General features: G+C 69.3%; 207 protein-coding genes, 1 tRNA gene, 1 other RNA gene and 1 pseudogene (1 of these 210 running past the window's edge). 103 read left to right on the top strand and 107 right to left on the bottom strand.

All coding sequences use genetic code 11. The features are described from left to right. Window positions 1-136 precede the first annotated feature (136 nt). Window positions 137-2,668: an ABC transporter permease gene (locus ABZ552_RS11245; RefSeq protein ID WP_281917622.1), complete on the top strand. Its 2,532-nt coding sequence runs from the start codon at window positions 137-139 to the stop codon at window positions 2,666-2,668. A gap of 4 nt (window positions 2,669-2,672) precedes the next feature. Here ABZ552_RS11245 and ABZ552_RS11240 read toward each other — a convergent pair whose 3' ends face one another. After that, window positions 2,673-4,463 carry a serine/threonine-protein kinase gene (locus ABZ552_RS11240; protein WP_281878353.1) on the bottom strand — a complete coding sequence of 597 codons (1,791 nt, stop codon included), beginning with the start codon at window positions 4,461-4,463 and terminating at the stop codon, window positions 2,673-2,675. A 261-nt stretch (window positions 4,464-4,724) separates the two neighbouring features. Between ABZ552_RS11240 and ABZ552_RS11235 the strand changes: the two genes are divergently transcribed. Then, entirely contained in the window at window positions 4,725-5,627 is a 903-nt protein-coding gene (locus tag ABZ552_RS11235) for a hypothetical protein (RefSeq protein ID WP_281878352.1), read from the top strand. Window positions 5,628-5,634: 7 nt separating this feature from the next. Here the strand turns inward: ABZ552_RS11235 and ABZ552_RS11230 are convergent, their stop codons facing one another. Together ABZ552_RS11230 and ABZ552_RS11225 are read right to left on the bottom strand one after the other, a co-directional pair. Further along, a complete protein-coding gene (locus tag ABZ552_RS11230) occupies window positions 5,635-6,300 on the bottom strand; it encodes a response regulator transcription factor (protein ID WP_281878350.1) in 666 nt (221 codons plus the stop codon). Window positions 6,301-6,345: 45 nt separating this feature from the next. Further along, entirely contained in the window at window positions 6,346-7,569 is a 1,224-nt protein-coding gene (locus ABZ552_RS11225) for a histidine kinase (RefSeq protein WP_281878348.1), read from the bottom strand. 167 nt (window positions 7,570-7,736) lie between these two features. On the opposite strand from ABZ552_RS11225, the gene ABZ552_RS11220 reads away from it, so the two are divergent. The 3 genes from ABZ552_RS11220 to ABZ552_RS11210 are packed head-to-tail and all read left to right on the top strand — an operon-like array spanning window position 7,737 to window position 10,415. After that, window positions 7,737-8,525: a hypothetical protein gene (locus ABZ552_RS11220; RefSeq protein ID WP_357436682.1), complete on the top strand. Its 789-nt coding sequence runs from the start codon at window positions 7,737-7,739 to the stop codon at window positions 8,523-8,525. Beyond that, window positions 8,522-9,913 (top strand): alpha/beta-hydrolase family protein, encoded by a 1,392-nt coding sequence (locus tag ABZ552_RS11215; RefSeq protein WP_357436679.1) that lies wholly within the window; start codon window positions 8,522-8,524, stop codon window positions 9,911-9,913. Before ABZ552_RS11220 ends, ABZ552_RS11215 begins: the two co-directional genes overlap by 4 nt. A gap of 55 nt (window positions 9,914-9,968) precedes the next feature. Next, entirely contained in the window at window positions 9,969-10,415 is a 447-nt protein-coding gene (locus tag ABZ552_RS11210) for an SRPBCC domain-containing protein (protein ID WP_357436676.1), read from the top strand. A 42-nt stretch (window positions 10,416-10,457) separates the two neighbouring features. Here the strand turns inward: ABZ552_RS11210 and ABZ552_RS11205 are convergent, their stop codons facing one another. Next, window positions 10,458-11,045, bottom strand: a complete 588-nt coding sequence (locus ABZ552_RS11205) for a TetR/AcrR family transcriptional regulator (RefSeq protein WP_357436673.1) — start codon at window positions 11,043-11,045, stop codon at window positions 10,458-10,460. 108 nt (window positions 11,046-11,153) lie between these two features. Here ABZ552_RS11205 and ABZ552_RS11200 point away from each other — a divergent pair, with 108 nt between their 5' ends. Then, window positions 11,154-12,077 carry an SDR family NAD(P)-dependent oxidoreductase gene (locus ABZ552_RS11200; protein WP_357436670.1) on the top strand — a complete coding sequence of 308 codons (924 nt, stop codon included), beginning with the start codon at window positions 11,154-11,156 and terminating at the stop codon, window positions 12,075-12,077. A 49-nt stretch (window positions 12,078-12,126) separates the two neighbouring features. On the opposite strand, the gene gatA is transcribed toward ABZ552_RS11200, so the two are convergent. Both gatA and gatC read right to left on the bottom strand, forming a co-directional pair. Beyond that, the gene (gene gatA / locus ABZ552_RS11195; protein WP_281878341.1) at window positions 12,127-13,653 is read right to left on the bottom strand and encodes an Asp-tRNA(Asn)/Glu-tRNA(Gln) amidotransferase subunit GatA; all 1,527 of its coding nucleotides are present in this window, start codon (window positions 13,651-13,653) and stop codon (window positions 12,127-12,129) included. Next, window positions 13,650-13,949 carry an Asp-tRNA(Asn)/Glu-tRNA(Gln) amidotransferase subunit GatC gene (gene gatC / locus ABZ552_RS11190; protein WP_063019684.1) on the bottom strand — a complete coding sequence of 100 codons (300 nt, stop codon included), beginning with the start codon at window positions 13,947-13,949 and terminating at the stop codon, window positions 13,650-13,652. The genes gatA and gatC overlap by 4 nt, the downstream gene beginning before the upstream one ends. 316 nt (window positions 13,950-14,265) lie before the next feature. Between gatC and ABZ552_RS11185 the strand changes: the two genes are divergently transcribed. Next, entirely contained in the window at window positions 14,266-14,916 is a 651-nt protein-coding gene (locus ABZ552_RS11185; protein ID WP_281878340.1) for an amino acid-binding protein, read from the top strand. 190 nt (window positions 14,917-15,106) lie between these two features. Here the strand turns inward: ABZ552_RS11185 and ABZ552_RS11180 are convergent, their stop codons facing one another. The 3 genes from ABZ552_RS11180 to ABZ552_RS11170 all read right to left on the bottom strand — a co-directional run bounded on the left by ABZ552_RS11180 (window position 15,107) and on the right by ABZ552_RS11170 (window position 17,364). Beyond that, window positions 15,107-15,640: a GNAT family N-acetyltransferase gene (locus tag ABZ552_RS11180; RefSeq protein WP_357436667.1), complete on the bottom strand. Its 534-nt coding sequence runs from the start codon at window positions 15,638-15,640 to the stop codon at window positions 15,107-15,109. Between the two features lie 135 nt (window positions 15,641-15,775). Continuing rightward, on the bottom strand, window positions 15,776-16,099 hold the full coding sequence (locus tag ABZ552_RS11175; RefSeq protein WP_357436664.1) for a hypothetical protein: 324 nt from the start codon (window positions 16,097-16,099) through the stop codon (window positions 15,776-15,778). Window positions 16,100-16,119: 20 nt separating this feature from the next. After that, complete coding sequence (locus ABZ552_RS11170; protein WP_357436661.1) at window positions 16,120-17,364, bottom strand: ATP-binding protein; 1,245 nt, start codon at window positions 17,362-17,364, stop codon at window positions 16,120-16,122. A gap of 225 nt (window positions 17,365-17,589) precedes the next feature. Between ABZ552_RS11170 and ABZ552_RS11165 the strand changes: the two genes are divergently transcribed. Beyond that, on the top strand, window positions 17,590-18,138 hold the full coding sequence (locus ABZ552_RS11165) for a Uma2 family endonuclease (protein ID WP_281917616.1): 549 nt from the start codon (window positions 17,590-17,592) through the stop codon (window positions 18,136-18,138). A 107-nt stretch (window positions 18,139-18,245) separates the two neighbouring features. Then, window positions 18,246-18,602: a hypothetical protein gene (locus tag ABZ552_RS11160; RefSeq protein WP_357436658.1), complete on the top strand. Its 357-nt coding sequence runs from the start codon at window positions 18,246-18,248 to the stop codon at window positions 18,600-18,602. Here ABZ552_RS11160 and ABZ552_RS11155 read toward each other — a convergent pair. From ABZ552_RS11155 to ABZ552_RS11130, 6 genes are all read right to left on the bottom strand, one after another. Next, window positions 18,589-19,632, bottom strand: coding sequence for an S-adenosylmethionine:tRNA ribosyltransferase-isomerase (locus ABZ552_RS11155; RefSeq protein WP_357436655.1), 1,044 nt, complete (start codon window positions 19,630-19,632; stop codon window positions 18,589-18,591). The genes ABZ552_RS11160 and ABZ552_RS11155 overlap by 14 nt on opposite strands. Next, the gene (locus ABZ552_RS11150) at window positions 19,629-20,324 is read right to left on the bottom strand and encodes an SDR family oxidoreductase (protein WP_281878333.1); all 696 of its coding nucleotides are present in this window, start codon (window positions 20,322-20,324) and stop codon (window positions 19,629-19,631) included. Before ABZ552_RS11150 ends, ABZ552_RS11155 begins: the two co-directional genes overlap by 4 nt. Before the next feature lie 68 nt (window positions 20,325-20,392). Then, window positions 20,393-22,459: an NAD-dependent DNA ligase LigA gene (gene ligA, locus ABZ552_RS11145; protein WP_281919520.1), complete on the bottom strand. Its 2,067-nt coding sequence runs from the start codon at window positions 22,457-22,459 to the stop codon at window positions 20,393-20,395. A gap of 200 nt (window positions 22,460-22,659) precedes the next feature. Continuing rightward, a complete protein-coding gene (locus tag ABZ552_RS11140; protein WP_357436823.1) occupies window positions 22,660-23,694 on the bottom strand; it encodes a methionine synthase in 1,035 nt (344 codons plus the stop codon). A 185-nt stretch (window positions 23,695-23,879) separates the two neighbouring features. Next, the gene (mnmA, locus tag ABZ552_RS11135) at window positions 23,880-24,995 is read right to left on the bottom strand and encodes a tRNA 2-thiouridine(34) synthase MnmA (RefSeq protein ID WP_281878331.1); all 1,116 of its coding nucleotides are present in this window, start codon (window positions 24,993-24,995) and stop codon (window positions 23,880-23,882) included. Further along, on the bottom strand, window positions 24,995-26,224 hold the full coding sequence (locus tag ABZ552_RS11130) for a cysteine desulfurase family protein (RefSeq protein WP_357436650.1): 1,230 nt from the start codon (window positions 26,222-26,224) through the stop codon (window positions 24,995-24,997). Before ABZ552_RS11130 ends, mnmA begins: the two co-directional genes overlap by 1 nt. Window positions 26,225-26,474: 250 nt before the next feature. Between ABZ552_RS11130 and ABZ552_RS11125 the strand changes: the two genes are divergently transcribed. Both ABZ552_RS11125 and ABZ552_RS11120 read left to right on the top strand, forming a co-directional pair. After that, window positions 26,475-26,810: a hypothetical protein gene (locus tag ABZ552_RS11125; RefSeq protein WP_281917611.1), complete on the top strand. Its 336-nt coding sequence runs from the start codon at window positions 26,475-26,477 to the stop codon at window positions 26,808-26,810. A 464-nt stretch (window positions 26,811-27,274) separates the two neighbouring features. Further along, the gene (locus ABZ552_RS11120) at window positions 27,275-27,631 is read left to right on the top strand and encodes a hypothetical protein (protein ID WP_357436646.1); all 357 of its coding nucleotides are present in this window, start codon (window positions 27,275-27,277) and stop codon (window positions 27,629-27,631) included. 115 nt (window positions 27,632-27,746) lie between these two features. Here the strand turns inward: ABZ552_RS11120 and ABZ552_RS11115 are convergent, their stop codons facing one another. The 3 genes from ABZ552_RS11115 to ABZ552_RS11105 all read right to left on the bottom strand — a co-directional run bounded on the left by ABZ552_RS11115 (window position 27,747) and on the right by ABZ552_RS11105 (window position 31,121). Continuing rightward, a complete protein-coding gene (locus tag ABZ552_RS11115) occupies window positions 27,747-28,778 on the bottom strand; it encodes a lysophospholipid acyltransferase family protein (protein ID WP_281917609.1) in 1,032 nt (343 codons plus the stop codon). Continuing rightward, a complete protein-coding gene (locus ABZ552_RS11110; protein ID WP_357436643.1) occupies window positions 28,775-29,602 on the bottom strand; it encodes a GNAT family N-acyltransferase in 828 nt (275 codons plus the stop codon). Before ABZ552_RS11110 ends, ABZ552_RS11115 begins: the two co-directional genes overlap by 4 nt. Before the next feature lie 226 nt (window positions 29,603-29,828). After that, window positions 29,829-31,121 carry an NAD(P)/FAD-dependent oxidoreductase gene (locus tag ABZ552_RS11105; protein ID WP_281878324.1) on the bottom strand — a complete coding sequence of 431 codons (1,293 nt, stop codon included), beginning with the start codon at window positions 31,119-31,121 and terminating at the stop codon, window positions 29,829-29,831. 113 nt (window positions 31,122-31,234) lie between these two features. On the opposite strand from ABZ552_RS11105, the gene ABZ552_RS11100 reads away from it, so the two are divergent. After that, the gene (locus ABZ552_RS11100; protein ID WP_159838498.1) at window positions 31,235-32,092 is read left to right on the top strand and encodes a LysR family transcriptional regulator; all 858 of its coding nucleotides are present in this window, start codon (window positions 31,235-31,237) and stop codon (window positions 32,090-32,092) included. A gap of 144 nt (window positions 32,093-32,236) precedes the next feature. Here the strand turns inward: ABZ552_RS11100 and ABZ552_RS11095 are convergent, their stop codons facing one another. From ABZ552_RS11095 to ABZ552_RS11080, 4 genes are all read right to left on the bottom strand, one after another. Further along, window positions 32,237-33,166, bottom strand: a complete 930-nt coding sequence (locus tag ABZ552_RS11095) for an IPT/TIG domain-containing protein (RefSeq protein WP_281917608.1) — start codon at window positions 33,164-33,166, stop codon at window positions 32,237-32,239. A gap of 389 nt (window positions 33,167-33,555) precedes the next feature. After that, entirely contained in the window at window positions 33,556-34,611 is a 1,056-nt protein-coding gene (locus ABZ552_RS11090; protein WP_357436638.1) for a cobalamin-independent methionine synthase II family protein, read from the bottom strand. Between the two features lie 223 nt (window positions 34,612-34,834). Beyond that, window positions 34,835-35,791, bottom strand: coding sequence for an electron transfer flavoprotein subunit alpha/FixB family protein (locus ABZ552_RS11085; protein WP_281917607.1), 957 nt, complete (start codon window positions 35,789-35,791; stop codon window positions 34,835-34,837). Between the two features lie 38 nt (window positions 35,792-35,829). Then, on the bottom strand, window positions 35,830-36,615 hold the full coding sequence (locus ABZ552_RS11080; RefSeq protein WP_159838488.1) for an electron transfer flavoprotein subunit beta/FixA family protein: 786 nt from the start codon (window positions 36,613-36,615) through the stop codon (window positions 35,830-35,832). Window positions 36,616-36,878: 263 nt separating this feature from the next. Between ABZ552_RS11080 and ABZ552_RS11075 the strand changes: the two genes are divergently transcribed. The 3 genes from ABZ552_RS11075 to ABZ552_RS11065 are packed head-to-tail and all read left to right on the top strand — an operon-like array spanning window position 36,879 to window position 40,611. Further along, window positions 36,879-37,697 carry a class I SAM-dependent methyltransferase gene (locus ABZ552_RS11075; RefSeq protein WP_357436634.1) on the top strand — a complete coding sequence of 273 codons (819 nt, stop codon included), beginning with the start codon at window positions 36,879-36,881 and terminating at the stop codon, window positions 37,695-37,697. After that, window positions 37,694-39,361: a glycoside hydrolase family 57 protein gene (locus ABZ552_RS11070; protein WP_357436631.1), complete on the top strand. Its 1,668-nt coding sequence runs from the start codon at window positions 37,694-37,696 to the stop codon at window positions 39,359-39,361. The genes ABZ552_RS11075 and ABZ552_RS11070 overlap by 4 nt, the downstream gene beginning before the upstream one ends. Next, complete coding sequence (locus ABZ552_RS11065; protein ID WP_159838484.1) at window positions 39,358-40,611, top strand: glycosyltransferase family 4 protein; 1,254 nt, start codon at window positions 39,358-39,360, stop codon at window positions 40,609-40,611. The genes ABZ552_RS11070 and ABZ552_RS11065 overlap by 4 nt, the downstream gene beginning before the upstream one ends. A 13-nt stretch (window positions 40,612-40,624) precedes the next feature. Here ABZ552_RS11065 and ABZ552_RS11060 read toward each other — a convergent pair whose 3' ends face one another. Next, the gene (locus tag ABZ552_RS11060; protein WP_357436628.1) at window positions 40,625-41,170 is read right to left on the bottom strand and encodes a DUF1697 domain-containing protein; all 546 of its coding nucleotides are present in this window, start codon (window positions 41,168-41,170) and stop codon (window positions 40,625-40,627) included. Between the two features lie 71 nt (window positions 41,171-41,241). Beyond that, on the bottom strand, window positions 41,242-41,991 hold the full coding sequence (locus ABZ552_RS11055; RefSeq protein WP_357436625.1) for an acyltransferase: 750 nt from the start codon (window positions 41,989-41,991) through the stop codon (window positions 41,242-41,244). A gap of 231 nt (window positions 41,992-42,222) precedes the next feature. Between ABZ552_RS11055 and ABZ552_RS11050 the strand changes: the two genes are divergently transcribed. Beyond that, the gene (locus ABZ552_RS11050; protein ID WP_357436623.1) at window positions 42,223-43,521 is read left to right on the top strand and encodes a PQQ-binding-like beta-propeller repeat protein; all 1,299 of its coding nucleotides are present in this window, start codon (window positions 42,223-42,225) and stop codon (window positions 43,519-43,521) included. A 160-nt stretch (window positions 43,522-43,681) separates the two neighbouring features. Here ABZ552_RS11050 and ABZ552_RS11045 read toward each other — a convergent pair whose 3' ends face one another. The 8 genes from ABZ552_RS11045 to ctaD form a co-directional block, all read right to left on the bottom strand. After that, the gene (locus tag ABZ552_RS11045; protein ID WP_357436620.1) at window positions 43,682-44,899 is read right to left on the bottom strand and encodes a class I SAM-dependent methyltransferase; all 1,218 of its coding nucleotides are present in this window, start codon (window positions 44,897-44,899) and stop codon (window positions 43,682-43,684) included. 286 nt (window positions 44,900-45,185) lie between these two features. After that, window positions 45,186-46,163 carry a class I SAM-dependent methyltransferase gene (locus tag ABZ552_RS11040; RefSeq protein WP_281878304.1) on the bottom strand — a complete coding sequence of 326 codons (978 nt, stop codon included), beginning with the start codon at window positions 46,161-46,163 and terminating at the stop codon, window positions 45,186-45,188. Window positions 46,164-46,200: 37 nt separating this feature from the next. Then, window positions 46,201-46,974 (bottom strand): enoyl-CoA hydratase-related protein, encoded by a 774-nt coding sequence (locus ABZ552_RS11035; RefSeq protein WP_357436617.1) that lies wholly within the window; start codon window positions 46,972-46,974, stop codon window positions 46,201-46,203. Between the two features lie 101 nt (window positions 46,975-47,075). Further along, window positions 47,076-47,846 carry an NUDIX hydrolase gene (locus ABZ552_RS11030; RefSeq protein ID WP_281919518.1) on the bottom strand — a complete coding sequence of 257 codons (771 nt, stop codon included), beginning with the start codon at window positions 47,844-47,846 and terminating at the stop codon, window positions 47,076-47,078. A gap of 252 nt (window positions 47,847-48,098) precedes the next feature. Further along, the gene (locus tag ABZ552_RS11025) at window positions 48,099-48,932 is read right to left on the bottom strand and encodes an ABC transporter ATP-binding protein (RefSeq protein WP_281878301.1); all 834 of its coding nucleotides are present in this window, start codon (window positions 48,930-48,932) and stop codon (window positions 48,099-48,101) included. A 126-nt stretch (window positions 48,933-49,058) separates the two neighbouring features. Next, complete coding sequence (locus tag ABZ552_RS11020) at window positions 49,059-49,862, bottom strand: aminoacyl-tRNA hydrolase (RefSeq protein WP_357436613.1); 804 nt, start codon at window positions 49,860-49,862, stop codon at window positions 49,059-49,061. 238 nt (window positions 49,863-50,100) lie between these two features. Then, window positions 50,101-51,318 carry a phosphoserine phosphatase SerB gene (gene serB / locus ABZ552_RS11015; RefSeq protein WP_159838464.1) on the bottom strand — a complete coding sequence of 406 codons (1,218 nt, stop codon included), beginning with the start codon at window positions 51,316-51,318 and terminating at the stop codon, window positions 50,101-50,103. A gap of 196 nt (window positions 51,319-51,514) precedes the next feature. Next, window positions 51,515-53,257, bottom strand: a complete 1,743-nt coding sequence (gene ctaD / locus ABZ552_RS11010; RefSeq protein WP_084488664.1) for a cytochrome c oxidase subunit I — start codon at window positions 53,255-53,257, stop codon at window positions 51,515-51,517. Window positions 53,258-53,875: 618 nt separating this feature from the next. Between ctaD and ABZ552_RS11005 the strand changes: the two genes are divergently transcribed. After that, window positions 53,876-54,682, top strand: coding sequence for a VOC family protein (locus ABZ552_RS11005; protein WP_357436608.1), 807 nt, complete (start codon window positions 53,876-53,878; stop codon window positions 54,680-54,682). A 76-nt stretch (window positions 54,683-54,758) separates the two neighbouring features. Here ABZ552_RS11005 and ABZ552_RS11000 read toward each other — a convergent pair whose 3' ends face one another. Next, window positions 54,759-55,343, bottom strand: coding sequence for a hypothetical protein (locus ABZ552_RS11000; protein ID WP_357436605.1), 585 nt, complete (start codon window positions 55,341-55,343; stop codon window positions 54,759-54,761). 151 nt (window positions 55,344-55,494) lie between these two features. On the opposite strand from ABZ552_RS11000, the gene ABZ552_RS10995 reads away from it, so the two are divergent. The 9 genes from ABZ552_RS10995 (at window position 55,495) to ABZ552_RS10955 (ending at window position 76,925) form a co-directional block, all read left to right on the top strand. Next, entirely contained in the window at window positions 55,495-56,586 is a 1,092-nt protein-coding gene (locus tag ABZ552_RS10995; RefSeq protein ID WP_357436602.1) for an ABC transporter substrate-binding protein, read from the top strand. Between the two features lie 138 nt (window positions 56,587-56,724). Beyond that, window positions 56,725-57,186 (top strand): AMP-binding protein, encoded by a 462-nt coding sequence (locus ABZ552_RS10990; protein WP_281878292.1) that lies wholly within the window; start codon window positions 56,725-56,727, stop codon window positions 57,184-57,186. A 197-nt stretch (window positions 57,187-57,383) separates the two neighbouring features. Beyond that, window positions 57,384-70,685, top strand: coding sequence for an amino acid adenylation domain-containing protein (locus tag ABZ552_RS10985; RefSeq protein ID WP_357436599.1), 13,302 nt, complete (start codon window positions 57,384-57,386; stop codon window positions 70,683-70,685). After that, window positions 70,682-71,668: an ATP-binding cassette domain-containing protein gene (locus tag ABZ552_RS10980; RefSeq protein ID WP_281878290.1), complete on the top strand. Its 987-nt coding sequence runs from the start codon at window positions 70,682-70,684 to the stop codon at window positions 71,666-71,668. Before ABZ552_RS10985 ends, ABZ552_RS10980 begins: the two co-directional genes overlap by 4 nt. Further along, entirely contained in the window at window positions 71,665-72,486 is an 822-nt protein-coding gene (locus tag ABZ552_RS10975) for an antibiotic transporter (RefSeq protein ID WP_281878288.1), read from the top strand. Before ABZ552_RS10980 ends, ABZ552_RS10975 begins: the two co-directional genes overlap by 4 nt. Continuing rightward, window positions 72,486-73,304, top strand: a complete 819-nt coding sequence (locus ABZ552_RS10970) for an ABC transporter permease (protein ID WP_357436594.1) — start codon at window positions 72,486-72,488, stop codon at window positions 73,302-73,304. Before ABZ552_RS10975 ends, ABZ552_RS10970 begins: the two co-directional genes overlap by 1 nt. A 153-nt stretch (window positions 73,305-73,457) precedes the next feature. Continuing rightward, window positions 73,458-74,327: a dioxygenase gene (locus ABZ552_RS10965; protein WP_357436820.1), complete on the top strand. Its 870-nt coding sequence runs from the start codon at window positions 73,458-73,460 to the stop codon at window positions 74,325-74,327. Between the two features lie 548 nt (window positions 74,328-74,875). Next, window positions 74,876-75,838, top strand: coding sequence for a class 1b ribonucleoside-diphosphate reductase subunit beta (gene nrdF / locus ABZ552_RS10960; protein ID WP_067797805.1), 963 nt, complete (start codon window positions 74,876-74,878; stop codon window positions 75,836-75,838). A 127-nt stretch (window positions 75,839-75,965) separates the two neighbouring features. Continuing rightward, window positions 75,966-76,925 (top strand): hypothetical protein, encoded by a 960-nt coding sequence (locus ABZ552_RS10955; RefSeq protein WP_281878284.1) that lies wholly within the window; start codon window positions 75,966-75,968, stop codon window positions 76,923-76,925. 55 nt (window positions 76,926-76,980) lie between these two features. On the opposite strand, the gene mgtE is transcribed toward ABZ552_RS10955, so the two are convergent. Further along, on the bottom strand, window positions 76,981-78,345 hold the full coding sequence (gene mgtE / locus ABZ552_RS10950; RefSeq protein WP_357436590.1) for a magnesium transporter: 1,365 nt from the start codon (window positions 78,343-78,345) through the stop codon (window positions 76,981-76,983). A gap of 881 nt (window positions 78,346-79,226) precedes the next feature. On the opposite strand from mgtE, the gene ABZ552_RS10945 reads away from it, so the two are divergent. The 4 genes from ABZ552_RS10945 (at window position 79,227) to ABZ552_RS10930 (ending at window position 83,147) form a co-directional block, all read left to right on the top strand. Further along, entirely contained in the window at window positions 79,227-80,309 is a 1,083-nt protein-coding gene (locus ABZ552_RS10945) for an ABC transporter substrate-binding protein (protein WP_281878283.1), read from the top strand. Next, on the top strand, window positions 80,306-81,163 hold the full coding sequence (locus ABZ552_RS10940) for an ABC transporter ATP-binding protein (RefSeq protein WP_357436588.1): 858 nt from the start codon (window positions 80,306-80,308) through the stop codon (window positions 81,161-81,163). Before ABZ552_RS10945 ends, ABZ552_RS10940 begins: the two co-directional genes overlap by 4 nt. Beyond that, window positions 81,156-82,046 (top strand): ABC transporter permease, encoded by an 891-nt coding sequence (locus ABZ552_RS10935; RefSeq protein ID WP_281878280.1) that lies wholly within the window; start codon window positions 81,156-81,158, stop codon window positions 82,044-82,046. Before ABZ552_RS10940 ends, ABZ552_RS10935 begins: the two co-directional genes overlap by 8 nt. 153 nt (window positions 82,047-82,199) lie before the next feature. Beyond that, window positions 82,200-83,147 carry a TauD/TfdA family dioxygenase gene (locus ABZ552_RS10930; RefSeq protein WP_281917596.1) on the top strand — a complete coding sequence of 316 codons (948 nt, stop codon included), beginning with the start codon at window positions 82,200-82,202 and terminating at the stop codon, window positions 83,145-83,147. 112 nt (window positions 83,148-83,259) lie between these two features. Here the strand turns inward: ABZ552_RS10930 and ABZ552_RS10925 are convergent, their stop codons facing one another. Both ABZ552_RS10925 and ABZ552_RS10920 read right to left on the bottom strand, forming a co-directional pair. Continuing rightward, window positions 83,260-85,062, bottom strand: coding sequence for a serine/threonine-protein kinase PknD (locus tag ABZ552_RS10925; protein WP_281878277.1), 1,803 nt, complete (start codon window positions 85,060-85,062; stop codon window positions 83,260-83,262). Window positions 85,063-85,498: 436 nt separating this feature from the next. After that, a complete protein-coding gene (locus ABZ552_RS10920; protein ID WP_281878276.1) occupies window positions 85,499-85,972 on the bottom strand; it encodes a hypothetical protein in 474 nt (157 codons plus the stop codon). Between the two features lie 266 nt (window positions 85,973-86,238). Here ABZ552_RS10920 and ABZ552_RS10915 point away from each other — a divergent pair, with 266 nt between their 5' ends. Both ABZ552_RS10915 and ABZ552_RS10910 read left to right on the top strand, forming a co-directional pair. Further along, the gene (locus tag ABZ552_RS10915; protein ID WP_357436584.1) at window positions 86,239-86,469 is read left to right on the top strand and encodes a hypothetical protein; all 231 of its coding nucleotides are present in this window, start codon (window positions 86,239-86,241) and stop codon (window positions 86,467-86,469) included. Between the two features lie 142 nt (window positions 86,470-86,611). Further along, window positions 86,612-87,604 (top strand): LLM class F420-dependent oxidoreductase, encoded by a 993-nt coding sequence (locus ABZ552_RS10910; RefSeq protein WP_281878274.1) that lies wholly within the window; start codon window positions 86,612-86,614, stop codon window positions 87,602-87,604. An 8-nt stretch (window positions 87,605-87,612) separates the two neighbouring features. On the opposite strand, the gene ABZ552_RS10905 is transcribed toward ABZ552_RS10910, so the two are convergent. From ABZ552_RS10905 to ABZ552_RS10885, 5 genes are all read right to left on the bottom strand, one after another. Next, window positions 87,613-88,437, bottom strand: a complete 825-nt coding sequence (locus tag ABZ552_RS10905; RefSeq protein WP_281878273.1) for an SAM-dependent methyltransferase — start codon at window positions 88,435-88,437, stop codon at window positions 87,613-87,615. 168 nt (window positions 88,438-88,605) lie between these two features. Then, window positions 88,606-90,687, bottom strand: coding sequence for a class 1b ribonucleoside-diphosphate reductase subunit alpha (nrdE, locus tag ABZ552_RS10900; RefSeq protein WP_281919516.1), 2,082 nt, complete (start codon window positions 90,685-90,687; stop codon window positions 88,606-88,608). A 62-nt stretch (window positions 90,688-90,749) separates the two neighbouring features. Next, on the bottom strand, window positions 90,750-91,211 hold the full coding sequence (gene nrdI, locus ABZ552_RS10895; RefSeq protein WP_281878271.1) for a class Ib ribonucleoside-diphosphate reductase assembly flavoprotein NrdI: 462 nt from the start codon (window positions 91,209-91,211) through the stop codon (window positions 90,750-90,752). Window positions 91,212-91,264: 53 nt separating this feature from the next. Further along, the gene (nrdH, locus tag ABZ552_RS10890; protein ID WP_043729459.1) at window positions 91,265-91,498 is read right to left on the bottom strand and encodes a glutaredoxin-like protein NrdH; all 234 of its coding nucleotides are present in this window, start codon (window positions 91,496-91,498) and stop codon (window positions 91,265-91,267) included. A gap of 390 nt (window positions 91,499-91,888) precedes the next feature. Further along, on the bottom strand, window positions 91,889-92,458 hold the full coding sequence (locus ABZ552_RS10885) for an NAD(P)H-dependent oxidoreductase (protein WP_357436581.1): 570 nt from the start codon (window positions 92,456-92,458) through the stop codon (window positions 91,889-91,891). A gap of 143 nt (window positions 92,459-92,601) precedes the next feature. On the opposite strand from ABZ552_RS10885, the gene ABZ552_RS10880 reads away from it, so the two are divergent. Both ABZ552_RS10880 and nadE read left to right on the top strand, forming a co-directional pair. After that, a complete protein-coding gene (locus tag ABZ552_RS10880; protein ID WP_281919515.1) occupies window positions 92,602-93,207 on the top strand; it encodes a TetR/AcrR family transcriptional regulator in 606 nt (201 codons plus the stop codon). A 22-nt stretch (window positions 93,208-93,229) separates the two neighbouring features. Beyond that, complete coding sequence (nadE, locus tag ABZ552_RS10875) at window positions 93,230-94,054, top strand: ammonia-dependent NAD(+) synthetase (protein WP_281917593.1); 825 nt, start codon at window positions 93,230-93,232, stop codon at window positions 94,052-94,054. Between the two features lie 91 nt (window positions 94,055-94,145). On the opposite strand, the gene ABZ552_RS10870 is transcribed toward nadE, so the two are convergent. The 3 genes from ABZ552_RS10870 to moaA form a co-directional block, all read right to left on the bottom strand. Beyond that, window positions 94,146-94,583, bottom strand: a complete 438-nt coding sequence (locus ABZ552_RS10870; RefSeq protein ID WP_281917592.1) for a nitroreductase family deazaflavin-dependent oxidoreductase — start codon at window positions 94,581-94,583, stop codon at window positions 94,146-94,148. A gap of 144 nt (window positions 94,584-94,727) precedes the next feature. Next, entirely contained in the window at window positions 94,728-94,970 is a 243-nt protein-coding gene (locus tag ABZ552_RS10865; protein ID WP_281917591.1) for a MoaD/ThiS family protein, read from the bottom strand. Then, complete coding sequence (moaA, locus tag ABZ552_RS10860; protein ID WP_281917590.1) at window positions 94,963-96,021, bottom strand: GTP 3',8-cyclase MoaA; 1,059 nt, start codon at window positions 96,019-96,021, stop codon at window positions 94,963-94,965. Before moaA ends, ABZ552_RS10865 begins: the two co-directional genes overlap by 8 nt. 174 nt (window positions 96,022-96,195) lie before the next feature. Between moaA and glp the strand changes: the two genes are divergently transcribed. The 4 genes from glp (at window position 96,196) to ABZ552_RS10840 (ending at window position 100,162) form a co-directional block, all read left to right on the top strand. Further along, on the top strand, window positions 96,196-97,440 hold the full coding sequence (glp, locus tag ABZ552_RS10855) for a gephyrin-like molybdotransferase Glp (protein ID WP_281878266.1): 1,245 nt from the start codon (window positions 96,196-96,198) through the stop codon (window positions 97,438-97,440). Then, window positions 97,437-98,498 carry a bifunctional molybdenum cofactor biosynthesis protein MoaC/MoaB gene (gene moaCB, locus ABZ552_RS10850; RefSeq protein ID WP_281878265.1) on the top strand — a complete coding sequence of 354 codons (1,062 nt, stop codon included), beginning with the start codon at window positions 97,437-97,439 and terminating at the stop codon, window positions 98,496-98,498. The genes glp and moaCB overlap by 4 nt, the downstream gene beginning before the upstream one ends. Continuing rightward, the gene (locus ABZ552_RS10845; protein ID WP_281878263.1) at window positions 98,485-98,919 is read left to right on the top strand and encodes a molybdenum cofactor biosynthesis protein MoaE; all 435 of its coding nucleotides are present in this window, start codon (window positions 98,485-98,487) and stop codon (window positions 98,917-98,919) included. Before moaCB ends, ABZ552_RS10845 begins: the two co-directional genes overlap by 14 nt. A gap of 163 nt (window positions 98,920-99,082) precedes the next feature. Continuing rightward, entirely contained in the window at window positions 99,083-100,162 is a 1,080-nt protein-coding gene (locus tag ABZ552_RS10840; protein WP_281917589.1) for an AraC family transcriptional regulator, read from the top strand. On the opposite strand, the gene ABZ552_RS10835 is transcribed toward ABZ552_RS10840, so the two are convergent. The 3 genes from ABZ552_RS10835 to ABZ552_RS10825 all read right to left on the bottom strand — a co-directional run bounded on the left by ABZ552_RS10835 (window position 100,086) and on the right by ABZ552_RS10825 (window position 102,970). After that, on the bottom strand, window positions 100,086-100,277 hold the full coding sequence (locus ABZ552_RS10835) for a hypothetical protein (protein ID WP_281917588.1): 192 nt from the start codon (window positions 100,275-100,277) through the stop codon (window positions 100,086-100,088). The genes ABZ552_RS10840 and ABZ552_RS10835 overlap by 77 nt on opposite strands. A gap of 187 nt (window positions 100,278-100,464) precedes the next feature. Then, window positions 100,465-101,499 carry a CobW family GTP-binding protein gene (locus ABZ552_RS10830; protein WP_357436577.1) on the bottom strand — a complete coding sequence of 345 codons (1,035 nt, stop codon included), beginning with the start codon at window positions 101,497-101,499 and terminating at the stop codon, window positions 100,465-100,467. A 94-nt stretch (window positions 101,500-101,593) separates the two neighbouring features. Beyond that, window positions 101,594-102,970, bottom strand: coding sequence for an N-acetylmuramoyl-L-alanine amidase (locus ABZ552_RS10825; RefSeq protein ID WP_357436575.1), 1,377 nt, complete (start codon window positions 102,968-102,970; stop codon window positions 101,594-101,596). Window positions 102,971-103,503: 533 nt separating this feature from the next. Between ABZ552_RS10825 and ABZ552_RS10820 the strand changes: the two genes are divergently transcribed. Continuing rightward, window positions 103,504-103,875, top strand: a complete 372-nt coding sequence (locus ABZ552_RS10820) for a hypothetical protein (RefSeq protein WP_281878254.1) — start codon at window positions 103,504-103,506, stop codon at window positions 103,873-103,875. A 64-nt stretch (window positions 103,876-103,939) separates the two neighbouring features. Beyond that, complete coding sequence (locus ABZ552_RS10815; protein ID WP_281917586.1) at window positions 103,940-104,689, top strand: SDR family oxidoreductase; 750 nt, start codon at window positions 103,940-103,942, stop codon at window positions 104,687-104,689. A 12-nt stretch (window positions 104,690-104,701) separates the two neighbouring features. On the opposite strand, the gene ABZ552_RS10810 is transcribed toward ABZ552_RS10815, so the two are convergent. Beyond that, a complete protein-coding gene (locus tag ABZ552_RS10810; RefSeq protein WP_281878250.1) occupies window positions 104,702-105,559 on the bottom strand; it encodes a cyclopropane mycolic acid synthase family methyltransferase in 858 nt (285 codons plus the stop codon). Window positions 105,560-105,725: 166 nt separating this feature from the next. Between ABZ552_RS10810 and ABZ552_RS10805 the strand changes: the two genes are divergently transcribed. Continuing rightward, window positions 105,726-106,127: a PaaI family thioesterase gene (locus ABZ552_RS10805; RefSeq protein ID WP_281878249.1), complete on the top strand. Its 402-nt coding sequence runs from the start codon at window positions 105,726-105,728 to the stop codon at window positions 106,125-106,127. Between the two features lie 49 nt (window positions 106,128-106,176). Here ABZ552_RS10805 and ABZ552_RS10800 read toward each other — a convergent pair whose 3' ends face one another. Continuing rightward, window positions 106,177-106,635, bottom strand: a complete 459-nt coding sequence (locus ABZ552_RS10800) for a DUF6545 domain-containing protein (protein WP_357436572.1) — start codon at window positions 106,633-106,635, stop codon at window positions 106,177-106,179. A gap of 874 nt (window positions 106,636-107,509) precedes the next feature. Here ABZ552_RS10800 and ABZ552_RS10795 point away from each other — a divergent pair. After that, window positions 107,510-108,238 carry a TetR/AcrR family transcriptional regulator gene (locus ABZ552_RS10795; RefSeq protein ID WP_281878244.1) on the top strand — a complete coding sequence of 243 codons (729 nt, stop codon included), beginning with the start codon at window positions 107,510-107,512 and terminating at the stop codon, window positions 108,236-108,238. Between the two features lie 15 nt (window positions 108,239-108,253). Here the strand turns inward: ABZ552_RS10795 and ABZ552_RS10790 are convergent, their stop codons facing one another. Further along, window positions 108,254-108,808: a nuclear transport factor 2 family protein gene (locus ABZ552_RS10790; RefSeq protein WP_281878243.1), complete on the bottom strand. Its 555-nt coding sequence runs from the start codon at window positions 108,806-108,808 to the stop codon at window positions 108,254-108,256. A 449-nt stretch (window positions 108,809-109,257) separates the two neighbouring features. On the opposite strand from ABZ552_RS10790, the gene ABZ552_RS10785 reads away from it, so the two are divergent. Genes ABZ552_RS10785 through ABZ552_RS10755 form a run of 7 tightly spaced genes read left to right on the top strand, consistent with a single transcriptional unit; the run spans window position 109,258 to window position 122,553 of the window. Then, window positions 109,258-115,587, top strand: a complete 6,330-nt coding sequence (locus ABZ552_RS10785) for a type I polyketide synthase (RefSeq protein ID WP_281878242.1) — start codon at window positions 109,258-109,260, stop codon at window positions 115,585-115,587. After that, window positions 115,584-117,008, top strand: coding sequence for an aminotransferase class I/II-fold pyridoxal phosphate-dependent enzyme (locus ABZ552_RS10780; RefSeq protein WP_281878241.1), 1,425 nt, complete (start codon window positions 115,584-115,586; stop codon window positions 117,006-117,008). The genes ABZ552_RS10785 and ABZ552_RS10780 overlap by 4 nt, the downstream gene beginning before the upstream one ends. Next, window positions 117,005-119,017, top strand: coding sequence for a CRTAC1 family protein (locus tag ABZ552_RS10775; RefSeq protein ID WP_281878240.1), 2,013 nt, complete (start codon window positions 117,005-117,007; stop codon window positions 119,015-119,017). The genes ABZ552_RS10780 and ABZ552_RS10775 overlap by 4 nt, the downstream gene beginning before the upstream one ends. Further along, window positions 119,014-120,246 (top strand): enediyne biosynthesis protein, encoded by a 1,233-nt coding sequence (locus tag ABZ552_RS10770; protein WP_281917582.1) that lies wholly within the window; start codon window positions 119,014-119,016, stop codon window positions 120,244-120,246. Before ABZ552_RS10775 ends, ABZ552_RS10770 begins: the two co-directional genes overlap by 4 nt. Then, window positions 120,243-120,737 (top strand): flavin reductase family protein, encoded by a 495-nt coding sequence (locus tag ABZ552_RS10765; RefSeq protein WP_357436568.1) that lies wholly within the window; start codon window positions 120,243-120,245, stop codon window positions 120,735-120,737. The genes ABZ552_RS10770 and ABZ552_RS10765 overlap by 4 nt, the downstream gene beginning before the upstream one ends. A 43-nt stretch (window positions 120,738-120,780) precedes the next feature. After that, a complete protein-coding gene (locus ABZ552_RS10760) occupies window positions 120,781-121,743 on the top strand; it encodes a DUF1702 family protein (protein WP_281878235.1) in 963 nt (320 codons plus the stop codon). Between the two features lie 6 nt (window positions 121,744-121,749). Next, window positions 121,750-122,553 carry an SDR family oxidoreductase gene (locus tag ABZ552_RS10755; protein WP_281878234.1) on the top strand — a complete coding sequence of 268 codons (804 nt, stop codon included), beginning with the start codon at window positions 121,750-121,752 and terminating at the stop codon, window positions 122,551-122,553. Window positions 122,554-122,619: 66 nt separating this feature from the next. Here ABZ552_RS10755 and ABZ552_RS10750 read toward each other — a convergent pair whose 3' ends face one another. Next, window positions 122,620-123,057, bottom strand: a complete 438-nt coding sequence (locus ABZ552_RS10750) for a hypothetical protein (RefSeq protein WP_281878233.1) — start codon at window positions 123,055-123,057, stop codon at window positions 122,620-122,622. A gap of 98 nt (window positions 123,058-123,155) precedes the next feature. Here ABZ552_RS10750 and ABZ552_RS10745 point away from each other — a divergent pair, with 98 nt between their 5' ends. The 3 genes from ABZ552_RS10745 to ABZ552_RS10735 all read left to right on the top strand — a co-directional run bounded on the left by ABZ552_RS10745 (window position 123,156) and on the right by ABZ552_RS10735 (window position 125,021). After that, entirely contained in the window at window positions 123,156-123,725 is a 570-nt protein-coding gene (locus tag ABZ552_RS10745) for a WHG domain-containing protein (protein ID WP_357436565.1), read from the top strand. 86 nt (window positions 123,726-123,811) lie between these two features. After that, a complete protein-coding gene (locus tag ABZ552_RS10740) occupies window positions 123,812-124,183 on the top strand; it encodes a hypothetical protein (RefSeq protein ID WP_357436563.1) in 372 nt (123 codons plus the stop codon). A gap of 142 nt (window positions 124,184-124,325) precedes the next feature. Beyond that, window positions 124,326-125,021, top strand: coding sequence for a hypothetical protein (locus ABZ552_RS10735; RefSeq protein WP_281878229.1), 696 nt, complete (start codon window positions 124,326-124,328; stop codon window positions 125,019-125,021). A gap of 58 nt (window positions 125,022-125,079) precedes the next feature. Here the strand turns inward: ABZ552_RS10735 and ABZ552_RS10730 are convergent, their stop codons facing one another. Next, entirely contained in the window at window positions 125,080-126,429 is a 1,350-nt protein-coding gene (locus ABZ552_RS10730; RefSeq protein WP_281917580.1) for an MFS transporter, read from the bottom strand. A gap of 196 nt (window positions 126,430-126,625) precedes the next feature. Between ABZ552_RS10730 and ABZ552_RS10725 the strand changes: the two genes are divergently transcribed. Next, window positions 126,626-126,862 (top strand): hypothetical protein, encoded by a 237-nt coding sequence (locus ABZ552_RS10725; RefSeq protein WP_281917579.1) that lies wholly within the window; start codon window positions 126,626-126,628, stop codon window positions 126,860-126,862. A 23-nt stretch (window positions 126,863-126,885) separates the two neighbouring features. Here ABZ552_RS10725 and ABZ552_RS10720 read toward each other — a convergent pair whose 3' ends face one another. The 6 genes from ABZ552_RS10720 to ABZ552_RS10695 all read right to left on the bottom strand — a co-directional run bounded on the left by ABZ552_RS10720 (window position 126,886) and on the right by ABZ552_RS10695 (window position 133,960). Next, window positions 126,886-127,650, bottom strand: a complete 765-nt coding sequence (locus ABZ552_RS10720) for a 3-oxoacyl-ACP reductase (protein WP_281878225.1) — start codon at window positions 127,648-127,650, stop codon at window positions 126,886-126,888. Between the two features lie 26 nt (window positions 127,651-127,676). Then, window positions 127,677-129,038 carry an aldehyde dehydrogenase family protein gene (locus tag ABZ552_RS10715; protein ID WP_281917578.1) on the bottom strand — a complete coding sequence of 454 codons (1,362 nt, stop codon included), beginning with the start codon at window positions 129,036-129,038 and terminating at the stop codon, window positions 127,677-127,679. After that, complete coding sequence (locus ABZ552_RS10710) at window positions 129,035-129,781, bottom strand: gamma-glutamyl-gamma-aminobutyrate hydrolase family protein (protein WP_281878223.1); 747 nt, start codon at window positions 129,779-129,781, stop codon at window positions 129,035-129,037. Before ABZ552_RS10710 ends, ABZ552_RS10715 begins: the two co-directional genes overlap by 4 nt. Next, on the bottom strand, window positions 129,762-131,126 hold the full coding sequence (locus ABZ552_RS10705) for a glutamine synthetase family protein (protein WP_281917577.1): 1,365 nt from the start codon (window positions 131,124-131,126) through the stop codon (window positions 129,762-129,764). The genes ABZ552_RS10710 and ABZ552_RS10705 overlap by 20 nt, the downstream gene beginning before the upstream one ends. Before the next feature lie 144 nt (window positions 131,127-131,270). Next, window positions 131,271-132,659 (bottom strand): lipase family protein, encoded by a 1,389-nt coding sequence (locus ABZ552_RS10700; protein ID WP_357436559.1) that lies wholly within the window; start codon window positions 132,657-132,659, stop codon window positions 131,271-131,273. Between the two features lie 167 nt (window positions 132,660-132,826). Continuing rightward, on the bottom strand, window positions 132,827-133,960 hold the full coding sequence (locus tag ABZ552_RS10695) for an alpha/beta fold hydrolase (RefSeq protein ID WP_281917575.1): 1,134 nt from the start codon (window positions 133,958-133,960) through the stop codon (window positions 132,827-132,829). Between the two features lie 274 nt (window positions 133,961-134,234). Between ABZ552_RS10695 and ABZ552_RS10690 the strand changes: the two genes are divergently transcribed. From ABZ552_RS10690 to ABZ552_RS10675, 4 genes are all read left to right on the top strand, one after another. After that, on the top strand, window positions 134,235-135,482 hold the full coding sequence (locus ABZ552_RS10690; protein WP_281878217.1) for a helix-turn-helix domain-containing protein: 1,248 nt from the start codon (window positions 134,235-134,237) through the stop codon (window positions 135,480-135,482). A 49-nt stretch (window positions 135,483-135,531) separates the two neighbouring features. Beyond that, entirely contained in the window at window positions 135,532-136,230 is a 699-nt protein-coding gene (locus ABZ552_RS10685; protein WP_357436556.1) for a hypothetical protein, read from the top strand. A 261-nt stretch (window positions 136,231-136,491) separates the two neighbouring features. Continuing rightward, the gene (locus tag ABZ552_RS10680) at window positions 136,492-137,661 is read left to right on the top strand and encodes a thiolase family protein (protein WP_357436554.1); all 1,170 of its coding nucleotides are present in this window, start codon (window positions 136,492-136,494) and stop codon (window positions 137,659-137,661) included. After that, on the top strand, window positions 137,658-138,398 hold the full coding sequence (locus tag ABZ552_RS10675) for an SDR family oxidoreductase (RefSeq protein ID WP_357436552.1): 741 nt from the start codon (window positions 137,658-137,660) through the stop codon (window positions 138,396-138,398). Before ABZ552_RS10680 ends, ABZ552_RS10675 begins: the two co-directional genes overlap by 4 nt. Window positions 138,399-138,622: 224 nt before the next feature. Here ABZ552_RS10675 and ABZ552_RS10670 read toward each other — a convergent pair whose 3' ends face one another. From ABZ552_RS10670 to ABZ552_RS10660, 3 genes are all read right to left on the bottom strand, one after another. After that, entirely contained in the window at window positions 138,623-138,952 is a 330-nt protein-coding gene (locus ABZ552_RS10670; protein WP_281878213.1) for a transglycosylase family protein, read from the bottom strand. A 587-nt stretch (window positions 138,953-139,539) separates the two neighbouring features. Then, window positions 139,540-140,004 (bottom strand): YiiD C-terminal domain-containing protein, encoded by a 465-nt coding sequence (locus ABZ552_RS10665; protein ID WP_281878212.1) that lies wholly within the window; start codon window positions 140,002-140,004, stop codon window positions 139,540-139,542. Window positions 140,005-140,147: 143 nt separating this feature from the next. Next, entirely contained in the window at window positions 140,148-141,293 is a 1,146-nt protein-coding gene (locus ABZ552_RS10660; RefSeq protein WP_357436549.1) for an acyl-CoA dehydrogenase family protein, read from the bottom strand. A 109-nt stretch (window positions 141,294-141,402) separates the two neighbouring features. Between ABZ552_RS10660 and ABZ552_RS10655 the strand changes: the two genes are divergently transcribed. Next, window positions 141,403-142,074 carry a TetR/AcrR family transcriptional regulator gene (locus tag ABZ552_RS10655; RefSeq protein ID WP_281878210.1) on the top strand — a complete coding sequence of 224 codons (672 nt, stop codon included), beginning with the start codon at window positions 141,403-141,405 and terminating at the stop codon, window positions 142,072-142,074. Window positions 142,075-142,101: 27 nt separating this feature from the next. On the opposite strand, the gene ABZ552_RS10650 is transcribed toward ABZ552_RS10655, so the two are convergent. Together ABZ552_RS10650 and ABZ552_RS10645 are read right to left on the bottom strand one after the other, a co-directional pair. Beyond that, a complete protein-coding gene (locus ABZ552_RS10650) occupies window positions 142,102-142,668 on the bottom strand; it encodes a type 1 glutamine amidotransferase domain-containing protein (RefSeq protein ID WP_357436547.1) in 567 nt (188 codons plus the stop codon). 59 nt (window positions 142,669-142,727) lie between these two features. Further along, entirely contained in the window at window positions 142,728-143,387 is a 660-nt protein-coding gene (locus tag ABZ552_RS10645; RefSeq protein WP_281878208.1) for a MerR family transcriptional regulator, read from the bottom strand. Between the two features lie 107 nt (window positions 143,388-143,494). On the opposite strand from ABZ552_RS10645, the gene ABZ552_RS10640 reads away from it, so the two are divergent. The 4 genes from ABZ552_RS10640 to ABZ552_RS10625 all read left to right on the top strand — a co-directional run bounded on the left by ABZ552_RS10640 (window position 143,495) and on the right by ABZ552_RS10625 (window position 146,536). Continuing rightward, window positions 143,495-144,457 (top strand): hypothetical protein, encoded by a 963-nt coding sequence (locus ABZ552_RS10640; protein ID WP_357436545.1) that lies wholly within the window; start codon window positions 143,495-143,497, stop codon window positions 144,455-144,457. After that, complete coding sequence (locus ABZ552_RS10635; RefSeq protein WP_281878206.1) at window positions 144,454-144,900, top strand: ABA4-like family protein; 447 nt, start codon at window positions 144,454-144,456, stop codon at window positions 144,898-144,900. Before ABZ552_RS10640 ends, ABZ552_RS10635 begins: the two co-directional genes overlap by 4 nt. Further along, window positions 144,900-145,484 (top strand): hypothetical protein, encoded by a 585-nt coding sequence (locus ABZ552_RS10630; RefSeq protein ID WP_281878204.1) that lies wholly within the window; start codon window positions 144,900-144,902, stop codon window positions 145,482-145,484. The genes ABZ552_RS10635 and ABZ552_RS10630 overlap by 1 nt, the downstream gene beginning before the upstream one ends. 101 nt (window positions 145,485-145,585) lie before the next feature. Next, window positions 145,586-146,536 (top strand): alpha/beta hydrolase family protein, encoded by a 951-nt coding sequence (locus ABZ552_RS10625; protein ID WP_281878203.1) that lies wholly within the window; start codon window positions 145,586-145,588, stop codon window positions 146,534-146,536. A 142-nt stretch (window positions 146,537-146,678) separates the two neighbouring features. Here ABZ552_RS10625 and ABZ552_RS10620 read toward each other — a convergent pair whose 3' ends face one another. Continuing rightward, window positions 146,679-148,124 carry an MFS transporter gene (locus ABZ552_RS10620; RefSeq protein WP_281917568.1) on the bottom strand — a complete coding sequence of 482 codons (1,446 nt, stop codon included), beginning with the start codon at window positions 148,122-148,124 and terminating at the stop codon, window positions 146,679-146,681. A gap of 153 nt (window positions 148,125-148,277) precedes the next feature. On the opposite strand from ABZ552_RS10620, the gene ABZ552_RS10615 reads away from it, so the two are divergent. After that, the gene (locus tag ABZ552_RS10615) at window positions 148,278-149,180 is read left to right on the top strand and encodes a LysR family transcriptional regulator (protein WP_281917567.1); all 903 of its coding nucleotides are present in this window, start codon (window positions 148,278-148,280) and stop codon (window positions 149,178-149,180) included. Window positions 149,181-149,184: 4 nt separating this feature from the next. Here ABZ552_RS10615 and ABZ552_RS10610 read toward each other — a convergent pair whose 3' ends face one another. Genes ABZ552_RS10610 through ABZ552_RS10600 form a run of 3 tightly spaced genes read right to left on the bottom strand, consistent with a single transcriptional unit; the run spans window position 149,185 to window position 152,779 of the window. After that, complete coding sequence (locus ABZ552_RS10610) at window positions 149,185-150,264, bottom strand: ADP-ribosylglycohydrolase family protein (RefSeq protein WP_281878200.1); 1,080 nt, start codon at window positions 150,262-150,264, stop codon at window positions 149,185-149,187. 44 nt (window positions 150,265-150,308) lie between these two features. Next, entirely contained in the window at window positions 150,309-150,998 is a 690-nt protein-coding gene (locus tag ABZ552_RS10605; RefSeq protein WP_281878199.1) for a response regulator transcription factor, read from the bottom strand. Further along, on the bottom strand, window positions 150,995-152,779 hold the full coding sequence (locus tag ABZ552_RS10600) for an ATP-binding protein (RefSeq protein WP_281917566.1): 1,785 nt from the start codon (window positions 152,777-152,779) through the stop codon (window positions 150,995-150,997). The genes ABZ552_RS10605 and ABZ552_RS10600 overlap by 4 nt, the downstream gene beginning before the upstream one ends. A 187-nt stretch (window positions 152,780-152,966) precedes the next feature. On the opposite strand from ABZ552_RS10600, the gene ABZ552_RS10595 reads away from it, so the two are divergent. The 5 genes from ABZ552_RS10595 (at window position 152,967) to ABZ552_RS10575 (ending at window position 157,952) form a co-directional block, all read left to right on the top strand. Further along, a complete protein-coding gene (locus ABZ552_RS10595) occupies window positions 152,967-153,593 on the top strand; it encodes a twin-arginine translocation signal domain-containing protein (RefSeq protein ID WP_281917565.1) in 627 nt (208 codons plus the stop codon). Continuing rightward, window positions 153,590-155,581 (top strand): hypothetical protein, encoded by a 1,992-nt coding sequence (locus ABZ552_RS10590; protein WP_357436541.1) that lies wholly within the window; start codon window positions 153,590-153,592, stop codon window positions 155,579-155,581. Before ABZ552_RS10595 ends, ABZ552_RS10590 begins: the two co-directional genes overlap by 4 nt. Window positions 155,582-155,583: 2 nt before the next feature. Beyond that, window positions 155,584-156,708, top strand: a complete 1,125-nt coding sequence (locus ABZ552_RS10585; RefSeq protein WP_281878195.1) for a caspase family protein — start codon at window positions 155,584-155,586, stop codon at window positions 156,706-156,708. Continuing rightward, on the top strand, window positions 156,705-157,091 hold the full coding sequence (locus ABZ552_RS10580; protein ID WP_357436539.1) for a hypothetical protein: 387 nt from the start codon (window positions 156,705-156,707) through the stop codon (window positions 157,089-157,091). The genes ABZ552_RS10585 and ABZ552_RS10580 overlap by 4 nt, the downstream gene beginning before the upstream one ends. 210 nt (window positions 157,092-157,301) lie before the next feature. After that, window positions 157,302-157,952 (top strand): TetR/AcrR family transcriptional regulator C-terminal domain-containing protein, encoded by a 651-nt coding sequence (locus tag ABZ552_RS10575; RefSeq protein ID WP_357436537.1) that lies wholly within the window; start codon window positions 157,302-157,304, stop codon window positions 157,950-157,952. Window positions 157,953-157,961: 9 nt separating this feature from the next. On the opposite strand, the gene ABZ552_RS10570 is transcribed toward ABZ552_RS10575, so the two are convergent. The 4 genes from ABZ552_RS10570 to ABZ552_RS10555 all read right to left on the bottom strand — a co-directional run bounded on the left by ABZ552_RS10570 (window position 157,962) and on the right by ABZ552_RS10555 (window position 161,866). Further along, window positions 157,962-158,837, bottom strand: coding sequence for a metal ABC transporter permease (locus ABZ552_RS10570; protein ID WP_281878192.1), 876 nt, complete (start codon window positions 158,835-158,837; stop codon window positions 157,962-157,964). Between the two features lie 25 nt (window positions 158,838-158,862). After that, on the bottom strand, window positions 158,863-159,597 hold the full coding sequence (locus tag ABZ552_RS10565) for a metal ABC transporter ATP-binding protein (RefSeq protein ID WP_281917563.1): 735 nt from the start codon (window positions 159,595-159,597) through the stop codon (window positions 158,863-158,865). After that, window positions 159,594-160,538: a metal ABC transporter substrate-binding protein gene (locus ABZ552_RS10560; protein ID WP_357436535.1), complete on the bottom strand. Its 945-nt coding sequence runs from the start codon at window positions 160,536-160,538 to the stop codon at window positions 159,594-159,596. Before ABZ552_RS10560 ends, ABZ552_RS10565 begins: the two co-directional genes overlap by 4 nt. Window positions 160,539-160,618: 80 nt before the next feature. Beyond that, entirely contained in the window at window positions 160,619-161,866 is a 1,248-nt protein-coding gene (locus ABZ552_RS10555; protein ID WP_281878189.1) for a cytochrome P450, read from the bottom strand. A gap of 233 nt (window positions 161,867-162,099) precedes the next feature. On the opposite strand from ABZ552_RS10555, the gene ABZ552_RS10550 reads away from it, so the two are divergent. Beyond that, on the top strand, window positions 162,100-163,464 hold the full coding sequence (locus ABZ552_RS10550) for an FAD-dependent oxidoreductase (protein WP_281878188.1): 1,365 nt from the start codon (window positions 162,100-162,102) through the stop codon (window positions 163,462-163,464). A 14-nt stretch (window positions 163,465-163,478) separates the two neighbouring features. Continuing rightward, the gene (locus ABZ552_RS10545; protein WP_281917561.1) at window positions 163,479-164,369 is read left to right on the top strand and encodes a class I SAM-dependent methyltransferase; all 891 of its coding nucleotides are present in this window, start codon (window positions 163,479-163,481) and stop codon (window positions 164,367-164,369) included. Between the two features lie 6 nt (window positions 164,370-164,375). Here the strand turns inward: ABZ552_RS10545 and ABZ552_RS10540 are convergent, their stop codons facing one another. The 3 genes from ABZ552_RS10540 to ABZ552_RS10530 all read right to left on the bottom strand — a co-directional run bounded on the left by ABZ552_RS10540 (window position 164,376) and on the right by ABZ552_RS10530 (window position 167,020). Then, window positions 164,376-165,197 (bottom strand): DUF1206 domain-containing protein, encoded by an 822-nt coding sequence (locus tag ABZ552_RS10540; RefSeq protein ID WP_281878184.1) that lies wholly within the window; start codon window positions 165,195-165,197, stop codon window positions 164,376-164,378. Window positions 165,198-165,279: 82 nt separating this feature from the next. Then, window positions 165,280-165,483: a hypothetical protein gene (locus ABZ552_RS10535; RefSeq protein WP_357436531.1), complete on the bottom strand. Its 204-nt coding sequence runs from the start codon at window positions 165,481-165,483 to the stop codon at window positions 165,280-165,282. A gap of 112 nt (window positions 165,484-165,595) precedes the next feature. Next, a complete protein-coding gene (locus ABZ552_RS10530) occupies window positions 165,596-167,020 on the bottom strand; it encodes an MFS transporter (protein ID WP_281917559.1) in 1,425 nt (474 codons plus the stop codon). Window positions 167,021-167,198: 178 nt separating this feature from the next. Here ABZ552_RS10530 and ABZ552_RS10525 point away from each other — a divergent pair, with 178 nt between their 5' ends. Further along, window positions 167,199-168,095 (top strand): hypothetical protein, encoded by an 897-nt coding sequence (locus tag ABZ552_RS10525; RefSeq protein WP_357436529.1) that lies wholly within the window; start codon window positions 167,199-167,201, stop codon window positions 168,093-168,095. 86 nt (window positions 168,096-168,181) lie between these two features. On the opposite strand, the gene ABZ552_RS10520 is transcribed toward ABZ552_RS10525, so the two are convergent. The 3 genes from ABZ552_RS10520 to ABZ552_RS10510 are packed head-to-tail and all read right to left on the bottom strand — an operon-like array spanning window position 168,182 to window position 169,739. Beyond that, window positions 168,182-168,532, bottom strand: coding sequence for a hypothetical protein (locus ABZ552_RS10520; RefSeq protein ID WP_357436527.1), 351 nt, complete (start codon window positions 168,530-168,532; stop codon window positions 168,182-168,184). After that, window positions 168,529-168,972, bottom strand: coding sequence for an alcohol dehydrogenase catalytic domain-containing protein (locus ABZ552_RS10515; RefSeq protein WP_357436525.1), 444 nt, complete (start codon window positions 168,970-168,972; stop codon window positions 168,529-168,531). The genes ABZ552_RS10520 and ABZ552_RS10515 overlap by 4 nt, the downstream gene beginning before the upstream one ends. A 41-nt stretch (window positions 168,973-169,013) precedes the next feature. Then, window positions 169,014-169,739 (bottom strand): SDR family oxidoreductase, encoded by a 726-nt coding sequence (locus ABZ552_RS10510; RefSeq protein ID WP_281917556.1) that lies wholly within the window; start codon window positions 169,737-169,739, stop codon window positions 169,014-169,016. 105 nt (window positions 169,740-169,844) lie between these two features. Here ABZ552_RS10510 and ABZ552_RS10505 point away from each other — a divergent pair, with 105 nt between their 5' ends. After that, window positions 169,845-170,684, top strand: a complete 840-nt coding sequence (locus ABZ552_RS10505; RefSeq protein ID WP_357436523.1) for a LysR family transcriptional regulator — start codon at window positions 169,845-169,847, stop codon at window positions 170,682-170,684. A gap of 210 nt (window positions 170,685-170,894) precedes the next feature. Here ABZ552_RS10505 and asnB read toward each other — a convergent pair whose 3' ends face one another. Further along, on the bottom strand, window positions 170,895-172,718 hold the full coding sequence (gene asnB, locus ABZ552_RS10500; protein ID WP_357436521.1) for an asparagine synthase (glutamine-hydrolyzing): 1,824 nt from the start codon (window positions 172,716-172,718) through the stop codon (window positions 170,895-170,897). Between the two features lie 115 nt (window positions 172,719-172,833). Here asnB and ABZ552_RS10495 point away from each other — a divergent pair, with 115 nt between their 5' ends. Then, on the top strand, window positions 172,834-173,241 hold the full coding sequence (locus tag ABZ552_RS10495; RefSeq protein WP_281878175.1) for a MerR family transcriptional regulator: 408 nt from the start codon (window positions 172,834-172,836) through the stop codon (window positions 173,239-173,241). Between the two features lie 1,154 nt (window positions 173,242-174,395). Here ABZ552_RS10495 and ABZ552_RS10490 read toward each other — a convergent pair. After that, on the bottom strand, window positions 174,396-175,163 hold the full coding sequence (locus ABZ552_RS10490) for an alpha/beta hydrolase (RefSeq protein WP_357436519.1): 768 nt from the start codon (window positions 175,161-175,163) through the stop codon (window positions 174,396-174,398). Window positions 175,164-175,370: 207 nt separating this feature from the next. Between ABZ552_RS10490 and ABZ552_RS10485 the strand changes: the two genes are divergently transcribed. Further along, window positions 175,371-176,117 (top strand): helix-turn-helix domain-containing protein, encoded by a 747-nt coding sequence (locus tag ABZ552_RS10485; RefSeq protein WP_357436517.1) that lies wholly within the window; start codon window positions 175,371-175,373, stop codon window positions 176,115-176,117. A gap of 136 nt (window positions 176,118-176,253) precedes the next feature. Here ABZ552_RS10485 and ABZ552_RS10480 read toward each other — a convergent pair whose 3' ends face one another. Then, a complete protein-coding gene (locus ABZ552_RS10480) occupies window positions 176,254-176,457 on the bottom strand; it encodes a hypothetical protein (protein ID WP_068057770.1) in 204 nt (67 codons plus the stop codon). Window positions 176,458-176,829: 372 nt separating this feature from the next. Between ABZ552_RS10480 and ABZ552_RS10475 the strand changes: the two genes are divergently transcribed. After that, the gene (locus ABZ552_RS10475; protein ID WP_357436515.1) at window positions 176,830-177,075 is read left to right on the top strand and encodes a hypothetical protein; all 246 of its coding nucleotides are present in this window, start codon (window positions 176,830-176,832) and stop codon (window positions 177,073-177,075) included. A 38-nt stretch (window positions 177,076-177,113) separates the two neighbouring features. Then, the gene (locus ABZ552_RS10470; RefSeq protein WP_357436513.1) at window positions 177,114-177,617 is read left to right on the top strand and encodes a hypothetical protein; all 504 of its coding nucleotides are present in this window, start codon (window positions 177,114-177,116) and stop codon (window positions 177,615-177,617) included. On the opposite strand, the gene ABZ552_RS10465 is transcribed toward ABZ552_RS10470, so the two are convergent. The 8 genes and pseudogenes from ABZ552_RS10465 to ABZ552_RS10430 form a co-directional block, all read right to left on the bottom strand. Beyond that, window positions 177,614-178,087, bottom strand: coding sequence for a DUF488 domain-containing protein (locus ABZ552_RS10465; RefSeq protein ID WP_281917550.1), 474 nt, complete (start codon window positions 178,085-178,087; stop codon window positions 177,614-177,616). The genes ABZ552_RS10470 and ABZ552_RS10465 overlap by 4 nt on opposite strands. A gap of 258 nt (window positions 178,088-178,345) precedes the next feature. Beyond that, window positions 178,346-178,418, bottom strand: a tRNA-Ala gene (locus tag ABZ552_RS10460). 551 nt (window positions 178,419-178,969) lie between these two features. Further along, a complete protein-coding gene (locus ABZ552_RS10455) occupies window positions 178,970-179,707 on the bottom strand; it encodes a thioredoxin domain-containing protein (protein ID WP_357436512.1) in 738 nt (245 codons plus the stop codon). A gap of 972 nt (window positions 179,708-180,679) precedes the next feature. Beyond that, a pseudogene (locus ABZ552_RS10450) lies at window positions 180,680-181,864 on the bottom strand (MFS transporter); the annotation flags it as partial. Further along, window positions 181,854-183,497, bottom strand: coding sequence for a phosphoglucomutase (alpha-D-glucose-1,6-bisphosphate-dependent) (gene pgm, locus ABZ552_RS10445; RefSeq protein ID WP_357436511.1), 1,644 nt, complete (start codon window positions 183,495-183,497; stop codon window positions 181,854-181,856). The pseudogene ABZ552_RS10450 and the gene pgm, both read right to left, overlap by 11 nt. A gap of 47 nt (window positions 183,498-183,544) precedes the next feature. Further along, the gene (locus ABZ552_RS10440) at window positions 183,545-183,763 is read right to left on the bottom strand and encodes a hypothetical protein (protein WP_281878158.1); all 219 of its coding nucleotides are present in this window, start codon (window positions 183,761-183,763) and stop codon (window positions 183,545-183,547) included. 74 nt (window positions 183,764-183,837) lie between these two features. Further along, entirely contained in the window at window positions 183,838-184,200 is a 363-nt protein-coding gene (locus tag ABZ552_RS10435) for a DUF190 domain-containing protein (RefSeq protein ID WP_281878156.1), read from the bottom strand. A 688-nt stretch (window positions 184,201-184,888) separates the two neighbouring features. Then, window positions 184,889-186,388, bottom strand: a complete 1,500-nt coding sequence (locus ABZ552_RS10430) for an MFS transporter (protein ID WP_357436510.1) — start codon at window positions 186,386-186,388, stop codon at window positions 184,889-184,891. Window positions 186,389-186,505: 117 nt separating this feature from the next. On the opposite strand from ABZ552_RS10430, the gene ABZ552_RS10425 reads away from it, so the two are divergent. Both ABZ552_RS10425 and ABZ552_RS10420 read left to right on the top strand, forming a co-directional pair. Next, complete coding sequence (locus ABZ552_RS10425) at window positions 186,506-187,186, top strand: TetR/AcrR family transcriptional regulator (RefSeq protein WP_281878153.1); 681 nt, start codon at window positions 186,506-186,508, stop codon at window positions 187,184-187,186. A 54-nt stretch (window positions 187,187-187,240) separates the two neighbouring features. Further along, complete coding sequence (locus tag ABZ552_RS10420; RefSeq protein ID WP_357436509.1) at window positions 187,241-188,539, top strand: D-arabinono-1,4-lactone oxidase; 1,299 nt, start codon at window positions 187,241-187,243, stop codon at window positions 188,537-188,539. A gap of 9 nt (window positions 188,540-188,548) precedes the next feature. Here ABZ552_RS10420 and ABZ552_RS10415 read toward each other — a convergent pair whose 3' ends face one another. Further along, window positions 188,549-189,295: a Sir2 family NAD-dependent protein deacetylase gene (locus ABZ552_RS10415; protein WP_357436508.1), complete on the bottom strand. Its 747-nt coding sequence runs from the start codon at window positions 189,293-189,295 to the stop codon at window positions 188,549-188,551. Window positions 189,296-189,406: 111 nt separating this feature from the next. Here ABZ552_RS10415 and ABZ552_RS10410 point away from each other — a divergent pair, with 111 nt between their 5' ends. The 3 genes from ABZ552_RS10410 to ABZ552_RS10400 all read left to right on the top strand — a co-directional run bounded on the left by ABZ552_RS10410 (window position 189,407) and on the right by ABZ552_RS10400 (window position 191,559). After that, window positions 189,407-190,318, top strand: coding sequence for an oxygenase MpaB family protein (locus ABZ552_RS10410; protein WP_357436507.1), 912 nt, complete (start codon window positions 189,407-189,409; stop codon window positions 190,316-190,318). Window positions 190,319-190,685: 367 nt separating this feature from the next. After that, window positions 190,686-191,099 (top strand): arsenate reductase ArsC, encoded by a 414-nt coding sequence (locus ABZ552_RS10405; RefSeq protein WP_281878148.1) that lies wholly within the window; start codon window positions 190,686-190,688, stop codon window positions 191,097-191,099. 55 nt (window positions 191,100-191,154) lie between these two features. Beyond that, complete coding sequence (locus ABZ552_RS10400; RefSeq protein ID WP_357436505.1) at window positions 191,155-191,559, top strand: VOC family protein; 405 nt, start codon at window positions 191,155-191,157, stop codon at window positions 191,557-191,559. Window positions 191,560-191,587: 28 nt separating this feature from the next. On the opposite strand, the gene ABZ552_RS10395 is transcribed toward ABZ552_RS10400, so the two are convergent. Then, window positions 191,588-192,295, bottom strand: a complete 708-nt coding sequence (locus ABZ552_RS10395) for a helix-turn-helix transcriptional regulator (RefSeq protein ID WP_281878146.1) — start codon at window positions 192,293-192,295, stop codon at window positions 191,588-191,590. Between the two features lie 50 nt (window positions 192,296-192,345). On the opposite strand from ABZ552_RS10395, the gene ABZ552_RS10390 reads away from it, so the two are divergent. Next, window positions 192,346-192,480, top strand: a complete 135-nt coding sequence (locus ABZ552_RS10390; RefSeq protein WP_281878145.1) for a hypothetical protein — start codon at window positions 192,346-192,348, stop codon at window positions 192,478-192,480. Window positions 192,481-192,501: 21 nt separating this feature from the next. On the opposite strand, the gene ABZ552_RS10385 is transcribed toward ABZ552_RS10390, so the two are convergent. Next, complete coding sequence (locus tag ABZ552_RS10385; protein WP_281917544.1) at window positions 192,502-192,996, bottom strand: hypothetical protein; 495 nt, start codon at window positions 192,994-192,996, stop codon at window positions 192,502-192,504. A gap of 682 nt (window positions 192,997-193,678) precedes the next feature. Between ABZ552_RS10385 and ABZ552_RS10380 the strand changes: the two genes are divergently transcribed. The 3 genes from ABZ552_RS10380 to ABZ552_RS10370 all read left to right on the top strand — a co-directional run bounded on the left by ABZ552_RS10380 (window position 193,679) and on the right by ABZ552_RS10370 (window position 196,695). After that, window positions 193,679-195,073, top strand: coding sequence for a phosphatidylglycerol lysyltransferase domain-containing protein (locus tag ABZ552_RS10380; protein ID WP_281878143.1), 1,395 nt, complete (start codon window positions 193,679-193,681; stop codon window positions 195,071-195,073). A gap of 29 nt (window positions 195,074-195,102) precedes the next feature. After that, window positions 195,103-196,062: a threonine/serine dehydratase gene (locus ABZ552_RS10375; protein ID WP_281878142.1), complete on the top strand. Its 960-nt coding sequence runs from the start codon at window positions 195,103-195,105 to the stop codon at window positions 196,060-196,062. Window positions 196,063-196,146: 84 nt separating this feature from the next. Next, complete coding sequence (locus tag ABZ552_RS10370; RefSeq protein ID WP_281878141.1) at window positions 196,147-196,695, top strand: thioredoxin family protein; 549 nt, start codon at window positions 196,147-196,149, stop codon at window positions 196,693-196,695. On the opposite strand, the gene ABZ552_RS10365 is transcribed toward ABZ552_RS10370, so the two are convergent. After that, a complete protein-coding gene (locus ABZ552_RS10365) occupies window positions 196,676-197,467 on the bottom strand; it encodes a DJ-1/PfpI family protein (RefSeq protein ID WP_357436814.1) in 792 nt (263 codons plus the stop codon). The genes ABZ552_RS10370 and ABZ552_RS10365 overlap by 20 nt on opposite strands. 140 nt (window positions 197,468-197,607) lie before the next feature. Between ABZ552_RS10365 and ABZ552_RS10360 the strand changes: the two genes are divergently transcribed. Both ABZ552_RS10360 and ABZ552_RS10355 read left to right on the top strand, forming a co-directional pair. Beyond that, the gene (locus ABZ552_RS10360; RefSeq protein ID WP_281878140.1) at window positions 197,608-198,123 is read left to right on the top strand and encodes an ester cyclase; all 516 of its coding nucleotides are present in this window, start codon (window positions 197,608-197,610) and stop codon (window positions 198,121-198,123) included. Window positions 198,124-198,192: 69 nt separating this feature from the next. Then, entirely contained in the window at window positions 198,193-199,113 is a 921-nt protein-coding gene (locus ABZ552_RS10355) for a hypothetical protein (protein WP_357436501.1), read from the top strand. Here the strand turns inward: ABZ552_RS10355 and ABZ552_RS10350 are convergent. Then, on the bottom strand, window positions 199,110-200,303 hold the full coding sequence (locus ABZ552_RS10350) for an MFS transporter (protein ID WP_357436499.1): 1,194 nt from the start codon (window positions 200,301-200,303) through the stop codon (window positions 199,110-199,112). The two genes, ABZ552_RS10355 and ABZ552_RS10350, sit on opposite strands and share 4 nt — an antisense overlap. Window positions 200,304-200,386: 83 nt before the next feature. On the opposite strand from ABZ552_RS10350, the gene ABZ552_RS10345 reads away from it, so the two are divergent. Next, window positions 200,387-200,827, top strand: a complete 441-nt coding sequence (locus ABZ552_RS10345; RefSeq protein WP_281878137.1) for a MarR family transcriptional regulator — start codon at window positions 200,387-200,389, stop codon at window positions 200,825-200,827. Window positions 200,828-200,832: 5 nt separating this feature from the next. Here ABZ552_RS10345 and ABZ552_RS10340 read toward each other — a convergent pair whose 3' ends face one another. Both ABZ552_RS10340 and ABZ552_RS10335 read right to left on the bottom strand, forming a co-directional pair. Continuing rightward, complete coding sequence (locus ABZ552_RS10340) at window positions 200,833-201,447, bottom strand: dihydrofolate reductase family protein (protein ID WP_357436496.1); 615 nt, start codon at window positions 201,445-201,447, stop codon at window positions 200,833-200,835. A gap of 93 nt (window positions 201,448-201,540) precedes the next feature. Then, window positions 201,541-202,503 (bottom strand): helix-turn-helix domain-containing protein, encoded by a 963-nt coding sequence (locus ABZ552_RS10335; RefSeq protein ID WP_357436494.1) that lies wholly within the window; start codon window positions 202,501-202,503, stop codon window positions 201,541-201,543. Between the two features lie 153 nt (window positions 202,504-202,656). Here ABZ552_RS10335 and ABZ552_RS10330 point away from each other — a divergent pair, with 153 nt between their 5' ends. Then, window positions 202,657-203,112, top strand: coding sequence for a hypothetical protein (locus tag ABZ552_RS10330; protein WP_281878134.1), 456 nt, complete (start codon window positions 202,657-202,659; stop codon window positions 203,110-203,112). Between the two features lie 3 nt (window positions 203,113-203,115). On the opposite strand, the gene ABZ552_RS10325 is transcribed toward ABZ552_RS10330, so the two are convergent. Continuing rightward, on the bottom strand, window positions 203,116-204,021 hold the full coding sequence (locus ABZ552_RS10325) for a universal stress protein (protein WP_281878133.1): 906 nt from the start codon (window positions 204,019-204,021) through the stop codon (window positions 203,116-203,118). A gap of 83 nt (window positions 204,022-204,104) precedes the next feature. Next, complete coding sequence (locus ABZ552_RS10320; protein ID WP_281878132.1) at window positions 204,105-204,497, bottom strand: hypothetical protein; 393 nt, start codon at window positions 204,495-204,497, stop codon at window positions 204,105-204,107. A gap of 250 nt (window positions 204,498-204,747) precedes the next feature. On the opposite strand from ABZ552_RS10320, the gene ABZ552_RS10315 reads away from it, so the two are divergent. Then, window positions 204,748-204,906 carry a hypothetical protein gene (locus ABZ552_RS10315; protein WP_357436491.1) on the top strand — a complete coding sequence of 53 codons (159 nt, stop codon included), beginning with the start codon at window positions 204,748-204,750 and terminating at the stop codon, window positions 204,904-204,906. A 45-nt stretch (window positions 204,907-204,951) separates the two neighbouring features. After that, window positions 204,952-205,857 carry an EamA family transporter gene (locus tag ABZ552_RS10310; RefSeq protein ID WP_281878131.1) on the top strand — a complete coding sequence of 302 codons (906 nt, stop codon included), beginning with the start codon at window positions 204,952-204,954 and terminating at the stop codon, window positions 205,855-205,857. A gap of 30 nt (window positions 205,858-205,887) precedes the next feature. Here the strand turns inward: ABZ552_RS10310 and ABZ552_RS10305 are convergent, their stop codons facing one another. Continuing rightward, window positions 205,888-206,775, bottom strand: coding sequence for a helix-turn-helix transcriptional regulator (locus ABZ552_RS10305; protein WP_357436489.1), 888 nt, complete (start codon window positions 206,773-206,775; stop codon window positions 205,888-205,890). A gap of 101 nt (window positions 206,776-206,876) precedes the next feature. On the opposite strand from ABZ552_RS10305, the gene ABZ552_RS10300 reads away from it, so the two are divergent. After that, window positions 206,877-207,626 (top strand): SDR family oxidoreductase, encoded by a 750-nt coding sequence (locus ABZ552_RS10300; protein WP_281917536.1) that lies wholly within the window; start codon window positions 206,877-206,879, stop codon window positions 207,624-207,626. A gap of 32 nt (window positions 207,627-207,658) precedes the next feature. Next, window positions 207,659-207,817 carry a hypothetical protein gene (locus ABZ552_RS10295; RefSeq protein ID WP_357436487.1) on the top strand — a complete coding sequence of 53 codons (159 nt, stop codon included), beginning with the start codon at window positions 207,659-207,661 and terminating at the stop codon, window positions 207,815-207,817. 481 nt (window positions 207,818-208,298) lie between these two features. On the opposite strand, the gene ABZ552_RS10290 is transcribed toward ABZ552_RS10295, so the two are convergent. Next, on the bottom strand, window positions 208,299-209,183 hold the full coding sequence (locus ABZ552_RS10290) for a phosphotransferase (RefSeq protein WP_357436485.1): 885 nt from the start codon (window positions 209,181-209,183) through the stop codon (window positions 208,299-208,301). 335 nt (window positions 209,184-209,518) lie between these two features. On the opposite strand from ABZ552_RS10290, the gene ABZ552_RS10285 reads away from it, so the two are divergent. Beyond that, entirely contained in the window at window positions 209,519-210,208 is a 690-nt protein-coding gene (locus ABZ552_RS10285) for a DUF899 family protein (RefSeq protein ID WP_281917533.1), read from the top strand. 192 nt (window positions 210,209-210,400) lie between these two features. On the opposite strand, the gene ssrA is transcribed toward ABZ552_RS10285, so the two are convergent. Beyond that, window positions 210,401-210,771, bottom strand: a transfer-messenger RNA (tmRNA) gene (ssrA, locus tag ABZ552_RS10280). 687 nt (window positions 210,772-211,458) lie between these two features. On the opposite strand from ssrA, the gene ABZ552_RS10275 reads away from it, so the two are divergent. Further along, the gene (locus tag ABZ552_RS10275) at window positions 211,459-212,772 is read left to right on the top strand and encodes an ABC transporter substrate-binding protein (protein ID WP_281878124.1); all 1,314 of its coding nucleotides are present in this window, start codon (window positions 211,459-211,461) and stop codon (window positions 212,770-212,772) included. A 38-nt stretch (window positions 212,773-212,810) separates the two neighbouring features. Beyond that, window positions 212,811-214,082, top strand: a complete 1,272-nt coding sequence (locus ABZ552_RS10270; protein ID WP_281878123.1) for an ABC transporter substrate-binding protein — start codon at window positions 212,811-212,813, stop codon at window positions 214,080-214,082. Window positions 214,083-214,243: 161 nt separating this feature from the next. Here the strand turns inward: ABZ552_RS10270 and ABZ552_RS10265 are convergent, their stop codons facing one another. The 5 genes from ABZ552_RS10265 to recQ all read right to left on the bottom strand — a co-directional run bounded on the left by ABZ552_RS10265 (window position 214,244) and on the right by recQ (window position 218,974). Beyond that, window positions 214,244-215,107, bottom strand: a complete 864-nt coding sequence (locus tag ABZ552_RS10265; RefSeq protein WP_281878122.1) for a DMT family transporter — start codon at window positions 215,105-215,107, stop codon at window positions 214,244-214,246. After that, the gene (smpB, locus tag ABZ552_RS10260; RefSeq protein WP_040868858.1) at window positions 215,104-215,577 is read right to left on the bottom strand and encodes an SsrA-binding protein SmpB; all 474 of its coding nucleotides are present in this window, start codon (window positions 215,575-215,577) and stop codon (window positions 215,104-215,106) included. The genes ABZ552_RS10265 and smpB overlap by 4 nt, the downstream gene beginning before the upstream one ends. A gap of 56 nt (window positions 215,578-215,633) precedes the next feature. After that, a complete protein-coding gene (locus tag ABZ552_RS10255; protein ID WP_281878119.1) occupies window positions 215,634-215,876 on the bottom strand; it encodes a hypothetical protein in 243 nt (80 codons plus the stop codon). A 67-nt stretch (window positions 215,877-215,943) separates the two neighbouring features. Continuing rightward, complete coding sequence (locus tag ABZ552_RS10250; protein WP_281917531.1) at window positions 215,944-217,023, bottom strand: metallophosphoesterase; 1,080 nt, start codon at window positions 217,021-217,023, stop codon at window positions 215,944-215,946. A 76-nt stretch (window positions 217,024-217,099) separates the two neighbouring features. Next, complete coding sequence (gene recQ / locus ABZ552_RS10245; protein WP_357436481.1) at window positions 217,100-218,974, bottom strand: DNA helicase RecQ; 1,875 nt, start codon at window positions 218,972-218,974, stop codon at window positions 217,100-217,102. Window positions 218,975-219,171: 197 nt separating this feature from the next. Here recQ and ABZ552_RS10240 point away from each other — a divergent pair, with 197 nt between their 5' ends. Next, complete coding sequence (locus ABZ552_RS10240) at window positions 219,172-220,143, top strand: hypothetical protein (protein ID WP_357436479.1); 972 nt, start codon at window positions 219,172-219,174, stop codon at window positions 220,141-220,143. 222 nt (window positions 220,144-220,365) lie between these two features. Here ABZ552_RS10240 and hisN read toward each other — a convergent pair whose 3' ends face one another. Then, complete coding sequence (gene hisN / locus ABZ552_RS10235; RefSeq protein WP_357436477.1) at window positions 220,366-221,151, bottom strand: histidinol-phosphatase; 786 nt, start codon at window positions 221,149-221,151, stop codon at window positions 220,366-220,368. A gap of 244 nt (window positions 221,152-221,395) precedes the next feature. Next, complete coding sequence (locus ABZ552_RS10230; protein ID WP_281878112.1) at window positions 221,396-221,992, bottom strand: NAD(P)H-dependent oxidoreductase; 597 nt, start codon at window positions 221,990-221,992, stop codon at window positions 221,396-221,398. 139 nt (window positions 221,993-222,131) lie between these two features. Here ABZ552_RS10230 and ABZ552_RS10225 point away from each other — a divergent pair, with 139 nt between their 5' ends. The 6 genes from ABZ552_RS10225 to ftsX all read left to right on the top strand — a co-directional run. After that, entirely contained in the window at window positions 222,132-222,992 is an 861-nt protein-coding gene (locus ABZ552_RS10225; RefSeq protein ID WP_281878111.1) for a helix-turn-helix transcriptional regulator, read from the top strand. Window positions 222,993-223,691: 699 nt separating this feature from the next. Next, window positions 223,692-224,807, top strand: coding sequence for a peptide chain release factor 2 (gene prfB, locus ABZ552_RS10220; protein ID WP_281878110.1), 1,116 nt, complete (start codon window positions 223,692-223,694; stop codon window positions 224,805-224,807). Continuing rightward, window positions 224,808-225,668: a mechanosensitive ion channel family protein gene (locus ABZ552_RS10215; RefSeq protein WP_281878109.1), complete on the top strand. Its 861-nt coding sequence runs from the start codon at window positions 224,808-224,810 to the stop codon at window positions 225,666-225,668. It begins immediately after the preceding gene. Window positions 225,669-225,684: 16 nt separating this feature from the next. After that, on the top strand, window positions 225,685-225,810 hold the full coding sequence (locus tag ABZ552_RS10210) for a hypothetical protein (protein ID WP_281878108.1): 126 nt from the start codon (window positions 225,685-225,687) through the stop codon (window positions 225,808-225,810). Window positions 225,811-225,893: 83 nt separating this feature from the next. Continuing rightward, a complete protein-coding gene (ftsE, locus tag ABZ552_RS10205) occupies window positions 225,894-226,583 on the top strand; it encodes a cell division ATP-binding protein FtsE (RefSeq protein WP_281878107.1) in 690 nt (229 codons plus the stop codon). Continuing rightward, window positions 226,583-226,931, top strand: partial view of a permease-like cell division protein FtsX gene (ftsX, locus tag ABZ552_RS10200; protein WP_281878106.1) — the beginning only. It continues 557 nt past the right edge of the window; 349 of the gene's 906 nt are visible here — the first part of the coding sequence; its start codon is at window positions 226,583-226,585; the stop codon falls past the right edge of the window. The genes ftsE and ftsX overlap by 1 nt, the downstream gene beginning before the upstream one ends.

The raw sequence follows: 226,931 nt of genomic DNA, 5'->3' as shown, positions 1-226,931 counted from the left end.
GCCTGGAGGCGGCAGCGGAGCGTGACCACGCAAGGCCCCGCTCACGCGAGAAAGGACACAGCGTGAGCGGTCAGGCCTGGAGGCGGCAGCGGAGCGTGACCACGCAAGGCCCCGCTCACGCGAGAAAGGACACAGCGTGAGCGGTCAGGCCTGGAGGCGGCAGCGGAGCGGGGGGCGGATCGGCGCCGCGTGGGATCGCCTGCGACTGTTCAATATCGGCGAGTTGCTCGCCCATCGCGGACGCACCGCGATGTCGCTGGTCGTGATGGGCGTCTCGGCGTCGCTGCTGGTGGCGGTGCTGAGCATCTCCGGCTCGGTCACCGGCTCGGTGGACAAGCTGACCCGCGGCCTGGGCGGCAAAGCGCAGCTGGAGGTCAGCGGCATAACCGACGCCGGTTTCGACCAGCAATTGCTGAGTCGGATCGCGGCCACACCGGGCGTCGGGGTGGCGGTCCCGATGCTGCGGGTGCAGGTCGGCACCGGTGCCGAGCGCGCGCTGCTGATCGGAGCCGATTCGAACATCGGCGCGCTGGGCAGCGAATTGACCACGCCGATGAGCGCTTTCACCGGGAAGTTGCTCTCGGTGCCCAACGGGGTGCTGGTCGGCACGGGGCTCGGCCGGGCCGAGGGCGAACAGTTCCAACTGGGCGGCACGACGGTGACGGTCGCGGGTGTTCTCGACGAGGAGACGTCCCGCAAGCTCAACGGCGGTCACCTCATCGCCGCTCCGCTCGGGCTCGCGCAGAAGGTCACCGATCGCGCGGGACGGCTGGATTCCGTGCAGATCATTCCCGCCGAGGGCGCCGATCTCGCGCAGGTGCGCGCCGCGCTCACCGAAGCGGTGGACGGGCGCGCGGTGGTGGCCGAGCCGAGTCTGCGCACCGCGCAGGCGGGCGGGGCGATCCAGATCGTCCGCTACTCCACCACCATGGCGTCGGCCGCGGCGCTGATCGTGTCGGCGTTCCTCATCTACAACGCGATGAGCATGGCGATCGCCCAGCGCAGGCCGATGCTGTCGCTGTTGCGCGCGATCGGCGGCAAACGCGGCCCGATGGTGCGCGACTTGTTGGCCGAGGCGGCGTTGCTCGGTGTGCTGGGCGGCGCGGTCGGCGCGGCGCTGGGCGTGTTCATGGGTAGTGTCGCCATCGGCACGCTGCCCACCGCGATCGTGCAGTCGGTGGAGGCCCGCACCGAATACGCGGTGCCCTGGTACGTGATTCCGTTCGCGGTCGTGGCGTGCGTGCTCACCAGCGTGCTCGCGGCGGCGCTCGCCGCGCGCCAGGTGTACAAGGTCCAGCCCATCGAGGCGCTGGCTCCGGTCGGGGCCGCCCGGACCGATACGGCGAGCCCCGTGCTGCGCTGGCTGGCCGTGGCGGCAGGCGCCGGGCTCGCCGTGACCGCGGTGTTCATCGCGAGCAGCGATCTCGGCCGCTACTCGCTCACCGCCATCTCGATGTCGTTCATCGCCGCGATCCTGCTCTGTTTCGCCGCCACCGGCCCGATCGTGCGGGTCGCGGCGGGGGTCGCGCGCTGGTTCCGCGCTCCCGGCGCACTGGGCGCGACCACTCTGGAACGCTCGCCGCGGCGAGTGTGGGCGACGGCGATGACGGTGATGATCGGCGTCGGGGCCACCGTGGGCATGAGCGGCGCCTCGAGCAACATGATCGACTCGGCCACGGTCACTTTCACCGACCTGGCCCGCAACGACGTCTACGTCAGCCCCGCGTCGATGGCGCAGTTCCCCACCGGGCCGCTGCTGCCCGCGGATCTGGCCGGCAAGCTCGCGGCGGTGCCCGGCGTCACGCATCTCAGTCCGGCGCAGATGGCCTTCGCCACGCTGGGCGGCAGTCGCGTAATGCTGCAAGGGTTTCCGCCGGATGCCAGACAGACGCGGATGCGCATGCTCACCGACGAGTCGGTCGCCCGCTTGTCGGCCGGGGAGGGCGTGGCCATCTCCCGTGACGTGGCGCGCTCACTGGGCGTCGACGCGGGCGCGGACCTGACCCTGCCGACGCCGACCGGCCCCCGTACCGTGCGGGTGCTGCAGGTGATTCCGTACTTCTCCGCCATCGCCGGCGTAGTGATGATGGACCTGGATTTGATGCGCAGCTGGTACCAGCGGCCCGGCGAGACGGTCATCGCCGTCGACATCGCACCGGGCGCCGATCGCGCGGCGGTGTTCGCGGCCATCCGGCAGGTGGTGCCGCCGGAGCTGAACGTGGACACCGGCGCGGACACGGTGACGGCCGCGTCGTCGAGCATCCGGCAGGGCATGGCGATGAGCAACGCCATTCTCTGGATCGTGGTGCTGGTGGCCACGGTCGCGTTGCTCAACACGTTGATGCTCTCGGTGCTGGAGCGCCGCAGGGAACTCGGCGTGCTGCGCGCCATGGGCACCGGGCGCAAATTCTTGATGCGGTCGGTGCTGGCCGAGGCCGCCGGGATCGGAGTCGTCGGCGCGTTGCTGGGTCTGGCGCTCGGCGCGGCGGTGCAGTTCCTGGGCACCGTCGCCCTCGGGCACGCCTTGACCATCGACGTCGACTACCAGCCGAGCCCGATGCTGCTGGTCTACGGAATCGTCGCGCTGGCGCTGGCGCTGCTCGGATCGATTCCGCCCGCGTTGCGCGCGGCCCGGCTGCCGATCGTGGAGGCGCTCGCGGTCGACTGAGCGTTCACAGCGGCAGCTCGGCGAACCACGTCTTGAATTTCGCCGAGGTGATGCCGAATCCGGAACTCGGATTGCTGTCGGTGAGCGTCACCGTGGCGAACAGCAGGTAGCTCGACCGGGCCGGGTCGTCGGCGAAGTCCACCACGAGGTAGCCGTCCGGCAGCCCGCCGCCCTTCTCCTGCCAGCGGTAGGTCGAATACGTCTTGCCACCGTTGCGTTCGGTGGCCGCCGTGTTCGAGGGGAGGTCCCGCACCGCGGCCTGGGCGTCCTGCGGCGACTTGAAGCCGATGAGGACGTAGTCGGGCTCGGCGATCGGCGTGCCCCAGCAATTCCAGGCCTTCGACCAGTTAGGGAAGTCGGGGACGCCGTTGGTGCTGGACACCTTGCCGCCCGGCTTGGCGGTGCCGAGGAAGCAGGTCTTACCGCGATAACCCGGGCCGGAGCCGATGTCGTATTTCGTGTCGACGCCTTGCGGTAGTAGCTCCGGGAACGCTTTGGCGAGCTTGTCCGCGTCCGACGGCCCCGCCGGCGTCTTGGGGCTGGTGTCCAAGGGCGACGCGGAATCCGAGAATCCGATCTTCGCGACGACGATGCCTGCCCCGACCAGCAGTGCCACGATCACCAGCACGATCGTCACGATGAGGCCGGTGTTGGAGCGAGCTTGCGCCGGATAGCCGGGCGGCTGGTGGGGCGGATAACCGATCGGCGGCGGAGTGGGGGCGGAAAGCGGCGGCGCCGCGGGGTAGCTCGGCTGGGGAGTTGCTGCGACGAAACCATTGGACGCCGGGAACGGCTGCCCGCCGGTCGGATTCGGGTTGTACTGCGGTGGCGCGGTGTAGCCCGCGGACGCCGTGGGAACGTATGTCGGCTGGCTTCCCTCCGGCCCGGGGTACGCCGGTTGCGCGAGGACGGTAGGCGCGGGCTGCGGCTGGTACTGCGCGGCCACCACTGTCGGAGCGGGCTCGGTGAGCGCTCGCCGTGCCGCGGTGGCGAATTCGACGCAGGAGGCGAAGCGGTCGTCGGGCCGCTTGGCCATGGCCTTCGCGATCACCGCGTCCAGTGCGGGCGACAGGCCCGCGCGCCGGGCCGCGACGGAAGGCGGCGGCAGCTGGAGATGCCCGCGGATGATGTCGGCGGGTGCGGGGGCGTCGAACGGGGCGATGCCGGTCAGCAGCCAGTACAGCGCGCAGGCCAGCGAGTACTGATCGGAGCGGTGGTCCAGGTGCGCGCCGGTCATCTGCTCGGGTGAGGCGTAGGCGAGCGTCGCGGTGAACATGCCGGTCTGGGTGAGGTGAGTGGAATCCTCGCGCAGCCGTGCGATCCCGAAATCGGTGAGGAACACTCGCTCGCCGTGGCCGCCCACCGCGCGCGCCAGCATGATGTTCGCGGGCTTGACGTCCCGGTGCAGCACGCCCATGCCGTGCGCGTAATCCAGTGCGGACGCGACGCCCTCGACGATCTGCACGGCCCGTTCCGGCGGCAGGGTCAGCGGGTTCACCGTCGCCGCGTCGACGCCGTCGACGTACTGCATGGAGATCCACAGCTGCTCGTCCTCGGTGCCGCGGTCGTACACCGCGACGATGTTGGGATGGTCCAGCTGCGCCGCCAGATCGGCCTCCCGCTCGAACCGGGCCCGGACCTCCGCGTCGGTGAACAACTCCCGGTTGAGCAGTTTGAGCGCGGTCTGCCGCGGCAATCTGGGGTGACGGGCGAGATACACCGATCCCATGCCGCCCTGGCCGAGCAGCTTCTCTATGGTGAACCCGGCGAACACCGCACCGCTGTTGAGCAACACGCCCCCTTCAGGTGACCGCGGCGGCCGGACGTGACATCCGGGCGCCATACCGATCCTGGAGCCTACCGGGTGACGCCGTGGCCACGGGGTTTCGAATTCTCCGGGAAGATCGGCAAAACTATGTTCGAGACATCGTGCCGTCGACGCCGCCGCGCGCGCGGCGATGTCTCTCGTCCGGTCACCGACCGGACGGGCCCGATGAGCTATTTTGCACCGCCGAGAAGTAGTGACCGCGTCACCGGTGGTGGGGAGGACTCGGTGGTGAGGTCGACGAGATCCGCTGCGACGTATCGGTCGGCGCTACGCGCCGGTGCGATGGTGGTGCTGCTCACGCTGACCTCGTGCACGCTGTTTCCCGGCGACAAGCGCGCCGCCGACTCCCCGGCCGTGGTCGTCGACACCGCCGGAGCCTGGCGGCCCAACCTCGCGGTGTCCATGCCGGACTCGCTGGCCGCCGACTTCACCCAGTTGCAGCCGCAGCTGGCCGGTCAGGTCGGCATGGCGATCATGCCCGTGGGCGGCGGCCGGATGACCGTCTTCGGCGACTGGGTCAGCGGCATCGCCTGGTCCACCATCAAGGTGCCGCTGGCGATCGCGGCGCTGCGGCACGACTCCCAGGAAGAGGTCCTGCACGAGGTGGAGGCGGCCATCACGTGGTCGGACAACGACGCCGCCGAGGCGCTGTGGCAGTCGCTCGGCGACGGGCTGGAAGCGGCCAAGGCGGTCCAGGACGTGATCGACGAGGCGGGCGATGCCACGACCGGTGTGGCGGGCCCGCGCACCACCCTGGACTACACCTCCTTCGGCGGGACCGAATGGACGCTCGCCAATCAGGCGCGCTTCGCCTCCCGGTTGCCCTGCCTGCCCGAGTCCTTCCACGTCACCGAGCTGATGACGGAGATCACCCCCGAACAGGCGTGGGGGCTGGGCGTGCTGGAGGGCACGGCGTTCAAGGGCGGTTGGGGACCCGACGACGTGACCGGCGTCTACACCGTCCGCCAGTTCGGCCTGGTCCCGGTGCGGTCCGGCACGATCGCCGTGGCCATGGCGGCGACGGCCGATTCCGGCAGCTTCGAGGACTCCACCACCATCCTCAGCCGGATGGCGCGGATGCTGGGCCGTCATCTCGGCGAACTGCGCGGCGGCTCCTGCCCGCCGCTGTGAATCCGGCTCAGCCCGGGGTGACCAGGCCGCTCTCGTAGGCCAGCACCACCGCCTGCGCCCGGTCGCGCAGGTTGAGCTTCGAGAAGACCTTGGAGACATGGGTCTTCACGGTCTGTTCGGCCACGAACAGGGTTTCGGCGATCTCGGCGTTCGACATGCCTTTCGCGATCAGTTCGAGCACTTCCCGCTCGCGGGGAGTCAGCGCGTTCAGCTGCGGCGCCGGCTTGGCGCGGGCCGCGCTGCGGCGACGGGTGACGTCGGCGATGAGCCTGCGGGTGACCGTCGGCGCGAGCAGCGCCTGGCCGTCGGCGACCACGCGCACCGCGCGCACCAGTTCCTCGGCGGGCGCGTCCTTGAGCAGGAACCCGCTGGCGCCCAGGCTGAGCGCCTCGTAGACGTAGTCGTCGATGTCGAAGGTGGTGAGCATCAGCACGCGCACCGGCGGGTCGAACCCGGCCGCCAGGATGGCGCGGGCCGCGTCCAGCCCGTTCATCTCCGGCATGCGCACATCCATCAGCACGACATCCGGGCGCAGCCGCTTCGCCTCGGCCACCGCGGCCTTCCCGTCCGCCGCGTCGCCCACCACGCTGATATCCGGCTGCGCCGCGAGCAGCGCCCCGAACCCCTGCCGGACCATCGCCTGGTCGTCGGCGATCAACACCGTAATTGCCACCCGCTCACCCTAATTGCCCCCCACGACTGCGCGGCGGGCCGATGCTCAGCGACCTGGTTCGGCGTGCGCGGCACCGACGACGGCGGCCGGGGCTTCGGGCGCGGTGAGCGGGAAGCGCGCGTGGACGCGGAAACCGCCGTCCGCGCGCGGTCCCGCCGTCACTTCGCCGCCGACGGCCAACGCTCGCGCCTGCATGCCCGCGATGCCGTGGCCGCCGTTGCCGACCGGCCGGGCGGGCGTCGCGCCCGGACCGTTCTCGACGTCGAGCAGCAGCTCCGCACCGCACGCGATGCGCACCTCGACCGGGGCGCCGGGTGCGTGCCGGGAAGCGTTGGACAGCGATTCCTGGGCGACGCGATAGAGCGCGAGGCCGGTCGTCTCCGGGATCGTGTCCAGGGTTCCGTCGACGGTCCACTCGATGCGGACACCCGCGCGTCGCGCAGCTTCGAACAGGGTGATCACGTCCGCGGCCTTCGGCTGGGGCGCGTGCTCGGGCAGCTGGCCGTCGCTGCGCAGCACGCCGAGCATGCCGCGGATCTCGTTGAGCGCTTCGCGCGCCGTGGCGCCGATGGACTCGAACTCGGCGCGAGCGGCCGGGGTGACGCCATCCACCCGGTACGGCGCGGTCTGCGCCTGCACCACCACCAGGGACATGTGGTGGGCCACGACGTCGTGCAGGTCGCGGGCGATGCGCGCCTTCTCCTCCAGGATGGCGCGGCGGGCCCGCTCGAGTTCGTTCTCCTCCTCCTGGCGCACCAGCTGCCGCCGCGACAGCACCAGCCAGCGGATCAGCAGGCCGAACAGCACCAGCGCCGCCAGCGCGATCGGCCAGCCCCACGCGGCGTTGGCCAACGCCTCCCCTTCGCCGGGCATGGTGGTCGCCAACAGCAGCGCCGTCGCCGCCCAGGCCACCGCGACGATCTGCCCCGGGGCGCGCACCGCCACCGCGAACAGCGACACCAGCAGGCACAGCAGGTGGACGACCTGGAACGGCAGCTCGTTGTTCGGTTGATGCGGGATCGCCAGCGCGATCACCAGCGCGGAGCCCGCCGAGATGGCCCAGCCCAACGCCGGGTTGACGCGCACCAGCAGCACCGGGAACGCGGCCAGCGCCGCGATGAACGGCTGCGCCGCGGCGGGCACCGCGTGGGTCAGGTGCAAGGTCGGCCAGGCGACCGCGTACCAGATCAGCGCGACCAGCACCGTGCCGAGGTCGAACCAGGTCCGCGCGTCCAGCCGTCGCGTCCAGGCGCGAGTTTCTCGGTTCATGCCTACGACCCTAGGAACTCCCGGTTCACCGCGACTCATACCCACGGGTGATTTCCGGCCCGATACCCCGGTGCGAGACGGGCACGGCGGCTCCCCCGGCGGCGCGGCACGGGAAACGTCCCCGGGCGTGAGGCGGCCGCCGGAAACGACTCCCTAACGTCGTCGCCATGAGCACACCGACCAGCGCCGGGCGCGAGACCCGGTCCGCCTCGGCCGCAGGAGCCCGAAACCATTCCACCGCAACCACTTCCATCACCGCGCCGACGCGGCGCTATGCGGCGCTCACCGCGGCGGCGCTGACTGCCATGGCGGCGACGGCGTTTCTCGCCCCCGCCCAGCAGGCCGCCGCGGCCGCCGCGCCGATCGAGAGCGCGCAGGCGAGCGCCGCGATCGCCGAACTGGCCGCGGGCACGCCCGACGCGCTCACCGCGATCCCGGCGGACTTCGTCGCGTCGTTCGGCTACCGGCCGAGCACGGTGGACGGGGTGCTGGTCAATCCGCGCGGCGACTGCTCGTCCCCGGTGACGCTGCCGGTCGAGTTCGATACCGCGTGCAAGGCCCACGACCTCGGCTACGACCTGCTGCGCTACGCCGACCAGCGCGGCGAGCCGCTGGGCCCGTGGGCGCGGCAGGCCCTCGACGCGACGCTGGACCGGCAGATGCACCAAGCCTGCGCCGCCCGTGTGGACTCCTTCTCCCGCGCCCGCTGTGATGCGATGGCCTCGATCGCGCACACCGCCGTCGACTTGAACTCGCGGCGGCAGGACTACGGCGCGCCCGTGGTGGAGCCCTTGCTCGACACGGCGGACACCGGACCCGCGACGAGCGGTGTGCTGCTCGGCGTGCTCGGCGCCGGAATCGCCGGGCTGATCGCGGACCTCGTCGTGCGCAACCGCCGCCGTGACCCCGCGCCGGTGGCGGGCATGCCGCATTCCGACGCGGCGGTACGACCATGACCTCGCTCGTCACGAAGTTCCTGGATCGGCGCAGGCGGGTCGCCGTGGCGATACGCCGGGTCGCACCGCCGCGGATCGGCACGACGCTCGGCATCGGCACCGGTGTGCTGGCTTCCCTGGCGCCCGGACTGCTCCCTCGCGCACCGAGCGCGCAGGCCGTGCTGACCGGGCTCCTCGCGGCGCTCACTCTCGGTGTGGCCGGGGTGCTGCGCGTCGTCCTGCGGCACTGGGGTTTCGACGTCAACCGGCGGCACGGGTGGTTGCGGCGGCCGTTGCTCATCGCGACGTCGGTCCTGGTGGTGGGTGCGGCGGCGAACGCGGGACACTGGCAGAACCGGCTGCGCGCCGCGATGGGCACGCCGCACATCGACACCGGCTACTGGCTGCGGTGCGCGCTCGGCGCGGCGTTGATCATCGGACTGCTCGTCGGCGCTGCCCGCTCGATCACCTGGACGTTGCGGAAGCTGGGCTGGGCGCGGGGCGTCTCGCTGGCCGCGGTCGTGGCGGTTCTGCTGTACCTCGTGGGCGTGCCCGCGGTGGTCGGATGGCGGGAGTCGGTGTACGCGAGCGCGAACGCGGAGGTGGACCCCGCGGTGATCCAGCCGGGCTCGCACCACGGGTCGGGCAGCGCCGAGTCGGCGGTGAGCTGGGCATCGCTCGGCTCGGAGGGACGCAAATTCGTCAGCGGCGCGCCGGGGCGGGCGGTGCGGGTCTACGTCGGGGTGGCCTCGGCGCCCGACCTGGACAGCCGCGTCGCGCTGGCGATCCGCGAGCTGGAACGGTCGGGCGGCTTCGCGCGCTCGCACCTGGTCGTCACGGTGCCCACCGGATCGGGCTGGATCGACGCCAACGCCGTGGCGGGTTTCGATCGCCGCTTCGACGGTGACGTGGCGCTGGTCGGGTTGCAGTACTCCTATCTCCCGAGCTGGGCGACGTTCGTGTTCGGCCGGGATGCGGCGGTGACGGCCGCGCGCAGTCTGTTCACCGCCGTCGAGCGCCACATCGCGGGGCTGGCGCACAAACCGAAGCTGTACCTCTACGGGCAGAGCCTCGGCGCGCTGGGCGGCAATGCCGTCTTCGGGGACGACGCCGAGCAGGACAGCCGGACCTGCGCGGTCCTCTGGGCGGGACCTCCGGCCAACCACGTGCATCGCGGCGGCGCGACGGTGCTGGCCAACAGTTCCGATCCGGTGACCCACTGGTCGCTGTCCCAGGTGTGGCGCGCGCCCGACCTGGACGGCGCCCGGGTCGACGCTCCCGTTCCGCAGTGGCTTCCGGTGATCAGCTTCGCGCAGACCACCGCAGACCTGCTCGCGGCGTTGCACGCCCCGCCGGGCCACGGCCACCGTTACGGCACCGATCAGGGCACGGCCATGGGGTCCTGCTGAGCCGTTCGGCGCGGCGCCCACACCCCGTCGGCGTAGAACATGTTCTAATTCGTGCATGGCCTTCGTCATCGACCTCGCCGCCGACATCGACGCCCCCGCCGAGCTGGTGTGGCAGGTGATCACCGACTTCCCGCGCTACGGCGAGTGGAATCCCTTCGTCCTGGAGTGCCGCAGTTCGCTGGTGCCCGGCGAGCCGATCGACATGCTCGTTCGAGTCTCCGGATCGAGCCCTCGCAAGCAGCGGGAGTGGATTCGCTCGCACACTCCGGGCCGTGAGCTCAGCTACTCGATGAAACCGGTACCCCCGGGCGCGCTGCACAGTCTGCGCTCGCACACCGTGACACCGCTCTCCGACGGCCGCACCCACTACGAGTCACACTTCGAACTCGGCGGATGGCTGCATCCCGTGGTCGTCGCACTGCTCGGCAAGAACTTGCGCCGCGGCTTCGAAGGCATGACCGATGGCATCAAGGAACAGGCCGAGAAGCTGCGAGCATCCTGAGCCGAGCCGGTAGGCGTCGAACGGACCCGCGTGCCGGGCGACTCACGCCCGCAGATAGGCCAGCGCGGCATCGAGCGCGGCGTCGGCATACGCCTCCGTGAGCCCGCCGAGCCCCAGCGACCACCGCATCTGCATCGGGCCGAGCAGCAGATCAGTGGCGAGTTCCAGGTCCAGCCCGGCGCGCAGTTCCCCCTCGGCGACGGCGGCGGCCAGCCGGTCGGCGACGGCGGCGCGCTGGGGCAGCAGCAGGCGCTCGCGGTACGCGACGGCCAGTTCCGCGTCTTGCTGGATCTCGATGTACATCGCCCGTAGAAAGGACTCGAAGCCGGGATCGGTGAGCGCGCCCACCGAACCGCGCAGCAGCAGGCGCAAGTCGGCCGCGACGTCGCCGGTGTCGGGCAGTGCGGGACCAGCCGGGCCGGAATCGGATTCGAGCATGGCGTCGAAGACGACCGCACCCTTCGACGGCCACCAGCGGTAGATCGTCTGCTTGCCCACACCCGCCCGGGCCGCGATGGCCTCGACGCTCAATTTCGCGTAGGACACCTCGCGGATCAGCTCGGCTGTCGCGGCAAGTATCGCCGCACGGGCACGCTCACTGCGGCGCGCGGCGGTCGGAGTATCGGCCATGCCCGCACCCTACCACTAAACGAGACGAAACGTCTCGTCTTGACACACGCAGATTCGCTTGGCATGGTTTCGAACGAGACGGAGCGTCTCGCGACGAAAGGATCTCTCTTGACCAAAACGTGGTTCATCACCGGTGCCGGCCGCGGGCTCGGCCGGGCATTCACGACGGCCGCGCTCGCGCAGGGCGACCGTGTCGTCGCGACCGCCCGCGACCCGGAGTCCCTGACGGACCTCGCCGACGACCGCCTGACCGTGCTGCCCCTGGACGTACGCGACCGCGAACATGTGATCGCCACCGTGGACAAGGCGTTCGCCGCGGCGGGCGCCATCGACGTGATCGTGAACAACGCGGGCTACGGCCTGGTCGGCGCCGTCGAAGAACTGACCGAAGCGCAGATCCGCGACCAGATGGACACCAATTTCTATGGGGCGCTCTGGGTTTCGCAGGCGGCCACGCCGCATCTACGCGCCCAGGGCTCCGGGCACATCGTGCAGATCTCCACGGTCGGGGCCGTGGGGAGCCTCCCGCTGTTCGGCCTCTACAACGCGAGCAAATGGGCACTGGAGGGATTCAGCGCCTCGCTCGCCGACGAGCTGCGCCCCTTCGGCATCCGGGTCACGCTCGCGCAACTGGGCGGCTTCGACACCGACTGGGCCAAGTCGAGCATGCGGTTCGCCACCGGCATCCCCGCGTACGCCGAGTTGCGCAGCGGCATCCTGGGCATGCCGGACTACCCAGCTGCCGACGGGGACATCGGGCACGCTTCCGCCGACTCGACCGACGCCCAGCCGCCGAGCGAAGCCGCCTCCGCCTCGGATGAACCCGCGCCGGACGCTACGTCGGGCACCGAGTCCGATTGGATCGAAGCGCCGCCCGAAGTGGGCGCCGCGGGCTTGATCGCACTGGTGAACATGCCGAACCCGCCGCTGCGCAAGATCATCGGGCCCGGCGCACACCAAATGGTCGCGCTCGCCTTGGACCAGCGCCGTCGCGACTACGCCGACGACCCCGAATTCACCTGGCCGGCGTGACTATCTCGCGGAGCCGCCCGTTTTCGCGAACGAGCGGCTCCGCCGAACGTCAGGCGATGGGGCCGCGAGCCGCTTCGTAGGCCGCGCCCACCTTGTAGAGGCGGTCGTCGGCGAGAGCGGGGGCCATGATCTGGAGGCCGACGGGCATGCCGTCGTCCTTGCTCAGGCCCGAGGGCACCGACATGGCCGGGTGACCCGCCAGGTTGGTCGGCAGGGTGCACAGGTCCGAGAGGTACATGGCCAGCGGATCGTCGACCTTCTCGCCCAGCTTCCACGGCGTGAACGGGCTGGTCGGCGAGACGAGCACGTCGACCTGCTCATAGGCCTTGTCGAAGTCGCGGGCGATGAGCGTGCGCACCTTCAGCGCCTGGCCGTAGTAGGCGTCGTAGTAGCCCGCCGACAGCGCGTAGGTCCCGATCATGATGCGCCGCTTGACCTCCGGGCCGAAACCGGCCGCACGCGTGGCCGCCATGACCTGCTCGGCGCTGTGCTGCCCGTCGTCGGCGACGCGCAGACCGTAACGCATGGCGTCGAACCGCGCGAGGTTCGACGACACCTCCGACGGCATCACCAAGTAGTAGGACGAGAGCGCGTATTCGAAGTGCGGACAAGACACTTCGACCACCTCGGCGCCGAGATCCTTCAACACCGCGACGGCGGCGTCGAATGAGGCGAGCACGCCGGGCTGGTAGCTGTCGGAGTGCAGCTCCTTCACCACGCCGATCTTGACGCCGCGCAGATCGCCCTGCGCCCCGGCGCGCGCGGCGGCCACCACCGGCGGCACCGGCACGTCGCGCGAAGTGGAGTCGCGCGGGTCGTACCCGGCGATCACCTCGTGCAGCAGCGCGGTGTCCAGCACCGTCCGTCCGCACGGACCGCCCTGGTCCAGCGACGACGCGCAGGCGACCAGGCCGTAGCGCGACACCGTGCCGTAGGTCGGCTTGGTGCCGACGGTCGCGGTGACGGCCGCGGGCTGGCGGATCGACCCGCCGGTGTCGGTGCCGATGGCCAGCGGCGCCTGGTTCGAGGCCAGCGCCGCCGCGGAGCCGCCGCCCGAACCGCCCGGGACGCGGGTGGTGTCCCACGGGTTGCGGGTGGGGCCGTAGGCGGAGTTCTCGGTGGAGGAGCCCATGGCGAACTCGTCCATGTTGGTCTTGCCGAGGATCGGGATGCCCGCCGCGCGCAACCGCGCGGTGACCGTCGCGTCGTACGGCGACACCCACCCCTCGAGGATCTTCGACGCGCAGGTGGTCGGCATGTCCGTGGTGGTGAAGACGTCCTTGAGCGCCAAGGGAACTCCCGCCAGCGGCGAGGCGGGCGCGGCGCCCGAGCCGAGCGCGGCGTCCACCGCGGCCGCGGCCTCCAGCGCCTGTTCCCCCGCGACGTGCAGGAAGGCGTGGTACTCGCCGTCGACCTCGGCGATCCGGTCCAGGTGCGCCTGCGTCACCTCCACCGACGACAGCTCGCGGCCGTGGATCTTGTGGGCCAGCTCGGCCGCGGACAGCCCGGTCAGATCATGCCCGCCCGTCGCCCGGCCACCACCCCCCGTCGAATCGCGATGCGATGCTGCGTTCATTCGCCCTCTCCCAGGATCTGCGGCACCATGAACCGCTGTTCTTCCACCGCGGGCGCGCCGGACAGCGCCTCGCGCGGGGTCAGGCCCGGCACCACTTCGTCGGGCCGGGTCACGTTGGTCGCCGGGTTCGGCGACGCCGTGGCCGGGACGTCGGCGGCGGCGACCTCGGAGATGGTCCGCACGTGGCTCAGGATCGAATCCAGCTGTCCGGCGAACTGATCCAGTTCGGCATCGGACAGCGCGAGCCGGGACAGCCGGGCGAGGTGTGCGACCTCGTCGCGGGAGATGGCGGGCACCGCGGGACCCCTTTCGGCTTCGTTATGAACAGTGCTCAACCCACACAGCCTAGCCACCGGCGACCAGGTCGCCGTGCGGCACCCGCGCTTCACCGGCGCGGCGGCGCGAGCGTCGGCCCGCAGGCCCCCGGCAACCCCCTCCAGCCCGCGACACGTCCACTCGCACCAGCCCGACACGCCGCCTTCGCGCGAATTCACCGAGTGGCGTGTATCACTGGACCGCCTTCGACTCGATAACCGGCCGTAAGGGGTGTAAGTATTGCGTCACCCGGGTATTCGTTCTCCAGCCTCGGCCGCCCTAAGAAAGGAAACGCACGTGTCGTATCTGCTCCGCGTGCAACTTCCGGATCGACCGGGAAGCCTCGGCGCTCTCGCCCTCGCACTCGGCTCCGTCGGCGCCGACATCCTGTCCCTGGATGTGGTCGAGCGCGGCGCCGGCTACGCCGTCGACGATCTGGTCGTCGAGGTGCCCTCCGGCGCGCTCCCCGACACCCTCATCACCGCCGCGGAATCGATCGGTGACGTGCACGTGGACTCGATCCGCCCCTACTCCGGCGTGCTCGACACCCACCGCGAGCTCGAACTCATCGACCAGGTGGCCAGCGCCCGCGACGACCGGATGCAGGTGCTGGTGGACGGCGTGCCGCGGGTACTGCGGGTCGGCTGGAGCACGATCATCGACATCGGGCCGCACGGGGCCTACCGCGTGGTCGGCAGCCCGAGCGCGCCGCAGACGCAGGCGGGTTCGGCGCCGTGGATGCCGCTGGAGAAGCCCAGCGTGCTCGATCCCGAAGGGGAGTGGGTGCCGGAGATCTGGCGGGACATGGACACCAAGCTGGCCGCCGCTCCGCTCGGCAACACCGGCAAGGTGCTGCTGCTCGGCAGGCCGGGCGGACCCGACTTCCGGCCCTCCGAGGTGGCCCGGCTGGGTTACCTCGCGGGGATAGTCGCCACCGTCCTCGGCTGATTCCCTCAGCGGCGCTGGAGCTTTCGCGCCGTCATCGCGTTCGTCCATCCGAATTCCGTGCATACCCCATCACGGCCCCGGCACGGTGACGCCACCCCGATCGAGCCGGAAGGGATTCCACCCCGCAGGTCGCATTCTCGACTCGTGTGCTCGTTGCCCGGGCGGGTACGCGGCGCGTCCGCGGAGGAACCTAGGTCGGCTCACCGGCAGGGTCGAGTGGTAGCCGGAGCACATGAAGCAACTCCCCGGCACTGGTCCGCCAGTCGCGGCTCGGCACTGGGCGGAAGCCGAAGCGGTCGTAGATCCGGCGGGCGTCGACCATCGCCGGCATGGTGGTGAGGGCGACCGCGGCGCACCCTTCCGCCCGGGCGAGCTCGATGACGGTGCGCACCAACGCCGTTCCCGCGCCGAGTCCGCGTGCGGTCTTCGCGACGGCGAGCATGCGGAATTCCAGTTCACCCGGCAGCGCGATCTCCGCGTACGGATTCCCTGCCTGCGCGACCGTCAGGGAGCCGACGATCCGGTCCGCGTGCGTGGCAATCAGGATCCGAGCCGAGGCGGCGCGGCGAGCGGTGTCGGCCAGCTCGCCCGCGTACCAGCTGCCCGCCTCCACATAACCCTCACCGACGTAGACCTCCACGGTCAGCTCACCCACCGCGGCGTACTCGTCCGGCCGTGCCGCCCGAACGACGACGCCCGCATCCCGCACATCCATACCCGGCATGATGCCATCGGCCGTAACGTGGGCTACGGCACATCCGTGCTCCTGCGGAGTAGCACACCGCGCCCCGTGCGGGCACACTGCTCACCTCTCGGCGAGCCCCTGTGCCCTCCCCCGCCCCCAGCAGCGGACGACCGCTCAGCCGGGACGGGAGATCTGCCAGCGGTCCGGCTTGCCCGCCGGATAGACGACGGTGAGCAGATCGCCGGTCTGCGGCCAGGAACTCGTGTCCCAGACGAAGCGGCCGTACACGACCTTGCCCGCGACCGAGGGGCCACTCAGATTTCCGGTGATGGTCACGTACTGCTCCCCGGGCGCGTCGGGGCGCGGGCTCACACCGGTGACGTACAGCGTCCCCTGCTCCGGACTCGCCGGCGCGTAGCCTCGCCTGCCGCGGAGGGCGAACACGATCAGCGACACCAGCACCGCGGTCAGGGTTACCAGCGCGACGAACTCCAGCATGTCCCCATGCTAGGTGCGCGTCACACCGGCGCGAGCTCGCTGGTGCCGTGCGCGGTGCGCCGGATGTGCCAGACCGACGTACGGGTGCGTTGCGAACGCCCGTTGCCCCGATCGATCAGCAGCCGGTTGTTCGTCGTGAAGATCAATTGGGCGCCCCGCACGTTGGTCTCCGGATTCTGGAAGAGCTGGATCAGCCGATCGGTCTCCTCGGCGGGCAGGCACGCGCCGATGTCGTCGACGGCGAGCACCCGGCCCGTGTCCAGCGCGTCGAGCATGGCAGGCAGCACCCGCAGCAACGACAGCGTGGCGGCGGATTCGTCAGCGATCTCGAACGGAGCGTCGATGCCGTCGTGCACCAGATTCAGGCCGACGCCGCGCCGGGCCACCATCCGCGCGTACAGGGCGTCGCGCGCCGCCTTCAGGTTGGTCAGCTCGCGCTCGAGCAGCACGGGGGTCAGGCCGGTCTCGCGCAGGATCTCGTCGGCATGGCCGGGCGAGGTGGCGCACAGGTCGATCCGCTTGCCGAGGCCGGCGATGTCGGCGTCCAGTTCACGCAGGTAGTCGGCGTACATCGGGTCGTGCTCGGCGACGAGCAGGTCGGTGATGCCCAGCTCGGCCGTGCGCAGCAGCATCAGCAGCCGCGCCGCGTTGTCCGCCGAGCGGGAGACGTGGCTGCCCAGCCGGTGGGCGATGGCGTCGGGTTCGGCGGGACCGCGCTGCACTTCGAGCATGGACTCGAACCAGCGGTAGGCGGGCACGAGCGCGTCGGAGTACATCTGTCCGGCCAGGCTGAGCAGCAGGGCGTTCGGGCGCACCAGCGGAGCCAGCGCGGTGATCCCGTAGCGCGCCGCCTCGAACATCGGGCCGATCTTGATCTGTTCCCCGCTGCGCTCGAACACGATTCGCTTGCGCGAGCGCGGGTGGGTGTGCAGCCACTCCGCCGTCACGTCGGCGTTGTCCAGGCGGAAGCCGTAGGTGTAGGGCACGCCCTCGGCGACGAACGCCGCCACGAATTCCGAAGGCCGCTCCGGGAACCCGAGGTGCGGCGCACGCACCGGGCCCGCGTACGGATCCCATCCGGTCACCGAATGCAGCACCGCGTCGCGCATCTGCCCGAGCGCATCGATCAGGTTCGTCTTGCCCGCCGCGGCGCCGCCGTGCACGGCGGTCACCGGCACGGCCACCGGTCCGCTTCCCTTGGTGAGTCGCAACTCCTGCTCGTCGGCCAGCGATCTGTGATTGGTCACCTGAAAACTGCGCAGCATGCCGCCATACTTCCGTCCGCGCCGTGGCGAGGCGACATCAGCCCGGTGGCGTCCGCGATCCGCGCCGGGTGCTCGCCTCGATCCGGGTCCACGCGCACCGGGCTCGCACGGCGGATCGCCGCGCCATCGGATATCTCCGCCTCCGGGCCCTGATCACGGCCGCTACCTGGTCGAACAGGTCTGTGACCGATAGATAGACAGCCAAAGGCACGGTACTTTGAGCGCATGACCGGGGATTCCATCGCCTACCGCTGGACGCGCAGCGAGTTCCTGCGCGCGTGGGAGGCGGGCGCGTTCGACCATCGCGTCGAACTCGTCGAGGGGGAGGTATGGCCGGTGGTAATCGGTGACTGGCACGGGTTCACAGTCGGCCGGATCGTCGGTCGGCTGCCACGCGTCGGCGTCGAGGTGACCAATGCGACACTACCGACCGGTGAGTCATTGCCCGATCCGGACTGCTGGGCACTTCGCTCGGGCGCCGAGCCTGTCGATGTGATCGGCACCAAGTTGTCTGTGTGGGCAGCTTCCGATGTCCTCCTCGTTGTGGAAGTTTCGGACGAGACAGTGGTGCAGGATCTCAACCGCAAAGCGGACCTGTACAGCCGCGCCGGTTACCCGACCTATTGGGTCGTCACCAAAGACGTGATCTACGAGCACACCGAGCCGACATCGCAGGGGTACCGCACCCGAACCAGGTACCGTCCTGGCGACCACATTCCCGTCCATTACGCGGACACCACCATCGCCGTGGATGATCTGCTGTTCTCCCGGTAGCCCGGCGACCGTCACCGGGACAGCAGGTGCGATAGCGGGTTAGCATGCCTGCACGCTGCGGTTTCGCCGTGGCGTACTGCCGAAGTTGTTCGATGGGATGAGGGTTGATGATGGGATCGACGGTTCGTCGTCTGGTGGTTCGAAGCTCCGTCGTCGCCGCGCTCGCGCTGGGCTCGCTGGTCGCGGCGCCGGAGGCGGTGGCGGACGCGCCGTGCCCGGAGGGCTCCGCGCGCGTGTTCCTGGCCAACAGCACGAACACCTGCCAAGGTGGGGGGACGGTCAGCTACGACCCGCCCGGCGTGGTGTCGAAGGTGTGCTCCACGGCGAGCGCCGACGTGACCGCCGAAGCGACGTTCAAGAATCGCCGCGGGAAGATCATCACCCAGAAGCTCGATTTGAGCGACGGCCGCTGCGGACGATTCGACATCGCCGGGCAGCTGGGCGCCACGGTCACGGTGAGCTGAGCCGGCTGCCGAACAGCAGGGCGCTGTCGCCGAACTCGTGCCACAGATAGCCGGTGTCCACGGCAGCGGCATAGGCGGCGGCGACGGTCTCCTCCCCAGCCACCGCCACCAAAAGATCCAGGTGGGACGCGCCGGGGGCGTGCCAACCTGTGATCAGACCGTCCACCACACGAGCCGGTCGTTCCGCTCCGAGCACCAAGTCGGTCCATCCGTGCGAGGCGTGGACCAGGCCCGACGGGTCGGCGGCAGTCTCCAGCGCCCGCGTCACCGTCGTGCCGACCGCGACGACGCGTCCGCCCGCGGCTTTCGTGGCGTTCACCAGCCGCGCCGTCGAAGCCGGGACGACGAAGCGCTCCGGGCTCGGCGGCTCCCCTGCCTCGGGCGAGGAGACGCCCGTGTGCAGCGTGATCGGCGCGAGAGCGACACCCCCGGCGATCAGATCCAGCACCAGACGCTCGGTGAAGGGCCTTGCGGCACTGGGCATTTCCGCACTGCCCGGGACCCGCCCGAAGACGGTCGTGTAGTACGAGGCCGACCATCGCTGCGGCATATAGGAATACGTGATCGGACGGCCGTGGGCGGCCAGCAGTCGAGGCACGTCGGTGGTGACGTCGGCGCTCCAGAGACGCCGACCGCCGGGGAGCCAGGGCGCGTGCAGAGTCGCCGCGGCATCCGGCAATCCCAGCACGGTCCCGGACGAGAGCCGCTCGGCCGGATAAGGAGTGCGCTGCGGCGTCCGGACCTCCACCATCCAGCGACCGTCGTCCAGCCACGTCGAGAAGTGCAGCACGACCGGCTCGCCGCGCAAAGTGGCGTCGACCGCGGACGACATGGTCGCCGAATTGTTCACCACCAGGAGGTCGCCGGGGCGCAGCCGGTCCGGTAGCTCGCGGAACAGCGAGTGGGTCAGTTCCGGATCGGCGACCAGCAGGCGGACGTCGTCGCGCGCGATACCCCGCGCCTCGGGTGGGGCGGCGGCATCTCGTTCCGGGGACAGGTCGAAGAACGGCAGGGTGGTGCGCACCGTCACGACGTCCGCCCGGCGACGAAATCCGCTGCGGCGTAACGCCCGCTCCTGGGTTTCTCGGCAAGCAGCCGCAGCAGCGTCGGCACCACCGTCTCCGGCGCGGGCCGATCCGAGATGTCGACGCCGGGAAACGCCGCCTGATGCATCTCGGTGCGCATGTCCCCGGGATCGAAAGCGTAGATCGACAGGTCCGGACGCTCCGCGGCGAGAATCGCCGTGAGCTGGTCGAGCGCCGCTTTCGACGATCCGTATCCGCCCCATTCGGGATACGGCTCCGACGCGGCGTCGGAACTGATGTTCACCACGACGCCGCCGGAGCGCAACAGCGGCAGCGCGAATTGCAGAACCGCCAGCGGCGCTACGACATTGGTGCGCAGTACGCGCTCCAATTCGTCCAGCGGATAGTCCGCGAGGCGAGGCAGCGGACTCGGCCCGAGGCGGCTGGCGTTGTTCACCACGAGATCGAGCTCGCCCGCCTCGCGCGCGGCCTCCGCCAGCCGCGCACGATCCGCCGGATCGGTGACGTCACCCGGGACCGGGACGAACGCGGAGCCCATCGCGGCGGCCACGCGCGTCAACCGGTCGGCGCGACGCGCGGTCCCCAGTACCCGCCACCCCTGTTCGATCAGCGCCCGCGCGAGCGCCGCGCCGAATCCGGCCGACGCGCCGGTGATCAGTGCGGTAGGACCAGACATGATGACCTCCTGGTAGTCGCCTCCCAGACGATCCTCATACCTCAACGTGTCTTCAGGTCAAGGGCCGCTCACTCCTCGGCGTCGGCGTCCTCCGCCGCCGTCTCCGGCGCGACCGCATCGGGCCCGCCCGCCAGCAGCCGCTGGAAACCCTCCTCGTCCAGGATCGGCACGCCGAGTTCCTCCGCCTTCGCGGCCTTGGAGCCGGGCGCGTCCCCGACCACCACGAACGCGGTCTTCTTCGAAACCGAACTCGCGGCCTTCCCGCCGCGCCTCAGGATCGCCTCTTTGGCGCCGTCGCGGGTAAAGCCCTGCAGCGAACCGGTCACCACGATGGACAAGCCTTCCAAGTTGCGCTCGATGGACTCGTCGCGTTCGTCCTCCATCCGCACGCCCGCGGCCCGCCACTTCGCCACCACGGCGCGGTGCCAGTCGACGGTGAACCACTCCGCCACGGCGGCCGCGATGGTCGGGCCGACGCCGTCGGCGGCGGCCAATTCCTCTCCCGATGCCGCCTCGATGCGGTCCAAGCTGCCGAATTCGGCGGCGAGCGCGCGCGCCGCGGTGGGGCCGACGTGCCGGATGGACAGGCCGACCAGCACCCGCCACAGCGGCCGGTCCTTGGCCACGGCCAGGTTCTCCAGCAGCCGCTTGCCGTTGGCGGAGAGGCTACCGTTCTTGTTGGCGTAGAGCGAGGTGGTGAGCAATGTCGCCTCGTCCAGGTCGAACAGGTCGCCCTCGTCGGTGATGGCGCCGGACTTCAGCAGATCGATCGCGCCTTCGTAACCGAGGGCCTCGATGTCGAAGGCGCCGCGCCCGGCCACGTGGTAGACGCGCTCGCGCAACTGAGCGGGGCAGAACTGCTGGTTCGGGCAGCGGATGTCGGCGTCGCCCTCCTTCTCCGGACGCAGTTCGGTGCCGCATTCGGGACAGTGCGTCGGCATGACGAATTCCCGCGCGTCTTCGGGGCGCGCGTCCACCACCGGCCCCAGCACCTCGGGAATCACGTCGCCCGCCTTGCGGATGGTGACCGTGTCACCGATCAGTACGCCCTTGCGCTTGACCTCGGCGGCGTTGTGCAGGGTGGCCATCGCGACCGTGGAGCCCGCGACGGACACCGGCTCCATCACCGCGAACGGCGTCACCCGGCCGGTGCGGCCGACGTTCACCTGGATGTTCAGCAGCTTGGTCGTCGCTTCCTCGGGCGGGTACTTGTAGGCGATCGCCCAGCGCGGCGCGCGCGAGGTGGAGCCGAGACGGCGTTGCAGCGCGGTCTCGTCGACCTTGATGACCTGGCCGTCGATCTCGTGCTCGATGTCGTGCCGGTGCTCCCCCCAGTAGGCGACCCGCTCGATCACCGCGTCGATGCCCTGCACCCGCCTGGTGTGCTCGGACACCGGCAGGCCCCACGCGGCGAGCGCGCGGTACGCCTCGTACTGCGAGGTCGGCGTGTAACCCTCGATGCGGCCGAAGCCGTGGCAGATCATGCGCAACCTGCGCCGCGCGGTGACCGACGGATCCTTCTGACGCAGCGAACCGGCCGCCGTGTTGCGCGGATTGGCATAGGGCGGCTTGCCCTCGGCCACGATGGCGGCGTTGAGCGTCTCGAAGTCCTCCAGCCGGAAGTACACCTCGCCGCGGACCTCCAGCAGCCGCGGGATGGGGAACTCGTCGCTGGGGGTCAGCTCGCCGGGGATGTCGTCGATGGTGCGCGCGTTGAGCGTCACGTCCTCGCCGGTGCGTCCGTCGCCTCGGGTGGCGCCGCGCACCAGCCGCCCGTTCTGGTAGACGAGGTTCAGCGCGACGCCGTCGATCTTCACCTCGCACAAGTAGTGCAGGTCCGGCCCGGTCTCCGCCTCCACCCGGGCGGCCCAGGAGCGTAGCTCGTCGATGTCGAACACGTTGTCCAGCGACAGCATCCGCTCGAGGTGATCGACAGCGGTGAAATCGGTCGCGAAGCCGCCGCCGACGAGCTGAGTCGGCGAATCCGGCGTGCGCAGGTCCGGATGTTCGTCCTCCATGGCCTGCAACCGCCGCAACAGCGCGTCGAACTCGCCGTCGGAGATGATCGGCGCGTCCCGGACGTAGTAGCGGAACTGATGCTCACGCACCTCGTCCGCGAGTCGCTGCCACTCCACCCGCTGCTCTGCCGTCGCCGGGGCCGCCGCGCTGTCGCTGTCACTCACCCATCGCACATTAGCGGAGGCCACCGACAGTGAGCCGCCGTGTTCGCGCACGTCGCTGCCCCGGAGCACACGAAATCCGGCCGGTCCGTTACCCGGCGCGAGCCGAGGGTTCCGACGTGCGGCGCGGCAATTCGCGTTCCCGCGCGGCGACGTCAGGCGAATGAAAGCTCTTCGAATTCTTCGGCGTACGCGCGCGCAACGTCGGCGGTCAAACGCAGCGCTCGTCTGCTCCACTCCAGCGGCGCGCCCGCCAGTCCGCATGCTGGGCTGACCGCGATCCGTTGCGCCAGCGTGCGACGGCCGAAGCCGAGCCGATCGATCAGCCGCACCCCCGGCTCGGCGAAGGTCCGCCAGGTGACCGCCGAGGCGGGCGCCTCGATGGGCACGACGCCGAGCACCAGGTGTTTGCCCGCTTCCAGGGCCTCTCCGACCTCGTCGAGTCGAGCCGTGCCGATGGTGCTCAGGTCGAAGCCGATCGCAGCGGCGACGCTGCGGCGCAGCAGGCCGAGCGCGGGCGGCTCGGCGCAGCTGTGCACCAGCACCGGCGCGGATTGAGCGGTGAGCACCGTGTCCAGGACGGCCAGCGCTTCCGGCTCGGGCAACGCCCGCACGGTGTTCAGCACGCTCACCCCGCGCAGTGAGCCGTCCAGCACCGCGGACAGCGACGGTTCGTCCAACTGCAGGACGACCTGCGCGCCGAGCCGCTTGCGCACCTCCGCCACGTGCTGCGCCAAACCTTCGGCCAGGGATTCCGAGAGGTCACGCACCGCACCGGGATCGGTGAGCACGCGATGTCCGCCGGGCAGCTCGACCTGCGCGGCCAAGGTCAGCGGGCCCGCCGACTGCACCTTCACCCGACGGTTGCGGCCGGAGAGACCGGCGGTCTCCCACGCTTCCTCGAGCGCGTCCAGATCGGTTCGCAGCAGGTCGTGCGCCCGGCGCGCGACCGCGCCCGGACGGGGCGCGAGCCGGTAGCCCCTGGGCGTGGTGTCGAAGCGCAGGTCGACCAGCAGCGCGGAAGCCCGGCCGATCAGGTCCGCGCCCGCACCGCGAGCCGGCAGTTCCACCAGGTGCGGCAACTCGCCGAGTTCACCGACGATGGTCGCGGCGGCCTCGCGCGGGTCGGTGCCCGGCCAGGAGCCGACCCCGGTGGCGATCCCGCCCGGCACGCGCACCGGCTCGGTCACCACGTCCGTCCCACTGTCTCGAGCCGCGTCCTCCGCGCCGGTCTCGTACACCGCTGCCGTACCTCCGTCCGTTCGATTCCGCCATTACGGGATCCGTCGTCTCGACGGCTACACAGGGTCTTCAGTCCGAACGCCGCGTCGGGCTGCGAGAAAGGACGGCACCGGATGCCGCGGCGCGCGCCGGATCACCGCGCCGACTCGGCCCCCGCTTCACTCGCGACGGGCTCGCGCACGGTCCCGGAGATGGTCCCACTGCCGATCACCTCGTCGCCTTCGGGATCCGGCCGGTAGAGCACCACGGCCTGGCCGCGCGCCACACCGGTCAGCGGCTCACGCAGCCGCACGGTCAGTCCGTCGCCCACCGCCTCGGCCACCGCGGGCGCGGTGCCGCCGTGTGCGCGCACCTGCGCCACGCACTCGATCGGTCCGCTCGGCGCGGAACCCGACGTCCAGATCGCGCGCTCCGCCTCGACCGTCCAGACCCGCAGGTCATCGGCCGAACCGACGTGGACCGTGCCGGAATCGGGGTCGATGCCGGTGACGTATCGCGGCTTGCCGTCGGCGGCGGGACCCGGCAACCCCAATCCCTTGCGCTGGCCGATGGTGAACCCGTGCACGCCCTCGTGCCGCGCGAGCACCTGACCGTCGGCGTCGACGACCGCGCCGGGCCGGATACCGATCTTCGCGCCCAGGAAGGCACGGGTGTCGCCGGAGGGGATGAAGCAGATGTCGTGGCTGTCCGGCTTGTTCGCGACGGCGAGGCCGCGCTCGGCCGCCTCGGCGCGGATCTGTGGCTTGGGGGTGTCGCCCACCGGGAACATCGCGCGCGAAAGCTGCTGCGCGGTCAGCACCGCCAGCACGTAGGACTGGTCCTTGTCGGCGTCGACGGCGCGGCGGAGCACACCGTCCGCGAGCCGCGCGTAGTGCCCGGTGACCACAGCGTCGAAGCCGAGCGCCACCGCACGGTCGGCCAGCGCGGAGAACTTGATCTTCTCGTTGCAGCGCAGGCACGGATTCGGCGTCTCGCCCGCCGCGTAGGCCGCGACGAAGTCATCGATGACGTCTTCCTTGAAGCGGTCGGCGAAATCCCAGACATAGAAGGGGATGCCCAGCACGTCGGCGGCGCGGCGGGCGTCACCGGCGTCCTCCTTCGAGCAGCAGCCGCGCGACCCCGTGCGCAGCGTGCCCGGTGTCGCCGACAGCGCCAGATGCACGCCGACCACCTCGTGACCGGCGTCGACGGCACGCGCCGCCGCCACGGCCGAATCCACACCACCGCTCATCGCGGCGAGTACCCGCATCAGACACCTCCTTTCGCACCGGCCAGGCCCGCGGCCTTGGCCCGCTCCACCACCTGGGGCAATACTTCCAGCAGCGCGTCCACGTCGGCCCGCGTCGAGGTGTGGCCCAACGAGAAGCGCAGCGATCCGCGCGCCTGCCGAGGCTCGACGCCCATGGCGATCAGCACGTGACTGGGCGTGGCGACGCCCGCGGTGCACGCCGAACCGGTCGAGCATTCGACCCCCGCCGCATCCAGCAGCATCAGCAGTGAATCCCCCTCGCACCCGGGGAAGGTGACGTGCACGTTGCCGGGCAGACGCCGCTCGCCGGACGGGCCGTTCAGCACCGCGTCGGGCGCCGCCGCGCGGATCCCGTCGATCAACGCGTCGCGCAACGCGACCAGCTCGACGGCCCGGTCGGGAAGTTCGCTCGCCGTCTGGCGCAGCGCCGCGGCCAGGCCGAGGGCGGCCGCCGTGTCGGAGGTGCCGGACCGCAGGTCGCGCTCGTGGCCGCCGCCGTGCAGCAGCGGCACGCACGGCACCTGCCTGCCGAGCAGCAGCACTCCGACACCGTGCGGGCCGCCGACCTTGTGCCCGGCGAAACTGGCCGCGGACAACCCGCTCGCGCCGAAGTCGATCGGCAGCTGCGCCGCCGCCTGTACCGCGTCGCTGTGCATCGGAACGCCGAATTCGGCTGCCACGGCGGCCAATTCGGCGATCGGCTGGATGGCGCCGACCTCGTTGTTCGCCCACATGACGGTGACCAGCGCGACATCGTCGGGCTGGTCGGCCAGCGCGGCGCGCAGCACGCCGGCGGAGACCACGCCCTCGGCGTCCACCGGCAGCCAGGTGACCTGCGCGCCCTCGTGCCGCTCCAGCCACTCCACCGCGTCGATCACCGCGTGATGCTCGATCGAACTGGCGATGATCCGGGTCCGGCGCGGATCGGCGTCGCGGCGCGCCCAGAAGATGCCCTTGACCGCCAGATTGTCGCTCTCGGTGCCGCCGGAGGTGAAGACCACCTCCGAGGGCCGGGCGCCCAGGTCGGCGGCGATCGACTCGCGCGCTTCTTCGAGCAGCCTCCGGGCCGCGCGCCCCGATCCGTGCAGGGACGACGCGTTGCCCGTGGTGCGCAGGGCAGCCGTCATCGCCTCGATGGCCGCGGGCAGCATCGGTGTGGTGGCCGCGTGATCGAGGTAGACCGTCTGGGGCGCAGCACCGTTGACCGGGCCCGAAAAAGCCGACTTCATGACCAGTTAAGGATAGCCGTCACCGTCTGCCGGTTATTCCCCCCTGCTCGCGCGCCCGCGGGGGGTGCGATTCCGGGCCGAATGCACCAGTACGCGACTGAATCTCAGGGTAATCACCTATTGAATGTGCCGCTAAACAGCGGTACGTTATCCAGTGTATTGATCGCTGTCCCGCTCGCTCCCGAACGGGTTCCCGGCCGGAGCGCCGAGCGATCGACTACCGGACGAATCGATGAGTGAGGAAGTTCCGATGGACCCACGCACCCATGGACGTACGCGACGTGTGCTGGCACGCGCCGCCGCGGCGTCCGTACTCGCCCTGATGCCGGTCGCCGCCGTCGCGGTGCCCGCGCTCGCCGACCCGATCGTGCTCGAGACCCCCGACCAGGTCGACGCGGCGCACGGCCGCCCAGGGCACGGCCACGGCGGTCACCGTCACGACGGCTGGAACAACGGGCGGCACAACGACTGGGATCGGGGTCGCCACGACGACTGGTTCCGCGGTCGGGACCGCCACGACGACTGGGACCACGGCAGGCCCGGTTGGCACCACGGATTCCGGCCGCCCACGGGCAGCGGTTTCTGAGTTTCCCCTTTTCCGGGGCGGGCCGACATCGGCTCGCCCCGGAATCGTATGCAGCGCGTCACCACTCGACGCGGGTGCTCACGACCATGGGGTGATACAGAGCGAGCCTCAGGGGTGCGTGGTGGTCGAGCCCGGCCGTGTGCGCGGGTTTCCACGGCTGCTACTCCGTCGGCGGCGATCGACCCGCGCGCCTCCTCCAGTCGCCGCCGGGCGGCGCGCACCGATCCGCGCAGCGTCGACGCGCTGCCCCCTGCTCACAGCCACGCGAGGGATGCGATTCCGGTTCAGTTTCCCGTCGAATACCCCTGTCGGCGGTAGATTTCAGGGTTTTCACCTATTAAGCGAACCGTCGAACAGCGATACGTTGTCGGACGAATTCATCGCTGCTCGTCCGTTTCCCGTGCGGCCCAGGCCGGTGTGCCGAGCGGCCGACTACCGGACGAATCCATGAGAGGAAGTTCCCGATGGACCGACGCCCGCAGGGACTTACGCGACATGTGCTGGCACGTGCCGCGGCCGCGTCCGTACTCGCTGTGATGCCGGTCGCCGCCGTCGCGGTGCCCGCGCTCGCCGACCCGATCGTGCTCGAGCCCGCCGATCTCCACGACCACGGCCGTTTCCACGACCACGGCCGTTTCCACGACCACGGCTGTATCCACGACCACGGCCGCTTCCACGACCACGGCCGCTTCCACGACCACAACCGGGATCCCGACTGCGACGACGACTGGCTCCTCGGCCGTGACCGCCAGGAAGACCGGGACCAGGACAGGCCCGGTGTGCGCCCCGGGTTCCGGCCGCCCACGGGCAGCGGATTCTGAGTTTCCCCTCCGGGGGCGCGGATTCTGAGGACAGCCACGGGCGAACGGTGACGAAGCCGGGATCGGGCTATCGCGCAACATGCCGCGCCACGAACCCCGGCTGCGCGTTCAGCGCCTACTGCGCGGCTGCGGTGCGGCGACCGCGCAGCATCGGGCGGCGGCGTGGCCTGCGCACCTCTGGGGCGTCGGCGGCGACCGACGGGTCCTGCACGCGGGTGTGCCCCGCCTCGATCCACTCCGTCGCTTCCGCCGCACCACGGTGCGACGACGCGGTACCCCGGATGGCCGCCTCGCAGCGGCGGGCCAGCTCGCGCCGGTCGTCGCCGGGCCGCTGGACCGGCTCCAGCACCACTTCGGCGACCATGCCACGCGACCGCAGCACCCGTCGCGCGGAGGAGGCGAAGGTGTCGACGCCGACGAAACCGGGCACCGTGCACTGCACGCCGTGCCGGTCCAGGTACCGCAACCGCACCGGCTGCACCGGAGTGCCGGTGTCCACGGCCGCTTGGAACAACGCGGGACGCATAGTGCCGTAAGCCCGGCCACACCAAGTTGTGCCTTCCGGGAAGACGCCGATCCGGTCGCCCGCGGCCAGCCGCGCTCCGACCGCCGTCACCACGCCGGGCAGCTGCCGCAGACTCTCGCGCTCGATCGGAATCACCCGCATCAGCTTGGCGAGTCTGCCGATCAGCGGCCAGTCCACCATGTCCGCACGCGCCACGAAGCCGAGCGGCTGCACCGAGGCCAGCGCGACGATATCGGTCCAGCCGATATGCCCGGTGACGACCAGCACACCGCCGGCGCCGGTCCCGAACCCGGCGGATACGAGCGCGGCGTCGCCCTCATCGACGACACCGCGCTCTTCCACGGCCCCCCGGTTGTCGACAATGCGCAACCGCATGCCCAGACAGCCGAGCAGTAAGTGCGCATAGCCGCGGTGCAACGAAACCCGCCGGCCACGCGGTGTCACCGCGTTCGCGACCGGGAAGCTGAGCAGCAGTCCGGCGACCCCGGCCAGGCGGGCGAGCACCCGCGCCGACCCGACCTCATCGATCGAATCCAGGCAGCCGGGGCCGCAGGGGCTCGACGGCATCCATGCGTGCGCGGTGGACGTGGCGGGTGGCGCGTCGAAGACCACGGTCCTCACCGTCCCCCGTCGAACGACGCGGCGGCGTCTTGTAGCCGGTTGAGGTAGCGGGTGTTGATCGTGTTCAGCCCGAGCAACACGACGAAGTCGGCGACCGCGAATGCGGGATCGTGGGCGGGCTCGCCGCAGATCTCCGCGCCCAGCCGCAGGTAACCGCGTACCAGCGGGGGGAGTTTCGGCCGCGACGGCGGCGCCAGCTCGTCCAGGGCCTTGCCGTCGACGATCACCGGGTTGTACGGGTGGACCCGGCGCTCCGGGTCGGAGGAGTGCCGGCCGAGCAGCATATCGCGCACGCCGCGCACGTTCACCCCGGGCGCGTCGGCCGGGGTGTCCTGCATCGGCACCGACACGCAGCCCATGACCCACTCGTAGCCGGTGAGCTGGATGTAGTGCAGGATGCCCGCCCACATGAGGGTGAGCACCGAGCCGTTGCGGTGATCGGGGACCACGCAGGCGCGGCCCATCTCAACGATCCGCATGCCCTCCGGGTCCAGCTGGGCCAGATCGAATTCCGTCGCCGTGTAGTACCCGCCCGCCGCGGCGACCTTGTCCGGCGGCAGCATTCGATAGCAGCCGACGAACTCGCCGGTGGCGTCGTCGCGCACGAGCATGTGATCGCAGTGCTCGTCGAAACGGTCGGCGTCCAAACCCGTACCGGCGTCCGGGATCCGGAACCCCGGCTCGTTGGCGAAGACGTTGTATCGCAGGCGCTGCGCGGCGACGCGGTGGTCGAGATCGGAGGAAACCACCAGCGAGTAGCGCGACCGTCCCTCCCCGGAGTCCGTCGGTCGAGCCGGGGCTGTCAGCACGGACGAAATAGTCATATCCATGATGAAGCCAGCTCGACAATGCGCCGCAGCAACCTCGAAGTGTCGCGACGATGCCGGTTGGGTGAACGAGACGGCTGTCACACCGAGCGTTCACCGAACGGTTCCACCGCGTTCGCCCCTCGGCATCGCGACCGCTTCCCCCATGCGGTTACGGCCGATCCCCGACGGATCGCGCCACTCCCGTCTCAGAGCGGCGCGATTCCTCAGGTACGGGAAGCAATCAAGCGGCGCGGCTCTCCTCGGCGCGTACCTTCTTCGGGGTCGTGTCCTCTTCGGCGAAACCGGGGCGTCCGGTGAAGATGAACGCGACCAGCCAGGACGCGACCGCGGCGAAGCGGTTGCGGAAGCCGACCAGGTAGAACAGGTGCACCGCGAGCCACATGACCCAGGCGACGAAGCCGCGGAAGGTGATGCGGTCGTTGAGCTTCGTCACGGCGCTGAACCGGCTGATCACCGCCATGCTGCCCTTGTCCCAGTAGGTGAAGGGGGTGCCGGGCTGCTTCTTGCGGCGGATGATGTCGGCGGCGTGCCTGCCCTCCTGCATGGCCACCGGCGACTGGCCGGGGTAGCCGTTGAGCGAAGTCATGTCGCCGATGGCGTAGATGTCGGCGTAGCCGCCGACGGTGAGGTCCGGGTTGATCAGCAGCCGGCCTGCCCGGTCGGTCGCCACGCCCGTGGCCTCGGCCAGAATCTTCGCGAACCCGCCCGCCTGCACGCCCGCCGACCAGACCACGGTTTCCGCCGCGATCGCGTGCTCGACGCCGTCGGCGCTCTTGACGGTGACCTTGCCGTGCTCGATGTCGGTGACGAAGGTGCCGAGCAGCACGTCCACGCCGCTGCGAGTCAGCGACTTCTTCGCGTATTCCGACAGCCCGCCGCCGAACGGCGGGAGCACCTCGCCGGCACCCTCGACGAGCGTGACCGAAACCTCCTGGTGGAAATGCCGTTTCGCCAGCTCCTTCAGCTGACCGGCCACCTCGACGCCGGTCGCGCCCGCGCCGACCACGACGAAGCTGAGCAGCCTGCGCCTGGTCTGCTCGTCGGCCTGCGCGGCTTCGGCGAAGACCCGAGCGATCTGCGCGCGCAGCCGCCGCGCGTCGTCGATGGTTTTGAGCGAATAGGTCTTCTCGGCGAAGTCGTCACGGCCGAAGTAGGACTGGCTCGCGCCGGTGGCCGCGATCAGCGAGCCGTAACGGATGCGGTGGGGCACGCCCTCGTGCTCGTAGGTGACGATGGCGCGGTCGGGATCGATGTCGACCACGGTGCCCAGGCGCACATCGGCTTCGCGATGACGGCGCAGGATCCCCGCGATCGGCGGCGCGATCTCCTCCGATGTGAGCACACCCGTCGCTACCTGGTACAACAGCGGTTGGAAGAGATGTTCGGGCGTGCTGGAGATCAGCACATAGTCCACCCCCGACTTGGCCAGCTGCTTGGCGGCGGCGAGCCCGCCGAACCCCGATCCGACAATGACGACACCTGCGGTTTCGATTCCCGCTTCCACGTACTGCATGACAGCCTCCTTCTCTCATTACGAACCGCGATCCGGAGGGCGGATATTTCAGGTGTGTGGGCGCATAATTCAGATGACTCTTATCTCGATTCGTAATTAATCAGGAGGCCGCTGTGGAACTTCGGCAGCTCACCTACTTCGTCGCGGTGTGCGAGGAGCTCAGCTTCAGCGGCGCCGCGGCGCGCTGCTTCATCTCGCAGTCGGCGATCAGCCACCAGATCTCCCGGCTCGAGCGCGACCTCGGTGTGCAACTGTTCGAGCGCTCGACCCGCTCGGTCGTGCCCACCGACGCCACCGCCCGGCTACTTCCCCTCGCGAAACAAATGCTGAGCCTGGAGTCGGCGATCCGCGCCGCCGTGCGCACGGTGGGTCCGCGCATACGGCTGGCCGCGAACATGTCCTTCGCCACCCGCTCGCTGTCGGCGATCGCGGGGGCGCGCGCCGCGCATCCGGAGGCGGAGATCGAGTTCGTCATCAAACCCTTCCGCCAGCGCATCACCGCGGTGACCGACGGCGACTGCGATCTCGCCCTCATCCGCGGCAGGGTCGACCAGCCCGGCCTCGTGGTGGAGCAACTGTGGGTGGAGGACCTGGTGATCGCCACCTCGAGCGCACATCCGCTGGCGACGAAGGACACAGTGACCCTGGCGGACCTGAGTTCGTACCCCCTTCTGCTGCCGCCGGAGCAGGAGCAGGTGTTGTTGCATACCGTGATCCGCAACGCGTTCGCCGAATTGCCCACCGGTCCCACGTTCGGGCCGCCGATCCCGCCCGATCACACGGCGACGATGGAGCTGATCAACCGGCCCGACGCGTGGACGGTGCTGTATGCCGAAAGCACCACCGAAGGACTGGTCGTCCTGCGCCTGGCCGAAAGCAAGCTACGGATCCCGGTGTCGGCGGTGCTGCGCGCCGACGCCCGGCGCTCACCGATCCTGGACACCCTGCTCACCGCACTGCACCGCTGCTGAGCACGGTCGTTCGTCAGCGGGCCGTTCATCGCTGCGAGACGTCGGCTCCGGGCCGTCCCTGGCACCGATCACGGGACGCGCAATCGTCCACGGCACCGATCGCTGCCGATTCGATCGAGTGGGCACCGTGCTCGACCCCTGCGATCATGGAAGCGGAACGAATCCGATTCCGATCGTGCCAGGTCCCTGCGCTGCGATGTCGTCGAGAATCCCATGAATACCGGTGAACTGGAACGGCGCCCACGGCTTCAGCGGATTGATCGCGGAGGTGATCCCGACCAGACCACTCCGTGTGGTCACCGGTCCACCGCTGTCGCCCGGAATGACCGCGGCCCATGAACTGATGACGTTGTTCTTGTACTCGATAACGAGACCACATGTCGTTCCGGACACTTGGCCGTACTTGCACATGATGTCCGAGAGGGGAACCGGAGCCACGCCGATCCGGTTGATCACGGTGCCGTTCGGCGTCGTGTTGACCGGATCGATCTTCGTTTCGTCCAGCTTGATGACCGCGTAATCTTTGGACGAGTCGGCAGGAAAGCGCATCGACGGAAAGCCGGGCCAATTCGTGGGCCACGTGGCGTAGTACCCGACCGGACCCAGTCCGCGATTCCCCGAGAGGAATACCTCCTGAGCTCTGGTGTTCCGAGTCATCATGTGCCCTGCCGTGAGAGCCACCAGATTGCCGAGCTCGTCATACCCGACAGCTCCTACGGTGCCCCAGCTTCCGCGCGGCGGTCCGCCATCGGACGTGATCGACATTCCCGGACCGAAATTCACCCCGCATGGCGCAGGCGTGCCGACATAAGTGAACGGAAGACCGTTACTCAGTCCACTGGGCGATGTGACGGTGATACGCACAACTCCTCTTGCGGGAGGAGAGACAGCCGTGATCCGCGTTGCGGAGTCGATTGTGAACGAAGTCGCTGAAATGGCGCCGAATCCGACCGCCGTAGCTGCGGTCAGGTTCGTCCCGGTCAAGATGACCGTGGTTCCACCGATGACCGGCCCCGAACCCGGGCTCGCCGAGGTCAGAGTCGGCGCCGCGGAAAGGGAAGTAGTGGTGGACATCGTGCGACCTCCTCGACCCGACGGAATCGGTTCCGCTGCGCCAGGATTGTGAACTCGCTCGATCCTGACCCTATTCAGTAAGGCGCCTATACAGGTCCGCGAGCAAGAGATCTCTCGATCCGTTTTCTTCCGTTTTCAGATCGGAGGTACGGGGCGAAGTGGTGCAACAGCGCCGCGGCGACAACCGTTCGCGGTGCGTCGAAATGGCTTGGCCGGGCGGCGGCATGATCGGCGTCCGGGACAGGACCGCTCTCCCTCGACCATCGAATACGACTACAGCTCAACCACTCCGCTGTGCACGCGCGGCATCCCCATTCCGAGCCTGCCCACCCGGTCGAGAACGGCCCCGAGAGTTCCCGGGGCCGTTCAATCGAGTCCAGTTGCGCGGATCAGGCGCCCAGTTCCGTCGCCGCCAGTGCCGTGCCCTCGATGCGGGCACGGATCTTGGCGAACGCGGTCTCCCGCGAGGTGGAGGTGTCGTCGGCGAACGGCGAGAAGCCGCAGTCGTCGCAGGTGCCCAACCGTTCGACGGGCAGGAAGCGGGCGGCGAGCAGCACCCGGTCGCGGACCTGTTCGGGTGTCTCGACCTGCGGGTCGATCGGGTCGGTGACGCCGATGAACACCCGCGCCTCGGCGGGCAGGTGCTCGGCGACCACGGCGAGCACCTTCTCCGGGTCCGGCTCGCTGGCGAACTGGAGGTAGAACGCGCCCACCCGCAGTTGCAGCAGCTTCGGCAGCAATTGGACATAGTCCACGTCCAGACTGTGCGTGGAGTCCTGATCGCCGCCGGGGCAGGTATGCACGCCGATCCTGGCCCGCTCCTCGTCCGAGAACCGCTCGAGCACCGTGTTGTTCAGCTCGATGAACTGGTCGAGCACCCCGCCGCTCGGATCCAGCTTGAGCGACAGCCGCCCCTCGGTGAAGTCGAGCTGCACCAGGTGCGCACCCGCCTCCAGGCAGCCGCGGATGTCGGCCTCGGCCGCGTCGGCCAGGTCGGCGAGGAACTGCTCGCGGGGGTAACCCTCGATTCCGTCGGCCGGATACAACAAGCTCAGCGCCGACGGCGCGATGACGGCCTGCTTCACCGGAACGGTGGCGTGCTGCTGCGCGCTGCGCAGATAGTCCGCCGCATGAGCGGCATAGCGGAACGGGCCCGAGGTCAACCGTGGCAACTGTCTCTGATGCCCGTCGGCGAACGGGATGATCGCCCCGTCCGGGGCCAGGTTGTCCAGCCCGGCGATCGGATAAGTGGCGAAACTCGGCTTGGACTGCTCGCCGTCGGTGACGACGGGAGAGCCGAGTTCTTCCAGCTTGCGGATGGTCTCGGCGACCGCGCTGCGCTGAAGTTCGGCGAGCGCGGCGGCGTCGCCGGAATCGTCGGCCATGGCGGCCAACAGGTCGTGAGGTCGAGGGATGCTACCGATCGGTTCCGTGGGGATGCTCACCGGCCGAGTGTACGTCCGCGACCTGCACCTTCGACGCGAAATCGCCTGCGCCGTAATTTATTTCGCACCGCTCACGACTTTTGTGCGAGGCGCCTCGAGAGTTTGCACCAATTTCGCGGCAACCTTTTCCGCGCGGTCACAACCCGCGTGCCGTCCGGCTCGACCGCGAAACGCCAACGGCCCCGGACACGAAGTCCGGGGCCGCTCGACAGCGAGAGCCCGATCAGCCCTTGTGCGCCTTGACCGCTTCGGTCAGCTGGGGCGCGACGTTGAACAGGTCGCCCACGATGCCGTAGTCGGCGATCTCGAAGATCGGCGCCTCTTCGTCCTTGTTGACCGCGACGATGGTCTTCGAGGTCTGCATGCCGGCGCGGTGCTGGATGGCGCCGGAGATGCCGAGGGCGATGTACAGCTGCGGGGAGACCGTCTTACCGGTCTGGCCCACCTGGAACTGGCCCGGGTAGTAGCCCGAGTCGACCGCGGCGCGCGACGCGCCGACGGCCGCGCCGAGCGAGTCGGCCAGCGCCTCGACCACCGCGAAGTTGTCGGCGGAACCGACACCGCGGCCACCGGAGACCACGATGCTCGCCTCGGTGAGTTCCGGACGGTCACCGGCCACGACCGGCTCCCGCGAGGTCACCTTGACCACGCCTTCTTCCTGCGCGGGCACCTCGACGGTCACCTTCTCGCCCGCACCCGCCTGCGCGGAGGCCTCGACGGCGCCCGGGCGGACCGAGATCACCGGGACATCGCCGGTGACCTTGGCGTCGACGGTGAACGCGCCACCGAAGATGGAGTGCACGGCGGTGCCGTCGGACTTCACGTCGATCACGTCGACCAGCAGGCCGGAGCCGATGCGGGCGGCCAGGCGACCCGACACCTCCTTGCCTTCGGCGCTGGCGGCGACGATGACGGCGGCGGGCGAGACCGACTCGGTCAGCGCGGCCAGCACGTCGACCTTCGGGGTCACCAGGTAGTTCTCCACATCGTCGGACTCGGCGATGTAGATCTTCTCGGCGCCCGCCGCGGCCAGCGCGTCGGCCAGCTTCTCGCCGGTGCCTGCCGTGCCGAGCACGACGGCGGCGGGCTCGCCCAGGGCGCGGGCGGCGGTGAGCAGTTCGGTGCTGACCTTCTTGATCGCACCCTCGGCGTGCTCGACGAGCACGAGTACTTCAGCCATGTGTGTTCTCTCCTAGGAAGTCTGCAGCGCTACCGAGATCAGATGATCTTCTGGCCGATCAGGTACTGGGCGATCTTGGTGCCGCCGTCGCCTTCGTCGGCGATCTTCTCGCCCGCGGTGCGCGGAGGCTTCGGCGTGGCCGCGGTGACAGCGGAGCCCGCGTTCGCGACGCCCACGGTCGAGGGGTCGACGCCCAGGTCGGCCAGCGTGAAGGTCTGCACTTCCTTCTTCTTCGCGGCCATGATGCCCTTGAAGGACGGGAAGCGCGGCTCGTTGATCTTCTCGGTGACACTGACGATGGCGGGCAGGCTGGCCTCCAGCTTGAACACGCCTTCGTCGGTCTCGCGCTCGCCGGTGACCTTGTCACCGTCGACGGTCAGCTTGCGCAGGTGCGTCAGCTGCGGCAGGCCCAGGTACTCGGCGATGATCGCGGGCACCGCGCCCGCGCGACCGTCGGTGGCCTCGTTGCCCGCGATGACCAGCTCGACACCCTCGACCTGGCCGAGCGCGCTCGCCAGCACCCACGCCGTCTGCACGGCGTCGGAGCCGTGGATGGCCGGGTCGTTGATGTGGATGGCCTTGTCGGCGCCCATGGACAGCGCCTTGCGGATGGCCTCGGTGGCGCGGTCCGGACCGGCGGCCAGCACGGTGACCTCGCCGCCCTGGGCCTCCTTGATCAACAGCGCCTCTTCGACGGCGCGCTCGTTGATCTCGTCGAGGACGGCGTCGGCGGCCTCCCGATCGAGGGTGAAGTCACCGTCGGTGAGCTTGCGCTCCGACCAGGTGTCGGGAACCTGCTTGATGAGTACGACGATGTTCGGCATCGGTCTTCGTCGACCTCCTGTTCTGGTTACACGTATGTGGTGGTCGCACGAACTGCGCCGTACGCCCGGGTGGGTGGCTCAGGCCGTGACATTACCTTACGTTAAGTTACCCGTGGGTAACTTAGTGGCTTCTCTCTCACAAGTGGGTACCACGCGTTACAGTGCGCCGGTTCACCGACCCCGCTTCCAGCCGGTCGAAGCCGCACTTCTGGGCCGACCGGGTGGGTGTCCCGCCTGGAAACGGTGGCAGTAACGTCGGAGTGATGAGCGAGGCTGTGATCCCTGCCGCAGTGGACGACCCGTCCGGCATCCCCGCGGACCCCGAGACGAGCGTCGGCGCCGTCGAACCGCTGCCGCTGACCGGCGAGCGCACCGTGCCCGGCATCGCCGAGGAGAACTACTGGTTCCGCAGGCACGAGATCGCCTACGCCCGCCTGCTGGACCGCTGCGCCGGAAAAACCGTGCTGGAGGCGGGTTCCGGCGAGGGTTACGGTGCGGACATGATCGCCGACGTGGCCACCAAGGTGATCGGCGTGGACTACGACACCGGCGCCGTCGAGCACGTGCGCGCACGCTACCCCCGCGTGGAGATGATCCAGGGCAACCTCGCGGAACTGCCACTGGAGGACGCGTCGGTCGATGTGGTGGTGAATTTCCAAGTGATCGAGCACTTGTGGGACCAGTCCCAGTTCCTGCGGGAGTGCCTGCGCGTGCTGCGTCCCGGCGGTGAGCTGCTGATCAGCACGCCCAACCGGATCACCTTCTCGCCCGGTCGCGACACCCCGCTCAACCCGTTCCACACCAGGGAGCTGAACGCGGCCGAGCTGACCGAGCTACTCGTCGACGCCGGTTTCGAGGTCGCGCGGATGATCGGCGTGCACCACGGGCCGGCCCTGAAAGCGCTGGACGCCAAGCACGGCGGGTCGTTCATCGACGCGCAGATCGAACGCGCGCTGGCCGGTGAACCCTGGCCCGCGGAACTGACCGCGGACGTCGCGAGCGTCACGGCGGACGATTTCGTGCTGGAAGCGGCGGACATCGACGCGAGTCTGGATCTGATCGCCATCGCGGTGAAGCCTTGACCGGTCGCAGTACCGTGCCCGGCGGGCACGCCGCAAGCCCCGTGCCGGGCCAGTTCACCTTGGTCCTGCACTCCCATCTGCCCTGGCTGGCCCATCACGGTCGCTGGCCGGTCGGCGAGGAATGGCTCTACCAGTCCTGGGCCGCGTCCTACCTGCCGGTCGTCGAGGTGTTGCGAACCCTTGCGGCGGAAGGCCGTTCGCATCTGCTGAGCCTCGGCATCACGCCGGTGCTCGCGGCTCAGCTGGACGACCCGCACTGCCTGGCGGGGATGCACCATTGGCTGGGCAACTGGCAGCTGCGCGCCGACGAAGCCGCCATGGCGGGCAACGTGGCGCTGGGCAGGCACGAACACCGCTTGGCCGCCGCCGCCCTGGCCGAGTTCGAGCGGCACTGGCGGCACGGCGCGGCGCCGGTCTGGCGCACGCTCATCGACGCGGAGACCATCGAACTGCTCGGCGGCCCGCTGGCCCACCCGTTCCAGCCGCTGCTGGATCCGCGATTGCGCCAGTTCCAGCTGGTCGAGGGCTTAGCCGACGCGCGGCACCGCTGGGGTCGCACGCCGACGGGCATCTGGGCGCCGGAGTGTGGATACACCCCTGGCATGGAGGTCGGCTACGCCGCCGCCGGTGTGACGCATTTCATGGTCGACGGACCCGCTCTGCGCGGCGACACGACACTCGGCCGTCCGGTGCGGGATTCCGATGTGGTCGCGTTCGGACGTGATCTGCAGGTGAGCTACCGGGTCTGGTCGCCGAAATCCGGCTACCCGGGGCACGGCGCCTATCGTGACTTTCATCACTACGACCACGCCACGGGTCTCAAACCCGCGCGGGTCACCGGCAAGACCGTCGCGGGTCCGGACAAGGCTCCCTACGACCCGGAACTGGCCGCCGCGGCCGTCGCCCGGGACGTGGACGACTTCGTGCGGACGGTGCGCGAGCGGTTGATCTCCGAGTCCGAACGCATCGGACGGCCCGCCTTGGTCGTGGCGGCGTTCGACACCGAACTGTTCGGCCACTGGTGGCACGAGGGCCCGCAGTGGCTGGCGCAGGTGCTGCGCGCGCTGCCGGAGGCAGGCGTCACCGTGGGCACGCTCGCCGACGCGCGAACCCGCGGCTACCTGGGCGAACCGGTACCGCTGGCCGATTCGTCCTGGGGTTCGGGCAAGGACTGGCGGGTGTGGGCGGGCGAGCAGGTGCGCGACCTGGTGGAGCTCAACGACGACATCGTGCGGCTGAGCCTGGACACCGTCGACAAGATGCGCGCCGCGCAGGGCGGCGCGCCCGGGCTGCGCGACCACGTCGCCGATCAACTGCTGCGCGAAGCGATCCTGACCGTCTCCAGCGACTGGGCGTTCATGGTCAGCAAGGACTCCGCCGCGGGCTACGCCCGCGACCGCGCGCACCGCCACGCCCACGCGGTCCGCGAAATCGCCACGGCCGTCGGGGCGGGCCAACTCGCGAAAGCACGGCAGTTGGCGGCAGGATGGGGGGCAGCTGACGGACTCTTCCCCGGCGTGGACGCGCGACGACTGACCTCCGCGGGGTCCGTACCCAGCGCCACCGGGGCAGTATCCGCCGCCGCGCCGGGACCGGGCTCCGCCATCGCGGGCCACGGACCGGGCCCGGCGGACCCGGGCTCGGCCGCAGAAGGACTTGCATGAAGATTTTGATGGTGTCGTGGGAGTACCCGCCGGTCGTGGTCGGCGGGCTCGGCAGGCACGTGCATCACCTCGCCGTCGAACTGGCCGCAGCCGGCCACGAGGTGGTCGTGCTGTCCCGCCGCCCGTCCGGCACCGACGCCTCGACCCATCCCACGCACTCCTACATCGCCGACGGCGTGCTCGTGGTGGCGGTCGCGGAGGACCCGCCGGTGTTCGACTTCGGCGAGGACATGCTCGCTTGGACGCTGGCCATGGGGCACGCCATGGTGCGCGCCGGCGTCGCGCTCGGCAAGCCGGGCATCGGCGACGGCTGGACGCCCGACGTGGTGCACGCGCACGACTGGCTGGTCGCCCACCCCGGCATCGCGCTGGCCGAGTACTACGACGTCCCGCTGGTCTCCACCATCCACGCCACCGAGGCCGGCCGGCACAGCGGCTGGGTCGCGGGCAAGGTCAACAAGCAGGTGCACTCGGTGGAGTGGTGGCTGGCCAACGAATCCGACGCCTTGATCACCTGCTCGGCGTCCATGCAGGACGAAGTCGAGCGGCTCTACGGGCCCGAGCGGATCCCGATGACGGTGATCCGCAACGGCATCGACGTGGGCGCGTGGACCTTCCGTCCCCGCTCGCCGCGCACCGGCCCGCCGCGGCTGCTGTACGTGGGCAGGCTCGAGTACGAGAAGGGCGTGCAGGACGCGATCGCCGCGCTGCCGCGCATCCGCCGTGCCCATCCCGGCACCACCCTCACCGTCGCGGGCGTCGGCACGCAGTTCGAGTGGTTGCGCGAACGCGCCCGGGTGCACCGGGTCGCCCGCGCGGTGAACTTCACCGGTCAGCTCGACCACGCGGAGCTGCTCGGCTGGCTGCACGGCGCCGACGCGATCGTGCTGCCCAGCCGGTACGAACCCTTCGGCATCGTCGCGCTGGAGGCGGCCGCGGCGGGTACCCCGCTGATCACCTCGACGGCGGGCGGCCTGGGCGAAGCCGTGATCGACGGCGTCACCGGCGCGTCGTTCGCGCCCGCGGACGTCGACGGCTTGGTCGAAGCGGTCCGCGCCACCCTCGACGACCCCGCCGCCACCCAGCAGCGCGCCTACGCCGCCCGGGAACGGCTCACCGCCGATTTCGCGTGGGACGTGGTGGCGGCGGAAACCGCCCAGGTGTATCAGTCGGCCAAGCGGCGGGTGCGCAACCCGCTTGGCCGCCCGTCCATCGTGGAACGTCCTCTGCCGGAACGGGATCCGAAGTAGCCACCCGTCTCGGCTAGCCGCCGAGCTTCTTGACGATGCGCTCGACGGTGAGCCAGGTGCGGGTGGTGATGTCCTTGCCGTATGTCTTCTCCAGCCAGGCCATGAAGTCGGGGGTCTTGCCCGGCGAGCTGTTGTCGATGACCGCGAGGAACGCTCGCGCGTCCGCGTCGTAGCCGACCACCCGGGTGAGCGGGTCGGGCCGCTCGGGCAGGTCGGACGGAGCTGCGGCCGTGTCCTTGAGGAACGTGGCGATCAGATATGTGCCGCGCCCGTGGGTGAGGCCGTGGAACGGATCGGTGTCGAGCAACGCGCGCAGTTCGTCATGACTGCGGATGATCGTGCCACCGCCGATGCCCAGTTCCCGGATCAGCGCCTGCTGGATGCGATCCTCCAGCTCGGGCACATCGGACTCCGCGCTGTGGAAGACGATATTGCCGCTGGCCAGTACCGAACCGACGCCCTCGAAGCCGAGCGATTCGAACACCGCGCGCAATTTCGCGTTGCTCATGTTCGGATTGCTCGGCATGATCCCGCGCAACAGCGCGGCGTAGGCAGTCATAGCGCCGAACCTACTCGTCCGCACCGACGAATCCGGGCCCTACCGGGCGGCCGCCGGGCTCCGCGTCCTTGTCAGGCGGTCTGCGTCGCGCCGTTCTTCTTGCGCGCGATGTCCTCCAGCGCGGCCAGATATTCGGCCCGTTTCTCGGCGCCCGCCTCCCACGCCGCCTTGCGGTTCTTGACCACCTTGGCCGGAGCGCCGACGGCGATGCTGTAGTCCGGGATCTCGCCCTTGACCACGGCGTGCGCGCCGAGCACGCAGCCGCGACCGACACGCGTCTCGCGCAGCACGGTCACCTTGGCCGCGATCCAGGTGTCGGGACCGATGCGCACCGGGCTCTTCACGATGCCCTGGTCCTTGATCGGGACGTTGATGTCGTCCATCTTGTGGTCGAAGTCGCAGATGTAGCACCAGTCGGCTACCAGGGTCGACTCCCCGATCTCGATGTCGAGGTAGGTGTTGACGACGTTGTCCTTGCCGAACACCACCTTGTCGCCGATGCGCAGCGAACCCTCGTGGCAGCGGATCGCGTTGCCGTCGCCGATGTGCACCCAGCGGCCGATCTCCATGCGGCTCAGTTCCGGCGTGGCGTGGATCTCCACCCGGCGGCCGAGGAAGACCATGCCGCGCAGCACGATGTGCGGGTTGGCCAGGCGGAACTTGAACAGCCGGTAATAACGCACCAGATACCACGGCGTGTACGCCCGGTTCGCGAGCACCCAGCGCAGCGACGCCAGCGTCAGAAAACGCGCCTGCTGCGGATCGCGGCGGCGCGATCCCCGCCAGCGCGAGCGCAACGGTGCGCCCCACATGCTCGTCACGAACGGTTCTCCTGTCGTGGTCCTACCGGCCGTCGCCCGCCTCGCGGCGACGGATAGAGCCTATCGCTCGCGGCGGGCACCCCGACGACCGCCCGCGACGACAACGCCGGGACTCGTTCACCCGCGCAAAGGGCTCCCGTACAGTGACTCCTGCGCCGGAGAGGGCGCGGGTGCGAGCCAACGACGACAGGAGTACGGCAGGTGCGAAGCGGCGGCGTACTGGCTACTTCCATGTGGCGACCGTCCCGGAAACGCGCCGCGGCCGTGCTGGCCGCGGTCGGCGCGCTGACCCTGGCCGGTTGCGGCACCGATTACGACGACATCACGGTCGGCACCGGCAAGGGCTGGACCGCCGCCTACCACGACGGCCGCAACAGCGGCACCGCTCCGATCACCGGATCGCGGAAGATCGGATTGAGCTGGCAACGGCCGGTCGGCGGGCCGATCGCCCAGCCGGTCACGCTGGGGCCCGACAGCCAGCTGTTCGTCACCACACGCCTGCAGAACTGCTCGATCTTCTCTTTCCAGATGGCCACCGGCCGCAAGCGGTTCTGCAACGCTCTGGGCCCGAGCGCGATCTCCGCGCCGTCGGCGGTCGACGGGATGACCAACGTCTACGTCGGCGACGACAGCAGGGTGATCTCGTTCAACTACCTCGGGCAACCGCGGTGGGCCACGCCGGTCGCCGGAACACCGGTCTCGGTGCAGTTCACCGGCGACGGAAAGCTGCTGACGATCAGTCAATCCGGCCAGGTCGACGTGTTGTCGCGGCAAACGGGCGAGCGGGCGGTCCCGACACTGCAACTGCTCGGTGAACCCAACTTCCTCGTCAACGCCGGGCTCGGCTGGCCCGACGCGGGCCAGGGACTCGACGACTGCGCCACCGGAGGGCCGCAGTGCCCCGTCGCGAACATCTCCGCCATCGATACGGGCAGCGGCAGCTTCTACGCGACGCTGTGGCAGCCGGGGCGGCCCGCGGCGGCCGTGGTCGCGTTGCGCTACACCGGGGACAAGGTCGTGCGGGAGTGGAGCGCCGAGCTACTGCTGGGCGGCAGTTCCACCAGCCCGGCGCTGTCCGCCGACGGCGGCACCCTCTACGTCGGCGACAACAACAACCGCCTGATCGCCCTGGACACCGCGGACGGGCGGACCAAGTGGGTGCATCGGCTGGACTGGACGCCGCGCGGCGGCATCTCGGTGTCCGACGACGGCCTGATCGTCCCGTCCGGCGAGGACGGCTACCTGCTCGCGCTCCGAGACAAGGGCGACACAGCCGAAACGGCTTGGGAGCGTAAGGATCTCGCGCTGCGCGGATCCGCGGCGCAGACGATGGGCGACACCGGGTACGTCACCGCGGCCATCGGTGACGGGCTCAACCTCGTCACTTTCGACACGCGAACCGGGAGCACGATCGATTCCGACGTCCTGCCGGGCGCGAAAGGAACCACCACCGGCACGTCGATCGGCGCGAAGGGCGAGGTCGTGGTCGCCACCCGCATCGGCGAGATCTTCGCCTTCGAGCCGGAGTAGCGCCGCCACCAGAGCACGCGGTTCCCGCTGGAGTGCCTGAACGAAGCGTTGGCCCCTCGCTGGGCGGCGGGCTGATCGCCGCGGAGGACGGGCGGCGCGGCCGCTGCCGCACGGCTCGTCGTAGCCGCACTATCGGCGTCCAGCGGCGACACCCGCGTCGTCACGGGGTGGCACAGACGAAGACCGTCGCGGCGCGGCCGATGCGAGTGATCACGAGCGTGTGCGGCCGGGTGCCACGAGGTTTCAGGCGCGCACGAAGGGCGTCCGGGTCGATGTCGACGCCCCGGGCGAGGATTTCGAGGGGGCCGCAATCGCGGCGATGCAGTTCGGCGCGGAGGGCCTTCTCGCGGAAGTCCATGCGGTCGAGGATCCGGAAGCCACGTACGCCCTCGGGGACGGTGTCGCCCGTGAGATAGGCGATGCGCGGATCAAGTTGCCACAGGTCGTTTTTCGCGGCGTAATGACGGACCAGACCGGCGCGCACGACGGCTCCGTCCGGGTCGATGATCCACTGCCCCGGCGCGCGCTCCTCGATGTCGTCTGGTTCGGCATCGCTGATGGTCCAGCCGCCGCCCTTGGACGAAAGTACCGTCGCGCGACGACCGACACCCCGCTCGGCCAGTCCGGAAGACCATAGGCACGCCTCACGCACCGAGCCGTCGAGTGAGACGACCTCCACCTCACCGGACCAATCGAGCCGGTCGAAATCGAGACCGGGAGCGCATTTCACGGCGAGATCGCGGCCCGTGTAGACCGCGAGCAGATCCGGCAGCGGCGGTTGGAGTTTGGCCGGGTCGTGCGTGCGGCGGCCATCGGCGCGCCGGGCCGGGTCGGCGATGATCACGGTGTCGCGACTGCTCGGGCGCAGGGCATCCGCCCTGGCCAGCAGCACATTTCGGGCTTCCTCCGAGGGACCGGTCGCGAGCGAGCTCCACTCCCCCGCCCCGAGCCGGCGCGGCCCCAGATTGTGCGCGGCGATCGCCAGCCGCACCTCGTCCAGATCGCTGCCGAGCACCGCCGGGCACACCCGGGCCAGCTCGACGAGCTCGGCTCCGATCGAACAGGTGATGTCGTGCACCGTCCGTCCGGCCAGCCGCTCGGCGCGCTGCCGTGCCACCAGCGTCGGAGTGGCTTGCTGCAGCGCGTCGTCGGTGAACAGCCACTGCCCGGCGTCGAGGAGCTTGGCGGCTGCTCTGCGCCGCAATCGCACGGTCTCGATCAGGGCCGCCGCCCGATCGCCGTGCGCGCGACGGACCCGCTCCAGATCCCGCAGGTGCATCGCCGGGGTCAGGTCCAGCTGTCCCACCTCGGCCAGCGCGTCCCAGCCGATCGCGCTACCGAGGTATCCGACATCGTCACGGGTGAAGCGATAGCCCACTACCGGGCTCCCGTAATCGTTCGCACCGTGCCGACCCACCGGAGTCCGGTTGCCGGGACCGTCACCCGCGCTGTGGCGACGGCCCGGCTCGGGTTGCCGGTGCGGGTGATCTCGGCGGCGGCCTGTTCACCGGCATTGTCGGTGGCGATCCCGCGAGCCTTGGTTCGGTCACCGTTTCGGTGACGTTCCGTCTCCGGGTTCCCGCGCGGTGACGCCAGCCGGTTCACCTGGGCAGCATGGTCGCTGCCCAGGTCGGCGATCCGGTCGCGACAGGTCGCGCGAGCCACTACTTTCCGGCGGAGGTTGGCTTCACACCGGTGATCATGGCGTTGTAGAAGAACTGGCGCGGAACGACGCGGCGCATGACGTTCTCGTCCACCCAGCTCAGCCCCAGCCAGGCGCGGTACATGGCCATCCGGTAGCGCCAGGTGAGCTTCTCCGCGGGCACCGCGGCCTCGAACGTGCGCACGGGCCAGCCCCACAGTGCCGCGGCGAACTCCTCGGTCTTGGCCGCCACCTCGACGGCGCCCGCCGAGCGGGCCATCGCCTCCAGGGCGCGCGGATCGAAGGTGTGCAGGTCGACGACCGCTTCCAACGCCGCCGCGCGGGAGGACTCGTCCAGTTCCTCCTGCGGACGCCGCCAGTCGCTGAGCATCGGCAGCTTGGTCACCGTGGTGGTGGCCTTCCAGGTGATCCGGCCCAGCCAGCGCGCGTAGAAGTTGCCGACCGTGGTGGGCTCACCGGCGAACACGAAGCGGCCGCCCGGCTTGAGCACGCGCAGGCACTCCTTGAGCGCGAGCTCGACGTCCGGGATGTGGTGCAGCACCGCGTGGCCGACCACCAGATCGAAGGTGTCGTCCTCGTAGGGAATGGTCTCCGCGTCGGCGACCCGGCCGTCCACGTCCAGGCCGAGGTTCTGCGCGTTGCGCAGCGCGACCTTCACCATGCCCGGCGACAGGTCGGTGACCGAGCCGGACTTCGCCACGCCCGCCTGCATCAGGTTCAGCAGGAAGAAGCCGGTACCGCAGCCGAGTTCGAGCGCCTTGCCGTAGGGCAGTGGCGCGGGGCCCACGGCCAAGTCGAACCGGCCGCGCGCGTACTCGATACAGCGCTCGTCATAGGAAATGGACCATTTGTCGTCGTAGGTCTCGGCCTCCCAGTCGTGGTAGAGCACCTGGGCCAGCTTCGTATCCTTGAGCGCTGCTTCGACCTCTGCCTCGGTGGCGTGCGGGTTCGGCGCGGGGTCGTCGGGACGTACCGTCATGGTCGGCAAGCCTACCCAAATCCGCAGTTGACGCCTGCTATCGGCCCACGAATTCGGCCGACCCTGGACCGTTGGCCAGATAGGAACCTGTTCCTATCAGGCGATCTTCCGTCGTGAACAGGGCGGACCACTCCCCGCGGGCCCGATCGAGGCCGTGCGGACCTGCTTCGAAGACCGCTTTGGCGGCGGCCAGCGCACGGGCGGGACCGCCGACGAACCGACGCGCCCAGCGCATCGCGGCGGTGTACACGTCGTCCGGCGCGACGACCTCGTCGACGAGACCCAGCGTCTTCGCCTCCTCCGCCTCGACGAATCGACCGGTGTAGACGAGGTCCTTGGCCGGGCCGGGCCCGATCAGCAGCGCGAGCCGCCGGATGCCCGCCAGCGGGATCAGGCCGGTCTCGATCTGCGGCAGACCCAGCTTCACGTTGTCGCCGATGACGCGGCGGTCCGCGCCCAGCGCCAGCTCCAGCCCGCCACCGAGGCAGTAACCGCTGATCGCCGCGACGGTGGGCTGCGGAATCCGGGCCAGGCAGCCGAGGGCGCGCTGCAGGTCGGCCGCCATGGCGTCGGCCTGCTCGCTGCCGAGACCGAACAGTTCGGCCACGTCGTCACCCGCCGAGAACACCCGTTCGTCGCCGTACACGACCACCGCGGCGACCCCCGGGTCCGCCGCGACGGCGTCGGCCGCCTCGGCCAGCTCGCGCACCAGCTGCACGTTCAGCAAGTTCAGCGGCGGGCGGGCGAACCGCAGGACGGCCACGCCCCGCGCATCACCCTCCGGCAGCTCCAGGGTCACGAATTCGGCCATGAGAGGCCACGCTACCGGGTCCGCGCCGTCACCAGCGGTGAGGCCCGAAGACCGACCGCGGGGTCACCGACAGCAGGCGTCCGACAGCTGGGCCGCCTCTCTCATGGGCGCACGGATCCTCGGAGTCGCCCGGCGTCGGGTAGGTCGGCGAAGTAGCGGTGGTTGCCGGGGAAGGACAACAGCTGTTCGCCGTCCAGATCGGACAGCACGGGCAGGATCGGGTCGATGGCGCGCTGGGCCGCCAGGATGTCGGCGGTGGAGCGGAATTCGCCGAGCGCCACCAGTTGCGACCACGTCGGGGGGAGCAGCACGTCGACGCCCGAGCGCCAGCGCGCCAGCGCCTCGGCCGGGGTGCTCCACCGCACCTCCGCGGCCTCGGACGTGGCGCCGTCGGCGCGCTGGCCCTCCGGCAGCACCGCGACGAAGAACCGGGTGTCATAGCGGCGCGGCTCGATGACCGGAGTGATCCAGTTCGCCCACGGGCGCAGCAGGTCGGCGCGGAGCACCAGCTTCTCGTCGGCGAGGAACGATGCCAAGGTCAGCTCCCTGCGCTCCAGCCTGCCGCGCGCGTCCCGGTATCCGGTGGTGTCGGAGACGACGCTGTCGGCGGTCGGGCCGGCCAGCAGCACACCGCACTCCTCGAACGTCTCGCGGACGGCCGCGCAGACCAGCGCCTTGGCCCTGGCCTCGGTGGTGGCGAACCGCTGCGCCCACCAGGCGGGCTCGGGACCGGCCCAGGCGATGTCCGCGGTGCCGTCGGACGGATCGACGCCGCCGCCGGGGAACACGGTCATGCCCGCGGCGAACGCCATGGCGCCCACCCGGCGTTGCAGGAAGATCTCCGGCCCATCGGCGCCGTCGCGCACCAGCATCACCGTCGACGCATCCTTGAGCGGCGATGCCGGTCGCTGAGAGTCTGCCTGCGCTTCTGTCTCACTCACCCTTGCACCATAACGGGTGCGATCGGACGCACTCCGTCCACAACCCGCGCACGGCGGAGTCGAGGCCGAGGTACGCCTGAACTCGCGCAGTTGGACGCTAACTCGTCCACAACCGCGTACGACCCAAGCGAAGGCGAAGGTACGCCCGTTGCGCGCTTGGTGGGCGACCGCACACCGACCGGGTCAGCGGCTGCGGTGGCTGCCCGCCCGGCGCGAGCGCCGCGCGAAGTAACGGCCGTCGACCCGATCGAGCGCGATCGATTGCCTGAAGGCGTCGCTGAGGTTCTCCGACGTGAGTACGTCGGAGAGCAATCCCTGCGCCACCACTTCGCCCTCGTTGAGCAGCAGGCCGTGCGTGAACCCCGGCGGGATCTCCTCCACGTGGTGGGTGACCAGCACGATCGCGGGCGCGTCCGGATCGGCGGCGAGATCGCCGAGCCGCTCGACCAATTCCTCGCGGCCGCCCAGGTCCAAGCCCGCGGCCGGCTCGTCGAGCAGCAGCAGCTCGGGGTCGGTCATCAGCGCGCGGGCGATGAGCACCCGCTTGCGCTCGCCCTCCGACAGCGTGCCGTAGGTGCGGTCCGAGAGGTGCTCGGCTCCCAGGCTTTCCAGCATGTCGATGGCGCGGTCGGTGTCCACGTCGTCGTAGCGCTCCCGCCAGCGGCCGAGCACCGCGTAACCCGCGGAGATCACCAGATCGCTGACCTTCTCGTCGACCGGCACCCGGCTGGCCACCGCGGCCGACGACAGGCCGATGCGCGGGCGCAACTCGGTGATGTCCACCTTCCCGATCCGCTCCCCCAGCAGATGGGCGATGCCCGCGGTCGGGTGCAGCTCCGCGGCGGCCATCCGTAGCAGCGAGGTCTTGCCCGCGCCGTTGGGTCCGAGGACCACCCAGCGTTCGTCGAGCTCGACCTGCCAGGTGACCGGGCCGACGAGAGTATGGCCGGAGCGGCGGACGGTCACGTCGGTGAAATCGATGAGCAGATCGGGATCCGGTTGCGGCACGCGCTCCATCTTGGCCCACCCGTGGGGGCACTTGCCAACGCGGGGAGGGAAAACCGAGCCGGTCGGTCGGATCTTTGCGGGAACGCCGCCCGCACGGCCGTATCGGGCGCCCCTCCGACACGCCCGCGCGACGGTTCACCAGGACCGGGCGGGCACCGCGATCACCGTCATCGAGCCCGGCGCCACTTCGGTGTATCCCGCGTCGCGCACGGCGACCGCTGCGCCTCCGGCCACCTGCTCGACCAGCGCGGACCAGTGCTGCGCGTCGGCCTCGCGCACCGCGCAACGGAAGCCGAGTTCCGCCCAGCGCAGCGCGTGCTCCACCGGCAGCGCACCGGCCAGCAGCATGCTCGCGTGACCCACCTGTGCGGCCGACTTGCCCAGCGTCATCCCGAGCGCGGCGTTCACCCAGAGCACCGGCAGGTCCGGATCGGGCGGCCCTGGCTCGTCGTGCTCGAGATCGGTGCCGCCGATCTGCAGCCGCTTGATCAGCGGATCGACCTGCCCCACCGGCCCCGGGACCAGCGCCCGCGCCTGCGCGCCCTCGATCTCGACGGTGACGCCCGGCACGCCGCACGTCGCGCGCCATTGGGCGCCGCGCGCCCGGCGAGCCACCTTGCGGATTCGCGACCGCTTCCAAGCCAGATAGCGTTCCTCCCACTCGCCACCCGGCCCGACGCGCTCGTCCAGGCACAGCGCCACCGCGGCGGACGCGGCGGCGGCCAGCAGCGCACTGCGCGGCGGCGGATCGGTCTTGGGCAGATGCAGAACCATCTGCATCGCCTGCACCATGGCCGGGTCGTCCGGATCGCCCGCACCGTAGCCCGCAGACAACTCCGTGTGCCGGGCCCGGAACCCTTCGACGTCCGAAATAGTTGCGCCCGTACGGGTTACGCCGTCATCCCGGACGTCGGCACCGCATTCCGGAATGCTCGTCATGGCTTCACCTCGATCGTCAACGAAAACGTCCTGGCCGCTTTCCAGTCCCTGCTCCCGCGGGCGCCGGTACTCCATCGTCAACGGCCGCGTCGACCGTCGCGATGCTCCGGAGCCGCCGCACCCCCGCTACCGCCAACCCGGCCGGCAGCACAAGCAGGGCCTTCCGCACCCGTCCTCCGATCGCCGAAAGATCAACAGCAGCGAGCCTACCGAGGCGAGCGCCGAGCGGGCCGGCTGATCAGCCCAGCGGTACGCGGCGCAGCAGCCCGTCCCTGGCGTCGGCGGCCTCCACCTCGTGCCGGGTGACCCCCAGGATGAACAGGACGGCGTCCAGGTAGGGATGCGAGAGCGCCGCGTCGGCGACCTCGCGCAGCGCGGGCTTGGCGTTGAAGGCGACACCGAGCCCGGCGGCGTTGAGCATGTCGATGTCGTTGGCGCCGTCACCCACCGCGACGGTCTGTTCCATCGGCACCCCGGCCTCGGCCGCGAACTTGCGCAGCGCGGTCGCCTTGGCCGCCCGATCGACGATCTCGCCGACGACCCGGCCGGTCAGCTTGCCGTCCACGACCTCGAGCGTGTTCGCCTGCACGAAGTCCAGTTCCAGCTCGTGCGCCAGCGGTTCGATCACCTGCCGGAAGCCGCCCGACACCACGCCGCAGCGGAAACCGATCCGGCGCAGCGTGCGGATGGTGGTGCGCGCGCCGGGGGTCAGCTCGATCCGGTCGGCCACTTCCTCGATCACCGACTCGTCCAGTCCGGCCAGCGTCGCGACCCGCTGCCGCAGCGATTCGGCGAAGTCGATCTCCCCGCGCATCGCGGCCTCGGTCACCTTGCGGACCTCGTCCTCCACGCCCGCGTGCGCCGCCAGCATCTCGATGACCTCGCCCTGGATCAGCGTCGAGTCGACGTCGAAGACGATCAGCCGCTTGCCGCGACGGGCCAGCCCCGCTCGCTCCACCGCCACGTCGACCTGCTCGGCCACCGCGACCTCGGCCAGCGCCGTGCGCAGCCGGGAATCGGTGTCCGGGCCGGAGTCGATCGCGGTGACCAGCAACTCCATGCCGGTCACCGGGTAGTCGGCGATACCGCGGATGGTGTCGATGTTCGCGCCCAAGGCGGCCAGTTGCCGCGACACCGCGCTGAACGCGCGCGCGGTGACCGGGCTGCCGAGGATGACCACCGCGTGCGTGGACATCGGCTGCCTGCCGATCGCCGCGTCCACCTCCACGTCGACGTGCATGCCGACGGTATTCATGGCCTCTTCGAGCTCGTCCTGCAACGCCTCGGCGTCGGTCGGGCAGGTGACCAGGACGCCCAGCGTCAGCCTGCCCCGGATCACCACCTGCTCCACGTCCAGCAGGCTCACCTGGTGCCGGGACATGGCCGCGAGCAGCACGGACGTCACACCGGGACGGTCGGGTCCGGTGACGGTGACGAGGACGGTGGTGTCGGCCAACTGATGCGCTCCATGTTCGATGTTCGCCGTCGCTGTGCTGGACGTCGTTGTCGCAACGCACGGTGCGTACTGATCTCTGCAAACGATCTCCACAAACGAGTGTGCACCCGCTGGTGACCAGCGGGTGCACACTCGTCGCGATGAATCCTACGGGCGCGGCCGGACGTCGTCTGCCCGGCCCCGGCGCGAAACCGCCCTACTTCGCCAGGGCGTTCGGCTCGTGCAGCTCGGTGGCGTGCTTGCCGGAGCCCCAGCCCACGTGCGCCTCGGCGCGCATGCGCTCGACCATGTGCGGGTAGTGCAGCTCGAACGCGGGACGCTCGGAGCGGATGCGCGGCAGCTCGTAGAAGTTGTGCCGCGGCGGCGGGCAGGTGGTGGCCCACTCCAGCGAGTTGCCGTAGCCCCACGGGTCGTCCACGGTGACCACCTCGCCGTAGCGGTAGCTCTTGAAGACGTTCCACAGGAACGGCAGCATCGACGCGCCGAGCACGAAGGCGCCGATCGTCGAGATCGTGTTCAGCGTGGTGAAGCCGTCGCTGGGCAGGTAGTCGGCGTAACGGCGCGGCATACCCTCGGCGCCCAGCCAGTGCTGGACCAGGAAGGTGGTGTGGAAGCCGATGAAGGTCGTCCAGAAGTGCCACTTCGCCAGGCGCTCGTCCAGCATCCGGCCGGTCATCTTCGGGAACCAGAAGTAGATGCCCGCGTAGGTGGCGAACACGATGGTGCCGAAGAGCACGTAGTGGAAGTGCGCCACGACGAAGTACGAGTCGGTGACGTGGAAGTCCAGCGGCGGGCTGGCCAGGATGACACCGGACAGACCACCGAAGAGGAAGGTGACGATGAAGCCGATGGAGAACAGCATCGGCGACTCGAAGGTCAGCTGACCGCGCCACATGGTGCCGATCCAGTTGAAGAACTTCACACCGGTCGGGACCGCGATGAGGAAGGTCATGAACGAGAAGTACGGCAGCAGCACCGCGCCGGTGGCGTACATGTGATGCGCCCACACCGCGATGGACAGCGCGGCGATGCCCAGGGTGGCGTAGACCAGCGTGGTGTAACCGAAGATCGGCTTACGCGAGAAGACCGGGAAGATCTCCGAGACGATGCCGAAGAACGGCAGCGCGATGATGTACACCTCGGGGTGGCCGAAGAACCAGAACAGGTGCTGGTAGAGCAGGATGCCGCCGGTGGCCGGGTCGTAGATGTGGCCGCCCAGGTGGCGGTCGTAGGCCAGGCCGAACAGCGCGGCGGTCAGCAGCGGGAAGGCCAGCAGCACCAGGACGCTGGTGACGGCGATGTTCCAGGTGAAGATCGGCATCCGGAACATGGTCATACCCGGAGCGCGCAGGCAGACCACGGTGGTCAGCATGTTGACGCCACCGAGGATGGTGCCCAGACCGGACACCGCCAGGCCCAGGATCCACAGGTCGGTGCCGACACCGGGCGAGTGCAGGATGTCGGTCAGCGGCACGTACGCCGTCCAGCCGAAGTCCGCGGCGCCGCCCGGGGTGATGAAGCCCGCGGTCGCCATGCTCGCGCCGAACGCGTACAGCCAGTAGCTGAAGGCGTTCAAGCGGGGGAACGCGACGTCGGGAGCGCCGATCTGCAGCGGAAGGATGATGTTGGCGAAGCCGAACACGATCGCGGTCGCGTAGAACAGCAGCATGATCGTGCCGTGCATGGTGAACAGCTGGTTGAACTGCTCGGTCGAGAGGAACTGCAGACCGGGTCGCGCCAGCTCACCGCGCATGAGCAGGGCCATCAGGCCACCGATGAGGAAGAAGCCCATCGACGTGGTCAGGTACATGACACCCAGGACCTTCGGGTCCGTGGTGGTGACCATCTTGTAGATGAACGAGCCCTTCGGCCCGGTCCGAGCCGGATAAGGCCGAGTCGCTTCCAACTGAGGGACTGGCTGGGGCTCTACGGCAGTCACTGATCCTCCTGAAAGGTGCCTTTAGGTCGCTCCGCAGGCTCCGCTGATCGCATCCACCCCGATGTCGGGACAGACGACAGTTCGCTTGCGCTCTTGGCATCGTAAACCGGGCGCGCCCGGGCCGACCGCACGGGTCCTACTCTCTGTCGTAGCTGTGTTGTTCTGCCGCGCCTTCGCGCGGCGTGTTCGCGGCCCCTTCATGGCTCGGGCCGCGAACGGGCAATGCTCGGTCTCGCTTCGCTCGAAAGACATGGTCGCGGTGAGTTGGCGCGTAGTCGGCAACCCATGGGTTGGTTGATTGCGGTGCTGGTGCAGAAACCGACTCGGGTGCCCGTGGCGGCGGTCGGCGACAGCGATACGGCGGAGTAGACCACCCTCCAACAATTTCGTCCGACCGCGCACCCAGCTCTCCAGGCGAGACGCTGGCCGGGATCGGCGCACCTGCCAACCCTCGGGCGAGTGGCGATCGGCGGCCCCGGCCGGGCGGCGATCGGCGGAGCTCCGCTGCGACCTGAGGTCATCGGTCGCTCGGACTAGTCGCGCCGGGGACCGATGAGTTCTGTGGACGGTGGGCGTCTGTATCGGTGACACGAGTTCACCTCAGCCAGGAGACCAGCGATGACGACACCGAATAGCAGCAAGCCCGGCGATCCCTGCTGGGTCGATTTGTACAGCTCCGATCTCGATCGGAGTATCGCGTTATACCGCGAGCTGTTCGACTGGACCGCGGAGAGCGCGGGCGAGGAGTTCGGCGGGTACGTCACCTTCCGTAAGGACGGGCGCGCGGTGGCGGGCGCCATGGCCCGGATGCCCGGCGACACCGACAGCCCGGAACAGTGGACGGTGTATCTGTCCAGTTCCGACGCGCAGGCCACCGCCGACGCGGCGACCGCGGCGGGGGCGTCGCTGGTCGTGCCGCCGATGGCGGTCGGCGAACTGGGCACGATGGCCGTGCTGGGCGACGTGGGCGGTGCGGGTGTCGGCATCTGGCAAGCCGGGACGTTCCCCGGATTCGAAACCATGGGCCTGGTCTCCGGCGGTCAGTGGCGCGAGCATGCGGGCGCGCCGTCCTGGTTCGAACTGCACACCCGTGCCTACGACGCCTCGCTGACGTTCTACCGGGAGGTGTTCGGCTGGTCGGACGTCTTCACCATTTCCGACGCCCCCGAATTCCGCTACTCCACGATCCACGCCGAAAGCCCGATGCTGGGCGGCGTCATGGACGCCTCGGCTTTCCTGCCCGAGGGCGCCCCCGCGGGCTGGATCGTGTATTTCGGCGCCGACGACGTGGACAAGACCGTCGAGCGGCTCGTCGAACTCGGCGGGAACGTGCTCTCCCCACCCCAGGACACCCCCTACGGCCGCATGTCCGCGGTCAGCGACGCCACCGGCGCCCGCTTCAGCATCGGCGGCAACCGCGCGTGACGCGAACGGCCCGCACGAAGACTCCCCACCATGGCGGACCCTCCTGCGGGCCAACGGTTACCAGCGCATAGGCGTCTCACACCGGATTCGCGCGGGTGAACTCCGCCATGGCTTCTCGGATTCTGTCGACGATCACCGGATAGCTACCGGATTCTTCGACTCGAACAGTCAGTTCGTCGCACAACGCGACGAACTGCTCGTCTTCGGGATCGGCGAACAATCTCATATCGGCGATATTCCGCGCTCCGAGATACGGGCCCCGATATCGTCCGGCGACCGCGTACGCCTCGTTCAGGCAGATCAGGCGAACCCCCGCCAACGGGCGTCCCGCCACCTTTCTCTGCTGAAAGAACCGCGTCAGCTCCTCGGCTATCCGGTCCGCGTGCGTCAAGTCGACGGTGTCCGCGTCCAGCCCCTCGATGTCCCGGGCCACGCTGTCCAGCGCCTCCAGCCGCAGCCGATCGAACGGGGTATCCATGGCCGCCGCATCGCTGCTTCCGATGGTGCGCTGTGCGCGGATGGCATGCACCGCAAGAGCATGACTGGAGGATTCGCCGCAATGCACACGGCCACAAAACCGCACCATCTCCGTGAGATCGAGGCGCGATCGCGCTGGCAGGTTCTCGATGGCGGCCTCGGCCTGCCTGGCGGCGGCGATCAACTCGCGTCGTCGTATGCGCATCCGCGTACAGCACCCCCGTTCGAGTCATCACACGGTCGCGCAAGCGAACCACAGAACCTCTGGGATACGGCCGCCCGCCGCTTCCACCTCACCCTCGGGAGGACCGGCGCCGACATGTACCCTCACTCGCATGCCGGTGAGCGACGTGATGCATGGACGCACCCGAATTCGCGCGGTCCGCCATCGGAACAGCGCGGCCGGTCACCGGTGGCGGGCGGTCGTGGCGGCGGCCGCGGCGATTCTCGTGGCGGGATGCGGCGGAACCACCGACGACTCCGCGTCCATCGTGCGCACCACCACCAATATCGCGGGCGCGGGAGTGGTCGGGCTGGAGCGTGACACCACCCGGGCGTGCGCGCTGCCGAGCGCGCCGGATCCGGGTGAGCCCACCCGCAGCGTGACCCACGCGGCCGGCGTCTCCGAGGTGCCCACCGACCCGCAGCGCATCGTCGTGCTCACCACCTCCGCGCTGGACGCGGTCTGCGCGCTCGGCCTGTGGGAGCGGGTCGTGGGCACGGTGACCATGGACGGGCCGAGTCCGCAGCCCGCCTACCTCGGCACCGGCGTGCTGAAGATCCCCGGCGTCGGCACCGCCGAGCAGCCCGATCCGGCCCGGATCGCGAACCTGCACCCCGATCTCATCCTGGGCGAGATATCCGCCGGCACAGCGACTTTCACCGCACTGCAGGCCATCGCCCCGACCGTGCTGGTCGGCTCGAACAACAGCTGGCAGGCCGAGTTCGCCGCGTTCGCGGCCGGTCTGGGACGGCGCGGGGCGGCCGAGACCGCACTGCAGAACTACCGAACCGAAGCGCGCGACACCGGCGCCGCCTTGGCAGCGGGCCAGACCCAGGCGTCGGTCGTCCGGTTCACCGCCGACACCGAGCGGGTGCAGGGCAGCGACAGCTTCTCCGGCCAGGTGCTCGGCGACGCGGGCGTGCAGCGTCCCGCCGCCCAGCGCGGCGCCTCGTTCGACGTGCGCGAGGACGAGTTCGCCACGAAGGTGGAGGGCGACGTCATCTATGTGATCCTCGCGGGCCCGGAGGGCAAGAAGCACGGCGAGGCGGTGCTGCGCGGCGACGACTGGAAGGACCTCGGCGCCGCCACCGATCGCCGGGTGTTCGCCGTAGAGGACAGCGTCTGGCACGGCGAGGGCCTCACCGCCGCCCGCGCCCTGCTCACCGATCTGCGCAACACGCTCAACGGCTACGTGACCGACTGACCGGCCCACCCCCTTGGGTGAGGTTTCCCCCACCCTGGGAGTGCGCGGACCAGCGCTGGGGTTGCTGTCGAAAAGCCGTCTCGAGGACGAGATTCAGAGGTACGCCGAGAACCTCTCAATCGACCCCGAGGACACGACATGCACACGCTGACCGATTCGCTCGCCGACAACCTGTACGTCCTGCCGCAAGCGCAGTCCGTCGCCGGGGTCGATCCGCAAGCGGTCGTGGCGTCCGCCGCCGATTGCGACCTCACCTACGCCGAACTCGATCGCTGGTCCAACCGCCTCGCCCGGCTGCTGCTGGCCATCGGCGCGGGACCGGGCACCCGCGTCGCGGTCGCGATCGACCAGCCGATCGAGTCCGTGGTGGCCGAGCGGGCCGCCACCAAGATCGGCGCCATCACCGTCCCGGTCACCGACGACCGCTCCTACGCGCTCGGCACCCCGGTGGGCGTCACCACCAAGGATCAGCAGCCGGAGCGCGCGGACGAGATCACCTGGCTGGTGCTGGACGAGCGCTCCACCTTGCAGCGCTACCTGGCCAGTTCCGCCGCGCCGCTGCGCGCGGCCGATCTGGATCTGCTTCCGAAGACCGCCTGACCGGGCATGTCCGTCCCCCGCGACCCGAACAGTGATGTTCGGGTCGCGCAGTGTGCGCAATACCCCCGCAGCGCCGGCCGCGCCGGTTCAGAATTGAGTTGCCGCGTGCTGTGCGGCGGCAGGTACTACCGCTACCGCGGTGGCTACGGGCGGTCATTGCCGGATAGCCCGACCGCGGTCAGAACGTAGGACACGTCATGCAACAGCCTTCCCTTTCGGCGAAAAATCCGGACACAGTTCTCCCCGACGGAGCCTTCGCCCTGTCGGCGGCGCAGCGCGGCATCTGGTTCGCCCAGCACGTCGCGGGCGCAACGCCGATCTCCATCGCCCAATACGTCGAACTGACCGGGCCGATCGACCTCGACCTGCTCGCGCGGTCGGCGCGGCAGGCCGGGCGCGAGTTCGGCACCGGCTACCTCCGCCTGATCGAGGTGGAGGGTCATCCGTTCCAGTTCGTCGACCCCACCCTCGACGACAGCCTGGAAACGCTCGACTTCCGCGCCGAACCCGAGCCGGAGGCGGCCGCGCACGCGTGGATGCGCGCGGAGTACGAGGCGCCGCTGGAGTTGACCCGCGACCGGCTGGTCCGCATCGCCATGCTGCGCGTCGGCGCGGACCGCTGGTTCTGGTACTCGCGCATCCATCACATCGTGCTCGACGGCATGGGGGCGCTGACCATGGTGCAGCGCACCGGCGAGCTGTACAACGCCGCCGTGGAGGGCCGCGAGGCGCCGCCGGCGAAGGCGGAGGACCTGCGCAAGATCGTCGAGGCCGATCTGGCCTACCGCAGTTCGGAGCGGTTCAGCGCGGACCGGGAGCACTGGATCGCGCACCTGGACGGCATGGCCGACCCGGTGAGCCTGGCCGGGCGCACCGCGCGCGTGGACGGACATCCGAGCCGGGTCACGGGCGCGCTGCCCGCCGAGACCGCGCGCCTGCTGGACGCGGTGGCCGAGCAGGTGTCCTCCGGTGTCGCGCCGACCGTGGTCGCCGCGTTCGGCGCGTACCTGTCCGCGATGACCGACGCACCGGAAGTCGTGCTGAGCCTCCCGGTGTCCGCGCGCACCACCGCGACGCTGCGCCGTTCCGGCGGCATGATCGCCAACGTGGTCCCGCTGCGGCTGCGGATGACGCCGGCCACGACGGTCGGCGACGTCATCCGGGCGGCCCAGGGTGAGCTGACCGGGGCGCTGCGGCGCCAGCGCTACCGGCAGGAGGACATCTTCCGCGATCTGGGCTGGCCGATGGACGAGGCCGGGTCGTTCGGCCCCTCGGTGAACCTGATGATGGTCGACACCAGGATCCAGCTCGGCCCGGTCACCGGGCGGTTGCACGTCCTGACCTCCGGGCTGATCGATGACCTGTTCGTCAACCTGTATCCCGGCGTCGGCGGCGAGAGCACCCATATCGACTTCCAGGCCAACGGCAATCTCTACAGCGACGCCGAGCTGACCGGCCAGCACCGGCGCTTCCTGTCGTTCCTGCACCGCTTCCTGGCCGCCGGGCCGGACGCGCCGCTGGCGAGCGTGCCGGTGCTGTCCGACGACGAGCGCGCCGACTTCGCACCCGCCCGCGGGCCCGCGGGCGTCGCGGCGCGCACGCTGCCCGCCATCCTCGCCGCGGGCGCGGCCCGCGATCCGCTGGCGACGGCGCTCGTGGAAGGCGAGACCGCGCTGACCTACCGCCAGGTGGACGACTACACCAACCGGCTGGCCCGGGTGCTGATCGGGGCGGGCGCCGGACCCGAGCGCACCGTGGCGATCTCCATCCCGCGGTCGGTCCGCTCCGTGCTGGCGACGCTCGCGGTCGCCAAGACCGGCGCGGCGTTCGTGCCGATCGACCCGACCTATCCGGCCGACCGGATCGAGCACATGGTCGGCGACAGCGGGGTGGTCGCGGGGATCACGATCGCCTCCGCGCGCAAGTCGTTGCCGGATCGGGTGTCCTGGCTGATCCTCGATGACGAGGGCACCGAGCGGGCGGTCGCCGAGCGCGACGCCGCACCGTTGACCGACGCCGATCGGACCGCCGCGGTGCGACCGGACCAGGTCGCGTACATCATCTACACCTCCGGCTCCACCGGCCTCCCCAAGGGCGTGCTCGTCTCGCACCGCGGACTGGCGAATCTGGTGGCGAGTTCCGGCGCCGGGTTCGGCGTCGACGCGGACGCCGTCGTCGCGCACGCGGTATCGCCGAGTTTCGACATCTCGGTCGAGGAGATCCTGGTGACGCTCGCGGCGGGCGCGACGCTGGCCGTGGTGCCGCCGTCGGCGTACGCGGGCGAGGAACTGGCCCAGGTGCTGCGCGCGCACCGCGTCACGCACCTCAACGTGACCCCGGCCGTCGTGGGATCGCTGGACCCGGCGACGCTGCCCGAGCTGCGCACCGTGATCGTCGGCGGCGACGCGTGCCCGCCCGAACTGGTCGCGAAGTGGTCGGGGCGGAGGCTGTTGAACGGCTACGGCCCCACCGAGACCACCATCACCGTGACCCTCAGCGCCCCGCTGATGCCCGGCGGTCCCGTCACCATCGGCGGTCTGGCCCGCGACGTGTCGGCCGTGGTCCTCGACCCTTGGCTGCGGCCGCTGCCGCCGGGCACCACGGGTGAGCTCTACCTCGCCGGGCCCGGTGTGGCGCGCGGCTACCACCGGCGCAACGGGCTGACCGCGGACCGTTTCGTCGCGAATCCGTACGCGATCGGCGAGCGCATGTACCGCACCGGCGACCTCGTGCGCTGGGTCGGCCACGACGGGCGCGTGGAACTGGAATATCAGGGACGCAGCGACTTCCAGGTGAAGGTGCGCGGCTTCCGCATCGAACTCGGCGAGATCGACGCCGCCCTGCAACGCCATCACGACGTCGACTTCGCGCTCACCCTGGGGGTCGAAACCGGCGCCGGCGCGACCGCTCTCGTGTCGTACGTGCTGCCCAAGCCGGGAACGCAGCCGCATCCGGAAGCGCTGAAAGCCGCTGCGGGCGAGTCGCTTCCGTCCTACATGGTGCCCACGGTGATCATGGTGCTGGACAGTCTTCCGCTCACGCCGCTGGGCAAGGTGGACCGCAAGGCGCTGCCCGCACCGGAGTTCGGCGGGCGCACCACCACGAGCAGGCCGCCGTCCACACCACGCGAGGAGACGCTCGCCGCGCTGTTCGCGGAGGTGCTCGGCCTGGAATCGGTGGGCGTGGACGAGAGCTTCTTCGCGCTCGGCGGCGACAGCATCGTCTCCATCCAACTGGTGTCGCGGGCGAAGGCGGCCGGACTCGGGTTCGGCGCACGGGATGTCTTCGAGCGCAAGACCGTCGCGGCGCTGGCCGCGGTGGCCACCGACGTGCCGACCGGCGTGGTGCACGAGCTGCCCGGCGGCGGAGTCGGCGAGGTGGAGCTCACCCCGATCGTGCACGCGATGCTCGAGACCGGTGACGCCTGGCGGCGGTTCGCCCAAGCGGTGCTGATCGAGCTGCCCGCCGAGAGCGAACGCGCGAGTCTGGTCGCCGCGCTCCAGGCCCTGTTCGACCGGCACGACCTGCTGCGATCGACGCTGCGCCACACCGGCGACGGCTGGAGCTGGGTGGTCGCCGAGCCAGGCGCGGTGAACACGGGCGCCCTGCTGGAAGCCGTGACCGCGGACACGGACCTCGAGACGACCTGCGAGCGTGCGCTGCAGCGCGCCGCCGACCAGCTCGCCCCGGAGACGGGCGTGATGGCGCGTTTCGTATGGATCGAGCGCCCCGGTGCGGCGCCGCTGCTGTGGCTGGTACTGCACCACCTGGTCACCGACGGCGTTTCCTGGCGCATCCTGCTGCCGGATCTGGCCACCGCCGCGCTGGGCGCCGAGCTCGCGCCGGTCGGCACGTCCTTCCGGCGCTGGGCGCACGGACAGCGCGAGCACGCGGCCACCCGCACCGGCGAGCTGCCGCTGTGGCAACGCGTTCTGGCCACGCCCGATCCCGCGCTCGGCTCCGCGCCGATGGACCCGGCTCTCGACGTGGTGGGTTCCATGGCGCATCTGACGACCGTCGTGCCCGTCGGCATCGCGCACACCGTACTCGCCACCGCGCCGGATCGTTTCCACTGCGGCGCCGACGACGTGCTGCTGGCCGGGCTCGCGCTGGCGGTGGCCCGGTGGCGCGGGCGAACCTCGGCACTGTTCACCCTGGAGGGCCACGGCCGCGCGGAGAGCGTCCTGCCGGGCGCGGATGTCGCGCGCACGGTGGGTTGGTTCACCAGCGTCTACCCCGTCGCGGTGGACCTGACCGGCATCGATGTGGCCGAAGCGTTCGCGGGCGGGGACGCGGCGGGCGCCGCGATCAAAGCCACCAAGGAACAGCTGCGCGCCCTCCCGGACAAGGGCATCGGGTTCGGCATGCTGCGCTACCTGGTCCCGGATACCGCGGCGGCGCTCGCGGGCGCGCCGACCCCGCAGATCAGCTTCAACTACCTCGGCCGCGCGTCCACCGGCGGGGAGGCCGAGCCGTGGCTGCCGCGCCGGTTCGCCGCCACCCAGGACGACCGCGCGCCGCTGGCCGCCGCGGTGGACATCAACGCCGTGCTCACCGACGCCGGTCTCGAGGTGACCTGGGCCTACGCCGGACGGCTGTTCGACGAGACCGATCTCGGCGAACTCGCCGCGCTGTGGGAGCAGGCGCTCGGCGCGCTGGCCGGGCACGCCGCTTCCGCGCGCGCGGGCGGACGCTCCCCGTCGGACTTCGACCTGGTCACCGTCACCCAGGCGCAGATCGACGCCTGGGAGCGCGACTACCCGAACATCGCCGACGTGTGGCCGCTCTCGCCGCTGCAGTACGGGCTGCTCTTCCACGCGCTGTACGACTCCGACACCGCCGACGGCTACACGGTGCAGTCGCTGCTCACCCTGGCCGGGACCGTCGACGCGGCCCGCTTGCGCCGCGCCGCGCAGGCTCTGGTCACCCGGCACGAGAACTTGCGCGTCGCCTTCGTCGAGACCGAGGACGGTCCGCGCCAGCTCGTCCTGGCCGACGCCGAGATCGAATGGCGGGAAGCCGATCTCACCGGGATCGCCGACGTTCGGGAGCGCGATCGGGAGGCCGATCGGTTGATCGCGCTGGATGCTCGCACCCGGTTCGAGCTCACCCGTCCCCCGCTGCTGCGCTGCACGCTCATCCGAATCGCCTCCGACACCTACCGTTTCGTGCTGACCAACCACCACCTGGTGCTGGACGGCTGGTCGACGCCGCTGCTGGTGCGCGAGCTGCTCACCCTCTACGTCACCGACGGTGACGCCGCCGCCCTGCCACCCGCGCACTCCTACCGCGAGTTCCTGACCTGGCTGGCGACCAGGGACGACGCCGAATCCCTCGCGGCGTGGACCGAGTCGCTGGCCGGCATCGACACGCCGACCCGCGCGGTCCCCACCCTCGCGGGCATCGAATCGACCGAGACCGGCATGATCTCCGCCGATCTTTCCCGCGACACCGTGGCCCGGCTGGAGACCGCGGGCCGGGAGGCGGGCGCGACGGTGAACACCTTGGTGCAGGCCGCGTGGGCGATGCTGCTGGCCATGCTCACCGGCCGCACCGACGTGGTGTTCGGCGGCACCGTCTCGGGACGGCCGCCGGAACTGGGCGGGGTCGAGGAGATGGTCGGCCTGTTCATCAACACGCTGCCGGTGCGGGTGCGCCTGGATCCGGCGGAGAAGGTGACCGACCTGCTCGCGCGCGTGCAGTCCGAGCAGGCTCGGCTGATGGACCATCAGCACGTCGGGCTGGCCGCCATCCACCAGGCGGTCGGGCTGGCCGAATTGTTCGACACGCTCACCGTGTTCGAGTCCTACCCGATCGATCGCGAAGCGCTGTCGCAGGCGCTGGACATCGCGGGCATGCGGGTGCTCGACGTGGAAGGCACCGACGCGACGCCGTATCCGCTGAACCTCATGGTGATCCCGTTGCGCGGCGACGACGGCCGGGACACGTTGCGGATCACGCTGAAGTACATGGCCGATCAGCTTCCGGAGCAGGAGGCGCGGCCGCTGCTGAATCGCTTCGTCCGGCTGCTGACCCAGCTCGCGGACAACCCGCGCGCGCTGGTGTCCCAGCTGCAGTACTGCGACGACGCCGAGCGCGCCGCGCTCGTGCCGGTGCGGGGCCCGGAGTCGGTGCCGCAGGCCACGCTGCCCGAACTGCTCACGGCGGGCGCGCGGATCGATCCGGACGCGATCGCGATCAGCGCCGGCGCGCTCACCATGTCCTACCGCGAACTCGACGCCTGGTCCAACCGCTATGCCCGGGTGCTGCTGCGCCGTGGCGTCGGGCGCGAGGTGTTCGTCGTGCTGGCGCTCACCCGCTCCCTGGAATCGGTGGTCGCGGTGTGGGCGCTGGCCAAGACCGGCGCGGCGTTCGCCCCGCTGGACCCGAACTACCCGGTGGAACGCATCGAGCACATGCTCAGCGATTCGAAGGCCCCGATCGGCGTGACGGTCACCGCGACCGGCGAGACGCTGCCCGGCACGATCGACTGGCTGCTGCTCGACGACCTCAACACCATCCGGCGGGTGATGACCGTGTCCGAGGCGCCGATCACCGACGAGGAGCGCGGCGGGCCGATCGACCTGGACCAGACCGCGTACCTGATCTACACCTCCGGCTCCACCGGCAAGCCGAAGGCCGTGCTGCTCAGCCACTGCGGCATCGCGAATCTTGTTACGGCGCAACGAGAGACGCTCGGACTCGACCACACCGCCAGCGCGCTCCAGGTGGCTTCGCCGAGCTTCGACGCCTCGGTGTTCGAGTTGCTCACCGCACACGGCGCGGGCGGCAGGCTGGTGGTGTCGCCGCCGGACGTCTACGGCGGGACGGAACTGGAAACGCTGCTGCGCACCCAGCGCGTCACCCACGCCGTGATCACGCCGTCGGCGCTGGCCACCATGGAACCCGCCGGACTGGACCAGCTGCGTGTGCTCGCGGTCGCGGGCGAGGCGGCGACGCCGGAGCTGATCGAGCGGTGGGCGCCGGGCAGGCGGATGGTGAATCTGTACGGCCCCACCGAGTTCAGCATCTGGGCCACCGGGCCGGGCGAACTCGTCGCCGGCGAGCCGATCACGATCGGCGGACCGATCCGCGGCGCGGCCACCGTGGTGCTGGACGCCTGGCTGCGTCCGGTGCCGGTGGGCGTGCCCGGCGAGCTGTACCTGGCGGGTCCCGCGCTCGCGCGTGGCTACTTCAACCGGTACGAGATGACCGCGAGCAGGTTCGTCGCCGACCCCTTCGGCGCACCCGGCGGGCGGATGTACCGCACCGGCGACATGGTGCGCTGGGTCGACCACGGCGACGGCTACGAGCTGGAGTATCTGGGCCGCAGCGACTTCCAGGTCAAGATCCGCGGCCTGCGCATCGAGCTGGGCGAGATCGACGCGGTGCTCTCCCGCGACGACGAGGTCGAGTACGCGGTGACCATCGGGCGCACCGGCCCGGCCGGCACCACCGTGCTGGTCTCCTACGTGCTGCCCGCCGAGGGCGCGCGGCTGGACGTCGAGCGGCTGCGCGCGCAGGTGGCCGCCGAGCTGCCCGGCTACATGGTGCCCGGCTACCTCGTCGTGCTGGACACCATTCCGCTCACGCCGGTCGGCAAGCTGGATCGCAAAGCCCTTCCGGTGCCGGACTTCGCGGAGGACCATCGGCCTTATCTCGCGCCGAGCACGCCGGTGGAGGAGGCGGTGGCCGCCGTGTTCGGCGAGGTGCTCGATCGCGAGCGCGTCGGCGTCGACCAGTCGTTCTTCGAACTCGGCGGCAATTCGCTGAGCGCGACGAAGGTGGTGGCGCGGGTGAACGCGGCGCTGGGGTCGCGGATCGCGCTGCGCGATCTGTTCGACGCGCCGACCGTGGCCCAGTTGTCCGCCCGGGTGGTGCCCGCCACCGGCGCGGAGCCCGGCCGGTTCGCCCTCGCGCCGCGGATCCGGCCGGATCGCGTGCCGCTGTCGCCCGCGCAGCAGCGCATGTGGGTGCTCAACCGGATGGATCCGGCTTCGCCCGCCTACAACATCGCGGTCGCGCTGCGGCTCACCGGAGATCTGGACGTCGAGGCGCTGCGCGCGGCGCTCGTCGACGTGGTCGACCGGCACGAGAGCCTGCGCACGCTCTATCCCACCGACGCGGAGGGTCCGCGTCAGGTGGTGGTGGACGCGGACGTGGCCGTGCCCGCGATGCCGGTGATCGACACCGAGGACGGCGCCCCGCTGCGCGAGCGGATCACCGAGCTGGCGGGAACCGGATTCGACCTCGCCGCCCAGCCGCCGCTGCGGGTGGGCCTGTTGCGCCTGCACGGCGGAGCCGAGCCCGCACCGACCGCCGCGCCGGTGGCGTCGGCTCCGTCCACCGGCGCCGCGCCGGTCTCGTCCGCGCCCGTCGCCGGGTCGGCGCCGGTGGCGTCGAGCTACGCCGCGGGACCGGAGGCGATCGCGGCCGCCACGCCGCCGGTGCACGTCGTCGTGCTGGTGGTGCACCACATCAGCGCGGACGGCGCGTCGATGGCGCCGCTGGCCGCCGACCTGGTCGCGGCCTACTCCGAGCGGGCCTCCGGCGGGCACGCCACCCGCGTCCCGCTGCCGGTGCAGTACGCCGACTTCGCGCTCTGGCATCGCGAGGTGCTGGGCGACGAGGCGGACCCGGAATCGCTGGCCGCGCGCCAGATCGGGTTCTGGCGCGAGACCCTGGCGGGCGCACCCGAGGTGCTGGAACTGCCCGCCGACCGGCCGCGCCCGGCGGTGCAGACCATGCACAGCGCCGACTTCGGTTTCACGGTCGACGCCGAGACGCACCGAGCGCTGGTGGAATTCGCCGCCGCGCACGGCGTCAGCCCGTTCATGGTCGTGCACGCCGCGCTCGCGGTGCTGCTCGCACGCCTGGCCACCACCGACGACGTGCTGATCGGCACGCCGGTCGCCGGACGCGGCGAGGAAGCGCTCGACCAACTCGTCGGCATGTTCGTCAACACCCTGGCGCTGCGCACGCCGGTCGATCCGGGCGCGGGCTTCGCGGCGTTCCTGGACACCGTTCGGTCGGCCGACCTGGACGCGTTCGCCCACGCCGACGTGCCGTTCGAGCGGCTGGTCCAGGTGCTGGATCCGGCTCGTTCGACCGCCCACCACCCGCTGTTCCAGGTCTCGCTGTCGCTGCAGAACTTCGTCGAACCGGTGCTGGAACTACCCGGCCTGCGGTTCGAGGTGGAGGACTTCGAGCGCGACGCCTCCCAGTTCGACCTGACCCTGGATCTGCGGGAGCGCTTCGCCGACAGCGGTCCGGCGGGCATCGACGCGGTGCTGACCTATGCCACGGATCTGTTCGACGAGGCGACGATGGCCGCGTTCGCCACCCGCTGGCAGCGCGTACTCACGACGGCGCTGACCCGGCCCGAGATCCGCATCGCCGACATCGACATCCTCGACGACGCCGAGCGCGCGACGCTGGTGCCGGTACGCGGTCCCGCGCCCGCCGCGACCATCACGCTGCCGGACCTGCTGGCCGAGACGGCGCGGCGGTACCCGGATCGCGTCGCCCTCGTGGTCGGCGGGCACATCACCACCTACGCCGAGATCGATGCGCACGCCAATCGCCTCGCCCGGGTCCTGCTCGAGTCCGGCGGCGGACCGGAAACCGTTGTCGCCCTGGGCCTGCCGCGCTCGGCGGAACTGCTCACCGGGATGTGGGCCGCGGCGAAGGCGGGCGCGGCGTTCCTGCCGGTGGATCCGAAGCACCCGGTCGAGCGCATCGACCACATGCTCACCGACTCCGGAGCGACCCTCGGCTTGACCCTCGCGGCGTTGCGGCCCATGCTCCCCGACAGCACGAACTGGCTGGTGCTCGACGACCTCGCCCTGGTCGAGCGGTGGAGCGCCGCGAGCAGCCGCCCCGTGGACGAGCGCGAACTGCCCGGACCCGTCCGGCCGGACAACGCGGCATGGATGATCTACACCTCCGGCTCCACCGGCACACCGAAGGGCGTCTCGGTCTCCCATCGCGGCCTCGCCGATCTCGTCGCGGCGCAACAGGATTCGCTCGGCTTGGACGAGCACTCCCGGGTGCTGCAGGTGGCGTCGCCGAGTTTCGACGCGTCGGTGTTCGAGGCGATCATGGCGTTCGGTTCCGGTGGCGCGTCGGTGGTGGCGCCGCCGGAGGTGTTCGGCGGCAGCGCGCTGGCCGAGCTGATCGACACCGAGCAGGTCACCCACATGGTTATCACGCCGTCCGCGCTGGCCACCCTCGATCCCGCCGAAGTGACCAGCGTCCGGGTGCTCGCGGTGGCAGGCGAGGCGGTCGGCGCCGAACTGGTCGAGCGCTGGGCCACCGGGCGCACTTTGGTCAACCTGTACGGTCCGACCGAATCGACCATCTGGGCGACGGGCTCGGCGCCGCTGGAGGTGGGCGTCCCGGTGTCCATCGGCACACCGGTGCAGGGCGCGCAAGTACTGGTCCTGGACGACCGGCTGCGCCCGGTCCCGTTCGGCGTGGCGGGCGAGCTGTATCTCGCCGGACCGGCGCTGGCGCGCGGTTACCACGCGCGAGCGACCCTCACCGCCGCCCGGTTCGTAGCGGGCCCGTTCGGCGCGCCGGGTGAGCGGATGTACCGCACCGGCGATCTGGTGCGCTGGATCCGCGGCGAGGCGGGGCCGGAACTGGAGTATCTGGGCCGCACCGACTTCCAGGTCAAAGTGCGCGGACAGCGGATCGAGCTGGGCGAGATCGACGCGGTGCTCGGCCGCGCCGACGGCGTGGACTTCGCGGTGACCCTCGGCGTGCCCGGCCCCACCGGGGCGACCGCGCTGGCCGCCTACCTGGTGCGCACGCCCGGGTCCGAGCTCGACGTGGCGAAGGTGCGCGCCTTCGCCGCCGACATCCTGCCCGGCTACATGGTGCCCGCGGCGTTCGTCGTGCTGGACGAGATCCCGCTCAACGCGGTCGGCAAGCTCGACCGCAAGGCGCTGCCCGCACCGGAGTTCGTCGCCGACCGCACCGAATACCGCGCGCCGGTCACGCCGACCGAACAGCAGCTCGCCACCATCTTCGGCGAGTTGCTGGGAGTGCCGCGGGTGGGCGCCGACGATTCCTTCTTCGCGCTCGGCGGCGACAGCATCCTGGCGATCCAGCTGGTCTCGCGCGCCAAGCAACAGGGCATCACCTGCACCCCGCTGCAAGTGTTCGAGCACCGCACGGTGGCGGCGCTGGCCGCGGCCGCCGACGCCGCGGGCACCGTGGCGACGTTGGACGAGTTGCCCGGCGGCGGTGTCGGTGCGCTGCCGCTGACGCCGATCGTGCACTACATGCTCCACCGCGGCGGGAACTACGATCGCTTCGCCCAGACCGCGGTGCTGGAGCTGCCGGTCGGCATCGAGCGCGCGCAGATCGTCGCGGTGCTCTCGGCCGCGGTGGACCGGCACGACATGCTGCGCGCCCGGCTGGTGACCGACGGCGACGGCCCCCATTTGCTGGTCGGCCCGGCCGGCTCCGTGGACGTGGACGCGCTGGTGCACCGCGTCGAATGCACCGCCGTCGACCCGATCGACCTGCACGAGTTCGCCATGACCGAACTGGACGCCGCGGCCGACCGGCTCGATCCGGCCGCGGGCACGGTGCTGCAATTCATCTGGCTGGAGCCGGTGGGCGACGCGGGCGCGCGCACCCGCCCGGGCCGGCTGATCGTGCTGGCGCACCATTTGGTGATCGACGGGGTGTCCTGGCGCATCCTGGTGCCGGACCTGGTGGCCGCGTGGGCGCAGGTGTCGGCGGGCAGCACACCCGTGCTCGCGGAGACCGGGACCTCGATGCGGCGGTGGGCCTACGCGCTGGCCGACGAGGCGCGCTCGGAACAACGTGTCGCCGAACTGGCGTACTGGCACGACGTGCTCGCCGCCCCCGATCCGGTGATCGGCGGCCGGGAACTCGATCCCGCCGTCGACCGGACCGGCACGCTGCGCATGGTCGAGCGGGACGTGTCCGCGGAGGTCACCACCGCGCTGCTGACCACCCTGCCCGGCTTGTTCCACGGCAGCGTCAACGACGCGCTGCTGGCCACCTTGGCGCTGGCGCTGGTGCGCTGGCGCGGCAGCGACCCGTCGGCGCTGGTGCGGCTGGAAGGTCACGGCCGCCAGGAGGAAGTGGTGCCCGGCGCCGATCTCTCCCGCACCATCGGCTGGTTCACCAGCCTCTACCCGGTGCGCTTGGACCTGGCCGGAATCGACGTCGACGACGCGCTGGCCGGTGGGCCCGCGCTGGGTAAGGCGATCCGCGCCGTCAAACACCAACTGCTCGCGGTGCCGGACAAGGGCATCGGTTTCGGGTTGTTGCGCTATCTCAACGCCGAGACCGCGCGGCAGTTGCCGGAACGTCTGCCGGGCCGAGTCGGCTTCAACTACCTGGGCCGCTACTCCACCGGCGACATCCCGGCCGGGCTGGAGGGCCTGGGCTGGCTGCCGACCGACGAACTGGGCGACGTGCACGTCGCCGAAGACCCGGGCGTGCCGCTCCAATCGGCGATCGACGTGAACGCCGTCGTGATCGGTGACCGGCTGCGGGCGAGCTTCGGCTTCCCGTCCACTCTGCTCGACGAGGACGAGGTCACCGAGCTGGCCGAGCTGTGGATCCAGACGCTGCACGCGGCGGCTCGTTTCGCCGAGACCCCGGCCGCCCGCACCGCCGCCGAGGAAGAAGCGGCGGCCACGGCGGCGCCGCCCGTTCCGGCGGCGGGCGGGCTCGGATTGGACGTGGTGCTGCCGATCCGCCTCGGCGGCGACGAACCGGCGCTGTTCTGCATCCACCCGTCGTCCGGAATGTCGTGGACCTACCTGGGACTCGCCGACGCGCTCGCGCCCGGCCGCCCGATCTACGGGCTGCAAGCGCCCGACCTCGGCGGCCATGAACCGCCCGCCCGCTCGATCGAGGAGTTCGCCGAGCGCTACGTGCGCGAGATCCGGACCCTGCAACCCGAGGGGCCCTACCACCTGCTCGGCTGGTCGTTCGGCGGCCTGATCGCCCACGCGGCGGCCGCGCGGCTGAAGGCCGAGGGCGCGGAGGTGGGCGTGGTCGCGCTGCTGGACGCCGACACCGCCGACATCGACGGCGACAGCATCGAACGGCTCACCGCGGGCTCGTTCGTGAACGCATTCGGCGCGGTGTTCGGCATCCACGACGTTCCCGCGGACGCGACCGCGGAGCAGGCGGCGGATCTGATCCGGGAACGGCTCGGCGGGGTCTCGCTGATCGACGCGGCCACGCTGGAGCGGATGGCCGGCTCGTACAACGCCGCCGCGCGAACCAGGACCGGTTACCGCCGTCCGGTGTTCGACGGCGACATCGTGTACTTCAGCGCGGTCATCGACACTTCCGACATCTTCGGTCCCGATGGCTGGGGGCCGTATGTGACCGGCGAGATCATCAATCACGACATCGAGGCAACCCACGACGAACTGACAGCGCCGCACGTGCTGCCGGTCATCGCGCGCGTGCTCGATGCACATCTGGGAGGCCGAGGATGAATTCCGACCTAGGGGTCGTCGTCGAAGGGATCGAGAAATCCTTCGGCACGGTGAAAGCGTTGCGCGGAGTGGATTTCGCGGCGGAGCCGGGCGAGGTGCTCGGCATCCTCGGACCGAACGGCGCGGGCAAGACCACGACGGTGAACGTCCTGTCGACGCTGATCCGGCCGGACCGCGGCCGCGCCACCGTCGCCGGGCACGACGTGGTGGCCGAGCCCGCGGCGGTGCGCCGCAGCATCATGCTGACCGGGCAGTACGCCGCGCTGGACGACATGCTCAGCGGCTACGAGAACCTGGTGATGTTCGGCAGGCTGATGGGCTTGCGCAAGCGCGCCGCCCGCGCCCGCGCGGACGAACTGCTGGCCGAGTTCGATCTGGAGCGCGCGGCGGCCCGCAAGGTCGGCACCTACTCCGGCGGCATGCGCAGGCGGATCGACATCGCCTGCGGCCTGGTCGTCCGGCCCGACGTGGTGTTCCTGGACGAGCCGACCACCGGGCTGGATCCGCGCAGCAGGCAAGGGGTGTGGGATCTGGTCTCCGGCTTCAAGAAGGCCGGCATCACCACCCTGCTCACCACCCAGTACCTGGAGGAGGCCGACGCGCTCAGCGACCGGATCATCGTCATCGATCACGGCAAGGTGATCGCCGAGGGCACCGCCGACGAACTGAAGGCGCGCACCGGCGGCAGCTACTGCGAGGTGGTGCCGCTGAACCTGAAGGACCTGCCCGCCATCGCCGCCGCCCTGGGTTCGCTGCTGCCCCGGGAGAATCGGGACGCGCTCGGCCCGGATTCCGACCGGATCGCCATACCCGCCCCGGACGGTTCGAAGACACTGCTGGAGGCGCTGCGCCGGCTGGACAGCGCGGGCGTCGACCTCGTGGACGTCGCGCTGCGCCGCCCCTCGCTCGACGACGTATTCCTCCAGCTCACCGGGCATCTGGCGACCACGGAGGACTTCTCGCGCCCGGAGGTCGTCTCGTGACGGCGGCGGCGACCTGGCTGAGCCAGACCCGGGCGGCGCCGCTGCGGCCACAACAGTGGTGGGTGCTGACCACCCGGTTGATCGTGCCGTCGGTGCAGAGCGGCGAGGTGCTCACCTCGGTGCTGGCGCCCGCCACGTTCACCGCCAGTTTCTACATTCCGCTGAAGACGATCATGACCGTCATCGGCACCGGATTCAGCAGTTACGCGCAGTACATGATGCCGCTGGTCGTGCTGCAGGCCGCCGCGTTCACCGCTGTCTCGGCGGCCTTCCGCGCCGCCACCGACTCCGTCGCCGGGCTCAACCGGCGCTTCGGCTCGATGCCGATCGGCCCGCTGGTACCGGTGACGGCGCGCCTGTCCGGCAGCGTCTTCCGCTTGGCCATCGGGTTGATCACCGCGTTGATCTGCGGCCACGTCATCGGATTCCGCTTCTATCTCGGGACTGCGGAGACGATCGGCTTCGTGTTGTTCTCGCTGCTCATCGGGCTCGCGCTGATCTGGGGCGGGGACGTCATCGGCACCGTGTCGCGCAATCCCGAGGCGACCGCGCAGGCGCTGGTGCTGCCGCCGTTGATCTTCGGCATGCTGTCCACCGGGATCGCGCCCGCCGGCCAGTTCCCGGCCTGGGTCCAGCCGTTCGTGCGCAATCAGCCGGTGTCCCAGTGGGCCATCGCGTTGCGCGCGTTCGCCGGTGACAGCGGACCGAACGCGGGCCAGTTGAGTCTGTCGCTGCTGGGGCCGCCGCTGGCGTGGGCGCTCGGCATCCTGGTCGTCTGCGTTCCGCTGTCGATCCGGCTGAGCTCGAGGAGGGCATGATGGCGCTGCTGGCGGATCGCGGGCACGAATCATGGACCGGCTCGGAAGTGTCGGTGTCGGCGCTGGTCGCGCACACGCTGATCCAGACCCAGCGCCTGCTGCTGCGCTGGGCGCGTAATCCGGTCACGCTGCTGGAGACGCTGATCATCCCCTGCCTGCTGCTGATCATGCTGAACACCGTGATCGGCGGGCAGATCCAGAAGTTCACGGGTGAGAGCGCGCTGTACGGCTCGGTACCCATGGTCGCCCTGGTGGGCGCGCTGTCCGGGGCGGTGGCGGGGGGCGTGCTGCTCGGCCGCGAACGCGACGCGGGTCTGCTCGCCCGCTTCTGGGTGCTGCCCGTGCACCGCGCTTCCGGTTTGGCTTCTCGGGTGCTCGCCGAGGGCTGCCGCATCTTCGTCTGCACCCTCGCGGTCGTCCTGGTGGGCTCGGTACTGGGTTTCCGGTTCCACCAAGGCGTCGCGGCGGCGATCGCCTTCCTGTTCCTGCCGGTCCTGTTCGGCCTCGCCTTCGCCACCATCGTCACCTCCGTCGCGGTGTTCACGGCGAAATCGACGCTGGTCGAGGGCATCACCATCCTCACATCGCTGATGATGTTCTTCAGCACCGGCTTCGTCCCGCTGGTGGCCTTCCCGAAGTGGATCCAGCCGGTGGTCCACAACCAGCCCATGTCGGTGGGGGTCGACGCGATGCGCGCGCTCGCTTCCGGCGGACCGCTCGCGCGACCGCTCACGCTCACCGTCGTCTGGTCGCTCGGCGCGATCGTGCTCTTCGCGGTGCCCGCGACCATCGGCTATCGCCGGGCCAGCAGGCGCTGAGCCCCGGTCACAGCGAACTCCCAGCGCGGACCCAGCCGGTCACGAGCGCCCATGCCTACCGTCGCGGAGGACGATCTCGACGAACGAAAGGCACAGCCAGTGGGCGCACGACACGAAGGGGCGCACGAGCACGATCTCGGCCTGGCACACGACATGGAGGTGCTGATGTCCCGGCGCCGCGCGCTGTTCTCCCTCGCGACCGCCGGCGCGGCGGCGGTCGCGGCAGGCTGCGCGTCGGGATCGAACGACACGACGGCCACGACGACGACCGCCTCCGCGACGTCCGCGCAATCCGGCGGCGCCACCGCCGCCCCGCAGGAGACCGCGGGACCGTACCCGGGCGACGGGTCCAACGGGCCCAATATCCTCGTCGAGTCCGGCGTGGTGCGCAGCGACATCACCCGTTCGTTCGGCTCCTACTCCGGCGTCGCACAGGGCGTCCCGATGACGCTCGAGCTCACCTTGCGCGACCTGGCCGCGAGCGGTGCGGCGGGGAAGGGCATGGCGCTGTACGTATGGCACTGCGACCGGGACGGCAATTACTCGCTCTACAGCGACGGCGTCACCGAGCAGAACTATCTGCGCGGCGTGCAAGTGGCCGACGCCGACGGCAAGGTGACCTTCACGTCCATCTTCCCCGCCTGCTACTCGGGCCGGTGGCCGCACATCCATTTCGAGGTCTACGACTCGCTGGAGACCGCGGTCGCGGGCCGGAACGCCCGGCTCACCTCGCAGATCGCGCTGCCGCAGGACACCTGCGAGTCGGTGTTCGCCTACGACTCCGGCTACGCGCGCAGTGTCGGCAATCTGGCGCAGGTCACGCTGGCCTCCGACAACGTCTTCGGCGACGGCTGGGACGCGGAACTGGCCACCGTGACGGGCGCGCCGTCTTCGGGCCTGCGCGTCGCGCTGACCGTGGGCGTCGCCGAGAAGTCACAGAACACGCAGTCCGGCAACGGTTCCGGACCGCAGCCCGGCGGTCGGCCGCCCGGAGGCGCGCCCGGTGGCAGGCCTCCACGGTGACCGGCTGTGCGCGTCGCGGCCTGGGCGAGGCGCGCGCAGCGGTGTCATCGACCGCCAGTTACCTGTACCGCCCCACGTAGCCGCTCCCCGGGTCGGATCGGTGCGGGTGAGCGCGCGGGGCAGGCGCACGACGACGCGACACGTCCGCCGGATCGTCCTCGGGCCGCCGGTGACATGCGGCACTGCGGGCGATCCGGCGCGCCGGGAAAGGACGGATCGGCGAGCCCGGCAACGCTTTCGCGGCCGCGCGGCAGGGGGCGTCCGCGCCTGTGTGCCGCACTGCCGACACGTCGGCCCCGGCCCATCGGCCACCACTTGGCAAACATTCCGGGAGCAACACCGCCGCCGGTGCCGATGTAGTCCCGCAAGGACGTGTGCCGCACAATAGGGGGCCGCGCGCGGCGCGTCCCGGCGTTCTTTCGCCCAGTGGACGCGCGTCGCGGCGACACAAGGTGTTGTGCTAACCGGACATGTCAGCCACTAGGAGTAGTGTCCCCAGGGTAGACATTCCGTGACGGCAGCGTGCTCGGGAAAGGCGTGGAGGCAGGATGAAACTGATCGATCGGGTGTCGGCCATCAACTGGAATCGGGTGCCCGACGAAAAGGACGCCGAGGTCTGGGACCGGCTGACCGGCAACTTCTGGCTGCCGGAGAAGGTACCGGTCTCCAACGACATCCCGTCGTGGAACACCCTGACCGCCGACGAGAAGCAGCTGACCATGCGGGTCTTCACCGGCCTGACCCTGCTGGACACCATCCAGGGCACGGTCGGCGCGGTGAGCCTCATCCCGGACGCGCTCACCCCGCACGAAGAGGCCGTGCTGACCAACATCGCGTTCATGGAGTCGGTGCACGCCAAGAGCTACAGCTCGATCTTCTCGACGCTGTGCTCCACCCGGGAGATCGATGAGGCGTTCCGCTGGTCGGAGGAGAACCGCAACCTCCAGCGCAAGGCCGAGATCGTGCTGGAGTACTACAGGGGCGACGACCCGCTCAAGCGCAAGGTCGCCTCCACACTGCTGGAGAGCTTCCTGTTCTACTCCGGCTTCTACCTGCCGATGCACTGGTCGTCGCGGGCCAAGCTCACCAACACCGCCGACATGATCCGGCTGATCATCCGCGACGAGGCGGTCCACGGCTACTACATCGGCTACAAGTACCAGAAGGGCTTGGAGCTGGTCACGCAGGCCGAGCGCGACGAACTCAAGAACTACACCTTCGAGCTGCTGTTCGAGCTCTACGACAACGAGGTCGACTACACCCAGGATCTCTACGACGAAGTCGGCCTCACCGAGGACGTGAAGAAATTCCTGCGCTACAACGCCAACAAGGCGTTGATGAACCTCGGCTACGAGGGCCTGTTCCCGAAGGACGAGACGGAGGTCAACCCCGCGATCCTCTCGGCGCTGTCCCCCAACGCCGACGAGAACCACGACTTCTTCTCCGGTTCGGGTTCGAGTTACGTCATCGGCAAGGCCGTGAACACCGAGGACGAAGACTGGGAGTTCTGAGCCGTCGGTTGGGGTGAAGCGCGCTGGGCCCGGCGGTCATGCCGGGCCCCAGCCTTGTCTTGGTTCGCCGACCCGGCGTGAAAGACTCTGTGCTGTAGAGCATTCAAATCCGACGAGGGGGATTTCGATGTACCGACGGCTGGCTCTGATCGCGGCGGTGCTGTTGACCGCTGCCGCATGTCAGGACGACAGTCCGGCGGCGGTTTCGCAGACCGGTGACGGATCGTTCTGGTCCACCGTGCCGCAGACCGACGACCAGCGTCTGGAAGTGCTGCGCCGGATGCGTGCGATGGACACTTGCGCGCTGCTGCCGCGAGCCGAATTGACCGAGGTCGGTCAGGTGCTCAGCGTCGGCACCGACGGGCTGAACTCGTGCAAGGCCGAACTCGACAGCTCGGAACGCTACAAGGGGAAGACCGTCCGCTGGACCATGGCCGGACCTGCGCCGGAAGTGCAGAACCAGCGGGGTACGACCGAACGGCTCGGCGACGTGAGCGTCCACGTGCTGGCGGACAAGGACACGCTGAGCGCCGAGCAAGCCGGGCAACTCGTCCAGCGCTCGTGCTCGGCCATGGCACGGTTTCCTTCGTCCGCCGCGATCGGCCTGTCGGTGAACACCCCGCTGGGGGTCGAGCCATGTCCGATCGCCGAGTCACTGATCAGCACGGCGGTCTCCGAATGGAAGAAGGAACCGCGGCAGGGCAGCGCGGCGGAAACGATCACCACGGTGCTGACCGGCGCCGACCCCTGCGCGGTCCTGCCGAAGCTCGGCGTCGGGGCCGAGCCTGCGCAGCAAGGAGTCTCCAGCTGCACGTTCGTCCATCGCGGCGACGAGATCCGTCTCGCGTACGAATACAGCGCGGAGTCGCTGGTCACCTCGGGCGCTCCGGCGTTCACCGTCGGTAACCGCACCGTCTACCGAGATGCCCAGGACGAACTGCGGTTCTACAACGTCGCGGTGGGTCAGCCGCTCGAGACCGGCAATCGCAATCCGCTCGGGCCGCGCCTACCGGCCATCTCCCTCACCGGAAAGGATGACGCGGCCCTCGAAGAGGTTGTGCGCCAAGCTTTGACGCTGTTCCCGTGAGCGGCCGGCGACCGCACTTCGCTCGATCGGCGGGCCGCGGGCATCGAGGACGCCCTCAGATACCGAGGACCAGCTTCGCCGTCGTGAAATAGATGATCAGCCCGGTGGCGTCGACCAGGGTGGTGACCATCGGGGCGGAGACGACGGCGGGGTCGATGCGCAGTTTCTTGGCCAGCAGGGGCATGGTGCCCCCGATGGTGGCGGCCCAGCCGCAGATCAGCACCAGGGTGATGCCCACGACCAGGGCGATGCGCGGGCCGACGAACAGGGCGCCGATCGCCAGGCCCACGGACGCCAGCAGCGAGCCCAGCACCAGCCCCACCCGGCATTCCCGCCAGATCACCCGCAACAGGTCCGAAGCCCGCACCTCGCCGACCGCCACCGCGCGCACGCAGGCGGTGGCGGCCTGCGCGCCCGCGTTGCCGCCCGCGCCGATCAGCAGCGGGATGAACAGCGCCAGGTGCGCGGCCTGCTGCAGGGTGCCTTCGAAGAAGTCGGTCACGCTCACCGTCAGCGTCGCCGCGAACAGCAACAGCAGCAGCCACAGCGCCCGATAGCGGGCCAGCTGGAACACCCCGGCGGCCATGTAGTGGCCCTCCCAGGGCGCCGATCCCGCCTGGAGCGCGACGTCCTCGCTGTCGGCCGCCTCGATCACCTCGACCGCGTCGTCGATGGTGAGCAGTCCGACCAGCCGGTCCTCGCTGTCCACCACCGGCAGGTTGATGTCGTTGGTCTCGCGCATCAAGCGGGCGGCCTTCTCGGCGGAATCGGTGGCACGCGCGAAGGCGGGCTCGGTGACGACCAGCTCCGACACCATCGTCTCGGGCTTGCTGAGCACCAGTTCGCGCAGTTCGACGATGCCGGTCAGCCGCCTGCCCGCGTCCACCACCGGCAGCGTGTACACCGTCTCGGCGTTGCCGCCCTTGGCCCGCACCATGCCGAGCGCTTCGGCCACAGTCAGGTCGCGGGGCAGCGCCACCACCTCCGGCGTCATGAACTGACCGGCGGAGCCCTCCGGATAACCGAGCAGGCTCGCGGTCATCCGCCGCTCACGCGGACTCAGGCCCGCCAGCGCCTTCTTGGCGACCTTCGCGGGGGCTTCGCGCAGCATGCGGGCGCGGTCGTCGGGCGCCATGCCCTCGACCAGGTCGCGGAAGCTCTGATCGCGCAGCCCTTGCAGGATCTGCTGCTGGTCCACCGGCTCGAGTTCCTCGAAGACGGCCAGCGCCAGATCTTTGTCGAGCAGGCGGAACGCCATCCCGGCCCGCACCGCGTCCATGCGGGCGAGCTGGTCGGCGATGACGTGCGGCGGGTGGTTGCCGAGCCAGTCCAGCGCGGCGTCCACGCGACGGGTTTCGACGATGTCCTGCAGGGATTCGGACAGCGTCGGACGTACTTCGATGATGTCGGTCTGCGACATGGGAGGACCTCAGCACATGCGTGAGTGAACGGAGAGCTCGAGAATTCACACCGCGGGCGCCGCCCCCTGCCGTCGCGACCTGACTCAGGAATGCGAAGGGGCGGCGCCGCGCGGCCTTCGACTGGGAGGTTCGCTGCGCATCGCTACCCCACCTCCCTCTCGTCGTCGCCGCGGATCTCGGGAATCCGCACCATTCGGCTCAACATCGCACGGACACGAAAACGTCCTCGTGCAGCTTACATCGCTCCGGAGAGAATGATCACCTCACGAGGGCTCGCTGTGACCGAAGCCGCTTCTCAGCACCGGAAAACTCGCGCCGGTGTTCCGGAATGTCGGCATCCTCCCCTGCGCGGCGAGGACCGGGACGGCAGGCGAATCGAATCCGGCCGCTAGCACCACAGTGCGATAACCAGGCCCGACCTGGATCGGCGAGGAGCGCCGCACGATGTCGTCGCGGGGACGCGCGACTGTGCGAACGATCATGCCGTGTGACCGTCATCGAGCCGATTTATCGCACTGCCAGGCCGGATGGTCATAAACCGCCGGAATACAGGTTTATACGCAGTCGGCGTCGAACTGTTGCTCCCAGGTCTGGGAACCGGGACAGTGTTTGCCAGGCAGGCGCTGAAGGTCACCGGCGCCGGCCGCACCAGCACAGCTCACGAAAGTTTCGAAGTGTCGACTGCAACAGCATTGATCCGCCGTCGCGCGGTCGACTTCATGCGCGTTCCCCACGGGATCTGTTGCCGCTGAAGCAGCGCGGCCGTGGTCTGGCGACCACACTCCGCGCGGTCGTCCACCGCCGCATCGCTCCCGCTGTGGTATCGCCGGATGCCGGGCATCGAAATGCACGGCGTCTTCTCGTCTTCGAAAGAACAACCATGCCTTTCCCTCCATCCTCCCGGCGCGTCGCCCGCGCTCTCTCCGCCGCCGTCGCGGTGCTCACCGGCCTGTCCGTGCTCACCGGCTGCGGCGAGTCCGCGCCCGCCAAGACCGCCGACGGCAAGACCGTGCTGCGCTATCAAGGCGCCACCGGGCAGGTGAATCCTGTCGAATTGGCCGACGACCTGGGCTATTTCACGAAGATCAGCCTGCACTGGGAAGGCGACACCACCAGCGGCCCCGCCAATATCCAGGCGGCGGCGACCAACCAGGTCGAGTTCGGCAGCGCGTTCAACGGCGCGGTGGTCAAACTGATCGCGGGCGGGGCGAAAGTCACCTCGGTGCTCAGTTCCTATGGCGCGGACGAGGAGTCGTTCACCGGCTACTACGTCCGTGACGACTCCGGCATCACCTCGGCGCGCGATCTCATCGGCAAGAAGGTCGCGGTCAACACCCTCGGCGCGCACCACGAATTCATCACCAGGGAGTGGCTGCATCAGCAAGGCCTGACCGACGACGAGATCAAGCAGGTGCAACTGGTCGTCGTGCCGCCGGCCAACACCGAGGACGCGCTGCGCAAGGGGCAGGTCGACGTCGGCGCGCTGGGCAGCGTCTTCCGGGACACCGCGCTCCGGCGCGGCGGCATCCACCCGCTCTACACCGACAAGGCCATCTTCGGCACGTTCGACTACGGCACCTACGTCTTCCGCAACGACTACATCGCCAAGAATCCCGAAGCCGTCGAGGACTTCGTGCAGGGCACCGCGCGCGCGATCCGCTGGCTTCAGGTGACGCCCCGCGAGCAGGTGCGCGAGCGATTCACGCAGATCATCGGCAAGCGTGGCCGCAATGAGAACACCGGTTTGGTGCCGTACTGGCTGAGCTCCGGGATCCCGGTGCCCGGCGGCGTGGTCGCGGAAAAGGAATTGCAGATCTGGATCGACTGGCTGGTGCGCAACGGCGAACTGCCGAACGGCAAATTGAAGGCCGCGGATCTGTTCACCAACAAGTTCAACCCCTATGCCAACGGCAGATACAAGCCGGAGGCGGGACCGACCGGAGAGGTGGTGGCCGCGAAATGACCACGGCGACCAAACTAGCGCTGACCGGAGTGCGCAAGCAGTTCTCGGTGCGCGGGTCACACGAGCGATTCACTGCGCTGGAGGACATCTCGCTGGAGCTGCGCGAGGGCGAGTTCCTGGTGCTGGTCGGCCCCAGCGGGTCGGGGAAATCCACGCTGCTGGACTTGCTCGGCGGGCTGAGCAAGCCCACCTCGGGTGAGATCCTGCTGGACGGCAAGCCGATCACCGGCCCCGGTCTGGATCGCGGCATCGTCTTCCAGCAGTACGCGCTGTTGCCTTGGCGGACGGCCCGGTCCAACATCGAATTCGGCTTGGAGGCCAAGGGTTTGCGCCGCAAGGCGCGCCGGGAACTCGCCGAGCACTACCTGGAACTGGTCGGGCTCTGCGGTTTCGGCGACCGCTATCCGCACGAGCTGTCCGGCGGCATGAAGCAACGCGTCGCCATCGCGCGCAGCCTCGCGTTCGATCCCGAGGTGCTGCTGATGGACGAGCCGTTCGCCGCGCTCGACGCGCAGACCAGGGAGTCCCTGCAGGACGAACTGTTGCGCATCTGGCGGGCCACCGGCAAGACGGTGTTGTTCATCACCCACGGCATCGACGAGGCGGTGTACCTCGGCCAGCGGGTGGCCGTGCTGACCTCCCGGCCCGGCCGGATCAAGGCCATCGTCGACGTCGAGATCGACCGGGACACCGACGACGACGTCCGCTCCTCCCAGCGGTTCCGGGACTACCGCCACGAGATCTGGACGCTGCTGCACAGCGAGGTCCAGCGGGCCGCGAGCCTGGAGCTGGAGTCGTTGTCCGACCACGCGGCCGATGCCGAATCCACCACCGAGAGGACCGCCCATGTCTAGCGCCATACAGCTCAGCGAGCGGCCGGTGCGGGAAACCGCGGCCGCGCCCACCCGACCGGCCCCGTTGCGGCGGGCCGAGGCGGCGCCCTCCGCCGTGCCGCGAATCCTGCGGGTGGTGAGCCGGTTCGCCTGGCGGGTGTTCAAGCCGACGGTCGTGATCGCCCTGTTCCTGCTGCTGTGGCAGCTCGCCCCCACGCTCGGGCTGGTGGACGAGGTGTTCCTGCCGCCGTTCTCGGTGGTCGCCCAGGCGTTCGCCGACTTGGTGGCGAGCGGGGAGATGTGGACGCACCTGTCCGCGAGCCTGAACCGTTCGCTGGCCGGGTATTCGCTGGCGTTGGTCGCCGGAATTCCGGTGGGCATCGCGATCGCCTGGTACCAGCCGGTGGCGGACTTCCTGAACCCGATCCTCGAGCTGTTCCGCAACACCGCGGCTCTGGCGTTGCTGCCGGTCTTCTTGCTCATCCTGGGCATCGGCGAGACCTCGAAGGTCGCCATCGTCGTCTACGCGAGCTTCTTCCCGATCCTGCTCAACACCATCACCGGCGTGCGCACCGTCGATCCCCTGCTGGTCAAATCGGCCGCGTCCCTCGGCTTCTCGCCGTTGCGCCTGTTCCAGAAGGTGATCCTGCCCGCGGCGCTGCCGTCCGTCTTCACCGGTCTGCGGATGGCCGCCGCAAGTTCGATCCTGGTCCTGCTGGCCGCCGAGATGTTCGGGGCCAGGGCCGGCCTCGGCTATCTGATCACCGCCGCGCAGCAGAACTTCGCGATCCCCAACATGTACGCGGGCATCCTCGCCATCTCGCTGCTCGGTCTCGCCTTCAACGGCCTGCTGGTCACCCTCGAACGCCGCCTGTCGCGGTGGCGCGCCCCGGCGAACTCCTGAACCATGGCTGCCCCGCGCACGGTTGATCAGGCGTTGACCAAACGGCGTGCCGTCGACTTCATGCGGGTGTGCGGCAGCGCTTGTCGCAGTACCGCATCCCCGCATTTCCGGTTGGCGCCGGCCCGATCCTCTAGTTCGAAATGAGTTCTTCCGATGACCGCTGTCCACGAAACCCCCGTCTCGACCGCTACCGCCGACGCGCTGCACGTCGCCCCCGTCGCCGGCCACATCGGCGCCGAGATCTCCGGCGTCGATCTCCGTGAGCCGCTGACCGACCAGCAGGTCGCGGCCATCACCGACGCGCTGCACACCTACAAGGTGCTGTTCTTCCGCGACCAGCACATCGATCACGCCCAGCAAATCGCCTTCTCCCGCCGCTTCGGCGCGGTCACGCCGTCGCACCCCTATGACGACGACGCGCCCACGGAATACCCGGAGATCCTCGCGGTCGACAGCCGGCTCTACGAGAAGCGCTTCGGGGTGCGCAAGCACAGCTACACCAACCAGTGGCACACCGATGTCTCCGCGCTGATCAACCCACCCGCGGCCTCGATCCTGCGCGCCGAGATCGCCCCGGAGCGCGGCGGCGACACCGGCTGGACGAACCTCGTCGCCGCCTACGAGAACCTGCCCGAGTCGCTCAAACGATTCGCCGAAGGGCTGCGCGCCGAACACCGCTTCGGCGGCAACCGTCCGATCTGGGACTCCGACAGCGACTACGCGAAGAAGGTCGCGACCGCGCCGCTGGTCACCGAGCATCCGGTGGTCCGGGTGCACCCGGTGACCGGCGAGCGGGCGCTGTTCGTGAACCCCGGGTTCACCACCCGGATCGTCGGGCTCACCCCGCCCCAGAGCGACGCGGTGCTGCGGTTGCTGTTCGACGAGGTGACCAACCCGGCCTACACGGTCCGGTTCCGCTGGACGAAGGGCAGTCTCGCGTTCTGGGACAACCGCGCCACCGCGCATCTCGCGCCGAGCGATCTGGACCATCTCGACGTCACCCGCGTGTTGTACCGCACCACCCTCGAGGGCGACATCCCGGTCGGCGTCGACGGTGAGCCGTCGAAGTCCATTGCCGGAGCGAAGTTCACCGGCGCGTAGGAACCGACAGGCGGAATCGGCCGGGCGCTTCGCCGGCGCCCGGCCGATTTCGCGTCGTCGCCACCGCGCCGATTCGCCGAGACGACAACCGCCTGGTACGGCAACGGAAGTATCAGCCGACGGAGAGTTTCACCACCGGATCGGGGCCCAGATCGGTGATGTAGACGTTGCCCGCCGGATCGACCGCCAGCCCCTGGGGATTCTTGAGGCCGGTGAACGGCAGCGGGGTCGGCGTCGACGCGCCCGCCGCCAACATCACGACCCATTTGTTACCCCAGTCGACGACGTACACATCTCCCGACGTGTCGACCGCCAAGCCCTGTGGATCCTTGAGGCCGGTGAACGGCAACATGGTCGGCGCCGACGCGCCCGCCGCCAACAACCGCACCTGCTCGGTACCCAATTCGGTGACGTAGACGTTGCCCGCCGGGTCGACCGCCACACCGTCGGGACCTTGGAGCCCCGTCAGCGGCAGCGTCGTCGGCGTCGCCGCGCCCGCCGCCAACTTCAGCACCCGATCATTGCCCCGATCGGCGACGTATACGTCTCCCGTATTGCCGACCGCCACGCCGTGGGGGTCCTTCAGGCCGGTGAACGGCAGCGGGGTCGCCGCCGCCGCGCCCACCGCCAACTTCAGCACCCGATCATTGCTCGTGTCGCTGACGTAGACGTTGCCCGCGGCGTCGACCGCCACGTCCTGGGGATTCTTCAAGCCGGTGAACGGCAGCGGGGTCGCCGCCGCCGCGCCCGCCGCAGATTTCAGCACCCGATCGCTGCCCATGTCGGTGACATAGACGTTGCCCGCGGCGTCGACCGCCACACCGGTGGGCAGGCTGACGCCGGTGAACGGCAGCGAAGTCTGTGACGAATAGCCCGGGGCGATAGCTGTGGGCGAAGTGCCACCGCCGCCTGATTCCCGTTGGACACCGAGGACGACAGCTACAACGGCCACCACCGCCGCCGCGACCGCGGCGGCGAGCAGCATGGCCGTCTTGCGCGACGATTTGATTCGCCGACCAGGGCGCGCAGCGACGCCCCCGGTGGTGCCGACCGGGGAATCGCCCACCGCGGCGCAGGCCGCCACGGCCAGCTCGCGCACGGTCTGATAACGATCGTCGGGGTTCTTGGCCATTCCCTTGGCGATCACCGCGTCCAACTCGGTCGGTACATCGGGTGTAGTGGTGCTGGGACGCGGCGGCGGGGTGTGCAGATGATGGGCGATCACACCCTGCATCCCGAATTCACTCGCGAACGGCGGCCGACCGGTCAGGCATTCGTACAGCACGCACGTCAACGCGTACACGTCCACTCGGGCATCGGCCTTGACCTCCGCGCCGATCTCCTCCGGCGCCATGTAGGCGACGGTGCCGATGGTCTCGCCGGTCGCGGTCAGCGTACGGTCGTCTGCGGCGTGGGCGATCCCGAAGTCGATCAGGGAGGCGAACTCGTCGGCCCCCAGCAGGATGTTCGAGGGTTTGACGTCGCGGTGGACCAGCCCGGCGTCGTGGGCCGCTTGCAGCGCACCGGCCACCTGGGCGACGATCGCCACCGCCCGCCGGGGCGACAAGGCCCCTTCTCGCGTGATCACCGTGCGCAGGTCGGTGCCCTCGATCAAGCGCATATTCAGATAGAGCCGACCATCGATGTCGCCGAAGTCGTGGATGGGGATCACATGGGGCTCGGTCAGCTGCGCCACCGCCCGGCACTCCCGGCGGAACCGCTCACGCAGTTGCTCGTCATCGGCGAAGCGCTCGGGCAACACTTTGAGCGCCACCACCCGGTTGGTCAGCGAATCATGCGCCCGCCACACTTGGCCCATGCCGCCCTGCCCCAGCAGCGACAGCAGCCGATAACGTCCGAACGCCTCCGCGGACCTCTGAGTGGCGTCTCCGTCTCCTGCTACCGTCTCATCCATTGCGCCGTCCCGTGACCACCCCGACTGGCAAACGGTGTACTCGCTTGCATTCCGATCCGCGCCCGAGCGGTAGCCGCACACTCGTGAGATATCCGGGACCGGACAATCGAGCGTCGGCGCTGCTGTGGCGTGCGGATTTCCCAACCATGCTCATGCCGGCAGATAAGCGGCCGGGCACTGCCGTGTCACCGGCGCGAGTACGCGAATCGCGCCCCAGAAAACCACCAGCAACCTGTGTGAATTCAGTGTACCTCTACGTCTACGGCCAACCCCGGAAAACCGGCCGTCCAGCAACCCTCGGAGGCCGGGCCATCTGCCCTGAGGGCCCGTCCGACATCGAATCGATTGCACCGATCTGCGTGGGCCGGTAGCACCTTCGATGCGCAGGGTGCCGCCGAGGACCGAGCCGGCGGCGGGTGCCCTGCCTCATGCCGGACTACGAGCGCACCGGCGGCATAGTCTCCAGCACGGCGCGCTCCACGTCATTCCAGCTCGGGACGTGGCGCACCCAGTCGGGAATCGGCTCGGATTGCGCGCCGAACAGGAGCCGGTGCGACACCAGATCACGCAGGACGCGGTGCACGTCGAGGCGGTCATCGATCATGTGCGTGATGCCGAGTTCGGCGCAGTGCACCGCCTTGTCCGCCCGCGCACGGCAGAAGCGCACATTGTCGCGTGCGATCCCGGTCCGGTCGTAGAAGTCGTGGTGGTCGAGCCACTGGCGAGTGCGCTCCTCGATCCGGGGACCGCACTTCGAGATGATCCACGCCCGGCCCTCGAAGCGCCGGACCAGGCGCGGCAATACGTCGAAAGCGCCCGCGCTGGGCGGCGTGCGCAGCGCCTCCTCGAGCCCGCCGGAGAGGAACACCGTGTCCTCGTCGCCGGGGGCCAGAGCGGCCCCTTGGATCACTCGGCCGAAATCGATGCCGAGTCGAGGCTGCCTTCGATTATGCGGATGTCTTCTTTCTTCGTTCATACGATTTCCAGCGTGCGACTTTCAGCCCCTGTGCCGCCAGCGGATTTCATCAACGCGCAGCATTTCCGGAAAAACACCGAAAACCATGCGCGTTCTCAGCATTGCCGCTTGTCGTGCGCCGTGCGATGGGCGGCGAGCGACCGCGTGCGGGATCAAGGTGGTGCGGTCGGCAGACCGGCTGCGGCCGATGGGCTGGATCGGTGCGGTGTCGCTGGGATTCGTGCGCCTCGTCGGTGTGCCGGACGATCGGACTCGTCCTGCCGCCACCCACCGGCATCGCGGTGGTCGCGGCCGCCGCCGGGCTCGCACTGATCCAGGTGGGCGGGCTCGCGCTGCATCGGAGCCGGGGCGAACGCGATGTGATCGGGTTGGATCTCCTGCTGCTCCTTCTCACCCTGGTGGCGACCTGGCTCGCAACTATCTGGTGGTAGCGCCGATGGGTTCCGCCGCACACGGCCGGAATTCGGTGCGCCGAGCGCCGAACGGTTGCCAGACCGCAGTGGACTGGTAACAGTGAGGTACGAAGCCGCGGCGTTCGCCGTGGCGGTTCGGGTACACACGAAGGAGATATTCGTGCGCTTCGGCATCTTCATCCCGCAGGGCTGGCGGCTCGATCTGGTGGGCATCGACCCGGCGGACCAATGGGGGGTGATGCGAGACCTCGCCCAGCGCGCCGACGCGAACCCGGCGTGGGAATCGCTGTGGGTGTACGACCACTTCCACACCGTCCCGGTCCCCACCGAGGAGGCGACGCACGAAGCGTGGACGCTGATGTCGGCGTTCGCCGCGACCACCTCGCGCATCCGCCTCGGTCAGATGTGTACCGCGATCAGCTACCGCAACCCGGCCTACCTCGCGAAGGTGGCCGCGACGGTCGACCTGATCTCCGGCGGACGCGTCGAGATGGGCATCGGCGGTGGCTGGTACGAACACGAGTGGCGCGCCTACGGCTACGGCTTCCCATCCGCGGGCGAACGGCTCGGCCGCCTCGACGAGGGTGTGCAGATCTTCCGGCAGGCGTGGACCAGTGGTTCGGCCACCCTCGACGGCAAGTACTACCAGCTCGACGGCGCGATCGTGCGTCCACTTCCGCTGCAGGAGAATGGTATCCCGCTGTGGATCGCAGGCGGCGGCGAGAAGAAGACGCTGCGCATCGCCGCGAAGTACGCGCAATACACCAACTTCAGCGGCAATCCCGAGGAGTTCACCCACAAGTCCGAGGTGCTGCGCGCGCACTGCGCCGACGTCGGCACCGACTTCGACGCGATCATCCGCAGTGCCAACTTCAACGTCGTCATCGGCTCGACCCAGGCCGAAGTCGACGATCGTCTCGCGGCGTTGAAGGCCCGCCTGACGCCCGTCATCGGCACCGACGCGACCGAATCCTACTTCGCCCAGCTGTACAACAGCGGCGCCGCCACCGGCACCCCGGAGCAGATCGTGGCGAACCTGCGCCGAGTCGCCGATCTCGGCCTCGGCTACGCCATCTTCAACTTCCCCGAGTCCGCCTACGACACCTCGGGCATCGAACTCTTCGAACGCGAAGTGCTCCCGGCCTTGAGTTGATCACATGATCAACCCAGCTTGCGCCCGACGGCGCTCCAGCAGTTCACTTGCGCGTCGAGCCAGGATGGTGACTCGCCCTGCGGACGCCATTGGTTGGTGATGACGATGCCTGGGTCCAGTAGATCCAACCCGCTGAAGAAGCGGGCGAATTCGTCTCGCGTGCGGGTCTGGGCGTAGACCCCGCTCTGCCGGTACACGTTCAGCGCCTCGGTGATCATCTCCGGTTCGAGGTCGGCGGTGATATGCGAGACGACGAGGAACGAACCCGGCGCGAGGGCATCCAGCAAGGTCTCGACGATGCCGTAGGGGTCCTGGTCGTCGGACAGGAAGTGCAGCACGGCGACCAGGCTCAGCGCTACCGGACGCTTCAGGTCCAGTGTGTCGTGGAGTTCGGGCGCCGACAGGATCGCCTCGGGGTCCTTCAGGTCGGCGTCGACGTACGCGGTGCGCCCCTCCGGCGTGCCGGTGAGCAAGGCGCGGGCGTGGGACAGCACGATCGGGTCGTTGTCCACGTAGACCACCCGCGCTTCGGGCGCCGGCGCCTGCGCTACCTGGTGCAGGTTCGGCTCGGTGGGGATGCCGGTGCCGATGTCGAGGAACTGTGTCACGCCCAGCGCGGTGAGCGCGTTCACCGCGCGGTGCATGAAAAGCCGGTTCTGCCGAGCCGCGACCCGGGTGGTCGGAAACGCCGCGATGACTTTCTCGGCCGCGTCGCGATCCACCTGATAGTGGTCTTTCCCGCCCAGGACGTAGTCGTATATCCGCGCACTGCTCGGCACGCTCGCGTCGTGAATCGGCCGGAGCGGCTGCCCGTCGCCGCCGAGATCGGTCATCGTCGTTCCCATCACTACCGGATCGCTTCTGCCCCAGCTTATTCCAGACGCGGTCGGCTCCCAGCACATTGTGGGGAACCGAGGCGGCGGAGCTGGGCCGAGCGCGATCCCGGTGACCGGAGAATGCGACAGGGGCCTCCGGATAGGAGGCCCCTGTCCGCTACGGACCTACAGCATGCAGGAGACGCAACCTTCGACTTCGGTTCCCTCCAGCGCCATCTGGCGCAGGCGGATGTAGTAGAGGGTCTTGATGCCCTTGCGCCAGGCGTAGATCTGGGCGCGGTTGAGGTCGCGCGTGGTGGCGGAGTCCTTGAAGAACAACGTCAGCGACAGTCCCTGGTCCACGTGCTGCGTGGCCGCGGCGTAGGTGTCGATGATCTTCTCGTAGCCGATCTCGTAGGCGTCCTCGTAGTACTCGAGGTTGTCGTTGGTCATGTAGGGCGCCGGGTAGTAGACCCGCCCGATCTTGCCTTCCTTGCGGATCTCGATCTTCGACGCCACCGGGTGGATGGAGCTGGTGGAGTGATTGATGTAGGAGATCGACCCGGTCGGCGGGACCGCCTGCAGGTTCTGGTTGTAGATGCCGTGCTCCATGACCGATGCCTTCAGCTCACGCCAGTCGTCCTGGGTCGGGATGTGCACGTCCGCGTCGGCGAACAGCTGCCGGACGCGATCGGTCTTCGGCTCCCACACCTGCTCGGTGTACTTGTCGAAGTACTCACCGCTGGCGTACTTCGATTCGGGGAAGCCGCCGAAGTAGGCGCCGCGCTCGATCGCGATCCGGTTCGACGCCCGGATGGCGTGGTAGACCACGGTGTAGAAGTAGATGTTCGTGAAGTCGATGCCCTCTTCGGACCCGTAGTGGATCCGTTCGCGCGCAAGGTAACCGTGCAAGTTCATCTGCCCGAGGCCGATGGCGTGCGAGGAGTTGTTGCCCTGCTCGATGGACGGCACCGAGTAGATGTGGGTCTGGTCCGACACCGCGGTCAGCGCCCGGATGGCCACCTCGATGGTCTGCGCGAAATCGGGCGAGTCCATCGTCTTGGCGATGTTCAGCGATCCGAGGTTGCAGGAGATGTCCTTGCCCACCTTGGCATAGGACAGGTCGTCGTTGAACTCCGACGGCGTGGAGACCTGCAGGATCTCCGAGCACAGGTTGGAGTGGGTGATCTTGCCCGCGATCGGGTTGGCCCGGTTCACCGTGTCCTCGAACATGATGTACGGATACCCGGACTCGAACTGCAGCTCGGCGATGGTCTGGAAGAACTCGCGCGCCTTGATCTTCGACTTGCGGATGCGCTTGTCGTCGACCATCTCGTAGTACTTCTCGGTGACGTCGATGTCGGCGAACGGCTTGCCGTAGATGCGCTCCACGTCGTAGGGCGAGAACAGGTACATGTCCTCGTTCTTCTTGGCCAGCTCGAAGGTGATGTCCGGGATGACCACGCCCAGCGAGAGCGTCTTGATGCGGATCTTCTCGTCCGCGTTCTCCCGCTTGGTGTCCAGGAACCGGTAGATGTCCGGATGATGCGCGTGCAGGTAGACCGCGCCCGCGCCCTGCCGCGCGCCGAGCTGGTTGGCGTAGGAGAACGAGTCCTCGAGCAGCTTCATGATCGGGATGACGCCCGAGCTCTGGTTCTCGATCTTCTTGATCGGCGCGCCGTGCTCACGGATGTTGCTCAGCAGCAACGCGACCCCGCCGCCGCGCTTGGACAGCTGCAACGCGGAGTTGATCGAGCGGCCGATGGACTCCATGTTGTCCTCGATGCGAAGGAGAAAACATGACACCGGCTCGCCGCGCTGCTTCTTGCCCGAGTTCAGGAAGGTCGGGGTGGCCGGCTGGAAACGGCCGTCGATGATCTCGTCGACCAGCTTGCCCGCCAGCGCTTCGTCACCGGCGGCGAGCGTGAGCGCGACCATGCACACCCGGTCCTCGAAGCGCTCCAGGTAGCGCTTGCCGTCGAAGGTCTTCAGCGTGTACGAGGTGTAGTACTTGAAGGCGCCGAGGAAGGTGGGGAACCGGAACTTCTTGGCGTAGGCCTGCTGGAACAGCTTCTTGATGAACTCGCGGCTGTACTGCTCCAGGACTTCCGCCTCGTAGTAGTTCTCGTCGATCAGGTAGTCCAGCTTCTCGTCCAGATTGTGGAAGAAGACGGTGTTCTGATTGACGTGCTGCAAGAAGTACTGGTGGGCGGCCTCACGGTCCTTGTCGAACTGGATCTCCCCGTTCGGACCGTACAGGTTCAGCATCGCGTTGAGGGCGTGGTAGTCGAGGACCTCGCCCGCTTCGGCGCCGCGGACCGGGGGCTGCTCTAAGCGAGCTGTCTTTCCGGCCGGTGCTGTCGTTGCTGTTGCCAAAACAATCCCAATCCCTCTCGGACGCGTTCGACGTCCTCAGCGGTTCCCATGAGTTCGAAGCGATACAGATACGGCACCCCGCACTTGCGCGCGATGAGGTCGCCCGCGTAGCAGAAGGTGTCGCCGAAGTTCGTGTTGCCCGCCGCGATGACCCCGCGCAGCAACGCGCGGTTGTGCGGATCGTTGAGGAACTTGGCGACCTGCCGCGGCACGAAATCCTTGTCGGAACGATCGCCCCCGAGCACGTGCCGACCGCCCCCATAGGTGGGGACGATCAGCACGTACGGTGCGTCGACGCGCAGTGAGTCGGCGGTGTGCAGTGGTATGCGAGTCGCCGGGAGGCCCAGCTTCTCGACGAAGCGATGCGTGTTCTCCGAAGCGCTGGAGAAGTAGACCAGCGCCGCCGTCTCCGACATGGTCGCCTTCCTCTTCTCGCGAGCAGCCCGGACGAACCGGAAGCGGTGGAGCGTCAGGCCGCCACGGTCGCGAGCGACTTGATGCGGTCGGGCCGGAAGCCCGACCAGTGATCGTCCCCGGCCACCACGACCGGCGCCTGCAAGTATCCGAGTGCCATGACGAAGTCACGCGCCTCGTCGTTCTCCGAGATGTCGATGACCTCGTAGTCCACCCCGGCCTTGTCGAGAGCCTTGTAGGTGGCGTTGCACTGGACGCAAGCGGGCTTGGTGTACACGGTGACGGTCATTGACATCCCTCTCTCCTTGTGCCTGATCCACAGCTTGACCCGTATGCAATGCACGATCGACGTATGCTGCGCAAACTCCTGGAGCCGGACTCGAATCCCCTGATCAGCCACGCGTGGCCGACTCCTACCGAGTGAGGTCTCTCGCCGTCTTCCAGTAGCGAAGACACTACACCTAGTGGCCGACAGATTCCTACAACACGACATGTAGCGAGTCACATTGGTGAAATTCCATCGAGAGAAGTACCAGTACGCTCGATTCACCTCAGGATAAAACAGTGGCGCAGATCACTCTTCGGCGTGTCAGCATACTTACAGCAAACCTCAGGGCAAACGAAGAGGGCCACCGCTGCATGCAGAGCGGTGACCCTCGTCCGAGACCGGAGATGGAGCTTACACCGACGCGAGTTCGCCGCGCGTGGCCTCGACCAGATCGCGCACGGTGGCGGCCAGCTGGGTCAGCGCCTCGGCGTCGTCGCGCGGGTGCGTGGCGCCGAACCGCTCGCCGATCACGCCGAAGTGCAGATGCGCGGACTCGACCACCTTCGCTCCCGCGACGCCGAGCGCCTTGACCGCGTCGCCGTGCGCCCACTGGGCCGCGTTCGGGCTGATCGACGCGCTCACCACGGCGGTGGGCTTGGCTTTGATGGCCCCGGCGCCGTACGGACGCGAGGCCCAGTCGATCGCGTTCTTCAGCACCGCCGACAGCGTGCCGTTGTACTCCGGCGTCACCACCAGCAGGCCGTCCGCCTCGGCGACCGCGTCGCGCAGCGCCTGGGCGGCCGCGGGCACGGAGCCGGGCACGTCGATGTCCTCGTTGTAGAACGGAATGTCGGCGAGTCCCTCGTAGAGGGTGACCTCGACACCCTCCGGCGCGGTGTGCACCGCGGCCTCGGCCAGTCGCCGGTTGACGGAGGCGGCGCGCAGGCTACCGACGAGTGCGAGAATGCGGGTCTGACTCATGACGACTCCTGGTGTACTGATGAGGTGGTGTCCGTACGTTCACCACACACTAACCGGACCATGGTCCGATTACTTCCCGCGGAGTCGGCGTGAGCGCTGTGAACTACCCCACACCCGACGCGTCCGCCGACGGCTCGCGCCGGCTGGTCGACGTCGGCGCGCCGCTGCCCGGCACGTCCGAGCCCGCCGAGCGCGCCGACGCGGCCCGCAACCGGCGGCTGCTGCTGGACGCGGCGCAGCAGCTGGTGCGCGAGCAAGGCGTGGACAGCCTCACCATGGACGCGCTGGCCAAACGCGCCGGGGTCGGCAAGGGCACGGTGTTCCGCCGATTCGGCAGCAGATCCGGCCTGATGCTCGCGCTGCTGGACCATTCCGAGCAGAAGTACCAGGAGTCATTCATCTTCGGGCCGCCGCCGCTCGGCCCCGGCGCACCGCCGGTGGAGCGGCTGGTCGCCTTCGGGCGGGCCCGGCTGCTGGACATCGAGGTGGAAGGCGAATTGCACCGCGCCGCCGAACTCGGCGAAGCGGGTGACCGTTACTCGGGCGGGCCGTACGGATTGCTGCGCGCACACGTCGTGATGCTGCTGCGGCAGGCAGGCGCGCCCGGGGATGCCGGGCTCATCGCCGACGCACTCCTGGCGATGCTGGGCGCCGCGCTGGTCATGCACCAGATGCAGGTGCTGGGCTACACCCGCGAGCAGATCGGCGACAACTGGGAGCACGTCGTTCGGCGCATTGTCGCCTCCTGAATCGCCAGTAGACTCGGGCGCCATGGGGAACCTGCGCGAACAGATCATCAGTGAATTGGGTGTCCAGCCCACGATCGAACCGAAGAAGGAGATCCGCCGGAGGATCGATTTCCTCAAGGATTATCTGAACGCCACCCCCGCACGAGGTTACGTCCTCGGCATCAGCGGCGGGCAGGACAGCGCGCTGGCCGGACGGCTGTGCCAGCTCGCGGTCGAGGAACTGCGGGACGAGGACGTGGACGCGACCTTCCTCGCCGTCCGGCTGCCCTACGGCGTGCAGGCCGACGAGGCCGACGCGCGCACCGCGCTGACGTTCGTCCGGCCCGACCGGCAGGTCGTGGTGAACGTCCGGCCCAGCGCGAACGCCGCGGCGGCGGAGGCGGCGTCGGCGTTGCAGGTGGACCGGCTGCGAGATTTCGTGCGCGGCAACATCAAAGCGCGCGAGCGCATGGTGCTTCAATACGCGCTGGCCGGACAGGAGAACCTGCTCGTGGTCGGCACCGACCACGCGGCCGAGGCGGTCACCGGATTCTTCACCAAGTACGGCGACGGCGGCGTCGACCTGACCCCGCTCACCGGTCTCACCAAGCGCCAAGGCGCCGCCCTGCTCCAGGAACTCGGCGCGCCGGCCAGCATCTGGTCGAAGGTGCCCACCGCCGATCTGGAAGACGACCGGCCCGCCCTGCCCGACGAGGAGGCGCTCGGACTGCGCTACAGCGAGATCGACGACTACTTGGAGGGCAAGGAGGTCACCCCCGAGGTGGCCGAGCGGCTGGAAAGCATCTTCCACAACACCCGCCACAAGCGCACCGTCCCGGTGACGCCGCTGGACACCTGGTGGCGCTGAGCGGCTCGACCGGAGCGAGGCGTCGCGCCGGAAAGCGCGGCACCTGGTCGCTCCGCGAGTTCGGGCGCCTGCTCCGCGGACGCTGAGCCGATCAGGGCTGCTGCGAGGCCTCTTCTCGCACTACGCGATCGGCGGACATGTCGATGCGCACCAGCACTGGGGCAGCGTCGTCGAGCCCGAAGAGTCGGGGGCCGAGCTTGCCGTAGACATTGAACCGGGACAGTTCGGCGGCGGTGAGCTCGATCACCGCCGCCGTGGCCGAGCGCCACCGCCACCACACCCGCAGCCGCACCCGCGGATCGGCCCGGATATTGCGCACCCAGTCCGCACGCTCACCGTGCACCGAGATCAGCGACATCACCTGACCGTCGACCGGTCCACGCGCCAGCGGAATCCGTCGCGGCAGACCGCTACGGCGTCCGGTGGTCTCCAGCACCACCCAGTAGGGATTCACCCGCGACAGCGCCCTGGTGCCCAGGTTCCCCCACCGCCAAAACCGCAGCACGCCAGCGGGTCTGCTCGTCGCCATGCACCGACGCTACCGCCGCTCGGTCCTGCTCGTACCGCAGACGTGACGGATGTGACCGACCAGACGCGATGTCGCTGTGGCGGTCTCTCGGGCAGCGGTCGCCCGCACCGCACGCGACCGCCCGCCCGTAGTCCGTGGCGCGGTCTACCCGCCCGCGAAAGGCGGCAGGACATCGACGCGCGGGCTGAGCGCGGCCGTGGGGTCGCGGGTGAGTTCGTCACCGATCAGGTAGGCGCACACCGACAGCATCTTCTCCAGGTCCGGGCCGTAGGTCGCCGATAGGGTGGCGCGCAGGTCTGCGACCGTGGCACCGGCCGGGAGCGCGAGGGTTTCGCTGTCCTTGCCCACGGCGTCGGCGATCGCGGCGAAATAGCGAATCTCAACCACCGATGGCTCCCATCGTCCGCTCCGGGGGGACGAAGCCCTCGGCGTCGATACCATGACCTGCCCACTTGTTCCACATCGCGCCGCGCCAGATGGCGGCGAGCTCGTCGTCGCCGGCGCCGGAGCGCAGTGCCCGGCGTAGGTCGAATTCCTGGTCGCTGAACAGGCAGGAACGCAGCATGCCATCGGCGGTGAGCCGCGTGCGGTCGCAGCTGTCGCAGAATTTACGGGTTACGGTGGCGATGATGCCGACGGTGCCGGGCCCGCCGTCGACCAGCCACTTCTCGGCCGGAGCCGACGGATCGGGCCTGCCCACCTCGGTGAGCTCGAAACGCGCGCCGAGCACGTCGAGGAGTTCGGCGGCGGTGACCATGTTGGCGCGGGCCCATTCGTGGTCGGCGTCGAGCGGCATCTCCTCGATGAAGCGCAGCTCGCAGCCCTCGGCCAGGCACCAGCGCAGCAGATCGGACGCCCCGGCGAGGGTGCCGCGCATCAAGACGGCGTTGACCTTGATGGGGGCCAGCCCCGCCGCCTGGGCGGCGCGGATACCAGCGAACACCGATTCGAGGCGGTCGCGGCGCGTCAGCCGCGCGAATCCGGCCCGGTCCACCGTGTCCAGCGACACGTTCACCCGGTGCAGGCCCGCCGCCACGAGGCCGCGGGCGCGGTGCTCGAGCCCGATGCCGTTGGTCGTCATCGCCAGCGGAACGCCGGGCACCTCGGCGTGGCAGCCGGAGATGATCTGTTCCAGGTCGCGGCGCATCAGCGGCTCGCCCCCGGTGAAGCGGACCTCGCGCACCCCCAGATCTCGCACCGCAAGGCGCACCAGCCGCACGATCTCGTCCACCGTGAGCAGTTCGTCGCGCGGGATCTCCGGCAGCCCTTCCTCGGGCATGCAATAGGTACAGCGCAGCGAGCACTTCTCGGTGATGGATACGCGGAGGTCGCGGGCGACACGTCCGAAACGATCCAGCAAAAAGGGGGTGTCGGGCCGCCCGGCGAGCGAGGGACGCCCGGAACGCACGGCGGGAATCCCGATCTCGACCAGAGTCACACGTCCATTATGACCGCCTGTCCCGATTCGCCGACGGGCGGAACGGCGCAGCGGCGGCTCACCGCGCCGACGCGGCAGCGGTGAGGCAGGCGCTGGGCACCGGGCGAGCCGCGCGCGAACGCCGCACGGCGGCAGCGGCGGAAAACGCCCGGATCGGGCGTTAGGCTGACTCGCATGAACCCTCGGCCCGCCGGCGTCTCGGCCGAGCCCGTCGACGACTACCGCGACAGCATCGAACAGCTGCTGCGGCCCCTGGCCGCGCGCACGGTGGAGACCGTCGCGGTGGCGTCGGCGCTGGGCAGGCAATTGGCCGAGGACGTCCGTTCGCCGATCGACCTGCCGGTCTTCCGCAACTCCGCGATGGACGGTTACGCGGTGCGCGCCGAATCGGTGCTGGTCGCGCCGGTCACCCTGCCCTTGGCCGGCGTGGTCGCGGCAGGCGCGGCGGGCCGGACGCCGCTGCCGCGGGGCGCGGCGATGAAGGTGATGACCGGCGCGCCGGTCCCGCCCGGCGCGGACTGCGTCGTGCCGGTGGAGGACGCCAGCGTGGGCGACGGCACGGTGACCATCGAACGCGGCCGCAGCGCAGGGGAATTCGTGCGGGAACCGGGCACCGATGTCCGGACCGGCGATCTGCTCGTGCGGGCGGGCGCCCGGCTCGCCCCCCGGCACGTCGCCGCCCTCGCCGCGGTCGGCTTATCCGCGGTGGCGGTCTTCCGCGCGGTGCGCGGTGCGGTGATCACCACCGGCGACGAGCTGGTGGCGGCCGGAAAACCGCTGCGTCCCGGGCAGATCTACAACTCCAACGGCATCGCCCTCGCCGCGGCGCTGGCGGCCAACGGCGTCGAGGTCGTCTCGGTGGCGCACAGCACCGACGATCCGGCGCGTTTCCGCGCGCTGCTGTCGGCGGCGACCGAGCACGCCGACGTGGTGTTCACCTCCGGCGGAGTGTCCAAGGGCGACTTCGAGGTGGTCAAGGACGTGCTCGAGCCGATGGGCGGGCGGTTCGGCTCGGTCGCGATGCAACCGGGCGGTCCGCAGGGGCTGACCGTCGTCGACGGGGTACCGGTGCTCAGCTTCCCCGGCAATCCGGTCAGCACGATGGTGTCCTTCGAGGTGTTCGCCCGCCCGATACTGCGTCACCTCGCCGGTCTGCCCACGGTGGACACCTATGAGCTTCCCCTGGTCGGCGCGGTGCCGCGCTCGCCGGAGGGCAAGCGTCAGTTCCTGCGCGGCAAGCTGATCCGCGGGCATCCGGGTGAACCGCCCGCGCAGGGGCAGCCGCGGGCGGTCGAGGTTGCGTCCGGTCCGGGCTCGCATCTGGTGGCGGCGATGGCGCAGGCCGATGTGCTGATCGACGTGCCCGCCGAGGTCACCGCGCTGCCCGCCGGGGCGCTTGTGCGAGTGTGGTTGTTATGAGCGAGTTGTCCCATGTCGACCACGAAGGCCGCGCCCGCATGGTGGACGTGAGCGAGAAGAGCGACACCACCCGGATCGCCGTCGCGGCAGGCGAGTTGCGCACCACGGCCGAGGTGGTCGCGCTGGTGCGAGCCGACGACATGCCGAAGGCTGACGTGCTGTCCACCGCCCGGATCGCGGGCATCGCGGGGGCGAAGAAGACCTCCGAACTGATCCCGCTGTGCCATCAGCTGGCGCTGTCGTCGGTGCGCGTCGAGTTCGGTTTCACCGACACCGCCATCACGATCGAGGCCACCGCCAAGACCAAGGGCCCCACGGGCGTCGAGATGGAAGCGCTGACCGCGGTGGCGGTCGCCGGATTGACCTTGCACGACATGGTGAAGGCCGTCGACCCCGCGGCGACGCTGGACGGCGTGCGGCTGCTCGCCAAAGAAGGCGGCAAGCGCGGGCACTGGGAGCGCCCGGCCGACGAAGCCCCCGCGGAAATCGAGGCGGTGACCAGCGAAGAACTTCCCCTCGACGAGGTGGATGCCGAGCCGGACACCCCCGAGTACGCCGAGGTGGAGTTCGCCGAGGAGGAACGCTCGGCGGTGGTGCTGGTCGCCTCGACCGGTGTCGCGGCGGGCACCCGCGAGGACACCACCGGGCCGGTGCTCGTGGACTGGCTGACCGGTCTCGGCTTCTCGGTGCGTGGCCCGCTGGTCTACGCCGACGCCGAGATCGAATTCGGCTTGGCCGACGCGCTGCGTTTCGAACCCGCGCTCGTCGTCAGCACCGGCGGGACCGGCGCCTCCCCCACCGACGCGACCCCGGAGGCCACCCTCGCGCTGCTCGACCGCGAACTGCCCGGTGTGGCCGAGGCGATCCGGCAGCGCGGCACCGCGAAGTTCCCGCTGGCGGCGCTGAGCCGGGGCGTGGCGGGGCTCGCCGGACGCTCGGTGATCGTGAATCTGCCCGGCTCGCCGGGCGGCGTCCGAGACGGCATCGCGGTGCTCGAACCGCTGCTGGATCATCTGCTCGCACAAGTCGCCGGAGGTGGAAGTCATGACAACGGCTGAGGCCACGGTCCGGCTCGCCCGGATCAGCGACCAGCCGCTCGACCCAGCGCAGGTCGAGGAGGCGGTCACCGGACCGCACTACGGCGCGGTCGTGGTGTTCACCGGGAAGGTCCGCGATCACGACGGGGGACAAGCGGTTTCGGCCCTGGAATACTCCGCGCACCCGCAAGCGGAGCGTTTCCTGCGCACCGTTTGCGCGGAAGTCGCCGCGGCGCACGGCTTGCCGGTCGCGGCCGTGCACCGCGTCGGCTCGCTCGGCATCGGGGACCGCGCGATCGTCGTCGCGGTGGCGGCGGCGCATCGCGGCGCGGCCTTCACGGCGTGCGCGGAACTGGTGGATCGGATCAAGCACGAAGTCCCGATCTGGAAGCGGCAACTGTTCGCCGACGGCCTGTCCGAATGGGTGAACGCCTGCGGGTGATCTGTCCGTGACATGAAACTCATGACGAATCAACACGGCCGGTATAGCGTGTGCGCGTCGCGGTGTCGTCGTCCTCGCAACGGCCGCGGCCCCGGGGACGGAACGCGCTCGGTCTCGCTGCGCGTGTGAGCCGATCGGTCGCGGTGGGAGAAGGGAGCACGCGATGGGAACCGACCAGGTCTTGCTCCACCGATTCGTCATCTCGCAACTCATCGCGGCCGGCCTCGACCGCGACCTGCTGCTGCGGGAATCCGGGTTGCCGGAGTGGACCATGGCCGGCGACGACCTGCACCTGCCCAGCCAGACGTTCTCCCGGCTGTGGGAGATCGGTGAACACGAACTCGGCGACCCGGACGTCGCCCTGAATGTGGCCAGCCGCTACCAGCTCACCTGTCTGGGTCTGTACGACTACCTGTTCTCCTCGGCGCCGACGCTGGGCGCCGGATTGGCGACTTGCGGGCCGTACGTCACCGCGGTGACCACCAACCACCGATTCGACCTGGTCGCGGAGAACGATGACGAGGTCACCCTGTATCTCGACATGATCGACGGGGAAGGCCGCGGCCGCGATCTCACCCAGCTGTGGGGCCTGAGCGCGGTGCTCAGCCGGGCGCGGCGGGTGGTGCGCGAACCGCTGGCCCCGGTGCGGGTCTCGTTGCGCCAGCACGCCCCCGCCAAGATCGGCACCTTCGTCGAGGTCTTCGGCACCACCGCGATCGAGTTCGGCGCGCCGGTGGACGCCATGACCTTCCGCGCCGCGGACATGGACCGGCCGTTGACGACCAGCGACCCGGTTCTGGCCGGCATTCTCCAGCCCTTGGCCGCCGCGCTGCCGCCACCGCCACCGCTGGCCACCGCCTGGCCGGAGCGCGTCGCGGCCGCCTTGGCGGACTGCTTGGACGAAGGCGACGCGTCTTTGGAGCGGGTGGCGCGCAGACTGGCCACCAGCCCGCGCACGCTGCAGCGGCGGTTGCGCGAGGCGGGTACCACGTGGCGCGCGGAGCTGGACCGGGCGCGCGGCACGCGGTGGGTCGCCGCGACCGCCGCCGGTCCGCTGAGCCCGGCGCGCCAGGCGGAGATCCTCGGCTACTCCGACCCGGGATCGTTGCGGCGAGCGGCTCGGCGGTGGTCGCCTGCCGCGTCCGTGCCGCGGGTCGAGCAGACGTTCACGGCCTCAGGAACCGCGCGGCGATCGACCAGAACGTCGCGTCCTCGATCGCCCGGAAATCCCAGCTGTTGGTGATGGCGTGGGTCTCGGCGACGATCGCGGGAACGTCGAAGTCGTCGCGGGTGGCGGTGCCCTTGGCCTCCAGCGCCTCGATGACGTAAGCGGTGGCGCTCTCCATGGAATCTGACACGGATACTCCCATCGGTAGCGGAACGATTCGGTCGGTTACGGATCGGCTGCCGAGCGGCGCCGCGCGCGGCAGTAAGCTCCCGGTGCCCACCGCCCGGCGGACACGCATTCAGTCTCATGAAAAGACCGCTCGGTTACCAGCACCGAACGCGACAGGTCGCGACCGAACGCGCCAAAATCCGATGCGCTCAGTGCGGCGTGTAGCGCCACACGCCGAGCATGCTCTGGGCGTCGAGCGGTTCGGCGGTGTCGTGCACGGTGTCGCGCAGCCGGGCCAGGGCCGTGTCGGTGTGCAGGCCCGCCCCGATCAGCACCAGCTGCGCGCCTCGTGACTCGCCGCGCGACCAGGTGCCCGGCTCGAAGACGATGTGACGGCCGACCATGTGCAGGACGAACTTCCTGCGTTCGTCGGCCACGCCGAAGGCGGCGAACCCTTTGGCCCGGAACAATCCCGCGGGCGGGTCCTCCAGGAAGCCGATCAACTTGCGCGGGTCCAACGCTCGTCCGCTGGCGAACGAGACGCTGGTGTAGTCGTCGTGCAGATGACGGTGCCCGGCGTGGTCCTCGTGGTCGTGCTCGATGAGCAGTTCGTCGAAACTCAGCTGCTCGGCCACTGCCGGGCGCGCGCGCAGCGGTTCGTCGAACAGCAGCCCCGGATCGATCCGGCCGTAGGTGGTGGCGTACACCGGCACCGAACCGACCAGCGCCGCGATGTCCGCGCGCAGCCGGGCGAGCCGCTCGGGCGCGACCCGATCGGCCTTGTTCACCACCACCAGATCGGCCAGCCGCAGATGGGTGCGCAGTTCCGGGTGGCGGGCGCTGCTCTGCGGGAACTGTTCGGCGTCGACCACTTCGACCAGCCCGCCGTAGCGCAGGCGCGGATTGTCGCTGCCGAGCACCATCCGGATGAGGTTGCGCGGCTCGGCCAGGCCGCTGGCTTCCACCACGATCACGTCTATCCCGGCGCGCGGCTGGGTGAGCCGGGTGAAGAGCTCGTCCAGTTCGGTGACGTCGACCGCGCAGCACACGCAGCCGTTGCCGAGCGAGACCATGGCGTCGACCTGTCCGGCGACCAGCATCGAGTCGATGTTGATCGCCCCGAAGTCGTTGACCACCACGCCGATCCGGGTTCCCCGGTTGTCCCGGAGCAAATGGTTGAGCAGCGTGGTCTTCCCGGAACCGAGAAACCCCGCGACGAGCACAACAGGAATCCGGTCAGCCATTCCGCTCACCCTAGTGCGCCGCGCGACCCGGGCGGAAAGCCGGACGCCACCCTCGCGGCGGTGAGAGTGGCGTCCGGCGGGTTCGATGTGCGAACTACTTCGAGGGGCCCAGCAGCATGCCCGCCAGGCTGTAGCCGAGGTTGATCAGCTCCGTGGCGATGGCGTTCTTGTCCAAGCCGAGCAGCTTCGCCAGCGGCATCAGCAGTTCCATGATCGAGGCGTTGCCCCCGGCGGTCCCGGGTGACTGCTGCGCGTTCGGCGTGCCCGGCGACTGGGTCCCAAACGTACCCGGCGATGTCGGCGACGCCGAGGTGCCCGGAGACTGGGGTGTCGCCGTACCGGGGGCGGGCTTCGGCGTCGACGTGCCCGGAACGGACTGTGCCTGCGGCACCGCGGGAGCCGCCGGGCTCTGCGGCGCGCCGGGCGTCGTACCCTGCGGCACTCCGGGGATCGTCCAACTCTGCGGCGCTGCCTGGCTCTGCGGCGCTCCGGGAGTCGTGGAGTTCTGCGGCACCGCGGGAATCGTCTGAGCCTGCGGTACCACCGGGTTCGTCTGCGCCGGTAAACCACCCGGAACCGTCTGCCCCTGCGAGGTCTCCGGGGACGCCGCCGGGTGGTCGAGCGTGGAGCCCTGCGGAGCGGTCTGCCCGGTCTGCTGATCCGGCGCGGCACCCGGCCGCGGTGCGCCGAGCAGGTGCCCGACCACGCCGGTGGTCAGCGCGATGGCGTGCTTGAGCTGGCCCTCCGGTGTTTCCAGCAGCGCCGCGTCTTCGGGATTGGCGCCGTTGCCCATCTCCAGGAAGACGACCGGGACGGTGGTCAGGGCGGGCCCGGCGACGTCCTTACGGGTCTGCAGACCGTCCACCACACCGCCGTAGTTCGCGGGCGGGAATCCCGCCTCGCGGTAGGCGTCGCGCACCGCTTTGGACGCGGCGAGACCCGCTCCCGACTGCGCCTGATCGATGATCAGATTCGGGATGGGCAGTTCCGGGACGATCAGGTGGAACCCGCGATACTGCGCGGGCGCGCTGTCGGCATGAATGCTCACGGCGAGATCCGCGCCGGACTGGCTCGCCGCGCGGGCTCGGTCGTCGATGCAGCCGCCCCAGTTCAGGTCGTCTTGGCGACTCAGCACCACGTGCGCGCCGAGCGTTTCCAGCGACGTCTTGACGACTTGGGCAACGTTCCAGGTGATGGTGTGCTCGGGAACGCCGTTCATGGTGGTCATGCCGGTGGTCTGGCAGTCCTTCGTGCCGCCGCGACCATCGCTGACCTGTCTTGCCAAGTCTTGGGAGTGGTTCGATCCCTGGTGACCGGGATCGAGGAAAACGGTCTTGCCTGCGAGCTTCTTGGACATGTCCAGCGGTGACGGCTCCGCCTGTGCGGTGACCGGGAGCAACCCGGACAGCGTCACCGTTACCGCCGCCGTGACGGCGCTACAGATACCGGCTTTGACGATGCTTGGCTTCATAGTGCGGTCGGCGCCCCTGGAACGGGGCGCCCCTCCCTTCCCACTTGTAACACCAAACCCAGTGGTTCACTCTGGCAACGCGTGTATCAGCAAAGCAAGCTGCGTGATCGAAGTGTTACAGCATGCGCGACACCCGGCGATCAACCTCGGCCAGGCGGTTTGCGCGGAGATAGCAGAGCGTAATGCATTTGCGGCTTCGGCACGCCGATCGGCGCGCCGAAATCGTCGACGACTTCCTGGTGGGCGGGACGCACCGGCGACCACAGCACAGCGGGCACAGGGTGTCGTGGCCAGTAGCTGTGCTACCGAGAGGTCATCGACGAAACCGTCGGTGAAGTCGAGCACGTAACGGGACGAGTTCGCCGATTGCGGCGTGCCGGAGACCGAACCCGCGCAGATTCCCGGATTCGGGGCACACCGCCTGGTCGGTTCTGGTATTCCTTGCCGCGGAGATCGGGGGTCTCGGGTCGGCCGCGCCGACGGGAGAACGACGACCGTGGACGCGGCGGTAGTACAAGTCAAGGAGAATCGGTATGCGTGCGCGCGCACTCCTGTTCGCGGGAGCCATGACCACCGCGGTGACGCTGCTCGCCACGGGAACGGCGGCGGCCGAACCCGCGAACACCATGTCACACGACGGCGTCTACCTGGTCGGCGTCGACATCGCGCCCGGGGTCTGGGAGGCGCCCGGCACCCCCGACCCCGCCTACGCCTGCGATTGGCGAAGGCTCTGGAAGGTCGAGGGCGACAGCACGAACATGCAGTACATCATCGCGAACAACTACACCCGGCTCGGCCCCGTCCGGGTGGAGATCAAGGCGACCGACGTCGGGTTCAAGACCGAGAACTGCGGGCCGTGGCGGTTGCTGCCCGCGTCGCCGCCGACCGGCTCGTTCGGCGGCTGAATCAACGGACACCGCACACAGGCGGCATATTGACTCGCGTTCAACAAAGACTAGGGTCAGCCGCATGACGCGGAAGAGGATTCTGATCACCGGGGCGAGCGCGGGCCTGGGGGCCGCCATGGCGCGTGACTTCGCGGCCAAGGGTCGCGATCTCGCGCTGTGCGCCCGCAGGCTGGACGCGCTCACGGCGCTGCGCGACGAGCTGGCGGCGACCCATCCCGGAATCACCGTCGCCGTGCGCGCCCTCGACGTGGACGACCACGCGGCGGTGCCGGTCGTCTTCGAGGAACTGCGCGACGAACTCGGTGGCCTGGACCGCGTGATCGTCAACGCCGGTATCGGCAAGGGCGCGCGGGTCGGCAGCGGACGCGCGGACGCGAACCTCGCGACGGCCACGACGAACTTCGTCAGCGCGCTGGCGCAGGCGGAAGCGGCGCTGGAGATCTTCCACGCCCAGCGAGCCGGACATCTCGTCCTGGTCGCCTCGATGAGCGCGGTCCGCGGCCTTCCCGGCAAGAAGGCGGCCTATTCGGCGAGCAAGGCCGGACTGGCGGCGCTCGGCGAGGCGCTGGCCACCGAACTGGCCCGTTCGCCGATCACGGTGACCACGCTGTTGCCGGGGTTCATCGCCACGGACATGGCCGCCAAGGCGGGGGACGCACGGATGGTGGCGCCCCTGGACAAAGGCGTCGCGGCCATGGTGGCCGCCATCGAGAAGGAGCGGCGGCGGGCCTGCGTGCCCGGCTGGCCGTGGCGGCTGGTCGACCTCGCGCTGCCCCACCTGCCCGATGCCCTGGTGGCGCGGCTGAGCTGACCCGGCCGCCGGTCACTTGACCAGCGTGAACTGGATGACGTCGATGCGGCCTGCGCGGAACTGCGCCGCACACCCGGTCAGGTATTTGAGGTATCTCTGGTAGACCTCTTCGGACGCGAGGGCCACCGCCTCCTCCCGGTGCGCCCGCAGGGCCTCCGCCCAGCAGTCGAGGGTCCGCGCGTAATGCGGCCGCAACTCCTGCATCCTCTCCGTGCCGAGCCCTGCGCGTCCGGCCAGCCGCGTGACTTCGGCGGGGTGCGGCAGTTGTCCGCCAGGGAAGATCTCCCGCTTGATGAAGATGTGGAACAGCGCGTCTTCCCGGGTGACGGGAATCTGCATCCGCCGCAGGTCTTTCAGCGTGTACCCGACGATGGTGTGCAGCAGCATCCGGCCGTCCGGCGGCAGCATCCGGTGGCATCGCTCGAAGAACGCCTCGTACCGGGACCGCCGGAAATGCTCGAACGCGCCGATACTGACGATCCGATCGGCCGCGCCGTCGTATTCCTCCCAGCCCTGCAACCGGACCTGCGCGCCCGGGATGCGCTCGCGCTCGATCTTGTCCGTGACGTAGTCGTACTGATTGCGGCTGAGCGTCAAGCCCACCACCTCGGCGCCGTAGGCGGTGGCGGCACGCAGCATCGTCGAGCCCCAGCCGCATCCGACGTCGAGCAGGGTCATTCCCGGCCGCAGGTCGAGCTTGCCGAGCGCCAGATCGATCTTGGCGCGCTGCGCCTGCTCGAGCGTCAGGTCCGGTTGCTGGAAGTAGGCACAGCTATAGGTCATCGTCGGGTCGAGGAAAAGCGCGTAGAACTCGTCGGAAAGGTCGTAGTGCGCCTGCACCTGCCGATAGAACGGCTGGAGGTCGGTCATCGCGTTCTCCTGTTCATCGGGTTCATGCACTGATACCCCCGCACCCGCCGCGGCGTTTCACCACACGCCGACCGATACCGAACCGATGTGCAGGTCTCCGTAGGACAACGGGCGATTACCCCCGAGGTAATCGACTCCGCGACCGGCGACGGGCAAGATCGCGCCCATGATCGATGAGACGGGCACCAAGTTGTTCCACCAGACCATGCCGTTCACCGAGCGCCTCGGCGTCGAGGTGCTCGCCCACGGACCCGAGCTGGTCCGCAGCCGCCTGGCCTGGGACGAATCACTGTGCACGCTCGGCGGGGTGCTGCACGGCGGGGTGCTGATGTCGCTGGCCGACGCCACCGGCGCGGTCTGCGCGTTCCTGAACCTGCCCGAAGGCAAGCAGGGCACCACCACGGTGGAGTCGAAGACCAATTTCCTGCGCGCCGTCCGCTCCGGGCACGCCATCGCGTCGGCGACCCCGCTGCATGCCGGGCGCTCGTTCATCGTGGTCGAGACCGTCGTCCGGGACGACGCGGACAAGCTGGTCGCGAAGGTCACCCAGACCCAAGCGGTGCTCTAGCCGCAGGCCGCCCGCACGCCGCTCATCCCGCCGCCGCGCGGGCGGCCGGTTACACGCGGGCCAGGTCGAGCAGTTGCCGCAGTCCCGCGTCGAAATCCGCGGCGGTGATCGGCAGCCGCACCGCGGTCCGGCCGTCCGGCGCCGACCCGGACCGGCGCGCGGCCGCCGCGCACGCCACTTGACGTGCGTAGTCGGTCAGCGGGCATCCCGATCCGACCGGCTCGGCGGTCGCCGGAGCATAGCGTCCGAGCTGCAGGAGCGCGTCTTGGATCTCCACCGTCATCCGCAGCAGCCGGACCTTCCCATCATCCCGCTCGTCTGCGGCGGGCCGCAGCACGATCTCGGGCACGGCGGCGGTGAGATCTCGCCACAGCGGGCGCAGCCTGCGGCAGGATCGCCCGGGCCGGTCGAGTTCCGCCGTGTCCGGCAGGGCCCGCACCAGCGGAATCGCGACCAGCGCCGCGTCGAGCGTCAGACAGATGGTGACCGTCGCCTCGATCCTGAGCACCTGCGTACCCAAGCCCGGTCGGCTGGTGCGTCAGGCTCGCGATACCGGGCGTCACGGTGCACCGGTACAGCAGCAGGCTCAGCACGCCCCACACGAACAGCCGATTCACCAGTCGGTCGACCACCGTGTCGCGCAGAAGCAGCAGGCGGCCCGCACCGACCAGCGCGACGAAGCCCGAGCGCAGGCCAGGCGATCATTCCCGGAACAGATGACACCGGCCGACCTCCCACCCGCGAAACTGTCGGCCGCGAACGATACCGTTGCCGGATGTTCGTGACCGCGCAGTTCCAGACCCGATTCACACTTCCGGGCACCGAGCATATGTCTTGTTTGTCCCTTTTTCGGCATCCCGTTCCGATTACCGGGGTGACGCGCGCACCGATTGTCACCGAGCCCAGAATCTCCGCGCGTAGCTCGTGCGAAGTCACAGCGCCGCACTCGGGGACGAATTGGAAAAGGGCGCAAAAGATTTGGTCGAATGACTGTGGATGTTACGGTGTATCACATAGAGTTTCAGTGACGACACTCACCTCCGACACGCACCTCCAGGCGGGTGCGTCTGCTCTGCGTAGTCCGCGAACGCGGCTCCACCTCATGCTCTGCCCGCCCGTTCGTGCGGCAAGAACGGAGATATCTGTGCGCGATGAACCACGATCAGCTTTCCGGACCGAGCGAGTCGAAGGTGCATCGATCGGAACAGATGTCGTTCCCCCACCACGGCCGGGCCGTGCGCGAACACTCCGGCCGCGGCCGTCGGCCCGCGCGGTGGTCACACCCGTGGCGCGCTCGGTCGAGCGGCGGTACCGCCTTCCCGAGGACAGCGCACTAGCGGATCTATGCGTCGCGGCGTGACCGCGCTGGGGAAACGGAAGCGATGAGCAAGCAGACTGCCGGAACAACTGAACTAGCCGTGCGCCCGGCCGCCGGGACGGACTCGATGAACACCGCGTTGCGTGATCGTCTCATCGACGCGACCGTCGAGGTGGTGTCGACCGAGGGCTTGCACGCGCTCACCGTCCGCCGCGTGTCGCGGATGTGCGGGGTCTCCACGATGGCGGTGTATTCCAACTTCGGGGGGATGCCCGGCCTGATCCGAGCCGCGGGATCCGCCGGCTTCGCCCAGCTGGCCGAGCGTATGACCGCAGCCGGGGTGACCGACGAACCGATCACGGATCTGCTCGTGCTCGGCCTCGTGTTCCGCGACGAGGCCCAGCGCAGGCCGGAACTCTTCCAGCTGATGTTCGGCACCGGGACCCGCATCGACCTCAAGATCAACCGCGGCAATGTGCTGGTGGCGGGGCACGATTCGGAGTTCGAGCATTACGCGGAGACCTTCGACCACGTGGTCGGCGCGGTGCAGCGCGCGCAGGACGCCGGGCTGATCAACACGCCGGACGTCCGTTCCGCCGCGGCACAGCTGTGGATGGGACTGTTCGGCTTCGTCCAATTGGAGATGGCCGGCCATCTGGGCGACGACGGTCTACTCGAAGTGCTGGTGCCCGCGATTGTGAATCTGCTCGTCGGCATGGGCGCGGAACTGGAAACCGTCGGCGCGGCGGTCCTGCTCGCCGTGGAACGGTTCGCCACGCTGTTCGGCGACTGACCGCTCGCGTCCGGGTCAGAACGGCAGCCGGGACCTGAACCGCTGGGCGCGTGCCATCGCGCGCTCGGCGGCGCTCCCGCGCGGTGGCATCAGCCCCAATTGAAGCAACATCTCGGTGAGGTCCCAGGTGGCCTGACTGCGCCAGATCAGCCCGTCGCGGAACTGCCACGCGTCGATGACCAGCAGATCGATGCGCTTGCCGGTCGGCCCGAACCCGGGCGGGTCGATCGGACCGAGGTGGGTGCCGGTCATCCGCCACGGCACGAGGGCGAGCCGGTTGTCCGCGGCGAGCACCGGCGCGAACGGATTGGTGTAGGCGACATCCGGGAACGAGCGCACCGTATCGGTGACGAACTTCTCCACGCCCGCCCGCCCGTGCGCGGGCGCGTCCAGCGACGGATCGTGCCAGATCGTGTCCTCGGTGACGCATTTCGCGACCGCCGCACCGTCTCCGCTGTTCCAGCCCGCGATGTATTGCTCGGTGAACTCGAGCAACCACGCGGCGCTTTCGATGGGTTCGGCCTCCGGCTCGATACGGAACTGCCCGGTGTTGTACGGATCCACGCCCATCGCCTTTCACCCCAGTGCGTATTCGACGAGCCATGGTAGCCACGAATGGAGCGCGGACTCAACAGCTCTCGGTGAACCGGCGCCGAATGACGCGGAATAACATCGGAATAACGGTGTAATTTACCGCAGGTTCGGCGGCCATAACCGTGTAATAACACCGGAATAATACCGTCATACCCGTTCTGAACTGCGGTGATAACGAGTTGTCATTACTTACGCCGCAATATATTTCGGCCCCGAGCGGTACGATTCCGTATTGACCTTCGCGAATCGGGCCTCCTACCATGGGTGGACACAGACCTCCTACCGCGGAACCACTTCACCTCCGGACGACGCTGCTGGCCGAACAGGTTTACCGGCGTCGCGCTTCCGGTTGTCTCCACGCTGTTTCGACGACGTCGGCGAGAAACGCCGATGTTTTCGAATACCTGAGCATCAGGGGATTTTTCATGCCCAATGTAGCAATTGTCGGTATCGGCTGCCGTTTTCCGGGCGGCATCGACGGACCGGACTCGTTCTGGGATCTCGTCGTGCACAAGGGCGACGGGATCGTGGAAGTGCCGGCGGACCGCTGGAACCTGGCGAAGTTCTACGACCCGGACCCGGACGCGCCGGGCCGGATGTACACCAGGCACGGCGGATTCCTGACCCAGCCGCTGTGGGAGTTCGACGCCGAGTTCTTCGGCATCTCCCAGCGCGAGGCGTCGATCATGGATCCGCAGCAGCGGCTGCTGTTGGAGGTCGCCTGGGAGGCGCTGGACGACGCGGGGATGGCGGGCCGGGTCAGCGGCCGGGAGGTCGGCGTGTTCGTCGGCGGCTTCATGAACGACAACGCGTTGGTGCGCAGCGGCTCGGTGTCGCGGGCCTCGATCAACAGCCACAGCCCGACCAGTTCGTCGCACACGCTGCTGTCGGCCCGCATCGCGTTCCTGCTGGATCTGCTCGGGCCCACCATGACCATCGACACCGCCTGCTCGTCCTCGCTGGTCGCGCTGCACCAAGCGGTGCTCGCGCTGGAATCGGGCGAGTGCGAGACAGCGATCGTCGGCGGCGCCAACGCGATGCTGCGGCCGGAAGCGTTCATCTCCATGTGCAAAGGCCGGTTCCTCGCGGTGGACGGCCGGTGCAAGTCCTTCGACGCGGCCGCCGACGGCTACGGCCGTGGCGAGGGCGCGGGCGCGGTGGTGCTCAAGCAGCTGGACGCGGCGGTGCGGGACCGCGACCGGATCTACGCGGTGGTGCGGGGCAGCGGCGTCAACCAGGACGGCCGCACACTGGCCATCCCGGTGCCCAACCCCGTCGCGCAGGAGGCACTGGCCCGGCGGGTGCGCCGGCTGGCGGGCATCGACGCGCACGACATCCGCTATGTGGAGGCGCACGGCACCGGCACACCGGTCGGCGATCCGCTCGAACTGGCCGCGCTGGGTGCGGTGTACGGCGCGGTCGAGGGCCGCGACGAGCCGCTGCCGGTCGGCTCGGTGAAGAACAACATCGGGCACACCGAGGCCGCGGCGGGCGTCGCGGGCGTCATCAAGGCCGCGCTGACCTTGCACCACGGCGTCATCGCACCGCAACTGCGGCTGGACAACCCGAACCCCGAGATCGACTTCGACCGACTGCGGGTACGCATTCCGCTGGAGACCGAACCGCTGCCGAACGACGACGGCCGGGCCGCGGTGGCGGTCAACAGCTTCGGCTACGGCGGCACCAACGCCCACGCGATCCTCACCCGCGCGCCGGAAGTGCCCGCCCCCGCCGCGGAGTCCGCGCGCGGACCGATCACCGTGCTGCCGCTGTCGGCCCGCAACGAGACCGCGTTGCGCACGATGGCCACCCAGCTGCACGACCTCGCCGAGGCCACCCCCGTCGAGGCGGTGACCGAGGCGGCGTGGGCGCAGCGCGCGCATCATCCGCTTCGCGCCGCCTTCGCCTATCGTGACGCCGACGATCTGCGCACCCAGCTCGCCGATTTCGCCGCGGGCTCGGGCAAGTCGCCCGCCCGGGCGCTCACCGACGGTTCCACCCAGCCGGTGTTCGTGTTCAGCGGCATGGGCCCGCAGTGGTGGGGCATGGCCCGCGGCCTGCTCGAGGCAGGCGGGCATTTCGCGACCGCCGCGCGGGCGATCGATGAGGTCTTCCGCGAGATCGCGGGCTGGTCGATCGTCGAGGAACTCCTGCGCCCGGAAGCGGAATCGCGGATCACCAGGACCGCCTACGCGCAACCGGCGAACTTCCTGGTCCAAGCCGCGCTGGTGGCCGAACTCGCCGAACTCGGCATCCACCCCGCCGCGGTGGTCGGCCACAGCGTCGGTGAAGTCGCCTCGGCCTATGTCTCGGGCTCGCTGTCGCTGCGCGACGCGCTGCTGGTGAGCTATCACCGCGCCCGGTTACAGGCCACCACCGCGGGCACCGGCGGCATGCTCGCCGTCGGGCTGCCGGAGGAACAGCTGCGCGAGCGCCTGGCCGATGTGCCGGGCGTCTGCGTCGCGGCGATCAACAGCCACTCCGCGGCGACACTGTCCGGCGACCTCGCCGCATTGGACCGCATCCGAGAAGAACTCACCGAGGAAGGCGTGTTCGCCAAGGCCCTGCGCGTCGAGGTGCCCTACCACAGCCACCTGATGGATCCCATTCTCGGCGATCTCACCGCGGCGCTGGCCGACCTCGCGCCGCGACCCGCGCGGGTACCGATCTGGTCCACCGTCACCGGTGGTGAGCTGTCCGGCCCCGAGTGGGACGCCGAGTACTGGTGCCGCAACGTGCGCGAGCCGGTGGCATTCGGCGCGGCCGTGGACAGCCTGCTCGACGCCGGGCACCGGGTGTTCCTGGAGGTCGGCCCGCATCCGGTGCTCAGCGGCAACATCAAGGAGGCGTTCGTGCGCCGCGGCCTCGACGGCGCGGCGATCAGCACCCTGGCCCGCAACGCCGACGACCGGGACAACCTGTTGCGCGCGGTGGGCGAGCTGTACCAGGTGGGCGGGTTGGACACCACGCACGCGCCCGGCGCGCCGGAAACCCCCACCGCGCATCTGGATCTGCCTCGCTACCCGTGGCAGCGCCGCAGGCTCTGGATCGAGGACCCCGCGATCGAGGCGGATCGCGTCGGCGCCGTGGACGGCTACGTCATGCTCGGGCAGCGCACCGCGGCTTCCGCCCCGGAGTGGGAGGTCGAGCTGTCCGTGGCCGCGCTGCCGTGGCTGCCCGATCACGTGGTCGACGGGTCGGTCGTGCTTCCGGGCGCGGCGTATCTGGACGCCGCGCTCAGCGCCGCCGCGGTACGGACCGGCCGCGCCACCTTCGGGCTGGAGTCGGTTCAGTTCGTCGCGCCGCTGGTGATCGCACGGCATGACGTGCCGGTCCTGCGCCTCACGGTCGAGGAGACCACCCACCGGTTCACCCTGCGCTCGCGCGCCGCCACCGCGACCACCTGGACGGTCAACGCGTACGGCAGGCTGATCGAGGCGGACGTCGACGCGCGCACCATCGACCTCACTCCGGCGGCGGACGCGGTGGACGTGACCGCGGCGACCCTCTACGACGGCCTCGCCGCGCACGGCCTGGCCTACGGTCCGAGCTTCCGGTTGATCACCGACGCCCGCGTGGGGGCCGACTCCGTACTGGCGCGGCTGGATCTCACGCCGCTGGCAGGCAGTTCGCCGAGCCTGCCGCATCTGGCCCACCCCGCCGCGGTCGACGCCGCGCTGCAGTGCTTCGCCGCCCTGTACGCCCAGACGGCGCGCGGCGCGAGCGTCGTCGTGCCGTCCTCGGTCGCCGGGGTGCGCTGGACCGGGCCGCTGCCCGAGCAGGCGGTCGTGCTCGTCCGCCGGGTGGACGGCGACCCGCTGTGCGCGGACATCACCGTCGCTTCACCGGAAGGCATTGTCGCACTGACACTTTCGGGTGTCCGGTTCGCCAGGCTGGCGGCCGAGCCGGACCTGCACGACCAGCTCGACGGCCTGTTCTACGAGCCGGTGTGGGCCATCGTCGACGACATCGCGACCGCCGACGAATCGACGGGTGGCGAAGAGTTCCTGCTCGTGGTCAGCCTGGGCAGCACCGTCTCCCAGCGCGCGAAGGAGATCGCCAGCGCTCGTGCCTTCTCGGAGATCCTCACCCTGGACCCGGAGGAGGCCGGCGCCTCGGATCGCGTCCTCGCCGCTCTGCGCGCCGCCCAGCAACGGCCCGGCGCGACGCGCGGCCGCCTCGTCGTGGTGTCGGGCGCCGAGCTGGACGCCGTGCCCAACGCCTACGGGCTCGCCCTGGTCGCGAAGGCGGTCGGCGAGCTGGTGGTCGGCGAGGAGGACGACGACGCCCCGGCGGCCGAGGTGCGTGCGGTGGTGGTCACCGAGCAGGCGTTCTGCCTGCCGGTCGACGCCTTCGCGCATCCCGCGCAGGCCGCGCTCACCGGCGCGCGGCGCACGCTGCGCAACGAGCAACCCGCCGTCCACTGGCGGCTGGTCGACACCGAACCGGCCACACGCGCCACCGACATCGTCGAGCAGGTGTTCGGCGACGGACGGGCCGACGAGGTCGCGTTGCGAGCGGGCGCGTGCTGGGCGCTGCACCTGCGCAAGTCCCTGCGGGAACATCTGGCGGTCTGGGACGAGGCCGCGCCGCTGACCGATCCGGAAAGTTCGTTCCGCCTGGAGATTCCGCGGTCCCGGCTGTTGTCGGATCTGGCGTGGCGCGCGGTCGATCGCGTACCGCCGGGCCCCGGCGAGGTCGAGATCCGGATGGACGCGGTGGGCCTCAACTACAAGGACGCGCTCAAGGTGCTCGGTGTGCTCACCGAAAAAGAGCTGGCCGGAACGTACTTCGGCACCGACCTGGGGATGGACGGGTTCGGCGTGGTCGAGCGGGTCGGCCCCGGCGTGACCGAGGTCGCCGTCGGTGACGAGATGTCGGTGTGCGCCAGGGACCTGGTCCGCAGGTATGTCACCCTCCGGCCGGACGAGGGCGCCACGATGCCCCTGAACTATCCGGACACCGAACTCGACCCGTGCCACTCCAGCTCGGTGCTGCCCTTCCTGACGGCCGAATTCGCCTTCGGCGAGCTCGCCCACCTGCGAGCGGGTGAGACGGTGCTGGTACACGGCGCGGCGGGCGGCATGGGTATGGCCGCGGTCCAGGTGGCGGTGCGCCTCGGCGCGCGGGTGATCGCGACGGCGGGCTCGGAGGAGCGCCGTGCTGTGGCCGCCGCGGCCGGCGCGCACGAGGTGGTCAACTCGCGGTCGATCAGCTTCGTCGACGAGGTGCTCGCGCTCACCGGCGGACGCGGCGTCGACGTGGTCTACAACTCCTCCCCCGGCGAGATCCTCCAGCAGAACCTGCGGGCGGCCGCCGAATTCGGCCGGATCATCGAGATCGGCAAGGCCGACATCTACGGCGGTGGCGCGATCGACCTGCGCCCGTTCGACCGGAACCTGTCATTCTTCGCGGTGGACATGGATCGCGCCTTGGCCGTGCGCCCCGAACTGGTCCGTCGCGCGGCACGCCGGGCGATGGACGCGCTGAACGACGGCACCTACGACTATCTGCCCTACACCGCATTCCCGCTGGCCTCGACCGCCGAGGCGTTCGAGACCGTGGTGCGGTCCAAGCAGATCGGCCGCGTGGTGCTCGACCTGCGCGAACCGGAACCGACCGTGCTGGGCAAACGGCCGGGTCTGCCGATCGATCCCGAGGCCAGCTACCTGGTCACCGGCGGCTTCGGCGCGTTCGGCCTGGCCACCGCGCGCTGGCTGGCGCGGATCGGCGCGCGACGTCTGGTGCTGGCCGGGCGCAGCGGCGCCACCGGGGACGCGGCTCGCGCGGCGGTCGCCGAGATCGCCTCCGGCGGTGTGGAAGTGGTGGAGGAACGCCTCGACATGGCCGACTACGACGCCGTCGCCGCGCTGGTCGAGCGCATCCAAGCGAGCGGGCACCCGCTGCGCGGCGTGTTCCACGCGGCTGGTGTGGTGAACAACCTCGAGGTACCGCAGATCACCGCCGAGTCGCTGGCGGACATCTTCGGGCCCAAGGTCGCCGGAGCGGTCAACCTGGACACCGCCGTCACCGCCGCCGACATCGAGCTGGACATGTTCGTGCTGTTCTCCTCGGCGAGCAGCATCGTCGGCATCTCACCCCAATTCGGCTACGCGGCGGCCAATTCCGTCCTGGACATGATCGCCGCCGCCCGCCGGGCCCGCGGCGCCGCCGCGCTGGCGGTGAACTGGGGCTTCATGAGCGGTGGCGGCGGCATGGCCGACTACGAGGCGGTCAGCCGGTACGCGGAGATGACCGGCTACCGCTCGGTGGACATGGACGTGGCAACCGATCTGCTGGGCGAATGCCTGCGGCTGAACCTGCCGCAGATCGTGCTGTTCGACGTGGACTGGAGCCAGTGGGCGCTGGCGCACCGCCCGTCCACCCGCACGCCGCGTTTCGCCGACCAGGTGGCGGCCGCGGGCGGCGGCGCGTCGGGCGCGGGCGCGCTGCGGGCGGAGATCCTCCAGCTGGGTATCGACCAGCGCGGCGAGGTGGTGGCCTACCTGCTCGCCGAGCAGCTGGCCGCGGTGCTCGGCGTCGACGCCGAGACGATCGACCTGAACACCCCGCTGCCCGAGCTCGGCATGGACTCGCTGATGGGCATGGAGTTCGGCGCCCGCGTGGTGCAGGTGCTCGGCACCCAGCTGTCGGTGCTCGCCGTGATCGGACTGACGTTGCGCGGGCTCGGCGCGCGAATTGCCGAGCAGATTGCCCAGGAAGAAGAGCGCGCGGCGAGGAGCGAGGACGAATGACCGGCAACAACAGGGAACTGGCCCGCGCACTGCTGGCCAGGCACGCGAGCGGCGAGAACAGCGCCCCGGCGAACGGCAACGGCGCGCGAGCCGCGAACGGCTCCGCCGCCCCGGCCGCGGCCACCGGCAACGGCGGCAGCGCGACACGCGGGGTCGCGCACACGTCGTTCCGTGACCACCCCGGCGTGCTCGAGGCCGCGCAGCGGTTCGGGCGGTTCGACGCCTGGGTCAACGAGGTCGGTCTGGTCAATCCGTACTACCTGCCGCACGAGGGCATCAGCGGCGCGGTGACCAGGATGGCCGACCGGGACGTGGTGAATTTCAGCAGCTTCGGCTACCTGGATCTGGCCGCCGACTCGCGGGTGCGGCAGGCCGCCAAGGACGCTATCGATCAGTACGGCACCTCCGCCGCCGCGGTCCGGATCGTGGCGGGCGAGCTGCCGATCTATCGCGAATTGGAAGCCGAGATCGCCGGCATCTACGACACCGAGGCCGCGCTGGTGACCGCGAGCGGCTACCTCACCAACGCCGCCGCGGTCGGATTCCTGCTCGGCAAGCGCGATCTCGCGGTCTGCGACGCGCTCATCCACCACAGCGTGGTCTCCGGCACGGAGTGGTCACGCTGCAAGCGGGTCTCCTTCCGGCACAACGATCCCGAGTCGCTCGAGACGATCCTCAAGATGTCGCGGCGCAGCTTCGACCGGGCCATGGTGATCATCGAGGGCCTCTACAGCATGGACGGCGACGTGGTCCGGCTGCCCGAGATCATCGAGGTGGCCCGGCGCTACGACTGCTCGATCATGATCGACGAAGCGCATTCCTTCGGCACGCTGGGCGCCACCGGGCACGGCGTGCGCGAGCTGTTCGACCTGCCCGGCGACGCCGTGGACGTCTGGATGGGCACGCTGTCCAAGGCGCTCGGCAGCGTCGGCGGCTATCTCGCGGGCAACCGGGAACTGGTCGACGGATTCAAGTACGTCGCAGGCGGGTTGAGCATGTACACCGCCGCGCCGGCCCCGTCGGCCATCGGCGCCGCGCTGGCCGGGCTCGAGGTCCTGCGCGACGAGCCGGAACGCGTGACCCGGCTGCGGCACAACAGCGAGTACTTCCACCGCCGCGCCAAGGAATACGGCTTCGACATCGGCACCTCGGAGGATTCGCCGATCATCCCGGTCATGACCGGCGCCGACGAACCGGCGGTGCTGGCGGCGCTGGCCATGCTGCAGCGCGGATTCAGCGTGAACGCCATCACCCATCCGGTCGTCCCGGCCGGGGAGGCCAGGCTGCGGTTCTTCATCAACTGCAGGCACACCGAGCAGCACATGGACCAGGCGCTGGCCACGCTGCGCGAGGTGCTCGACGGACTCGCGGACACCGCGGGACAGCAATTCACACTCGCCCATGAGGAGCAGCACTCGTGAAAATTCCCATCAACCGATCCCTCCTCCGAAAAGCGGTGGTGCCCGGGGTGGCCCTGCTGCTGATGGGCTCGCTGTTCATCCCCGCGCGGTCGGCGCTGCTGCCCACCTACGACGAAGCGGGCGGGCCGATCGCGAGCAAGTTCGACTTCACCGCGATGCCGATCGCGCTGCCCAAGGGCTTGCCGACCGATCGTAAGATCCGCGAGCTGCGCGAGCCGTACAAGCACCTGTCGGCCTGGATCTCGTCGGTCGGCGCGGCCATCGCGATGAACGACTTCGACGGCAACCGGCTGGCCGACGACCTGTGCGTGGTCGACCCCCGCTCCGACACGGCGTTCATCACGCCGACGCCGGACAGCAACACCGGCCGGTACGAGCCGTTCGTGCTCGACCCGAAACCGCTACCCGCCGACTCCTCCACCGTGCCGTCGGGCTGCATCCCCGGCGACTTCAACGGTGACGGCCGGCTGGACGCCCTGGTGTCGTACTACGGCCGGACGCCGATCCTGTACCTGCAGCGCGCCAACGCGACCCGGCTGGACGCCAAGGCGTTCCGCCCGATCGACCTGGTCCCCTCCCCGAACACCGCGGACGGGCACTACGAAGGCGAACGCTGGATCACCGCGGCGGTCTCGGTGTCCGACTTCGACGGCGACGGCAAGCCGGACATCTACCTGGGTCAGTACTTCAACGACATGGACGTGCTCTCCAAGGAGGGCCAGCTCGCGCTGTGGATGACCGACTCGCTGTCCAACGCGCGCAACGGCGGCAAGGACCGGATCTTCACCCTGGCCTCCGCCAAGGCGGGCGACGAGCCGACCGCCGACTACCGCGAGGTGGCCAACCCGTTCCCGATCGGCATGGACACCGGGTGGGCGCTGGCCGCCGCCGCGTCCGACCTGAACGGCGACCAGCTGCCGGAGCTGTACGTGGCCAACGACTTCGGGCGCGACCGCCTGTTCGTCAACAAGTCCACGCCGGGACAGATCCGCTTCGGCTTCGCCGAGGGCGAGCGCGGCATCACCGAGCCGAAGTCGTATGTGCTCGGCCATGATTCGGACAAGGGCATGGCGGCCGACTTCGGCGACCTGAACGGCGACGGCATGCCGGACCTGTTCGTCAGCAACATCGCGGTGCGCTTCGCGCTGATGGAAGGCCACTTCGCGTTCTACAACACCGCCAAGGACACCGCCGACGCGGCACGGCAACTGGCCGAGGGCGTCGCGCCGTTCAAGAACCGCGCGACCGACGTCGGACTGGCCTGGGAGACCTGGGGCTGGGACGCCAAGATCGACGACTTCGACAACGACGGTCGCAACGAGGTGGTCCAGGCCACCGGCATGATCAAGGGTGAGACCAACCGGTGGCCGCAGATCCAGGAACTCGGCACCATGAACGACGACCTGACCAAGTACCCGTGGTCCTGGCCGATCATCGCCGAGGACGCCGACCTGGCGGGCAGCAATCCGGTCGGCTTCTTCAGCCGCGGTGACGACGGCAAGTTCGCCAACCTCACCCACGCCCTCGGCATGGACACCCCGGTGCCCTCACGCGGCATCGCGGTCGGCGACACGTCCGGCAACGGGGCGCTGAGCTTCGCCGTCGCCCGCCAATGGGGCGACCCGACCTTCTACCACAACAACAAGGCGAAGGGCGGCCAGTTCCTCGGCCTGAAGCTGTTCCGGCAGGCATGGGAGGGCACCGCGACCACGAACACCATCGCCGGTCTTCCCACGCAGGGCGTTCCGGCCGTGGACGCCCAGGTCGAGGTCCGCACGGCGGACGGCCGGTTGCTCACCAGCCACCTCGACGGCGGCAGCGGGCACACCGGCAAGCGCGCCACCGAGGTGCACATCGGTCTCGGCGACGTCGACCCGGCCGCCCCGTTGCACGTCACGCTTCGCTGGCGGGAGACCAACGGCACCCCGCACGAACAATCCCTCCAGCTCGCGCCGGGCTGGCACACCGTGAACCTCGCCTCGGACGCGCAGGAGGTCAAGCAGCGATGAGCGACAACGACAAGAAGGATCCGGGCGAGGCGACAGCCGCCTCGAACGGCCACCACGAGACCTCGGCGGCCGACGGCAACGGCAGCGCCGCCCACGGCGCTCCCGGGGGCGACGACACGGCCACGGAGGGCGGAGCCGCCGCCACGGCCGGCAACGGCAACGGCAACGGGACGAGCGTCTCGGCGGCGGAACGCATCTCGGCGGTCCAGCGCTCGGGCACCGAGTTCGCCAAGGAATGGGTGGAAAAGCCCGCCGCCACGAAGGATCCGCGCTACCTGGCGCTGCGCAACTTCGCCATCTCGATCACCATCTTCAACCTGATCGGGTTCCCGCTGCTCGGCTTCGAGCAGCCGTTCCTCTGGCCGTTCATCGCGCTGGCCACCGCCTATACCACCGAGATCGGGCTGGAAGTCCTGGCGGCCTGGGCGTACAAGCGGCCCCCCGCCTTCCGGGGCCGGGGGCCGCGCGGGTTGTTCGAGTTCCTGCTGCCCGCGCACATCACGGGTCTGGCGTTCAACTTCCTGACCTTCGCGCACGACAAGCTGTGGCCGGTGATCTTCGGCATCGTGGTCGCCGTCGGCACGAAGTGGGTGCTGCGCGCCAAGATCAACGGCAAGATGCGCCACTTCATGAACCCGTCGAACTTCGGCGTCGTGGTGTGCTTCCTGGTGTTCCCGATGATCGCGGTGGCCCCGCCGTACCACTTCACCGAATACATCACGGGCCCGGCGGACGCGCTCATCGTCCTGGGCCTGCTGACGACCGGCACCATGCTCAACGCCAAGCTGACGCTGAAGATGCCGCTGATCATGGCGTGGGTGGGCGCGTTCGCGCTGCAGGCCATCGTGCGCGGGCTCATCGAGCCGAACGTCTCGATCCTGGCCGGCCTGAGCATGATGACCGGCCTGGCGTTCGTGCTGTTCACCAACTACATGGTCACCGACCCGGGCACCACCCCGTCGGGCAAGAAGCAGCAGATCATGTTCGGCGCCTCGGTGGGCATCATGTACGGCGTCGTCACCGCGCTGCACATCTCCTACGGGTTGTTCATCGCACTGGTCATCGTCTGCGGCGCTCGCGGCGTCTACTGGTGGGTCCGCGGGATCGCCGAATGGTGGCGGCAACGCGGCGCGGCGCCGGAGGCGGCGGAGCAGCCCGTGGTGGCCGACGACCTGGAGGCCGACATAGCGCGCGAACCCGAGCCGGTGAAGGAGGCGGCCCGCTCATGACCGACCGCGCCGAGCTGCGCCGCGTGCTCGGCGCGTTCACCACCGGTGTCACCGTGGTCACCACCGGGTCGCCACGGCCACACGGCATGACCGCCAACGCGTTCACGTCCGTCTCGCTGGATCCCCCGCTGATCCTGGTGTGCGTCGCCCACACGGCGCGCCTGCACCGGGCGATCCACGAGGCGGGCGCGTTCGCCGTTTCCGTGCTGTCGGCCGACCAGGAGCCGGTGGCCCGGTACTTCGCCGACTCCGCGCGCCCCGACGGCGACGCGCAATTCGACCAGGTCGAGTGGTTTCCCGGACCGCACACCGCGGCGCCGATGCTGGCGCACGCGGCCGCGGGTCTGGAATGCACGCTCGACAACATCTTCGACAGCGGCGACCACAGCATCGTCGTCGGCGAAGTACTGCACGCCGAACGCGACGCCCGACTCGCCGCCACGGGAGCGCTGACGTTCTTCGACGGCGGTTTTCGCCGCTTCATCCTGTGACGACGCCCCCCGAAAAAGACTCCTCTGACGATTGGAGAACCCCATGCCCTCGCCGTTGGGTCCGCTGCGCGCGGCCCTTTTCGTTCCCAGTCCGGCCAGTGTTCGCTCGGTGCTGAGCAAGTTCGAGCAGCCCGATCAGCACACCGCGCTCGAACTCGAACAGGTGACCATGCATCTGGTCGGCGGCATCGACTCCGCGGTCCGCAGCTCGGACAACGACGAGCTGATCGCCACGCTGCTGCAGGTCCCGCCGAAGTACCGCGGGTTCGCCTACGAGGGCGCGGCCGTCGGCCTCACCGCGATCGACTCCCTCTCCCCCGGCCGGCGCGCCGCCGACCTGATCGATGGACCGGCCAGCGAGTACGCGCTGACCATGTACGTCGGGGTCGGCCTCGCCATGGCGAAGATCCCGAAGCTTCGGTGGAAGAAGCTGTTCCCGCAGCACCCGCTGTTCCGCTGGCTGGCCATCGACGGCTACGGCTTCTACAAGGCGTTCTTCCAGATGCAGCGCTACGTGCGCGACAAGCACGTCGAGACGCGCTATCCCGGCTGGCTCGGCGACCGCGACAACCTGAAGCGCATCGCCGACCAGGGCATGGGCCGCGCGCTGTGGTTCATCGGCGGCGGTAGCCCGGCCGGGGTCGTGCGGCTGATCGGCGAGTTCGAGCCGCGGCGGCACGCGGATCTGTGGAGCGGCGTCGGCATCGCCGTCACCTTCGCGGGTGGCGTGGAAACGGCGGCGATGGAGGAACTCTGGGACGTGGCGGGCGAGTTCCGGCCGCAGCTGTCGCTGGGGTCGGCCATGGTCGCCCGCATCCGGCAGCAGACCAACAGCGTCAACGAGCACAGCGAGGCCGCGGCGCAGGTCTTCTGCGGCGCCGGCGTGGCGAAGACCGACGCGCTGATCGAGAGCTCGCTCGACGGCCTGCCCGACGACGGCAGCTCCGGCACGTATCTGTTGTGGCGGGACCGGATCGCCGAGATCGTCACCGCGAGCCGAGCCTGAGCCGCGATGGGACGGGTCGAGGACTGGGCCGGCAAGCACGTCGTCGTCACCGGCGGATCGGAAGGGATCGGCGCCGCGGTGGCGGAGGCTTTCGCGCGGCGCGGCGCGCAGGTCTCGATCATCGCGCGCCGTGAGCTACCGTTGCGCGACACCGCGAAACGACTGGGCGCGGACTGCGCCGCCGCGGACGTGACGCGGCCGGACCAACTCGCCTCGGCCATCACGGAATTGGAGCAGCGCAACGGGCCGTGCGAGGTCCTCGCCTGTTGTGCGGGGCTCGCGCTGCCCGGGCGGTTCCTCGACGTGGACGCCGATGAGTTCGAGGTGCAGATGTCGGCGAACTATCTCGGCACGGTGTACGCCGTGCGGCAGGTTCTGCCCGGCATGGTGCGGCGGGGCGGCGGGAAGATCCTGCTGGTCAGTTCGACGTCGGCATTCCTCGGAATCACCGGTTACACCGCCTATGGGCCGACCAAGGCGAGCATCCGGCAGCTGGCGTTGTGCCTGCGCTATGAAGTCGAGCCGAAGGGCGTGGACGTCACGGTGATCTATCCGGCCGACACCGACACACCGGGGCTGGCCATGGAGAACCAGCGAAAACCGGTGGAGACCAAGGCCATCACCGGGTCGATCGAGCCGATGTCGGCTCAGCGGGTCGCCGAAGCCGCCGTACGGGGCTTGGCACGCGGACGCCACCACATCGCGCTCGACCCGCTGACGCGGTTCTTCCTGGCCTGGGCGAACCTGCCCGAGGATCTGGCGCGGCCGTTCATGCGGCGCACCATCGCGAAGGCGCTGCGCGGCAACTGAGCACCGAACACGCGAAAGGCCCGCTCGCACATCGAATTCCGATGTGTGAGCGGGCCTTTCGCCATCTCAGCCGACGATGACGATCACGCATGCCGCGATGAAGAGCAGTTGCACCAGCGCCCGCAGCGGCAACGGCATGGTCTTGATGCCCAGTTCGGCGCGGGCGGCGCGGACGTTCGCCGGGAACAGCGCCACCAGCAGCGCGATCAGGCAGGCCGCGGCCAGGTCCGCGGTGGCCGGGATGAGTACGCCCGCCGCACCCGCCAACTCCAGGACGCCGGTCAGCGTCACCAGCGCCGCCGCGTTCGGCAGCCGCGGCGGCACCATGGCGATCAGGGCGTCGCGGCGCGGCTGGAGGAAGTGCGCGCTCGACGTGAGCACGAGCATCGCGGCCAGCCCGAGTGCGGTCGCGTGCGCCCACGAATCGAGCCAGCCGTGACCGATCAGCCGGCCGGCGAGGCGGGCGAGTGCGGTGACGGCGACGAGGACAACCAGCGGTGCCATCGGGATCTCCTGTACATCGAAAGCAAATCTAGACAGTGGAAAGATAGTCCCCGCGTGCTGAACTTGTCAATGTCTAGATGATCGGTCACCATCGAGATATGGCGAAGGACGGCTACCACCATGGAGATCTCCGCGCGGCACTGCTGAGCGCGGCCGCCGAGCGGATCGCCGCCGACGGCGTCGACGCGCTCTCGCTGCGCAACCTGGCCCGGCACGCGGGCGTCTCGCACGCCGCGCCCGCCCACCACTTCGGCGACCGCGCGGGACTGCTCACCGCGTTGGCCACCGAGGGTTTCGAGCTGCTGGCCGCGCAGCTCGCGGAGGCCGGGGAGGATTTCCGCGAGGTCGCGGTGGCCTACATTCGCTTCGCCCGCGAGCACCCCGGGCACTTCGACGTGATGTTCCGGCACAGTCTCTTGCACGCGGAGGACGCGGCGTTGCGCGCCGCCCGGGAACGTTCCGCGACGGCCCTGCGCGCAGGCGTCTCGGACATCCGGCCGGGCGACGGCCACGACCGGCAGCAGGCGACCCAGCTCGCCGCATGGTCGCTGGTACATGGCTTCGCTTCGCTGTGGCGCGAAGGGGCACTGCATAATTCAGCACTGGCCGCCGAATCCGATCCGGAGGTCTTGGCCCGCAAGATGTTGTCCACCATCCGCTTCGACTGACCGGAAACCCGCTTGCGCCGAGCCGCCACCGTGCTATCCAGAGACCCGGAAGGAGCGGGCGGCCATTCCCCGGCCGCCATCGACACATGGACATCCACGCCTACCCGACCGAGGCGACCACACCGGTGGATCTGACCGAGGCGCACCGGATCGCCGACCACCATCTCGCCAACGGCGACTACGCCGACCGCGGAATCGCCTACCAGCTGACCGAATTCGACACCTGCTTCGTCGCCGTCGCCACCTTCCCCCGCCCGCCGCACGCCGAGCCGGACAGCCCGCTGGTGGTAGTCGGCGGTTCCGTCTGCGTCATCGACAAACCCACCGGCGCCGTCTCCTACTGGCCGACCTACCCGGCCGACCTGGTGGCCGACCAGTACGCGGCCGCCCTGCGAGACGGCCGCCTGATCATCGAGGACAGCTGGCCGGAAGACGACGAGCCACCCGCCGCTACCTGAGCCCCGCTTTGCCCGTGCCGAAGTAATTGCGGCCATTGACAATTGGATATCAGCACACCAGCATGAGCAACGGCACCGTCCACTGGCCAGATCAGGCAAACGTCGAGCTTTGGAAACCGATGCGGCTACAGGAGGCAGCTCCATGGGGGACAACGAGCCCGACGCGGACACACGCGAGACAGCGCAACCCCGGCAGCAGGACCCGGCCGAGCGCAAGAGCTGGGTTCGTCGTCACTCCGGGACGATTCTCACCACACTGCTGTTCCCCATCATTTCCGGGTTGATCGTCTTGGCGGTGGAGAAGTTCACCGATGACGACGCCTCCGCGGCGTCGGCCTCGACATCGGCTCAGCAGACCACCCCCAGCGCTGCCGCGGACGACCGCGCGGCCTCCCCCGCGCCCTCCGCCGTGCCGACGACGTCGGCGGCCGCTTCGCCGAACGATGTCCGATGGACCGGCACGATCAACCTCACCTATCTGGATTTGGACTCCGTCCCGCCCCGCGTGCTGGCCAGCAACAACGGCGCCAGCGCATGGGTCAGTTACGACCGCAATTCTTCCGGTGGGTTCGACAAAGCCACCCTGTACGGAGTCGGCGGCGGATTCTTCACGACGAAGCCCACCCTCGCCCTGTGGACCACCCCGGCCGAACCCACCCGACAGCAGTGCTCCGACCTCGTCGCCACCCAGGGCGCCGAAACCCTCCAGGTCACCAAGGACAGCGCCTACTGCGTCAAAACCGCCGCGGGCCGCACCGCTTTCCTCACCGGCATCTCCCTCAACAACGCGATCCACGCCTACACGGCCTCGGTAACCGTCTGGTCGGCCACGCAGTAGCCGACGTCCCCGGCCGCACCAACCGGTAAACGCCGGTCCGCGGGTGGTTGGCCGCGGTTCAGAACGCGGGTTGTGCGGGCAGATCCGGGTCGGGGGCAGGGTCGTCCGGGACAGTTTCGCCCGCGTCGGGGACTTCGGTGCCGCGCAGTGAGGTGCCTGCGGTTTCGCGCAGGTAGTTCCAGGCGAGCAGGCCGATCAGGGACGCGCCGACCATGTAGACGGCGGGGAACAGCGACCAACCGGTGGTCTCGATGACGGCCTCGTTGATCAATGGGGCGGTGCCGCCGAAAACCGCGGTGGAGACGTTGTAGGCCAGCGCGAAACCCGCGTACCGCACATGCGTCGGGAAGATGGCGGGGAAGGTGGAGCTGATGGTGGACAGCTGCGGCACATACAGCAGTCCGAGCACGATGAAGCCGATGATGGCCCACGCGGTGCCCTGGCCCATCAGCCAGTACATCGGCACCGCGAGCACGGCGAGACCCATCAGGGAGAACAACCACATCGGGCGGCGGCCGACACTGTCGGACAGCCGGCCGAAGAAGGGCAGGACCACCATCATCACCACCTGCCCGATCAGCATCATCGCGGTGGTCGCCGATTCACCCATGCCGATCGTGTTCTGCAGATAGGTGGGCTGGTAGGTCAGCAGCGTGTAGTTCACCACGTTGAGCGCGACCACCAATCCGGCCAGCGTGAGCGTCTCACGCCGGTAGGTGGTCAGCACCTCGCGCAAGCCGCCGGGCGGATGCTTGTGCTCGGCGACTTCGGTGAACACCGGGCTCTCGTCCAGCCTGGCCCGCAGGTACCAGCCGGTCAGGCCGAGCGGGATGGCGATCAGGAACGGGATGCGCCAGCCCCACTCGTGCATGGTGTCCGAGCCCAGCGCGAGCTGGCAGGCCAGCACGGTCGCCGAACCGCCGACGAAGCCGGCGAGCGTGCCGAACTCCAGGAAACTGCCGAGGAAACCGCGTTTGCGGTCGGTGGCGCATTCGGCCAGATACGTAGCGGCGCCGCCGTATTCGCCCCCGGTGGAGAAGCCCTGCACCACACGCAGCAGGATGAGCAGGATCGGGGCCAGCACACCGACGGACGCGTGGGTGGGCAGCACGCCGATCGCTCCGGTGGCGGCCGCCATCAGCAGGATCGTGGTGGCCAGCACGGCTTTCCGGCCGATCCGGTCGCCGAGCGGCCCCCACACCATGCCGCCGAGCGGCCGGAGGACGAACGATATGGCGAAGCCGAGCATGGTACCGAGCGTGCCCAGTTCGCCGGGGAAGAAGGCGTCGGTCAGGTACGTCGCCGTGGCGGCGTAGACGCCGTAGTCGAACCATTCGGTCGCGTTGCCCATGGCGGAGGCCGCCACGGAACGCCGCAGCGGGAAACCCTCGGATGTCCGGTCGGTCACGTGCACGTCCTCTCCAGTCCGTCCACGGACCTCGGTTCGTTCCACCTCCGGTCCGAGAACCGAAGGCGTGGCACGAAACAGACCGATACCCAGGATTCCCGCCCGGCAAACAGGCGCACGTCCGCAAACGCGCCGCGAAGTCCGCCGCGACCTGCTGCTACTCGGATAATTGTGATGTCGATCACAGAGATTGCCCATGGCGACGAACTGTCGTCGAGGGCCGAGCTTCACCCCGCCCGAGCATGGCGGCGGCGGCCGCGACAGCAGCGTGCGCAACACGGCACGGCGCCGGCACGTCGAGGTCAAGTCGCTCGCGCACACGGCCGCGATGCAGGCGGCGCTACCCCCTCTGGCGGAGGGCGGCTCGATCACGTTGGTGTCGGCGGCGTCGGCGGGCGGTGTGATGCCCGCCACCGATGGCGGCGCTCGATGATGAGCGCCGAAATAGGCGCTGTTCTACAGCGGCGTCACGTACGCGCCCGCGATGCCACCGTCCACCAGGAACTGCGACGCGGTGATGAACGAGGAATCGTCGCTGGCGAGGAAAGCGACGGCGGCGGCGATCTCCTCCGGTTCGGCGAACCGGCCGAGCGGAACGTGCACCAGACGCCGCGCGGCCCGCTCGGGATCCTTGGCGAACAGTTCCTGGAGCAGGGGCGTGTTGACCGGACCGGGGCACAGCGCGTTCACCCGAATGCCGCTGCGGGCGAACTGGACTCCGAGTTCCCGGCTCATCGCCAGCACACCGCCCTTGGAGGCGGTGTAGGAGATCTGCGAAGTCGCCGCGCCCAGCACCGCGACGAACGAAGCGGTGTTGATCACCGAGCCCTTGCCGCGCTCGAGCATGTGCCCGATGGCGTACTTGCTGCACAGGTACACCGACGTCAGATTGACCTCCTGGACGCGCCGCCACGCGTCGATGCCGGTGGTCAGGATCGAATCGTCCTCCGGCGGCGAGATGCCCGCGTTGTTGAACGCGATGTCCAGCCCGCCGTAGGTATCGACCGCGGTCTGGAACAGGGCCTCGACCTGGGCCTCGTCGGTGACGTCCACCTGGACGTACCGGCCGCCGACCTCCTTGGCGGCCGCCTCGCCGGTCCCGGCGTCGATGTCCGCGACCACCACTTTCGCCCCCTCCGCCGCGAAGCGACGGACCGTGGCCAGACCGATACCGCTCCCGCCGCCGGTGACGACGGCGACTCGATCCTGTAAGCGCTGCAACGTATCTCCTGTCGGATGTGCGGGTATCACTGCGTGGCGAGGAAGACGTTCTTGGTCTCGGTGAAGGCGAGCGCGGCCTCCGGCCCGAGTTCGCGCCCCAGTCCGGACTGTTTGAACCCGCCGAACGGCGTCCAATACCGCACGGACGAATGCGAGTTCACCGACAGGTTGCCCGCCTCCACGCCGCGGGCCACGCGCAGCGCCCGGCCGACATCACGGGTCCAGATCGAGCCGGACAACCCGTAATTCGTGTCGTTGGCGATGCGCAGCGCGTCGGCCTCGTCGTCGAACGGCAGCACGGCGACCACCGGGCCGAACACTTCCTCGGTGAGCACCCGGTCGGTGGGCGCGCCGGGCAGCACCACGGTCGGCGGGTACCAGAATCCGGGCCCGTCGGGCATGCTTCCGGTGAACGCCACCTTGGTCGAGGGCTGCACGAACGCGGCCACCCGCTCCCGGTGCGCCGCCGAGATGAGCGGGCCCATCTCGGTGGCTTCGTCGGACGGGTCGCCCACCCGCACGCCCTGCACCGCCGGTTCCAGCAGTTCGAGAAAGCGGTCGAACACACCGCGCTGCACCAGGATCCGTGAGCGGGCGCAGCAGTCCTGCCCGGCATTGTCGAAGACGCCGTAGGGCGCGGTGGCCGCCGCCTGCTCCAGGTCGGCGTCGGCGAACACGATGTTCGCGCTCTTGCCGCCCAGTTCCAGCGTCACCCGCTTCACCTGCCGCGCGCAGCCCGCCATGATCTGTGTGCCCACCTCGGTGGAACCGGTGAACACGATCTTGCGGACGGCCGGGTGGGTGACGAAGCGCTGCCCCACCACCGATCCTTTTCCGGGCAGCACCTGGAACACGTCCTCGGGCAGTCCCGCCTCGAGCGCGAGTTCACCGAGCCGCAGGGCGGTCAGCGGGGTGACCTCGGCGGGCTTCAGCACCACCGTGTTGCCCGCGGCGAGCGCGGGCGCGAAGCCCCACGCGGCGATCGGCATCGGGAAGTTCCACGGCACGATCACCCCGACGACGCCGAGCGGCTCGTGGAAGGTGATGTCGACGCCGCCCGCGACCGGAATCTGGTGTCCCAGCAGCCGTTCCGGCATCCCGGCCGCGTAGTACAGGACGTCGCGGACGTTGCCCGCCTCCCAGCGCGCGTTGCCGATGGTGTGCCCGGCGTTGGCGACCTCGAGCCGGGCGAGGTGCTCCAGATCCGACTCGACCGCATCGGCGAACCGGCGCAGCAATCGTGCCCGGTCTCCCGGCGTCACTTCGCGCCAGGCAGCCGAGGCATGCTGCGCGCGGGCGATGGCCGCGTCGGTCTCCGCTTCCCCGACGAGTTCGACGGTGCTGACCACCTGTTCGGTCGCCGGGTTGACCACCTGCGCTGTCGTCACCGGTCGCGCTCCCTTCGATAGGTGTCCGCCGCCTCGACCAGTGCCCGGATCAACCGGCGGTCGGTGGCGTCGGCCTCCGGATGCCACTGCACGCCGACCAGGAACGACCCGTCAGTGGACTCCACGGCCTCGATGGTGCCGTCGGCGGCGTACGCGGTGGCGGCCAGGCCCTCCGCGAGCCGATCGACGGCCTGGTGATGGTGGCAATGAACCTTCAGTTCCGCGCCGGCCGAGCGCGCGATCCTGCTACCCGCGATCGTCAGCACCCGGGTGGCGGTGAACCCGCCCTCGACGCCGGAGTGCTCCTCGTGACCGACGACGTCGGGCAGATGCGGGATCAACGTGCCGCCGAGCGCCACGTTCGCCAGTTGCAACCCGCGGCACACCGCGAGTATCGGCATGTCCGCCGCCCGCGCCAGCTCGAACAGGCCGAACTCCGATTCGTCCCGGTCCGGCCTGGTGTAGCCGGGTATCCCGGACGACGGGCCGCCGTAGCGGACCGGATCGACGTCCGCGCCGCCGGTCAGCACCAATCCGTCGAGCCGCCGCACCAGCTCGGGACGCGCGACGCCCGCGGGCGGCAGCAACACCGGGATGCCGCCCGCGGCGGCCACCATCTCGACATAGGCGTGCGGCAGGACCGCGCCCGGCAGATCCCAGGCGTTGAAGCGGACCTGCTCCACGTAGGTGGGCAGGCCGATCACGGGACGGGCTCCCGCGACCTCAGAGTCGTTCGAAACCACGGATACGCTCCCAGTCGGTGACCGCGGCGTCGTAGGCGTCCAGCTCGACCCGCGCCGCGTTGCGGTAGTGCTCCACTACATCATCACCGAAGGCCGCGCGGGCCACCGTGCTGTCGCCGAACAGCTGGGCCGCTTCGCGCAGCGTCCGCGGCACCCGAGGGCGCTCGGAGCGGTAGGCGTTGCCGTGGAATTCCGGCTCCAGCGGCAGCCCGCGATCGATACCGTGCAGTCCCGCCGCGATCAGGGCGGCCACGGCGAGGTACGGGTTCACGTCGCCGCCGGGCACCCGGTTCTCGAACCGCAGCGAATGCTCTTCGCCGACCACGCGGACGGCGCAGGTCCGGTTGTCGCGGCCCCACGCGATCGCGGTCGGGGCGAAGCTCCCGGTGACGAATCGCTTGTAGGAGTTGATGTTCGGCGCCAGCAGGTAGGTGAACTCGCGCAGGCAGTCCAGCTGCCCCGCGATGAACTGCCGCATCAGCGGCGACATGCCGTCCGCTCCGTCGCCCGCGAAAACCGGCTCCCCCGATTCACCGCGCAAGCTCAAGTGGATGTGACACGAATTACCCTCCCGCTCATTGTATTTCGCCATGAACGTGAGGCTGCGCCCTTCCTGGGCGGCGATCTCCTTCGCGCCGGTCTTGTAGATGCTGTGGTTGTCGCAGGTGACCAGCGCTTCGTCGTACCGGAACGCGATCTCGTGCTGGCCTGGGTTGCATTCGCCTTTGGCCGACTCGACGTACATTCCCGCGCCGTCCATCTCCTTACGTATGCGGCGCAGCAACGGTTCGATCCGCCCGGTGCCGAGCATCGAGTAGTCGACGTTGTACTGGTTGGCCGGTGTCAGCCCGCGGTACCCGGCGTTCCAGGCCGCCTCGTAGCTGTCGTCGAACACGAGGAATTCGAGTTCGGTCCCGACGAACGCGCGCAGGCCGCGCTCGGCCAACCGGTCCAGCTGTCTGCGCAGCACCTGGCGCGGCGAGGCGGGCACGGGCCGCCCCTCCGGCACCACGTGCTCGACGTCGCACAACACGAGCGCCGTGCCCGGCCACCACGGCGTCGTCCGCAGGGTGCGCAGATCCGGCCGCAGCACGACGTCCCCGTACCCGGTCTCCCAGGACGACAGCGCGTATCCGTCGACGGTCGTCATATCCACGTCCACGGCGAGCAGGTATCCGCACGCCTCGGTGGCGTGCTGGACCACCTCGTCCAGAAAATATCGCGCGGCGCAGCGTTTGCCTTGCAGTCGCCCCTGCATATCGGTCATGGCGACCAGCACCGTGTCGATCTCACCCGTGTCGACCCGGTCCCGCAATTGCGCCACACTCAACATCCCGCTACGCATCCACGACCCCTCTCGGCACCAACCGTGCTCACGCTAGAGCAAAACGGACACCTTTGTGAGGCGACACCCGAATCTCGTCGGCGCTGCGGGATGGTGTGCGATCAGGCCAGCTCAGACGGCACGTCGGCGGCCGCGCGGCAGGGGTCAGGACAAGGAGTTGCGCAGCGCGGCGGAAAGGATGGACAGCCGTCGCGGGCGGAGCCGCGACGGCTCGGGCGGGCGCGGCGCGCGGATCGGCCGTCCGAACCACATGCGGATGAGCAACGCCGCGAAACCCAGGTGGCCGCGCAACGCCGGACCGGCGAGGGCGAGCGACCATCGCGTCTGCGTACCGGCCGCGGGCAACTCGCGTCCGGCGAAGCGGCCGGCGAGCCAGTCGACCATGACCGGCAGCGCCAGGAACTGCAACAGCAGATGGGTGCTGAGCCGGTCGCGCAGGTAGCGCACGTGCACGCCCGCGTCCACGTAACGGGCGACGTGGCCGTCCACGTCGGCTACCGCGATCACCTCGTCGTGCACGCCTTGCAGCACCAGCATGGGCATGGCGGGCGCGCGGCGGCCCGGGTGGATGTCGTCGAGGATCCGCCGCAACCCGTCCTGGGCGATCATCGCGGCGAGCCCCGCGTCGCTGTGCTTGTCGATGTCGCGCCGGGCGAAGCGATACAGCAGCGGGAAAGTCGCGGTGGTCTCGGTCTCGGCCAGCCAGCCCAGATACCGGGCGTCCAGGTGGGCGCGCAGCATGCGGTCCAGGTCCGGATACCCGCGGCGCAGCCCGGCGGTGAAGACGGCCGCGAACCCCGCGAACAACGTGCCGTTGAGCCGGACGAACGCGGCGGCCGGATCACCCACCGGCGAGCCGGCGACCGCGCCGACCACGTTCAGCTCCGGCGCGTACTCGGCGGCCGCCTCCGCGGCCCAGGCGGTGGCCAATCCCCCGCCGGAATAACCCCACAACCCGACCGGCGTGGCCGGTTCCAGCCCGAGCGGGACGAACGTGAGAGCGGCGCGAACCGCGTCCAGCGCGCGGAATCCCGGCTCCCTGGCCACGCCGAACCGGCCCGCGGTGCCACCGTGATCCGGCACCGACACCGCCCAGCCCCGTGCCAGGGCGCTGACGATCAACGGCAGCTCGAGCTGGGGGATCGATCCGGCGGCCCGCGCCCCGCGCCGTAACGAATAGGAGGGAAGACATTTCGACGCGACCGCGTCGATCGCGCACTGGAACGAGACCAGCGGGCGCGGCTCGGCCGGATCCGCACCCCACGGCAACAGCACGGTGGTCACCGCCACCTCCGGCTCACCGTCCAGATCACAGGTGCGATAGAGCAACTGCCACGCCGAAACGCGCTGCGGCACAAGGGCGAAGAAGCCGATCTCCACGGTCCGCGTGCGGACGATCGCACCGGGACGCAAGCGCCCGACCGCGGGCGGCGGCACGTAGAACGGATCGTCTTCGGGCAGCACCGGCCGACGCGCGAACGCGTCCGGATCGGGCGGCACCGGCCCGCCGTCCCACTCGGGCTCCACGCTCATCCTGTTCTCCCTTTCCGACGGCACGGCCGTGCTGACGGGCACCGTCGCGCCGGTGACGGCGCGAGATGCCCGTATTCCACCCAAGCAATGTCGCGGCCGGAAAAGAATTGTCCCCGGCACCAATTAGACGGTCGCGGATTCTCGCGCCGATGCAGTGACAACGGGGCTCAGAAGCCGCCGTTACCGCCGATCATCCACGGATTGAAAGTGCATTCCAGCGCCGGATGCCCGACCGGATCCAGCGCGTGCAGCACGATCGATGCCGCCCGCGGCGAGTACATCATCGTGAGGTGATCGGACATATCCTGCTCGCACCCGTCCTGCAGCGTGACGTTGTCCACCGTCGCGTCCGGACCCGCCTGCAAGAACGTCCATTGGTACGGGTTGGTGATCTCATCGTGCCGCGAACCGATGGCCGTGTAGGCGACGCCCGGCACCGTGTCGCCCTGCGCGTTCAGGCCGGCGTAGAACGGTGAGCCCGCCGCCTGCTGGATATTCGCGATGCCGACCAGCGGCTCGTAGAACCCGAGGATATTCACGCCGAGGTTGTTGATGATCCGGCCGAGTGTCGCGATGCCCAGCAACGAGGTGCCGTGATGGGTGGCGCCCAAGCTCACCAATTCGCCCACTTTGCCCTGGCCGCCGTCGAATTTCAGATAGTGGTTGGCGATCGTGCCGCCTTGGGAGTGGCCGACGATGTCCACGGCCTGCGCTCCCGTCGCGGCCAGTACCCGGTCGACGAAGTCCCGCAGCTGCCCCGCCGAATCCTCCATCGGCCCGACGCCGAAGCGCCCGGGCAGGATCGGTCCCAGCCCGCCGCCCTCCAGCAGGCCCGATCGCCCGTAGTTGAAGGCGAACACGCAGAACCCGGCGCGCGCCAGGCGCGGCGACAGGGAGGCGAAGGTGTCGTAGGCGTTGAGCCAGGTGCCGTGCAGCAACACCACCGGACGCGGGTGCTCGGCGGTCGGGGCGCAGTTCCAGCGGTTGGCGCCGGGCGGGGCCGCGTCGGGATGGGTCAGCCCGTAGGCGAAGGCGGCCAGATACGCCGACATCTCCGGGCCTTCGCCGGACGCGTCGGAGGCGACGCTGGTCGCCCATCCCGACGAACTGCCGGTGTCCACGATCGCGCGCGGCTGCCTGCCGTCCGGCGCGGGCGTCAAGCCCGCGCTGATGTACTCGGCGAGGGCCTGCTGGGTCGGTTCGATCTCCGCCTGCGCCGCCCCGCCGCCCAGCGCGGTCGCCATGGTCAGGCCCGCGATCATCGCGGCTCCCAGAATCGCCCGCCGAGCGTTGTGCGTCATTGCCAACATCCAGTTCACTTCCATTCGCGCCGAACGAACGCGGCGGGCGGTGAAATCGTGCACCGCCACGAAATGTCTTCCGCGCCACATTTGGAGACAGATGTGATCAGGGCCATATGCGCCAGCCGCTTTCCGAATGTAGAGCGCTCGCCGCAGCGATGTCACTGCACCTCGAGGAGAAGATTTCCGCCGGAATTTTGGCGTGCGAGCCAAAATTCGCGCGGCCGCGCCGACGACCTTGCCCCGGGATTCTGTGGTCGGAAACAATCGGCCCATGTCCGTCGTGTTGTCCCCGGTGACCGGAGACGCCCCGCTCGTCGCCCGGCTGCTCACCCGCTGGCCGCAGATCGCCGAGCGCATGCTCGCCGCGGGCCTGGGCACCACCCCGCCCGCCGCCGACCTGCCGGAGGGGCATTTCACCGCCGAGGTGCTTCCGGCGATCTACGCGTGCGGCCGCGCGGTGCTCCAAGCGATCGGGGAACAGCGCAGCTTCACCAAATCCGAGGTCGCGACGTTCGTCGCCCCGGTGGCCGAACGGCACGCCGAGGACCGGTTTCCGTTGCCCCTGCTCATCGAAGCCATTCACGGTTCCGCGCAGTCGGTGCTCCAGGAGGCGGCCGCGCTGGCGTCCCGCGACGAACTCGACGACCTCGTCGTGATCGGCAGCCGCCTGCTCGACCTGCTCATGCAGATCAACATCACGGTCGTGGAGACCTACACCGAGGTCGAGCAGTCCATCTACAACGCCGAGCGGGAAGCGCGCCGCGCGCTGTGCTCCGCGCTGTTGCACGGGCTGCCCGCCGAGGAACTGGCGGCGCGGGCGGACACCACGCTGGCCGAGCACTACACGGTGCTGGCGATCCACATCCGGCCCGATGACCAGCCGAGCACGGTCGCGACACTGGTCGGACGCCGCCGCATCCGCCTTCTGCACCGCGCGTTGGACGCCCTCGCGGGCACCAAAGCATTGGCCACCTTCGACGGCTGGACCGGAATCGCGTTGCTGCCCACGGGTTCCGATACCGAACTCGACGACGCGCGCTATGCGGGACTGGCCGCCGAACTGACCGAGCACTTCGGCATACCGGTGTTCCTCGCCGAATATCCCGCGGTGCCGCAGGACGCCATCGCGCAGACCGCGAAGGAAGCCACCGACCTCGCCGAGCTCGCACGGCTGCTCGGCAGGCCCGCGGGCGTCTACCAGCTCGACGACCTGCTGCTGGAATACCAGCTCACCAGACCGGGCACCGCTCGCGCGCGGCTGGCCGAGCGCATCGCCCCGATCCTGGACAGCCCGCACCTGCTCGACGCGCTCGACGCGCACCTGCGCCACGGCTCCGACCGCAAAGCCGCGGCCGCTGAGATCCACGTGCATCCCAACACCTTCAGCTATCGCCTGCGCCGCATCGCCGAACTCACCGGGGCCGATCCCACCGATCCGCACGACTCGCGGCTGCTGGCGGCCGCGCTGACGATTCAGCGCCTGTATCCGGGCCGACCGACCGGCGGCGGAAAGCCCTAGCGGGAAAACTCGCTCGCCCCGCGCGGCGGTCGCGGTTACCGTCCGACGCATGGGAGACGAGCACGAGTCGATCGACGCGGGCGGCTACTTGCTGACCGGTCGATCGCTGGACGAGTACCGGGTGATGTTCGCGCTCACCGACGACGACTTGCGCGGCGATATCCTCGACTGCCCCGGCGGTGCGGCCAGTTTCGCGGTGGAGGCGGCCGCGCTCGGCGCACGGGTGGTCGCGGTCGATCCGGTCTATCGCCTGCCCGCCGCGGAGCTGACCGCCTTGGCGGCCGCGGAACTCGACCACAGCACGTCGCACACGACAGCCGCCGCCGACCACTACGTCTGGGGTTTCTACGGCGATCTCCACGGCCACCGCGAGATGCGGAAGACCGCCGCGGGCCGGTTCGCCGATGATCTGCGCGTCAACCCGGCGCGCTACCGATTCGGCGCCCTGCCCGCACTCGACTTCCCCGATCGGGCCTTCGATCTGGTGCTGAGCTCGCATCTGCTGTTCACCTACGCCGACCGGTTGGATTTCGACTTCCATGTAGCCGCACTGCGGGAACTGACGCGGCTGAGCCGCCGGGAGGTCCGGGTGTTCCCGCTCGTCGACCATGCCGGCGGACAGCTGGACGACCTGCTGGATCATGTTCGAAACGAGTTGCGCTCCAGCGGAATTCGGTCCGAAGTCGCCGACGTGGAGTTCGAGTTCCAGCGCGGGGCGCGCTCGATGCTGCGCTTGTCGGCAGCCTGACACCCGTTCGCGTCACTCGAGTTCGGCGGCGCGTCCCGGTAGCAGCGATTCGCTCCGGCGAAGCCGCGATCGGTCGGGCGCGTCGCTCGACGCGGTAGGGCACGATCCGATTCCGACGGCCGTCCGGATGTGCTGGACGAACTCGCCGAGACCTCCCCGCCGCCGAAACCGGCGTGACACCCGGCCCGGCATGGCCCAACCTGGCGAATCTGTGTTAACTTAACCGAGAATCGAAGTTAACTTAGCTGATCGGAGAGGGCTATGAGGTCCGCCGTCATCGTCGATGTCGTCCGCACACCGTCCGGTAAAGGCAAGGCAGGCGGCGGCCTGTCGGAGGTGCATCCGGCCACCCTGCTGGCAGGCGTGCTCGCCGAACTCGTCGCCCGCAACGACTTCGATCCCGCCCTCGTGGACGACGTGGTCGGCGGATGCGTCACACAGAGCGGGGAGCAGGCGTTCAACATCAGCAGGACCGCCGCGCTGGCCGCCGGTTTCCCCGAGTCGGTGCCCGCCACCACGGTGGACCGGCAGTGCGGGTCCAGCCAGCAGGCCGCGCACTTCGCGGCGCAAGGCGTTATCGCGGGCGCCTACGACATCGCGATCGCGTGTGGTGTGGAATCCATGAGCCGGGCGCCGATGTTCTCCAACGGCCAAGGCAAAGACGCCAACCGCGGCCCGCTCGCCCACCGTTACCCGGACGGCCTCATCCAGCAGGGCATCGCGGCCGAGGTGATCGCCGCCCGGTGGAAGTTCGACCGCACCGCGCTGGACGAGTTCGCGGCCCGCTCGCATCGGCTCGCCGCCGAGACCGCGGCGCGGGGCGGTTTCGACAACGAACTGGCCGCGGCGGGCACGCTGACCTCCGACGAGACCATCCGGCCCGCCACCACCGGCGAAAGCCTCGCGAAGCTGCGACCGGCCTTCGTCGACGATCAGTACACCGCACGCTTCCCCGAGATAGAGTGGTCGATCACTCCGGGCAATTCCTCGCCGCTCACCGACGGGGCCTCGGCCGCGCTGATCATGAGCGAGGAGGCGGCGGCGAAACTGGGCCTGCGCCCGCGCGCCCGGTTCCACTCGTTCGCCGTGGTGGGTGACGATCCCCTGCTCATGCTCACGGCAGTGATTCCCGCAACCCGCAAAGTGCTCGACCGCGCCGGGCTGAGCATCGATGACATCGACGCCTACGAGGTGAACGAGGCATTCGCGCCCGTGCCGCTGGTCTGGCGGCAGGAAGTGAACGCCGATCCGGAGAAGCTGAACCCGCGCGGCGGCGCGATCGCCCTCGGTCACCCGCTGGGCGCGTCCGGCACCCGCATCCTGGCGACACTGGTCAACCATCTGGAACAGACCGGCGGCCGCTACGGCCTGCAGACGATGTGCGAAGCGGGCGGCCTGGCCAACGCGACGATCATCGAACGCCTCGGATGAGCACCCGTACCGCGCTGGTCACCGGCGGATCCCGCGGCATCGGCGCGGAGGTGGCGCGCCGCCTGGCCGGCGAGGGTTATCACCTGACCCTCGCCGCGCGCACGCCCGACACCCTCGAGCAGACCGCGGCGCGTCTACGTGCCGAAACCGGAGCGGACGTGCAGACGGTGGCCGCGCACATGAACGACCTCGATCAGGTACGCACCCTGGTGCGGGCCCACGAGGAACGCTTCGGCGGGATGAACGCGCTGGTGTTGAGCGCGGGCACCGGCACGGCGGGCGCCGTGGCCGACCTGCCCGCGAAGGCATACGAGCGCATGCTGGACGTGAATTTCCGCGGCCCGCTGACCGTCATCCAGGCGGCGTTGCCGCTGCTGCGCAAGAGCGCGGACGCCGACCGCGAGCGGGGCGCGAAGATCGTCGCGCTCGCTTCGATCACCGGTGTCGCCGGGGAGGCGGGCCTCGCCGCGTACGGAGCCACCAAAGCGGCGCTCATCTCGCTGTGCGAGACGGTCTCCCTGGAGGAGTCCGGCAACGGTGTCAGCGCGACGGCGGTGTCTCCCGGCTATGTCGACACCGACATGACCGCGTGGAAGCGGGATGTCCTCGACCGGTCCGCCATGCTCACCACCGGCGACATCGCCGAGATGGTACTGGCGATCACCCGGTTGTCGCGCAACGCCGTGGTGCCGAACATCGTGCTGTCTCGCGCCGGCGACCAGCTGTGGCGTGCGTGAGCACCGTTACCGCACAGCGACCATCGCGCCGGCTCTCGGTATACGAAACGGAGCCCCGAATCCGCTTTCGGTGAATCGCAATTCGGGACGGATTATCGGATTCCGATGGCCGGCCCCATTGCGGCGATAAACGAATATTCGACGACAGGCCGAGTCGCCGAAAAATAGCACCGGCGCCTACCGCGATTCGCGGTAGGCGCCGGTAGCGCTTAGGCTGTGACGCGTCAGAGGTACGCGCCGCACACGGGCCAGGCGCCCGGACCCTGGGTCGCGAGCACGTTCTCGGCGACGCGGATCTGCTCTTCGCGGCTCGCGTTGGAGGGGCTGCCGGAGCCACCGTTGGCCTCCCAGGTGCTCTGGGTGAACTGCAGGCCGCCGGAGAAGCCGTTGCCGGTGTCGGTGCCCCAGTTGCCACTGCTCTCGCACTGCGCGACGGCGTCCCAGTTGTGGGCCGACGCGGTGGCGGTCGACAGGCCGAACGGCACGGCGACGAAAGCGCCGACAGCCGCGGTGAAGCCGAGAACACGAGTGGTGAATTTACGGTTATGCGACATGAGATTTCCCGCCTGCGCCCACCGGCTCGGCGAATGTTCGCCGCGCCCCTGTCCCCAGGAAGGTCGTGGACACTCGAACCGCGGGACAGGGTTTCCGGCGTTCTGCGATTCGAGCTCGATCTCGGTGTTGCCCCGAGCCGTGACCGACGTTAGCGGAGATTTCGCGGCAGATCACGTTCGAATAACGTCGAAACAGGTTTAACCCCTGGTCGAGACTCTGCGCCATCCACGCAGGTAGCTCGCGGAAAATTGGGCGATACGATTCCGCTGTTATGGCCCCGTGATGTGGCCGAGATCACCGCGAAATGGTGAAGCGGATCGCATTTCCGCAGGTCCACGACTTGCGGTAGTAGGCATCCCGATACCCGCATCGTCGGCTCAGCGGGACGCAGCTACCGAGTCGTTACCTGGACTACGAACCGGAGATAGACCGGTGACCCCGCCCACCGGCGCCGCACGACCCAGGAGTGGTCTCGGCACGGTAACGACCTGGGCGGGACCCCAGGGAGGCCCCGCGCCGGTTCGCCGCTCATGCGGCGCACCGGAGCCGGAGGCGCGTCGATCGACCACCCCCGGCGCCGAGGGGGCTACTTTCCGTGCGCCCGCAACTGGTAGAGGCCCTCGGTTTCCGCCACGACCACACCATCGGCGTCGGTGACCACCGCACGCAGCGTGAAGTCGGCCTTGCCGTTCTCCCCCGCCTCCGCGGCGATGCGCGTGATCTCCTCGTCCGACAGCGACGCCTCCGCCCGCACAGCGGTCTTGGCCGGCTTGCGGAAGGCGATGCGCAGGTCCTTCACCAGCGGATAGAACGCCGAGTTGTCGAAGGTCGCGACCGCGATCGCGCCGCCGAGGATCTCGGCGACGGTGAACAGCACACCGGCGTACATCACACCGAAGTGGTTGCCGTTGCCCTCGACGGGGACCGATGTCGCCGCGAAACCGCGCCGCACCTCCACCGCCTGCACGCCCATCTTGTGTGCGATCGGAATGGTGAATTCCAGTGCTCCGTTGACGATGTCCTTGAACGGAGGAGTCTCGACGTCGCTCATCGCAACCGTCCCTTCACGCCGGGTGGCCGGCACCTCGTTGTCTCTGACCACGACCACCTCGGTGGACGTCACCGAAGCGTAGAGCCTCGGGGCCGCGCGCCGACAGGGTGTTGGCAGTTTGCCAACACCGTCGGCTCCGCGGGTCACAGGCTACGGGCGATGATCTCTTTCATGATCTCGTTGGTGCCGCCGTAGATCTTCTGCACGCGGCTGTCGGTCCACATCCGCGAGATCGGATACTCGGTCATGTAGCCGTAGCCGCCGTGCAGCTGAAGGCATTCGTCGGCCACCGACATGGCGCGATCGGTGGTCCACCACTTGGCCATGGCCACGGTCGGGATGTCCAGTTCCCCGCGCAGATGCCGCATGATGCAGTCGTCCAGGAAGACGCGGGCCACCCGCGTCTCGGTGGCCGCCTCGGCGAGGGTGAACTTGGTGTTCTGGAACGCGAACAGCGGCTTGCCGAAAGCGTGCCGCTCCTTGGTGTAGCGCAGTGTCACCTCCAGCGCGGCTTCCATTCCGGCCACCGACCCGACGGCGATGATCAGCCGCTCCTGCGGAAGCTGCTGCATCAGCTGGACGAATCCCTGGCCTTCCTGGGTACCGAGGAGGTTCGTGACCGGGACCCGGACGTCCTCGAAGAACAGTTCGGAGGTGTCCTGCCCCTTCTGGCCCACCTTGTCCAGCACCCGGCCACGCCGGAAGCCCGCCCGCTCGGCCTCCACCAGGATCAGCGAGATGCCGCTCGCGCCTTCGCTGGTGTCGGTCTTGGCGACGACGATGATGAGGTCGGCCTGGCTACCGTTGGTGATGAAGGTCTTGGAGCCGTTCACCACGTACTCGTCGCCCTCGCGGATCGCCTTGGTCTTCACGTTCTGCAGGTCGGAGCCCGTGCCGGGCTCGGTCATGGCGATCGCGCCGACGACCTCGCCGCTGGCCATCTTCGGCAGCCATTGCCGCTTCTGCTCTTCGGTGCCGTAGTGCAGCAGGTAATGCGCGACGATGCCGCTGTGCAGCGTGGCCCCCCAGGAGGTGTCGAACACCTTGGCCTGCTCCTCGATGAGGACGGCCTCGTGCGCGAAGGTGCCGCCGCCACCGCCGTACTCCTCCGGGATCGACGCGCACAGCAGGCCGAGCGCGCCCGCCTTGTTCCAGAACTCGCGGTCGACGTGGTGCTGCTCGATGAACTTGTCGATGTTCGGCGTCAACTCCTTCGCGAAGAACGAGCGGGCGAGCTCGCGCAGGGCGTCCAGGTCGTCGTCGAGCCAGGCGGACCGGTAGGTCGTCATCGGGTGTCCTTGCGAAAAGTCTGATACCGACAGTTACGGGTACAGTGTGTACCAAGTGCCTGCCGGGTACAAGGTGTACCACGAATTACCGGCCGATACGCTGAGCGCCGTGGCACGACAACCTTGGGTGGACACCGCCGACGCACGGCGTGCCACCAGCACCAGGCCCGGCCGCGAGGAGCGCCGCCGCGCCATCGTGCAAGCCGCGATCGCGGCGATCGAAGAGGACGGGCCGCACGCGCTGACCGGCCGGATCGCCGACCGGGCCGGATTGGCCCGCACGCACGTCTACCGGCACTTCGCCAGCAAGGAAGAACTCGACCTCGCGGTGGCCAGGCACGCGCACCACGATCTGACCGAACGGATTCGCGCGCGACTGGCGGTGGACGGCACGCCGCTGGACATCATCCGCGCGCCCTTGGCCCAGCATGTGCGGTGGGCCGCCGAACATCCCAATCTCTATCGGTTCCTGGTCGGACGCGACTACCGGCGCGGGCGCAACGAGCCGCGCGTCGGCGGGAGCGCTTTCGCCGCCGAGATCTCCGCGGCGGCGGCGCGCTACCTGCCGGAATTCGGGGCCGATCCGCTGGCCGCGGACCGCGTCGTGGTCGCACTGCTCGGCTTGGTCGACGCCTCGGTGCGCTGGTGGCTCGAACACCAGGACACCACCGAGACCGCTCTCGTCGACCGATTGACCACCGAATGCTGGCTGCTCATCGACAACCGGCTCCGCGATCTGGGCATCGCCATCGACCCGCGAAAACCATTGCCGGGCAAGTGAGCGGGCGCGCCCGGCGAGGTCGCCGGGTCACCGCGAGGCAGGGACCACTTCCCGCGTGATGGCGTGCACGAAATCGGGAAGATCGCCCGGGTTGCGCGAGGTGAGCAACGTCCACCCGTCCTCGGTGGACCGGACGGCCGCTTCGTCCACCCACTCGCCACCGGCGTTGACGATGTCGGTCCGCAGCGAGAAGTACGAGGTCAGCGTCTTGCCGGACACGAGTTCGGCGTTCACCAGCAGCCACGGGCCGTGACAGATCGCGGCGATCGGCTTGCCCGCGCCCGCGAATTCCTTGGCCAGTTCGATCGCGCGGTCGGTGACCCGCAGCTTGTCCGCGTTCACCGTGCCGCCGGGCACGACGAGCACGTCGAAATCGTCCGCGGAGACCTCGTGCAACGACGTATCCGGTTGCACCGTGGCGTCCTTCTCCGTGTCGTGCCGGTAGTTCTGCACCGCTTCGCGCTTCGGCGCGGCATGGGTCACCTGCGCGCCGCGATCGCGCAGTTCGTCCCGCGGCACCAGCAATTCGTCCCGCTCCACGCCCGTGTTCGAGGTGATGATCAGCACCCGCGTCCCATCCAGCTGATCGGTCATGAGCTGCTCTCCTTTCGGTCGGGATGGTCCTTTTCCCGGCATGCCGCGCGAGAGCCGGGCTAAACCTCGCCGGAGGCGGGAGCGGCGTCGTCGCCAGGGGGCAACAGCGTGCCGGAGAGGTGCTCCTGAGCCAGCCTGCGCAGCGCGGCGAGCAGGGTGTCGCCCAGAATCGTTCCCACGATGGCGGTTTCGGTCATCCGCTCCAGGCCGCGCTCGTTGCGCACCAAGGCGATATCGGTGGCGGCGATGGCTTCGCTGGCGCCCGCGTAGTCGTCCATCGCGGCGACCACGTCGTCGTGGCCGAGCAGGCGCAGGGCGGCGCAGACGTCGACGAGGGTGTCACGGGCCGGGCTGTCGTCGTGGATGCGCCAGCCGCGCCGGTCCAGCAGTGCCGCGACGTCCGCGGCGGCGGTCTCCCGCTGCTCGGCGCCGATCTGGGACCTCCGCCCGCCCAGGGCGTATTGCACGTGCCCCAGAGAGTCCCGCGCGGACAGCCTGCCGCTGTCGAGCGCCGCGAGCAGTTCCTTCGCCGCGTCGATGGACACGCCGCCGATGTCGACCAGCGCCCGGATCAGTCGCAGCCTGCCGACGTGCGCCTCGCTGTATTCGGCCTGGTTGCGATGGGTTCGCACACCCGAGGGCAGCAGGCCCTCGCGCACGTAGTACTTGATCGTCGCGGGAGCGACGCCGCTGGCGCGGCTGAGTTCGGCGATCCGCATCGGACTCCTCGGGCTCGGTCGGCTGCTTGACAATAGATAGTACAGCTATCCATAATCAGCATTGATAGTACAACTATCGATATCTTCAGTTTCCGAAAGGTCGACCTGTGACCGCCCTCTTCCGGCGCTTCCCCGCCCTCTCCTGGCATCGCCCGCTGATGCTGCTCGCCGTCGCCATGGCGCTCCTGGTCGTCTGGTCGATCGGGGGCATGATCGTCGACGACCGCACCGTGACCGGCCTGCCGATCTGGGCCAAGTCCGCCAAGTTCGCCCTTTCCGTGCTGATCTACGCGGTGACCTGGGCGTGGTTGCTCAACCAGCTCACCCGATGGCGACGCGCCGCGTGGTGGGCGGGGACCGTGGCGGCACTGGGCCTGGCGATAGAACTCGTCGTCATCACCACGCAGATCGTGCGGGGCACCACCAGCCACTTCAATTTCACGACGCCGCTGAACGCGGCGCTGTGGGAGCTCATGGGGTCGTCCATCGTGGTGGTCTGGCTCGCCACCCTGGTCGTGTCGGCCGCGCTGTTCGTTCACCCAACGGTCGATCGCGCCCGCGACGCGGCGATCCGTTACGGCGCCGCGCTCTCGCTCGCGGGCGCCGCACTGGGAATCCTGATGGTGGCGCCGACACCCGAACAGCGGGCGGCCGACAGCGCGATCCGCGGCGCCCACACCGTAGGGGTTTCCGACGGCGGGCCCGGGTTGCCCCTTCTCGGCTGGAGCACGGTCGGCGGCGATCTGCGCATCCCGCATTTCATCGGCATGCATGCGTTGCAAGTGATTCCACTGGTGCTGCTCGCCGTCGAGTACGGGTCGCGGCGGTTCCCGGTCCTGCGCGCGCCGGGCACCAGGCGAAGGCTTGTCGTGATCTCGGCGGCGACGTACGCCGCGCTGCTCGCGGTGCTGACCTGGCAGGCGCTGCGCGGACAGTCGGTGGTCCATCCCGACGCGACCACACTCGCGGCGTTCGCTGCCGTCGCCCTCGCCGCCGCGGTGGCCGCGGTTGTCGCGATCCGGCCGAAAGACGCTGCCGTGCGGCGGTTCCCGATCGGAGCGGGCCGATGACGGAACTGCTGTTCGATGTCACCTTCTGGTTCGCCGCGCCGTTCTGGGCACTGATGATCCTGGCGCCGAAGTGGCGGCGGACCGGGGCGGTCGTCGCCTCACCGCTCATCTGCCTTGCGCCGCTGATCGTCTACGCGGCACTGATCGTGCCCGAGTTCGGCACCTTCGCCGCGGCGCTGATCGACCCCGAACTCTCCGGTCTGCGCGCGGTGCTCGGTTCGAGCTCCGGCGCCGCGGCGGCCTGGGCGCATTTCGTCGCCTTCGACCTGTTCCTCGGCCGCTGGATCTTCCTGGACAGCCGCGCCCGCGGCCTTCCATCGCTGCTGATCAGCCCGCTGCTCGTACTCACCATCCTGTTCGCGCCGATCGGCGTCCTGCTCTACCTGCTCATCCGGCTCACCACCACCCCGGCGCCCGGCCGGTCCGTCCCTACGGAGGCATGATGGAAACCCTCATCGTTCTGCTGACCACCCTGCTCGCGCTGCGCACGGCCGGCGCCCTCGGCGTCCACCGGTTCGCCGCCTGGCCCACCTGCGCCGCCTACGCCCTCGGCGTGATGCTGATCATGACCGGCACCACGCATTTCCTTCCGGCGGCGTTCGCGGACTCGCCCGTGCCCACCCACGCCGATCTGCTGCCGATGGTTCCGCCGTTCGTCCCGTTCCCCGGCGCGATGGTCTACCTGACCGGCGTGGTGGAACTGCTCGGCGCGGCGGGCCTCTTCCGCACGCGCACCCGCCGGGGCGCGGGGCTGGGACTCGCCGCCCTGTTCATCGTGATGCTGCCCGCCAATATCTACGCGGCCGTCTCCGGCATCCCGTTCAACGGCGCGCCCGCGACGCCGCTGTGGGCGCGCATCCCGGAACAGGTGCTGTACCTCGGCGTCGCCCTGTGGGCAGCCGGGATACTGCGGTCCTCGCGGCACCGAGCCGAGCACGGGTGGGCCGCGCGGAGCGTCCGGCACGGCGACGACCGCCGGGATGGAAGCACGCGGACGACTCCCGCGGCGAACCGCACGGCGTCCTGACCACCATCCGAAAGCGGCTGCTTCCATGGGATTTCAGTGCCCGGTTCCGAATCTTCAACAGTCCCAGGCGTACTGGCCCCTAGCGCGGGTACAACGAGATAGTGAGTGCTTCTAGGTATTTGGGCGCGCTCGTCAGCGCGCTCGCGACCGCTGTCGCGGCGTCCGTCCTTTCCGTTCCCCCCGCCGGAGCCGAGCCCGCACGGGCGCACGTGGTCGGGCAAGTTCCGCTCGGCGGCTCGGTGTCCCAGATCGATGTCTATTCACCGTCTATGGATCGGGTGGTCACCAATCGGGTGATCCGCGCGGCGGGTGGCGGTCCCGCGCCCACGCTCTACTTGCTCACCGGCATCGGCGGTGGGGTCGACGGCATCTCGTGGTGGGACGACACGGACGTGCGGGGGTTCTTCGCCGACAAGCACGTCAACGTGGTGATGCCGGTCGGCGGCGCCTTCAGCATGTACACCGACTGGCTCGCCGACGATCCGGCGGTCGGGCGCAACCGGTGGCAGACCTACCTCACCCGGGAACTGCCCGCCACGCTCGACACCGAGCTCGGCGCGACCGGACGCAACGCGATCGCCGGAGTGTCGATGAGCGCGGGCTCCGCGATCGACCTCGCGATCCAGGCGCCCGAGGTGTACGACGCGGTGGCGGCCTACAGCGGCTGTCCGTGGGCGGCGGACGCCGTCGGCGCGGCGATGGTGAGCGCGCAGGTCATCCGGGGCGGGGGCAATCCGGGCAACATGTGGGGCGCGCCGGGTGACGCGATCTGGCGGGCCCACGATGCTTTCGCCAACGCCGGCGCTCTGGCCGGGAAGACCATCTACTTGTCCGCCGCTTCGGGCACGCCGGGCGCGATAGATCGCGGCCTGCCGTTCCCACCGATCGAGGCGATAGCGAGCTCCTGCACGGCGGCCTTCGCCGATCGCCTCGACGAGCTCGGGCTACCGGCGATCCACATCAACCGCTCGGAGGGCTCGCACACCTGGGGGCAGTTCGAGACGGATCTGCACGACTCCTGGCCGCACCTCGCCCGCGCACTCGGCGCATAAGAGTCTCCGATCCATCGAGCGCTCCTCCCGCACACCGTGGGCACGCGGGAGGCGCCTCGGCGAAACGAGTACTGCCGAAGAGCATACGAGGCCGCGCTGGACCGTACCGCGACCTCGACGTGTGTCGGGCGCGGGTGCGCGGTCAGTCCAGCTGGTCGCCGTCGAGTGCTTGGGCACTCGGCCGCCGACGCGGACCCGATCCACCCACCCGTACGGCCAGGACCATCGTGAGCCCGAGGGTGACGAGAAGCGCTGCGACGGCGAAGGTCCACTGTGTACCTCGTGCCACCTGCTCCGGCGCGGCGACGGTGACATCCCCCGCGCCGACCGCGAAAGCGAAGACGGCTCCCATGACCGAGGCTCCCGTGATGAGACCCAGGTTGCGGGAAAGATTCAGCATGCCCGACACCACACCGCGCTGGTGCGGCGCGACGTCTTTCATGACCGTGGTGTTGTTGGCCGCTTGGAACAGCGCGTAGCCGCACGTCGTGATCATCAGCGGCAGGACATATCCGACGACCCCCGCGGCCCCGGGCAGCACCGCGAGCGCGGCCGTGCCGCCGATGACCGCGCCGAGCCCGACGACGACCATCCGCCCGGCGCCGAAGCGATCGGTGGCGCGCCCCGCGGGCACACCGGTGAGGGCGGACACCGCCGGACCGGCCGACATCACCAACCCGACGACCGCCGGAGCGAGATGCAGGGCGCGAGCGAGATGAAAGGGTCCCACCACCAGCGTGGTCATCACCACGGCCGAAACCAGCGCACTCGTCGTGAGACCGGCGGCCAGGACCGGATCACGGAACGTCGCGATGTGCAGCAGCGGGGAGGACACCCGCCGCTCGGCCACGACGAACAGTCCGAGACCCACCGCGCACGCACCGAGCAGTCCGAGACCGAGCGGGCCGAACGAGTTGCCCTGGACCGTCAGGGCCAGCGCGTAGCAGCCGAGGGTGATGGCGAGCAACGAAGTGCCGAGAATATCGAAAGAAGCGCGATCAGAACGGTTTCGCGGTGTGGATGGGGGCAGTGCGCGGGCTGAGAGAGCTAGCGTGAGAAGCCCGGTCGGCACGACGAGCAGGAAGATCGCACGCCAGCCGAAGGCGGCGACGAGAACTCCGCCGAGCGAGGGGCCCAGCGCGGTGCCTACCGCGGACATCGTCCCGAGCAACCCCATGGCGCTGCCGGTGCGGTTCTTCGGAACGGTTTCGCCGACGAGGGCCATCGTCAGCGCCATCATGCAGGCGGCGCCCGCTCCTTGCAGCGCCCGGGCCGCGACCAGGAAGACCAGATCCGGGGCGAGGCCGCACAGCAGCGTCGCGAGCGTGAAAACGCTGATGCCCACGAGCAGCAACCGCCGCCGGCCGACGAGGTCACCGAGCCGCCCCGCACCGACGATCAGTGTCGTGGTGGCCAGCAGATAGGCGAGGACGATCCACTGGACCTCGTGGAAGGAGGCATCGAAAGCCGCCGCCATGGTCGGCAGCGCGACGTTGGCGACGCTGATGCTCAGCGAGGGCAGCAGCATTGTCAGCGACAGCGCGAGCAGCGGCCGGGGGTACGAACGGCGTGCGGGGGTTGTCCGCACGAGTGGTTCTGCTGGTTTCACGGCGATGACCTCTTCCATCGGGGTGTCTCCAAGGACGCTAGGTCTCGCCGTGACCAGGCGGAAGACGCACAGATGGAAAGGTATTTGTGCACCGGACGCCATGCCACCCGCCATCTGTGCGATCGTGTGCGCATGGCGCGGCCCGACCTGAACTTGCTGATCACCTTGGACGTCCTGCTCGAGGAGGGCAGCGTGACGCGGGCCGGCGAACGACTCGCCCTCAGCCCCTCGGCGATGAGCCGCCAGCTCGCGCGGTTGCGCCGGGCCACCGGCGACCCGCTGCTCGTGCGGGCAGGTCGCGGGCTGGCGCCGACGCCGCGCGCCGTGGAACTGCGCGACCGCGTGCGCGATCTCGTCCGCGATGCCGAAGACGTGCTACGTCCGGTCGGCGAGCTGGACCTGGCCGGGCTGGACCGCACTTTCACCGTGCGCAGCACCGACGGATTCGTGGAGAGGTTCGGCCCGGATCTGGTGGCCGAAGCCGGCCGCGCCGCGCCGGGCGTGCGACTGCGGTTCGTCCAGAAGGCCAAGCGCGACCACGGTGCTCTGCGCGACGGCGGTGTCGACCTGGAGATCGGAGTCATCGACCGCGCACTGCCTCCGGACATCGCGAACACGGCGCTGTTCACCGACCGGTTCGTCGGAGTGGTGCGCAGCGCGCATCCGCTGCACACCGGCGCCGTCACGACGGCCCGCTACGCCTCCGCGCGGCATGTCCACGTCGCACGGCGCGGTCTGGACGAGGGCCTGGTCGACGAGGCCATGCGCCCCACCGGCTACCGGCGCGACATCGTGACGGTGGTGGACGGCTTCGGGGCCGCCTTGGCGCTGGCCAGGACCTCGGATCTGGTCGCGACGGTGCCGGAGCGGCACACCGAGGTCTTGCGGCGTGGCATGCGTTCGTTCGCGCTGCCGTTTCGTGCTCCCGAGGTGACGGTGTCGTTGCTGTGGCACGTCCGGCTCCAGGCCGACCCGGCTCACCGATGGCTGCGCGGCCGTGTGCTCGACGTGTGCCGGACGCCGAAGACCGAGTGAGGCTTCACAACCCCGCGTCGTGGGGGTAGCGCGCGGTCAGCCCGGACCGGTCGCCGAGCCCGAAGTTCATGACGAGATCGTCGGCGACCTGGACCAGCACGTCGCGCCCTTCCACCGCGGCCGCCCACTCCATCGGCAGCCCGGACACACCGTGCGCGGCGCCGATCAGATTGCCCGCCACCGCGCCGGTGGAATCGGAATCGCCGGAGTGGTTCACCGACAGCAGCAGCGCCGCGCGCACGTCGCCGGTCCTGGCCGCGTGCAGGGCGCAATACACCGCGATGGCCAGGCACTCTTCGGCGATCCACCCTCCGCCCACCCGCTCGACCTGCTCGGCCGACACCGCTTGCTCGGACACCTCGACGGCGCGTTCCAATGCCGCCACGGTTTCCGCGCTCGCGGGAAACGCGGTGAGCTGAACGACCGTCTCCCGTACCGCCGCCGACAGCTCGGCACCGCTCACCACGCGATCGATCAGTGCCGCGAACGCGCCCGCGGCGAGATAACCCGTGGGATGCCCGTGGGTCAATTGCGCGGCACGCGCGGCCGTGGCGAACGCCTGGTCCGGGCCCATACCGGCCAGTCCGAACGGCGCGGACCGCATGACCGTGCCGCAGCCCTTCGAATGCGCGTTCACCGGTCCGGGTTCACCGAGCGGCACGGGGGCGAGATATCCCCTGGCCTGCTGTCCCAGCCCGGACATGCAGGCGTTTCCCGGCGCGCGCACCGCGTACAGAAACGGCAGGCTCGCCAGCCATCCGTCGGTCGCGGCGGCGGGCCCCTCTTCGCGCTGGGTCTCCAACCAGCGCAGATACGCCCGGCGCAGCGCGGGCACCGGGTCGGCGCCCGGCGCCGCCCGCAGCAGCCCCTCCGCGGTGAACAGCGTCATCTGCGTGTCATCGGTGATCTGCTGCGGCGCGTCCACCGCATGCTGCGGCAGGAAGCCCGTCACCCCCGCGTCGCCATAGCGCTGCCGGATCTGCTCCAGCCGCAGGAATTCGATAGGCCACCCCAGCGCGTCCCCCACCGCCCCGCCCAGCAGGGAGCCACGGACCCGATCGAAGATCGTCGTGTAATCCACCACGCCGCATCATCTTTCCGTATGCGCCGCGTTCGGTGCACGGCGCCTCAGTCCGGCGTCGAATTGGTGCTGCGCAGGAAGGTGAGGGCGGCCAGGACGCGCTGGTTGTAGAGCGAGCCGTGCCGGTTCAGCCCGGTGGTCTCGGACAGCGCCAGTTTGCTGTTGATCGTGGACAATTGCTTCTCCACCGTGCTGATCTTGGTGTGCAGCGTCTGCGCGATGCCGCGGTTGGAGCGACCCTCGGCGACCAGCGCGAGAATGCGCCGCTCGTGCGGCGTCAGCTTCTCCAGCGGATCGGTCACCCGGTGGCGCGACATCAGTTTGCTGATGATGTACGGGTCGATGACCACCTCGCCGCGGACGATCCGGGTGAACGCGTCGATGAGCTCGTCGAGGTTGCCGAGTCGTTCCTTGCCGAGATAGCCGACGGCGCGTGGGATCTCCTCGATGCTGAGCAGACGCTCGGCGTACGCGGCCTCCAAGTAGTCCGAGAGCAGCAGCAGACCGACGTCCGGGTAATTCGCCCGGACGAGTTCGGCGATGTCCAGGCCGTCGGTGTCGTGGAAGGCGGTCAGCCGGATGTCGAGCAGCGCCAGATCGGGTGCGTGCTCGTCGATCAGCGGCAGCGCCTCCGGCCGGGTCGACGCCTGGGCGAGCACATCGATGCCGCGACCGCGCAAGGCGTCGGTGAGCAGATCCAGGAACAGACCGCGATCTTCGACGATGACGATTTTCATGACGTCGCTCCCGTCTCGGGCGCCTCGGGAAGCCGAGCGCGCAATGTCGTTCCGCGACCGGCCTCGCTGTTGATGTCGAGTTCGCCGCCGACGCCCTCGACGCGATGGCGCAATCCGGTCAGGCCGTCGCCCGGGCGGGCGCCGCCGTGGCCGTCGTCGGTGATCTCGATGACCAGATGCCGGTCGTCCCGATGCGCTCGCACGTGCGCAGTGGTCGCCCCGGAGTGCTTGTAGACGTTGGCGAGCGCTTCGCTGATCACGAAATAGGCGGTGATCTCCACGTGTTTCGGCCACCGTTGCTCGGTCAGCTGGAAAGTGACCGGCAGCGGGGCGCGGTCGGCCAGGTTCTCGATCGCGGCACCGAGTCCGTGTGCGATCAGGACGGTCGGATAGATGCCCTGGGTGAGGTCACGCAAGGCGCGGATGGTGTCGGTGAGTTCGGCGTGGGCGGCCGAGACCGCGCGCCGCGCCTTCTCCGGTTCCGCTCCCTCGCCCGAGGCCAGCGCGCGGTGGGCACTGTCGAGCAGCATGAGGATGCGGAAGAAGCGCTGCTGGGAACCGTCGTGCAGATCCCGTTGGATGCGCCTGCGCTCGTCGAAGGCGGTCTGCGCCAACCGCAGCCGCGACAGGCGGAGCTGTTCCAGCTGCGCCTGCTGGGTGGCGTAGAGGCGCGCGTTGTCGATGGCAAGGGCGACGGCCGTGATCGCCGCGTCGGTGGCCTCCGCCTGCCCGTCGAGCGCGGCGTCGTGCTCGATGACCGCGATGGGGTCGCCGCGGCGCCGGACCATCGTCGCCGAGCGGGCCGGGGTGCGGCCGGTCACGGTCACCGGCTGGCCGTGGATGTCCACGTACCGGCCGTCGCCCAGCACGTAGGCGATGGTCAGCGTGGGATCCCCGAGAGAGCGGCGCAGCGCGGCCTGCAGCGCCCCGGGATCGGAGATCGAGGCCAGGTCGCGTTCGATGTCGTTGAGCAGATCGACCACGCCTTGGTGGCCGAGCTTGCGCACCAGCCAGCGGACCAGATACAGCAGCGGGACGAGCACGATCACCGCGACGGTGAACAACGAAGCGAGCACGGCCTTCGCCTGGATGGGCGCGGGCATCACGGTGACCACCGCTTCCGCGATCTTGATCGCCGCGGTCGCCCCGATCCCGATCCAGACCGGACCGGCGGGCCGGCGGCGCACCGGTGCGGCCACCGCCCAGCGCCGCACCACGATGGCGACGGCCGCGACGCCCATGACGACGCCGAGGACGCTGCCGGTCGCCCCCCAGAAGGTGACCGGGCGGTGGATACCGATCGCCCACGGCGGTTCCGGATGATCGACGAAGTACCGCACGACCTGGGTGCCCGTCGCGATGACATGCGAAGCGATCACGAAACCGCGGTCGAACCTGCTGCCCAATCGGCCGGTGGGCCAAGCCAAGAGGACGTGCGCCGCGATACCCATCCAGCTGTAGGCGAGGCAGAAGCCGATCGCGAACAGCACACCGTCGGTAGCCCTCAGGTACTGGAGGTAATACACGGCGGCGCCGAGCACCATCAACCGTCCGATGCGCGGTGAGGGCAATCGAACCCAGGCGACCACACCGGCTCCGATCACCACCGACCCCGCGCTCCGCGGCGGGATCTCCTGCCACCAGAGCGGCGTCCACACCGACCAGGAGACGGCCATGGTCCAGCACATCACGCCCAGCGCGGCGAGCCCCGCCACGGCCGCGGACGCCCAGCGCGGCACCCGCGCCGGACGCGCATCGCCCTCCGCAACAATGACCGTCACCGCACGATCTCCTCGTTTTCCCCCGCTGGCCCGATCATCCACGACCACACCGCAGACGCAACCAAGGTTTCCACCCGCCCGCTCCCGAGTTTTCCGTCGCGCGGGCGGCGGATCACCGGGACGGCGCGCGCCGCGCGGGCCACGACAATATCCCTGTCGGCACAGCCGATTTCGAGGGGAAGATGCCATGAACGAGTACTGTTCGAGTTTCCGTGCCGTCCGCCGGCTGCCGCGTCCGGTGGACCGCAGACGGTTTCTCACCCGCGCCGCGGCCGCGGGAGCCGGTCTTGCGCTGGGCGCCGCCATGTCGCCGAAAACCGCCTTGGCCGGTTCCAATTCGGGCTTCCGGTGGTGCAGCCGCTGCCAGAACATGTGGTTCGCGTGGGGCGACGACCAGGGCCACTGCCCGGTGTCGCATCTCTGGGACCACAGCCACTACCAGGACGGCAGTGCGGTCTATTGGTTCGTCGACGAACAGCCCGAGGTCGGCCAGGATCGCGCGGGGCTGCTGGGCTTGAAGTGGTGCCGCACCTGCAAAGCGGCGTACTTTTCCTTCGATCGGGGTGTCTGCCCGAACAACTCGGAGGGGCACACACCGTCGGCCGAGACCTATCGCGTCGAAACGGATCTGCAGCCACCGCTGTCGGACTTCCCGAAACAGCCCGGCTGGAACCGTTGCACGAAATGCCAAGTCCTGTACTTCGGTCCGAATTGGATCGACAGCCACTGCCCGGCGGGCGACCCGCACCGCGGAGCGGCGGTCGACTCGGGCGCGGGATGGCGGTTCGAAGGCTACTTCCCGAGGATTCGATGAACCGCCGGACACCACGCGGCGACTCCGGGACCGCTGGCGTGCTGCCTGCCGGATTCTCGGCGGTCGAGCTGCTGGACGACGACGTGGTCGCGACGGTGACAGCGATCGCCGACCGCGACGGCCGCGAGGCCGTGCTGACCCTCGCCAAGGCGCCCGCGCCGGACCAGGGCCGCACGGCGTTCCGGCGGTGGGCGAAGGGGCTGCTCGACATATCCGGTGGCCCGCACGTCGCCCGGATGATCGCCGCCGACATCACGGCGGACGGACGGCCCTTCCTGATCGTCGAGAGCGGGCCTGTGCTCGCCGACCACCTCGACGAACACGGCCCGCTCTCGGTGCGCGCCACCCGCGATCTCGGCATCGCGATCGCGGACGCGCTGGCCGCCGGGCACTCCGTCGACATCCCGCACGGCGCGCTGCAGCCCGCCACGATCCTCCTGGTGAACGATCGGGCGGCACTGGCCGGCTTCGGCATGAACGCCCCGGGCTTGGCGGTGGCCGCGGCCGTCGACGCCTACACCCCGCCCGAGGATCTGCCTGCGGCGCTGGCCGGGCGAATCGTGGCCGGACCGGCCGGTGACGTGTACCGTCTCGGCGTCACGCTCTATGTACTGCTGGGTGGCGAATTGCCCTGGCAGGAAGCGTTGTTCGACCTCGCGGCGCGCAGCGTCGCGCTGCCGGAGATACCCGGTGTCGCCGCCGAATTGGTGGCGCTGCTGCGGGCCGCGACCACGGCCGATCCGCTCGCCCGGCCGAGCGCGGCGCAAATGCGCGACTGGCTGGCGGGGATCGTCGTCGATTCCGAGCCCCGCGCGATCGGCGCCATCCCGCGTGAGCTCCTCACGGGCAGCGGAGTACGCAAGGTCGGACGGCGCAGAGCGGCATTGCTGGGCGCGGCCGGCCTCGGGTCGGGGGCGGTGGCGGGCACCCTCGCCAGGCACGCGAGTCCGGGTATGCCCGCCGCGCCCGCGCCCATCGCGCTGCCGAATCTCGCGCCGGTCCTCCCCGCGGCGGCGACGGCCGCCACCGGTGGGCTGTCGATCATCACCGTCGTGGCGATCACTGTCGTCACGGTGACGGTCGGCGTGGTCGGCGCGGTCACCGCCCCTCGCATCCTGCCCGACGTCTTCGGCGGCGCCCAGGCGTGCGACTCCGTGGTCGGTGACCGTCCCTACGCCGACGTGCTGGCCGACTCGGTGCAGTTCCTGAACGACAACGGCTACAACTTCGTCTTCAAGTTCGCCACCGAGGCCAACGCCCGCGGCTCGGTCGACCTCCCCGCGCGCACCGCCGCCTTCGTTCTCGAACCACCGGGCAGATATCAGGGGGAAGTGCGCGTGGAAGGTGACGACCTCCTGCTCAGCGGACCGGTGGGCGGAACGGCTCCGGGCACCTGGACCCGGCGCTCCGTGGCGACCAACCCCATCGCCCGAGCCGTTCTCGGCGTGCCGGGAATCGCCGCCGAGACACTGCGCACGGCGGATCCCGTCGAGCGCGACGGGTGCGACTTCACCGGACAGGTGGACGTCGGCGCGCTCCGCGCCGCCACCGGGCAACCGGCCGGTACGGGACGGGCCGCCTTCGAAGCTGGAATCCAGGAAGGCACCGGCGAATTGCGCTACTTCAACATCCGTACCGGCAATCCCACGCAGGATATCGAGCTGAAAGTGGAGCGCTCGGCTTCCCCCTCGACGCCGGGTGATCCGGGGCCGGCGAAGTCACGCACCGATCTGTCCGGCCGATGGACCAACAACCAGTACTCGTTCCTCACCAACGGCTCCGTCGCGGGGCTGATGATCGGCGACCAACCCGCGTGCAGGTCGACGGCAGTGCGTTCCACCGGGACCACCATGGACGTCCAGTTCGACTGCCTGCCCGGGACGCAGCTGCCGCGAACCGTCGCCGTGCACGCGGAGCTTCTCGACGACGAGCACCTCGAGCTCACCGGGAACGCGGCGCTCAGCGGCACCTATCGGCTGGCGAGCTGACGATGACGCGGCTTCCCGATCCCCTTCGCTCGCGCGCCGTCCTCGTCGGTGCGAGCAGTTATGCCGACCGCGACCTCGCCGACCTGCCCTCGGTACGCGCCAACGTGACCGACCTCGCGGAGATCCTCACCTCCGATCGCGGCACCGACCTGCCCGCTGAGCACTGCACCGTGATCACCGAGGATCGGCCCATCGCAGACCTCGGCGCCCGAGTGGAGCGGGCGGCCGAGGACGCGGAGGACCTGCTGCTGTTCTACTACGCCGGGCACGGTCTGCCGGACAACTCCGGCGGGCTGTATCTCACGCTGCCGTCCACCCGGCCGGCCACCTTGCGGTGGACGGGGCTGCCGTTCGAAACGATCCGGGAGGCGTTCGCCGAATCGAGGGCGCGCAACCGGGTGGTGATCCTGGACTGCTGCTACTCGGGGCGCGCGATCGGAGGCCGGATGTCCGGCGGCGCGCCGACCTTGGCCGGTCAGCTGGACGTCGACGGCACCTTCACACTGACCTCCACCCCGCGCAACGAGCTGGCGATGGCGCCACCAGGCGCGATCCACACCGCCTTCACCGGTGAATTGATCACGCTGCTGACCGAAGGCGACCCCGAAGGCCCCGAGCTGCTCACCCTCGGCCACATCTACCAGCGGCTCCGGTGGACGATGGACCAGCGCGGCCTGCCCCTGCCCGAACGGTGCGGCACCAGGACGGCCGATCTGCTGGCGCTGGCGCCCAACCGGGGGAATCGCGGCGCGCCGATCTCGGCGTCCGAGCGCTACGCCGAACAGGTCCGGCAGCGGACCGCGGCGCTCGGCCCCGACCACCTCGCGGTGCTGGCGATGCGGGACCGGCACGCCTTCGCGGTGGGCGAATCCGGCGCGGCGGCGCAGGCGGCGCGCCTGTACGCGGGTTTGGCCACCGATTTCGCCCGTCTGCTCGCCGCCGACCACCCGGAGACGCTGCGGGCGCGGGAACAGCACGCCCGGTGGACCGCCGCCGCGGGAGACCAGGCCCGCGCGGCGGAACTGTATGCCGCGCTGCTCACCGATCGCACGGACGTCGGCCGAGCCGTGCGCAGCGGACCCCGGGCGGTCGGCCGGTCCCGCGTATCCCGGAAGGAGACCCCATGACCTCTCCCCTCGCCCATTTGCGGGTCGTCGTCGGCGATTACGACGACCTGCAGTCCCTGCGTTCCTGGCTGAGGGACGAGGACGCCCTGCGCGGTCGGGTGGATCTCGTCCGCGCCGCCGCCGCGCCCGACCGCATGGGCAGCCTGTCCGATGCCTTGATCATCGCGCTCGGCGCGGGCGGCACCCTCACGGTGCTGGCCCGCGCCATTCCCGACTGGCTGCTCCGCCATAAGAATGTCACCATCGAGATCACCGGTCCGGAGGGGAAATCCGTCACGATCTCCGCGACGGGCGTCCGCGACCCGCGTGCGCTGATCCGGGAAGTACTCGCCCGCGACGAAAACGAGTCCGCACGGCAAGGATCGCCGGACGCGGATCAGTGATTCCGAAGTATCGCTGCCGCACGGTCACTGCGTTCGGAACATAAGTCCGGTGGCCGGATTCGGCTCCGCCCACAAATTCACACACCGGCGTCGGGTGGAAAGTTTCCGAAAACTAGCAATGCAAGTTCGACTCACCGTAGGGTAGCTCGACTAGCAGCGCAAGTTTTCTCGCCACGCCTGCGAGAATGCGGGGACCGGAAGGAGACGCCCATGGCCAGACCACGGCGGCCGCTGCTCACCCGCGACCGCATCATCGAGACCGCGCTCGCCCTCGTCGACGCCGAGGGCCTCGCCGCCGTCTCCACGCGGCGGCTGGCCACCGAACTGGGCGTGCAGGGACCGTCGCTGTACAACCACGTCCGCACCAAGGACGACCTCATCGATGCCGTGGTCGACGCCGTCCTCGGCGAAGTCGACATCTCGATGTTCGACGACCTGTCGGCCCGGAATCCGGATTGGTGCTCGTCGCTGCGCGAGTGGGCCCGGTCCTACCGCACCGCGATGGCGGCGCATCCGCACATCGTTCCCGCCCTGGCGTCCGGTCCCGGTCATCGGCCCAACGCGCTGCGTATGGCCGACGCGGTCTTCGGCGGCCTGGTCGCGGCAGGGTGGCCGCGCCGCGAGGCCACCACAGTCGGCACGACCATGCGCTACTTCCTCACCGGAGCGTCGCTGGGATCGTTCGCCGCGGGCTTCCCCGCCGACGCCACGGTGTACGCCGACGCCTATCCGCATCTGAACGAAGCGCACCTGCTGGCCGAGCGGCAGCAGCGGATCGATCGGGACGCCTTCGAAGTGGGTCTGGAAGCGCTGCTGGACGGGCTCGCGAACCGCTACCGGGTGGTCACCGCAGACGCGTAGCCCGATGCCTCACCCTCCAACAGCCGTCCTCGTGCGGCCGCGCGCCGCGAAGATCCGCCGCCCCAGCACGCCGTGCCTGGGTGCGAACAGGTACACGAACGTGAAGACCAGCCCTTGGACGACCACGACCATGCCGCCGGGGGCCGTATCCAGGTGGTAGCTCAGGTACAGGCCCGCCACCGCACAGGTCACCGAGACGGCGGGCGCGATGACCAGCATCCGGCCGAAGCGGTCGGTGAGCAGATAAGCCGTGGCGCCCGGGATGATGAGCATGGCCACCACGAGGACGACACCGACCGCTTGCAAGGCGACCACGGCGGTCAGGGCCAGCAGGCCGAGCAGCGCCGTGCCGAGCAACCGGGGACTGAGCCCGATGGCGTGGGCATGCGTGGGGTCGAAGGCGTAGAGGGTGAAGTCACGGCGCTTGAGCACCAGCGCGGCGAGGGTGATCGCGGCCAGGATCACGACCTGGATCAGCTCGGCGCGGCCGACGCCGAGCAGGTTGCCGAACACGATGTGGTTGAGGTCGGTCTGGCTGGGCGTCACCGAGACCAGCACCAAGCCGAACGCGAACAGCGTCGTGAAGACGATGCCGATGGCCGCGTCCTCCTTGATCCGGCTGGTGTCGCGCACCACGCCGATCAGCGCCACCGCCAGGAACCCGAACACGATCGCGCCCACCGCGAACGGCAGCCCGACGATGTAGGCCAGCACCACCCCGGGCAGCACCGCGTGCGAGACCGCGTCCCCCATCAGCGACCACCCGATGAGCACCAGCCAGCAGGACAGCACCGCGCACACCAGCGCCGCGGTCACGGTGGTGGCCAGCGCGCGCACCATGAACTCGTAGCGCAAGGGGTCGAGGAAGATCTCGGTGAAGCTCATGCGTCCGTCCCACACTCGGCCGGGCTCACACCCGGTTCATCACATCCAGGCCGAACGCCCTGGCCAGATTCTCGGGCCGGAGCACCACGTCGGGGCTGCCCTGGGCGAGCACCGTGCGCATCAGCAGCACCGCCTCGTCGGCGAGGCCGGGCAGGGCGTGCAGATCGTGCGTCGACACCAGGATCGTGGCGCCGTCGCCGGCGAGATCGCGCAGCAACGCGGTGATCGTGGCCTCCGACCGCTTGTCGACACCCGCGAACGGCTCGTCGAGCAGCAGAACCGTCGCGCCCTGCGCGAGACCGCGCGCGACGAAAGCGCGTTTGCGCTGCCCGCCGGACAATCGGCCGATCTGCCGGTCGGCGAGGTCGCTCAACTCGACGCGTTCCAGCGCGTGCGCGACGGCTTCCCGATCGGCCTTGCGCGGACGACGGGTGACACCGAGCCGGCCGTATCGTCCGGTCATCACCACGTCGCGCACCGACAGCGGGAAGGTCCAATCGACGTCCTCGCTCTGCGGGACATAGCCGAGGACGCCCGCCCGGCGCGCCGCGACCGGCGCGCCGCCGTTGATCCGCACCGCTCCCCGATCCGGCCGGACCAGGCCCATGATCGTCTTGAACAACGTCGACTTGCCGGAACCGTTCATCCCGATGAGACCGCACACCCGCCCCGGATCGACGGTGAGATCCACATTGTCCAGGGCGGGCACCTCGCCGTAGCGGACGGTGACGCCGCGCACCTCGATCGCGGGCGCGTTCACGGACGGTGTCCCGTCAGCGCGGAGCCGATCGTCTGCGCGTCGTGCCGCAGCAACGCCAGGTAGGTCGGCACCGCACCGTCGGCCTCCGACAGCGAATCGACGTACAGCACGCCCCCGAACGCCGCGCCCGTGGCCTCGACCACCCGGCGCATCGGCGCGTCCGACACCGTGGACTCACAGAACACCGCGGGCACCCGCTTCTCCCGGACGAAGTCGATGGCCGACGCGATCTGCTGGGGCGTTGCCTGCTGCTCGGCATTGACCGCCCAGATGTACTTCTCGGTGAGCCCGGCGTCGCGCGCCAGGTAGGAGAAGGCGCCCTCGCACGTCACCAACGCGCGCTCGTTCGGCGGCAGAGCGTTCAAGGTGTGCGTCAATTCGTCGTGCACCTTGCGCAGCTCCGACTTGTACCGGTCGCCGTTGGCCCGGAAATCGGCCGCGTGCTCGGGGGCGAGATCACTGAACGCGCGCACCATGTTGTCGACGTAGACCTGCGCGTTCTGCGGCGACATCCACGCGTGCGGGTTCGGTTTGCCTTGGTAGGCGTCCTCGCGGATCGGCAGCGCCGAGACGCCCTCGCTGACCACGACGTGCGGCACCCGCACGTCGGAGACGAACTGGGCGAACCACGCCTCCAAGTTCAGGCCGTTGTCCAGGATGAGATCGGCCTTCGCCGCCTTCTTGATGTCACCGGGAGTCGGCTCGTAGCCGTGGATTTCCGCACCCGCCTTGGTGATCGACTCCACGGTCAGATGCTCGCCCGCGACGTTCCTGGCGATGTCGGCGAGCACCGTGAACGTGGTGAGCACCGTCGGCGTGCCGTCGCGCCCGGCTCCGTTTCCGGCGCAGGCGGTGAGCGTGAACGCCGAGGCGCACACGGCTATCGCCGCCACCCATCGGCGAGGAGACCGGGCGAGCAGCCGGTGGAGCCGAACCTTCATGCAATCAGATGATAAGTTCGGCAATCCTAACTTTCAAGTTCGAGTCGGTGAAACGATCTCGCCCTCGTTACGTCTGCGCCCTACGGCAGCGGCAACGGCGGCGACTCCGGGAAGACGACCGGCAGGGCGGTCAGCGCTCGATGGAACGGACCCGGACGCCAGGTCAGCTCGTCCACCGGAACCGCGAGGCGCAGTTCCGGCAGCGCGTCGAGCAATTGATCGATGGCGTCCTGCGCGATCAGATAGGCCAGCGAATTCGCCGGACATGCGTGCGGGCCGCCGCCGAACGCGAGATGGGCGCGGTTGCCCGCGTAGCGTTCGGCGCGGATCGCGGGGTCGGTGTTGCAGGCGGCGATGCTGATCACGACCGGTTGGTGGGCGGGCAACCAGATGTCGTCGATCAGGATCGGCTGCTTCGGGAAGCTGAAGCAGAAGTTCGCCATCGGCGGATCGTTGAACAGCACTTCGTCCAGCGCGTCCCGGGTCGACAGACTGCCGCCGAGCACACTGCCGCCGAACCGCTCGTCGGTGAGGATCAGCAGCAGCGTGTTGACGATCAGATTCTGCTGCGGCTCGATCCCCGCGCCGTAGAGCGTGCCCAGCTGGTGCACCATCTCGGTGTCGCTCAGCCCGGACGGGTGCCGGAGCATGCGCGTGGTGATGTCGTCACCGGGTTCGGCCCGCTTCAGCACCGTCAGCTCGCCCAGCGAATCGATGAGCATCTTGTTGCCGCGCTCCGCCTCGACGCCCTCGAAGATCGCGGCCATGCCGGTCGCGGCGCGCTGCGCGATCTCGGCCGGGCACCCCAGCATGGCGTTCAGCACCGCGAACGAGAGGGGAAAGGCGTACTGGCGCACCACATCCGCGGAACCGTCCGCGCAGAACGAGTTGATCAGCGGCGTCGCCAGCTGCGCGATGGTGTCGTGCAGACGGTAGAGGTCGACCTTCGCCAGACCCGCGACATTGGCCTGCCGATAGCGGGCATGCTCGGCTCCGGCATTACGCAACGCGTTGGGCCGCCACTGCATCATCGGCAGCACCGGGCAGTCGGCGGGGATGTCCTCCTGCCAGGTACGCGGATCGGCGGGAAAGTGGTCCGGATCGTTCATGATCCGCACGGCCGTGTGATACCCGAGCACCAAGGTGGCCGGGACGCCCGGCGCCAGTTCCACGGGCGCCAGCGATCCGTATCTCGCCCGCATGTCGCGATAGGCACTGTGCGGGTCCGACGCGAATTCGATGGAGTACAAGGGAATCCGCGGGCCGTCGGTGTCGATCGGCGAACCGTGCGGTGCGCGACTGTGTGCGGAGGACGGGGACGTCGTCATCGAGAAAGCTCCAGGCGATCGGGCAGCAAGATTCGTGAGCCTAGGCAGCTTGCCTGCCGCCTGCACCGGAAACGCATCGAAGTGACCGGCCCGCGCTATTTGCTATAGAATTGCCCGAGATTCGACGCGTAGACCTGATCGAAGGCTAATCGCACCCGCTGTGCCGAGTGCGCCGGTCCAGCGCAGGGGACACGGCGGCCGTGCGCAGAACTGCGACCCGAGGACGGCACGCCATGACAGACGTCGACTTTTGCGTAATCGGCGGGGGATTCGCGGGATTGACGGCCGCATTGCGGCTGAAACAGATGGGCCGATCGGTGGCGCTGCTGGAAGCCCGCGACCGGCTCGGCGGACGCACCTTCACCGAAATGCGCGCCGACGGGGCGTGGATCGACCGCGGCGGCGCCTGGATCGGGCCGGGCCAAGACCGCATCCAGGCGCTGATGACCGAGTTCGGAGTGCCGAGCTACAAGCAGTACACCGACGGCGAGGCCATGATGGTGGTCGACGGCAAGCAGCACCGCTACACGGGCACGATTCCCTGGACCATGAGCCCGTGGGCGGCGATGAACCTCGGCGCGGTGTTCCTCGAACTGGGACATATGTGCAAGGCGGTTCCGCTGGAAGCACCGTGGGCGGCGAAGAAGGCCGACAAGTGGGATCAGGTCAGTCTGGCGCACTGGTTGGAAACCAATGTCCTGTCCAAACCCGCGCACGACCTGCTCGAGACCGCCATAGCCGGCTGCTACACCTCGGCGGCTTCGGAGGTGTCGTTGCTTTTCGTGCTGTTCCAGATGGCCTCGGGTGGCGGGCCCAGCTTCGTTCTGGGCGTCAAAGACGCGGCGCAGGACGCCCGGCCGATCGGGGGCATGGGCGCGATCTACCGGCCGATGGCGGCCGAACTAGGCGACTCGATCCACCTCTCCCAGCCCGTCCGCTGCATCCACCAGGACGACGAGGGGGTGATGGTCCGCGCGACCGGCATGACGGTGCGCGCGCGCCGGGCGATCGTGGCCGTTCCCCTCGCGATCGCGGGCCAGATCTCCTACCGGCCGATGTTGCCCGCCGATCGCTCTTTCCTGCACCAGCGTATGCCGAGCGGCTCGATCATCAAGACCTCCGTCGTCTATGACGAGCCGTTCTGGCGCGACGACGGCCTATCGGGACAGTCCGTCGCTCCGGGTTCGCCTGCGACCGTCACCATCGATGCGTGCGGGGACACCGGGCACCCGGGCGTCCTGTGCGTCGTCATCGAGGGACCCATCGCGCGCCAGGTCGGCCGGCTCGACGACACCGAGCGCAGGCGCGCCGTGCTCGACGCACTCGTCGAGCGATTCGGCCGCAAGGCCGGCGCACCCGTCGACTTCGTCGAGCAGAACTGGAGCACCGAGCGTTACTCCGGCGGCGGGATGCTCAGTCACGCGCCGACCGGTGTGCTCACCGAGTTCGGCCATGCGTTGCGCGAGCCGTGCGGCCGCATCCACTGGGCGGGCACGGAGAGCTCCGCGGTCATGTGCGGCTGGATCGACGGGGCCGTCCGCTCCGGCGAACGCGCGGCCAGCGAAGTGATGGAACACGAGACGGCCGTGGTCGGCTGAAGGGCGGTGCGGTGATGCGAACCGAGGGAGACGTGTGGGACATCGTCAGCAGCGTCGGACTCACCGCGTTGGGGGTGGCGACGTTCCGGGCGCTGGAGGCGGCTGCACCCGATCCACTGATCCGGGACGAGTACGCGCCGCTGTTCGTCGCGGCTTCGGGCCATCCGCATTTCACCGAGCTGCTGGCGGACCCCTCCCGGCTCGACGGTATTCCGCTGGTCCCCGGATTCATGGGCTTCCGCACGAAGTTCTTCGACGATTTCTTCTCCTCGGCCGCGGCGGCGGGCATTCGGCAAGCCGTGATCGTCGCCGCGGGATTGGACGCGCGGGCGCATCGTCTCGACTGGCCCGCCGGAACCACCGTGTTCGAGATCGATCAGCCCAAAGTCCTCGAGTTCAAGGAGAAGGTGCTCACCGAGCACGGTGCGCGGCCGAAGGCCGACCGGCGAACGGTGGCCGTCGACCTGCGCGAGGACTGGCCCGCCGCTCTGCGTGCCGCGGGATTCGAGCCCGGCGCACCCACCGCATGGTCGGCGGAGGGGCTGTTGCCCTACCTTCCCGGTGCGGCGCAGGACCGGTTGTTCCAGCACATCGATGAGCTGTCCGCCTCCGGCAGCCGGCTCGCCGTGGAGAGCTTCGTGGCGGGCGTCGACGTCACACGCTTCGCGAGCATCGAGTCGAAGTACTTCGATCGCTACAACCCGTTCGGCGACGTCGATCCGGCCGAGCTGTTCTACGACGACGAGCGGGCCGATCCAGCGCAGTGGCTGGCCGATCACGGCTGGTCGGTGCGGCGCTTCAGCCCGAGCGAGCTGGCCGCGTCCTACGGGCGTTCGGTGGAGGACCTCCCCGACGACCTCGACGACCTGTGGCGGCAGCCCAGGCTGCTGATCGCGGAGCGCTAGCTTTCGCTACATCTTGGCGCTGCGGGCCATGACGAAGCTGTAGAGCCCGTAGGTGATGATGCCCAGCCCGGCGACGAGGAGCAGAGCCATTCCGAAGGGTTGCGCGCCGAGCGTCTTGATGGCTCCGTCCAGTCCGGCGGACTTGTTCGGATCGGATTGCGTCGCGGCGAGGATCACCAGCAGCCCGACCGCGGCGACGGCCAGCCCCTTCGCGATGTATCCCACGGTGCCGAGCCGCCGCACGAAGGCGCCCTGGCTGCCGCGGAGATCGTCGAGGAAGCTCTGGCTCGCGCCCTTGTACACGTGGTAGCCGCCGACCCCGATGATGACCAGCCCGCCCACCACCAGAGCGACCGTTCCCGCCGTGTGCTGCATCAAGCGTGCGGTGAGTCCGACACTCTGGCTGCTGCTGGACTGGCCACTACCCTGGGCGAAACGGAACGCGGTGATCGCCAATCCCAGGTAGACCACGAACAGTGAGAACGCTTTGACCCGGTCGAACGCTTCGGATTTCTTGCTGTCGGAAGCGGGTTTGGACGCGTGGCCCAACATCGTCTCCACCAGTCGCCACAGCGCCATCAGCAGAAACGCGACCGTAGCCACCCAGAGGGTGATGGCGCCGCCGGGCTTGTCGGCGAGTTCGGCCATGGCCCCGGACTGATCCGCGCTGCCCTCGCCGCCGAACGCGAGCCGGATGGCGATATAGCCGATGAGCAGGTGGACGAGCCCGGACATGACATAGCCCGCGCGAGCGAGCCCCGCGAACACGCCGTTCTGCGCGATCCGCTCGGCGGTAGACGAGGCCTGCGGATGATTCGTCTGGGTCATGATGCTTCTCCGTACGGGTGCTTCGGCGGGGCCGCTCTCAGAACATCGAGCGGTTACCCATCTCCGCCGGAAAAGCACACGACTACCGCGTCGCAAATCCCTGGTTGTCGCGGCGGCTGGGCCGCTGTTTCTCCGGGCGCGGCTGACCGAGCAGGTACTCCCGCATGTGCGACGATCCCGTGCGCGCGGTCTCGATGATGGTCACGGCCTCACGCCCGGTCAGCCCGAGGCGCTGAGCCAGCTCGACCGGCACGACGTCGTCGTCACCGACGAGTTCGACGAGCATCCGGTTGCGCGCGCAGGGGCGGAATCTTCACGGGCCGGCCTGGTCGTAGCGGATATCATTTGCATCCTCTGCGACCAGGCCCGGCTTCGAAGCGTCTGGATACTCCTCAGAGTCATCTCTCAGACGGTTCGGGTACCAGTGCCGGCGCTGGGCTTCGCATGGTGCCCGCTGCGATACCCGCGCCCGCGAGGGCGATGACCGCCGCGCCCAGGAAAGCCGCGGAGAAGCCGTCGGTCAGCCTCGGCAGATCACCGAGGTCGTCCGTGCCGTAGGCGGTCGCAACCGCCGTCATCGCGGCCAGACCGAGAGCGGAACCGACCTGGTAGCTCACATTGACGATGCCGGAGGCCAGACCACCCTCCTCCGGTCGCGCCGCGGAGATGGCGGTGCCCAGCGACGGAATGAACGCCAAGGACATGCCTGCGGCGGCGACCAGCGAGGCGGGCAGCACATCAGCCCAGAAGTTGCCGGTCGGACGCACGAGCGCCATGATGCCCAGACCCAGGCCGAGCACCACCAAGCCCGTCACGATCATCGGCTTGGCGCCGAAGCGCTGCATCGCCCGTGGAGCCAGGACGATCATTCCGAGCATGATCAAGGTTGTCATCGGCAGCAGCGCCGCACCGGAGGGAAACGCGCTGTAGCCCAGCACTTGCTGCAGGTACAGATTCAGGAAGAACCACATCGGTACCCACGCCGCGCCCAGTAGCAGCTGAGCGATGTTGGCGGCGGCGAGGTTCGGCGCCGCGAAGATGCCCAGACGCATCAGAGGCTCGGTACGCCGGGACTGAACCCAGACGAAACCGGCGAGCAACGCGGCCGCCGCGCCGAGGACCACCCAGGTCTGTCCGGAATTCCAGCCGACCTCAGGCGCCCGCACTATTCCGTAGACGGCCACAGCCAATCCGGCGGTCACCGAGACCGCTCCGAGCAGATCGACCGACCCCGAACGCGCAGGCGCACTCGGCATCAGGGCGGGGACGGCGATCAGAGCGAGAATCGCGATCGGGATATTGATGTAGAAGACCCAAGGCCAGCTGACGTACTCGGTGATGACACCGCCGAGGAAGACGCCCGCGGTACCGCCGGCCGGGGCCGCCGCGCCGTAGACAGCGAGAGCTTTCGTCAGCTCCTGCGGCGAGGACCCGAACAGCATCATCAGCAATGTCAGCGCCGAGGGCGCGATCAGTGCCGCGCCGGCGCCCTGCACGGCGCGGCCGGCGAGCTCGACGCCCACAGTGCCCGCCGCGCCGGCGATCACCGAACCGGCGAGCAAGACCAGCCAGCCCCCTCCGAACACCCGGCGGGCACCCAGCAGGTCCGATAGTCGTCCTCCGAGCAGCAGCAATCCGCCGAAGGCAACGACGTAGGCATTGAAGACCCAGGTCAAGTTCTCCTGGGAGAACCCGAGTTCGGTCTGCATCTTCGGCAGCGCGATGCCGATGATCGAGGTGTCCATGATGACCATGAACTGAGCAGCGGCAATCACCGCGAGAGCCAGCCACTTTCGCGTGGATGGCGCAGTTCGGACAGACATTTCGGTTCACCTTTCGGTATCGGGAACTCAACAGACTCGTACCATACCCCCCTAGGGTATCTATGTGTCAAGCCCGCGTCATACGCCGAAAAGCGCGACAACTTTCACTTGCCTCATACCCATAGGGGGTATATGGTTCCGATGTCCCGCTGCCGACGACAACAGGAAGATCACGACGATGAGCACCTCGAACCAGCTCCACGCCCTGCACGCCATCCACGGGCACCACCCGGGAGACGGCGGACACGCCGCCGCCCCTGCCGAACATGCCGGTCACAGCTCAGGTCATGCACACAGCGGCCATCACCCGGCCCATGCCACCGGACATTCCCATCACGACGCTTCAGCCGTTCCCGGTGGGCTGCTGATCACCCAGGACGGGTACTCGCTCGAGCTGGAGAACACCGTGCTACAGCCGGGCGAGATCGACTTCCGGTTCCGCATCATCGGTCCGGACGGGCAGCCCGTCACCGACTACACCCCCATCCACGACCGGGACCTGCATCTGATCGTTGTTCGTCGGGAACTGACCGGCTTCTGGCATGTCCATCCGCAGCTCGGCGCCGACGGCACCTGGTCGGTGCGTCTCGACCTGCCCGAGGCAGGCGCCTACCGAGTCTTCACCGATATCGCACCCCGCGACCTCGGCCGCACCATCACCCTCGGAGCGGACCTCGCCCTCGCCGGAACGTACGCCCCGCTCCCGGTTCCCACCCCGGCCCGCATCACCGTCGTGGACGGCTACGAGGTGGAACTGGGCGGCGAACTCACCACGGGCGACGGCGGTCTCCTCACCCTCACCGTCCGCAAGGACGGCGCCCCGGTCACCGACCTGCAGCCCTACCTCGCGGCCTTCGGACACCTCGTGGTCATCCGGGCCGGCGACCTGGCTTACGTCCACGTCCACCCGAATGGCGAGCCCGGCGACGGAGTGACCGCCCCCGGCCCGGATATCGCCTTCCACACCGCCGCCCCCGGACCCGGGACCTACCGCCTGTTCCTCGACTTCAAGCACGAGGGAACCGTCCGCACGGCGGCCTTCACCCTGCCTGCCCACGCACCCCACCAACACTGACATCGGATCGGTTCCCGCCGAAACCCCGACCGTCCGAGGGAGATCCCATGCACGGCCGCTTTCCATCGATTCGCGCCCCACCATGCCTAACCGATCCGAAGAAGTGCTTCCGAGATGATCATTTCGCTGTTCCACCACCGTGACGCGCGTCGAGTCCGCCGTAGATATGGGCCTCCCGGCAGTGCGGCGCGGCCAAGCCGACAGCTTCGCCGCGGTATGGCGCCCGGCCTGGCGTCGGTTCCGGGTTCGGTCTTGACTCCGTACTTCGCGGCCGCCGCGAAATCGGCGATGGTGTCGATCCGCTCGACCGTGACGCCGAGGGCAAGGGCCAGTTCGACGTACCCGCCGCCGTGGGTGTCGATGAAGGCATCGATGCCGCCCGGTGCGGCGGCCTTGATCCGGTCGATGGCGCGGTCACTGTAGGCGACCGGGATCACGCCGTGGCTTCGCAGCCATTCGTGGTTGTGCCGGCTCGCCAAGCCGATGACGGTGGCTCCGGCGACGTAGAGGCCACCCGCCACCTCCAATAAGACGTTCTTCGGTTGGGTGTGAGGTTGTCGACGTCGACCAGGACCAGCTCGGCCTGGGCTGCCCGCTTCTCGGAGAACCCGATCACCTCGTCGCCGACCGAGACTCGGTCGACTCCGGCGCCCACCTCGGCGACGACCCCGGCGAGATCGCTGCCTTGCCCGGACGGAAATGTCGAGGGAAAGATGTCGGCCATCGCGCCGGTGCGGATGGCCGCCTCACCACGGTTGATGCCTGCCGCCTTCACCCGAACCAAGATCTGCCCGTCATCAGGCACGGGGCGGTCGACGTCGTCGACCCGCAAGACCTCGATTCCGCCGAACTCGTCGTATCTGACTGCCTTTGTCATGGTCTTGCTTCTCCTCCGATGCGCGACGCGCGGTGTTCTTGTCACCAGGGCACTGTTCCGGCGTCGTCGAAGAATCCGCCGGTCGGTCCGTCGTCGGGCAGGGTCGCGAGATGAATCGCGATGGCCGCGCCCTGTTGCGGTGTACGGACGCCGCGAAAGCCGTTGAGGTCGGTGGCGGTGAATCCGGGACAGCCGGAGTTGATCAGGATGTTGGTATCACCCAGTTCCTTGACGTATTGGATGGTGAGAGCGTTGAGGAAGGTTTTCGAGGCCAAGTAGGCGGCGGGAACCGGGCCCATGTCGATGCCGGGTGCGGTTTGCAGGGTGAGCGAGCCGACGCTGCTGGACATGTTGACGATCCGCGGTGAGGCCGAGGCGCGCAGCATCGGCAGCATCGCGTTGGTGACCCGGATGACGCCGATCACGTTGGTTTCCACGACGATTCGCACGGTCGCGGGATCGACCGTGGTCGGTGTCTGCGGCATACCGCCGGTGATCGCGGCGTTGTTGACCAGGACGTCGAGCCCTCCGGCATGGTCGGCGATCAATTCGGCCGCCGCGGCCACACTGGCGTCGTCGGTCACGTCGAGCGGCACACCGAACGCATCGGCCCCGGCCGCGCGCAGTTTCTCCACCGCGGTGTCGCGGCGTTGCCGATCGCGCGCGCCCACACCGATTCGCCAGCCGAGCGCGCCCAGGCCCGCGGCGATCTCGTATCCGATTCCCTTGTTCGCGCCGGTCACCAGCGCGATCGTCTGTCCACTCACACCGCCGATCCTGCTGCGGCTCCGGGTGCGGCGTCCAAGACCGATCGGGTGTGCGGCGATACCGCACGGGTATTGATCGTGGTCAGCGCCGGATACCATCACCCGGTGGAGACGCGGGAGATGCGATACTTCGTCGCCGTCGCCGAGGAGTTGCACTTCGGGCGGGCGGCACAACGGCTCGCGATCGCGCAACCGCCACTATCGCGGGCCATCCAGCAGCTCGAACGGCGACTCGGAGTCGTCCTGCTGCACCGCACCGCTCGCGCCATCGCCTTGACCGAGGCCGGGGCGGTGCTGCTGCGGGAGGCCCGGACCGCGCTCGACGCGGTCGAAGCCGCCGAGCGCCGAACCCGGCGCGCCGCGGCCGACCAGCCCGGTGTGGTGCTGGCCACCAAGGCCGGAGCGTCCAGCGAACTGTTGTCGAAGCTGCTGCACGCCTACGCCGCCGAACCGGGCGCCGTGGCGGTCGAGGTGATGCTGTGCGGGCCAGGCCAGCCGGAAGGTCTGCTGCGCACCGGGCGTGCCGACGTTGCTCTGCTCCACCGGCCTTACGACACGACAGCCGGATTCGACGCCGAGGATCTGCACACCGAACAACAGGTCGTGGTCCTGCCCGCGGGTCATCCCCTCGCCAACCGTACGCATCTGTCGTTGGCCGAGGTCAACACCCTGACGAACCTGCCCCTGCCGCGCTGGCCTGGACGGGATGGCAGCTATCCGGACGGCCCAGGCCCGCAGGTGCGCGACCATACCCAACTTTTCCAGCTGATCGCGCTCGGACTGGCCTGCGCGGTCGTGCCCGAGTCGCTGCGAACCCAGCTACGCGACGATCATGCCGTCGTGCCCGTGCCCGACGCACCGCCCGTCACAACCGTCATCGCTTGGCCACCACATAGCAGATCCAAAGCCGTCGCCGACCTCGTCTACACCGCGACACGCCTCTAACCGGCACCACTGTTCGTCCGCCGCGTTCTCCGAACAGTCTCTCCAGGACGTGCAACACCACTGTGAATCCCCTCTCGCTGCGGGCGCGATCACGAGTCGGTCCCGTCGTGGCAAGCGCGACAGTCACTATCGGAGCGTGCCATCGTTCGAGGACCCTGCTGGGAGAGCGGGGGCGGCTGCTCTCAAGCTCCTGCCTGCGTTCCAGCAGTCTCATCGGACGCTGATGTGATAAACCCGCAGCCATTCGGCGAGCTGTAACAGGAACGACAGCGTGTCCGCGGAGCGCCACATGCCCTGCGCGCCGAGCGGCCCGGCCAGCAAGTCGAGCACGGCCTCCCGGCGCACCAGCGGCAGTAGCGGTGAGTCGGGGTCGGCGAGTTCGGCCCGCATCTCCTGACGTAGCGCCTGTTCGTAGGCCGGGTGCTGGCTGACCGGGAACGAGGTCTTCTTCCGGTCCAGCACCGGAGTCGGCAACAGGTCGGCGACCGCGTTACGTAACAGGCCTTTGACCCGCCCATCGGCGGTCTTGAACGCCCACGGGGTGTTCCACAGGTACTCCACCAGCCGGTGATCACAGAACGGCACTCGGACCTCGAGCCCGACTCGCATGCTCATCCGGTCCTTGAAGTCCAGCAGCATGGTCAGCCATCGAGTCAGGTTGACGTAGAACATTTCCCGGATTCGCGCGTCGGCCGGTACCTCGCCGTCCAGCACCGGTACTTCGGCCATGGTCTGCGCGTAGCGGTCGGCGATGTACTCGTGCGGCCGCAGCAACCGCCACAGCTCGGGATCCAGTATCGGCTCGAACGCCGCCACCGAGACCGCCCACGGGAACGTGGCGGCGTCGAGCATCCGCCGATCGAAAAACCATGGGTAGCCACCGAACACCTCGTCGGCCGACTCGCCGGACAGTGCCACCGTCGAGTGCCTCTTGACCTCGCGGAACAACAGGTATTGGGCGGCGTTGGTGTCGGCGAGGCCGGGCAGGTCGCGGGCACGCAATACCTCGGAACGGGCCTTGATCACCTCGTCGGTGCGCAGCAGCAACTCGGTGTGGTCGCTGCGCACGTGCCGTGCCACCATCCGCGCGAACGGGGTGTCCTGTTCCGGGCGGACCGCGCTGGGCTGGAAGTTGTCCTGGTTGCCCTCGAAGTCGATCGAATACGTCGCGAGCCGGCCGCGCTCGTCCCGGTTCAGCACGCCGGTGGCCAGCGCGGTCACGGCGCTGGAGTCCAACCCGCCGGACAGCAACGTGCCTACCGGCACGTCGGCGATCAGTTGCCGCCGCACGATGTCCTCCAGCAGCTCCCGCACCGCGGCGGTGGTGGTCGGCAGGTCGTCGGGGTGCCCCCCGCTGCCCAGCGCCCAGTACCGTTGCTCCCGGCAGCCCCGTCGGTCGATCCACGCGTAGTGGCCGGGCCGCAGTGCGCGAATATTGCGGAATACCGCGTGACCGGGGGTCTGAGTGAAGCACAGCACCTCGGCCAGGCCCTCGGTATCTACCTCGGCCGGGGCGATCGGGTTGGCCAGCACCGCCTTCAGCTCGGAGCCGAACAGCGCCCCGGTGGTGTAGGACAGGTAGAACAATGGTTTGACGCCCAGCCTGTCGCGGCCCAGCAACAGGGCCTGTCGGTTGGGGTCCCAGATGCCGAACGCGAACATGCCGTTCAACCGGCGCAGGCACTGATCGCCCCATTCCAGATAGCTGTGTAGCAGCACTTCGGTGTCCGAGCGAGTATGGAAGTGGTGGCCCCGTAGCTGTAGCTCGCCGCGCAGTTCCCGGAAGTTGTAGATCTCCCCGCTGAAGGTCAGCACACACGGCTGCTCGCCGTCCCGACCGGCCTGCATCGGTTGCACGCCGCCCTCGATGTCGATCACCGCCAGTCGTCGGTGACCGAGCGCGGCCCGCGGCGAGAGCCACAGGCCGCCCGCGTCGGGACCGCGCGGGATGAGAGTGTCGGTCATCGCCTCCAGCAGGGGACGTTCCTGGGTGAGATTTCGCTCCCAGTCGACCCAGCCCGTGATGCCACACATCGTCGTTTCCTCCTCGTCATAGCAACCGTCGCAACGAGGTTCGCAGTTGAAGTCGACTTCAAGTCAATGGTTGCGTGTGAGACGCGGGATGCGCTTGTCTTGCAGGGTGGACTCGATGCCGATAGGTGCGGCCGCCGAACTGTTGGGCGTAGCGACGTCGACGCTGCGCTGGTGGGAGAAAGCGGGGTTGATCTCGCCGGAAGATCGCCGGGGCGGCCGGCGGTACTACAACCGAGCCGAGGTACGCCGACTGGCGATAATCCAGTACCTGCGGGAAACCGGGCTGATGAGCCTCGACGATATCGCCGCGGTGCTGGCCGGTCGCAGCGCCGACCAGGACTGGCACGACGTAGTGCGCACCCGGATCGAATCGTTCAGCACACAAATCGAACGGCTCACCGCGGCCAGGGCGTATCTCGAGCACACATTGCATTGCCACCGCGACAATCCCGCGACCGAGTGCCCGTATATGGCCGAGTACATCGATGCCCGGCTGGCGCGCGGGCACGCGGAAAACCATTGACCAGCCGCTGCCGAAGTCGCCGCCGTGGATGTCAGCAGCTCACCGCCACCGAATATCGTGTCGACCTGCCCCGCGATCCACCCCGGCCGCCTGACCGCGGAACACGAGGTGGGGCGGAGCCGAACGAGACAGGTCAGGCCCGGTTGAAACCGAGCCTGACCTGATGTTTCTGTGGAGCTAAGGGGACTCGAACCCCTGACCCCCACATAGAGCGTCATGAGCCCATCGGCCCGGACAGGATCGGTGTGGGGAACCCAACCCCAACGATCAGCCCGGCGCGGCGACCACCGTGATCGGGTAGGCAAGTTGTCGAATTCGCGAATCATGCTGGGCTGCAACGGATTTTCGATGCCTGATCGCAACTTTCTGCGGAGGCCGAACCGCGCGGCGCCTCTCCGCGGGTTACCCCGCAGCAGCAGGTACTCGACCCCCGCTGATCGTTGATCAGAACGTCAAATCCCCCGACGGACGACAGGAAAGCGGCCCGGTTCACCGCGCCGAGATGGTCAGGAGCACGGAAAGAGCACTGACCAGCACAAAGGGGGTAACCCGCCGCCGGTGCCGCCTTCAGTTCTCGAACAATCGCCTCTCGGCAAAGCCTGACACCGATGCCACCTCGACGACGAAAGCGCGGGGTTACCGGTGGGCGCCGGATGGTCAGCGGGCGGACGCCGTGATGACGACACTCGAGCGTGCGCAATGGCACCCGGCCGAAGCCGCCCGGCGCCCAAGTCACCCGCGAGATCGCCGAGCGGGATACCCCGGCACCGAACAGCAGGTTCAACGCTGTCTGCGTCGTTACCGCACCACGACCGGCCACATGCCGGTCCCCGCGCCGCGACCGCCGTCGGTCCGCGACATGACCCGATGGATCATGACCGATTCGACCAACCTCACGGCCGACGACACCACCAGCATGCACCGGCTCGGTAAACGCAGCAAAGTCCTGAGCCGGTTGGCGAACCATGTCGAGGACTTTGCGGTCTGCGCCTGAGACCGCAGAAAAATAGCGTGCCAGGCCGTCAACAACAAGCGCGACCGACCGGTCTGTTGCTTGACAGGTGCAGAGAAAGCCTGCGCTACGCACCGACCGGAAGTTCGTGGTTGAACCAGGTGGAATACTAATTGTTGCTGTCCAGGGCGTTCGGGACGACCTAGAGTGCGCGGTCGAGAATCAAGCGGGCTAGGGCGTCGCGGTCCTCGAGCATCGCGATATGCCCCACTCCGCGAAGGTATTCCAGCTTGGCGCCCGGCACCGCCTCATACTGATGCGCCGATGCCGGGTCCCAACGAGGGTCGGAATCCCCGAAGATCACGAGGAGGGGCTTTCCGGCGTCGATGAGGCGCTGGGGCACGGTCCGCTCGGCGATATAGTCGCCGTTGGCGGCGAGGATCGCGCGGAAAGCTCGATAGGACGTCCTTCGCAAGTCGGCCAAAGCCCCGTCGGGCACCGTGATCGGAGCCGCCGCTGTCGCTGCCAGTCCGCGCCGGATCATCGAGTCGGTACGGATCGCCCACACGAGCCGACCGAAGGGCGGCGAGGCGAGTACCCGGATGATCGCCGGCTCGGGGAGAAGCGCTGCGTGACTCGGCCCCGTGCTGAGCAGGACCAGCTCGCCGACCAGGTCTGGACGACGCTCCACGAGGGCGGTAGCGACGTACCCTCCGCTGGAGTGGCCGACCACCTTCAGATTTCGGACGCCGAGCTCGTCCAACACCGTCGCAGTCCGATCCGCCTGCTGCGGAACGGCGTACGTCGACGCCGGCGTGGACTGGCCGCATCCCGGAAGGTCGATCGTGATCACCCGATACTTCGTGGCGAGCGACGGCACCACTGGCGCCCACATCGAACCGGTTGCGCCCGAGCCGTGGATGAGTAACAAGGGCGGTGCCGCCGGGTTCCCGTCGATGACGACGTGCAATCCGCGGACTGTCGTGTCATCGCGTGTCTGGATGGGACTCGATTCGCTCATACCGACAGCTTCGTCGCCGGCTCGTCACGCCGTATTGGACGAATGTCACGTTATCCCGCTCCGGCTAACCTGGGGTGCATGACCGCAACGGGCGGATTGGACTGGAGTCGGGTCGACGTCGCCGTCCCGGTCCGACTACCGACTCCGGGAGTCCGGATGGCGGGTTTCCGGTACCACGACGTTGGTCCCGTTGACATCACGATGATCCCGCATCCCTTGGTTACGCTCCTGCTCGATCTCAGCGAGCACGGAGTCGTCTACGACGTTCTCGGGCGCCCGGTCACGGGGAACGCGATCGTCGGCCTCCATGCCGGCGCCTTACGCATCACCAGCGCAGGGGTCGGCGACGTCCTGCAGATCCGCGTGTCCCCCGTCATCGCCGCAGCGATTCTCCGAGACACCGAGGTCATCGGCGGCGCCGTGACACCGCTGCCGGAACTGTGGGGCAGCTGCGCTGCCATCTTGACCGAGCGACTCCGCTCGACGCCGTCGTGGGACGACCGGTTCGCAATCGCAGCCGCGTTCCTCCGAAGCCGGGTACCTCGCGGATTCGGTGTAGCACCCGAGATCGCGTACGCCTGGGACCAGATCGTCCGCACCAAAGGCCTGCTCCGCATCGAGACCCTTGCCGCAGAGACCGGCTGGACCCGTCAGCGACTCTGGTCTCGCTTCCGGACCCATACCGGGGTCTCGCCCAAGCATGCATCCGAACTCGTCCGCTTCGACCATGCCGCCCATCTCCTAGCGACAGGGCGCTTGCCTGCGGATGCCGCCGTCGAGGCCGGCTACGCCGACCAATCCCATCTTCACCGTCGAACCAAGGCGATTACCGATATGACCCCCACCGTCGTCGCGAGGGCACCGTGGCTCGCGATCGACGAAGTCGCCTGGCCGACAACCTGATCCCCGCAGCCGAACGAAAATCGACGGCCTATCCGACGGGCACATGAGGACCGGGGTGAGCACACTCGTCCCGCGAGGTCAGCATGCGGTCCCGTCAGATCTGCTGGGGTCGCGCCCCGTTGCGAGGCTGCTTCGTTCAGACTGCGCTTCGTGCTGACAACGCCCCAAGTGCACGTATGGCCTCCGCGGTCTCCCGCTGGGCTTCCGCCTGCGCGAGGGCAGCATGTGCCTGCGCCTGAGCGATCACGTTCCGCCGCTCCGCTCCGCTGACCGCCTCCCCGGCGGTGAGGCCACTGAGCAGCGCCTCGGCGCGCTGCTTGTGAGTGGTGTAGTCATCCATCGGGCGATTCTCGCACCCTGCCCCCTCGTGGGCGATCCACCCCCGCACGCTCATCGGAGTACCACCTCGAGCCGACGGCAGCGGTCCCCGGGACTGCGGCGTCGAGTCAAGCCCTTCGTCGACAGCGACAGTCCCGCGCGGCGCAGAGATAGTTCTCGGGGCGAGCGCACGCCGGAGTGACCAACATCTGTGAGATGGCGGCGGGGCTGCCGACAGAAATCCCGGCTGATGAGAGCGCGTTTGGGCGCGGTTTCGCCCGTTTCGAGTCGTGTTCCCAGTTACGCTGGCTTAATGGGGGCCAGCGAATTACCAAGCGCCACAAGTGCGACGGGCCTCAGGCAACCTCGTGCAGGGGACGAGACCGTAAAGGTCATGATCACCGTCAAAACCTACCCGAACCCGAGCGACACATACGGCGAGACCGTCTGCGTGGCGGGCGTCAGGCTCGATCGGGAGCGTCCCGAGTGGATCCGTCTCTACCCGGTGAAGTTCCGCAACGAGGACTTCGACAAACAGTTCAAAAAGTACGAGGTCCTGCGCCTCAACGGCACATACAGACAACCCAACGACAACCGCCCTGAGTCGTTCGCCCGCGCCAGGACGAGCTGGAACACATAGAGCTGCTGGACACGAGCAGCAATTGGCAGCGGCGCAGGATGAACCTCGACGGTCTCATCGGCGCCGCTACCATGTGCCGGCTCCTCGCACAAAACCCTATCGGCGGCATGGGCGCCCCGTCACCGTCGCTCGGACTCGTCAAACCGACCGACGTCGAGGTCAGGGTCGTCGCCGGAGAACCCTGGTCCGCAGCGGAGCGGGCGAAGATCGACAAGTCGTCGGCTCCGGACCTGTTCGGCACCTCGCTCAGACCGCTGGAACCCGCACCATTCGCTGTGCGATACAAGTACCGCTGCGAATCGTCGAAATGCCGCGGCCACGACCAGAAAGTGCTCGACTGGGAGGCAGGCCAAGCCAGCCGACGCTGGCTGAAGTCCCACGGTGCCCTCCGAGCGCACGAGATGCTCCTCCAGAAGTGGCGCGACACAATGCTCTCACCTGACCGCGATGTCCACTTCTACGTCGGCAACCAGAACCAGCACCGCCGATCCTTCTCCGTCCTCGGCGTCTGGTACTCCAAGACCGAACTCGCCTTGTTCTAGACGTGTACCACCGCCGCGTTGGGGCGGGCTTCGAGCAGTCGATGCACCACCATGTCACGATGGCACTCGGCATGGTCGTGCTCAAAGCACAGCAACGCCACCACACCACCATCGAGAAGCTCGGACACGTGCGCAAGAGCGTCAGTCGCAGCGGCACTATCGAGTAAGTCGTGATACCGGGCGCGGGATTCTGGCTCACCGGCGCGGAAACCATCCCGATTGCTCTTCGGATTGCCGAGTGCACGGTGGTGGACGTAACCGATGCCCACCGCAGCAAGAGCCTCGGCGAGCTTCGTCTTCGACAACCCAGGTTTGCGGCTCAGCGGAGTCAGGCGTACATCGACGAGCACTTGGACGTCTTGTTCAACGAGCTGGGCGACGAGATCGTCGATGGTTTTCCCCTCATAGCCGATACTGACGAGGGTTCCTTCGGCGGCGTCGTAATCGGCGGCAGTTTCAGAGGCTCCCATAGGTTCCTATGGTGCACCAGCCACTGCGATGTAGCGCGATGGACCCAAAATCGCGCGCCCGAATCACGACCACCGACCTGCCACAATGACTCCCGGTCCCGGCCTACACCCGGATCAGGTCCCACCGTTCCGCTGGTAGCACAACGGCAGAGCCATCATCAACAAAATTGCAGGGCCAAACCGGGGGGTAAATGGGGGCCAGGTCCAATAGAAAAAGGTCAGGCCCGGTCATTGACCGGGCCTGACCTGCTATTTCTGTGGAGCTAAGGGGACTCGAACCCCTGACCCCCACACTGCCAGTGTGGTGCGCTACCAGCTGCGCCATAGCCCCTGGTTGGTTGCGCTCCGGGTGTCCCCGCCGCGCTTGAATGAAGTTACACCAACCGTGTGTCGCCGACCAAATCGCCTCGATTCGGGGGTGACAAGACGGAGTGGAAGAGCCTACTATCGAACATGTGTTCGAGTGAAGTCGGTAGCGCGGGGTGAGGGGCGAGAGCCGGTGGACGCTCGGGACGGGCGGAGCAGATGGGGTTGCTGGTTTGCCCGTTCCGGGTGTCCGGCGGTCACGTGGAGTGAGCCAGCGTGCGGAAGTGAGACCTCTCGAGGTGCGGTCTAGGGACAGGGGGCCGGATCGCGCTGTCGAGTGCGCGGGCCGGGTAGCGGCAGGTGGAGCCGCTGCCCGGCCCCAAGCCAACTGAAAACTCGGCGAGCGGCGATCTCGGGGGCTGGGGATGTCGGGTCGCGCCGTCGAGTGGGCCGGGGCGTCGATTTGGTGGAGTCGGCGTTCCGGCCCTTCCGTTCACCGAGCGCCCCGATCTTGTGGTGCGACCGGAGGCGAATCCCACCGGACCCGTGAGCTTTTGAAACCCCGAACAGCACTGCTCACTTGGTGAGCGAGACCACCCAGTTCTCGTCGTTGGTGTCGATCTTCGTCGCCCCGTCGAACACGGCGGGCGTGGCTGCCGAGCCGCCCAGGGCCTCGCCGAGCGCCGCCGTCTGCGCCATGGCGCTGCTGCGGGCGGAGTCGACCTTGGCTCCGGTCGCGATGCACTGCCGGACCGATTCGGCGGCCCCGGCGTCGCCCGCGATCGCGGCGAGTTCCTCGTTGCTCAGGTCGGCGCCGCCTTCGCTGGGGCGCTTGGTGGTGAACAGCTCGGTGTGGAACTTCGAGTAGACCGGACCTGAACCCGCTTCGGCAACACACTGGTTCGCGGCGACGGCGCGGGTCGAATAGTCCTTGCTGCGGGAGCGCGCGTCGAGGAAGTTCACCAGGCGATAACGCACCGCCAGCGCGCCCTCATCGATCTTCTGCGCGATCTCCTGGCCGTAGATGCGCTCCAAGCTGCCGCAGCCAGGGCACAGCGGGTCCTCGAAGACATCGATGGTCTTCTTCGCGTCCGGGCGGCCGAGCAGAATCGAGCCGTTCTGCTCGAGCACCGAGTGCGCCGTCTCGTTGCGCGCCGACCCGTAGCCGTCGTTCCGGACAGCCGCGTCGTCCCGCCCCCAGCGGATCGCCGCGATGACGATCAACACGATCAACACGAGAGCGACCGCACCGAGCGCATAGGTGGTCGCACTGGACATCGGCCGGGGCGTGTACTTCGAACGCGATTCGCTCACATTCACACTTTGCCGCACCCAACCACCATCCCCACCGCCGGGCCACCGATCCGACCCACGCCCACGCACAGCGAGCGCACCTACACAGCAGGGTTCCGACACCGGCCGAGCAGTCGGGGTCCGGTCCTCAGTATCTCCGCGCGTCCGCCGGGCAACGCACGGAGACAGCAGCCGCGACCACCCGCGCCGACTTCGCACCACCCCGGCAACAGTGGATTCAGCCCCTCCTGACCGGCGCTCACCGCCGCGACAGTCTTCGCCGCCTATCAGTTGCGTCTAGGCTCGAACTGCGCCAGGTCCACCGAGCACCATCGGCACCCATCCGCGCCGACTTCGCACCCGCCCGGCAACAGTGGATTCAGCCCCTCCGGGCACGGCGCTCACCGCCGCGACAGTCTTCCGCCGCCTGCCAGCCGCGTCTGAGCGCAGGCCGTGGCAAGTTCGCCGAACGAATCGGCGACTGTCCGGCGTGGACTCGGGAGACACATCCCCGCCGTCCAACGCCTGTCCCGTCCAGCCGCGACCGATCGGGTGCGATCTGTGTCCTCGTCACCGCCTGCGGCGGACACGCCGCTCCGGCCGACGACGTTTGCCGTGAGACATCGGGCGCCCCGGCGGATTTTCCACGTCCGAGTCGACGACCGCGGTCCCCGGCGCAGGCGTCACCGGCCGGGAATCCGCTGAGATACCTGAGCGATCGCCGCGCACGGCCGGGGCACGACGTACCAGCCCGTCGAACTCCGCCGGCGCCCCGGCGCCCTCCGGCACCGATTCGGGACGGCCGACGTGGGTAGGCGAATCTTCCACGCCGTCTCCACGCGGAGCCGCCCCGGAGGAGGCCACCACCGGCACTGCGCTGTCGGCTACCGGCGCACCGGACACGTCACTCAGCGCGCGATCGATCCCGGCCGCTTGCCGTTCGGTGTCGTCCGCTCCGCCGGATCGATCGGAGGCAATCTCCGATCGAACGGCCCTCCCCCGCCGCAACGGCTCGGGCACGACGGCCCAGACGAGCGCGGCGACGGCGAGCAGCGCGCCGGTCACTGTGAGGGCCAGACCGTAGGACACCTGCTGGGCCAGGGCGCCCACGGCGACCGGCCCGATGACGGTGCCGAGGTCGGCGGCCATCTGGAAGCCGGCCAGCACCGGCCCGCCGCGCGCCTTGGGTCCGATGACGTCGGCGACGGCGGCCTGCAGAGCGGGCGTGAACAGGCCGGAGCCCAGCCCGGCCAGGAACGAGGTGGCGAGCAGCCAGGGCAGGTCGCTCGCCAGGCCGAGCCCCGCCGTTCCCGCCGCGCACACCAGCGAGCCGACGATGACGAACGGTTTGCGTCCCCATCGGTCGGACAGTCGCCCGGAGGCGAACAGCACCGCGACGTTGCCCGCGGCGAAGACCGTCAACGCGACACCGGCCATCCCCGGCGCTTGGTGCAACACCTCGACGACGAGCAACGGCACCAACGCCATCCGGACGCCGAACACGGCGGCGCCGTTGGCGAAGTTCGACAGCAGCACCGCCCGGTACTCCGGCCGTGCCCAACCCTCCCGGAAGGACATCATGCGCACCCCACCGGCCGGCTCCGGCGCGGCCAGTTCCGAATGCCGCAGGCTCAGGTGCACCACCACGCTGACCAGGAACAGCGCCACGGCGTAGATCACGAACGGCCAGCGCAGCCCGAGCCCGGACAACCCGCCACCGACCAGCGGCCCGCTCACCGAACCGACCAGGAAGCTGGTCGACCACAGCCCGGAGACCCGGCCGCGCTGTTCGGGCGGCGACATCCGGATGACCAGCGCCAGCGACGACACGGTGAACATCGTCGAGCCGATGCCGCCGAGCGACCGCAACACCATGAGCTGCCAGTAACTCTGGGCCAGCGCGCTGGCGCCGGTGGACGCCGCGACGATCAGCAGCCCGCCGAGATAGACCGACCGCTCCCCCAGCCGCTGCACCAACCGCCCGCTCACCGGCGCGAACAGCAACCTCATCAGGGCGAACGCGGAGACGATGGCGGATGCGGCCGCGACGCCGACGCCGAACCCGCGCGCGAACTGCGGCAGCACCGGGGCGACCAAGCCGAACCCGATGGCGATGACGAAAGCGCCCCCGACCAGCACCCAGATCTCGGTGGGCAGGGGCTTGGTTCTACCGGTCACCGGTCAGCGCCTGTCCCACCAATTCCTCCGCGGCCGTCTGCACCTCGGCGAGGTGCTCGGGGCCGTGGAACGACTCCGCGTAGATCTTGTACTTGTCCTCGGTACCGGAGGGGCGAGCGACGAACCACGCGTTCTCGGTGGTCACCTTGAGGCCGCCCAGCGGCGCGCCGTTGCCCCGCGCCCTGGTGAGCACGGCGGTGACCGGTTCCCCGGCGATCTCCTTCGTGGTGATCATGTCCGGAGTCAACTTCGCGAGCAGCTCTTTCTGTTCCGCGGTGGCGGGCGCGTCGATCCGCGCGTAGGCGGGACTGCCGTAGCGGCGCTCGAGCTCGACGTAGCGCGCCGACGGGCTCTGGCCGGTGACCGCGGCGATCTCGCCCGCGAGCAGCGCGAGCAGGATGCCGTCCTTGTCGGTGGTCCAGACCGTGCCGTCCATCCGCAGGAACGACGCGCCCGCGCTCTCCTCGCCGCCGAAGGCCAGGCTGCCGCTGAACAATCCGGGCACGAAGAACTTGAATCCGACCGGCACCTCGTGCACGTCGCGGCCGAGCACGGAGACCACCCGGTCGATCATGGACGAGGTCACGGCGGTCTTGCCGATCTTGGTCAGCGCGTCCCAGCCCATCCGGTTGGCGACCAGGTATTCGATGGCCACCGCCAGGAAGTGGTTCGGGTTCATCAACCCGCCGTCGGGTGTGACGATGCCGTGCCGGTCGGCGTCGGCGTCGTTGCCGGTGGAGATGTCGTAGTCGTCCTTGATCGCGACCAGCCCGGCCATCGCGTAGCGGGAGGACGGGTCCATCCGGATCTTGCCGTCGCTGTCGAGCGTCATGAACCGCCAAGTGGGATCCACGAACGGATTGACCACCTCGAGTTCGAGGTCGTAGCGCTGGCCGATCTCCTCCCAGTAGTCGACGCTGGCGCCGCCCATCGGGTCGGCGCCGAGCCGGATGCCCGCGCCGCGGATCGCGTCCAGGTTCAGCACGTTGGGCAGGTCCTCGATGTAGTGGTCGAGGTAGTCGTACCGTTCCACACCGGTGGCCAGCGCGCGCTCCAGCGTGGTGCGCTTGACGCCGGTGAGCCCGTCACGCAGCAGCTCGTTCGCGCGGGCGGCGATGGCGTCGGTGGCCGTGTTGTCGGCCGGGCCGCCGTGCGGCGGGTTGTATTTGAATCCGCCGTCGCACGGCGGATTGTGCGAGGGGGTGACCACGATGCCGTCGGCCTGGTGCTTGGCGCCGCCCCGATTGTGGCGCAGCACAGCGTGACTGAGTGCGGGCGTGGGGGTGTAGCGGTCGCGCGCGTCGATCACCGCGGTGACGTCGTTGGCGGCGAGCACCTCGAGCGCGGTGGTCCAGGCGGGCTCGGACAGGGCGTGCGTGTCCCTGGCGAGATAGACCGGCCCGGTGATGCCCCGGGTGGCGCGATACTCCACGATCGATTGGGTGATCGCCAGGATGTGCGCTTCGTTGAAGGCACCGTCCAGGCTGGAGCCGCGATGTCCCGACGTGCCGAACGCCACTCGCTGAGCCGGATCCCGCGCATCCGGTACCCGGCTGTAGTACGCCGTCACCAGATGGGCGATGTCTTCCAGATCGGTGGGACGTGCGGGACGCCCGGCTCGATCGTGGGCCATGCTCGGGTCTCCCTTCCGTATCGGCTGCGCCCGGCTCGTCATCAGGATCATGTCCACGACCACCCGGTCACCGCCGACCCCACGGCCACGTCGTCCATCTCGGCCACCAGCCGGAACGTCTCGCAGCCGTACATGCTGAACGTGGTCGGCACGGTGCGGAAGCCCGCTTCCGCGGCGGCGAGCGGCCGAGCACCCGCCGACGCGCCGCTCAGATCGCCGAGCCGCGCCGGACCGACAATGGTAACGGCCGCCCCGTGCGGCGGCATCGGCGAGGCGAAAACGGCTGGTGCCGTACGGTCCGTGGAAGATCGGCGGGCATCGGGCTTTCCGCGCGGTCTTCTCATCGCTCACCTTCCTGCCACTGGTCCACCGGCGACAGAGTGACGTTGACCGAGGTGAACAGTTCGGCATTCCCTTCGACGAAGGCGCGCAGGCGTTCCGGCTCGTCGACCAGTATCAGCAGCAACGGAAGGTGGTCGGCGACATCCAGAATGCGAGTGGTGTGCACGTGCGAGGACGCGCCGTAACCCTCGATGCCGCGCCACACGCTGGCGCCCGCCAAGCCGGTATCCCTGGCCCGGCGCACGATCTCGTGATACAGGGGCGCGTGCCGCCACTTGTCGTCCTCGTCGAGCAGCACGGTGAGCCGCGCCGCGGGGCGCCATCGTCCCGCCGTGGCGGTGCCCGCTTGCGAACCACTCATTGCCTGCCCCCTTCCGTGTGCCGTTCCCGTCGATCGCCGAGCCGAACCAGGTATCCACCGTGCCATGCCCGCGCCGGGCTCCGCCGCCCCGGGCTACGCCGACCGCCACTCCCCGAGGCGGACGGGCGCGGGAGTGCCGCGCCCGGTCCGAGGAGTCTACGAACCTCGCGGACGGGGTGGAGAGGGTGGTGCGACCGCCGGGTACGCCGATGCCGAGAAGGGTGCGCAGCAGTCTCTTGGCTACCCACGCCGAAGCGGCCGGAATCATCGGGATTCCGAGTGCCGGGCATCCCATGACAGGTACCGCGTCGGCCGGACAGGGAACCGCTCACCTCTGCACGAGACCGGATCGAGCACAATGCCGATGGCGTTCAGCGAAGCCCACCACCGCTACTTACCTCGTATTTTGCACCAATAGTGGTGATTCGGGAGCGCTTTGCCGCGCATGGCGGACGGGTACCGCGTGTCATGCACGACGCCGATCGGACTTCGATTCGCACCGCTTCCTACCACGGAAAGGTTCGCCTCCACACGGAATCGGCCTCTCCCAGCGGCTGACCGGCAATCACAATGCCACGGTTTCGATCGACCCGCGAGGCAGACATCACGACGGCCGCCGGCCCCGCGACGGAGTCGCGGGAGCGGCGGCCGCTGTGCAGTGCACCGGATCGGCAGGGGCGCACTCGGATCAGTGCGCGAGCACCGGCTCTCCCTCGGCGGGCACCGGCGCCGTGCTCGGCATGAGCACCGCGGTGAGGATGCCGCCCGCCACGAAGATCGCCGTGGCCCACCAGAAGCTGGTGGTGTAGCTCTCGATCGCGGACTGGGCGATGGTGAGCGGGTCCGGGGTGCGAGTGGACAGGTAATCGGTGGCCGCGGACGCCGCGATGGTGCTCAGCAGCGCCGTGCCGATCGATCCGCCGACCTGCTGGCTGGTATTGATCATGGCCGAGGCCACGCCGGCGTCCTCGTGCTGCACGCCCGAGGTGGCGCCCTGGAAGGCGGTCGACATCGCTCCGCCGAGGCCGAGACCCAGCAGGATCAGGGCGGGCAGGATGTGGGTGACGTAGCCGGTGTCCAAGCCGATCCGGGTCAGCCAGGCCATGCCCGCCGCCGCGATCAGGAAGCCGCCGCTGACCACGATCTTCGGGCCGAGCTTCGGCAGCAGCAACGACGGCGCGGTAGTCGAGGAGACCACCATGGCGGCGACCATCGGCAGGAACGCCACGCCGGTCATGATCGGCGAGTAGCGCAGGGTCAGCTGCATGTAGTAGGTGAGGAAAAGGAAGATCGCGAACATCCCGATGCCCATGACGAAAACCGTCAGGTAGGAGGTGCCGCGCATCCGGTCGAGCACGATCCGCATCGGCAGCAGCGGGTGCGCGACCCGGGTCTCCAGCCAGGCGAACACCGCGATCAGCGCCGCGCCGCCGAGCAGGAAGGCGAGGGTGACGCCGTTGGTCCAGCCGTCCGATTCCGCGTGCGAGAACCCGTAGACGATGCCGAACAGGCCCGCGGTGACCACCACCGTGCCGGGGATGTCGAGCTTGGGTCGCTCGGTGGCGGCATGCTTAGCCAGCAGCAGCACCGCACCCACCAGGGCGACGGCGGCGAAGGCCAGGTTCACGAACATCACCCAGCGCCACGAGGCCCACTCGGTGAGCGCGCCGCCCAGCAGCAGGCCGATCGCGCCGCCGGTGCCCGCGACGGCGCCGAAGATGCCGAACGCCTTCGCCCGCTCGGACGGTTCGGTGAAGGTGACGGTCAGCAGCGAGAGCGCGGCGGGCGCCAGCAGCGCGCCGAAGACGCCTTGCCCGACCCGGGCCGCGACGAGCATCTCGAAGCTGGTGGCCGCGCCACCGATGGCGGAGGCCACCGCGAAGCCGACCAGGCCGACGATGAAGGTGTTGCGCCTGCCGAACAGGTCGCTGAGGCGTCCACCGAGCAGCAGCAGGCTGCCGAACGCCAGTGCGTAGCCGGTCACCACCCAGGAGCGGTCGCCGTCGCTGAAGCCGAGGTCCTGCTGCGCGGCGGGCAGCGCGATGTTCACCACGGTCGCGTCGAGCACGACCATGAGCTGGGCGACGCCGAGGACGGCGAGCACCCACCAGCGCAGGGCGTGCGAGCCGCGCCGCCCACTTCCCGTCTGCTCGGGGGCGGGGGCCCCACGGTCGATGGCGGTAGTCATGTGTCCCCTTTGTCTCGAGCTTTGATCCGGAGGTATATCCTCCGTTTGTCTGAAGAAGTTACCACCATAACGGAGACAACGCCTCCGGTTAATCCCCGAGCTTGATAGAATGAGGGTGTGAATCACGCCACGGTCGCCTCCCCTCCCCGGCGCCTGCGGGCCGATGCCGCGCGTAACCAGCAGCGGATCATCGCCGCGGCACGGGAACTGTTCGCCGATCACGGACTCGAGATCACCCTCGACGACGTGGCCGAGCGCGCTGGCGTGGGCGTCGGCACGGTGTACCGCCGCTTCGCGAACAAGAAGGAACTGATCGTCGAGGTCTTCGATCAGAACCTGAACGATTTCGCCGACGCGGCCGACGCCGCCCACCGGCACCCCGACCCCTGGTTCGGACTCGTCGAGTTCTTCGAGTACGCCTGTCGGCACTTGGCCACCAACCGCGGGTTCAGCGAAGTCATGCTCGAACTCGAAGACGACGAAACCGACCGATTCACGGTCGTGCGCGATCGCATCAAGCCCACCGTGACCGCCATCTGCGCGCGTGCGCGCGACGCAGGCGTCCTCGCCGACGGCATCGAGCCCTCGGACTTCTTCGCGCTGGTGCACATGGTCGACGCCCTCGCCGAGTTCGCCAAGCCGGTCAATCCCGACGTGTGGCAACGCTATATGGCCATCATGCTGAACGGCGTCCGCGGCGACGGCACACCGCGCCAGCATCTCGTCGTCCCCCCGCTCACCGACGACGAGGTGGAGCAGGCCAAGCAGCAGCTGACCTGCGGGTGGCGCAAGCGGTAGCGAAATCGCACCGTAAGTAGCGCGTGTCACGCCCGCTCCCGTAAAGTTGGTCACATGACCAATTCGTGGGTGAACTGGGCGGGCGATCAACGGTGCGCGCCCGCGCTCATCGCCACGCCGCGCTCCGTCGACGAGGTGGCCGGCCTGCTCGCCGAAGCCGAAGCCGAAGGTCGCAGCGTGCGCGTCGCGGGCACCGGCCATTCGTTCACCGACGCCGTCCTGACCGACGGCACGCTGCTGAGCCTGGCGGCAATGAACCGGGTGCTCGACGTCGACCGAGCCGAGGGCCTGGTCCGGGTGGAGGCGGGCATCAGCCTGAACGCGGCCAGCACCGCCCTGCACGAGCACGGCCTCGCCTTCCCGAACCTGGGCGACATCGACGTGCAGACCGTCGCGGGCGCCATCGCCACCGCCACCCACGGCACCGGCGCGACCTTGCAGAACCTCTCCGCCGCAGCGCATTCGGTGGAACTGATGCTCGCCGACGGAAGCCTGGTCGAACTGAACGAGCACACCGATCCCGACGGCTGGCGGGCGGCGCGGGTCGGCATCGGCGCGCTCGGCGTCGTCACCGCCGTGACGCTGCGCGTGGTGCCGTCCTTCGTGCTGGAGGGCATCGAGCGACCGATCCCGGTGGAAGAGGTCCTGGCCGACCTGGATTCGTTCGTCGACGGCAACGATCATTTCGAGTTCTACATGTTCGCGCACAGCCCGCTGGCCATGACCAAGCGCAACAATCGCGTCACCCTGCCCGAGCAGCCGCGCCCCAAGGCGGTGGACTGGTTCGCCGACATCCTGATGTCCAACTACGTGTTCGACGCGCTGTGCCGAGTGAGCCGCAGGCAGCCGCGCCTGGTCCCCTTCATCCAGCGCAGCGCCGCCTACGCGGGCAGCTACCGGCGCCAGGTCGACCGCTCCTACCGGGTGTTCGCGTCGCCGCGCCTGATCCGCTTCACCGAGATGGAGTACGCCATCCCGCGCGAGCACTCCGTCGACGCGATTCGCGAGATCAAGGAGCTGAGCACTCGATTCCACACCCCGATGCCCATCGAGGTGCGGTGGGTCGCGCCCGACGACGCGTTCCTGTCCCCGGCGGGCGGTCGCGACACCTGCTACATCGCGGTGCACCAGTACCGTGGCATGGATTTCGAGCCGTACTTCCGCGCCTGCGAAGCGGTGTTCGACCGCTATCAGGGCCGCCCGCACTGGGGCAAACGTCACTTCCAGACCGCCGCGACCCTGCGGAGCCGCTATCCCGAGTGGGATCGGTTCGCCGAGGTGCGACGTCGCTTCGACCCGAAGGGGCGTTTCGCCAACCCCTACCTCGAAAGGGTGCTCGGCCCGGCCGGCTGAGCCCTGGGCTCAGGCGGCGAGGATTTCGGCGACCAGGCGAGGCACGGCCGTGCCGATGGGCTCGCGGATGATTTCGGTGGCCATGGCGTCGTACGGCGTCGGCTCGGCGTTCACGATGACCAGATCGGCGCCGGCGCGCACCGCGATCGAGCACATCGAGGCGGCGGGCTCGACCTGCAACGACGTGCCGATGGCCAGGAAGATGTCGCTCGTCTCGGCGGTGAGCGCGGCCTTGGTCATGGTGCGCCGGTCCATCTGCTGTCCGAACATCACGGTGGCGGCTTTGAGGATGCCACCGCAGCCGGGACACGGCGGGTCGGGTTCGCCCGCGGCCACCCGCTCCAGGGTCGCGGACATCGAGGTCTGGTAGTCGCATTCGATGCAGACGACCTCGAACATGTTGCCGTGGATCTCGATCACCCGATCCGGCGACGACCCCGCCCGCTGATGCAGGCGATCGATGTTCTGGGTGATGATGGTGACCGCCCGCCCGGCGCGCTCCAGGTCGGCGAGGGCCTTGTGGGCGGCGTTGGGCACCGCCTGCCACGCCGGATTGTCCCGCCGCGCGAGCCAGGAGCGTTCCCGCAGGCCCGCGTCGGCCACATAATTCTGATAGGTCGACAGCAGTTCGGCGATCGGATCCTTGGTCCACACACCACGCGGCCCGCGGAAATCGGGGATGCCGGAATCGGTGGAGATGCCCGCGCCCGTGAGCACCCCGATCCGGCCGGTACGACTGCGCCACTCGGTCGTCATATCCGCACAGCCTAGGGGCACCGGCGCGATGGCCGATCACCGATAGACGATGAGAGATTTGTAGGGTTATCATCTCATTGTATTGAGTTCGGCCGATCAAGGGAGATCACGATGACCGTGTCCGTCGCACGCGAATCCACCGGCGCGCGCACGCTGCCGCCTCGCCGCCCGATCGAACCGGGCACGCAGATGTGGGAACAGACCGGCCTGGTCACCTTCTCCCTCACGGCGGGCTCGGCCTTCCTGCTGCAGACCATGGAGCCGACCATCTCCGCCGTGGTGGACGAGTACTCCACCTTCCGCACCGATCCGATGGGCCGCGCCATGCGCAGCCTGGCATCGGTGATGATGTGGGTCTACGGCGGCGAGGAGGCGCTCGCCGAAGCCGACCGGCTGCGCGAGTTGCACGCGTCGCTGAACACCACCGACGCCAACGGCGTGCGGCACACCGCGCTGTCCAGCGCTCCGTGGGCCTGGGTGCTGCACACCGGGACGTTCGCCTTCACCGAGAGCGCCAAGTACTTCGCCAAGCGCCCGCTCACCGCGGCGGACAAGGAGGCGTATTTCCAGGAGACGCTGCAGCTGCTGCGCAACTTCTCGGTGGCGCCCAAGGAGATCCCCGCGAACTACACCGAGTTCGAGAAGTTCTTCGACGACACCGTCGCCAACCACCTGGTCGCCACCGACACCGCGCGCGACTACCTGCGGGTGATCCGCTCCGTCGCTCCGCCGAAGCAACTGCCGCGCGCGCTGCATCCCGTCTGGAAGGCGGCGGTGGCGCCGATCGGCCGGCTGCAGTACTTCGTGACGGTCGGCACCACGCCCGAGGTCGCGCGGCAGAAGCTCGGGCTGACCTGGACTGCGGCGGACGAACGCAAACTGCGCGTGCTCGGCTGGCTGATCGCGCGACTGGTCCCGCTGCTGCCGGAGCGGTTGCGCTACTTCCCGATCGCCTACGAAGCGCGCCGCCTCGAACGCGACCGGCAGCGGCTGCGCAAGATGATCGACCTGCGTCCGATCTGATCCCGCCCGGGAATCCGTTCCCCCGGCCCACCGGATCCACCTTCGCCGACGCGTACCCGTACCCCGGTCGACCCACGTCGACCGGGGTACCGGTGTTTGCAGGCCCGACACTCCGGCGCTACCGTCCAGTCCGCTCCGGCGCTCCGGCGTCCGAGGACGCCGCGGAAGCTGTGCGGTAACGGATTCGGGCCGCTGACCTGCGGGCGCCGCACCCGCGCGCACGCTCGAGCACCGCGCGCCGTAACGATTCACGGCGCGCTGGTATACGTATCTCGTACGCTGCGAAAGCGTTTCGCTAACAACAGCCGGACGGCCGGTCCGGTGGCCAGCACACTATGCTCCACCTTGCACATCGAAAGGCGTTCCCATGTCCCACAAGCCCAGTGTGCTGTTCGTCTGCGAGCACAACGCGGGCCGCTCGCAAATGGCTGCCGGGTTCCTCACCGCCCTCGCGGGTGAACGGTTCGACGTACGGTCGGCGGGCAGCGCGCCGGCCGAGACCCTGAACACCACGGTGGTGGACGCCATGGCCGAAATCGGCATCGACATCTCCGGCCATACCCCCAAGCCGCTCACCATGGACGCGATCGGCATCTCCGACGTGGTGGTCACCATGGGCGCGGGCGACGCCTGCCCGTTCTTCCCCGGCATCAGCTACCGCGACTGGATGCTGCCCGATCCCGCGGACCAGACCATCGACGTGGTCCGCACCATCCGCGACCGCATCCGCATCCTGGTCGAGAACCTGATCGCCGAACTGGTGCCCGCGCCCGCGCGCTAGGCGCTTGTCCGATTCGTTCAAGACGGTCCACCACGCCCCTGCCTACGCTACCGGTATGACACCACAATTCGACGTCGTCGGCATCGTCGTCAGCGATATGGCCGCCGCGGTGGCCTTCTACCGCCGCCTCGGACTGAACTTTCCGGAAGGGGCGGAACAGGAAGGACACGCCGAGGCCGCCCTGCCCAACGGCATGCGGCTCACGCTGGACACCGAAGCGGTCATCCGGTCGTTCCACGCCGATTGGACGCCCCCGACCGGTGGGGGCCGGATCGGGCTCGCCTTCCGCTGCGCCGATCCCGCGGAGGTCGACACCCTCTACGCCGAACTGGTGGACGCCGGATACCATGGCGAGCTGAAGCCGTGGGACGCGTTCTGGGGGCAGCGCTACGCGGCGGTGCAGGACCCGGACGGCAACGGCGTCGACCTGTACGCCGCTCTTCCGTCCACGAGCGAGTAGCGGCACCGCGCCATCGACGGTCGGCGCGCTAGGGCCGGGCGAGCAACTCGCCCAGTGGGATTCCCGCCAGCGCGCGCACCTCACGGGAGAGGTGTGCCTGGTCGGCGAAACCGGCCCGCAACGCGGTGTCGGCGAGCGGTACGCCGCGGCGTGCCGTGGCCAGCGCGCGTTGCAGGCGCAGCACCCGCGCCAGGGTTTTCGGGCCGTAGCCGAAGGCGTCCAGACAGCGGCGGCGCAAGGTGCGCTCATTCAGCCCGGCCGCGTCGGCTACCGCCGCCACCGGCCATCCGGCGTCCAGCGCGCCGACCACCTTCCGCAGGAGCGGGTCGGCCGGTTCGGTCTCGGCCGCGCGCCACCGCACGATGTGTTCCAGCACGGCCGCCTGATCGTCGGTGGCCGCGATTCGATCGACCAGCGGCCGGACCACCGCCGAGGGCCACACCTGGGCCAGATCGATCCGCAGGTTGCGCAACTCGCGCGCGGGGACGCCGAGTAAGGCGGGCGCCGTACCGGGAAAGAACCGGATGCCGACATACCGATCACCGGACGACCCACCGGGCTGGTGGGCTCGGGTGTCCGGCCCCGCGACGATCAATCGGCCGTTCATCCAGATCAGATCCATGCAGCCGTCGGGAAGAACCGGCGGTAGCGGGCGCCGGCCGTCGACGGTCTTGGTCCACAACACGGCGCCCTCGTACCGCGACGGCCGCTCGCGGTAGACGGCGGCATCGTCCATGACGCCGACGCTACTCCCGGCGTCCGACGGTACTGCGAGCGCAGCGCTCGGTGCGCGCGAGCAGTTCCATGCTGATCCCGGCCACCGGCGGCCACATCTGGCTGCGCAACCAGCTGACCCGCCTCATGGTGTTGCAGACACTGGCGTCCCGGGTCTACCGGCCGGTCGCGGTGCGCGCCGCCTGAGCCGGGCGCCGGACCGCGGGGTCAGCGCTGCGGTGCGGCGATCGGGACGATCGCACGCGGCACCACACGCAGGTACGGATCTCGCTGGGCCGCGGCGATTTTCGATTCCGGGTCGCGGCAGCCGACGGTGACATCGGTGTTCGGCACGGAGGAGAACGTCCACACCGTCACCCATTCCGTCCCCCCGAACGCGTCGGTCTTCTTGGCGTCCGACGAACGCAGATCTTCATTCCGACCGGAACTATCGGTCACCGTGCAGCGAATGCCGTCGGCGGCCGGGCCCCACGCGGCGGGCGCCCGGATATCGAGGACGACATCGGCGGGTACCGGCACCTTTTTCGCTTCACCCAGCAAAATGCGAATACCGCCGTCGGCCACCTCCTCGTCGCGCGCTCCCGTCGTCGTCGCCGGAGCGCTCGGGGCGGCAGCGGCACTCGTCGAGGTCGCCGCCTCGCTCGCCGAGGTGTCGTCGGAACACCCGGCCACGGCGGCGGCGACCAGCGCGATAGTCGCCATCCAGCTCAGTCTCACAGTCGAAACCTCTCGTCGCGCCCACTCCTCAGGCGGTTGGTTCGGATCAGCCAGGCACTGAGCATGGCAACGGGAGACAGGAAAATCTCGGATACACGCCGATCGACTGGCAATTGGACCGCAATTCCAGGAAACAGTCCCACAGAGAAAGCAGGAAGGTTGAATTGCCGACCTTCTCAAGTGGTTCTCGATGGTGCACAGCAATCATGGTGTAGCCGAAGGATTCTTCCTGCGGCGCGGGTGCCGCGCTTCGGGGGTCCGGCCGCCATCGCACCGGTCGCCCACCGCGAGCGGAGCCTCGAGGCCGCTGACCACGCCCGTGACGTTCGCGTCGACCGATCTCGCGCTGCCCGACGGCGTCGCCGACGTTACTGCGCTCGCCCGCACGACGGGCATGGCGGACGGCTCGCACCGCGCACCGCGGCGGCCGTCACCGCGGAACTGTTCGTTCGGCGAAGGAATAAAACAAGATTCATCCGATGTTTGCCCCGTGGGTCACCCTCGTCCGTGGCAGGTCTCGATTCGTGCCGCCCACCGGGTGGTTCGAAAAGGCGTTTCCCCTCGACCGGTGGTGCCGCATAGTGTGTTCGGTAGGCGATCATCTGGAGGGCCACCATGGCGAGACTGTCGTGGGTAACGGAGCGCGAGGGCAGGGCGGAGCCCGGTCGTGCCTGACGGTCAGGAAACCTCCGGCTCCCGTACGCTGCGCGCCGCCTCACTCGGCGGCTACCGCGCGGCCGCCCTCACCACCACGCCGGGTACGCGCGCTGTGCTGGTCAGCGTGGCGCTGCTGATCGCGGTGACCTCGACCTACGAAGCCGACCTGACCGCGCACGAGGGCGCCGCCCACGGCTGGTTGGTGGGGCTCGCACTGTCCGGGGTGTTCGTCGCGCGCGGGCTGCATCTGCGCAGGCCGATCACGCTTCCGCATGCCACCGCCGCGGTGCTGGTGCTGGCCGTCGCGCATCTGACCTACCGCGCCGAGCATCCCGACGCCGGTTTCGTGCTGCTGGCGGCCGCCGGCTTCGTCCTGGTGCTGCCCACAGCCAGCAAACCGCAGCCCGACCAGCTGTACCGGGTGGCCGAGCTGGTCGGCCGCACCGAGGGCGATCCGCTGGCGCCGTTCGCCTTGCACTCGTCCAAGACCTACTTCTTCAACGCGTCGTCGACCGCCGCGATCGGTTACCGCGCTCGCTTCGGCATCGCCGCCGTAGCGGGCGACCCGATCGGCGATCGCGCGGCATTCCCCGAACTGGTCGCGGCGTTCTCCGACTTCGCGGTCAACCGTGGCTGGCGCGTCGCCGTCCTGGGCGCGAGCCGGGAAATGGCCGAGTTGTGGCAGGTGTGGGCACTGGAGCATCGCGGCCTGCACGCGGTGCCGATCGGCCGCGACGTGGTGCTCGACGTGGGCGAGTTCGACCTGGTCGGACGCAAGTTCCGTAATCTGCGCCAAGCCGTGAGCCGGACCAGGAATTTCGGCGTCACCACCGAGGTGGTGTACGAGTCGGCGCTGACCGAGGCGCGGCGCGAGGAGTTGCTGGCCATCGTCGACGAGTGGCGGCGGGGCAGGCAGACTCGCGGCTTCTCGATGATCCTGGACCACCTGCTCGACGGGCGGAATCCGAACATGCTGGTGGTCATCGCCAGCGACGCGGACGGCAATCCCGTCGGCTTCCAGCGCTACGGCATTTCCGGGCGCGGGCGGGAACTCAGCCTGGACGTCCCGTGGCGGCGCAAGGACGCGCCCAACGGCCTGGACGAACGCATGATCATCGATCTGGTGGACTATGCCGCGGCGCACGGCATCCATCGGATTTCGCTCGCCTTCGCCCCGTTCCCGGAACTATTCGCCGAGAAGGAGAGATCACGCACGGCCACGCTGCTCTACCTGCTGGTGCACCTCGCCGATCCGCTGATCCGGCTGGAATCGCTCTACCGCTTCCTGCGGAAGTTCCACGCGCTGTCGGATCAGCGCTATGCCTTGATCCGCTGGCGCGAAGTGGTGATCGCGGCCGCCGCTCTGCTCACCTTGGAGTTCGTGCCACACCGCCGCGAGCACTGAGCGGCGCGGCACGGTAGACGAGGAACTCGATGGAACTGACTCACAGCGACGTGAAGGCTGCCGCCGAGCGGGTGCGCGGCCTGGTCAGGCCGGTGACCGTGGCGCAGGCCGACCATACGGGCCACCTGTGGTTCGCACTGGAATTCCTGCAGCACACCGGAAGCTTCAAGGCACGCGGTGCGGTGAACTTCTTGCTCGCGCACCGGGAGAACGGCACGCTCCCGGAGGTGGGGGTGACGATCGCCTCGGGCGGTAACGCCGGTCTGGCCTGTGCGTGGGCGGCCCGCAGTCAGGGGATCCCCGCCACGGTGTTTCTGCCGGCCACCGCCCCCCGGGTGAAAGTGGACCGGCTCACCTCCTATGGCGCGGACGTCCGCCTGGTCGGGACACAGTACGCCGACGCGCTGGCGGCCAGTCGTGAATTCGCCGACGCCACCGGCGCCCTGCTCTCCCACGCTTACGACAACCCGCTCATCGCCGCGGGAGCGGGCACGCTCATGACGGAGATCCACGAGCGGATTCCAGATCTCGGTGCCGTCGTGGTCGCCGTAGGCGGCGGCGGGCTGTTCTCGGGTGTGGCCACCACGGCGGAGCACTACGGCGTCCGGACCGTCGCCGTGGAGCCCGCCCGGTGCCGCGCGCTGCATGCCGCGATCGCGGCCGGAGAGGTCGTGGACGTGGAGGTCGACTCGGTCGCCGCGGACTCGCTCGGCGCCCGGCGTGCGTCGGAGATGGCGCTGACGGCCGCACGGCAGTACGACGTGGAGTCCGTGCTGGTCGACGACGCCGCGATCGTCGCGGCGCGCGGCGCCCTGTGGGCGCGGCGGCGGATCGCCGTCGAGCACGGCGCGGCGACCGCCCTCGCGGCGATACTCGGCGACGAGCCCGCGTTCCGGCCCGATCCGGGCCAACGGGTGTGCGTGGTGCTGTGCGGAGCGAACACCGATCCGTCGGATCTGGCCAGCTGGGACGGCCGCCACGCCGACTGACGGCTCATCAGCGTATTTCCGACGAATCGGACGACGCGGGGTTAGGCTCCCGCTGTCCTCTGCGATCCCGACGGAAGGCACACCATGGCGCATACCTCACACATGGTTCCCATCGGCACCCCGCTACCCGACTTCTCTCTTCCCGACCTCGACCAGCGGATCTACTCCCGGGACGACTTCGCGGACGGGCCCGGTCTGCTGGTCGTCTTCGCCTGCAATCACTGCCCCTACGTCAAGCACATCGAGGCGGCGCTCGGCGAACTGGTCGACTCGCTGCCGTCCATGCCGACCGTGGCGATCTGCACCAACGACGCCACCGCCTACCCGGACGACGCCCCCCTGCGGCTGCGCGACCAAGCGATCCGCGCAGGCTGGACCTTCCCCTATCTCGTCGATGAGCAGCAGCACGTCGGGCGGGCCTTCCGCGCCGCGTGCACCCCTGATTTCTTCCTCTACGACGCGGATCTGCGACTCGCCTACCGCGGCGCGTTCGACGAATCCACACCCGGCAACGGGAAGCCGCTGACCGGAGACGACTTGCGCACGGCTGTCGAAGCCGTGCTGGCGGGCGCGCCCGCCCCCGAACCGCACCGGCCGAGCATGGGTTGCTCGATCAAGTGGCGGGACGCCTGAGACCTTTGCCCCGTTCGCGCACGCGACGGATCGCGCTGCGCCACGCCAGCCGCGGCACGGCCGCCGACAGCCTGGCGAACTCCCCGAGATTGCCCGGTTCGAGCACCGTCCTGGCCTGCTGGGCGGTGGCGGCCAGCCGCACGGCACGGGATGCCTTGCCGACATGACCCGCGTCGTACGGCGGTTGCGGGTCGTATTCGATGATCAATTGCGCGGTTTGCGCCTGCTCCGCGCCGAAGATCTCCCCGACCAGCCACAGCGCCAAGTCGATGCCCGCGGAGACCCCCGCGGCCGTGAGGATCTTCCCGTCGCGCACGACTCGCTCGTCCGGGCGAGCGTCCGCTCCGAGTGCCCGTAAGGCCGACTGCGCCAGCCAATGCGTGGTGGCCGGGCGTCCGCGCAACAGTCCGGCCGCGGCCAGCACCAGCGAACCCGTGCACACCGACGTCGTCCACAGGGTGCCGTGATGTGCTCGACGCAGCCAGGCCAAGAGCGCGTCGTCGACGGCGGCCGCCGCCGAACCGGGTCCACCGGGGACGAGCACGATGTCGGGCGCGGGCGTCTCGTCGAACGAATGCGTGGCGCCGAGCAGCAGCACACCGCTGTCGGTCGTGATCGGCCCGGGCTCGTGCCAGACGAAGCGGATTTCCACCCCCGGCGCGAATCGCAGCACCTCGTACGGGCCGATCGCGTCGAGCGCGGTCATCCCCGGATAGGTCACGATCGCGATCCGCACCGTCTTGCCCGGTGCGCGCTCCTCGAATCCGGTCATCATCGACCCCGTTCCGGCACTCATGAGTCAAAGCAAGAACTAGCGTTTCATTGTGTCGAACGTGTGTCAATCGCCGCTCCGAGCGCCATGATGGGCGCAGCGGAACAAAGCGCCGCTGCGCAACGGCGAAAGGACTATCGGTGACCAACCCAGGGGACCCGGGCGCGGTCGCGCGTCGTTATGTCGAGGCGATCGGCGAGCAGGACTGGCAGACCGCCGCCGACTGCTGGCGGCCCGGTGCCGTCGATGTGTTCGTCGGCGTCGCCGACTTGCGCGCTCCGGAAGAGATCGTGGCCTTCTTCCGCGACGTGCACGCCGCAATTCCCGACTTGGCGGTGGACATCCTCTCGGTCACGGCGCAGGACGACCGCGCCGTGGTGCACTGGCGGATGCGGGGCCGGTTCGACGGCACCGCCAGGCTGATCGGACTGGCGCCGAACGGAAGGCGCCTCGATCTCCTCGGCACCGACGTGTTCGTCGTGCGGGACGGGCTGATCGAGTCGAACACCGCGATCGTCAACGGACTCGACCTCGCCCGGCAGCTCGCCGTCCTGCCCGCGCAGCACTCGATCGCCGAGCGTGTGCTGTTCGGCCTCGCGAATTCGATTGCGCCACTAGGCAAAGCGATCCGCACGCGAAACCGCCCCGGACGGTGATCCACGCTGCCGAGGCGGCCCCGATGGGGGACACTGTTCCCGACACCGGGGATCGGAAGGGGTGGGACGTTGGCGACGATCGTCCTCGTACACGGCATCGCGCAGGAACAGGAATCGGCCGACACATTGGAGGCGCGCTGGCTGCCCGGCCTCGCGGGGGGCGTCCGCAACCACGGTGCGCCGGAACTCGCGGACCGCTTGTGGCGCAACGGCACTCCCGGCGGCTTGTCCACCCGGATGGCCTTCTACGGCAATCGCTTCCTGGTCGAGGGCGCTCAAGGTACCGGGACCGAACTGGACGAGACCCAGCTCGATCTGATGGAGCAGATCGCCGCCGAATGGCTCGCGACGGCCGCCGCGCACGCCGGCGACGAGCGTGACCGCGCGACGGCCCGCAGGCTCGGTACTCCGCCACCACCGGACGCGGTGGCGCAGGGAGCCCACGCGCGACTGCGGCCCGCGCTCAACGCGCTGATGCGGTTGCGCTGGTTCGCGCCGTTCGGCTTCGGGTTGGCGCAGAAGTTCGTCATCCGCGCGCTGTCCCAGGTGGCCCGGTACTTCACCGAGGACGAGGTGCGGGAGTACGCCCAGCGGCAGGTGCTCGACCACATCGGTCCCGACACCCGCCTGGTCATCGCGCACTCCCTCGGCAGCGTGGTGGCCTATGAGGCGCTGCACCGCACCGACCAACCGGTGACCTTGCTGACCATGGGCTCGCCGCTCGGTTTGCGCACGGTCGTGTACGACAGGCTGCGACCCCAGCCGAGCAGCGTGCCGAAATCCGTGACGAACTGGCACAACCTGGTCGACGAGGACGACCTCGTGGCGGCCCACCTCGACCTCACTCCGTTCTTTCCGCCGTATCCCGGCAGGGCCGTCGTTCCGGTCACCGAGCAGTATTTCGACAACGGCGCGGCGCCGCACGACTCCACCAATTACCTCATCAAAGCGGTGACCGGGGGCATCGTCGCGAAAGCGCTCGGACATTAGATTTTGTCGAATTCCGCCGGGCGAGAGCACTTCTGCGCGTTCGCTCGAATCCGGCGGTCGCGCCAGAGCAGGTAGGCCGCCAGCGCGACCCCGAGAGCGGTGAGCGCCGCACCGACCGGATAGAGCGACGGCAGACCCGACCCGTCGCCGAGGACCGCGCCGCCGATCCGCCCCGCGCCCGCCGCGGCGAGCTGATAGCCCGACGCGTTCACCGCGACGGCCAGGGTCGGAGCCGCCGTCGCCGCCGCGATCACCCTGGCCTGCATACCCGGGATGATCGCGAAGGCGAGCGCACCGAGCAGGAAGAGCAACGGCACCACGAGGATCCGGACGTCACCGGCCAGTCGCAGCAGCACCAGCACGACGGCGAGCGCGGCCAACAGCGCGGTCACCGAGGGCAGCAACGCCCGGTCTGCGAGCTTGCCGCCGAGCTGGTTGCCGACCACCGCGCCCAGACCGTAGACCAAGAGCAGGACGGGCACCGCGGCCGCGGGAAACCTGCCGACCTCGGTGAGCAGCGGTGCGATGTAGGTGAACACCATGACGGCGCCGAGGTTTCCGACGGCGGTGAGCGCCAAGGCCCAGAGCACAGCGCGATCGGTGAACACGCGCAGCTCCCCCGTGATCGAGCCCGCCGCCGATCCCGGCATGTCCGGCATGAACCGCAGGACCAGCGGAAGCGCCGCCGCCACGCACAACGCTACGGTCGCGAAAGTCGCTCGCCAGGTGAGATTTTGGCCGATGGCCGCGCCGAGTGGAGTGCCGAGCACGATGCCCAGGTTCATCCCGAGGGCCACCCGCGCCACCGCCGCCGCTTCGAAGCCCGGTTGCGCGGTCGAGACCGCGGTGGCGATCGCGACCGCGAAGAAGGTGGCTACCACGGAGCCCGCGGCGCACCGGGTCGCCACCAGCACAACGTAATTCGGCGCGAGCGCCGAGCCCAGGTTCGCCAGTATCGACACCAGCATCAATCCGATGACCAAAGGCTTGCGCGCCACTCGCGCGGTCAGCACCGTGACCACCGGTCCACCGCCGATCATGCCGACGGCATAGGCCGTCACCAGCGCACCCGCCGCGCCCACCGAGACGCCCAGACCGTCCGCGACCTCGGGCAGGATGCCCGCGATCACGAACTCGCCGGTGGTCAGGCAGAACACCACGAACCCGAGAGAGAACACCGAGGACCGCATCCCACGCCTTCCGCATAATTCGAGCTGAAATGATTTGAACTAGAACTATCACAGTTCGAATCGAAAGCGCTAGACTCGGTGCAATGACGCGGCAGCCGAATCCCGTGGTGGACACCGAACTCGACCGCGACGTCTGCAAGCTGGTGCATCGGTTCACCCACCGGCTCGACGTGCACGTCCGCCGCGTCGCCGAGCAGCTCGGCCTCACCCCGTCGCAGGTGATCGCCCTGCGCGAGTTGTCCGAGCCGATCACCGCCAGGGAGCTGGCGGCGCGGATGTCGTGTGAGCCGTCCAACGCGACCTTCGTGCTGGACCGGCTGGAGCAGCAGGGCTTGGTCCGCCGCGAGCCGCACCCCACCGACCGGCGCGCCAAACAAATCGTGCTGACACCGACCGGCCTGCGACGCCGAGACGACGCCGTGGAATTGCTCGGCGCGAACTCACCCTTGACCTCGCTGACCGAAGCTCAGCAGCAGACCCTGCGCGACCTCTTGCTCACCATGGCCGCGGATTCCCCGAGCTGACCGCCCTACTGGACCCCTTGGGACAGATGGACTTTCGCCTCCTCATAGGTGCCGGTGAGCGCGGCCTCGTCCCGGGTGTAGACCAGATGCAGCACGCCGGTGTCGAAGGTCTCCGAGGACAGCAGGCGCAGCGGGATCGTGGCCGCGCCGTCTTCGAACAGGCGCTCGCCCCTGCCGACCGCGATCGGGTGCACCAGCAGGTGCAGTTCGTCCAACAGCCCGGCGGCCAGCAACTGACGGACGACCGAGACCGAACCGCTCATGCCGATGTCGCCGCCCGGCTGATTCTTCAACGCCGTCACGGCCTCGATCAGGTCGCCGTCGAGCACTTCGGAGTTGCGCCAAGGGAAGTCGCGGTGCTGCCGGGTCACCACGATCTTGCGCGCGTCGCCCAGCTTCTTCGCGAACGCCGCGTCCGGGCCGCCCGCTGCTTCACGCTCCGGCCACGCGCCCGCGAAACCGTCATAAGTCCTGCGGCCGAGCAGCAGGGTGTCGGCGGCGCCGAGCTGGGCGTCGACCGCCGCGCCCATGGCGTCGTCGAAATAGGGGAAATGCCAGTCCTGCGGGTCCTCGATGACGCCGTCGAGGGCGATGAACAGACCGGCGGTGATTTTCCTCATGTGCGTGGCTCCTGGATCGGTGTTCGCGGGTTGTCGCTTGATCCGACGGGGCGACGCGCGAGAACTCATCGGCCGGCCCGGCACGCCCCCGGGCTAGCCGAGCCGACTCGGGCCGGAGCCGTGGAAAGCCGCCCGGTAGCTGTGCGGGCTCGTCCCGACCACTCGCTTGAAGCGGTCGCGGAACGCGGTGGGCGACCCGAAACCGACCTGGCCCGCGATCCGGTCGACCGAGTGGCTGGTGGCTTCGAGCAGATGCTGGGCCTGCCGGATCCGGGCGCGCAGCAGCCACTGCAAGGGGGTGGTTCCGGTGTGCTCGCGAAACCGCCGGTTGAGCGTGCGGGTGCTCATCCCGGCGTGGGCGGCGATGTCGTCGAGGGAGAGATCCCGTGCGGAGTTGTCCTGGATCCACCGCAGCACCGGCTCCAGCGCGGAGCCGCGCGGCGTCGGCGGCAGGTCGTGCACGATGAACTGCGCCTGCCCGCCTTCCCGCTCCAACGGGACGACCGACTTCCTGGCCGCGTCGGCAGCGACCGCCGATCCGTAGTCCCGACGGACCATGTGCAGGCACAGGTCGATCCCGGCCGCGGCACCCGCGGAGGTGAGCAGGGCGCCGTTGTCCACATACAGCACGTCGGGGTCCACCTCGATATCCGGATAGCGAGCCGCGAGTTCGGCGGCGGCGAGCCAATGCGTGGTAGCGCGGTGGCCGTCGAGCAATCCGGTAGCCGCCAGGATGAACGCGCCGGAGCAGATCGACGCGATACGGGTGCCCGCGGCCGCGGCCCGGCGCAGCGCGTCGACCACCTCGTCCGGCACCGGCAGGGTCGGGTCGGCGCAGCCCGGCAGCACGATCGTGTCGGCTTCGCCCAGTGCTTCGAGCCCGCGCGGCGCGTGCATAGTGAACACTCCGGCGTCGACCGTCGGCGTGCCCGCGCAGACCAGCACGCGATAGGCGGGCCTGCCATCGGGGAGACAGGTCCGCCCGAACACCTCCACCGGCGTGGCCAGATCGAACGCGACCACCTGGTCCAACGCCAGGACGACCACGGTGTGCATGGCAATAGAGTAGACATCCGGTCGAATCCAGCCAAGCAGCTATTGCTGGCTGTCCACCACATATCCACAGTTCATCGTCTTGGCTGGAATCAAACGGTATATGGCACTTTCGCCAATTCCGTCGGCCCGCCTCCGTCGTTAGTGTCGACCGCCGTGACGAAGTTCCTGCTCTCGGTCCACGTGCTCGCCGTGATCATCGCCGTCGGCCCGGTGACGGTGGCGGCCAGCATGTTCCCCGCCACCACCCGCCGCGCCCTCGCCGTCCCCGCGACCGGCCACGACCCCGCCGTTCTCGGCACGTTGCATCGCATCTGCCGGGTCTATGCCCTGCTCGGCGTCGTGGTCCCGGCCTTCGGCCTGCTCACCGCGCTGAGCCTGGGCGTGCTCGGAGACGTCTGGCTGGTGGTGTCGATCGGATTGACCGCGGCCGCGGCGGGTGTGCTGGCCCTGCTCGTGCTGCCCGGCCAGCAGAAGATCCTCGCCGACCTGACGGGGACCACCCCGGCGCTGATCCGCCGCCTGGCCATGGACACGGGGGTGTTCAACCTGCTGTGGGCGGCGGTCACCATCCTGATGATCGTCCGGCCGGGCTCTACGACGGGAGCATGACGCTCACTCGGGCAGATAGCGCACCGCCATCGAGACATCGCGAACGACCATGATCGGGCACGCCACCGACAGCAGCAGTGCCTGACTGGTCGAGCCGAGCAGCATGCCGGCGAAACCGCCCCGGCCCCGGCTGCCGACCACGAGCAGCTGAGCCTGTCCGGAGCGTTCGAGCAGACAGCGTTCGGGCCGGTCGGTCACGATCTCGCGCCGGATCTCGACATCGGGAAAGCGCTCCTGCCATCCGGCGAGACTTTCCGCCAGCACGATCTGCTTCTCGGTATCCACCGCGAGTTCGGCGCTCACGGAAGGCATTTCGACGCCGGTCCAGACGTGCAGGGCCAGCAGCGGCGCACCCCGCGCCGAGGCCTCGTGCAGCGCCGCTTCGATGGCGGGTTCGCTGATCTCCGTGCCGTCCACCCCCACGACGATCAGCCGCTTCCTGGCTTCCGCGGTGAGCGGCGCGCCTTCCCGGACCACGACCATAGGACAGCGGGCGCGCCGTGCCAGTGCGGCACTGACCGATCCCAGCAGAGCGCGCCGCACGGTCCCGCGCTCGCGGGTGCCGACCACCATCATCCGCGCCGCGCCGGTCCGGTCCAGCAGCGCGGGACCCACCGGCTCGTGCACCAGCTCGGTGCTGATCTCGATGTCCCGCAGCGCCCGGACCGCGATCCGCGCCTCCTCGGCCGCGGTGTTCAGCACCCAGCGACCGTGATCCTCCAACCGGGCGTAGTCGGTGCTGGTGAGCGGTTCGGTGACGCCGGGTCCGTAGTCGGCGACCGGATCCAGCACGTGCACGAGGCGCAGCGGCGCCCGATGCTGCGCGGCGGTCTGCGCTCCCCACGCGACCGCCGCCCCCGAACCGGCGGACCCGTCCACACCGACCACGATCGGCCCGTTGCTTCGCATGCCGACTCCCTTCCCTACCGAAAGATCGAGCTCAGCAGCGCCGATTCGACACTACCGGCGCGGTGGTACGGCGAGCTTCGCCGTCAACCGCCCTGGACGACGCACGCGTAACCCAGATGGACGCCTTCGCCGACCCGGAGGTCGATACCCGCCACATACGGCGTGTACGGCTCCTGCACCGCACTGACGGTGTGCGGCCCCGGCGTGGCGGGCACCCAGTCGATCAGCGCGACGCCGCCGGAAGGGCGGACCACCCCGAACGGAATACCGTTGTCGTAGAACGTCACCGGTGCGACAGTGTCGGTCACGGTGGCGCGCGCGGTGTAGGTGCAGCCCGTCCCGTAGTTCGTCACCAACCCGAAGTTGATGCCGGGATACATCCCTACCTGGGTCACCGTGGCTCCGGCCGAGACGGCCGAGACGACTGCCGCGCCGGCTCCGATCGCCGCCGCCGAAGCGGCCACTCGTTTTCGCATGCGGTGGTCCTATCGCTCGTGAGTCGCTCTTCGTCGAACGGACGCCGGCCGCGCACCGGCGCGATAACTAGATACTCACTCCCCCGCGGCCTCGACGGGGTGCGAACCGCCGAATCTCGATCGGACCGCCGCCCCGGTCCCGTCCCGGCATCGTCGTACGGCGTCACTGCAGCATCGCTGGACTGCGTGTATTCCCCGGCGAGGCTGCCTTGCCGCACGACCCCACCACCGCTGCTCGCCCGTCGACCTCATGAGCCTGCTCGATGCGAGATCCGAACAGTGCGGCAACCTCCTGGCGCGCAGGTTCACGGCGGCACGACCAGGGCTGTTCGCGCTCGATCCCGCGCCCGCGCTGCCGCTTATCGACATCCATACCGTGCCGCCGGGAGGTCATGTCACCCCCGCGTGATTGTGTGTCCGAAGGTCTTCCCGAGAACGACGGAGGTGCGGCGTGGTGGCGATCGACTTCGAGCGGATGGTGCGCGGAGCGAGGCCGGTGTCGGTCTGGCGTTCGATCGCCGCTCAGGGGCTCGGTGGCGTACCGCCGACGGCGCTCGTGCTGGCGGGCATCGTCAGCGTGCAAGTGGGCGCGGCGGTGGCGAAGCAGCTGTTCGCGGCGACCGGCGCCGCCGGGGCGGTCACGCTGCGGCTGGTCTTCGCCGGAATCGTCCTGCTGGTGATCTGGCGATCCGCGCTTCGGGTGGCGCGCGGCGCCCTGCCGGTCGTGCTCGGGTACGGGGCGGTGCTCGCGCTGATGAATCTTTCGTTCTACGAGGCGATCGATCGGATTCCGCTCGGGATGGCGGTGACCATCGAGTTCCTGGGCCCGCTGACCGTCGCGCTGGCCGGATCACGCCGCTGGATCGACCCGCTGTGGGCGTTGCTCGCCGGCGCGGGCGTGCTGCTGCTGACCCGGGCGGACGGCGAGGTGAACTGGGCCGGTGTGCTGTTCGCGCTGGCCGCGGCGGCGTGCTGGGCGGGCTACATCCTGCTCAGCGCCGCACTCGGCGAACAGACCAGTGGCGGCGGCGGGCTGGCGCTGGCCATGGCGTTCGGCGGACTGGTCATGCTGCCGGTCGGCGTCGTCGACGCGGGCGCGGCGCTGCTGGAGCCGACCGTGCTCGCCGCCGGATTCGCGGTGGCGATGCTGTCGTCGGTGCTGCCGTATTCGGTGGAGCTGGAAGCGCTGCGGCGGATTCCGCCCCGCGTCTTCGGTGTACTGATGAGCTTGGAGCCCGCGGTCGCGGCGATCGCGGGCCTGGTCGTCCTCGGTCAGGTCATGAATCTCGGGCAATGGGCGGGCGTCGCGTGTGTGGTCGCGGCGTCGGCGGGGGCCACACGGACCGAAGCGAAGGATTGAGTCGGCGAGCGCTGCTCGACTCGTTCGCGCTCAGCCGTTTTGCCGAGACGCCCCCGGTTGCCCGGCGTCACGGCGCTGTTCCCCAGTCGTCTCGGGATCGTCCGCGATCAGGCTGCCGAGCAGGGCCAGCGACCGCTCCGAGGGCGAGCCCGGTTCCGCGTGGTAGGCGATGAGCATCTGACCCGGCGCGCCGTTGACGCTGAACGTCTCATACGACAAAGTGAGGTCCCCGACCATGGGGTTGCGGAACTGTTTGACGCCCGCGGTCTTCACCCGCACGTCGTGGCGCGCCCACAGCTGCCGGAACTCCTCGCTCTTCAGCGAAAGCTCCCCGACCAGTTCGGTCAAGCGGGGATCGTCCAGGTCCCCGCCCGCGGTCGCGCGCAGGCTGGCGACGGTGTCCGCCGCGATGGTCGGCCAATCCTGGTAGACGTCGCGCGCCTCGGGATCGAGAAAGATCATCCGCACCTGATTGACCCCGGGGACAGAGCACGAGTTGACGGCGACCGCCAAGGGATTCGCCGCCAGCACGTCCAGGTATCTGCCCAGCACCAGCGCCGGAGTGTGCGGCCAGGCGTCCATCAGGCGCAGCAACCCCGGGGCGACGCGTTCGGGCCTGCGCGGAGCCCTCGATCGCTTGACGGTCGGCCGGGCCAGTTCCCGCAGATGCGCCGTACCCTCCTCGTCCAGCGCGAACACCCGCGCCAGCGACGCGATGACCTGCTCGGAGGGGTGCCGGTCGCGTCCTTGCTCCAGCCGCACGTAATAGTCGGCGCTCACCCCCGCGAGTAAGGCGATCTCCTCCCGGCGCAGCCCCGCCACCCGCCGCTGGCCGCCACCCGACATCCCGAAATCCTCCGGTCGGACCAGCTCGCGGCGCGCGCGCAGGAAGGCGCCCAGTCGATTGTCGGAATCCATGAACCGAGCGTAGGTCAGCCGCGCCTGCCCTGGGTGGCCCCGCGACTACCAGGAAGTCCGCAGCCTGTCAGGCGCGCTCGCCGGGACGGAAGGTAGTGGACATGACGAACAACCTCACCGGCCGCGTCGCGGTCGTCACCGGAGCATCGAGTGGAATCGGCGCCGCCACCGCGCGGCGGCTGGCAGCCGAGGGCGCCAAGGTCGCCCTGCTGGGCAGGCGCAAGGATCGCATCGAGGAACTCGCCGCCGAGATCGGCGCGGACGCGCTCGCGGTGGTCGCCGACGTCGGCGACCAGCTGTCCCTGCGTGACGCCGCCGCCACGGTACGGGCGGCGTTCGGACCCGTCGACCTGGTCGTAGCGAACGCGGGCGTCATGCTCGCCGCGCCGTTCGAGTCGGCGCTCACCGACGAGTGGGACCAGATGGTCGGCACCAACATCACCGGCCTGCTCTACACCGGAAGAGCTTTCATCGATGACCTGCTGGCCGCCGCGACCGAGGGCGGGAAAGCGGATCTGGTTCTGGTCGGCTCGATCGGTGGCCACACGGTCTTCCCCAATTACGCCGTCTACACCGCCACCAAGGCAGCGGTCGCGCATCTGACTCGCAATCTGCGGGCCGAGTTCGGGCCGCGCGGCGTCCGGGTGAAGAACATCGAACCCGGTTTCGTCGGCACCGAACTCGGCGCCGGGATGCAGGATGAGCAGCAGCGCGCCGGGCTGGAGCAGTGGCGCACGGCGATCGAGATCCTGACACCCGGCGACATCGCCGACGCGATCGCCTACTCCGTCGCCGTACCGCAGCACGTGAACATCGCCGAGCTCGTCGTCGTCCCTACCCAGCAAGGCTGAGACCCGGCACGTTCGCTGCTACAGTCCGGCGGATGACGGACGTTGCCCCGGTTCTGCGCCCGCGCCCGGCCCGAGGTCGCCGAGCCCTCGGCTGGCGCGACGCGCACCTGGGCAACGTCCCCGACACCCTCCTCTCCGTCCGTCCCCGCGACTCGTTCGACGTCCGCGCGGCGAGACTGTCGACGGGCTGATGGGCTTCGTCATGGTCGACCGGGACGAGGTCCACCAGGTCGATGTCAGCGCCAACCGATTCGTCTGTGTAGGGGGCGCGGCCGACAGCGTGGTGCTGATGCGGCCCCGCCGCGCAGTCCGTGGCACCAGCCTGGCCGCCCTGGTGCTCGCTGCCGCGGAACAGCGCGGACGAGCCGACGGCCACGACCGCGCGGGCCGGTCGTCACCATCAACACCCGGCGCTTGTACGCGAACCAGGGTCGACGAAGGCGCGTTGATGCATGCATCCGGCTACCCGAACCGGGCACGACGTAGGGCGACCCGGTGCCGCCAGGTGTCGAAGTCCGTCTCCATAATCTGCTGCGCGGCAGGCCGGGTGCCCGGTGTCGGCTCCCGGCTTATCGGCCCCGTTGTGGGCCCGGCCCCCGCTACACCGAACTGCTGCTCCGACGCGGTGTGCACTATGCGGGCACGCGATCCAGAAGCTGCCGATAGGAGCGCCTAGTCGAGGTCCGCCCACCCGGGCCAGGGCCGCATGCCCTCGTCACCGCGGATGTAAGCGAGGCGGCGCAGTGCCTGCCGCTGGTAGGCGGGATCGACGGCGGCGGCCCGCATCGACGCCAAGGCCATGCGGAACTCCTGGATATCGCGCAGCAGGTAGAAACCGTCCCAGCGCATCACGTCGCGTCCGTAACCGGCGCAGAACTCGGCGTACTGCGCGGCGGTGATCTTCGCGGCGGTCCAGCACTCGATCGCCGTGTACACCAGATCCCACTCCGGTGGACCGATCATCGCCCGTCCGAATCCGGCCAGGATCACTTCGCCGTCGTCGCCGACCACCACGCCGTCGTCCCCACCCTGCACCACCGACCACGGCAGACCCCGCGGCAGCGCCTTCCAGCGGCCACGTAATTCCTCCAGGTGCTTGTGCAGCCACCGCCGGTCGTCCTCGGTCACCGTCCGCGCGGCGTCGATCTCGTCCGCTATCCGAGCCAGGGGCGACATCCTACGTAGCTCGAACCCGGGCAGGGGCAGCCGATGCAGCTGGGCGAGCGCCCTGGCGACCTCGCCGGGTTCACCGGGATGATGTGGCGGCAACTCCTGCCAAAAGGTCACCGGACGGCCGTCGACCACGACCGGCTGCGGAATATCCGGGACGACGCGCGCCGCGGGCACCCCACAGCTCTCCAGCCATTGCGCCACGGCGACTTCCCGCGCGGTCGCGAGCTTCTGTCCCCGCGCACCGATCCGCACGACGATCCCGCCGCGCAACCGGTAGACGCCCGGCACCTCGACCGGCTCGGCATCGCTCGCATCGATCCCGACGCTCACACATGCGGCACGCAGGATCGACCGCATGCCGTTACCCGCCACCCCGGCGGTCATGTCAGACCCCCGAGCCCTCTGTTCCCGCTCCGGGAGCAGAGGTACCGCATCTCGGCTTCGAGCATCATGGCAGCCATCCAGATACCGGGGGGCTAACACCCCATTTTCCCTGCTCAGTGGACATTACCCCCGGCATTCCACCACAGTCAGCAACCAAACAGAATCCGCCCGATTCGCCGCAATTAACCCTTTCCGGGCCGCCTCGAAAGGGCCGCCGGAACGCGGAGTTCCCGGGCATGGCGCTCGACAGGCAGCGGTCACCGATGAGTTCTGCTCGTGAGCCCGGTCTACACCTGTGCAACCCGCACCTCGTGAATACGGCCAGGGAGGACCCCATGAGCACTACGGCACTGCCGCCCGTCGTCGACGCCGACACCTGGCAGCGCGGACTCGAAGCGCTGCGCGTCCGCGAGAAGGCCGCGACCCGGGAACTCGACGCGATCGCCGCCCAGCGCCGCCGCCTGCCGATGGTCCGGATGCCCGACTACACCCTCGAAGGCGAGGAGGGGCCGGTCCGGCTGGTGGATCTCTTCCGCGGCATGTCCCAGCTGATCGTCTACCACCACATGTGGTTCCCGGGCGAGCAGTGGCAGTGCGGGGGGTGCACCGGCTTCACCTCGCAATTCACCCGATTGGAGTTCCTGAACAACTACGACGCCCGCTTCGTCATCGTCACCCAGGGACCGATCGAGGAGGCACTCGCCTACAAGCGGCGGGTCGGAAACAAGATGACCTGGTACTCCACGGCCAACAGTTCATTCGGCGCCGATGTCGGCGCACCGCCCGGCGGCGGCTTCGCGGTCAACGTCTTCCTTCGCGACGGCGACACCGTCTACCGCACCTGGCACACCAGCGGCCGCGGCACCGAACAACTCAGCCACTCCTTCGCCCTGATCGACCTGCTGCCCTACGGCCGCCAAGAGGAATGGCAGGACTCCCCCGCCGGCTGGCCCCAATCCCCCACCTACAGCCGCTGGAGCAGCTCCCAGGACATCGCCGCAGCCTACGGCGACCCGAATGCGTGAAGTCGGCAGAACAGCGCCGCTCGCGGGAACTTACGTGAACAACTGACAGAACCCCCGCACCACCACCCGACGCAACCACCGACCCGGGGGTCCGGGGGCGAAGCCCGCCGGGCGGGGCGTGGGGGTTGCACCCCCACAAAACACTCAGCTCCACCAAAAAGGCGAGTGCTCTCCACGAGCACTCGCCTCCATTGGTGGAGCTGCCGGGAATCGAACCCGGGTCCTCCGCCGCGTCTTCAGGGCTTCTCCGTGTGCAGTCCGCTGTGTCTCTACTCGGATCTCCGGGTCCCGCGAACAAGCCCGGATGACGATCCCAGTCGCTGTTCGATGTCCCGCCCTACTCCGCGACCGAGTAGGACGGTGAGCCCTCTAGCTGATGCCGGCACCGGAGCCGAGGGCATGCCCCGGGCCGACAGAGACGCTTCGCTGGTTAGGCAGCGAGAGCGTACTCGCGCTGATGAGAATCGGCGCTTAATTGGTTGCAACGACGCTTACGGTGGTCTCTTGCCTGCACCGACACGCTTCCCCTGAATCAACGTACGCAGTCGAAACCGTTCAGCCCCGTACGCCCCGGCGCCTTGCCGGGCTGTTCATGTTAACACCGCCGAGAGCGGGGATCATCCCGATAAAAGGCGGTGGCGTCGGCCACACCCGCGACCGTCCCGAACAGCGGCCGTCTGAGGTCGATCGCGCAGGTCAGTGGGGTGATACTGGTCGCCACCGGTAGGGCGCTGCCGATCCAGGGCGTGCGTAGTCCAGCGCCGCGGCGGGATCGTGCAGGGAGCACGGGCCGACGATCAGCGTCAAGCGATCATCCGCGCGGTTCAGCGGTCCGCCCGGCCGGACCAGGTTTTCATCGAGATCGCACGAGCAGCGCACCGTCGGCCGGGCGCCCGAGCCGACACTAGGACCCCTGGCGATGACATCCGACGCCGCACACCCCACGCATCGGCACACTCGCGCTGTGCGTGCCCTACTACGACGGAGCACGCAGATGCTCGCCGCGTAGACCAGCGGCGGCCGGGCGCTCGGCGATCTCACCGCAGGCAGGCCCAGCAGCCGACATCGCACGATCGTGCCCGGGTCACAGCGCCGCCATCCCCTCGAGAGAACCGCGCCTTGGAGCACTCCCACCCTTCCCGGATGCTGGTAGTCGATTCCCCGGGCCAGGCGACGAACCCGACTTACACTGCACGAGCCGTACGATCGGCTCTGAGCAGCGGATCTCGATTTCAGACTAAGGAAACACTTTGGCAGTTCGCACCATTCGGGACAGGTTGCTGCGCCTGTCCGCCCTCACCGTCATCGCCGGGCTCGTCCTGACCGGATGTTCCGCCCTGCGCGACAAGTCGACCGAAGCGATCGAACCGGGCGTCACCGCGGACCCGTGTCCGAACGCCGTGGACGCCCGCAAGGGGTGTATCTATCTCGGCGTATTGTCCGATCTGACGAGTGGGCCGTTCGCCGCGCTGGGCAAGGACATTCACAACGGCCAGCTGGCGTTCTGGCGGGCGGTGAACGAAGCGGGCGGAATCGGCGGCAAATACGAGGTGGACATCGCCACCTACACCGAGGACACGAACTACGATCTGCAGAAGCACGCCGAGGCTTACCGGCGGATCGAGCCGCACGTCCTCGCGCTCTCGATGAGCTTCGGCACCGTGCAGACGCAGAAGGTACTTCCCGAGATGGACGCGGCGAACATGACCGCCATTGCCGGAACCCTGTGGTCGGGGTGGCAATTCGAGAACAGCGACAAGGGTCTGCTGCTGGAGTCCGGCTATTCCTACTGTTCCGAGGCGATCATCGCCCTGGACTGGATCGCCGAGAACGAGGCGAAGCCGAACTCGATCGCCACGGTCAGCTATCAGGGCGATTACGGCGGCGACTACGCCACCGGCGCCAAGAAGTGGGCCTCCGCCAACCGTGTCGACATGGTGGCGCAGATCGACACCGAGCCGAACACCCAGATCGGCAACCAGGATGCCGCGGTCGCCAAGATCCTCAATGCCCGTGCGGACCTCGTGCTGCTGGCCACGGGCCCCGCGGAGGCGGGTGAGATCATGGGCAAGGCGGCGCTGGCCGGCTTCCCGGGCAGGTTCCTCGGCTCGGGCCCGACCTGGAACGGCGGGCTGCTGAAAAGCCCCGCCGCATCGGCGATCACCGCTCGCTACAACATGACTTCGCCGCTGGACGGCTGGGACGGCACCAGCGCCGGCGCCAAGAAGGCCAGGGCCTCGGCGACCAGGGAGCCCTCCACCTGGGGCTACAGCGCGGGCTGGATGTTCTCGTATCCGTTGAAGGCGCTGCTCACCCGAGCGGTCAACGAGGGCAAGCTCACCCGCAAAGGCGTCCGTCAAGCCGTGCACGGCCTGCGCGTCGACTACGAGGGCGCGATTCCCGAACACATCTACGGCACGGCGAAACCCGACCTCGCCCGGCAGCGGGCGGTCATCGAAGCGCCGGATCAGACCGCGCCGCTGGGCGCGAAGACCCTGGCCACCAATTACCACGGCCCGACCCAGGACCGCATCACCCTCACCGAGCCCTGCGTGCAGCCGTAAGCGAGCGAGATATGCCTTTTCACCGTAATTTTCGTCGGTTGCTCCGTGTCGTAGCCGCTCCCCTCGCGCTCGGGCTGGTCCTGACCGGCGGCTGTTCGACCTCCTCGTCCCCCGCCGCCCCCGGCGTCACCCGGGAAGCGTGCCCCCACGCGATCCACCCCGGCAAGGGCTGTATCTATCTGGGCGTCCTGTCGGACCTGAACAACGGCCCCTTCGCTCCGCTCGGGAAGTCATTGCAGGAAGGGCAACTCGCGTTCTGGAACGAAGTAAACAAGCAGGGCGGTATCGGCGGCTACGAGATCGACATCGCGACCTACAGTCGCGACACCGCTTACGACCCGCGCAGGCACGTCACGGAATTCGAGAACGTGGCGCCCCATGTGCTGGCGCTCGCGATGAGTTTCGGCACCGCGCAGACGCTGGCCGTGCTGCACGAGATGGACGAGGCGGACCTGGTGACCGGGGCGGGCACGCTCTGGTCGGGTTGGCAGTACCGCTCCACCGACCGCGATCTGGTGCTGGACGACGGGTTCTCCTACTGTACGGAAGCCGTGCTCGGCCTGGACTGGTTCGCGCAGAGCTACTACCAGCCACGCACGCTGGGTGTGGTCGCCTACCGCGGCAATTACGGCGGCGACTACGCCAGCGGAGCGCTCAAGTGGGCATTGGACAACGGCGCGACGATCACCGCGCGGATCGACACCGGACCGAATCCCGAAGTCGGCAACCAGGATTACCCGGTCGCGGAGATCATGGCCGACCCGCCCGACGTGGTCCTGTTGGCCACCGGCCCGGCCGAAGCCGCCGAAATCGTCGGCAAATTGGCGAGATCCGGCTATACCGGCCGGTTCCTCGGGTCCACTCCGACCTGGAACAGCGCCCTGCTCAAGACGCCGGCCGCACCCGCGCTCACGGCGCTCTACAACTACACCTCGCCGTTCGACGGCTGGGACGGCACGAGCACCGGCGCCCAGCGCGCCAGGAACGCCGCGCCGAGCGAACCGACGAATTTCGGCTACAACCTGGGCTGGGCCATCTCGTATCCGATGAAAGCGCTGCTCACCAAGGCAGCCGAGACGGGCGGCCTCGACCGGCCGACCCTACGCAAAGCCCTGGCCGGGCTCACCGTCGATTCCGAGGGGATGGCCGCACCGCAGATCTACGGGCGGGAAGAACCCGACGTCGCGGCGCAGCGCGCGGTGGTCAACGTTCCGGACCCCTCCACGTCATTGGGTTCGCGCACCGTGGTCGCCGATTACCGCAGTCCCACCCTCAAGCGGATAGCGATGCGCGAGCCGTGCACGCGGTGATCCGCGGACTCGGCTCGCGCCGCCGACGACTCGAGCTGGCGGATTGGCTCTCGGGTCGGCAGGGGAACTCGGGCGGCGGCGATTCGCGGCCGTCGCCTGGGTGCCCGGCCTGCGATCCGGCCCGGTCCCGGGCGACGGCGCTCACCCTCGATGATGCGGGCCTAAGCTGCGGCGATGAGCGCGACCGCGGCCAGCGCCAGCACCAGACCGGCCTGCTGCAGCCGGTGGACCCGCTCGCCGAGCAGCACCATCGCCATCAGCACGGTCACGGCCGGATAGAGCGAGCCGATCACGCTCACCAGCGACAGCAGCGATCCGTGGAACGCGTACAGCAGCGCCGCGTTGCTGATCACGTCCAAGGCGCTGATGTAGCAGGCCAGGCGCAGCGGTTCGCCGCGCAGCCGCCCGAGATCCCGGGCCGTCAAAGCGGTCAGCCATACCACCGCGGTAGCCGCGAGGCGCTGCATGAGCAGCGGCCACAGTCCCGAGTCCGCCGAAGTCTCGTGCAAGAAGACGAAGGCCAACCCGTACGCGGCGCCGGAGCCCACGGTCAGCGCGGCGACCTTGCGGGTGAATCGCAGTTCGCGGCCGCCGGTGATCTCCTCCGTCACGTCGTCCGGTGACTCCCGGCTCACCAGGAGCACCGCGACCAGCGCGAACACGATGCCTCCGAAGGCGAGCGGACCGGGGCGCTCGCCGGTCACCAGTCCGGCGAGTACCGGGATGCCCGCGACCAGCACCGCGGTCAGCGGAGACACCACCGCCATCGGACCGTTGGCCAGCGCGGCGTAGAACCACCACACCGCGACGCCGCTCGCGACACCCGTGGCCACACCCCACCACAGCGACGCGGCGTCCACGCTCCCCGGCACGAACGGAAGCAGCGCGAGAACCAGCAGCACCGAGAACGGATAGGAGTAGATGACGACGCGCAGCGCGGTCACCCGCCGCGACGCCACCCCGCCGTAGAAATCGCTCACGCCGTAGCCCACCGCGGCTGCCAGCGCGAGCAGGACGGCCGTCACCGCATGCCTTTGACCCGCCGTCCTAGTTCACGGGTGACCTCTCGCTCGGCGGTGCGCCGGGCCAAGTCCTGGCGCTTGTCGTAGTCCTGCTTGCCCCTGGCCAGCGCCAGCTCGACCTTCACCTTGCCGTCGGAGAAGTACATCGACAGCGGCACCAGCGTCTGATTTCCCTCCCGCGACTTGCCGACCAACCGCTCGATCTCGCGCTTGTGCAGCAGCAGCTTGCGCACCCGGCGCGGCGCGTGGTTGGTCCAGGTGCCGTGGCTGAACTCGGGGATGTGCAGCCCACGTAGCCACACTTCGCCGTTATCCACCGTCGCGAACGCGTCCACCAGCGAGGCCTTGCCCTCACGCAGGCTCTTCACCTCGGTGCCGACCAACGCGATCCCGGCCTCGTAGATGTCCAGGATCGTGTAGTTGTGCCGCGCTCGGCGGTTGGTCGCGATGACCTTGCGCCCCTTCTCCTTCATAACGGTCCACTTTAAGTGACCCGGCAACCGGATTATTCCCGCAGGTCGCGGACGCCCTAGCCGCCCTGGTGCAGCACGACGTAGAGCGCGAGGACGGCGAGGAACGCGACGAGCAGCGCCACGGTCGACAGCCGCGGTACGCCGGGACGCGGCGGCGGCGGACTGCGGCGCAGCCACACGTTCTCGACCGCCGGATCGGTCCTGCCGCGCACAAACGGCGGCGCGTCCGGGGTCTCACCTCCCACCGAGCCGATGGAGACATCGTCGCCCGCGTCGCTGGAACCCTCACCCGGTGCCATAGCCAGAACGGTAGCCGCCGCGAGGGCGCTGCGGCGCAATTCGGGCGCGGCGCAACACAGTTGGAACTCAGGCCAGACGCCGCCGGAACGCCTCGGCGGACGCGCCGGTCGCCAGGTCGACCGTGTGCACCTCGAGATCGACTCCGTCCTCGGTGAGCTCGAGGACCATGAAGCCCAGTTCGTGGTAGTTCTCGTAGAGCGCGCTGTGGCCCGCGCTCGCCGTGAGCCGTGGTTCGGCACCGACCGTCTTCGCGGCCGCGCCGGACACGATCTGCCTGGTCCCCTTCGAGGTCGCCGTGGGCTCGAGCACCTGCAGCGAGTGATCGTGCCCGGACAGGAGGAACTGGCACCGGCCGATCACATGGTCTTCGATGAAGCGCCGCACGTGCACGCCGTTGATCGGCTCCAGTGACACGCCCTCGTAGCGGCCCGCGTCCCCGTGCGGACCGTTGTTCAGGTAGGGGTGATGGGTGCAGGCGATCTTCCACGTGGCGGGCGACTCGGCGAGGGCGCGATCGAGCCAGGCGCGCTGCTCGTTCATGAACTGACCGTCGACCGCCCAGTAGGGCGAGAAGACCGGCGGCAGGTAGGCGGCCAACGGGTTGACGTCGAGGACGAAGAATTCGACGACCGGGTTGCGCTCGGGGATCCGCACCGAGTAGTAGCGGCTCGGCATCCACCAGCGGCGGGAGTTGGCGTGGTACTCCACCTCGGCGTTGCCGCGCAGCAGCCACCCCCCGTCACCGCCGAGCACCGAACTGTTGTCGTGATTGCCCAGCACCATCAGCCAGGGGAAATCCAGCCCGGCGTTGGGATTCTCGAATTTGTCCGCGAATTGGACGTCGGCCGCGCCGTCGGGCCCGTGCTCGTAGATGTTGTCGCCGAGCCCCAGTGCCAGCGAGACGGGGTCGCGGCCGTGGAGGGCGCGCATGGCGTCGGCGACCGCCCATTGGGTGCGGGTGCCGGTGCCCGCGTCACCGGTCACGAGCACCCGCACCCGGCGCTCGGCCGGGAAAGGGAACTTGGCGACCCCCTCGGCGACGGGCACCGCGTGCGCGGGCGTGCGCCCGGCCACTGTCGCCCCGGCCGCGAGAGTGGCAGCACCGGTCAGGAACGCCCGGCGTCCGATCGTCTCGCTCCGACTCACGTTGTCCTCCACAGTCTTCGACGGCCGTGACCGCCGACCATCCTCGCCCACCGGTGACCCGCGTGACGGTAGCGCCTCATCCGGCGGCGAGCACTTCGAGCACCTGTTCGCCATATTTCGCGAGCTTGTTCTCGCCGACACCGCTGACGCCGCCCAGCTGGGCGAGGCTCGTGGGCTTGCACGCCGCGATCTCGCGCAGGGTGGCGTCGTGGAAGACGACATAGGCCGGCACGCCCTGTTCCTTCGCGGTGGCCGCGCGCCATTCGCGCAACTTCTCGAACAGCGGCAGGTCGGTGGGTGTCAGGTCTACGGAAGCCGCCTTGGCGGCCTTCGCTGCCCGCGCGGGCTTGGTCGCGCGCTCGGGCTCGCGGCGCAGCAGTACTTGCCGTCCGTCGAACAGCACCTCGCTGCTTGCCTCGGTGAGCGTCAGCACGCCGTAGTCGCCGTGGACGGCCAGCAGCCCGTGCGCCAGCAGTTGCCGCACCACCCCGCGCCACTCCGTGTCGCGCAGGTCGGTACCGACACCGAACACCTTCAGCTCATGGTGGTCGTGCTGCAGGACCTTGGGGTTCTTCTTCCCGAGCAGGATGTCCACGATGTGCCCTGCCCCGAAGCTCTGGCCGCGTTCGCGCTTCAGCCGCAGCACCGTGGACAGCAACTTCTGCGCGGCCACGGTGCCGTCCCAGGATTGCGGTGGGGACAGGCAGGTGTCGCAGTTGCCACAGGGCAAGCCGGGCTCACCGAAGTAGGCGAGTAGCTGGGTGCGCCGGCAGCCGACCGTCTCGCACAGCGCGAGCATCGCGTCCAGGTGCAGCTGGAGCTGGCGGCGGTGCGCGGCGTCGCCTTCGGAGGAGTCGATCAGCTTGCGCTGCTGCACCACGTCGCTGAGGCCGTAGACCATCCACGCCGTGGAGGGCAGCCCGTCGCGGCCGGCGCGGCCGGTCTCCTGGTAATACCCTTCGACCGATTTCGGCAGGTCGAGGTGGGCGACGAAACGTACATCGGGTTTGTCGATGCCCATGCCGAAGGCGATGGTCGCCACGACCACCAAACCGTCTTCGCGCAGGAAGCGCGACTGGTTCTCCGCGCGGGTGCGATTGTCCAACCCCGCGTGGTAGGGCACCGCGGTGACGCCGTTCTCGGTGAGGAACGCCGCGGTCTTCTCCACCGAGTTGCGCGAGAGGCAGTAGACGATGCCCGCGTCGCCGGGGTGTTCGGCGCGGATGAATTCCAGCAACTGACGCTCGGGGCGGTTCTTCGGCTCGATCCGGTACTGGATGTTGGGGCGGTCGAAGCTGGAGACGAACCGGCGGGCGGCACCCAGATCGAGCCGCTGGATGATCTCGTCGCGCGTCTTCTCGGTGGCGGTCGCGGTCAGCGCGATCCGCGGTACGTCCGGCCACCGTTCGTGCAGCAGGGAAAGACCCAGGTAATCGGGCCGGAAGTCGTGACCCCACTGGGACACGCAGTGCGCCTCATCGATGGCGAACAGCGCGACCTTGCCACGATCCAGCAGCTGCGCGGTGGACTCCAGCCGCAACCGCTCCGGCGCGAGATAGAGCAGATCGAGTTCCCCCGCGACGAATTGCGCCTCGATGGTCCGGCGCTCGTCGGGGTACTGGGTGGAGTTGAGGAAGCCCGCGCGCACGCCCAGCGCGCTGAGCGCGTCCACTTGGTCCTGCATGAGGGCGATCAACGGGGAGACCACCACCCCGACGCCGGGACGCACCAGCGCGGGGACTTGATAGCACAGCGACTTGCCGCCGCCGGTCGGCATGAGCACCAGCGCGTCGCCGCCGTCGATCACGTGCTGCACGATCGCCTGCTGGTCGCCACGGAAGCTGTCGTAACCGAAGACTCGGCGTAGAACCTCTTGCGCCGCAACGGATCCGGCGTCCGAACCGGACGCGACTTCGGTCGCTACAGCCGCGAAATCATCGGGGGGAGTCACCCGGCCCATCCTACGAGCGCTCGGATGACCGGTACCCGTTCGGCCGGGCGTTCGCCCTGCTGAGCCACCGAGTTGTCCACATGGGGACAACCCGAAACCGCAGCTTCCGGCCGCAGCGCGCTGACCTGGGGTTTCCCGTCAATTGGGTGTGAGTTCCACGGCTTCCCGACCGATTCCGCGCTGTTATGTTGTCGCTCATGGCGAAAGGGATAGGGATCCGGGCATACGCGGCGGCGCTGAGCGCTGTCGCCGTGGTCGCCGGAGTCACCGCGGCGATGCCGGCGGCGTGGGCGGAGACGTTTCCCGCCCGGTGCTCGGACGGCTGGGAGACCACGACCGTCGTCGAAGGAGTCGGCAATCTGGAGAATCTGGATTCCGACGGGCGAGGCGGGTTCTACGTGACCGGGCTCATGGACGGCTACCTGGCGCGCGTCGATCGCGCGGGACGGATGGAGAAGCTGGTCACCGACCTGCATCGCCCGGCGGGCGTGCGCGTCGCCGGGCGCTACGTCTACTTCCTCACCGGGGACGGGCTCAGCGAACCGCCGGGCACGTTGCAGCGCTACGACATCGAGACCGGCGCGGTGCGCGTCCTGCTGACCGGGCTGAACGGGCCCAACGGCCTGTTGTCGCTGCCGGACGGCAGCCTGCTGTTCACCACCATCGGCCTCAGCGGTCCGAGCGGGATCTCGCGCTACTGGCCCGAGACCGGCGAATACGAGCGGGATTGGTCGACGCTGCCGCCCTCCAACGGCCTCGCCCTGGCCGCGGACGGCGAATCCGTCTACGTCGACACCATGACGCTGCAGATCCTGCGCGTCCGGCTGGACGATCCGGCTCATCCCACCGTCGTCTCCGGGATCCCGGACCTCGTCGCGCTGCCCGACGACATGGAGGCCACCCGGGCGGGGGCGCTTTTCGTCGCCGATCACGTGCTCGGCGCCGTCTATCAAGTCGATACGACGACCGGCGCCACCTGCGCGATCATCACGGGCTTGATCAAACCCGGCCCGATGCGCAACCCGCCGGACGGCGCCACGTCGGTGCGCATCGACCGCGACGGAGACTCCTGGGCGCTGTTCGTCACCAGCATGGACGGCACCCTGCGCCGCCTGCGCCCGCCGGCGGGGATGGATCTCACTCCCGCGACTCCGGCCCGTGCCGGATAGATCGGAACAGCTGGCGGAAGCCGGAGTCGCCGGGTTGCACGCATCCGGCGAAAGTGGTCGAAACGCACCCGTCGTGGCGGCTGCCACTATTCGGCGCGCACCCGCTCGGCGCGGTACTCGCCGTCGCGTGCACGGCCATGACCGCGAACGCCGACCACCTCGCGCCTGCGTGATCGGCCGATGAAGGTTTCCCCGGAGCGCAGGATCGGCGAAACGGAGCGCTCAGCCGCGCAGGCGGTCGAGGACCTCGTCGTGCAACAGGCCGTTGGTGGCGATGGCGTCGCCACCGTGCGGCCCTGGCTTGCCGTCCAGCGAGGAGAAACGTCCGCCCGCTTCGCGGACCAGGATGTCCAGGGCGGCCAGATCCCAGAGGGAGACCTCCGGTTCGGAGGCGATGTCGACGGCGCCTTCGGCGAGCAGGCAGTAACTGAAGAAATCGCCGTAGCCGCGCACGCGCCACACGTCGTCGGTCAAGGTGATGAACTGCTCGCGCAAGCCGCGCTCGCGCCAGCCGGACAGACTGGAGAACGCCAGGCTGGCCGAGCCCAGCTCACCGACGGCGGAGACCGAGATCCGCTCGCTCGCCTGCCCTTCGAAGCTCGACCAAGCCCCTGATCCCGCGGCTGCCCACCAGCGCCGGACCAGCGCCGGCGCGCTCACCACGCCCACGACCGGTTCGCCGTCCTCCAGCAGCGCGATCAGCGTCGCCCAGATGGGCACGCCGCGCACGAAGTTCTTCGTGCCGTCGATCGGGTCGATCACCCATTGCCTTCCGCTGAATTCGGCGGCGCCGCCGAATTCCTCACCCAGCACCGCGTCGTCCGGCCGGGCTTCGGCCAGCACCTGCCGGACCGCCTGTTCCACGGCGAGATCGGCGTCCGACACCGGAGTCAGGTCCGGCTTAGCGTCGACCTTCAGATCCAGCGCACCGAAGCGAGCCCGGGTGATCGCGTCGGCGGCATCGGCCAGTCGCAGGGCGAGTTCGAGATCGGAGGAGTACACAGCCACGCCCCGCACCCTATCGGTCCGCCTGGTCACGCCATTCCGTACCGGTGTGGGGCAGGTCACGACCCAACGGCAACGGAGGCGGACGCAACGTGCGTCCGAGGCCCGGGCAGGCCTCGGTGTGCCTGGCGTCATACCGCCACCTCATCGGCTCGCTGCCCACAGTCGCTGACCGAGGCGGCAGCGCACGACGACTGTCCGTACTGCGCCCGCTACCGCAATCGGCGGCTGTACCGGCTTCGCGCCGTCACCCCACAGTCTCCAGCGACCGCGCCGCTGCCAGCGCGCTCGCCCACCAGTGCAACTGGTCGAGCATCGCCGTCGCGGCGGCCGCCGGCTCCTCGGGCTCCCGCAACTTGCCCTCCTCGTCGAAAAGCAGGTAGTACCGCGGGAACGACACATAGTTGCGGACGGTGTGCGCGTTGAGTTCGTTGAAGATCTGCCGCATGTGCTCGATGGCGAGCAGGCCACCGGAGGCTCCGCTGTAGCCGACGAAGCCGATCGCCTTCGCGTCCCACTGCGTGAAATGCCAGTCGATGACGGCCTTGAGCGACGCGGGGATGCTGCGGTTGTAGTCGGGCGTGACGATGACGAAGGCATCGGCGGCCGTGAGCCGCCGCGTGAGGTCGGCCATGCCGTCGGGGCGCTGAGGGTTCGGATCCATCGCGGGCGGCACGGCGGGCAACTCCAACGGAATGTCCGCCTCGGCCACATCGATGACGTCCACCTCGAACAGACCGTGCCGGCGTGCCTGCTCGGTGAACCACGAGGCGACGACGGGCCCGAAGCGACCTTCCCGGACGCTGCCGATGATCACCGCGAGCTTCAGTGGGGCGTTGGACATGCTGTTCCTCCTCAGGTGTCAACGGCCCGGCCGGGCCGCTCACTCAATCTGCTGCCCCGCGGGCCGCCCAGGGAGACCGCCGTAAGAGTGGTAGTGGCAGGGACACCCTGAGGGCGTTTCGTCTTGTTAGGTTCGGACTGTGAGCGACAACGAACTAGGGCTCTTCCTGCGCACCCGCCGCGAAGCGGTGACGCCCGCCCAGGTGGGCTTGCCCACCGGTGCGCGGCGACGCACCCCGGGATTGCGCCGCGCCGAGCTGGCCACCTTGGCCGGAGTGAGCGTCGAGTACGTCACGCGCCTCGAGCAGGGGCGCGACCGGCGGCCCTCGCCCCCGGTGCTGTCCGCGCTCGCGGACGCCTTGCGGTTGAGTCCCGCCGAGCGCGTCCACCTGCACCGGTTGAGCAAGTCGGTGGACAGCGGGTTCACCTGCATGGGCGACGCGCAGCCGCTGCGCGAGGTGCGACCGACGGTGCGGGCGATCCTGGACCGGCTCGAACCCGCGCCCGCCGTGGTGGTCAACCGCCTGACCGAAGTGCTCGCCCACACCGACGGTTACCACCGGCTGATGGCGCCGACCGGGCTGTTCGACGGACCTGGCACCCCGCCCAACCTGGCGCGTTTCGTCTTCTGCCGACCCGGCGCACGGGATCTCTACGCGGATTGGGACCACGTCGCCGATGAGATGGTCGCCACATTGAAGCAGGGCCCGTTCCGCGCCGACGCGCACATCGCCGCCTTGGCCGACGAGCTCACCGTCACCGTGGGCCCGGCCTTCGCCGACCGGGTGGACACCGTGCCGAGTTTGGCCGCCGCCACCGGCGTCACCCGTCTCGCCCATCCGGAGGCCGGATCGCTGCGCCTGGCCTACGAGTCCCTCGAGCTCTCCGCGGACGACGACCAGCGCGTCATCGTCTATCTCCCGGCCGACGACGCCACCGCCGCGGCCCTCGACGCGCTCGCCGGTCGCCGCCCCGGCGGTTTGCGCGCGGTCTCGGGCTGAGCGGAGGTATCGCGAGACTCGCTCGGCAGACCCACAACCCACGGTCGAGGTCGGGGGGCGCATATCGACTGGCCGCAACCCCGGCGGACGACTGGATCGATTGGCATGGTGTCCCAGTGCCGAGCCGATCGCCGCGCAATAGAGAACAGTCGTCTCAGACGCTCCGCCGGTCCTGCGAATGGTGACTTGCTCTCGCCTGTTCCCCGATACCGGTTCCGACCGCTCGGCACCGCGAGAGCGGCTGCCGGTCGAGATCGACATTCCGATCCCCCAGCCGAACGCGAACGTGAGCGGCGTCGCGCGACTCGCTTGCCGGCGACCAGTCGCACGGACTCCGCTCACGGCGAACACGCGGCGGAAAGAGTGCGGTTCGACACACCGCCCCCGCCCGGTACCCGCGCGATCGGCGAGACGACGGATGCGCCCGACCGGAATCCCTCGGGCGGAGGAGCGGTCACCTCCGCCGCGAAATCCAAACCCGAACTGCGCCAAGCACCGTCGCCGTTTAGGGTAGGAACTCATGAGGCGTACGTCACAGCACAGCCACCCGGCGGCGGCCGGGAAGCGAGTGCACGACGTCCCGGCGATCCGCCGTTTCGGCCAGCGCCCGGCGCAGGCCACCCGCGCCGACGCCGCCCCCGGTCATCCCGCGTGCACTCGTGTGCTGCCGTCACGGAGAGGCAGCTAGGCTTGACGATCGTGCATCCTGACGTTTCCGCTGATCTCGCCGAACTCGACGCCACCCTGAAGACGGTCGAATCGGTCCTCGACATCGACGAGCTCCGCCGTCGTATCGACGAGCTCGAACATCAGGCCGCCGACCCCGACCTGTGGAACGACCAGGACCACGCCCAGCGGGTGACCAGTGAGCTGTCGCACGCCCAGGGTGAACTGCGCCGGGTGGAGGAGCTGCGCCAGCGGCTCGACGACATGCCGGTGCTCTACGAGCTGGCCGAGGAGGAAGAGGGCGAGGCCAAGGCCACCGCGCTCGCCGAGGCCGACGCCGAGCGCGCCGCGCTGCGCAGCGACGTGGAGGCGATGGAGGTCCGCACGCTGCTGTCGGGCGAGTACGACAAGCGCGACGCGCTGGTGAACATCCGCTCCGGCGCCGGTGGCGTGGACGCCGCCGACTGGGCCGAGATGCTGATGCGCATGTACATCCGCTGGGCGGACCGGCACAAGTACGGCGTCGAGGTCTACGACACCTCCTACGCCGAGGAAGCGGGCATCAAGAGCGCCACCTTCGCGGTGAAGACGCCTTACGCCTACGGCACGCTGTCGGTCGAGATGGGCACGCACCGGCTGGTTCGCATCAGCCCGTTCGACAACCAGGGCCGCCGCCAGACCTCCTTCGCGGAGGTCGAGGTGCTACCCGTGGTCGAGACCACCGACCATATCGAGGTGCCCGAGACGGAGATCCGCGTCGACGTGTACCGCTCGTCGGGCCCCGGTGGCCAGAGCGTCAACACGACCGACTCCGCGGTCCGCATCACCCACCTGCCCACCGGCATCGTGGTCACCTGCCAGAACGAGAAATCCCAGCTGCAGAACAAGATCTCGGCCATGCGCGTGCTGCAGGCCAAGCTCTTGGAGCGCAAGCGGCAGGAAGAGCGCGCGGAGATGGACGCGCTGAAGACCAACGAGGGCGCGTCCTGGGGCAACCAGATGCGCTCCTACGTGCTGCACCCCTACCAGATGGTCAAGGACCTGCGGACGAACTACGAGGTCAACAATCCGTCGGCGGTGCTCGACGGCGACATCGACGGGTTCATCGAGTCGGGTATCCGCTGGCGAATGCGAGAGCAGGGAAGCTAGATGAATGTCGCGGGAATCCAGGCGATCGCTTCCACCGGTTTCACCACGTGGCTACGCGGTTCGGGCCTGGAGATCGTGCTGCTCATCCTCGGCGCCATCCTGTTCAGCCGGCTCGCCACGTACCTGCGCGACCGGGTCACCCGCCGGATCGACGCCGGATTCCGCAGCAGCGACGCGCTGGTGCGCACCGAGGCTGCCAAACATCGGCACGCGCTGGCCCAGGTGATCACGTGGGTGGTGCTGACCATCGTCTACGTGCTGATCACCATGGAGGTGCTGCGGCGGCTCGGCTTCGCCGTCACCGGGTTGGTCGCGCCCGCCGCGGTGCTCGGCGCCGCGCTCGGTTTCGGCGCGCAGCGCATCGTGCAGGACATCCTCGCCGGGTTCTTCCTGATCACGGAGCGGCAGTACGGGTTCGGCGATGTGGTCCGGATCGCGGTGACTGGAGCCGCGGAGCAGGCGGAAGGTACGGTCGAGGACGTCACGCTGCGGATCACTACGCTGCGCAACGCGGACGGTGAGGTGATCACGGTGCCCAACGGGCAGATCGTGAAAGTGACGAACCTGTCCAAGGACTGGGCGCGCGCCGCGATCGACGTGCCGGTGGCCGCCAGCGCTGACATCACCAGGGTCAACGAGATCCTGCACGAGGTCGGTACAAAGGCGTACGAGGATGCTCGGTTGAAGCCGTTGCTGCTCGACGAGCCCACCGTCATGGGTGTGGAAGACCTCACCGTCGACCAGATGAACATCCGAATGGTTGCCCGAACGTTGCCGGGTAAACAGTTCGACGTCGGACGCGAGCTGCGGGTGCGAGTCGCCGCGGCGCTGCGCCGGGAGGGAATCAGTGAGACCACGTAGATCCACGGCGATCCTGATGGCAACCTGGGTCGCCACGTTCGTGCTGTACGTCTTCGTCAAACCCGAGGAGACCACCACCGCTCCGGCCACCCTGGTCAACGCTGTTCCGGCAGCGGTGTTCACTGACCCGCCGGCCCGCTGAGCCGAGCGGACGGACCGCCGCCGCGCTGTCTCCCACGGTTGACGACGCAGGCCGCGACCGGTTGCTGGTTACACTGGCTCCCCGTGATCACCATGCGGAACGTGACCAAGTCGTACAAGACCTCGACGCGACCCGCGCTGGACAACATCACCGTCGATGTGGGCAAGGGCGAGTTCGTCTTCATCATCGGACCGTCCGGCTCGGGCAAGTCGACCTTCATGCGCTTGCTGCTGAAAGAGGAGACGCCCACGGCGGGCGAGATCCGGGTGTCCGATTTCCGGGTCGACCGGTTGCCCGGCCGCAAGGTGCCCAAGTTGCGCCAGCGCATCGGGTGCGTCTTCCAGGACTTCCGGCTGTTGCAGCAGAAAACCGTGTACCAGAACGTCGCGTTCGCGCTGGAGGTCATCGGCAAACGGCGCCAAGTCATCGACCGCACCGTCCCCGAGGTGCTCGACATGGTCGGCCTCGGCGGCAAGGCCGACCGGTTGCCGACCGAGCTCTCCGGTGGTGAGCAGCAGCGAGTCGCGATCGCGCGGGCTTTCGTGAACCGGCCGCTGGTGCTGCTGGCCGACGAGCCGACCGGCAACCTCGATCCCGACACCAGCGCGGACATCATGATGCTGCTGGAGCGGATCAACCGCATCGGCACCACGGTGGTGATGGCCACCCACGACAATCACATCGTCGACGCGATGCGCAGGCGGGTGGTGGAACTCGACCACGGGCGCCTGGTCCGGGACGAGGCGACGGGCGTGTACGGGGTGGGCCGGTAATGCGCGCGAGCTTCCTGTTCGGCGAGGTCGCCGCCGGCCTGCGCCGCAATGTCACGATGACCATCGCGATGATCCTGACCACCGCGGTCTCGCTCACCATGCTCGGTGGGGGCCTGCTGGCGGTGCGGATCGCGGACAAGACCGAGCAGTACTTCCTGGATCGGCTGGAGGTGCGGCTGTACCTCACCGAGGACGTGTCGGCCAACGACCCGGACTGCTCGCAGGACCCGTGCCGGGCGCTCATGGCGGATCTGAAGGCGACCAGCGGCGTGGAGTCGGTCCAGTTCCTCAACCGGGAGGAAGCGGTCCGGGAGGCCAAGGAGAAGACCTTCAAGGACCAGCCCGAGC

This window comes from Nocardia sp. NPDC019219, assembly GCF_040632645.1.
Taxonomy (GTDB): Bacteria; Actinomycetota; Actinomycetes; order Mycobacteriales; family Mycobacteriaceae; genus Nocardia; species Nocardia sputorum.
The sequence above is the reverse complement of the archived record's forward strand: the minus strand, read 5'-3'. Positions and strand labels throughout refer to the sequence as shown.

Excerpts from the sequence above, each read along its gene's own strand:
- ABZ552_RS11225 (WP_281878348.1), bottom strand. The coding sequence starts at position 7,569 with ATGAACCGAGAAACTCGCGCCTGGACGCGACGGCTGGACGCGCGGACC.
- ABZ552_RS11220 (WP_357436682.1), top strand. The coding sequence starts at position 7,737 with ATGAGCACACCGACCAGCGCCGGGCGCGAGACCCGGTCCGCCTCGGCC.
- ABZ552_RS11215 (WP_357436679.1), top strand. The coding sequence starts at position 8,522 with ATGACCTCGCTCGTCACGAAGTTCCTGGATCGGCGCAGGCGGGTCGCC.
- ABZ552_RS11210 (WP_357436676.1), top strand. The coding sequence starts at position 9,969 with ATGGCCTTCGTCATCGACCTCGCCGCCGACATCGACGCCCCCGCCGAG.
- ABZ552_RS11205 (WP_357436673.1), bottom strand. The coding sequence starts at position 11,045 with ATGGCCGATACTCCGACCGCCGCGCGCCGCAGTGAGCGTGCCCGTGCG.
- gatA (WP_281878341.1), bottom strand. The coding sequence starts at position 13,653 with ATGAACGCAGCATCGCATCGCGATTCGACGGGGGGTGGTGGCCGGGCG.
- ABZ552_RS11180 (WP_357436667.1), bottom strand. The coding sequence starts at position 15,640 with ATGCCGGGTATGGATGTGCGGGATGCGGGCGTCGTCGTTCGGGCGGCA.
- ABZ552_RS11175 (WP_357436664.1), bottom strand. The coding sequence starts at position 16,099 with ATGCTGGAGTTCGTCGCGCTGGTAACCCTGACCGCGGTGCTGGTGTCG.
- ABZ552_RS11170 (WP_357436661.1), bottom strand. The coding sequence starts at position 17,364 with ATGCTGCGCAGTTTTCAGGTGACCAATCACAGATCGCTGGCCGACGAG.
- ABZ552_RS11165 (WP_281917616.1), top strand. The coding sequence starts at position 17,590 with ATGACCGGGGATTCCATCGCCTACCGCTGGACGCGCAGCGAGTTCCTG.
- ABZ552_RS11160 (WP_357436658.1), top strand. The coding sequence starts at position 18,246 with ATGATGGGATCGACGGTTCGTCGTCTGGTGGTTCGAAGCTCCGTCGTC.
- ABZ552_RS11150 (WP_281878333.1), bottom strand. The coding sequence starts at position 20,324 with ATGTCTGGTCCTACCGCACTGATCACCGGCGCGTCGGCCGGATTCGGC.
- mnmA (WP_281878331.1), bottom strand. The coding sequence starts at position 24,995 with ATGCGGGTACTCGCCGCGATGAGCGGTGGTGTGGATTCGGCCGTGGCG.
- ABZ552_RS11130 (WP_357436650.1), bottom strand. The coding sequence starts at position 26,224 with ATGAAGTCGGCTTTTTCGGGCCCGGTCAACGGTGCTGCGCCCCAGACG.
- ABZ552_RS11125 (WP_281917611.1), top strand. The coding sequence starts at position 26,475 with ATGGACCCACGCACCCATGGACGTACGCGACGTGTGCTGGCACGCGCC.
- ABZ552_RS11120 (WP_357436646.1), top strand. The coding sequence starts at position 27,275 with ATGGACCGACGCCCGCAGGGACTTACGCGACATGTGCTGGCACGTGCC.
- ABZ552_RS11110 (WP_357436643.1), bottom strand. The coding sequence starts at position 29,602 with ATGACTATTTCGTCCGTGCTGACAGCCCCGGCTCGACCGACGGACTCC.
- ABZ552_RS11105 (WP_281878324.1), bottom strand. The coding sequence starts at position 31,121 with ATGCAGTACGTGGAAGCGGGAATCGAAACCGCAGGTGTCGTCATTGTC.
- ABZ552_RS11095 (WP_281917608.1), bottom strand. The coding sequence starts at position 33,166 with ATGTCCACCACTACTTCCCTTTCCGCGGCGCCGACTCTGACCTCGGCG.
- ABZ552_RS11085 (WP_281917607.1), bottom strand. The coding sequence starts at position 35,791 with ATGGCTGAAGTACTCGTGCTCGTCGAGCACGCCGAGGGTGCGATCAAG.
- ABZ552_RS11080 (WP_159838488.1), bottom strand. The coding sequence starts at position 36,615 with ATGCCGAACATCGTCGTACTCATCAAGCAGGTTCCCGACACCTGGTCG.
- ABZ552_RS11075 (WP_357436634.1), top strand. The coding sequence starts at position 36,879 with ATGAGCGAGGCTGTGATCCCTGCCGCAGTGGACGACCCGTCCGGCATC.
- ABZ552_RS11065 (WP_159838484.1), top strand. The coding sequence starts at position 39,358 with ATGAAGATTTTGATGGTGTCGTGGGAGTACCCGCCGGTCGTGGTCGGC.
- ABZ552_RS11060 (WP_357436628.1), bottom strand. The coding sequence starts at position 41,170 with ATGACTGCCTACGCCGCGCTGTTGCGCGGGATCATGCCGAGCAATCCG.
- ABZ552_RS11050 (WP_357436623.1), top strand. The coding sequence starts at position 42,223 with ATGTGGCGACCGTCCCGGAAACGCGCCGCGGCCGTGCTGGCCGCGGTC.
- ABZ552_RS11040 (WP_281878304.1), bottom strand. The coding sequence starts at position 46,163 with ATGACGGTACGTCCCGACGACCCCGCGCCGAACCCGCACGCCACCGAG.
- ABZ552_RS11035 (WP_357436617.1), bottom strand. The coding sequence starts at position 46,974 with ATGGCCGAATTCGTGACCCTGGAGCTGCCGGAGGGTGATGCGCGGGGC.
- ABZ552_RS11030 (WP_281919518.1), bottom strand. The coding sequence starts at position 47,846 with ATGCTGGTGCGCGACGGCGCCGATGGGCCGGAGATCTTCCTGCAACGC.
- ABZ552_RS11025 (WP_281878301.1), bottom strand. The coding sequence starts at position 48,932 with ATGGAGCGCGTGCCGCAACCGGATCCCGATCTGCTCATCGATTTCACC.
- ABZ552_RS11020 (WP_357436613.1), bottom strand. The coding sequence starts at position 49,862 with ATGACGAGCATTCCGGAATGCGGTGCCGACGTCCGGGATGACGGCGTA.
- ABZ552_RS11005 (WP_357436608.1), top strand. The coding sequence starts at position 53,876 with ATGACGACACCGAATAGCAGCAAGCCCGGCGATCCCTGCTGGGTCGAT.
- ABZ552_RS10995 (WP_357436602.1), top strand. The coding sequence starts at position 55,495 with ATGCCGGTGAGCGACGTGATGCATGGACGCACCCGAATTCGCGCGGTC.
- ABZ552_RS10990 (WP_281878292.1), top strand. The coding sequence starts at position 56,725 with ATGCACACGCTGACCGATTCGCTCGCCGACAACCTGTACGTCCTGCCG.
- ABZ552_RS10985 (WP_357436599.1), top strand. The coding sequence starts at position 57,384 with ATGCAACAGCCTTCCCTTTCGGCGAAAAATCCGGACACAGTTCTCCCC.
- ABZ552_RS10980 (WP_281878290.1), top strand. The coding sequence starts at position 70,682 with ATGAATTCCGACCTAGGGGTCGTCGTCGAAGGGATCGAGAAATCCTTC.
- ABZ552_RS10970 (WP_357436594.1), top strand. The coding sequence starts at position 72,486 with ATGGCGCTGCTGGCGGATCGCGGGCACGAATCATGGACCGGCTCGGAA.
- ABZ552_RS10965 (WP_357436820.1), top strand. The coding sequence starts at position 73,458 with ATGGAGGTGCTGATGTCCCGGCGCCGCGCGCTGTTCTCCCTCGCGACC.
- nrdF (WP_067797805.1), top strand. The coding sequence starts at position 74,876 with ATGAAACTGATCGATCGGGTGTCGGCCATCAACTGGAATCGGGTGCCC.
- ABZ552_RS10955 (WP_281878284.1), top strand. The coding sequence starts at position 75,966 with ATGTACCGACGGCTGGCTCTGATCGCGGCGGTGCTGTTGACCGCTGCC.
- mgtE (WP_357436590.1), bottom strand. The coding sequence starts at position 78,345 with ATGTCGCAGACCGACATCATCGAAGTACGTCCGACGCTGTCCGAATCC.
- ABZ552_RS10945 (WP_281878283.1), top strand. The coding sequence starts at position 79,227 with ATGCCTTTCCCTCCATCCTCCCGGCGCGTCGCCCGCGCTCTCTCCGCC.
- ABZ552_RS10940 (WP_357436588.1), top strand. The coding sequence starts at position 80,306 with ATGACCACGGCGACCAAACTAGCGCTGACCGGAGTGCGCAAGCAGTTC.
- ABZ552_RS10935 (WP_281878280.1), top strand. The coding sequence starts at position 81,156 with ATGTCTAGCGCCATACAGCTCAGCGAGCGGCCGGTGCGGGAAACCGCG.
- ABZ552_RS10930 (WP_281917596.1), top strand. The coding sequence starts at position 82,200 with ATGACCGCTGTCCACGAAACCCCCGTCTCGACCGCTACCGCCGACGCG.
- ABZ552_RS10925 (WP_281878277.1), bottom strand. The coding sequence starts at position 85,062 with ATGGATGAGACGGTAGCAGGAGACGGAGACGCCACTCAGAGGTCCGCG.
- ABZ552_RS10905 (WP_281878273.1), bottom strand. The coding sequence starts at position 88,437 with ATGACCGATCTCGGCGGCGACGGGCAGCCGCTCCGGCCGATTCACGAC.
- nrdE (WP_281919516.1), bottom strand. The coding sequence starts at position 90,687 with ATGCTGAACCTGTACGGTCCGAACGGGGAGATCCAGTTCGACAAGGAC.
- nrdI (WP_281878271.1), bottom strand. The coding sequence starts at position 91,211 with ATGTCGGAGACGGCGGCGCTGGTCTACTTCTCCAGCGCTTCGGAGAAC.
- nrdH (WP_043729459.1), bottom strand. The coding sequence starts at position 91,498 with ATGACCGTCACCGTGTACACCAAGCCCGCTTGCGTCCAGTGCAACGCC.
- ABZ552_RS10885 (WP_357436581.1), bottom strand. The coding sequence starts at position 92,458 with ATGAGTCAGACCCGCATTCTCGCACTCGTCGGTAGCCTGCGCGCCGCC.
- nadE (WP_281917593.1), top strand. The coding sequence starts at position 93,230 with ATGGGGAACCTGCGCGAACAGATCATCAGTGAATTGGGTGTCCAGCCC.
- ABZ552_RS10870 (WP_281917592.1), bottom strand. The coding sequence starts at position 94,583 with ATGGCGACGAGCAGACCCGCTGGCGTGCTGCGGTTTTGGCGGTGGGGG.
- glp (WP_281878266.1), top strand. The coding sequence starts at position 96,196 with ATGAACCCTCGGCCCGCCGGCGTCTCGGCCGAGCCCGTCGACGACTAC.
- moaCB (WP_281878265.1), top strand. The coding sequence starts at position 97,437 with ATGAGCGAGTTGTCCCATGTCGACCACGAAGGCCGCGCCCGCATGGTG.
- ABZ552_RS10845 (WP_281878263.1), top strand. The coding sequence starts at position 98,485 with ATGACAACGGCTGAGGCCACGGTCCGGCTCGCCCGGATCAGCGACCAG.
- ABZ552_RS10840 (WP_281917589.1), top strand. The coding sequence starts at position 99,083 with ATGGGAACCGACCAGGTCTTGCTCCACCGATTCGTCATCTCGCAACTC.
- ABZ552_RS10830 (WP_357436577.1), bottom strand. The coding sequence starts at position 101,499 with ATGGCTGACCGGATTCCTGTTGTGCTCGTCGCGGGGTTTCTCGGTTCC.
- ABZ552_RS10825 (WP_357436575.1), bottom strand. The coding sequence starts at position 102,970 with ATGAAGCCAAGCATCGTCAAAGCCGGTATCTGTAGCGCCGTCACGGCG.
- ABZ552_RS10820 (WP_281878254.1), top strand. The coding sequence starts at position 103,504 with ATGCGTGCGCGCGCACTCCTGTTCGCGGGAGCCATGACCACCGCGGTG.
- ABZ552_RS10815 (WP_281917586.1), top strand. The coding sequence starts at position 103,940 with ATGACGCGGAAGAGGATTCTGATCACCGGGGCGAGCGCGGGCCTGGGG.
- ABZ552_RS10810 (WP_281878250.1), bottom strand. The coding sequence starts at position 105,559 with ATGACCGACCTCCAGCCGTTCTATCGGCAGGTGCAGGCGCACTACGAC.
- ABZ552_RS10805 (WP_281878249.1), top strand. The coding sequence starts at position 105,726 with ATGATCGATGAGACGGGCACCAAGTTGTTCCACCAGACCATGCCGTTC.
- ABZ552_RS10795 (WP_281878244.1), top strand. The coding sequence starts at position 107,510 with ATGAGCAAGCAGACTGCCGGAACAACTGAACTAGCCGTGCGCCCGGCC.
- ABZ552_RS10790 (WP_281878243.1), bottom strand. The coding sequence starts at position 108,808 with ATGGGCGTGGATCCGTACAACACCGGGCAGTTCCGTATCGAGCCGGAG.
- ABZ552_RS10785 (WP_281878242.1), top strand. The coding sequence starts at position 109,258 with ATGCCCAATGTAGCAATTGTCGGTATCGGCTGCCGTTTTCCGGGCGGC.
- ABZ552_RS10780 (WP_281878241.1), top strand. The coding sequence starts at position 115,584 with ATGACCGGCAACAACAGGGAACTGGCCCGCGCACTGCTGGCCAGGCAC.
- ABZ552_RS10770 (WP_281917582.1), top strand. The coding sequence starts at position 119,014 with ATGAGCGACAACGACAAGAAGGATCCGGGCGAGGCGACAGCCGCCTCG.
- ABZ552_RS10765 (WP_357436568.1), top strand. The coding sequence starts at position 120,243 with ATGACCGACCGCGCCGAGCTGCGCCGCGTGCTCGGCGCGTTCACCACC.
- ABZ552_RS10760 (WP_281878235.1), top strand. The coding sequence starts at position 120,781 with ATGCCCTCGCCGTTGGGTCCGCTGCGCGCGGCCCTTTTCGTTCCCAGT.
- ABZ552_RS10755 (WP_281878234.1), top strand. The coding sequence starts at position 121,750 with ATGGGACGGGTCGAGGACTGGGCCGGCAAGCACGTCGTCGTCACCGGC.
- ABZ552_RS10750 (WP_281878233.1), bottom strand. The coding sequence starts at position 123,057 with ATGGCACCGCTGGTTGTCCTCGTCGCCGTCACCGCACTCGCCCGCCTC.
- ABZ552_RS10745 (WP_357436565.1), top strand. The coding sequence starts at position 123,156 with ATGGCGAAGGACGGCTACCACCATGGAGATCTCCGCGCGGCACTGCTG.
- ABZ552_RS10740 (WP_357436563.1), top strand. The coding sequence starts at position 123,812 with ATGGACATCCACGCCTACCCGACCGAGGCGACCACACCGGTGGATCTG.
- ABZ552_RS10735 (WP_281878229.1), top strand. The coding sequence starts at position 124,326 with ATGGGGGACAACGAGCCCGACGCGGACACACGCGAGACAGCGCAACCC.
- ABZ552_RS10725 (WP_281917579.1), top strand. The coding sequence starts at position 126,626 with ATGGCGACGAACTGTCGTCGAGGGCCGAGCTTCACCCCGCCCGAGCAT.
- ABZ552_RS10705 (WP_281917577.1), bottom strand. The coding sequence starts at position 131,126 with ATGCGTAGCGGGATGTTGAGTGTGGCGCAATTGCGGGACCGGGTCGAC.
- ABZ552_RS10700 (WP_357436559.1), bottom strand. The coding sequence starts at position 132,659 with ATGAGCGTGGAGCCCGAGTGGGACGGCGGGCCGGTGCCGCCCGATCCG.
- ABZ552_RS10695 (WP_281917575.1), bottom strand. The coding sequence starts at position 133,960 with ATGACGCACAACGCTCGGCGGGCGATTCTGGGAGCCGCGATGATCGCG.
- ABZ552_RS10690 (WP_281878217.1), top strand. The coding sequence starts at position 134,235 with ATGTCCGTCGTGTTGTCCCCGGTGACCGGAGACGCCCCGCTCGTCGCC.
- ABZ552_RS10685 (WP_357436556.1), top strand. The coding sequence starts at position 135,532 with ATGGGAGACGAGCACGAGTCGATCGACGCGGGCGGCTACTTGCTGACC.
- ABZ552_RS10680 (WP_357436554.1), top strand. The coding sequence starts at position 136,492 with ATGAGGTCCGCCGTCATCGTCGATGTCGTCCGCACACCGTCCGGTAAA.
- ABZ552_RS10675 (WP_357436552.1), top strand. The coding sequence starts at position 137,658 with ATGAGCACCCGTACCGCGCTGGTCACCGGCGGATCCCGCGGCATCGGC.
- ABZ552_RS10670 (WP_281878213.1), bottom strand. The coding sequence starts at position 138,952 with ATGTCGCATAACCGTAAATTCACCACTCGTGTTCTCGGCTTCACCGCG.
- ABZ552_RS10665 (WP_281878212.1), bottom strand. The coding sequence starts at position 140,004 with ATGAGCGACGTCGAGACTCCTCCGTTCAAGGACATCGTCAACGGAGCA.
- ABZ552_RS10660 (WP_357436549.1), bottom strand. The coding sequence starts at position 141,293 with ATGACGACCTACCGGTCCGCCTGGCTCGACGACGACCTGGACGCCCTG.
- ABZ552_RS10650 (WP_357436547.1), bottom strand. The coding sequence starts at position 142,668 with ATGACCGATCAGCTGGATGGGACGCGGGTGCTGATCATCACCTCGAAC.
- ABZ552_RS10645 (WP_281878208.1), bottom strand. The coding sequence starts at position 143,387 with ATGCGGATCGCCGAACTCAGCCGCGCCAGCGGCGTCGCTCCCGCGACG.
- ABZ552_RS10635 (WP_281878206.1), top strand. The coding sequence starts at position 144,454 with ATGACGGAACTGCTGTTCGATGTCACCTTCTGGTTCGCCGCGCCGTTC.
- ABZ552_RS10630 (WP_281878204.1), top strand. The coding sequence starts at position 144,900 with ATGGAAACCCTCATCGTTCTGCTGACCACCCTGCTCGCGCTGCGCACG.
- ABZ552_RS10615 (WP_281917567.1), top strand. The coding sequence starts at position 148,278 with ATGGCGCGGCCCGACCTGAACTTGCTGATCACCTTGGACGTCCTGCTC.
- ABZ552_RS10605 (WP_281878199.1), bottom strand. The coding sequence starts at position 150,998 with ATGAAAATCGTCATCGTCGAAGATCGCGGTCTGTTCCTGGATCTGCTC.
- ABZ552_RS10595 (WP_281917565.1), top strand. The coding sequence starts at position 152,967 with ATGAACGAGTACTGTTCGAGTTTCCGTGCCGTCCGCCGGCTGCCGCGT.
- ABZ552_RS10590 (WP_357436541.1), top strand. The coding sequence starts at position 153,590 with ATGAACCGCCGGACACCACGCGGCGACTCCGGGACCGCTGGCGTGCTG.
- ABZ552_RS10585 (WP_281878195.1), top strand. The coding sequence starts at position 155,584 with ATGACGCGGCTTCCCGATCCCCTTCGCTCGCGCGCCGTCCTCGTCGGT.
- ABZ552_RS10580 (WP_357436539.1), top strand. The coding sequence starts at position 156,705 with ATGACCTCTCCCCTCGCCCATTTGCGGGTCGTCGTCGGCGATTACGAC.
- ABZ552_RS10575 (WP_357436537.1), top strand. The coding sequence starts at position 157,302 with ATGGCCAGACCACGGCGGCCGCTGCTCACCCGCGACCGCATCATCGAG.
- ABZ552_RS10570 (WP_281878192.1), bottom strand. The coding sequence starts at position 158,837 with ATGAGCTTCACCGAGATCTTCCTCGACCCCTTGCGCTACGAGTTCATG.
- ABZ552_RS10560 (WP_357436535.1), bottom strand. The coding sequence starts at position 160,538 with ATGAAGGTTCGGCTCCACCGGCTGCTCGCCCGGTCTCCTCGCCGATGG.
- ABZ552_RS10555 (WP_281878189.1), bottom strand. The coding sequence starts at position 161,866 with ATGACGACGTCCCCGTCCTCCGCACACAGTCGCGCACCGCACGGTTCG.
- ABZ552_RS10550 (WP_281878188.1), top strand. The coding sequence starts at position 162,100 with ATGACAGACGTCGACTTTTGCGTAATCGGCGGGGGATTCGCGGGATTG.
- ABZ552_RS10545 (WP_281917561.1), top strand. The coding sequence starts at position 163,479 with ATGCGAACCGAGGGAGACGTGTGGGACATCGTCAGCAGCGTCGGACTC.
- ABZ552_RS10540 (WP_281878184.1), bottom strand. The coding sequence starts at position 165,197 with ATGACCCAGACGAATCATCCGCAGGCCTCGTCTACCGCCGAGCGGATC.
- ABZ552_RS10535 (WP_357436531.1), bottom strand. The coding sequence starts at position 165,483 with ATGCTCGTCGAACTCGTCGGTGACGACGACGTCGTGCCGGTCGAGCTG.
- ABZ552_RS10530 (WP_281917559.1), bottom strand. The coding sequence starts at position 167,020 with ATGTCTGTCCGAACTGCGCCATCCACGCGAAAGTGGCTGGCTCTCGCG.
- ABZ552_RS10525 (WP_357436529.1), top strand. The coding sequence starts at position 167,199 with ATGAGCACCTCGAACCAGCTCCACGCCCTGCACGCCATCCACGGGCAC.
- ABZ552_RS10515 (WP_357436525.1), bottom strand. The coding sequence starts at position 168,972 with ATGACAAAGGCAGTCAGATACGACGAGTTCGGCGGAATCGAGGTCTTG.
- asnB (WP_357436521.1), bottom strand. The coding sequence starts at position 172,718 with ATGTGTGGCATCACGGGCTGGGTCGACTGGGAGCGAAATCTCACCCAG.
- ABZ552_RS10495 (WP_281878175.1), top strand. The coding sequence starts at position 172,834 with ATGCCGATAGGTGCGGCCGCCGAACTGTTGGGCGTAGCGACGTCGACG.
- ABZ552_RS10485 (WP_357436517.1), top strand. The coding sequence starts at position 175,371 with ATGGCGGGTTTCCGGTACCACGACGTTGGTCCCGTTGACATCACGATG.
- ABZ552_RS10480 (WP_068057770.1), bottom strand. The coding sequence starts at position 176,457 with ATGGATGACTACACCACTCACAAGCAGCGCGCCGAGGCGCTGCTCAGT.
- ABZ552_RS10475 (WP_357436515.1), top strand. The coding sequence starts at position 176,830 with ATGATCACCGTCAAAACCTACCCGAACCCGAGCGACACATACGGCGAG.
- ABZ552_RS10470 (WP_357436513.1), top strand. The coding sequence starts at position 177,114 with ATGAACCTCGACGGTCTCATCGGCGCCGCTACCATGTGCCGGCTCCTC.
- ABZ552_RS10465 (WP_281917550.1), bottom strand. The coding sequence starts at position 178,087 with ATGGGAGCCTCTGAAACTGCCGCCGATTACGACGCCGCCGAAGGAACC.
- pgm (WP_357436511.1), bottom strand. The coding sequence starts at position 183,497 with ATGGCCCACGATCGAGCCGGGCGTCCCGCACGTCCCACCGATCTGGAA.
- ABZ552_RS10440 (WP_281878158.1), bottom strand. The coding sequence starts at position 183,763 with ATGCCGCCGCACGGGGCGGCCGTTACCATTGTCGGTCCGGCGCGGCTC.
- ABZ552_RS10435 (WP_281878156.1), bottom strand. The coding sequence starts at position 184,200 with ATGAGTGGTTCGCAAGCGGGCACCGCCACGGCGGGACGATGGCGCCCC.
- ABZ552_RS10430 (WP_357436510.1), bottom strand. The coding sequence starts at position 186,388 with ATGACTACCGCCATCGACCGTGGGGCCCCCGCCCCCGAGCAGACGGGA.
- ABZ552_RS10420 (WP_357436509.1), top strand. The coding sequence starts at position 187,241 with ATGACCAATTCGTGGGTGAACTGGGCGGGCGATCAACGGTGCGCGCCC.
- ABZ552_RS10415 (WP_357436508.1), bottom strand. The coding sequence starts at position 189,295 with ATGACGACCGAGTGGCGCAGTCGTACCGGCCGGATCGGGGTGCTCACG.
- ABZ552_RS10410 (WP_357436507.1), top strand. The coding sequence starts at position 189,407 with ATGACCGTGTCCGTCGCACGCGAATCCACCGGCGCGCGCACGCTGCCG.
- ABZ552_RS10405 (WP_281878148.1), top strand. The coding sequence starts at position 190,686 with ATGTCCCACAAGCCCAGTGTGCTGTTCGTCTGCGAGCACAACGCGGGC.
- ABZ552_RS10400 (WP_357436505.1), top strand. The coding sequence starts at position 191,155 with ATGACACCACAATTCGACGTCGTCGGCATCGTCGTCAGCGATATGGCC.
- ABZ552_RS10395 (WP_281878146.1), bottom strand. The coding sequence starts at position 192,295 with ATGGACGATGCCGCCGTCTACCGCGAGCGGCCGTCGCGGTACGAGGGC.
- ABZ552_RS10385 (WP_281917544.1), bottom strand. The coding sequence starts at position 192,996 with ATGGCGACTATCGCGCTGGTCGCCGCCGCCGTGGCCGGGTGTTCCGAC.
- ABZ552_RS10375 (WP_281878142.1), top strand. The coding sequence starts at position 195,103 with ATGGAACTGACTCACAGCGACGTGAAGGCTGCCGCCGAGCGGGTGCGC.
- ABZ552_RS10370 (WP_281878141.1), top strand. The coding sequence starts at position 196,147 with ATGGCGCATACCTCACACATGGTTCCCATCGGCACCCCGCTACCCGAC.
- ABZ552_RS10365 (WP_357436814.1), bottom strand. The coding sequence starts at position 197,467 with ATGACCGGATTCGAGGAGCGCGCACCGGGCAAGACGGTGCGGATCGCG.
- ABZ552_RS10350 (WP_357436499.1), bottom strand. The coding sequence starts at position 200,303 with ATGCGGTCCTCGGTGTTCTCTCTCGGGTTCGTGGTGTTCTGCCTGACC.
- ABZ552_RS10345 (WP_281878137.1), top strand. The coding sequence starts at position 200,387 with ATGACGCGGCAGCCGAATCCCGTGGTGGACACCGAACTCGACCGCGAC.
- ABZ552_RS10340 (WP_357436496.1), bottom strand. The coding sequence starts at position 201,447 with ATGAGGAAAATCACCGCCGGTCTGTTCATCGCCCTCGACGGCGTCATC.
- ABZ552_RS10335 (WP_357436494.1), bottom strand. The coding sequence starts at position 202,503 with ATGCACACCGTGGTCGTCCTGGCGTTGGACCAGGTGGTCGCGTTCGAT.
- ABZ552_RS10325 (WP_281878133.1), bottom strand. The coding sequence starts at position 204,021 with ATGCGAAGCAACGGGCCGATCGTGGTCGGTGTGGACGGGTCCGCCGGT.
- ABZ552_RS10320 (WP_281878132.1), bottom strand. The coding sequence starts at position 204,497 with ATGCGAAAACGAGTGGCCGCTTCGGCGGCGGCGATCGGAGCCGGCGCG.
- ABZ552_RS10315 (WP_357436491.1), top strand. The coding sequence starts at position 204,748 with ATGAGCCTGCTCGATGCGAGATCCGAACAGTGCGGCAACCTCCTGGCG.
- ABZ552_RS10305 (WP_357436489.1), bottom strand. The coding sequence starts at position 206,775 with ATGGATTCCGACAATCGACTGGGCGCCTTCCTGCGCGCGCGCCGCGAG.
- ABZ552_RS10300 (WP_281917536.1), top strand. The coding sequence starts at position 206,877 with ATGACGAACAACCTCACCGGCCGCGTCGCGGTCGTCACCGGAGCATCG.
- ABZ552_RS10295 (WP_357436487.1), top strand. The coding sequence starts at position 207,659 with ATGACGGACGTTGCCCCGGTTCTGCGCCCGCGCCCGGCCCGAGGTCGC.
- ABZ552_RS10290 (WP_357436485.1), bottom strand. The coding sequence starts at position 209,183 with ATGACCGCCGGGGTGGCGGGTAACGGCATGCGGTCGATCCTGCGTGCC.
- ABZ552_RS10285 (WP_281917533.1), top strand. The coding sequence starts at position 209,519 with ATGAGCACTACGGCACTGCCGCCCGTCGTCGACGCCGACACCTGGCAG.
- smpB (WP_040868858.1), bottom strand. The coding sequence starts at position 215,577 with ATGAAGGAGAAGGGGCGCAAGGTCATCGCGACCAACCGCCGAGCGCGG.
- ABZ552_RS10255 (WP_281878119.1), bottom strand. The coding sequence starts at position 215,876 with ATGGCACCGGGTGAGGGTTCCAGCGACGCGGGCGACGATGTCTCCATC.
- ABZ552_RS10240 (WP_357436479.1), top strand. The coding sequence starts at position 219,172 with ATGGCGAAAGGGATAGGGATCCGGGCATACGCGGCGGCGCTGAGCGCT.
- ABZ552_RS10230 (WP_281878112.1), bottom strand. The coding sequence starts at position 221,992 with ATGTCCAACGCCCCACTGAAGCTCGCGGTGATCATCGGCAGCGTCCGG.
- ABZ552_RS10215 (WP_281878109.1), top strand. The coding sequence starts at position 224,808 with ATGAATGTCGCGGGAATCCAGGCGATCGCTTCCACCGGTTTCACCACG.
- ABZ552_RS10210 (WP_281878108.1), top strand. The coding sequence starts at position 225,685 with ATGGCAACCTGGGTCGCCACGTTCGTGCTGTACGTCTTCGTCAAACCC.